Below are 224053 nucleotides of genomic sequence, written 5' to 3' on the forward strand. Positions count from 1 at the left end.
CACATAGGCAGACTGCTGTTGGGCGAGACGTTCGGCCCGTTGGCGCTCGAAGGCCGAATAGTTGCCCATGTAAAGCGTCAGACGCCGGTGTTCCAGGTGCAGGGTATGACCGACCACCGCGTCGAGGAAATCGCGGTCGTGCGAGATCAGGATCAATGTGCCCGCATAGGCCTTGAGCCAGCCTTCGAGCCAGATGACGGCGTCGAGATCCAGATGGTTGGTCGGCTCGTCCAGGAGCAACAGGTCCGAACGGGACATGAGGGTGCGGGCCAGGGCCAGCCGCCTCCGCCAGCCACCCGAATAGCTGTCGACCGGACGTCGTTCCTCGCCGGGCGCAAAACCCAGACCATGCAGCAGCCGTGCGGCGCGGCTGGTGGCCTCATAGGCGCCGATCGACTCCAGTCGTCCGTGCAGCTCGGCCTGACGCAGACCCTGGCCGGACGCCTCGGCCTCGGCCAGCTCGGACTGGAGCCGGCGCAGTTCGCGATCGCCGTCGAGTACGAACTCGATGGCCGGGCGATCGGTGTCCGGGGTATGCTGGGCGACATGGGCGATCTCCCAGCCGGGCGGGATCACAACCTCGCCGGCCTCGGCGTGCAACTCGTCGCGCAGCAGGGCGAGCAGGCTTGACTTGCCGCAGCCGTTGGCCCCGACCAGTCCAACCTTCCAGCCCGGATAGAGGCTGAGTGTGGCCCCTTCGAGCAGCCGATTGGGGCCGCGACGGAAACTCAGGTCTTTCAGTTGCAGCATGAACTCTTGGTCAACCGCGTCTAGGTGATCGACAATTTTCGCGCGAAGATTGTGTTGTGTTCAGGCACTGTTCGCCAACGATTCGCATACCCTAGCCCTTATCCACTCGCGGGGGAGGGGTTGGGGAGAGGGAAGACCAGGCGAAACCTCATCCCAATCAACGCGCCACCGCCTCGATCCACCCACCGGCCACCCGGATCCGGAGCCAATCGCCCGGTGCGACCTGGGCGGGGTCACGGACGATCTCGTCCTTGGGCCAGCGGGTCAGGATGGCATAGCCCCGACTCAGGGTTCCCAGCGGACTGCGCGCCTCTAGTCCGGCGACGGCGCGCAACAGCCGTTCGCGCCGATGTGTCAGCAGTTCGGACTGAGCACGGCGCAGACGGCGTTCCAGCGCCTCCAATCGCCAGCGTGCACGCTCGATCCGATGCACGGGTATCTGGCGTTCGAGCCGCTCGACGACCGGTTGCAGACGCCGGCGGGCCTCACCGAGCCGGTTGGCGATGAGCGTGCGCAGTCGCCACTCGGCGCGATCCAGCCGCTGGATCTGTTGCTGAAGCCGCGCCATCGGGTGCAATAGATTCAGGTGGCGCCGGCTCGCGTCCAGGCGCTGACGAGCCGTGTCGAGTCGACGCTGCTGGGCCGCGACCAGTCGGTTGAAAAGCATCGCCACGCGCTCGCTCAGATGCGCGCCCGAGGGCGCGACCAATTCCGCTGCCGCCGAGGGCGTGGGCGCGCGCTGGTCGGCGACCAGATCGGCGATGGTGAAATCGATCTCGTGTCCGACGCCGCTCACCACTGGGATCCTGGATGCACGGATGGCGCGTGCGAGCCGCTCGTCATTGAAGGCATTGAGATCCTCCAGCGAGCCGCCGCCGCGCGCCAGGATCAGGACATCGCAGTCAGCACGCGCATTGGCCAGCTCGAGCGCGGCGATCAGAGACTCGGGCGCCGACTCGCCCTGTACCAGGGCCGGATAGATCAGTACGGGTAAGGCCGGGAGGCGCCGTTCGAGCAGGGTGATCAGGTCGCGCACCGCTGCGCCGGTTGGCGAGGTGATGAGTCCGACCTGACGCGGGAAGGCCGGGAGTGGACGCTTGAGCGCCGGGTCGAACAGCCCTTCGGCGGCGAGGCGCTGTTTGAGCTGCTCGAACGCCAGTCGTAGCGCCCCCGCGCCATCCAGTTCCAGATGCTCGATGAGGAGTTGGAACTCACCCCTGGGCTCATAGAGCGAAACCTGCGCGCGTGCCACTACCTGTTGTCCGTTGGCCAGGGCAAAGGTCAGCCGCTGACGCTTGGAACGCCATAGCACGCATCGTACCTGGGCCCCGGCATCCTTGAGGCTGAAATAGAGATGCCCCGAGCTGGGTTGGGAAAAGTTTGAGATCTCGCCGCGTACCCAGAGCAGCGGAAAGCCGGTTTCGAGTACAGCACGTGCCTCGCTGACCAGACGCGAGACGCTGTGGATGTCGCGTGAGAAACCCATCTTTACTCTTTGAGTCAATTATTTTAGACTTAAACGTTTATCTAGAGCACCGCCGGTTGGGGCGGGGAGCCTGCTCCGACCGGGCGGCGCCAAGCCGCCGGGGCCTTTTGCGCCTTTGCTCCGGCCTCCTGTCTCTCGACGCGATCCGCGGAGCCTCCAGTCATGCGCCTGATCCAGGAAGCACTCACCTTCGACGATGTTCTGCTCGTTCCAGCCCACTCCACCGTGCTGCCGAACGAGGTCGATTTCAGCACCAAACTGACCCGCGCGATCGATCTGCGCATCCCGCTCATCTCGGCAGCCATGGATACCGTCACCGAGTCGCGTCTGGCCATTACTATGGCCTTGGAGGGCGGCATCGGCATCATACACAAGAATATGAGTGTCGAGCGCCAGGCGCGCGAGGTGCTGACGGTCAAAAAGTACGAGAGCGGCATCATCCGCAATCCGATCACAGTCTCGCCACGTATGAGTATTGGCGAGGTATTGGCACTCACCCACGCCAACAACATCTCGGGCGTCCCGGTCACCGACGGCGGCGAACTGGTCGGCATCGTCACTGGGCGCGACCTGCGCTTCGAGACACGCATGGACGAGCCGGTCTCGACCATCATGACCCCCAAGGAGCGGCTGGTCACGGTCCAGGAGGGGGCGAGCCGCGAAGAGGTCATCGCCCTCCTGCACAGACACCGCATCGAAAAGGTGTTGGTGGTCAATCATCGCTTCGAGCTGCGCGGTCTGATCACGGTCAAGGACATCCAGAAGGCCAGGGACTTCCCCAAGGCCTCGCGCGACGATCACGAGCGTCTGCGTTGCGGCGCCGCGGTGAGTGTGGGCAAGGGCACCGAGGAGCGGATCGCGGCGCTCGTCGAGGCAGGCGTCGATGTGGTGGTGGTCGACACGGCGCATGGTCATTCGCAGGGCGTGCTCGATCGGGTGCGCTGGATCAAGAGACACTATCCGGATCTCCAGGTCATCGGCGGCAACATCGCGACCGCGGAGGCCGCGCGCGCCCTGGTCGAGGCCGGTGCGGACGCGGTGAAGGTCGGCATCGGGCCGGGCTGTTTTGCGGCTGGTACGCGCGTCTTGATGGCCAACGCGACCTATAAAAATATTGAGCAGGTACATCCTGGTGATCGTGTCATCAATCGTGACGGCAAGCCGGTTACGGTCGTCAATGCTTGGTGCACCGGCGTGCGCGAGGTCATGCAAATCCGTCATGCAGCGTCTTTTCTGGGTACGTTGGCCACGCCCGACCATCGCTATCTGATTGGCGATCTGAGTACGGTCAGTGCCGAGACGGTTGCCTCCAAAGGGTACGTCAAGGTGTTGGAGCGCCCAACTCGTCTAGGTGAATCAAAAATCGATTGGACACCGATTGCTGAAGTCGAACGCGGTGTCTGTCTGTTCCCGCGCCGGATCGATTTTGAACTACCGAATCACATCGAAATCAATCTTGCCGATTGCGCCATTCGCAAGGATCTACAGCTTGCGCGCTATCACTGTGAGATCCGCGATTCCTATGAGCTCGGCTATCTGTTCGGTACCTTCCTAGGTGATGGTCATGCCTTCATCGCCGCCTCGAAAAACTCTGAAGTTGGTCGGGTCTCCTGGTATTTCAGCGAACGCGAGCAGTCCATCGCCGACAAGTTGAGTCACTGTGTTCAGGAAGTCACCGGTGTCGAACCGGTACAGTCAGAAGGCCCGGGCATCATCAATGTTCATTTCTACTCGCTGCAATGGGCACGATTGTTAGCCCGCTGCGGCAAGCGGCATGAAAAACATCTGCCGTCTGAATGGTTATGCGCCAATCCTGAGTATCTACATGGACTCTTCGATGGATTAGTCGATAGCGACGGTTATACGGACGCTGATGGTCGGATTGGCTTTACCAACACCTCACAAGCGCTGGTCGAGCTCTTCAATATCCTTTCGCTACTGGTCAAAGGTAGTCTGCCGAACTGTCATGTCGAGCCGGGGTCGGCAGGCGGTCTCGTGGGTGTCTCAGATGCCGACTGCCGCGACTCTTACCGTGCGCGTCTCAATGTCTCGTATACCAAGCGTCTGACTGAAGAACATCAGGTACTCAAAATTCTCGACCGTCAGCCGCTGCGTTTGGCGCTCCCGGTCTATGACATCGAAGTCGATTGTCCGACGCATAGCTTCATCGCCGACAACGCGATCGTGCATAACTCGATTTGCACCACCCGGATCGTCGCCGGGGTCGGCGTGCCGCAGATCACGGCGGTGGCCAATGTCAGCGAGGCGCTGGCGGGCACCGGCGTCCCGCTGATCGCCGACGGTGGTCTGCGCTTCTCGGGCGACATCGCCAAGGCCATCGCCGCCGGTGCGCACAGCGTCATGATCGGCGGGCTGTTTGCCGGCACCGACGAGGCGCCGGGCGAGGTCGAGATCTACCAGGGCCGTTCTTACAAGTCTTATCGCGGTATGGGATCACTCGGCGCTATGGGGGCGACCGAGGGTTCCAGCGACCGCTACTTCCAGGAGAACACCGAAAAAGAGAAGCTGGTCCCCGAGGGCATCGAGGGCCGCGTCCCTTACAAGGGCAGTCTGGTCAACGTCATCCATCAGCTCGTCGGTGGACTGGGTTCCAGCATGGGCTATACCGGCTGCGCGACCATCGAGGAGATGCGCACCAAGCCTAAGTTCGTGCGCGTGAGTATCGCCGGGATGCGCGAATCCCATGTGCATGACGTGCAGATCACCAAGGAAGCCCCCAACTACCGGATCGACACCTAAGAACATGGTCAATCTCTACGCCGATCGCATCCTGATCCTCGATTTCGGTTCCCAGTACACCCAGCTCATCGCGCGCCGGGTGCGCGAGTCCGGGGTCTATTGCGAGATCCATCCCTGGGATATGGATGCCCAGTCGATCCGCGCGTTCGCTCCCAAGGGCATCATCCTCTCCGGCGGTCCCCAGTCGGTCCATGAGCCAGAGACGGCGCGTACCGACCCCAGTGTCTTCGAGCTGGGCGTGCCCGTGCTTGGGATCTGTTATGGATTGCAGACCATGTCCGCCCAGCTCGGCGGCGCCGTGGTGCCCTCGACCCATCGCGAATATGGCTATGCCGAGGTGCGGGTGCATGGCCATTCGCGTCTGCTCGACGGCATCGAGGATCGCACCAGCCCTGAGGGCCAGGGTCTGCTCGATGTCTGGATGAGTCACGGCGATCGCGTCGATGTACTCCCACCCGGATTCAGCGTCATCGCCGAGACCGATCATGCGCCCCTGGCCGGTATCGCCGATGAGACACGCCGTTTCTATGGGCTGCAATTCCATCCCGAGGTCACGCATACCCGTCAGGGTCAGCGTATCCTGGAGCGGTTCGTCCACGACATCTGCGGCTGCGGGCGGCGATGGACCCCGCGCAACATCCTCGAGGAGAGCCTGGATCGGATCCGCGCCCAGGTCGGCAAGGATCGGGTCTTGCTCGGGCTCTCGGGTGGGGTCGATTCCAGCGTGGTGGCCGCCTTGCTGCATCGCGCCATCGGCGATCAGCTCGTCTGTGTCTTCGTCGACAACGGTCTGTTACGGCTCGGTGAGGGCGATCAGGTGATGAGCACCTTCGCCCGCCACATGGGGGTGCGCGTGATCCGGGTCGATGCCGAGGAGCGCTTCCTGAGCCGTCTGAAGGGTATCACCGACCCGGAGCAGAAACGGAAGATCATCGGCAATACCTTCATCGAGATCTTCGACGACGAGGCAAGCCGGCTTGAGGATGTCAGATGGCTGGCGCAGGGGACCATCTATCCGGACGTCATCGAGTCGGCGGCTGCCAAGACCGCCAAGGCCAGGGTCATCAAGTCGCATCACAATGTCGGCGGACTGCCCGAGACCATGAACCTTCGCCTGCTCGAACCCCTGCGCGAGCTGTTCAAGGATGAGGTGCGCCAGCTCGGCATCGAACTGGGACTACCGTATGAGATGGTCTATCGTCACCCCTTCCCAGGGCCGGGTCTCGGGGTTCGCGTCCTGGGCGAGGTGGTCAGGGATTCGCTCGCCACCCTGCGCCAGGCCGATCACATCTTCATCGAGGAACTGCGGCGCGCCGGGCTTTATGATCAGGTCTCGCAGGCGTTCGCCGTGTTCCTGCCGGTGCATTCGGTCGGTGTGGTCGGCGACAACAGGCTCTATGCGCCTGTGATCGCCCTGCGCGCGGTCGAGACCCTCGATTTCATGACGGCGCGCTGGGCACATCTGCCCTATGAATTCCTAGACCTGGTCTGTCGGCGCATCGCCAATGAGGTACCGAATGTCTCGCGTGTGGTCTATGACATCACCGGCAAGCCACCGGGGACCATCGAGTGGGAGTGATACCGCCGGTTTGAATCAGCGTAAACAACCCTCGACTGAAGTCGAAGGCTTTATTGTGAGACGCAGCAAACATGGTTGACCGCATCCCCAACATTGGGCGTGTTTACAGCCGCCCTTGGCAGCGGGGCCCCGCTGCCAATCCGGGCCAGGTTTCGACTGGCGTTACAGTCGGCGTGCGCCCGGAGACCACACTGCATTATACACCACATGGCGCACTTCGCGCGCCCGCAATTCCTCCCGCGACTCAAGTCGCGGGTTTCCTTGCGGAGGGTCTATGAATCCGGTGTTTGCTGAAGCGGACGCGCGCTGGATGCGCCATGCCCTGGAGCTGGCATGGCGCGCCGCCGGGGAGGGGGAGGTTCCGGTCGGAGCTGTGTTGGTTCGGGAGGGCGAGATCCTGGGCGAGGGCTGGAACCGCCCGATCAGAGAGCACGACCCAAGCGCCCATGCCGAGATCCAGGCCCTGCGTGATGCCGGGCGGCGCGTCGGCAACTATCGCCTGCCCGGGTCCATCCTCTATGTCACGCTCGAACCCTGCGTCATGTGCACCGGGGCTATCATCCACGCGCGTGTCGCCCAGGTGGTCTATGGCGCGCCCGACCCCAAGGCCGGGGCCTGCGGCAGCGTCTTTGACCTGCTGCCGTCCGATGGACGCTTCAATCATCGAACCGAGGTGCGCGGCGGTCTGCTCGCCGAGGACTGTGGCGAGGTGCTCAGGGCCTTCTTTCGTGAGCGCCGCGCGCACTCGACCTCGGCTTTTCTGTCATGGACCCAAAACGCAGGGGGCTAAGCCCACGGGTGTCACGCCGCTTAGCGCCGGCTTGCCTGGTAGCTCGATTGATACGGACGCATGGTCGCTAAACGCTCGGGCACGGCAGCATCGCCGACCAGATTGAAATAGGTCTCGGCGAAATGGCGGTCGGCGCCCAGGATGTGGGCCAGCAGCCAGTCACGGATGATACCCTGGCTCGTCTCGTCGAAGACCGTCAGGCCATCCTTGCGCCACTCGCGCAGCAGGGCGGTGAATTCGGCCATGAGCACGGCATGTTCGCATTGATGCTCGCCGATGCCTTCATAGTCGAACGAGCGCATGAACGCCTCCTCGCGCCGGAAATGTTCGCGCATCGACTCGCCCAGCTGAGTTAGGGCGTCGAGCAGCGCGTTGGCGTCTCCCGCGCGTCCTTGTGACGCCTCGGGGCAGAAACGCAAACAGATATCAGCGAGCTGCTCGATCAGCGCGCGGTGCTCCTGATCGAGTAGCTCGATATCGAGCGACCATTCATCACGCCAAGTCAGTAATCTGGTCATGAAATCCTCCGGTTTGCGTACTCTTGTGGTCCGCTTTATCTATAGATTGGCGCCAGGTACGACGCCCGTGGATACCAAAAACCGCGCGGATATCAATCACGACGCGGTTTGAATGGGAGAATACGAACTGTCGCGCGCGGCCGTTCCTCGATCGTCTGCTTGAGTCTTAGCCGATCAAGCGCCAAGCCGATCTCGGACAGCAGCCGCCGCTGTATGTCCTTTAGATCCTTAAAATAATAGACCATCTCACAGGAAACGGGGTCGCACAGCGAAGCCTGTCCGACGAATGGTCGCCAAGCCAGTCGGATCAGTCGTCCGCCCTCGCCGTTGTGGTAGGCGTAACCGCCCAGGGCATCGACAAAGATCAGCTCCTCGGTGTCGAGCACCGCTAGATATTGCATCGAGCGGATCGGTATGAACACACTCGATCCGCGCGCCTGTTTCAGCAAGCGGCGCAGGGCATTGTGGATGGGGGCCGGGATGGTGGTCAGCTCGCGCGCATATTCGGTGTCGGGGCGGAAGAAGACTTCGCGGATGAAGTAGCTAGACATGTCCGGAGCGTCCTCATCGTAAAGTGGAACCGGTCTCGGCTGGCTGCCGACGATCTCTAGGCCGCAGCGATCAGCGCCCAAGGTATGATGTCAGTCGGTCTCGTCGAGTTCCGGATCCCAGCCCGCGGCACGTGCCCGCTCGATGGCCTCGCCATAGATGCGCGCGTGACGGTCACGCAGCTCGGGTGGCAGATTGGAGACCAGATGGCCATAAGGCTCCCAAGCGGCCGTCACCTTGTCGTAGAGGGCATCGATCCCCTGGATGGTCCAGCCCTCGCAAGTCTCATCCTCAGGGATGATCCCGAACACCCAGGCATCGCGGATGATGTTGGCCGTCGGGGTCATGGCCTGCTTCTGCTTGTGTATGCCCTCGTAGATCTTTGGCTTCATGCGTGCTCGGCTTTTTGGTGTTGTAAGGGAAAGCGGATCGGAATCTTTAATGTCCATCGTGGTGGTCTTGCACCTGTGACCGAATATGAAGACTGGGGCGCGAAAATCCAGACGGCGATCGGATGTCGATGGATCGCTCGTGCAGGCGTCGACGATCGTTGTTGATGGGGGGAAGCAGCGTGACTGAAACGGGCGAGACCTTGGTCGATCTCATGCGGCATGGTGAGCCCCAAGGCGGGCAAGGCTATCGCGGGCAGGGGATCGACGATCCGCTGTCACCACTCGGTTGGGAGCAGATGCGTCGTGCAGTCGGGGCGCGCTGTCGCTGGGATCAGATCATCAGCTCACCCTTGAGTCGGTGCTGGCTCTTTGCTGCCGAGTTGGCGGCGCAGCACACCTTGCCCCTGGCCATTGATCCAGCGTTTCGCGAGATCGGCATGGGTGACTGGGAGGGGCGCTCCCATCTAGAGATCCGCCGCCATGAGTCTGAGCGGTTCGCCGCCTTCAAGCGCGACCCCGTCGCATTCAGGCCACCGGGTGGTGAGCCGTTGGAGTCGTTTCAGCACCGGATCGTTACGGCCTATGAGCGCCAGATCGCTGTCTATCCAGGTCGACGTCTGTTGATCGTCTGTCACGCCGGGGTCATTCGCGCGCTCCTGGGCCATATCTTGGGCGCGCGACCCGAGCGCTGGTATCGGTTGCAGATCGATCATGCCTCGATCAGCCGCATTCGCCTGGATCGCTTCGGAATCTCATCCATCGCGATCCAGACGAGTGTCCTGGATTGACCGTGCCGTTTATTAATGAAGCTTGAAGAAGCGGCTGAGTCCAAACCGGATTGGATTGACTCGGCAACGCATCCACAACGCCTTCGCCTTCGCTGGCCGCCTCGGCAGGGGATGAGCCTGTTTTTCAAGACTCCATGAAGGCAGAGATCACCTCCCGTGTGGTGAGGAGGATCGCCTCGAGTATGGCCGGAAGCTGCTCGATGTCGAGTCCAGTGCGCTTCCAGGCGTCATCGTCGAGCACTGGAACCAAGCGTGTGCCGCTGGTCCCGAGTCCGAGACTGTTGACGATCAGATCGGCGACATGCACGACAGCGGTCTCGGGGACGTGCAGAGAATGCCAGGGGGTGTGGTGATCGGAGACGGCCGAGCGGAAGACCTCGGGCAGCTGCCAGTGTGCAAGCAGGATGGCGCCGAGTTCAGTGTGGTCAATGCCAAGGTATTGGCGCTCTAGGTCGTGCAGATGGCCCTGGTGTTCACAATGGGCCCGCAGCGCGGCCCCCATGTTAAGCGGCTCCAGCAGATAGAGCGGCAGGCGCCCAATGTCATGCAGCAGTCCGGCCAGATAGGCGTGTTCCGGGTTGGCTCGACCGCCCTGGTGCGCGATGAGACGGGCCGCCACGGCGCAGGCGAGGCTATGTTCCCAGAACGAGCGCATGGACACCGTGCCAGACGGTAGATCACGAAAGACCGTCATCAAGGAAGTAGACAGCACCAAGTGATGGGCGGCGGTCGTACCGATGAGTGTCAAGGCGTGCAGGATGGTGTCAACCCGGGTCGCCAGTCCATAGAGTGGGCTGTTGGCGACCCGCAGCAGGCGCATGCTCAGGGACGGATCGGACTCGATCAGGTTGGCCAGGGTCTCTAGCGCCATGTCTGGGGCCGCGATGGCTTCGCGCACACGCAGATAGACGTTCGGGAGTGCGGGCAGCTCGCCGAGTTGCTCGATGAGGCGGTCGTCGCTCATCCCCTCACCCCTGGCGCCGTTCGAGCATCCGGCTTAGACAAAACGCTTGCAATGCCTGAATCACGGGATGATCGCGATTGCTCAGACTGAATTGGGTATCGATCGAGCGAAGGAGTTCGTCGCTGATTTCGGGATGTCGCCTCCCTAGATCGCCTGCCTCCTCGTCGCGCGCGATGCAAACATCGGCCACGGCCCACGACCTCAGCAGCCGGATCTGACGCTCGCTCAGGACAACGCCGGCACGGATCAGGATCCGACCCTGAGGATCGTGAACATCCTTGGCGAGCCGCATTCCTGGTTGGATCTCTGTGAGACGCATGAGAGACTGATCCGCGATTATCGTCGATCGGTGCATTCTACATCAGGCACTCAGTGTAGGCGCTGTCTCGTGCACCAAATCTCGAAATAGCGCTGCATGATCTCGCGTGCCTGGGTCGGGTAGTCGAGTGTTTCCATTTGCCCCATGCCCTCGCGGAAGAAATCAGGCGCTTCTTCCGGCAAATGCTCGGCGATGGTCTGGAAGGCAGCTTCCATCAGGGCCGGTTGACGGGTGCGGGTGGCGATGATGGCGCGGTTGATCAGGAGTACGCGCCAGGGGCGGGTAGGGGTGTTGGTTTCCAGCTCCAGGACACGCTCGATGCCAATGGCGTCCATGATCTCGCTCATCAGTCCGTAGAGTTCGACGAGCGACTCGGGTCGGCGCAGGCTATTGGCCATCCGGGCGAGTGCGTTGACCACGGGCTCGGGATGTGGCAACTCGCAGCCGCGGCGCAGCATCCAGACACTCAGCGGTAGGGTCAGCCGCTCCAGCGCCTGTGCCTGAGTCGGTAGATTGAGACGCTGGGCGAGCTCGCTGAGTTGGACGAGCAGTCGCAGCCCGTGCTCCAGGATGAGTTCTGGGTCGGAGCCGGTTGTCTGCCGGATCCGGTGCGCAAAGTCGGCCCTCGATCCGCTGTCGGCGGCATGCAGGACCTCAAGCAAACGTTCGAGCCCCGCCAGGAGCACCCGTGGCGTCGGTTCGATGGGATCTGTTGTTTCGTCGCTGACACGCTGGAGTTCCTCGCCGAGTTCATCGAGACGCTGCACGATGTGGCTGATGTCGATCGGTGGCAACATGGGAGTCCGCTCTCCGCGTCGATCCGTCCCGCCAGGGGCGTGGATCTGGGAAGCATAGCAAGCGCGGGAGGATCCGTATTGCGTCTGATCGCACGTCGCCTTCGCCATTCGGTTAAACTAAATCGATGCCCACTATCCCCGATCTGCATACGCATTCGACCGCCTCCGACGGCACCCTCACACCGACGGAACTGATCGTGCGCGCCGGTGCGGCTGGGGTGCGGGTGCTGGCACTCACCGATCACGACAACACCGACGGCCTAGCCGAGGCCGCACAGGCGGCGGACGCGCAGGGCCTGATCCTGATCCCCGGCGTCGAGATCTCGGTCACCTGGAATGCGCTCACCGTGCATGTGGTGGGGCTGAGGCTCGATCCGGCCAACGCGCAACTCCAGGCCGGTCTGGCGCGGTTGATGGCCTTTCGTGTCTGGCGCGCCGAGGAGATTGGACGGCGGCTGGCCAAGCATGGCATCGAGGACGCCTACGCAGGTGCGCGGGCGCTGGCTCGCGGGCGTCTGGTCGGTCGCACCCATTTTGCGCGCTTTCTGGTCAAACAGGGGCGCGCGGCGGACACCAACGAGGTCTTTCGGCACTTCCTCACGCGCGGCAATCCGGGTCATGTGCCGGGCGACTGGGCCAGCCTCGAGGAGGCGGTCGGCTGGATTCGCGGTGCCGGGGGTCTAGCGGTGATTGCCCATCCGGCCCGCTATGACCTGACACGCGCCCGGATGCAGCGGCTGCTCGGTGAGTTTCGCGAACTGGGCGGCGTCGGTCTCGAGGTCGTCACCGGCAGTCACAGTCGCGACGAAACCCTCACCTTCGCCCGTCAGGCGCGCGAGCAGCATCTGCGTGCCTCGGCGGGCTCCGATTATCATGGACCCGAGAATCCCTGGATCGAACTCGGTCGGCTACCGTCCCTTCCGGACGGCTGTGTGCCCATCTGGCGCGACTGGCCCGAGCTGGTGCTCCAGGAGCCTTGCGCGGCCTACGGTTAGAGACCGAACCGAGATCCCTTGATGGCACAGTTCTTCCAGATCCATCCCGAGAATCCGCAGCCGCGGCTGATCCGTCGCGCGGTCGAGATCCTGCTCGAAGGCGGGGTCATCGTCTATCCGACCGATTCGTCCTATGCGCTTGGTTGCCAGATCGGTGAAAAATCGGCGATGGAGCGCATCCGGTGGATCCGGCGGCTCGACGACAAGCACAACTTCACCCTGGTCTGTCGCGATCTCTCCGAGATCGCGACCTATGCCAAGATCGACGATCGGGCCTATCGATTGCTTCGGTTGCTGACACCCGGGCCCTATACCTTCATCCACGAGGCGACCAAGCAGGTGCCGCGCCGGCTGCTGCATCCGCGCCGCAAGGCCATCGGTCTGCGTGTGCCGGACAATGTCATCTGTCGCGCGATCCTGGGCGAACTCGATCAGCCGATCCTGAGCACCACCCTGATCCTGCCCGATCACGACGAGCCGCTAACCGATCCCTATGAGATGCGCGAGGCACTCGACAAGCATGTGGATCTGATCATCGACGGCGGCTTTTGCGGTCTGGAGCCGACGACCGTGATCGATATGACGGCCGATCCGCCAACCCTGGTGCGTCGCGGCAAGGGCGACGCCACACTGTTCGAGGAATGATGCAAGCGCTCAATCACATGCAACTGCTGGCGGTGTTGGCCGTGCCTGTGTTGCTGGCCATCACCGTGCATGAGGCCGCCCACGGTTGGGTCGCCAGCAAGCTTGGCGACCACACCGCACTCAGGCTCGGTCGCGTGACCTTCAACCCGTTGCGGCATGTCGATCCGGTCGGCACACTGCTGGTACCGGCGCTGGCCTTCTTCTTCACCGGGTTTTTGTTCGGTTGGGCCAAGCCGGTGCCGGTCAACTGGCGCAATCTGTATCATCCAAGGCGCGACATGGCGCTAGTGGCGGTGGCCGGTCCGGGGGCCAATCTCATCATGGCGCTTGCCTGGGGGCTGATCATCCAGGCCGGACTGCTCATGTTTCCGGTCAGTCACTGGATCGCGCTGCCGCTGATCTATACGGGCGCCGCCGGTGTACTCATCAATGTGTTTTTGATGGTGCTGAATCTGGTGCCGCTGCTGCCACTCGACGGCGGGCGGGTGCTCAATTCGCTGCTGCCACCGCGTCTGGCCAATCTGTTCTCACGACTCGAACCCTTTGGATTAATCATCCTGCTGGTCCTGCTCGTCACAGGCGTACTCGGGGCCGTCCTGCTGCCGATCGTTATCTGGACCCTCGGCTGGCTGCCGGGAAGCGGGATCGTCAAGGAACTCTTTTTCGTCTGATACGCGAGGTCATCGACCCTTGGCTTCTGTCTCGACTCAACACAACACGCGCGTTCTCTCGGGCATGCGTCCGACCGGTCGGCTGCATCTCGGTCATTATCACGGCGTACTCAAGAACTGGCTGGAGTTGCAGCACGAGTACGAGTGCTTCTTCTTCGTCGCCGACTGGCACGCGCTCACCACCCATTACGAGGATCCGACCAGGATCCCCGAGAACACGCGCGACATGGTGATCGACTGGCTGGCCGCCGGTATCAATCCAGGCTCGGCCACCCTGTTTGTGCAGTCGCGGGTGCCCGAACACGCCGAGCTGCATCTGCTGTTGTCCATGATCACGCCGCTCGGCTGGCTCGAACGGGTGCCGAGCTATAAGGATCAACAAGAGAGGCTCAAGGAGCGCGATCTGGCGACCTATGGCTTTCTCGGCTATCCGCTGCTCCAGAGCGCCGACATCCTCATCTACAAGGCCGGTCAGGTGCCGGTCGGTGAGGATCAAGTCGCCCATGTGGAACTGACGCGCGAGGTGGCGCGGCGCTTCAATCACATCTTCGGACGCGAGCCGGACTTCGAGGTCAAGGCCGAGGAGGCCAAGAAGAAGATGGGTAAGAAGAATGCCAAGCTGTTCGACGATCTGCGGCGACGCTATCGGGAACAGGGCGATCAGGAGGCCTTGGAGGTGGCGCGCGCGCTGCTCGAAGGCCAGGGCAACCTCACCCTATCCGACCGCGAGCGGTTGTTTGGCTATCTGGAAGGCGGCGGGCGCATCATCCTGCCCGAGCCGCAGGCGCTCCTGACCAAGGCGTCGAAGATGCCGGGGCTGGACGGTCAGAAGATGTCCAAGTCTTACAACAATGCGATCTCGCTGCGCGACTCGCCAGCCGAGGTCGAGAGGGCGTTGCGGACCATGCCGACCGATCCGGCGCGGGTGCGGCGCACCGATCCGGGCGATCCGGAGAAGTGCCCGGTGTGGCCGTTCCATCAGGTCTATTCGAGCGAATCCGTGCGCGAATGGGTACAGCAGGGCTGCCGCTCGGCTGGGATCGGCTGTCTGGAGTGTAAGCAGCCGATCATCGACGCCGTGCAGGCTGAACTGACGCCGATCCAGGAGCGCGCGCGCGAGTACGAGGCCCAGCCCGATCTGGTGCGCAGCATCCTCAATGAAGGCTGCGAGAAGGCCCGCGATGTGGCCCGCGAGACCATGGACGAGGTCCGGCACGCCATGTCGCTGGTGATGTCCTGAAGCGCGTTGCGGCTTGAACGCACCGGGTGAAGCGAAAGAAATCGTCGCCGTCGAGGTCTCGGACTCGACGGCGGACGCGCCGCTAGGGCGGCCACGCGCCGTCGTCCGGGGGACGCCGATCCTGACGCTGCCCCAGGACCTCTACATCCCGCCGGATGCGCTGGAGGTCTTTCTTCAGACCTTCGAGGGACCGCTCGATCTGCTGCTCTATCTGATCCGGCGTCAAAACCTGGATATCCTCGACATCCCGATCGCCACGATCACCGAGCAGTATATGGAGTACATCGAGCTGATGCGCGAGCTGCGTTTGGAACTCGCGGCCGAGTATCTGCTGATGGCCGCCATGCTGGCCGAGATCAAGTCGCGGATGCTGTTGCCCAGGCCCCAGGAAGCCGAAGACGAAGACACAGACCCGCGTGCCGATCTGGTCCGGCGACTCCAGGAGTACGAGTGCTTCAAGCAGGCCGCCGCCGCCCTCGACGCCCTGCCCCGGCTAGAGCGCGATCATTTCCTGGTCCAGGCCGCCATGCCGCCCGGATTCAGCCGACGCCTGCCGCCGGACGTGGAACTGCATGAACTGCTCTCGGCACTGCGCGAGGGATTGGCGCGCGCCGAGCTCTTCGCCAGCCACAAGGTCGAGAAGGAACAACTGTCGCTGCGCGAGCGCATGTCGCAGGTGCTGGAACATCTGAGCGGCGGCGGATTCGCGCGTCTGACCGACCTCTTCGACCCAAGTGAAGGGCGTCCCGGAGTGGTCGTCACCTTTCTGGCGCTCCTGGAATTGATCAAATCAAGCGCGCTTGAATTGGTGCAGTCTGAACCCTTCGCCCCCATCCATGTCAGACTCCGCGAACCGTCGCCGTCGACCACCACATGACCGACCAACCGCTCAAGGCCATCGTTGAGGGGGCGTTGTTCGCCGCCGGCGGTCCGCTGACGCTCGAACGGCTCCTGGGCCTTTTCGGCGAGGACGAGCGTCCCGAGCGTGCGGCCATCCTTGACTGCATCCGCGCGCTGAGCGCCGACTACGCGGGGCGCGGCATCGAGATCACCGAGGTCGCCGGCGGCTATCGGGTGCAGGTGCGCGCCTCAGTCGCGCCCTGGGTGGCGCGGCTGTGGGACGAGAAGGCCCCGCGCTACTCGCGCGCCCTGCTGGAGACCCTGGCCCTGATCGCCTACCGTCAGCCGATCACGCGCGCTGAGATCGAGGACATCCGCGGCGTGTCCGTGAGCACCAACATCATCAAGACCCTCACCGAGCGCGAATGGGTGCAGGTCGTGGGTCATCGCGAGGTGCCGGGCCGCCCGGCGCTCTATGCGACCACCCGCCGCTTCCTGGATTATTTCGGACTGCGCTCGCTCAACGAGCTGCCGCCCCTGTCCGAAATCCGCGACCCCGAGTCCTATTCCCCATCCACGAACGTCGTGCCGACGTCCGAACCGACCGAGAACACCCGATGAAGAATGATCGACAATCGACCCGTCGTCCAGGGTCAGGCGACCAACCCGTCCGGCTCCAGAAGCTGCTCGCCGAGGCCGGACTCGGCTCGCGCCGACAGATCGAGGGCTGGATCAGCGCAGGCCGGGTGCGCGTCAATGGTCGGCTCGCCAAGCTCGGCGATCAGGCCACCCGTGCCGACCGCATCCGCGTCGACGGACACGAGGTCAAGCTCAAGCCCAAGCGTGATTCAGAGACCCAGATCATCGTCTACCACAAGCCAGAGGGCGAGCTGGTCACGCGCCGCGATCCCGAGGGGCGCCCGACCGTCTTCCGCCGTCTGCCGCGACCCAAGCAGGGACGCTGGATCGCGGTCGGTCGGCTTGATATCAATACCTCGGGTCTGATCCTGTTCACCACCGACGGCGAGCTGGCCAACCGGCTCATGCACCCCTCGCACGAGATCGAGCGCGAATACTCGGTGCGCATCCTGGGTGAGGTCGCACCCGCGACCCTAGAGCGTTTGACGTCCGGCATCGAGCTTGACGACGGCCTGGCCAGGTTCGAGCGCATCACCGACCAGGGTGGAACCGGTGCCAATCACTGGTACAACGTGGTGCTGCGCGAGGGGCGCAATCGTGAGGTGCGTCGACTGTGGGAGGCCGCCGGCTGTACCGTCAGCCGCCTGATCCGCATCCGCTACGGCAATATCGAGCTCGGGCGGAGGCTCTTCCCCGGCAACTGGCGTCCGCTGACCGACGAAGAACGCACCGGTCTTGTGACCCTCGCCGGACTGCGTGTGCTTGAGCGTCCAGCTCTGCGCCGCCCCGCGTCTAGCTCACACTCTTCCCGTATGCGAGAGAAAAGGCACTTTCAAGTGAAGCTACACAAGCCCTAAGGAAACGCTGATTGATTCTGTTCGCGGCCAAGATTGCTCCTACAACCCATTGATTTTTTGGGTGAAGCTTTAGCCGCGATTCGGGGAGACGCGATTGATTCGGTGTTTCCTTAATGCCTCGGATCGCGCCTGGATCAACGCGCCGCTGTCATGCGGCTGCCGCTTAGAATCCAATCGCGCACCCGGTTTGAGTCGCCGACGGTACCCAGTTTGCCATCCGAACCCAGGAAGACCATGTAAAAACTGCGATTCGCGATGCGCGCCCGCATCACCAGGCAGCGCCCGGCCTCGTTGATGAAGCCGGTCTTGCTGACCTCCACCGTCCACTCCGGACTGCGCACCAAGGGATTGGTATTGCGATACTGCAGTGCCGTGCCGTCCGAGAAGGGATGCAGCGTCATCTCGCTGCGCGATGTGGTCTCGCGGATCAGCGGGTAGTTCGAGGCGGCGCGCACCATCTTGACCAGATCCTCGGCTGTGGACTGGTTGCGCGGGTCAAGACCGGAGGCGTCGACGAACCGAGTGTTATACATCCCGAGCGCACGTGCCTTGCGGTTCATGGCCTGGATGAATTCTGGAGTCCCGCCGCGGAAGGTGGTACGCCCAAGCGCATGGGCAGCGCGATTGTCGGACGACATAAGTGCAACCATGATCATCTCACGGCGCGACAGCACGGTATCTTGGATGCGCAGACGCGAGCGGCTGTTTTTTAATCGATCACGGTCATCTTCGATGATCTGGATGGGCGTCTGGAGCGAGACGCCCGTGTCCAGCACCACCATGGCTGTCATCAACTTGGTGATGGACGCGATGGGCCGGACCATGCGCGCATTTTTGGCATATAGCACGTTGCCGTATTCATCCACGATCATCGCGCTGGTCGAGTTCAGATTCAGGGCCGCGGGGTTGAGTCCACTCCAGACCGTAGAACGCTTGTTGATCTGCCACTCATCCTGGTCCCCCGAGAGGTTGCGCCAGTCGTAGCCCGACGGATTGACGGGCGCCGAGGCATTGACATAGGGCTTGGGCGGCGTGGTGGCCTGGGTTGAGCGATCCTGGTGTGCTTGATGGCCCGCGCAGGCACCGCCGGTCAGGACAAGGGGTGCCGAGAACAGGAGCACGCACAGCAGGCGTCTCACCCGTTGGGTGCCCGATCGCCATCGTTGGCCGGATAGGGAGTGGGAGACGGAGAGCCTGGGCATGGTGGTTTAAAGTCTCTCTGGTGTATTTGGAGTCAAGCGGCGATTATTGCATAGGGGATTGGCGGCTGGTGCAGCGCCTTGTAGCAAGGATCCGCTTGGCGGAAAATGCCGGCTCAAGGTTGATCACATCATCATCGAGGGCGCGTACCCCAATGACGGACACACAGGGTTCTATCCACGACCAATGGTCGTCGCGGTTCGTCTTCATCCTGGCGGCCATCGGCTCGGCGGTCGGTCTGGGCAACATCTGGAAGTTCCCCTATATCACGGGTGAGAACGGCGGCGGGGCCTTTGTCCTTGTCTATCTAATCTGTGTTGCCCTGATCGGTGTCCCGATCATGATGGCTGAGATCCTCATGGGGCGGCGTGGGCGTCAGAATCCAATCAATACCATGCGTACCCTGGTTGCCGCCGAGGGGGGGCATCCGGTCTGGCGCGGCCTGGGTTGGCTCGGGGTGGTGGCCGGACTCCTGATTCTGTCCTATTACAGCGTGATCGCTGGCTGGTCAATGGCTTATGTGTTCCGGGCTGGGGCTGGACTCTTCACCGGCGCCGATGCCAAGACCATCTCGACCCTATTTGAGGATCTGCTCCAGTCACCCGGATCCATGCTTGCCTGGCACAGTCTCTTCATGATCATGACAGTGGCCGTGGTCGCGCGTGGGGTGCGCAGTGGTCTGGAACGCGCCGTGACCCTGCTCATGCCGGCGCTCTTCGCATTATTGGTGATCCTGGTGCTGTATGCCCTCTATGAGGGCGATTTTACGCGCGGTAGTGCCTTTCTCTTTACCCCTGACTTCAGCAAGGTGTTCCAGCATTGCGAAGTCGAGGCCGCTATAAAGACCTGTCGTTTCACCGGTGAACCCCTGTTGATCGCCTTGGGCCATGCCTTTTTCACCTTGAGCCTCGGCATGGGGGCGATCATGGTCTATGGCTCGTATATGCCGAGCAATGCTTCGATTGCGCGTGCCACCCTGGCCATCGTGCTCGCCGACACGCTGGCGGCCTTGCTGGCAGGTCTGGCGATCTTTCCGATCGTGTTCGCCAATGGACTGGAACCGGCCTCGGGTCCAGGGCTGGTCTTCCAGACCCTGCCGATCGCCTTTGGGTCGATGCCGGGCGGGCAGGTGTTCGGCACTCTATTCTTCGTGTTGCTGGTGTTTGCGGCCTGGACTTCGTCGATCTCGCTGATCGAACCGGCGGTGGCCTGGTTGGTCGAGAATCGGGGGATGGGGCGGGCCTCGGCGGCGCTTGTGGCTGGTATGCTCGCCTGGTTGTTGGGTATCGGGTCGGTGCTGTCTTTCAATCTCTGGTCGGGCGAGTCGTTCCAATTCTTGGGTAAGACCTGGTTTGGCCTCGTAGATTACCTGGCAGCCAATATCCTCTTGCCAGTGGGCGGACTGCTCATCGCACTCTTCGCCGGTTGGGTGATGTCGCGTGCCTCTACGCTTGACGAGCTAGGTATGGGCGATGGCCTGGCGTATCGGACCTGGAGGTTCCTGGTGCGCTATATCTCGCCCTGGCTGGTCATGATCGTCTTCTTCAATACCATTGGACTGATTTGAACTGCGCGCGAGGTGGTTGTGGATGCTGCATGACATGATCGCCTGGCTGGTGACGACGGTCGATGGCTGGGGCTATACGGGAGTGATAGTGCTGATGGCCGTCGAGTCGAGCTTTATCCCGTTCCCGAGCGAGGTGGTCTTGATCCCAGCGGGTTATCTAGCGCATCAGGGCCAGATGGACCCGGGTCTGGTGCTGTTGGCCTCGATCCTCGGTTGTCTGATCGGGGCCTTTGTCAATTACGGGCTGGCGCTTTTGGTGGGGCGCCCTTTCCTGGAGCGCTATGGGCGTTATTTCTTCATTGCCCCGTCCGTCCTGCACAAGACGGATGCCTTCTTCGCGCGTCATGGGGCCATTTCGACCTTCACCGGGCGTCTGATCCCAGGCATCCGGCAATTGATCTCGATCCCGGCAGGGTTGGCGCGGATGCGGGTCGCGACCTTTGCCTTCTATACCGGGTTCGGGGCCGGGCTCTGGTCGCTGGTACTGATCGCGTTGGGGTATTTCATCGGGGATAACGAGGCCCTCATCCGTGAGAACCTGCCGTTGGTGACGTTTGCAGCCCTGGTCTTCGTGGCCCTGACCCTGCTGGTCTATGTATTCTGGAATCGTCAGCGTCAGTTGGAATGAGGGCGATCCAGTCGCAGGCTCGACTGAGGCCACTCGCTTGGGCCGAGTGGCACCCAGCTATCTTTTCAGTCACAGAGTTTGTCATTACCCCAGGGGGATCCGAGCATGAAGGAGACCGCATCCCAGGCGGCCCATTTCGAGGGATCATCGAATGTCAGTGCAGGCGGCGGATTTGACGCAGTGGGATCGATGGCTGGTCCAACGATGCCGATCAATGACCATAACCCTTGTTTTAGATCGTCGAATCGAATGTAGGATCTTAGTGTCGAATCGGTGATTTTACCGGTTCCGATGTTTTCATCCTTCGATAGATAGATGTGCTCAATGTCACCGAAACGGATGTGGGCAGGGCTTGCGAGTGGACGCATAGCAAACGGCTCGACGCCAATGGCAGGCCGGTTGATCACCCAGACCCTGGGGTCGCAGGCCTGGTATTGGGTCGCGTTGATTTCACACATGTTAGGGTAATTGGCATCGGTGTCGGTCGTATCATTGGGGTTGGTCTTGGGAGTGGCAGTTGACTTCAAGCCGAGCCCTTGGGGGTTGTAGAAGAATAAATAGGTATCCGTGACGCTCGAGGTTACAGTGCCGTCTTTTTTATTGACCGTGCGTTTGCCCGCATCATAGACCAATTGAAATGACAAGACATCGCGCTTGAACACGTCGGTACAGGGGGTGAGTACCGTCGTCGAGGGTTTGGTCTTATCCTTACTGCTGGTCTCTGCATCGCTACCCTTGGGTCGGAGCACGGAGACCTTCATCGAATAGGCATAGGGCTTAGACGCCGTTTGCGCGTAACTCATCGACCAGGAAAGGGCCAAACAGCACGCGAGTGATGAAACAGTAAAAAATTTGATCATGATGAGGCTCCAATTTGTGAGGCTTATCGTGTAACTCGACACTAGTTCGGCGCGCTGATGGATGCGAAAGTGGGGTGACCCTGTCTGTAGGACGGCTTGTTCGCTTGTCGCATCCTCGACCTTATAACGGCCAAGCGCCTCCAAGTTTGAGGGAGACATGGCTGCAAGTCTGTGACCCCATTCGATCGATCCAAGTCGGATCCAGAGGACCTTGGTTCGATCGGCTGTGTCAAGCGCTTATGCCCAAACGCGGGGCCTAAAAATCCCGCCTCTCCTGCCAGGCAGGGTTGAGGCTAGGCTTCGCGCCGACCCTATTAGTGGAGAATCAGTATGGATCAACACCTATCGTCCGACCGCGCCCAAGGTTGGCCTTCCCGCCTCTGGATGACGACCCTCGGGCGCCTGCGCCGCCTTGGTCTGCGGCGCGGCATCCCTGTCCTCGTCTTGGTGTGGCTGCTTTTGCTCCTCGCCATTGACAGGCTTTACCCGATCGATGTGCGCGGCTGGTTCATCTCCGCGCTCCTGATCCTAGCCTATCTGCTGCCGAGCTTCTTGGCGTTTGACCAGGGCCACCGCCGGCGCATCCTCATCAGTGTACTCAACGTCCTGCTCGGCTGGACCATCCTCGGCTGGATCGGTTTGCTGCTTTGGTCGATGACCCGGAGTCATCCTGATGCGCAGGCGCTTCAGGGGGCGCGGCGCAGCGCGGACGTCTAGCGGCCGGATCTCAGGCGGAAGGTCGCTGAAAGGTCCGGTCCGAAGAAGATTCGAGACCGCGCTCAGTCCTCGGTGCGCTGATAGGCCTCCATCATCTGTTTCTGGATGTTGGCCGGCACCGGATCGTAATGGCTCAGCTCGATGCTGTAGGTGCCCTCGCCGCTGGTGAGTGACTTGAGCCGCGCGTCATAGCCCTCCAGCTCGGCCAGCGGCACCTCGCCCTCGATGACCACGCGCCCGCGGCTCTTGGAGTCGCTGCCGTTGATACGTCCGCGCCGGCTCGACAGGTCTCCGGCCAGATCGCCCATGGCATTGCCGGGTGCTGTGATGCGGATCTTGACGATGGGCTCCAGGATCACCGGCTGGGCCTTGAGCACGGCGTCGATGAAGGCCTTGCGTCCGGCGGTGGCAAAGGCGATGTCCTTGGAGTCCACCGGATGGTGTTTGCCGTCGTAGACGGTGACCTTCACGTCCTGGAGCGGATAACCAGCGATGACTCCCTCTTCCAGCACCTGACGCACGCCCTTTTCGATCGAGGGGATGAAGTTGCCCGGAATGGCACCACCGACCACGGCATCGACGAACTCGAACCCGGTCCCACGTTCCCTGGGCTCGACCCGCAGATAGACCTCAGCGAACTGCCCGGCGCCGCCGGTCTGCTTCTTGTGCCGATGGTGCCCCTCGGCCCGGCCCAGGATGGTCTCGCGATAGGGGATACTCGGCGGTCGGGTCTCGACCTCGACATGGAACTGATCGGTGAGCCGCCGCAGCACCACCTTGAGATGGGCCTCGCCGAGTCCACGTACCACGGTCTCGTTGGCGCTGGCGTTGTGCTCGATATGGAGGCAGGGGTCTTCCGAGCGCAGTTTGTTGAGCGTGTCGGTGAGCTTTTGTTCGTCGCCGCGCTTGCTGGGGCTGATCGCCAGTCCGAACAGCGGGACCGGGCATTCCATCGTGGTCAGATGGAGATGATCCTCATCGTGCGAGTCGTGCAGCACGGCATCGAAATGGATGTCATCGATCCGGGTCACAGCCAGGATATCACCCGGGACGCCCTCCTCGACCTCGATCAGATCCTTACCGTGCACGCGGTAGAGATGGTTGACCTTGAACGGCTTGCGCGCGTCGCCGATGAAGAGCTGACTGGAGGGGGTGATGCGGCCCTGATGGACGCGGAAGATGCCGATCTTGCCGCGATAGGGGTCGTTGAGGACCTTGAACACATGGGCCACGACATGCAGCCTCGGATCCGGGATGACGCGCACCGGCTCCATGGCTGCGCCCTCGCCCTTGAGAAAGGGTGGGGGGTTCCCCTCGGCTGGGTTGGGCATCAGCCGCGCCAGGATCTCCAAGAGCTCCGGGATGCCGACGCCGGTCTGGGCCGAGACATAGCAGATCGGCATCAGGTGCGCCTCGCGGAGCGCCGCCTCGAAGGGTTCGTGGATCTGCTCGGGCTGAAGCTCCTGGCCCTGCTCCAGATAGAGCGCCATGAGATCCTCATCGACCTCGACCACCTGGTCGATGATCTGGCGGTGCGCCTCCTCGACCGAGGAAAAATCCGTAGTCCCGCCGCTGGGTTGGAAGAAGCAGTCGACCACACGCCTCCCACCCTCGGCGGGCAGGTTGATCGGCAGACACTCGGGGCCAAAGGTCTCGCGGATCTGGGCGGTTAACTGACCCAGGTCGACGTGCTCGGCGTCGATCTGGTTGACGATGATCAACCGGCATAGATGACGGTTGTCGGCGGCCTTCATCATGCGGGTGGTCATGGATTCGATCCCGGTCTGGGCGTTGATGACCAGGGCCGCGGTCTCAACCGCCGGCAGCACCGAGAGACTGCGCCCGAGGAAGTCGGGATAGCCGGGGGTGTCGATCAGATTGATGTGCTTTCCGCTGCTGGTGAAGCTGGTGATGGCAGCATCGAGCGAGTGCTGCAACTCCTTTTCCATGGGGTCGAAGTCGCAGATCGTGGTGCCCTTGGTGACGTTACCGGGCACATCGATGACGCCGGTGGCCGCGAGCAGCGCCTCCACCAGGGTGGTCTTTCCAGAGCCGGCGTGACCGACCAGGGCGATGTTGCGGACGTCCTCGGCATTGTAGTCAGACATCTTGGATCCCGTCGTGGCGCTTGAGTGGAAATCGGGGCGCTGAGTCGGCGCCCAGGGAGGTTCTTCCGAACGAATCGAAATTATACTGTAATCGAAGCTGGACTCAGGCGAGCTGAGGGAAGCACTGATTCAATCAGCGCTTCCCATCCGAGGCAGGAGGCCTGCCCGAACCAGGGCTTAAAGCCCGGGATACGCTAAGGGCCCATCCCGGGGTGGCAAAACCTTCTCAAGTAACCCATTGATTTTGTAGGAGCGGCTTCAGCCGCGATTGAGAGGCACGCGATTTATTAGTGTTTCCTTAGCACAACGCTGGAGGCCAAAGATGGCACTAGTCCTCAAATCCGATGCCTTTGTCGATGGTGGATCCATTCCATTGCGTTATACCTGCGAGGGCGAGGACTGCTCGCCGCCATTGAGATGGGAGAATCTACCGGAGGGGACCCGGAGCCTGGTGCTGATCGTCGATGACCCGGATGCGCCCGATCCGGCGGCACCGCGCATGGTCTGGGATCACTGGATCCTCTACAACATCCCGCCTGAGTGCGGGGGCCTGCCCGAGGACGCCGCGCGCACCGGGCTGCCCGCGGGCACGCGCGAAGGGATCAATAGCTGGGGGCGGACCGGATACGGCGGTCCCTGTCCACCGATCGGGCGTCACCGCTATTTTCATCGGCTCTATGCCCTGGATGTCTGTCTTGCAGATCTGGGCACACCCCGCAAGGATGACCTGCTGCTGGCGATGGACGATCACATCCTGGGCCACGCCGAGCTGGTCGGAACCTACCAAAAGTCAGCGACGGGCTGATACCGACCGACTCGAAACGAGGCGCGGGGATGCCGAGGACGCCCTGTCCTTGGCGTCGGCGTATGCGTTCAGGGGCGCACATGTTCGATGTGGATCTGGATGGTGTCCTGGGTATCACGCCGGATTGGTCCAGACTCGCCGAACAGATCGCCGGGCTGGGGCGTGGCCTGTCCGCTCAGCGCGACCCGTGCCCCGACCTGGACCTGGTCGAAGGCCGACAGTCGCAGGGCTGGGCTTATGGCCTGGCTGTCGTCGAGCGTCAGGGTCGCGGGCAGATCCTTCACCTGGAGACGCTGCACGGCCAACGGCATCGGCGGTCCCTGAACGGCACGCGCAAAGACAAAGACCGTATCCTCAGGCGAGACACGATCCGAAAGACTCGGATCGAGACTGACGGCCAGGGTCAGACGCGCTTGGGAGGCCGTCGCAGACGGCTCAGGGGGCTGGGCAGGCGTCTCGGGATTCGCCGCCTCGGCTTGAGATCTAGCCGGTGCAGCTGAGTCCGAGGTTGTAGGGACCGCCGTTTCGCCAGGCGTGGTCGATGCGCTTGCGGTCGGGACCCCGGCGCGACGCTGGGCCTCGTCCATCATCTGTCGCAGATTGCCAGCCTCCTCGCTTGCCGGATCGAGCTCATCGAGGATGCCCTGCCAGGTGGTGCGCGCGGCCTGATATTGACCGCGCTGGAAGGCGATCAGACCCGAGAACCAGCGCGCATTGGAGTTGCTTGGGTCCAGGGCGAGCGCCTCGGCGATCAACTCGGCGGGACGTCCCAACAAACTCTTGTTGGGATCGGCCAGTCCCAACACCTCGGCATAGGCGATCTTGAGCTCGACCTCGTTGGGCGCGAGCGCATAGGCGCGCTCCATGGCCTTGACCCCGGCATCGAGCCGACCCATGGCCAGATAGGTGCGGCTGAGCATCATCCAGCCATCGATATTGGTCGGCTCCTGTTCGAGCCGTTGTTCCAACTGCTGGACCAGCTCATCCAGCGAGGCGGCCTGGGTCTTGTCGCTTGCAGACAGGGCGTCCGCTAGATGCCGGTCGATCAGATCTGTTCGACCGAGTTCCAGATAGGCGAGCACGGTGGCCGTGGGGACGATGAGGGTCAACGCCAGACCCAGTGCCCAGCGACTGAAGGCCGAACTCGGACGCGCGGCCTTGGCGGACTCGGCGCCTTCCAGATCGTAGAGCAGCTCGCGCTCAAGATCGCGTCGTGCGGCGTCGTACTGTTCCTGGTTGAGAAAACCGGTCTCCAGATCGGCGTCGAGTTCCTTCAGCCGTTGCTGGAAGACCTCCAGGTTGAGCCGATCCTGACTGGGCGCGGTATCCAGCGGCGTGGGTCGCACCAGAGGCGCGAGCACGAAGACGAGCGACAAAGCCAGCAGAAGGCCGGCAAGGATCCAGAAAATAATCATGGGTTTCGAGTCATTTGGTCGCCGGTCTCGGCGAGGAGCTGTTGTAATCGGGCGCGTTCGGTCTCGCTCAGATCCTGGTCGGGTTCGGCCGTCTTGCGCTGGAGCGTGCGCGCAAGCAGATAGGCCCCAAAACCGACGAACAGGAAGGGGCCGAACCAGAGCACCAGGGTCGAGGCCTTGAGCGGCGGATCATAGAGCACGAAGTCGCCATAGCGCGCGACCAGAAAGTCGATGACCTCCTGACGGCTCCGGCCCTCCTGCATCAGGCGATAGACCTCCTTGCGCAGGTCCTGGGCGACGCTGGCCTGCGAGCCGGCGAGCGATTCGTTCTGACAGACCAAACAGCGCAGCTCGCCGATGAGTGCGCGGAACTCCCGGGTGCGTGCCGGATCCTCGAAGGTAAATTCTTCCAGGGTGAAGGCGCGGGACTGAGTCGTCAGCAAGACACTGCCGAGGCTCAAGGCCGCCAGGACGGTTGTGGTGGATAGCCGCTTCATGACTTGCCCTTTCGATACTGCTCGACGATGGGTTGGATCTCCTTGGCCCAGACCTGGGCATCGATCGGGCCGACCCGTTTGTGACGGATGATGCCCTCGGCGTCGACGACAAAGCTCTCGGGGGCACCATAGACGCCCCAGTCGATCCCGGCTTGATTATCCGGGTCGTAGAGGGAGACCGTATAGGGATCACCGAAGCGCCGGAGCATGGCCAGCGCCTCGGACCGGGTGTCCTTCCAGTTGAAGCCGATCACCCGCACGCCATACTCACGCGCGATACGCATGAGCTCGGCGTGTTCCTGACGGCAGGACGGACACCACGAGGCCCAGACGTTCACCAGCGACACCTCGCCGATGAGGATGTCGCGGGTCAGGGTGCGGTTGGGATCCTTGAGATCGGGCAGACTGAACTCAGGGGCCGGTTTGCCGACCAGGGGCGAGGGGATCTGGCGCGGATCCAGTTGCAATCCATAGAAGAGCAGGGCCGCCAGGGCCAGGAAGACCCCGAGCGGGATGAGGGCGCGTTTGGCGGATGGGTTCATGTTCGATCCTTCAGGCCTTGGCCAGCGCGATCCCGGTCGGAACGGTCGCGGTCTGGCGCACGGTACGATAACGCCGATCGGTCGCGGCCCAGGCGCCGCCGATGGCCATCAGGAGGCAGCCGAGCCAGATCCAGCGCACATAGGGTTTGTAATAAAGCCGCACTGCCCAGTCACCCTGGGTACCGACCGGCTCGCCGAGCGAGACATAGATGTCGCGCAAGAGTCCGGCATCGATCGCCGCCTCGGTCATGGGCATGCCGCCCGAGAGATAATGGCGCTTCTCGGGAGAGAGGCGGGCGATCTCCCGTTCGCCGCGATAGACGATGAAGTCGCCCCGGAACGCCCGATAGTTGGGTCCGGGCACGGCGGTCACGCCATTGAACTGGAAGCGGTAGCCTGCGACCTCGTGACTGGCGCCGGGCGATAGCCGTACATCGGTCTCTTCGCCGTGGATCGAGACCAGGGTCACGCCGACGATGAAGACCGCTAGCCCCAGGTGCGCCAACCACATGCCGTAATAGCCGCGGCTGTTGCCAGCGAGATCGGCCTTGAGCGCGCGCAGCCCGCCCTTGTGCCTGAGCCGCTCGAATAGACCCAGCACATGGGCGACCACCAGCCATACCGCCATGCCGACGCCGAATCCGGTCGCTATCTGATCAGCGGACATTCCCGGCAGCGAGACCGCTAGGAAGGCCGTAACGCCGAGCGCCAGCGCAATCCAGAGCGCGCGCACCAGACGCCAGGGCTCGTCGTGTTTCCAGTGCACATGGGGCCCGATCGCCGTGGCCAGGATTAGGAGCGGCGACAGGGCAACAAACATCTTGTTGAACCAGGGGAAGCCGACCGAGATCTTGCCCCAGCCCGCCGCCTCATAGATCAGCGGGGCCAGGGTGCCGAACAGCACCAGGGCGGCGAGGGTGGAGAGCAAAAGGTTGTTGATGAGCAGAAAGGTCTCGCGCGAGAGCAGATCGAAGCGTCCGCCGCCAGAGATCGTCGGTGCGCGCCAGGCATAGAGCGCGAGCGAACCGCCGATGACGAGACATAGAAACAGCAGGATGAAGGTACCGCGCGCCGGATCCGTGGCAAAGGCATGGACCGAGGTCAAGACCCCCGAACGCACCAGAAAGGTGCCGAGCAAAGACAGCGAGAAGGTCGCAATCGCCAGCAGCACCGTCCAGTTCTTGAAGGCCGCGCGCTTCTCGGTCACCGCCAGCGAGTGTATCAGTGCGGTACCGACCAGCCAGGGCATGAAGGAGGCATTCTCGACCGGGTCCCAGAACCACCAGCCGCCCCAGCCGAGTTCGTAGTAGGCCCACCAGGAGCCGAGTGCGATGCCGATGGTCAGGAATACCCAGGCCATGGTGGTCCAGGGCCGCGACCAGCGTGCCCAGGCCGCGTCGAGCTTGCCGCCGATCAGGGCAGCGATGGCAAAGGCAAAGGCCACCGAGAAGCCGACATAGCCCATATAGAGCAGCGGCGGGTGGATGGCCAATCCGGGATCCTGCAACAGCGGATTGAGGTCGCGGCCCTCGGGCGGTGCTGGGAAGATCCGCTCGAACGGGTTGGAGGTCAGCAGCATGAACAGCAGGAAGCCGATCGCGACCATCGCCTGGACCGAGAGGACGCGCGCGATCATCGGCAGCGGCAGGTGGCGGCTGAACTGCGCGACCGCTGCGCCCCAGCCGGCGAGCATCAGTACCCACAGCAGCAGCGAGCCCTCGTGTGCCCCCCAGATGGCCGAGACCTTATAGGGCGTCGGCATCAGGGTATTGGAATTGGACGCGACATAGAGCACCGAAAAATCATCGCCTAGGAAGGCGATCAGCAGACAGAGAAAGGCGATGCCGATGAAGCTGAGCTGACCCCAGGCCAGCGGACGCGCCATGGCCATCCAGGCGCGGTTGCCGGTGAAGCTCCCGATCAGGGGCACGCTGGCCTGGACCAGGGTCAGCATCAGCGCCAGCAATAGGGCGAAATGACCGAGTTCAGGGACCATCAGTGGGCGGCTCCGCTGTTGGCTGGGGGTTGGCCAGCGGCCCCTGCCACACCCTCGGCATGGGCGGTCTGGAGCGTGCTTGCGACCTCGGGTGGCATGTATTCCTCATCATGCTTGGCCAGGACCTCCTCGGCCTGGAACACGCCATCCGGGCGTAGTCGGCCCTTGGCGACAACGCCCGAGCCTTCCTTGAACAAATCGGGCAAGATGCCCTCATAGGCGACCTTGACGGTCGCTACGTTGTCGGTCACGTCGAAATAGACCGTCAGGCCCTCGTCCTGGCGCCGCAACGAACCCTTGGTGACCAGTCCGCCGAGTCGGAAGACGTGATTGCTTGGGGCCTCCTTGGCCAGCACCTGGGAGGGGCTGAAGAAATAGGAGAGATTGCTCTGGAGGGCGGTGATGGCCAGGGTCGAGGCCGCGCCAATCCCGAGGATCGCCAGGCCGACGAAGAGCAGGCGTTTCTGTCGTGCTTTCATAGCGGGCATTTCACTCCGAACGCGAGGATTGGGACAGTCGGGCCAGTCGACCCAAACGCGCCCAAATGGTTCGCTGCTGAAGACGCAGTTGTAGCACCTCAGCCACCAAGACCAGGGCCACCATGCCATAGGCGCCCCAGACGAAGAAGGCGTAACCGCCCTGAGAGAGGAAATCGCTCATCGTGAACGCTCCCGGTTCAGCAATTCTTGGACCCAGCTCGCTTCGGCCTCGCGCCTGAGGATGATCGCACGCAGTCGCATCAAGCTGGTCGCAAAGGAGTACATCCAGAAGGCCAGGGTCATGGTCAGCATCGAAAATAGGATGTTGCTCTCGATCTTGCCCAGCCCAGAACGCTGGTGGAGGGCCGCGCACTGGGTTGGGTCGGGACAGTTGATCGACCAGTAGATGACCGGGACCATGACCAGTCCGACGATCGCCAGCAGGGCCGAGGCGCGGTCGGCGCGGCGGGTGTCGTCGATGGCGGCGTGCAGGGCGATATAGCCGATATAGAGAAAGAACAGCACCAGCTCCGAGGTCAGACGCGGATCCCAGTCCCAATAGGTGCCCCAGCTCGGACGGCCCCAAAAGGCACCGGTCCAGAGCGCCAGGAAGGTGAAGACCGCGCCGGTCGGTGCGACCGCGTTGGCCATCATGAACGACAGCCGGGTGTTGAAGACCAGCCCGAGCGCCGCCCAGAACACCAGCACGACATAGAGCCACATCGACATCCAGGCCGCCGGGACATGGACGAAGATGATGCGGTAATACTCCTTCTGCGCATTGCTGCCGCCGAGCTGATCGGGCGTCTGGAAAAACCCCCAGTAGAGACCGATCACGAGTAACACCCCGGTCAGGATCCAGAAGGGCGGGATGAGGCGGCCCGCGAGCGGATAGAAGGTCGCGGGCGAGGCAAATTTGAACCAGTTCAGGGTCATGGCAGTAGCGTCATTCCAGCGAGATCTTGAGCGCCGCTGCCGAGGCCAGTGGCGCCAGTGTCAGGGCCGCGAGCAGAAAGGCACTCAGCAGCATCAGATAGGGTTCGGTGTCGGTGAGCGCGATCCGGCTGACCTCGACCGCACCGGCGCCATAGACCAGCACCGGGATATAGAGCGGTAGGATCAGGAGCGAAAGCAGGATCCCACCGCCACGCAGTCCGAGCGTCAAGGCCGCGCCGATGGCCCCGATCAGGCTCAGGATCGGCGTACCGAGCAGGAGTGCGAGCATCATGATCCCGATCTGGGCCTCCGAGAGATGGTACTGCATCCCGACCAAGGGCGCGATCAGCACCAGCGGCAGTCCGGTCAGCAGCCAGTGCGCGCCGACCTTGGCCAGCACCAAGAGCGACAGCGGCTGGGGGGTCAGGAGCATCTGCTCCAGCGTCCCATCCTCATAGTCCGCCGCGAACAGCCGCTCCAGCGCCAGCATCGAGGCCAGCAGGGCCGCGACCCAGACCACGCCAGGTCCCAGGATCTGCAACACCTGACGCTCGGTGCCCACTCCAAGCGGAAACAGACTGACCACGATCACAAAGAAAAACAGCGTGGTGAGCACCTCGGTCCGCCGCCGCAGGGCCAGTAGCAGATCGCGCTTGAGGATGCACCAGAAGACCGCCCACATCGTCTCAGCCCCCCAGATCCAGACGGGCGACCTGGCCCGAGGTCAGTGGTACCTCCTGGTGCGTGGTCAGGACCACCAGACCGCCGCCGGCCAGATGCTCGGCGATCAGCCCCTGGAGCAGGGCCACGGCCTCGACGTCGAGCGCCGTGAATGGCTCGTCCAGCACCCAGAGCCGGGCGCGACTGAGGATGAGCCGAGCCAGGGCCACGCGCCTCTTCTGGCCCTGCGAGAGCATCCGCGTCGGTAGATCCTCGAAGCCGCGCAGACCGATACGCGCAAGCGCCTGCCAGACCGCATCGCTTCCAACTGGATCGCCGTCGAGCCGGGCGGCGATCGCCAGGTTTTCGAGCCCGGTCAGGTCAGACTTGATGCCATTGAGATGGCCGCAGTACAAAAGCTCGCGCCGATAGTCCTCGGCCAGGGTGCGGATCGACTCACCACGCCAGCGCACCTCGCCTGCATCCGGGGTGAAGAGTCCGCAGAGTGTCCGCAACAGTGTGGTCTTGCCGCTCCCGTTGCGCCCGCGTACATGGAGCAAGGTTCCGGGCCCCAGTACCAGATCCAATCCACTGAACAGACGCCGGTCACCGCGCCGGCATTCGAGTCCGATGACCTCAAGCATGGCGGACCTCGTCGTCACCGCGATCCATCCAGTGCGGCGGCGGTCCCGGGTGCTGGATCACCCAGCAGTGGTGGAGGCGTGGATTGCGGGCGAAGTCGCGCGGCAGGGTCTGGGCGCTGATGTCGCTGACCTCGAAGGGCGCCAGCCCCTCCAGATCCAGGCGGAAGCGGCGCAGATTGTTTGAAAAGATCAGCCGCCCGCCGGGTTCGAGCAGACGCATGGTCGATTGGATGATGGCGACATGGTCGCGCTGGATATCGAGCGTACCCTGCATCCGCTTGGAGGTCGAGAAGCTCGGCGGGTCGAGAAAGATCAGATCGAAACGGCACCGTCCGAACATCGACTCGATCCAGCGCAGACAGTCGGCTTGGATGAGCCGATGATTCGGCCCCTGGATCCCGTTGAGCTCCAGATTGCGCGCTGCCCAGTTCAGATAGGTCCGCGACAGATCGACCGTGGTGGTCGAGACCGCCCCGCCCTTTGCGGCATATACGGTCGCGGTCCCCGTGTAGGCAAAGAGGTTGAGGAAACGCTTGCCGGCGGCGAGCGCGCCGATCAGCCGCCGTACCTCGCGATGGTTGAGAAAGAGTCCGGTGTCTAGATAGTCCTCGAAGTTGACCAGGAACCTGTGGCCATATTCCGCGACCTCATGAAAGCGCCTGGTCTGGGCCAGCCGTTCGTATTGGGCACGGCCCTTCTGCGGACGGCGTACCTTGAGGAACACCTGTTCGCAGGGCACCTCCAACACCTCGGGGATCAGACCCAGGGCCTCGCGCAGCCGCCGGCGCGCCTGCTTGGGATCGATGCTCGGCGGCGCGGCATATTCCTGGACATGCACGAAGCGCCGGTCGCCCTCGTAGAGGTCGATCGCCAGGGCATACTCGGGCAGGTCGGCGTCATAGAGACGCAGACAGTCGATGCCTTCGCGTTCACGCCATTGGCGCAGCGCCCGGAGGTTTTTCTTCAATCGATTGGCGAGCATGGTGGCACCCGGGCTGCGTTCTGCGGGCGGCAGTGGGCGCGGCAGATGACTGATGAAGTAACGCGGCTCGACCTGAAAGCTCAGCAGCCGGCATTCGATCGGACCATTGTAGAGGCTGTGGATCCGGGTCGCCCGCAGACCCAGGCGCTTGCCGAGTTCGGGGTTGGCGGTTAAGACCGCCGCGCGCCAGCCGAGAAAGCGCTCCCTAAGCAGCATACCCAGGCGCGCATAGAGCTGGCCTAGGTCCTCATTAGCGCCGAGCCGCTCACCATAGGGTGGGTTGACGATCACCAGCCCCTCGTCCTCTTCCCGTCCGGGCCGGCAGTCGGCCAACTCGCGGCACTCGAAGTGGGCCAGACCGGCGAGTCCGGCACGCTTAAGGTGATGCAGGGAGGCGCGGATGGCGTTGGGGTCGATGTCATAGCCGCGCAACGCGCCGAGCCGTTTGAGTCCGGCCGTCCGACGCAGACGCGCCTCGGCCAGCAGTCGCTGCCAGGCCAGCTCGTCGTGTTGGATCCAGCCGTGGAAACCGAAACGCTTGCGCAAGAGACCGGGCGCGATGTCGGCAGCGATCAGGGCGCCCTCGATGACGAGCGTGCCCGAGCCGCACATGGGATCGATCAGGGAACCGCCCTCGGCGGCGATCTCGGGCCAACCGGCGCGCAGCAGGAGCGCGGCGGCCAGATTCTCCTTGAGCGGCGCAGCAAAACCGGCCTCGCGATAGCCGCGCTGATGCAGCGACTCGCCCGAGAGATCCAGGCTGAAGGCGAGGGTATCACAATTGCCATAGAGATGGATGCGCAGATCCGGAGACTCGGGATCGACGCTCGGACGCCGTCCGTAGAGCCGGTTGAAGCGATCGGCGATGGCGTCCTTGACCTGGAGGATGGCGAAATGCGGGTGGGTGACGCCCTCGAGTTGGCCATCGAACTGAATGGCGAAGGTACGCTCCGGGGCCAGATGCTCCTCCCAGGGGATCTTTAACGCGCTGTCGCGGATCTCGTCCGGACCGCCGAGCGACACCTGAGCGAGCGGCAGCAGGATGCGGTTGGCGATCCGCGACCACAAACAGGCACGGTAGCCATCCTCGATGCGTCCCGAGAAGCGTGCACCGCCGCGCGTCTCGGTGGCCTCCGCCATCCCGAGTCGGGTCAGCTCTTCGGCGAGCAGGCTGCCGAGATGCTTGGGGGCAGAGGCGAAGAAGAGATGATCGGACATGCGGTTGGCGAGACTCCGGGGATGGACTGAACCTGGAGGTTGAACTCGGTTTGGACGCCGTTAGGCGGGTTAGGGGCAGTTCGTCCGGTGCGACGATCGCACCGGATGGTGCTGTCCTTCAATCCTTGTTCAGCAGATCAGCGAGACCGGCGAAGGGATTGAAGGTCGCCGCCGAACCGGCGTTGGCACTCGCTTTGGCCGGCTTGCCGGTACCACGCGCGAGCGCCGCCAGATGCTCTTCGTACTTCTGGTGCTCGTTGTCGTGACAGTAGATGCACAGCAGCTCCCAGTTGCTGCCGTCGGGCGGGTTGTTGTCGTGATCCATATCCTTGTGATGCACCGTCAGCTCGCGCAGATTCTCGCGCGTGAAGGTGCGGGCACAGCGTCCGCAGACCCAGGGATAGAGCTTGAGCGCCTGATCGCGATAGCCGGCGGCGCGCTCTTCGCTCGCCTTGCGCGCCTTGGCGACGACCTGATCGAGCTTGGCGGTATCGATGGGCTTGCCGGTCTTGCCATGGCGGGGAGGGTTGTGCGTGGCCATGTGTCGATGTCGTCTCAGGGGAGGGATGGTGCGCGAGGGGGGACTCGAACCCCCACGGAGTGCTCCACTGGAACCTAAATCCAGCGCGTCTACCAATTTCGCCACCCGCGCGATCTGGGCATTTTAACCCGATTTCAGAAAAATCGGTAATGGATGGCAGGTCGGCGGATCGCAAGCTGAATGCCAGCTTCCAGCCCCCCAGTGGCTGGCCACTGGTCGCTTGCACAAACGGGACGAGGCGTTGCCGTCTCGTCCCGTTTGTTGTTTAAGCCTTGAATCAGACCAGCTCGATCAGATTTGGTCAGATTTGGTACGGCTCAGTCCGAACCATCAATGCTCCAGCGCGCCCTCGGCGCCGATGCCTGTCTCACAGCGGACGCGCTGGGCCTCGAACGCTTGACACTCGCGTCTGGCCCGTTCAGAGCGATCGAGCAGCGAGACGATCCAGATCGCGACGAAGGCCAGCGGCATCGAGACGATCGCCGGGTTGTTAAGCGCGATCAGACCGACCGGTTTGCCGTCGGCGCCGAGGTTCCCAAACACATCGCCCCAGACCGCCTTCGACAGCACAGTGAGCACCACGGCACTGATCAGGCCGACCAGGCCACCGGCCAGGGCACCATGGGTGGTCATCCGACCCCAGAGGATCGAGGTCACCAGCACCGGGAAGTTGGCGCTCGCGGCGACCGCGAAGGCCAGACCCACCATGAAGGCCACGTTCTGGCTCTCGAAGGCGATCCCGAGTGCGATCGCAAGCAGCCCCAGACCGAAGGTCGCAATCTTGGAGATCCGGATCTCGGTGGTCTCGTTACCGTGGCCGCGCGCGATGACACTGGCATAGAGATCGTGCGAGATCGCCGAGGCCCCGGCCAGGGTCAGACCCGCGACCACGGCCAGGATGGTGGCGAAGGCCACCGCCGAGATGAAGCCCAAAAACAGATTGCCGCCGACCGCCTCGGCAAGCCGGATGGCAACCATGTTGGTGCCGCCGTCGAGCCCCTTGACCAGTTGCTCCTTGATCAGTGAACCATCGGTGGCGAGCGCCTCGGGTTTGAAGAAGGCCGGGTGCTGGGCGAGCAGCACGATGGCCGCGAAACCGATGATGAAGGTCAGGATATAGAAATAACCGATGAAGCCGGTGGCATAGAACACCGATTTGCGCGCCTCCTTGGCGTCCGGCACGGTGAAGAAACGCATCAGGATGTGCGGAAGACCAGCGGTGCCGAACATGAGTGCCAGACCCAACGAGATGGCGTTGAACGGATCCGTGACCAGCGAGCCGGGCGACATGATGGCGAGTCCCTTGGGATGGGTCGCGACCGCCTGACGGAACATCTCCTCGGGCGAAAAGCCGAAGCTCGAGAGCGCGGCCACGGCCATGAAGGTGGCGCCCGAGAGCAACAGCACCGCCTTGATGATCTGCACCCAGGTCGTCGCCGTCATGCCGCCGAAGATGACATAGATCATCATCAGCACGCCGACCACAACCACGGCCATCCAGTAATCCAGACCGAACAGGAGCTGGATCAGTTTGCCGGCGCCGACCATCTGCGCGATCAGATAGAAGGCGACCACGACCAGCGAGGAGATCGCCGCCAGGGTACGGATCCTGGTCTGATCGAAACGGTAGGCGCTGACGTCGGCGAAGGTGAATTTGCCGAGGTTGCGGATCTGTTCGGCGATCAGGAACATGATCACCGGCCAGCCGACCAGGAAGCCGATCGAATAGATCAGGCCGTCATAGCCCGAGGCAAACACCAGGCCCGAGATCCCGAGGAAGGAGGCCGCCGACATATAGTCGCCGGCGATCGCCAGGCCGTTTTGGAGCCCTGTGATCCCTCCGCCGGCGGTGTAGAAGTCCTTGGCCGAACGGGTGCGCTTGGCGGCCCAGTAGGTGATCCCCAGTGTGGCGGCCACGAAGGCCAGGAACATGACGATGGCCGTGACATTGGTCGTCTGACGCTCGACTTCACCGCTCAGGGCTGGCGCGGCCACCAGTGCGAAGGGGGCCAGCAGCGCCAGCAGCACACCCCAGAGATAGAACCGCTTCATTGTAGATCCTCCCGGATGGCCTTGGTCAGGGCGTCGAAGCGGTTGTTGGCCCGGGCGACATAGATCCCGGTGAGCACAAAGGCGCTGACGATGATGGCCACGCCGATCGGTATGCCAACGGTGGTCACTGCACCCTCGGCGATGGGTATGCCGAGCAGCGAGGGGGCAAAGGCGATGATCAGGATAAAGCCATAGTAAATCACAAGCATCAGAATCGTCAGATTCCAGGCGAAGCATTTACGGGAGCAGACGAGCTCCTGGTAACGCGGATGCGACTTGATGGCATCGACCGAGTGGGGTTGCATGGGGCTTCCTTCGAGGATTGTGTGGGGGCGAGGCACGAACGACGACAAGCGTCCTGTCTCTTTTAAGGACATCGTCGAACCCATTGCAGACGCGCTGGCGCATAACCCGATACCGCACTCGGTTGGGATGTCTCGCGAGGATGTCTTGGGAGTTGGGCAATGCGTGCGCCGTAAAGCGCGTGGGATTCTGGTATTGACAGCTATCGGGCGTCAATCAAACAAAGATTTAATCCTTCAATTTTATCTATGTGATTGGGCCTTACAGACAGACCGCAGCCGCTGTTTGCCCGGACAATGCCTTTGGGTTGACAATGGCAAATCGTTCAATAGCCCAATGCTCGCGGAGACCGCATCCCATGTCCGATAAAGCCCCCTGGATCACCTTCCGCCCCGAACTCAAGGTGCTTGACTGCACCGTGCGCGACGGGGGACTGGTGAATGCCCACAGGTTCAGCGATGAGTTCGTGCGGGCCGTCTACCAGGCCTGTGTCGAGGCGGGTATCGACTACATGGAGATCGGCTACAAGAACTCGCCCAAGATCTTTCCCAAGGAGAAGTTCGGTCCCTGGCGTCACTGCGATGAGGCCGACCTCAGGCGCGTGGTCGGCGATCATGATCCGGAGAAGACCGGACTCAAACTCGCGGCCATGGCCGACGCCGGCAAGAGCGATTGGGAGACCCAGATCGTGCCGGCGGCCGAGAGCCCGCTGTCGATGATCCGCGTGGCCTTCTACGCCCATCAGGTCTCGGAGGCGATCGACATGATCCACCATGCCCATGCGCTCGGCTACGAGACCACGGCCAATCTGATGGCCGTCTCCAACATCACCGAGGAAGAGATCGACACCGTGCTGGAGTCGATCGCACCGACCCCGGCGACGACCATGGTCATCGTCGACAGCTTCGGCCACCTCTACCGCGAACAGATCGACCGGCTCTACAAAAAGTACGCCCTGGCGCTCGAAGGCACCGGCAAGGAGATCGGCATCCACGCCCACAACAACCTACAGCTGGCCTTCGCCAACACCATCGAGGCCATCATTCTCGGCTGCAACCGGGTCGATGCCACCCTGTATGGTTTTGGGCGCGGTGCCGGCAACTGTCACACCGAGCTGCTGCTCGGCTTCCTGCGCAACCCCAAGTTCGAGCTGCGCCCGGTGATCGAGGTGATCCAGAATCATCTCCTCCCCTTGCGTCAGGAGCTCGACTGGGGGCCCTCCATCCCCTACAACCTCACGGGCCAGCTCAATCAGCACCCGCGCAGTGCCATCGAGTGGCGTGAGGGACCGACCCCGGACGACTTTTTGGGGTTCTATGACAAGTTGGTGGCGGAGATCTGAGTCATGGCCGGTGAGGCGATCTTGATCCTGGACGGCCAGGAGTACAGCTTCCCCATCCGCGCGGGCGCTGAGGGCGAACGCGCGATCGACATTCGGGATCTACGGGCGCGGACCGGTTATATCACGCTCGATCCAGGCTATGCCAACACCGGCAGCTGCGAGAGCGCCATCACCTTCATCGACGGCGAGCGCGGCATCCTGCGCTATCGTGGGATCCCCATCGAACAGTTCGAGCAGGCGCCAAACTTCGTCGAGGTGGCTTGGCTCCTGATCTTCGGCCACCTGCCGAGTGACGAGGAGTATCGCGTCTTCTCCGAAATGCTCACCAACTGCGCCAATCTCGACGAGAGCATGAAGCACCACTTCGAGGGCTTCCCGCGCTCGGCACCGCCCATGGCCATCCTCTCGGCCATGATCAACGCGCTCTCCTGCTTCCATCCCGACTATTTTGAGCTGGAGGATAAGGATCACTTCCAGAGTGCCGCTGCCGGACTCATCAGTAAGATTCGCACCATCGCTGCCTATGCCTACCGGCACTCGGTCGGCCAGCCCTATATCTATCCACACCCAGGTCTGCGCTATGTACCGAACTTCCTGCACATGATGTTCTCGCAGCCCTATGCTGAGTATGTATGCGACCCGATCGTCAAGGACGCCCTCAATCTCATCCTGATCCTGCACGCCGATCATGAGCAGAACTGCTCGACCTCGACGGTACGCATGGTCGGCTCCACTCAGGCCAATCTGTTTGCCTCCTGCGCGGCCGGCGTGTGCGCGCTCTGGGGGCCGCTACATGGCGGGGCCAATGTCGCGGTGCTGGAGATGCTTGAGCGGATCCATCGCGGTCACATCAGTCCAGAGGACTATGTGCGGTTGGCCAAGGACAAGGACAGCAAGGTCCGGCTCATGGGGTTTGGACATCGGGTCTATAAAAACTTCGACCCGCGCGCCCGAATGCTCGCCACAATCGCCGAGAAGCTGTTGCCGACGCTTGGCATCCGGGATCCGCTGCTCGACATTGCGCGCCGGCTCGAGGAGATCGCGCTCGAAGACCCCTATTTCATCGACCGCAAGCTCTATCCCAATGTCGATTTCTATAGCGGCCTCATTCTGCGTGCCATCGGCATCCCGACCAATATGTTCACCGTGATGTTTGCCATCGGCCGGCTGCCTGGCTGGATCGCGCACTGGTGGGAACAGGCCCAGACCCAGGGCAACAGGATCGCCCGTCCGCGCCAGCTCTACGTCGGTCCGGGCGTGACAGATTACGTGCCTAGGGAGGCGCGGGTTTGAGCCGCCGGGAGCAATCGAGATGGTTGCCACGACAGCCTCCCGGTAACGACAGGCGCGATCGAAGACCAGCGGGATTGAGGGTGCCGTCCGGTGGGTGCGTTCGGCCCTGTCTTCGTCAGATTCGTTCGGGAAGAGAACTCAGGTGTGAACAAGCAGATCCAGTTTGCCAGCGCCATGCTTGCGCTTAGCCTGGTGTTGGCGATCTACGGCATCCTCGTCTTCGCCAACGCCGAGAAGGAGCGAGATCTCCAGGCCTTGCAGATCCAGATGAACCTCGTGGCCGACAGTCGCCTCGAGGCGATCGAACACTGGCTACAAGGACAGTATGCCGTGCTGGAGCGATCAGCACGGCATCCTCCCTTGCGGAAAGCGCTGGAGGATATGTCGCAACTGGGTGCATCGCCGGACGAGACGCTGCGCGAGCTGCTGAGCATGACGGTCGAGCGTATGGGGTTTTTGTCGCGTCAAACGACCGGTTATCCGTCTGAACGCTTAGAAACTGGACTCGAGGGCGGGCTGGCACTGCTTGACCCGCAAGGCCGACTGCTGGCCTCGACGAGCGGCATGCCGCCGATCGTAGGGTGCGCTGTTGGAGTTTCTTGAGCAAACGCCCTTGACTGAGCGCGGGCTGCTCGATCTGCATCGCGGCGCGCACGATCGACCCACACTTGGTTTTCTGGTGCCTGTGCTGGCAGGCCCCGCCGAGCAGGCAGACGCGCGTCCTGTGATCGCGCGGCTCTTGGCGCTGCGCCCAATCGATGCCGGGGTCTTTGCGTTGCTCAAGCAACCTGGACTCACGGCGCGCACATCAGAAACCTATTTGATCCGCCGCTTTGGCAATCTGATCGAGTATCTTTCGCCTCTGCTCGATGGGAGTGAACCTCTGACGAAGCGACTCGCGGTCAACACCGAGGGTCTTATCGATGTCGAGGCGCTCAAGCAGCCTGGGTTGTTCCATCACGGTCGTCATTACGCCTTCACCGAATCCTTTGCCGTTAGCCGACGCATCCCTGGAACCGACTGGGTGCTGGTTCACCGCATCGGTGCTGCTGAAGCCCTGGCGGCGAGCGACGCGCGGCGTATGACGCTCATCAGTGGTCTGGCGGTGTTGGTGGTGCTGATCGGCGCGGCCCTGGTGCTGGTTTGGTTCTATGCCAGCTCGCGCCGGGCCGAGGAGGTCGCCGAGCGCTACCGTCTGTCTTCGGAACGCTTCGAGCGTCTGTCAGGCTTTCTCGACATCCTGACCGACAGCCAGCCCAATCCCATCCTGGTCGTCGATGCCAACAACCGCCTCACCTATGCCAACCAACGTCTGTCCGAATTCAGCGGCATCGCGCGCGCCGAGCTGATCGGGCGCTCGCTGACCGGGGTGCTCGGACAGGAGGCAGGCCGCCGTTATGGCGCAATCAACCGGCTCGTCCTCGAGAGCGGCGAGCCACGGGTCGAGATCGAACATCTTCCCGGTAAACAACCCTCGACTGAAGTCGAAGGCTTTATTGTGAGACGCAGCAAACATGGTTGACCGCATCCCCAACATTAGGCGTGTTTACAGCCGCCCTTGGCAGCGGGGCTCCGCTGCCAATCCGGGCCAGGTTTCGACTGGCGTTGCAGTCGGCGTGCGCCCGGAGACCACGCTTGCGGTGCATTATACACCACATGGCGCACTTCGCGCGCCCGCAATTCCTCCCGCGACTCAAGTTGCGGGTTTCCTTGCGGAGGGTCTATGAACATGGTGGGGAGCGGGTGTGGCGCTCGCATCACTGCCCCTTTACCGATCCTGCCGACGCCCGGGAATTGGTGCTTGTCACCATCGAGGATCTGACCGATCTGATGCGCGAGCGCGCCCGGCGCGAACGCAACACCCAACAGCTGATCGATACCCTCGTCGGCCTGGTCGACGAGCGTGACCCTGACTCGGCCCATCAGTCCAGGTATGTTGTCCAGGTCGCGCGCGCCATCGCCGAGGATCTTGGATTTGATCGCGCCTGGATCGAGACCATCGAGCAGGCCGCGCGCCTGGTCAACATCGGCAAGATTCGCATCCCGCGTGCCCTGTTGGTCAAGGAAGGCAGACTGACCGATCAGGAGCTGAAGCGGGTGCGCGAGGCGCTCGATGAGGGGCCAGAGCTGTTGCGTGAGATCGAGTTCGATGGACCTGTGCTCGAGACCCTGGCGCAGATCAACGAATGGGTCGACGGTAGCGGTCGGCCGCGCGGCCTGAAGGGCGACGAGATCCTGCCCTCGGCCCAAGTGGTGGCGCTTGCCAATGCCTTCGTGGCCTTGATCAGTCCGCGATCCTTCCGTGACGCCAAGAGCTTCGACGAGGCCGAGGCCATCCTGATGCGCGAGATCGGTCGTCGCTTCGACAAGCGCTTTGTCCTGGGTCTGCTCAATCATCTCGACAACCGCGGTGGGCGTGAGTCCTGGGCCGGTATGAGCCGGCGCGCCTGAGCAGGTGCGAGAGAATGACCGGGCGGGGGGCGGGTGGGTGGCGTGCTCGGCCCGTCCGTGAAGATCTGGGTTGCGCGCCCTCATCCGGCGGTTTGGCCTGCTATCGATGCCCTATCGCGAGGTCGCCGTCACCCTCGCCACGGTTAAGCCCCCGATCAAGTGCTGGGCATCTTCGGGATGCTGGCGGGAGGGAAGCTGCGCAAGCCCTGGTCTTTGCTTTTAGCCGGGGGCGAAATCTGCAATGCTAATACGCCTGTCGTTCGCCCGATCCTGACATCCATGATCCATTTTACGCTCAATGGTGAGCCGCAAGTGCTCGCGCTCGATCCGGTCACGCCCTTGTTATGGGTATTGCGCGATCATTTCGGGCTGACCGGCACCAAATACGGCTGCGGCGAGGGGACGTGCGGCGCCTGTATCGTGCGGCTCGACGGCGAGCCGGTCAAATCCTGCTCCACGCCGCTGTCGTCAGTCGCTGGACGCTCGGTTCAGACGATCGAGGGTCTGTCGCCCGATGGCCGTCACCCCCTGCAACTGGCCTGGGTGTTGGAGGAGGTGCCCCAGTGCGGCTATTGCCAGTCGGGTCAGATCATGATGGCGGCTGCCCTGCTGGCCCGGCATCCGCGTCCGACCGACGACCAGATCGCTGCCGCCATGTCTGGGGTTCTGTGCCGTTGCGGCAGCTATGCCCGCATCCGCCGCGCCATCCATCGTGCCGCTATGCCAGAGATCCAGTTTGGTTGACGCGGATTCGTCGCCTAGACTCACGCGGCGCGACCTGCTCAGGGTCATTGCCCTGAGCAGCGGCGGGTTGGCGCTCGGCTGGGTGTGGCCGGCGCGCGCTGGGACGAGCGAGACACCGGCCCCGAGCCAGTTCGAACCCAATGCCTGGATCAACCTACATGCCGATGGCCGTATCCAGTTGAGGCTCGCGCGCGCGGAGATGGGACAGGGGGTCATGACCTCGCTGACCATGCTGCTGGCCGAGGAGCTGGAAGTCGGACTCGATCAGATCCAGATCGAGCCGGCACCGATCGATCCGGTCTATACCAACCATCTTCTCGGTGAGCAGGCAACTGGCGGTGGAACCTCCACCCGCGACGGCTGGGAGACGCTGCGCGCGGCCGGGGCCATGGCGCGAACGCTTATGATCGCGGCTGCCGCCCGGACCTGGGGCGTGCCCGAGTCCGAATGTCACGCCCATCGGGCTCGGGTCTATCACGCCGATGGGACGCGCAGTCTCGGCTATCACGAACTGGTGACCACGGCGGCGCACCTGCCGCTCCCCACGACGGTGACCCTCAAGCCCAGGTCCGAGTGGAACCTGATCGGGACCGAGCAACCCCGACTCGACACCCCGCTCAAGGTCCGAGGTGCAGCCTGCTTCGGGCTCGATGTACGGCTACCTGGGATGCTGTATGCCACGATCGAGCGCTGCCCAGTGATCGGCGCCGAGATTCGCACCTGGAAAGGACAGGCCGCCCGCGCCACGCCAGGTGTGATCGATGTGTTTGTGGTGAAACAGGGTATCGCGGTCGTAGCTGAGACCACCTGGGCGGCACTGAGCGGCCGGGCACGGCTCGAGATCGAGTGCCGGCCGCTCCGCAATGCAGCGGTGACGACCAAGCATCTGCGCGCGCGTCTGCACCTCGGTCTGGACGGGCGCGCGTCCGTGGCGCTCAGTGAAGGCAACGTGAGTCGTGCCCTCGCCGAGTCGGCACTGGAGATCGAGGCGGTCTATGAGGTGCCCTTCCAGGCCCATGCCTGTATGGAGCCGATGAACTGTACCGCCGACGTGCGCCCAGACGGCTGCGACATCCATGTGCCGACCCAGTCGCCGGCGGCCACGCAGGCGCTGGCACAGCGTCTCACCGGTTTGCCGCCCGAGCGCATCCGCGTGCACACCACCTTTCTTGGCGGTGGTCATGGGCGTCGGCGCGAGCTGGATTTTGTGCATGACGCCGTCGAACTCTCACAACGGCTCAAGCGTCCGGTGCAAGTGATCTGGACGCGCGCCGACGACCTTCAGCACGACTACTACCGCCCCATGACGCTGCATCGACTGCGTGCTGGACTCGACGCGACCGGAGTGCCCTTGGCTTGGTTCCATCGCGTGGTCGGTCCATCGGTGCTCGCGCGGCGCGATCCGGGGCGTATTCGCGACGGGATCGACCCGCTCATGATCGATGGGGCGACCAGCCTGCCCTATCGGTTTGCACATCGACGTCTGGAGTATCGTCGCGCCGACACGCCGGTTCCGATCGGGCTGTGGCGTGGCGATGGTCATTCGCACAATGCCTATGTGACGGAGTGCTTTCTCGATGAGCTGGCGCGCGCGGGCGGGCAGGACCCGCTGGCGTTGCGCCGGACCCTGCTGGCCGAGAGTCCGGCACATCTGGCGCTGCTCGACCGACTCGCCGAACACTGGGCCGCGCCCCTCCCCACTGGACAGGGGCGAGGTCTGGCGCTGGTCGAGGCCGCCGGCAGCCGGTTGGCGTTGCTGGCCGAGGTCGCGGTCGAGGATGGACGGGTGTGCGCGCGACGTTTCGTCGCGGTTCTGGACTGCGGTCAGGTGGTCAACCCGGACGCCGTGCGGGCTCAGATCGAGAGCGGAATCGTCTTCGGGCTGACCGCCACCCTCAAGGGCGCCATCACCTTCAGCGATGGCCGGGTCGAACAGACCGATTTCGGCGACTATCCGCTGTTACGCTTCGACGAGATGCCGGAGATCGAGTCGATCCTGATCGACAGCGATGCCCCGCCCGGAGGGGTCAGTCCCATCGCCACGCCGGCGGTGGCCCCGGCGGTGGCCAATGCGCTCCTGGCGCTACTCGGGCGACCGTTCAGATCCCTGCCGATCCGGCTCTAAACCGCCAGCCGACGCGCCTGCGCCTTCATCTTATTGACGATGGCATAGACGCCGACATGGCGGTTGGGACTCAGATGCTCTGCGAGCTTCAGTCCCTGAAACAGCGCATCGACGTCGAGCGCCTCGATCTCGTCTGGGGTCTTGTTGGAGAACAGCCCGACCAGCAGCGCGACCACGCCCTTGATGATGGCCGTGTCGCAGTCGCCCCAGTAGACCACTCGCCCGGAGTGTTCCGGATCCGGATGGGCGGCCACGTGCACCAGGCTCATGCACTCGACGACGCGGTTGGCGTCGGTCTTGTATGCCTCCGGCATGGGGGCCAGACGTTCGCCGAGCTCGACCAGATACTGATAGCGCGACTCCCAGTCGCCCAACAGCTCGAAGCTCTCGATGAGCTCGCCGATGTCCGTGTTCACGCTAGAGACCACGCACGCCTAGACTCGGAAGGATTCACCGCAACCGCAGTGATCCTTGGCGTTGGGGTTGCGGAACTCAAAGCCCTGGTTGAGCAGGTTGGTCTTGACGAAGTCGATCTCTAGTCCGTTGAGCTGGCTTAGATGTGACTCATCGACCACGACCTTGACGCCATGACTCTCGAACACCCGATCGCCAGCGCCGAGCTCATCGGCATAGTCGACCGCATAGGTAAAGCCGCTGCATCCGCTCTTTTTGGTGGCGACGCGCAGTCCCAGTCCATGCCCGCGTCGTTCGAGTTGGCTGGCGACGTGTCGGGCCGCCGCTTCGGTCAGGGTTACCGTCATCGTTTTCGCCTCGCTGAAGATCCATGTCATCGGTGGGGCTGAATCTGCATCCGGCAGAGTGCCTTTTCAAGGTTGAGGCCTAGTTGGGCAAGGATACTGTCCCCGCTCATTAAGGTGGCCCATAAAGACCCTCGGGCCAAAAGGTTGCAACACGCCTCGAGCGGTCTTCCGGGAAGGCGTGAGCAATAGAGCGGCCAAGATCGCGGCTCAAGCCGCCCCGACGGGAGGCGTTGGTGGGGCAGGGGCGCCGTAAGGCGCGACAGGGGTCGTGGTCGGTCATGTGTGCTAGACCCTAGCGACTGAAGTCGCGGGTTTCCTTGCGAGGTTTCTATGAAAACAGCCGTCGCGATTCGACATGTGGCATTCGAAGACCTGGGGTCATTCGCCGGGGTGCTGACCCAGCGCGGCTGGGTCTTGCGCGATCTGGAGGCCGGCATCGACCGGCTCGGCGACATCGATCCCATTGAGCCGGATCTGCTGGTCGTGCTGGGTGGGCCGATCGGCGCCTACGAAGAGGCGAGCTATCCATTCATCCGCGACGCGCTACGCCTGCTGGAGAGACGCTTGCAGTCCGATCGTCCGACGCTCGGGATCTGTCTGGGCGCACAGATGATGGCGCGGGCGCTCGGGGCGCGTGTCTATCCAGGACCGGATAAAGAGATTGGCTGGACGCCGCTGCGTCTGTCGCCTGCGGGACAGCGCTCACCGCTGGCGAACCTCGATGGCGCCCTGACCTCGATGCTGCACTGGCATGGTGACACCTTCGATCTTCCACCGGGCGCCACGCGACTGGCCTCCACCGACCTCTATCTCAACCAAGCCTTCTCGTGGGGGCGTTCGGCGCTCGGGCTCCAGTGTCACCCCGAAATCCGCGCCGACCAGTTCGAGCGCTGGCTGATCGGTCATGCCGTTGAACTGAACATTGCTGGGATCTCGATCCCGGACTTGCGTGCCGAGAGTGCGCGTTTGGCTCCGACCCTGGAGCAACAGGGCCGGCGGTTTTTCGATGCCTGGCTCACGACGATCGGGCCACACGCATAGCCCATCCACCCTCGCGGGAGAAGGATCCATCAATGCCGATGCTCGGCCACCCGCATACTGGAGGCCGAGGCCATGTCGATCAGCCCCCGCATCAGGACCGCACGCTCGGCGGTCGGTAGTGTCTCAAGCAGCGCCTGTTTGTCCTCGGGGCTGAGTGGCAGGTGTGCGCACAGCAGGTTGGTCAGCTCCTGATCAGCTAGTTTCTCGATGTCATCCCAGGGGATCGCGACGCCATTGAGCTGGCAATAGGTCCTAAGCGAGCGCAGAAAGCCTAAGCGATCTGGGATACGTTCCTCGGTATCGTGATAGTCGGTGGCGAAACGCTCCCAGTCGACCTGGGCGCGCCGATAGCCGTTGCGTGCCTCGATCTCGCGCCTCACCTGGAACCGGCACACACCTGTCAGCACCAAGACGATGCGCCCATCCGGGGTCTCGCTGTAGGAGGTGATACGCCCGGCACAGCCGACACGATGGATTTCGGGCACATCATCCATCAGCGTCTCGCTGGTTGGCTGGATCATACCGATCAGATGGTTCGCGGCCAGGGCATCGGCGACCATGTTCAGATAGCGCGGCTCAAAGATATTGAGCGGCAGCTGCACGCCCGGCATCACCACAGCCCCAGACAGCGGAAACAGCGGCAGGGTGGGTGGCAGGTCGGAGAACTTTGGGAAGAACGGGGTACGAGTCATCCGTTTAGGGCTCCAGTTGAGTCGAGCGATGAATGCAGGCTTGGGTTGTCCTGAAATGGGGCATCGTTTTGTTAATTTTTAGTGGTTGGCCGTTGCATCCGGTGTGAGCAGGTGCCGCGAAGGACTGGCGCGACACATGCCCCGAACGCTTCAAAAAACACGTCCGTAAATCTTAGGGGACTTGACACCGCGACCGCGGCAACACGTCCGCGCGGCGTTCGCTGAAGCAATAAACTTAAGCTCCAAGCCAAGGTCTTTAGTGGTGGGAGGTTTCATCCTGGAAATCCCCGCCTTCGACCGCACCTTCCCGACCAACAGCCCCACGCGGGCGCCATCCAGCGATCACGAGGGAATCATGTCGGATACATCAGCCAGTCCGGACCGGATCGACGCCGCGCGCGCCGCACTCGCCGAGCAGTACCTTCGGGTGCGCCGTTTCTCAGAACAGCTCTGCGCGCCCTTGGCGATCGAGGACTATGGCCTTCAGACCGTGGTTGAGGCCAGCCCGCCCAAATGGCATCTGGCCCATGTCTCCTGGTTCTACGAGACCTTTCTGCTGCGCCCTTTCTTGCCGGGCTATCAGGTCTTCCATCCGCGCTTCGAGTATCTGTTCAACAGCTATTACGAACAGACAGGCACGGGTTTCTGGCCGCGTCATGAACGCGGTCTGCTCGCGCGTCCGACGGTGGCCGAGGTCTATGACTACCGGCGGCACGTCGATGCGGCCATGACGCACCTGATCGCCGAGTGCCCGTCCGCCGACTGGCCGACCGCCGAACAGCGTCTGCGCATCGGGCTCAATCACGAACAGCAGCACCAAGAGCTCCTCCTCACCGACATCAAACGCCACTTCGCCCACAACCCGCTGCGCCCGGCCTATCGCGCCGATCTGCCCACCACGCCGCCGAGCATCCCTAGGCCACTTCGGTGGCTCGACTTTGAAGGCGGACTGATCGAGGTCGGCGCTGCGGGTGAGGGTTTCCATTACGACAACGAGACACCGCGCCATCGCGTCTTCGTCGCCCCCTTCAGACTCGCCGACCGCCCCGTGACCAATGGCGAGTTCCTGGAGTTCATCCAAGACGGCGGCTACCAGGACACCCGGCTCTGGCTCTCGGACGGCTGGGCGACGGTCAAGCAACAGGGCTGGCGCGCGCCGCTCTATTGGGAAGAACGCGACGGCGACTGGTACCTGATGACCCTCTCCGGAATGCGCCCGCTCGACCCGGCCGAGCCAGTATGCCATGTCAGCTATTACGAGGCCGAGGCCTATGCGACCTGGACCGGCAAGCGGTTGCCGACCGAGTTCGAGTGGGAGCATGCCGCGCAGGGTCAGTCGATCGCCGGTCACTTCGTCGAAGACGGCTGGCTGCATCCGCGTCCGGCCCCACAGGGTGAGGGGTTGAAACAGCTCTTCGGCGATGTCTGGGAGTGGACCGGCTCGGCCTATCTACCCTATCCAGGCTATCGCGCCGTACCGGGTGCACTCGGCGAGTACAACGGCAAGTTCATGTGCAACCAGATGGTGCTGCGCGGCGGTTCATGCGCGACCGCGCGCGATCACATCCGTCCGACCTATCGCAACTTCTTCTATCCCCACGAGCGCTGGCAGTTCATGGGCTTCCGGCTCGCAGAGGTGGCTGTATGAGACCAGACACGGCGGCATTCCAGGCCTCACCGATGACACAGGCAGATACCTCACCGCAGGGGTGCCTCAGGTCGCGCATTCGTTTCTTTGACTTTCATCCGACCATGGCCGACGTGCGCGCCGAGGTGCTGGATGGACTGAGCCATCCACACAAGCGGCTGCCGCCCAAGCTGTTTTACGATCAGCAGGGCTCGCGTCTGTTCGATGCCATCACCGAGCTGCCCGAGTATTACCCGACCCGCACCGAGATCCAGATCCTGCGCGCGCATGGCGCGGCCATGGCCGAGCGGCTCGGGCGCGGCTGTGTGCTGATCGAGCTGGGCAGCGGGAGCAGTCTCAAGATCCAGACCCTGCTCGCCGTGCTTCAGCCGCGCGTCTATATCCCGGTCGATATCTCCAAGGCCCATCTGCTCGAATCGGCCCAGGCGCTCGCCGAGCGTTTTCCGGGGCTTTCGATCCGTGCCGCTTGTGCCGACTATTCCGGCCCCTTCGAGCTACCGCTGGACCCGGACTGGCGCGATCGGGCGGCCTTCTTCCCTGGATCGAGCATCGGCAACTTCGATCCAAACGAGGCGCGCGCCTTCCTCAAGCGGGTGGCGCGGGTGCTGGGGCCAGGCGGACGCCTGCTGATCGGCGTGGATCTCAAAAAGGCGCGAGCGGTGCTGGAGGCGGCCTACAACGACGCCCAGGGTGTGACGGCGGCCTTCAATCTCAATCTGCTCGCCCGGCTCAACCGCGAGCTGGGCGCCGATTTCGAGCTCGATGCCTTTCGCCATCACGCCTTCTTCAACGAAGAGGCCAGCCGCATCGAGATGCATCTGGTCAGCCGCTGCAACCAGCGTGTGCGCGTCGCCGGGCAGGTGTTCGAGTTCCGGCTCGGTGAGACCATCCATACCGAGAACTCCTACAAATACGGGATCCAGGACTTCCAGCGCCTGGCCCGCTCGGCGGGTTTCGTCTCCGAGCAGGTGTGGACCGATCCGAAGGATCTGTTCAGTGTCCACTGTCTGATCGTAGAGGAGGCCTGATCGCGGTCGCACGGCAGGTAACGGCCTGGTGCTCGTCTACGCTGGCGGCGGCGATAGCTGTTTTCATCGTGTCCGGCGGACCTGATACCATCGCCTCCTCAATGGTTTTCCAACGGCCACTGATGTGGGAGCGAGCGCCATGTCACTGATCCAACCCTTTGCCGGTCTGCGTCCGGCGCCCGGTCGCGCGGCCGAGGTCGCCGCGCCGCCCTATGACGTCCTGAACACCGCCGAGGCACGGCGTCTGGTCGAGGGGCGCCCCTGGAGCTTCCTGCACATCTCGCGCGCTGAGGTCGATCTGCCCGAGGGTGCGGACCCCTACGCGCCCGAGGTCTATGCCAAGGCGCGTGAGAACTTCGAGCGCCTGCTGACCGCAGGCGTCCTGATCCGCGATCCCGAGCCGCGCTATTATGTCTATCGGCTGATCCAAGGTGGTCATACCCAGACCGGTCTGGTGGTCTCGGCCTCGATCGCCGACTATGAGGCCGGGCGCATCAAGCGCCACGAGCTTACACGTCCATCCAAGGAAGACGACCGGGTGCAGCAGATCCAGGCGCTCGGCGCCCAGACCGGGCCGGTGCTCCTGGTCCATCGCGCCACGCCCGAGATCGACCGGACGCTCGCCGGGGTCGCCGAGCAGCCGCCCGAGATCGATATCACTGCTGACGATGGGGTGCGCCATCAGCTGTGGTCGATCGTCGGAGTCGACCTGACCGACCCTCTGACCCAGGCGTTCGATCGGCTCGATGCGCTCTACATCGCCGATGGGCATCATCGTGCGGCCGCTGCCGCACGCGTGGCCGCGGCCCGCTGGGGCGCGGCGGATCCCGATGGTCATCAGGGATTTCTCGCCGTCAGCTTCCCGCACGATCAACTGCGGATCCTTGCGTACAACCGGCTGGTGCGCGATCTCAACGGACTGAGCGTCGCTGCCTTCCTGGAACGGGTCGGCGAACGCTTCACCCTTGAGCCCTGTGCCGACCCGGTCGCACCCGAGCGACCTGGTGTATTCGGGATGTATCTCCAAGGGGTCTGGTATCGCTTGACCCCCTCGGCCGGACTCCCGCCGGCCACCGATCCGATCGCAGCCCTGGACGTGAGTCGTTTGCAGGGGCAGCTACTCGGGCCGATCCTCGGCATCCAGGATCCGCGCCGTGACGAGCGCATCGACTTCGTCGGCGGCAGCCGAGGGCTTTCGGGACTGACCAGGCGCGTCGACGCGGGCGAGATGGCCCTGGCCTTCAGCCTCCATCCGACCCCGCTTCAGGAATTGATGGCCGTGGCCGACCGGGGCGAGGTCATGCCACCCAAGTCCACCTGGTTCGAGCCCAAGCTCGCCGATGGTCTGGTGAGCCTTGTGCTCTAGGACGATCGGTCCAGGCGTAACGATGACGCCCGATCGCCGAGCACTGGTGATTGCACGCACTGCTTCATGGTCAAACCCGTCTACAACCTGCCCGAGCCGCACACCGACGACGCCCAGGCCATCCGGCACTGGCTCGACAGTCTGGGGGATCAGTATCCATCCAAGGAGCGCGACTGTCTCGCCCGTGCCTGCGCGGCCCTGGCGCGCCAGCAGGGCGTGCGCCCGGACAGCGGTGAGTCGCTGATCCGACACGGGCTTGCCACCGCAGACATCCTGGCGCGTCTACGCATGGATCACGAGACCCTGGTGGCGGCCCTGCTCAAGGGTTGTTTTCGCAGCGGCGAGCCGACCGAAGCGGTGCTGTCGGCGGACTTTGGTCCCGGCATCGCACGGATGGTCGAGGATCTGGTGCGCATCGATCAGTTTGCCGGCGTCGAGGCCGTGATCCCGGACAAGGATCGACCCCAACACGAGGAAAATCTGCGGCGTCTACTGCTCGGTCTCGCCGCAGACGTGCGCGTGATGCTCATCGTGCTGGCCGAGCGCGTGCACCTGATGCGCGCGGTCAAGGATCTGGACCCTGAACGTCGTGTCAAGCTGGCGCGCGACACCCAGCGCGTCTATGCCCCGCTGGCCAACCGGCTCGGCATCTGGCAGATCAAGTGGGAGCTCGAAGACCTCTCGCTGCGCTATCTCCAGCCCGAGGACTACCGGCGCATCGCCACACTCTTGGCCGAGCGACGTGAGGAGCGCGAACGCGATATCGCCGCCGTCATCGCGATCCTGCGCGCGAAGTTCACCGAGGTCGGCATCCCGGCCGAGATCACCGGGCGCCCCAAACACATCTACAGCATCTGGAAGAAGATGCAGCGCAAGAACGTCGATATCGCCGAGATCTTCGACCTGCGCGCGGTGCGCATCCTGGTCGACTCGGTGGCCGACTGCTATGCCGCGCTCGGCGTGGTGCATGGACTCTGGCGCCATATCCCCAAGGAATTCGACGACTACATCGCAACACCCAAGGGCAACTTCTATCAGTCGCTGCACACGGCGGTCGAGGGACCTGAGGGCAAGGCGCTGGAGGTCCAGATCCGCACCCACGCCATGCACCAGCACGCCGAGTTCGGTGTGGCCGCGCACTGGGCCTACAAAGAAGCCAGGGGCCACGACGCCGAGTTCCAGCGCTGGATCGTCTGGATGCGCCAGTGGCTTTCAAGCAAGAACGACGACGAGACCTCCGCCGAGCGGCTGAAACGCTTCCAGGCCGAGTTCGAGCCAACGCACATCTATGTGCTCACGCCCCAGTCCAAGGTGATCGAACTGCTCAGGGGGGCGACCCCGCTCGACTTCGCCTATGCCATCCATTCCGAGCTCGGACACCGCTGCCGGGGCGCCAAGGTCAACGATCGTATCGTCCCGCTCAATTACACCCTGCACAGCGGTGATACGGTCGAGATCCTGACCCAGAAGACCGCCGCCCCGAGCCGCGATTGGCTCAGCCCCCATCATGGCTATCTGATTACGGCCCGGGCGCGCAATCGGGTGCGCCAGTGGTTCAAGCAACAGGACTTCGACAAACATCTGCACGAAGGGCGCGGGCTTTTGGAACGCGAGCTGGCGCGGCTCGGCATCAGCGACAAGCCGCCGCTCGACGAGATCGCCCAGAGGTTCAACTTCAGGCGCGGTGACGACCTGCTGGCGGCCATCGGGCGAGGGGATCTGGCCGTGGGTCAGGTCGCGCGTCAGGTTGGCGAACCCAGGGTCGAGGGGGCCAAGGAACGCGAGCGCGAACCTGAGCTCAAAGCGCGCCCGCCCCGCCATCCCAAGACGGGAGAGGGCAGTGATGTCGTGATCGAGGGCGTTAAGGATCTGATGACCCGCATGGCATCCTGCTGTAAGCCTGTACCCGACGATCCCATCGTCGGCTTCGTCACCCGTGGGCGTGGTGTGACCGTCCATCGGCGCGACTGTCCCAATATTCGCCATCTGAGTACGGAGGAGCGCGCGCGTCTGATCGAGGTGCACTGGGCCGATCGCGCCGATGGGAGTGCCCAGTATCCGGTCGACCTGTTGGTGGTGGCCGCCGATCGCAAGGGATTGTTGCGCGACGTCAGTTCTGTCTTTGCCGATGCCGACGTCGCTGTGATCGGGGTCGAGACCCATTCCGAGAAGAGCACAGCCACTGCCACGATGCGTTTTACCATCGAGGTCGCGGACAAGGGGCAGCTTGCGCGCTTGATGACCAAGCTCCAACAGCTCCCCGAGATCCATCAGGTGCGGCGCTTCCATTGAACATCGGATCACCGCCGTCATGAGTCTGCTGTCATGTCAGCCGATGTCCGTTCCCTGATCGCCCTGTGTGAGCAGTTTGCGATCGAGCGGCCCGTTGAGGCCGTCGCCCCCCTGGGGCGCGGGCTGATCAACGAGACCTATCGAGTCGAGACGGGTGGGGGCTGCTCTGTGCTCCAGCGGCTCAATGACCGGGTCTTTCCGGCTCCCGAGCGAATCCTCACCAATCTGGCGCGACTGGCCGAGCATCCCGAGCCGCCGGAGTCGTTTGGACTCCGGGTACCGGCCCTGATCCCGAGCCGCACCGGTGCGCCCTTCGTGCGCGATGCGTCGGGGGCCGTCTGGCGTCTGATGGAGTTCATCCCCGATACCTGTACCCTGCCGCGACTTCAGGAGACGTCTCAGGCACGCGAGGTCGGACGGATACTGGGGCGTTTCCATCGCTGGATATCGGCACTGCCGAGCGCGGACTTCGCCGTCACCCTGCCTGGCTATCACGACACATCCGGCCATCTCAAACGTCTGATGGCCCTGTCTGATGCGCGTCGCGCTGCGCCGGAGATGGGCCCAATTTTTGACTTCATCGAGGCGCGGTTGGATCTGGCCGAAGCCCTGGATCGTGCCGTGCAGTCCGGTCGGATCGTGCCGCGCCTCACCCACGGCGACCCCAAGCTCGACAACATCCTCTTCGACCGTGACGGACGGCGCGCACTGGCGCTGATCGATCTGGACACGCTCCAGCCGGGCCTGATCCAGCACGATCTGGGCGACTGTCTGCGTTCATGCTGCAATGTCCTGGGCGAGGCTGAGACCGATCCTGCGAAGGTTCGATTCGATCTCGTGCTCGCCGCAGCGATCCTCACCGGCTATGCCGAGGTGACGCGCGGCTGGCTGAGCGATGGGGACATCGACAGCCTGTTCGACGGCATCCGGGTGATGCCCTTCGAACTGGGTCTGCGCTTTCTCACCGATCACCTCCAGGGCGACCGTTATTTCAAGGTCGATCGCCCGGGACGCAATCTGATCAAGGCCCAGATCCAATTCGCCCTGGTCGCCGACATCGAGCGCCGGGAGCCTGAGATCCGGGCCGCGATCCAGGCCGTGTTCGGCTGATCGCTCACTGGAGCGCGTCCAGGATCGGTTTGAGATCCTTGCCGTTGACCTTGAATTCGCCAGCACTGTCGCCCCGAACCTCGAAGCGGTGCAGACGCGAGCCGTCGGCGTCCTTTTCCTCCTTGCCCAGGATCTTGACCAGGGCCGCCACTGCCTTCAGGTTGCGCTGTTTGTCGGGCGGAAGCGTCTGGCCGATCCGCTCGATGAGCGTAGCGAAGTCACGCACCTGGATGTCGAGATTCAGGCGGATCAGACCAGGTGCCTCAGGCGCGCTGGTCTCCTCGGCGTTGGCCACGCCCCTGATCCGGACCCCGGTTCCAGACATGTCGATGTCGATCGTCTCGATATCGAGCCGGGCGGCCTGTTGCGCCAGCAGCCCGAGGATCTGAGCCGGATCGGGTTCGCCCTGGAGCAGGACCGGCACCAGGGTGCTGGGTGCCAGACCCGACAGCACCAGATCCAGGTCGACCTTGCCCGGAACGAGTTCGGGCGGCAGCTCAGGAATCGGTCCGATCCCGGTGTGGTCATAGCGCAGCGTCAGCCGGGGCCTGGGGCCAGTGGCGTCGCTCAGGTCCAGTGCAACGTGCATGGCATCGACATCCACCGCCGGCGCATCCGGTGTGGCGACGTGCAGGGCGTCGATCGCAAGGCCCAGCTTCGCGCCTGCGAGCGGCTGCCCGAGCGCCTGTGCCAGACTGGACTCGGCGGGCGGCTGACCCAGGGCCTGGGTCAGAACGATATCCAGGAGGGCGGCGAGCGCAAGCCGGTCGATGGCGAGATCGACGCTGAAGGCCCCGATCCTGTTGTCCTGCCCGTCCTCTTCCATCCTCAGACCGCGCAACCCATAGCCGGTGCGCAGATTCCACGACCGACCGGCCTCGTCGGCCGGACCGCCCTGGGCCGAGACGCTGAATTCAGCGATCCGGTAGTCGATGTCCTCACTGGGGAGATCGGCGGCGAAATCGGTCATGACGACGGAGGTCTCGACCTGGCCGCTGGCCTGGAGCAGGCGTTCGAGGGTCCGGCGCAGCGTCTCGATGTCAGGTGTCTCGGTATCGGACGCGATCAGTTCGAGCAGTGGGGCATCGCCGGTGGTGAGTGCGGCCAGATCCAGGTCGCGATAGTCGGCGTTGACACGCAGACCGCCGAGCTGCACGGTGTCGGCCCCGGAGCGGCTCCGGAGGCGCAGATCGGCGAGTTCCAGGGACTGCGATGCGGTCGTGCGCGCGGCTTCAGGCGCCGATTCCGGGGTGATCAGGAGCTGCAGTCGGCCCAGTGTCACCAGCCCCAGGTCGGTGTCATCGCTTTCCAGGCTGGAAGGCCCTTGCGGCAGGCCGAGTGCTTCATGGATGGGCTGGAGTCGGGCCTGACCGTCGATGTGCACCTGGAGACCTTCGAGGCTGAAATCCAGGCGTGTGGGCAGGGCATCGGGGGCCGGCCAGTCCAGTTCCAGGCGATGTCTGGCGGTGCGGACCGTACCGATCTCGTTGCCGTCGCCGTTGCGCAGTGTCAGGGTCTCGGGCCAGCCGATGGCCGCCTGCCAGGCGTTCGGATCGGCCCCCCGGGTCAGGGCGATGTCCAGCCAGCTCAGATCCAGGATCCCTGCCTCATCCTCGATCCGCAGGAAGGGCAAGGCGACGCGCGCCCTTCCATCCGGCTGGTGGCTGATCAGCGGTGCGCCGCCGATTTGCACCTCGTCGTCCAAAGACGCCAGGCTGGACGCAAGGCGCGCGATCATGGCGTCTGCCGCCGGTGAGTCTTCGGGAGCAGGGCGCGGCTGACCCGTGGCGTCGAGCATCACGACCCACAGACCGGTGGCGTCGCTGTCCTCGGATTGGGTGAAGCCGATGGCGATCGGACCCTCAGGCTGGACATACAGATCGGTGAAGCGGTCCAGGGCCGCGCGGCCATAGCGTCTGGTCCAGAGTGCTTCGCCCCTGTGCGACAGACGGGCGATCCAGGCGTCCTGTCCCTGGGTCATGCCCGCAAGCCACAGCGCGCCCTCGGCGTCGCGCGTCAGGCGTGTCAGGGTTGCGATACCGTCCTGCTCGCCGACCACCAGACTCAGCCGCCGGGTTGAAAGCGGCTCGCCGTCGGGCGAAAGCCAGCGCAGCCAGAGCGGATCGCCATCGCCTTCGGCGCCTCGAACCGCCAGCACGATCCCGTCATCACCCAGACCGGCCAGGACGGGGGCGCCACGCCCTGCGAGATCTTCATAGGTCCGCTCCCAGGTCAGATGTCCCGTCGGATCGAGACCGGCCACCCAGGGGGCGCCGGATATGCCCGCCGACTCGCCGGCGATCGACCAGCCGGTGTCGGTGCGGATGACAGAGCGCACGCCGGTGGTCGCCGGCAGAGCAAGCCGCCACCCCGGCTGACCATCGGCGGCGATGAGCGCCGCGAAGCCCTGGGGTGGACGATCGGCGTTGAGGGTCTCGCCGGCGATGAGCGCATTGCCAGCGGTATCGGTGGCCAGTGCCAGCGGCACCTCGACGGCGGTGTTTTCCGACCCGCCCAGAACCTGGGTCCAGCGCGGTTCGCCCTGAGCGTCCAGGGCGATCAGGAATCCGGCCTGGTTGTCGTTGAGCACGCCGCCGATCAGGAGGTCGCCCTCACCCAGGGTGGTCACCGCGGTGATGTGCAGATCGAAGGCGCCGCCGAGCATGCGCGACCACAGCAGCTCCTGATTGGCGTCGAAGCGCGCGGCCCAGACCTCGCGTCCCCCTGGCCCCTGGACGCTGCCGGCCACGACATAGCCGGCATCGGGCATGACGGCGAGCCCAGCCGCCTCCGTCTCCAGAGACGGGCCGAGGTCCGGGCGGCGATGATCGAAGACACGCATCCCGGCACTGCTCCAGATCCGCTCGCTAGAGAAGGGCGCGGTCGGCTGAGCGACTGGGGTTGCTGGGGCGATCGGTTCCCGGTCCCAATCGGCGCCGATGGGGCCGGCCTGGATCGGCTCCGGCAGACGGCCGAATCCGATCAGGGCGCGGACCCCGACCCGATCCTCGGCGTCGAGCCGCTGCAATTCGGCCGGCCCCGTCGCCTGTTCGACCCGGCCCTCGACCTCCATGACCTCGAAGGTCGCGCGGGCCAAGACGCCGCCCTGAGCCAGGAGCAGCAGTCCGGCGGACAGCCAGCGCCAGTCGTGGTGTCTTCGAGCGAGCATCGTCTGGTCCTCTAGGGTTGGAGTCCGTCCGTGATTGACCGTTCCATCAGACTTACTCATTCCTGCTCACACAGGAACAAAGCTGACTTCCTGCTTCCCAGAGGCCGGTTTCGTCTTGAGCGTGCGCCCAAGACCAGAGTCCGCCTCTCCACAGGCTGTCACCGAGCAATCAGCGTGTCGCTGAAAGGGCTGGCAGCCGCCAGCCGAACTCTCGGCCACCTTTTTCAGATTGATCGCCGCGTTCGCATCGCGGTCGTGGATACTTCCGCAATCCGGACACGTCCACTCACGCACCGACAGCGGCAAATCGTCGAGCTTGTGCCCACACGCCGAGCACGTCTTGCTGCTGGCAAAGAAACGATCTGCCACCACCACGACGCCGCCGCGCATCACCGCCTTGTATTCCAGTTGCCGACGGAACTCGAAGAAGCTCATGTCGGCGATGGAGCGCGCCAGATGGCGGTTCTTCACCATGCCACGCACATTCAGGTTCTCGATGCAGATGGTATGAAACCGGCGCGTGAGGTTGGTGGTGAGCTTGTGCAGCGCATCCGAGCGGATGTTGGCGATCCTGGCGTGCAGCTTTGCCAGTCTGGCCCTGGCCTTCTTGCGGTTGGCCGAGCCTTTTTGCTTGCGACTCAGGCTGCGCGAGAGCCTGCGCAATCGGTCCAGCAGCGCCTTGTGGGGCTTCGGACCCGGGATGGTCTCTCCCGTCGAGAGCGTTGCGAGTGCCGACACGCCCAGATCGACGCCTGCCGCGCCTTGGTTTTCGGCCTTGGGCAGGTGCGAGGTGTCGGGCGTGTCCACGGTGATGCTGACGAACCAGCGGTCGGCCACACGGGAGACGGTGGCCGACATGAGCTTGCCAGCAAAACGCAACGACTCGCGCATGCGCACCCAGCCCAGATGGGGGATGCGAATGCGGCAGCCGTCGATGTCGAACTGGTCGTTGGTGAGCGTGAAGCGGTCGTGCACGCCCTTCTTGCGAAACTGCGGATAGCGGGCACGGCCAGCGAAGAAGTTCTGGAACGCCTGACCCAACTGGATGATCGCCATCTGCGGGGCACACTTGGTCACCTCCAGCATCCACGGGAACTGGTCGCGCTTGATGGCGTTCAACTGACGGCACAGCGCCATTTGCGAGGGCTTTGGCAATGAAGGATCGGCCTTTGCCGCCTCGTACTGGCGCTTCCACTCGGCCAGTGCCCAGTTGTAGGCAAAGCGGGCGACGCCACACGCGCGGGCCAAGTAGGTCGCCTGTGTGTTGTTGGGATCGAGTGCGATGCGGTGGGCAATCAGCACTGTGCGGCCTCCACAGAGGACACACCCCTAAGAACTCGGCGGCCTCTTGGATGCTGACCATCTTGCGTGACATGCAGATATTATAACATTCGCGCAAAAAAGTTAAACTATTAACGAAACTGGTCGAGCCCTCTACTGTGCTGTGCGGCGCAACCGGGCTTTAGGGTCGTCGGGCGTCCTGCCCTCCTTCAAAGATCACGGGCTACCCGGAAGCCGAGCATATTGAGCTTGGTGTTGGGCGCGAAGCGTGCGCGCACGAAGACACGCATGGTTTCGGCCGGCTTGTTGAAGGCACCGCCACGCGCCACACGATTGGAGCAATCGCCGGTGAGCAGCGCGCGTCCATCGCTCGGTGCGTTCTCATAATGCGCTCGATAACAATCGGCGACCCATTCCATGGCATTGCCGGCGGTTTCGTAGAGACCGAATGGATTGGCTGGAAAGCTCATCACGGGCGCCGTGGAGCGATTGTCCCACTGACTGCCACAGTCGAAGCAGACGGCGCGATTGGAGCCGGCGGTCTTTCCCCACCAGAAGGGCGTGGTGGTCCCGGCACGCGCGGCAAACTCCCATTCCGCCTCGCTGGGCAGACGATAGCCGCGCCCGGTTTGTTGTGCGAGCCAGGCCGCATAGTCGCGTGCATCCTCCCAACTGACGCCAACCACCGGGCGCATGTCGCGTCCCCAGCCCTGATCGCTGGGCAGACTGCGTCCAGTCGCGCGGGCGAAGTAGTCGTACTCGCGAAAGGTGATCTCGTAGGCGCCTATCATAAAGGGGCCGACCTTGACCAAGCGCGCGGGGGTGTAGTCCTCGCTGCTGAGGCTATCGGAGCCCATCCGGAAGCTGCCGCCGTTGAGCACGACCATCGCCGGTCCGGTGGTTCCGTCGAGCAGTCGGTCCTGATGGATACGCGGCGGCTGGTTGATCTCGGCGGGCTCGGGTTCGCCCTGGACGATGGCTTCGCTGGTGGGGGGGGAAGGTCGGACCTGGATCGCGACGGCCTCGGCGTCCTCGCGCGCTTCACTGAGCGCAGCATACTCACGCATCAGGTAGAAGTTGGCGACCGCCGAGACCGAGAGCAGCACGACCAGCAGTCCCGTGGTCGCGACCAGCCAGCGAGGTGTCCTTGAATCCTCTTGCACGCCCACCGGCGGGGATAGGGCGGGCGTCTTCGCTGACCGATTGCTGTCGTGGCTGGCTTTCAGCAGCTCCTGACGCAAGCGCTCGATCTCTGTATGGGCCTCGTGGAGCGATTGATCCTTGCGTTCGATCTCCTTCTTGAGTCCCTCCAGGGCCAGGTGCTTGTCCTCGAGTGCATCCTCCAGCCGTCGGCATTCCTGGGTGATGTGTTCGAGTGCCTGTTCCTTGGCGTCTAGGGATTGCTGTATCAGCAGCATTTCCTGCTGGAGCGCGAGGCGTTCGGCCGCCGTCTCGACCTGGCTACCGGGCGCGAAGTCGTGCTCGCCCAATCGGGCACTGAGCCGCTTGATCTCCTCTTCCGCCTCTTGGCGCAGCTGTTCCAGGGTTTTGTGCAGCAGTTCAGACTCTGGGTCGGAATAGATTTGCGAGTCGGATTGCTCGGCCATCTGGGTGTATCGATCTCGAGTGTCGTGGGGCCTTGATGGTGGCGATTGTCCGACTTTGGTGACCGAGATGCCAGAACAAACTGATCCCGGGGTTGGGTGCCATTCGTGTATGTCGAGTCAAGCGTCTGCGTTGTCCAGTGAGAGGTTCGAGCTTGGCCTGGTTCCAACGGGGGCGGGTTCAGGGCGATACTGATGGCGGAGTCACTGATCGTTCCATTCAGGAGAACGCACCTATGTCCTTGCCCTTCAAGGAGCATCCGCTACGCCATCAGCTCGTCAATGAGCTCCATGTGCGCACCTACATGCCGCTTCGCGCGCCGGCGCGGCTCTCGCATGTCGCCGCCGTCTGCGGTGAGCGCGGCAGTGGCCGCACTGTGCGCCATCTACATGAGTTGCTCGAACGCCACGGCATACCGCGCCCGGAGCGTATCGAGCAATATTATCTGGTCAGTCTTGGCGACCTCCGGATACTTTGGGAGCGCCATACCGAGTTCGTCAGCTATACCTTCAGTCTGCCCGGCCCCTTCACACACCCCTTCGCCGATCCGGTTATCACCCAATTGCCCGCGGATTGGCTGGCTGAGATACCAGGCGAGGTCATCGCCGCGATCTCGCTGGCGCTCGAACCGGCTGACACACCCGAGTATTCGCTCGATGAGCTGACGGCACTATTCGGCGGCCATCCGGTGATTGGTTCCGAGGTGGTTGGCGGACTTGCGCGGGCCTATTCGGATCTACGCATCCATGAGGACGGCTTCTCGCGCCTCTTGTTGCGCGATCAGGGATTGTCGCCGAACCAAGCCGGACGTCTAGCCAAGCGCCTCCTGGAGGTCAGTTCCTATCGGGCCATGGCGCTGCTCGGACTGCCGCCGGCGCGTGAGGCCAATGTCTGTCTGAGCGACGCCGAGCGGCGTCTTGTGGCGGTCTCCTCGCGCATGGCCTGTCAGGAGGATCGAGGTCAGGAGGTTCTAGAAAGCGATCTACTGGCCGAACTGACCGATCTGGCCGCCGAGATCGAGGCGGTGGCCGCGCGGACCAGCTACCGTTTCGAGGCTTCGCGCGCTTATTACAATCTGGTCATGCAGCGTCTGGATCAGCTGCGTCAGCGGCGCATCGAGGGCTTGCAGACCTTCACCGAGTTCCTTGACGCACGCCTGGCCCCGGCGGTCGCGACCTGTGATTCGACGGCCAAGCGTCAACAGGGGCTGGCCGAGCGCGCCGCCCGTCTGACCAGCCTGCTGCGCGCGCGCGTCGAGGTCGAGCTGCAGAAGCAAAATCGCAGTCTGCTGGAATCGATGAACCGGCGCACCAAGCTGCAACTGCGGCTCCAGGAGACCGTCGAGGGTTTGTCGGTCATCGCCATCGGCTACTATGGCGTCGGACTGTTGGCCTATCTGCTCAAGGGACTGGAGGCCCACGGTCGGCACATCGATGCGACCTATGTCACTGGACTGTCTGCTCCGCTGATCGTGTTGATCGCCTGGTTTGGGATCCGGCGCATGAAGTCGCGTCTGCTCAAGTCCGGGCCGGAGTGATGCCGGGGATCCGCCCGCGCCAGGCGTCCGGTCCGGTCTGATGGATCGACTCGCCCCGGCTGTCGACCGCGACCGTGACCGGCATGTCGCAGACCTCGAACTCGCGGATCGCCTCCATCCCGAGGTCCTCGAAGGCAACCAGACGCGCAGAGCGGATCGCCTTTGAGACCAGATAGGCCGCCCCGCCGACCGCGATCAGATAGACCGCGCCGTGGCGTTTGATCGCCGCGATCGCCTCGGATCCACGCTCGGCCTTGCCGATCATCCCGATCAGACCCTGGTCGAGCAGGGCCTCGGTGAATCCGTCCATCCGGGTCGCCGTGGTCGGTCCGGCTGGACCGACGACCTCATCGCGCACCGGATCGACCGGACCGACGTAATAGATGAGGCGATTCGTAAGATCCAGCCCCCCGGGCAGGGCCTCGCCGCGCGCCAGGAGCTCGGCGAGTCGCTGGTGCGCCGCGTCGCGCCCGGTGAGCAGCCGGCCCGAGAGCAACAATCGCTCGCCGACCCGCCAGTCGGCGATCTCGGCGCGCGTGACTCGATCGAGATTCACCCGGCGTGCGGTGCTGTCGGGCGTCCAGATGATCGCCGGCCAGTCCGTGAGACGCGGCGGCTCCAGTTGAACGGGGCCAGATCCATCGAGGACGAACTCCAGGTGGCGGGTGGCGGCACAGTTGGGGATCAGGGCCACCGGGAGCGAGGCGGCATGGGTGGGGTAGGTCCGGATCTTGACGTCCAGCACCGTGGTCTGGCCGCCCAGTCCCTGGGCACCGATACCGAGCGCGTTGACCTTGTCGAAGAGCTCCAGACGCAGCGCCTCGATCGGGTCGGCGGGGCCGCGCGCTTTGAGTTCATGGATGTCGATGGGCGCCAGCAGCGCCTCCTTGGCAAGCAGCATCGCCTTCTCGGCCGAGCCGCCGATACCGATGCCGAGCATCCCAGGTGGGCACCAGCCTGCACCCAGTCCCTGCACCGTCTTCAACACCCAGTCGACCAGGTCGGCGTTCGGATTGAGGACGGCGAAGCGGGCCTTGTTCTCCGAACCGCCGCCCTTGGCCGCCAGCCGCACCTCGACCCGGTCGCCGGGTACCAGCTCGACATGGACCACCGCTGGGGTGTTGTCGCCGGTGTTTTGGCGCGCCCCGATCGGCGGTGACACGATCGAGGCGCGCAACACATTGTCCGGATGCCGGTAGGCGCGGCGTACCCCCTCATCGACCAGGGCCTGTAAGCCACGCTGGGTGTCCCAGCGCACCTCCATCCCGACCCTGAGAAAGACCACCACTGCACCCGTGTCCTGACAGATCGGTCGCCGGCCCTCGGCGCACAGCCGCGAGTTGTAGAGGATCTGGGCCATGGCATCGCGCGCGGCGGGCGACTCCTCGGCCTCATAGGCGGCAGAAAGCGCCTGGATGTAGTCGCGCGGGTGGTAATAAGAGATGAACTGGAGCGCGTCGGCGATGCTCTGGATGAAGTCGGATTCGCGGATGGTGGTCATGGTGGCGCGGGGGTGATGCTCGATCATGGCCCAAGGTCGTGCGGCCAATCTGGCCGAGACGCGATGGGAAAGGGGTCTATTGATTGTGCTCCATACGCCCCCTTCCTTGCCACAGATGCCGGGTGAAACCAAGTGTCGATCTTCATCGCCATCGAGCACACGACCCGCCTGGTCTTTCACAAGGTGATGCCTGCTAGAGGGCTGAATGTGCCCGACGTTTCCTCAAATATCTGGCCGAGACATCGCCCTTGAGGGTGCAGAAAATCCTGACCGACAACGGTAAGGAATTCACCGATCGCCTGTTCGGCAGCCGTGAAAAGGCCGCTTCAGGGGGGCACGAGTTCGACCAGCTCTGCGCGGCCTTGGGCCGCGAACATCGCTTGACCCGCCCGCCTCAAACGCAAACGAATGGCATGGTCGAGCGTTTCAACGGTCGTCTCGCCGATATTCTGCACGCGCATCACTTCAAGGATGGCGAATCCTGGGAGCAGACGATCGACCGCTCTGTCTGGCAGGCACACTAATGATCCACCGGCCACTCCCCTCGCTTGGCGCACGCACGCCCTTTCAGGCAATGAAGGACGTGTATGAAATAAAAACGTAACTGTTCAGGTTCCCCATAAAAGAGTCTCTGGTCCGGGTTTAAGAACGGGAAGGACAGCTGACAATAAGCGGCATGGAAAGACTGCCCGATCTTGCTGACCTGACGCACGCGGAGAAAGACGCACTCATTCATCTGCTGTGGGATTGGGTCACCGCGTTGCGCCAGGAAGTCGTCCGGCTGACAGCGGAAGTGACCCGGCTGCAGGGGGAAGTCGCCCATCTGCGCGGGCAGATGGCGAAGAACAGCCGCAACTCGAGCATTCCATCCTCGGCCGAAGGCTTGAAGAAGACGAAGTCGATGCGCAAGCAGGGAAGCCGACCGCCTGGCGGTCAGCCGGGTCATTCCGGTTCGACGCTCAAGCAAGTGGCGCAGCCCGATCACGTGGTGGATCATCCACTGCCCGAGGTATGCGACGTCTGCGGCGAATCGCTCACGGGGCAGGCCACGACCGAAATCCGCCAGGTCTTCGATCTGCCGCCGGTGACAATGGAAGTGACCGAGCACCGGATTCACGCGCTGCGCTGCACCTGCGGCAAACTGCACCGCAGCGAATTCCCGCCCGAGGTCACGGCCCCGGTTCAATATGGCCCCGGCGTCAAGGCGCAGGCGGTCTATCTGACGCAGCACCACATGCTGCCCGTGGCGCGCACCGCCAACGTCCTTGCAGACCTGTATGGTGTGCCGATCTCGACCGGCACGGTTCAGGCCATGATCGGGGAGGCGAGTGAGCGGTTGGCTCCGACGGTCGCGCGGATCGCGGATGCGGTCGCTCAGGCGGATGTCGCGGGCGCCGACGAGTCTGGCTTTCGCGTGGCAGGCAAGCTCAACTGGCTGCACACCGCGGTGACCGACACCCTGACCTGGCTGGGTCTGCATGCCAAGCGCGGCAAGGCGGCGTTTGAGGACTTCGGTCTGCTGTATCGGCTCAAGGGAACGCTGGTTCATGACGGCTGGGCCTCGTATCGGGAACTGACCTGCACCCATGCGCTGTGCAACGCCCATCATCTGCGTGAATTGACCTTCGTCCATGAGGAATGCGGACAAGCGTGGGCCAAGCGCATGATCGATTTGTTGGTCTCTGCCCACCATGAAACGGTGGCCGCCCATGGCCAGCCGCTGACGGCCCAGCGCATCCAGGCGATCCGCACTCACTACGAGGCGATCCTTGCTGAAGCGGCCGCCGCCAATCCAGAGAAACCCGCCAGCGGCAGACGCGGGCGCACGGCGCAAAGCGTGCCGTTCAATCTCTACCGACGATTGCGTGATCATGCCGACGATGTCCTGCGCTTCACGACCGATCCACGCGTTCCGTTCAGTAACAACCTTGCCGAACAAGCGATCCGCATGCCCAAGGTCAAGCACAAGATCGCCGGTTGCTTCCGCACCACCGAAGGCGCTTTAGCCTTCTGCACCATCCGCTCCTACCTCGCCACCCTGCAGAAGCAGCACTTCGACCTCTTCCAATCCCTCATCCAAGTGTTCAGGGGCAACACCCCTCAGCCGAATTTCTCGGGGTAGCTTCCCCGGGGGTGCCTGAACAGTTACGCGGAAACCATATAAACAATAGTTAGCCAGAACCGGAAACTCAGACGCCTATGAAAACTGACATCCGACTCGATCCGGCATACATCCTTCAGGATGACCTGATCAGGGATCTCCTGCCCACGCTTGGTCAGAAGCAGTGGCTCTCCTACGCGGACGCTGCGAAGGCTCTTGGGGATTTCCTGCCCACGCTTGGTCAGAATCAGTGGCAGGTAGTTTACGCGAGCAGGGACGGCAATCCTGACAGGTTCGGCATCTACTCCGCACTGCTGCCGTCTGCGGATCTAGCTACCGCACTGACGCAGGAGAGCTGGGACTTGAGCATAGGCGATGGACTTCCTGGCTTCAGTCAGTCTTGGAGGCAGGGTACAGAGGTCACGACCTATCACAGATTTGGCGGTTTTGGCGAGATTCGTCCCCTGGTCATCTACAGGCACTTTCACGGCGCTTGGCCTTCCTACATCGAGATCTGCGAGGAGTTCCGTCACTTCCACAACCTCGCTGAGGATCGTGAGCGCGGGGTGCTTCTCGACTTCGATAGGTCTGGCTACCCAATCAAGGTCGCCCAAATCCAGGAGCACGCCGTAGAGATTCAGTTGCCCTACTTGCTTCAGTTCCTTGCGGCGACGCAGCAGCACCTCGCCATCTTCTTCGATGTTGTCCGCTACTCTCTGATCCCGGTCGAAGATATTCTTGAAGACCAGCGGGAGTTGAAGCACGCAGATGACCGATCACGGTATTTCCGGCACGTTGTGAAGTGTGACTTCCAGCCCGGTTACCGCACCTTCTCCCGGCTGCTGGGCAAGGTTCTTGTTTCCCCTCCTTCACTTGAGCAGTGCGGCAAGTGGCCATTCGATGAGCGCAAGCCTGAGGCTGAGGTGTCCTTCGTCATTGGCGTCAATCCGGACGGCACGCCACGCGAGTTCACGTCTCACCCGGACAAGCTCTCCAACTACTTTGGTGCAAACCCCGGCGCGCCGAACTATCTCACGCCGGTCTATTTCAGGAAAGAGGTTCTTTCGAAGTACTATGCAGATCCGGACCGCTATTCCGTGTCCGACGGCCTGTTAGGCTGTTTTGGCCTGTGGAGCGTGCAAATCGATAATAACCACCCAACGCATGTAGTCGTGTTCCTCGGGGACCTTGGCCGCGATCTCCCTTACGAGGAGCGTCTCCACTGGAGGCAGTTCAACGTTCCTCCCCAGGGCGGCGTCAGCGAGACGAACTTTCGGCGCAGCTTTCTTGCCCAGTTTGCGCCTCCTAAAGCTGCAGATCTGCTCTTTCGGGCAGAGTACCAGCGGCTCAACACCGCCTGGCGCGAGACAATGGGATGGCCTCTCTTTCTTGAGCCTCGGGCCGGCGACGAATACCTTCTCGCCACTGTTCGCGTTCCGGTTACAAACTCGCAGTCCGAGTTGGACCAGCAGATTCTTGCGCTCACGAAGCTCCTCGTCGACTCGCTGAACGAGCACGCGCTTGTCTCCCACGCGGGACCGGGGCAGAAGGACGAGAAGGGAATCACGAAGCTTGAACGTTTCCTTGGAGGCAAGGGCTTTCCGCAGACGGCCGCTGTGATCCAATTCCTTCGAGATCTCCAGGCTCTTCGTTCCTCGGGCGCCGGACATCGCAAGGGCAGTGGCTACGACAAGATTCTGGCGGGCCTTGGAGCGAGCGCCCAGAGAAAACCTGAACTGATGGAGCGCCTTTTGCGTGAGGGAACTGCCGTTCTTCGTACCCTCGGTGACCATTTTTGCCCGCGTCACACATCGGCGGGCTCTGGCTAACAAGGCGGTCGAGCGGACGGCTGGCTCGCATTCGCTTGCCACCGCCGCTCACCGCCACCGTTAGGCATTCACCCACTTCAGAGGAGATCGCATCATGAAAATGTTTGCCTTGCTTGCCGCAGCCGCGTTGGCCTTGACGCTCGGGCTGGGCGCGCCGGACGCCGAAGCGAAACGTCTCGGCGGCGGCCGTCCGCTTGGCATGCAGCGCCAGATCGACGCGCCGAAGCCGGCGACGCCGCCCGCCGTGGCACCCGCGCCGACCCGTTCCGCGAGCGCAGGCGCGGCGCCTGCCGCTGCACAGTCGCCGGTTATCGATGGCGCCCGGTAGGCAAGGACCAAGGCAGGCCTCCTTGTATCCCATCCTTGTCGGCGGTCTCATGCCGATATTCCAAATAGACTTAATTGTCACATCCCGGAAGAGCTGAGATGCGCCCGGGGCTCAGCGCTGCACAGCAGACAGCCGAGGCCAAGCAGTATCGCAGAGGAACTGCAGGCACTCAAGCTGCGTGTATCGGCGCTGTAGGGGTCACTCGTCGTTGTGTACCGCCCCCAATTTTTTGGACACAGATTTGCAGCTCATGCGGTCTTGCGGATGGCATAAGACCGACGGGCTTCCAGGGGTGACATGAAGCCCAGTTTCTCGAGACGCCAGTGGCGATTGTAACGATCCCGGAACTCGGTCACGGCCTGACGCACCGCTTCGAGATTGCGGAAGACGCGACCATGAATGGCCTGTTCCTTCAGTGTCCGGTTGAAGCGCTCGGCCACACCGTTGGTCTGGGGCTCCGCCACGAAGGCGAAGCTCTTGTCGATCCCCCAGAACTCGATCTGCTTCAGGAAGTCGTCGGCGGTGTATTGCGTGCCGTGATCCATGCGCTGCTTCAAGCGAGCCTGTCCTGAATTTTGTGTGTGAGGCATCACATGTTGGGAAGGAGCATGTATGCCGAGCAAGAGCAGCAAGAAGAAGGTGGCGGTCGAATTGTCGTCGATCCCGAAAGAAGTGCTTGACCAGATGGTCATCGGGCCGATGACGGCGGAAGCGATCAATGCCGCGTCGATGGCCTTCAAGAAGGCGTTGATCGAGCGCGCCCTGAGGGCCGAATTGAGCCACCACCTGGGCTACCTGCCCGGCGCCGAGAAGCCGACTGGAGCCGGCAACCACCGCAACGGCGTCAGCGGCAAGACGGTGCTGACCGAAGACGGGCCGTGGCGCATCGAGGTGCCGCGCGACCGGGCCGGATGCCTCACACACAAAAATTCTGACACTCCTGGCCAATGGATGACATAGCCGAACATCGCCTGGCCGCCGCGTTCCCAGAACAGGGGCACAGCCCCGCGATCGTGTAGATGCAGGTGCAGGACGAAGAACTGCAAGGCACTACCCAGATCCGGCGCGGTCTGGGCGATCTCCCCCCAGGCCGCCCAGCGCATCTAGCCCCGAGTGCCGCCCGAGTTCCAGACCCAGGTGCGGGCAGCCGGTCGCCCGTGCACAGTGGTCGAGCAGGCGGCCCAGTACCGGAAAGGGCAGGGTCTTGTCCGGATCGTCGAAGGCGGTCGGGTTGGCGCCGCCCGCGCGGATCACACCGTCTGGATCCACGCCCATCGACGCGAGCAGTGACGGCAGCCGCAAGAGCGGTGCCATGCGGACCGCTCCATCGTCCGCCAGGACCAGGCCGGTCGTCCAGCGGTTGGGTCTGAGATCGCCTGTTTCCAATGAGGATTAGACATTCAGTGTGTGTTATTCGGGATGGAAATAGGTCAGCTCGAAAAAGGCTTGCAGCACTCAACGTAAGGTATTAGCATATCTTGCTCTTAACGACAGGCGCGTAGCTCAGTTGGTTAGAGCACCACCTTGACATGGTGGGGGTCGTTGGTTCGAGTCCAATCGCGCCTACCAACACCCACTGCCAGCCTTCAGCAATCCGCTTTTCAGCGAAAACCGGCTGAAAGCTGGCAGTTTTTTATTGTCCCTCGTTCAGAGACCGCGCTAATCGACTCACGCGATCCCTCGTATCGATCGCCACTGAAACCCAGGATTCAAGATGCCCCTGATTACGCTCCCCGATGGATCCCGGCGCGCCTTCGAGCACCCTGTCAGCGTCCAGGAGGTGGCTGCTGCCATCGGTCCAGGTCTGGCCAAGGCCGCGCTCGCTGGTCGCGTTGACGGTCGGCTCGTCGATACCTCCTACATCCTTGACCACGACGCCGAGTTGGCGATCGTCACCCGCAAGGACGAGGAGTTCGTGCTCGAACTGTTGCGTCATGATGCGGCCCATGTGATGGCGCAGGCCGTCCAAGAGCTCTATCCGGGGACCCAGGTCACCATCGGCCCGGCGATCGAAAACGGCTTCTATTACGACTTCGCCCGCGATGAGCCCTTCACGCCCACCGACTTGGAGCGCATCGAAGCGCGCATGCACGAGATTGTCGAGCGCGATCTACCCATCGTGCGCGAGGTCTTGGATCGCGAGGAGGCCAAGCGGCTCTTCGCCGAACGGGGCGAGCACTACAAGGTCGAGATCATCGACGACCTCATTCCGCCGGGCGAGGAGGTTTCGATCTACCGTCAGGGTGATTGGTTCGATGTCTGTCGCGGTCCGCACCTACCGAGCACCGGCAAGCTCGGCCACGCCTTCAAGCTGACGAAGCTCGCTGGTGCCTACTGGCGCGGCGACTCGCGCAACGCCATGCTGCAACGCATCTATGGAACGGCCTGGCGCGACAAGAAGGAACTCGACGCCTATCTGCATCGCCTGGAAGAGGCCGAAAGGCGCGACCATCGCCGGCTCGGCAGACAGCTCGACCTGTTTCACTTCCAGGACGAGGCCCCCGGCATGGTTTTTTGGCACGCCAAGGGTCGGGTGGTCTACCGTCTCGCCGAGGCCTATATGCGCGAAAAGCTCGCCGAATACGGCTATCAGGAGGTCGAAACCCCGCAGGTGCTCGACCGCTCGTTGTGGGAGCGATCGGGCCACTGGGACAAGTTCGCCGGCGGCATGTTCACCACCCGGCTCGACGACCGTGACTTCGCCATCAAGCCGATGAACTGTCCTGGTCACATCCAGATCTACAACCAGGGGCTCAAGAGCTATCGCGACCTGCCGCTGCGCCTGGCCGAGTTCGGGGTGGTGCATCGCAACGAGCCCTCCGGCACACTGCATGGTCTGATGCGCGCGCGCCGCTTCACCCAGGACGACGCCCATGTCTTCTGCACCGAGGATCAGCTCCAATCCGAGGTCGCGACCCTGATCGACATGGTGTTTGAGACCTATCGGGATTTCGGCTTTGACGAAATCGATCTGGCCCTGTCGTTGCGTCCCGAACAGCGGGTCGGTAGCGATGAGCTCTGGGATAAGGCCGAGGCCGCGCTCGCCCAGTCGCTCGACGCCAAGGGTCTGGCCTACCGCATTCAGCCGGGCGAGGGCGCCTTCTATGGCCCCAAGATCGAGTTCACCCTGCGCGACAGCCTCGGGCGCGCCTGGCAGTGCGGAACCATCCAGGTCGATTTCTCGATGCCCGCTCGTCTGGGCGCCTACTACATCGCCGAGGACAACAGTAAGCAGACGCCGGTGATGATCCACCGTGCCGTCTTGGGTTCGATCGAACGGTTCATCGGCATCCTGATCGAGCACTATGCCGGTCTGCTGCCGGTCTGGCTCGCCCCGGTCCAGGCCGTGGTGCTCAACATCACCGACCGCCAGGCCGAGTATGTCAGGGAGGTGGTTAAAACCTTGCGTGACAAGGGCTTCCGCGCCGAGTCTGACTTGAGAAACGAGAAGATCGGCTTTAAAATCCGCGAACACACCCTGCAGCGGGTTCCCTATCTGGCCGTGGTCGGAGATCGTGAGGTTGAGACCCACACAGTATCGATCCGCAACCGCCAGGGTCAGGATCTTGGCTCCTGTAGCCTTGATGCCTTCATCGATCGTCTAAACCAGGACGTCGCAAATCGAATCCATTGATGGATGGTCAAGAGGCGAACCGCACCATCGGTCAGTTCGCTTAGATTGCATTTAATTTGAGTTTTTGGAGGAACCTGCTATCGCCGCCCCAAAGCGAAACCGCGTCAATAGAGAGATCAACATCCCGGAGGTCCGACTGATCGGCGCGGATGGAAATCAGATCGGAGTCGTCAGTACCCGTGAGGCCCTGGCCATGGCCGAGGAAGCCGGGCTCGATCTCGTCGAGATCGTGCCCACCTCTGAACCTCCGGTGTGTCGGTTGATGGATTTCGGTCGGTTTCTCTTCGATCAGAAAAAAAGGAAGAGCGAGGCCAAGAAAAAGCAAAAGCAGGTCCAAATCAAGGAAATCAAGTTTCGCCCAGGGACGGACGAGGGAGACTATCAGGTCAAACTACGCAACCTGACCCGTTTCCTGAATGATGGGGACAAGGCCAAGGTCACCATGCGCTTTCGCGGGCGCGAACATGCCCACCGCGAACTCGGGCTGGATCTGCTGCGGCGGATCGAGAACGACCTGGCCGATATCAGCATCGTTGAACAGCAGCCGCTCATGGAAGGCCGGCAGATGGTCATGGTGCTCGGTCCCAAAAAGAAATAGCGACGCTCCGGCACATTAAGCCGTCCGGATCCCCAGATTAAATCGAGTCAGTTATCGGGCACCCAGGCGGTGCCCGATGCGTTCTTGGTTTCATTGGGGTTCGCGCCTATCGTCGCTTCCTACTCATCGGCAAATAGCGGAGTCAATAATCCCATGCCCAAGATCAAGTCCAATCGAGGAGCCGCGAAGCGCTTCAAGCGCACGCCTTCCGGTGCTGTCAAGTGCAACGCCTCGCACCGTCGTCATCTCCTGACCAAAAAGTCGACCAAGCGTAAGCGTCAACTGCGCGCCCCCCAGCGTATCCATCAATCGGATCTGCGTGCCGCGCGCCGCATGATTCCATACTGCTAGACTGCACTGACCCCCAGACCGGAGAGCGAGAGAATGCCAAGAGTCAAACGCGGCGTCACCGCCCATGCGCGGCACAAGAAGATCCTCGAACAGGCCAAGGGCTATTATGGAGCCCGAAGCAAGGTCTTCCGGGTCGCCAAGCAGGCGGTCATCAAGGCCGGCCAGTACGCCTATCGTGACCGTCGTCAGAAAAAGCGCGACTTCCGCGCGCTCTGGATCACCCGTATCAACGCTGCCGCGCGTGAGAACGGTCTATCCTACAGCCGCTTGATCGATGGGCTAAAGAAGGCCGGTGTCGAGGTCGATCGCAAGATGCTCGCCGATATCGCCTATCACGATAGCCTCGCTTTTGCGGCGCTGGCTGAGCAGGCGAAGGCTGCCCTGGCCTGATCCGGCGTGAGTCGTTGTCGCACTGGAGGGAAAGGCTCTGGTCTTTCCCTCTTTGCGTTGATCTAGTTGAAAATGGACTGGATTGACAGGATTATTCCAAATATTTCAATCCTCTCCATCCTGGAAAATCTTGTCGATCCTGTCTATTTCGGATCCCAGCCATGGTCATGGACTTGGTGGCTGGGTGAGTCGCTTTTTTGGAGAACCTCATGGCCGAACAGACCGCGCTCGGTATCCAGTCGCTCCAGGAGGCCGCGATCCAGGCCATCGCTCAGGCTGCCGACGCAGCGGCGCTCGATCAGGTGCGTGTGCGCTATCTGGGCAAGAGCGGAGAGCTGACCGCCCTGCTCAAGCAGCTCGGCACCCTGCCGCCGGACGCGCGTCCAGCTGCCGGCCAAGCCATCAATCGGGCCAAGGACGCTGTGCAGCAGGCGATCGAGACGCGCAAGTCTGAGCTCGAACAGGCCGCCCTCGCCGCGCGTCTGGCCGCTGAGCGCATCGACGTCACCCTACCCGGGCGCGGTCAGGCGCCCGGTGGGCTGCATCCCATCACCCGCGCGCTGCGGCGTATCGAGCGGCTGTTTGTCAACGCCGGCTTTGCCGTGGTCGAGGGACCAGAGGTCGAGGATGCCTATCACAACTTCGAGGCGCTCAACATCCCCGAGCACCATCCAGCACGGGCGATGCATGACACCTTCTATTTCGATGCCGAGCGGCTGCTGCGCACCCATACCTCGCCGGTGCAGATCCGGGTGATGGAACAACAGGCACCGCCGCTCAAGGTGATCGCACCAGGGCGGGTGTATCGCTGTGATTCAGATCTGACCCATACCCCGATGTTCCATCAGGTCGAGGGGTTGTTGGTCGATGAGGAGGTGAGCTTTGCCGATCTCAAGGGTGTACTTTACGCCTTCCTGACCAACTTCTTCGAGCGCGACCTCAGGCTGCGTTTCCGTCCATCCTACTTTCCCTTCACCGAACCCTCGGCGGAGGTCGACATCCAGTGCGTGATGTGCGATGGCGACGGCTGCCGTGTCTGCAAACAGACCGGATGGCTAGAGGTGCTCGGTTGCGGCATGGTCTATCCCGAGGTCTTTCGTCATGTCGGCATCGACCCCGAGCGTCATCTCGGCTATGCCTTCGGCATGGGCGTGGAGCGGCTGGCCATGTTGCGCTACGGCATCGACGACATCCGGCTCAACTTCGACAACGATCTGCGCTATCTGCGTCAGTTCCGCTGAGTGTGCTGTGACCGGCGACCGGATCGAGCCGCACCTGCGCCGTCCGTCGGGGTCAGACATCAATCATCTGATTTCAATTTTGCCCGAGGCCAAGCAGGCGTCGGGATAGGGAGTGGGACATGCGATTCAGTGAGGCATGGCTGCGCGAATGGGTGAATCCGCCGCTGGATACCCAGCGCCTGGCCGATCAACTCAGCATGGCTGGGCTAGAGGTCGACGCGATTGAACCTGCGGCCCCAGTTTTCAGTGGGGTTAAGGTTGGGCAGGTGCTCAGCGTCGAGCCACATCCGGATGCCGCCAAGCTGCATGTCTGCTCAGTCGATGTCGGTGAGGACGCTCCACTCCAGATCGTCTGCGGCGCGGCCAATGTCGCCGTCGGCATGAAGGTACCCGTGGCAACCATTGGGGCCTGTCTTCCGGGTGATTTCAAGATCAAGCCTGCCAAGCTGCGCGGGATCGAATCGTTCGGCATGATCTGTTCGGCGAGCGAATTGGGTCTGGCCGAATCCTCCGAGGGGATCCTGCCATTGCCCCCAGAGGCGCCGATCGGTGAGGATTTCCGCGCCTGGCTGGCGCTCGACGATCAGTGCATTGAGGTCGATCTGACACCCGATCGCGGTGACTGTCTCGGGCTGGTGGGGCTGGCGCGCGAGGTCGCGGTGATCAATCGCATGCCCCTGATGCCTATAGCCATCGACCCTGTCGCGCCGACCACGGATGAGCGCTTCCCGGTCCAGTTGCTGGCGCCCGAGGCCTGCCCGCGCTATGTCTGCCGCGTCATCCGCGGTATTGATCCAGCTGCGACCACGCCGCTGTGGATGCGCGAGCGCCTGCGGCGCGGCGGCATTCGTGCCATAAGCCCGGTGGTCGATGTCACCAACTATGTGCTGCTCGAAATCGGTCAGCCGATGCATGGCTTCGACCTGGCCAAGCTCGCGGGCGAGATCCGGGTGCGTTGGGCGATCGCCGGCGAGACCCTGACGCTGCTTAACGGCGAACAGGTGAGACTACGCGCCGACACCCTGGTCATTGCCGATGCCGAGCGCCCGGTGGCGCTGGCCGGTATCATGGGGGGTGCGGAATCCGCCGTCAGCGCCGAGACGCGCGACATCCTGCTCGAAAGCGCCTTCTTTACTCCGCTTGCCATCAGCGGTAAGGCGCGTTGCTACGGGCTGCACACAGATTCCGCGCATCGCTTCGAGCGCGGGGTCGATCCCGAACTCCAGGTGCGAGCGATCGAACGCGCCACACGCCTGCTGCTCGACATCGTCGGTGGCGAGCCAGGCCCAGTGTGCGAGATCAGCGCCCCCGAGCATCTGCCACGTCCGAGGTTGCTCCATCTGCGTGCCGAGCGGGTGGCGCGAATCCTGGGGCTGCAACTGTCCGATGCGACCATCGAGGACATCCTCGAACGGCTCGGTATGACCGTCGAGCGATGTGAGGGCGGCTGGCAGGTCAGGCCGCCGAGCGCACGGTTCGATCTGGTGCAAGAGGTCGATCTGATCGCCGATATCGGGCGTATTTATGGGTATGACCGGATCCCGGTCAATCGGGCCGGCTCGGCGACGGCCATCCAACCTGACTCCGAGACCCGATTCGAACTCGATCGGGCCCGGCTGACGCTGGTCGAGCGTGGGTTTCAGGAGGTCATTACCTATAGCTTTGTCAGTCCCGAGCTCCAGGAATTGGTCGAGCCAGGCGTCGAGACACTCAAACTGGCCAATCCGATCAGCGCCGAGCTCTCGGTCATGCGCACCAGCCTCTGGCCCGGATTGCTGCAAACCACCCTTTACAACCAGGCACGACAGATGGAGCGTGTGCGGATCTTCGAGACCGGCCTGCGTTTTCGCTTCGGCCCTGAAGGGCTGACCCAGACCCCGGGGATCGCCGGCCTGGTCGTCGGCGACCGGCTGCCGGAGCAGTGGGGCCAGAAAGGGCAGGGTGTCGATTTCTTTGATCTCAAGGCCGATGTCGAGGCGCTTTTGACCCAGACCGGCGTCCTGGCTGAGTTCCACTTCGTGCCCGCCGAGCATCCGGCGCTGCATCCGGGCCAGACCGCTCGTATCGAGCGCGCCGGTCGGGCGGTCGGTCTGATTGGGATGCTGCATCCGGCGCTTGCCGCACGGCTCGATCTGAACGGCGATGTATTCCTATTCGAGCTTGATCTAGTCCCGCTGACACCTGGTGTGTTGCCGCGCTATGCCAGGATCTCGCGTTACCCCAGTATCCGGCGCGATCTGGCCATTCTGGTCGATCAAGGGGTCAGTTATGAAGCGGTCGAGCACTGCATCCGCTCGGCGGCCTCCGACCTGTTGCGCGACCTGATCCTGTTCGATGTCTACACCGGTCAGAACATCGAAAAAGGTCGAAAAAGTCTCGCTTTAGGATTGATTTTACAGTCTTTTTCTCAGACACTTACCGACGAAATCATCGAGGCGACGGTGGGGCGGATCCTGGATCGCCTGACCACTGAACTCGATGCACGCTTGAGGGATTGAACAGGTATGGCGTTGACCAAAGCCGACATGGCCGAGCATTTGTTTGAAGAGCTTGGCCTGAACAAACGTGAGGCCAAGGACATCGTCGAGCGGTTCTTCGAGGAGATCCGCGCCGCCCTAGAGCGCGGCGAGCCGGTCAAGCTGTCCGGGTTCGGCAACTTTGATCTGCGCGAGAAGAAAGAGCGCCCAGGGCGTAATCCCAAGACCGGCGAGGAGATCCCCATCACAGCCCGCCGTGTCGTGACCTTCCGGCCGGGCCAAAAGCTCAAGTCGAGGGTAGAGGCCTATGCGGGAACCGAGCGATAGCCTGATCGGAGCGAGCGACGGCGAACTACCGCCGATCCCCGGCAAGCGTTATTTCACCATCGGCGAGGTCAGCGAGCTGTGCGGCGTCAAGCCGCATGTGCTGCGCTACTGGGAGCAAGAGTTCCCGCAGCTCAAGCCGGTCAAGCGGCGCGGCAATCGTCGCTACTATCAGCGACATGACGTGCTCATGGTGCGCCAGATCCGCAGTCTGCTCTATGAGAAGGGATTTACGATCAGCGGCGCCCGTCAGCAGCTCAGCGGCGAGGGCGCCAAGCAGGATCTCAGTCAGACCCATCAAATCCTGAGACAGATACGGCTCGAACTGGAAGAGATCCTGCATGTACTGCGGCGTTGACGCAGGCTGTGCCGCAGCGTATGATCTCACCTCTTTTCAACGGGGCGTAGCGCAGCCTGGTAGCGCACCTGAATGGGGTTCAGGTGGTCGGAGGTTCAAATCCTCTCGCCCCGACCAATAAAACAACGGCTTAAGACGGTCTCCCGTCTAAGCCGTTTTTCTTGTGCCCCAGTTTTGCCCCAGTTCAGCGACCAACTCGGATCAAATCGGCTTTGTCATCTCCCCCGCTCGACCTCGGCGGCCGGGGCGCGGCCTATTACGGATGGTGCGGGCGATGTCGTCTCGGACAGTGACGGGATTGCAGTAAGTGTATATCGATGTCTCCGTGCGTCAGGGGTTGAGGATTCATGGTGGATTGTGTGCTTGAATGACGCCGGATGATATCCCAAAGTATTTGTCTCCAAGCGGCGCCATCCAAGACAGGTGATCGAGGCGTATCGGCGTCCCCCGCGAGATCAAGACCGAGGAAGACCGGAAGGCCCGACAGCCATGCGCCTTCTCATCAAACTCCTGAAATGGATCGGCCTGCTGTTGGGTCTTCCCCTGCTGGTGCTCATGGGCCTGATTGCCTGGGATGCTCGGCAACTGGAGAAGGCCGTTGAACAGGTCGCGGCGTCCTTCACCCTCGGCGGATCGCCCTTCATCATTCCGCTGCCGGCGGATCGTATCGCGATGGTGTCGGTCTCCAATCGGGATTCACGCCGAACCTGCGCGGATCTGGTGGTCCACAACGGTGTGGTCCGGTCGGCCCGGATCGCCGGACAGGCCGTTCCAATGGCCTTCGATGGTGGAATCGATCTGACGGCCCAGGCCGAGGCGCTTCAGCCCTGTGATCGGATCGACATCGCGCTCATGGCGAACTGGGGCTACCTGAAAGGCGGGTTTAGGCTGGAGTACGCCGGGTCGCGCGTGACCCAGATCGGTGAACGCCGGCTGTGAGATTGAGGGACCGATACAACCATGAGCCACCTCAAAGACCTCGTCGAATGGATCGACCGGCTGATCGACGGTGCCGGAGTGCTGGTCATCGTCGCCGGTATCCTGATCGCCGGCGCGCGCGATCTGATGTAGCGCTGCGCACAGAGCGATCCATACCACCGACTGCGGTAGGATCTGGGGCGCGGCATCCTGCTGGGCCTGGAACTGCTGGTCGCGGCCGACAGCATCCGCGCCCTGGCCGTGCCGCCGACGCTGGAGGGCGTGATGGTGCTGGGCCTGATCGTGCTGATTCGGACCTTCCCGAGCATGGCGCTTCAGGTGGAACTAGAGGGACGCTGGCCGTGGTAGCGGGGCGGGAGGGTCAGTCACCTGAGTGATCCGACCCGATGCTGGGCTATTTGAACAGATCCTGCGCGGCTTTGGCCAAGTCTTCTGGGGCCGGGGAGGCCCCTGCCGCTGGAGTCAGGCTGGGTTCAAAATGCTCGCAGAAGTTGGCGTGCGTCTTGTCGAGCACGCGCTCGGCCAGGGGCTCCAGGCAATCGTTGGGGCGGCCCCTGGCATAGTGGCGGCAGTTGCGGCAGACGTGGGTCGGCTTGCCGCAAGCCAGGCAGCTCGCCTCGCGCCCGTAGTCCGATTGGCTCAGGGCGGCCTCGCAGTTCCAGCACTTTCCAACGATCTCGGTGTTCATTCACTGCCCTCGCGTGGATATTCGATCCAGCGTAATGAGGGTGGCGTTGGTGGAAGCTCGGCGAAGCCGTCTCCCGCGCCCGTCACGACGAACTGGAGATGGGCCTCAGGGCCAGTGGCCCTGGGGTCTGGGTTGAGATCGGTGATCCCGATCCAACCACGCATCTTGAGACCCTGATCCTGCGCCTCTGGAGTGAGGCGGGAGCGCACCTGGATGATGTCGCCCGGCTTCAGCCGGAGGCTGGATTGCAATACAGAAATGACCTCCATCCGGTAGAGCGCTTCGTAACCTGTCTGCTGCCGAGCTTCCAACACCTTGACCTCCAGCTTTGCTGCCACTCCCGTCGGCGGTGACTGGTCAGCCCGGACCGCTCCCCACAAGACCGACAGTATCCCGAGGGCCGCAAGGGCTGTGATCCGAATCGCATTGCGTTTGAACATGACAGAGTCCTCGTTGAAGTTGACATCGCCCTGTGCGGTCTTGACCAGACCTCCACCCTGTCCCCACAGCTCGCTGGACAATCCCGATGGGGATCTCTACATCTGTCCCAACGGCAGCCATGAGTGGCTACAACAGACCGATGAAGCGGGCGACGAGGACGCCATCTTGGTCAAGGACGTTGTCGCCAGTTAGAAGGTCGCGTTGTTCCAACCGAACAGATGGCGGGGTGGGGAAGAGAACTCGATATAGACCCGCTCAGGCGGGATGGCCAGGGTCTCGGCGAGCAGGCCACAGAGCGCGCGCGAGAACTCCGGTGTCCGCGATTCGGGCAGACCCAGGCTCTTGAGTTCCAGATAGGCGGACGGGTCAGACGTCCCGGCAAACAACAGGTCGCGCCCGCTCTCCAGGATCACCATGACATAGGACTCGGGTTTGCCGAGCAGGTCAGCGACCTGGCGCGAGGCACGGGCCAACAGCTCGGGGCGGGACTCGGGGGCGATCTCGACGTTGGTCAGCAGGCGCAGTGTGGGCATGGGGGAATCCTCATGACGATGACAGGGCACTCAGGATCGCACGCAAACGCTCGACTGTCTGGACCTGGAAAACAGATTGACAGGGCGCGTTTTTGCAGTAAAATGAGAACCATTATCAAATAGACCCGCCAGCCACTCCAGACCGGATCGCCACGTCGGGTGTTTCCTCAACTGCGTAAGCTCGGGAGAAACACGCCATGTCCGCTCTGACACATCACCTGGAACTCGACGACCTCACACGACTGGAGCCCGCGCACCTGCGCCGACGCCTCGCCGATCTCATCCATCAGTATGTGCACGAGCGCTCGGTTGCGCTGGCCGAGACCATCCTATGCCATATCGAGGCGCTGTGCCTGCATCCCACCGATTGTCGGGAACCCGAGCAGCTGTGTGCCTATCATCGGCTGGCCTGTCACTGGCGTTGCCTCGCCGAGGTGCAGCGTCTGCGCGAGCAACGGGGTAATCCGGCGTGGCGACCTTGAGCGCCTGGATCAGGCACTTATTCACGATGATACAGAATCCGGTGATGACGGCAAGACAGCTTCAGATGTCCGCTATCCGACGCTGGCCATTCTGGGGGCCGGTGTTGAGCACAGGTTTCGTACCAGCGCTGTTGCTCATTGGTATGGTGCTTGGTCTCTCCTTTTGGATTTGATGGTCCCTCAGCCGGTTGAGGAGTCGACTGGGGCGGTCGATGGTCCCCTGCTGGGGACCCTGGTCGGGGCGCGGCCCTTCAGATCCGACCAGCATTCCAGATCCAGTCTGCGCCCTGATGCAAATCGACGGCCTGGCGTACCTCCGGGCAACTCAGGCCCTTGACCAGGTGCGCGGCAAGCCTTGGCCTTCAGGCCAAGGAAGGATCGCGCGGACGGCGCAGCCGTCCTACAATCCTGTTGTCGCTGATACCCAAGGCGACCTACGGCGGGGCACGCCGGAAGTCACGCCTGTGGAGAGACGAGCAGCGGTTGCGCACTCGGCCCAGGAACCCATCGAAGCGACTTAAGGGCGGCTCAATGCCGCGCCTTAAAGCGCCGTAGCAATCTCCGGACGGAAGGCCGGGGAGGATGTCAAGCCGGCAATGTCTATCCGACCCGGCATGGAGCGTGCAACGACATGACGATCCCCAGTACCCTGTTACAGGCCGACGCGCTCGGCATTCGTCTCGAAATCGTCAATGGTCTGCCCATCTGGGAGGCGCAACCCGTCTACCGACATCAGAAGCAGATCGACCGCATCGTCAGGAGTCTGCGCGGTACCCGCGACACGGATGACGCCTGCGGCTGTATCTACGCCATCGATGTCTATGTTCAATTCGCCGGCGGCCTGAAACGACCGGATATCTCGATCTTTTGCCGAGAGCCGCCCGAAGATCAGCAGGATAGCGTGCTGACCCTGATCCCGGAGGCTGTCATCGAGGTGGTCAGCAAGGGCTACGAGGCCAAGGACCTTGAAATCGGTCCGCCGTTTTATCTGTCGCAGGGCGTCAAGGATGTTGTGGTGTTTGATCCGGCGACACTGTTGGTGCTGCATGTGCGCAAGGACGGCGCGATCCGTCAGGTTTCGCCGGTCAAAATTGCGCTGGAGTGCGGCTGCGAAGCAATCGTTTAAAGTGGCCCTGGAGCGACTGGAGTGAAGTCCTGCGGGATTGGTGCGTGACAGCTAACTGGATTGGACGAAATAGATGGGCGATATGACGCGGGTCTGTCTGATCGAGGACGACGCCATCATGGGTGAGGCGCTGGTGGAGCGTCTGACCCTGGAAGGATTCGCCGTGGACTGGCGACGCACCGGGCGCGCTGGGCTGGCGGCGCTGCGTGAGACCGGGGTCGAGCTCGCGGTGATCGACGTGAATCTGCCCGACCTGTCCGGGATCGCCCTCTTTGAGCGCCTGATCGCTTCGCGTGTCGATCTGCTGCCCACGCTCTTCATCACCGGCTATGGCACCATCGAGGACGCGGTGCGTCTGCTCAAGCTCGGCGCCGCCGACTATTTGACCAAGCCCCTCGATCCGGGCGCGCTCATCGATAAGCTGCGTGCACTCGCTGCCACGAGTGCGCCCCGCCGCGACGTGCGCCAGGAGGTCAGCGAGCACGAACGCCTGGGGATCTCACCTGCGATGTGCCGTATCGAGGCCGAGCTCGACCGTCTGGCGCGTCATCCGCAGACGCCCGTTCTCATCAGCGGCGAATCGGGCGTGGGCAAGGAGGTCGTTGCCCGCGCCCTGCATCGGCGTCAGTGCCCGCAGGCGCCCTTCGTTGCGGTCAACTGTGCGGCACTGCCCGAGACCCTGATCGAGGCCGAGCTCTTTGGCCATGAGCGTGGGGCCTTCACCGGGGCCGAGCGCCGTCGCCCCGGTGTCTTCGAGCAGGCCGGCGCAGGCGTGCTCTTTCTCGATGAGATCGGCGATATGCCGCTGGCCCTGCAGTCGCGCCTGCTGCGGGTGGTGCAGTCACGCCAACTAACCCGGATCGGCGGCGTCGAGCCGGTTGAAGTCGGGGCGCGTCTGGTGTGCGCCACCCATCGCGATCTGGCCGCCCTGGTGCGCGCTGGGCACTTTCGTGAGGATCTCTACTACCGGGTGCGGGTGCTAGAGATCGCGATCCCACCGCTCAGAGAGCGTCCCGAAGACATCCTCTGGCTGGCCGAGCGCTTTCTGGCCGAGCATGGCGCGCGCTTTCCGGATGAGCGTCGCCGGCTCGAAGCGGCGGACCGCCAGTGGTTACTGAATCAGCCCTGGCCGGGCAATGTGCGCGAGTTACAGCATACGCTCGAACGCGCCTGCATCCTCGGGCAGGGCGAGCGATTGCGGCTGAGATCGACCGACACCGCACTGGCGGAAACCAGCCTCAGACAGCAGACCGAGGCCGGTGAGCGGGCCACGATCCTGGCCGCGCTCGTCGAACAGGACTATCGCATGACCCAGACCGCTGCCCGGCTTGGCATCAGCCGTAAGACGCTGTGGCAGAAGATGAAACGCTATGGGCTGTCAAGAACTGAGGATGCAGGTTGAACTGAGCGGACGCGGCTGTTTGCCGTCGAAGCAGGCCGGGTAGAGAGTCGCCAGGTCGAGTGGGAGCTTCTTCGGCGTGGGCTTGGGCAGGCTCCAACGAGCGGCGCGCGTCGCGGTTTTCGGCTTGAACCGGCTCAGGGTGTTCAAGCGCTTCGCCTCGGCTCAGCGATCGAGACAGAGGTCTTGCGCCCCGACGCCCTTCAGCCGGTGTCGACTAGCCCGAGCAAGCCGCCTTGCAGGTACGGCGAGGGGGATCTCAATTCATGGCGATAGACCTCATTGGGACGGTGATGTCGCAGGATCGGCGGAGGGTCGATACCCCGGAAGTAATAACACCTTGGCGATCTCGATCGGCCGGGTCGCGTGACGCTCGGCGATCTGTTTGAGCGTGTCCCCGCCGTGTGCCATGATGCCGATGGCGGCCAGCCGTGCGACGGCGCTGTCGGGTGCGAGACCCTGCTCTATCGCGAAGGCAGCCAGGGTCTTGCCGCCGAATCCGGTGCCACTCAGACGTGCCTCGATCTCCAGGGGGTTGCTATTGGCGCTTGGCGCCGGGGCGGTTTTTTGGGGAATCAGGGCGAAGAGCGCCGCGGGCGTGGTGTCATGGGTGCGCGCGAGGATCTCCAGGTTCGTGTCCGACTTCGTGATCGAGATCCCAGCCGCGTTCAGCGCCTCAGGCGGTTTCGAGATCGAAACCGAGCCGTTGCGCCAGCACCGGCAGCGGTGTGGCCTCGGCACGGGGATAGGGCGGCTCCTGGCCGGGGGCACGGCCCCAACTGGACTTGGCCCAGTCGTTGAGATCGAACAGCCAGCTCACCGGTGGCACCGCGAACAGCGCCCCGAGCACCAGCAGCAGGACGGCAGCGAGCGAGGTGATCAGCTCGCGTTTGAGCGTCAAATGGCCGCGTACCCGTTCGGCCAGATAGCAGGTGAAGGGCTTCCAATTGAAGTAGAGATGCAGCGCGCCACTGACAATGAAGACTGCGCCAAACAGGATATGGATATCGGCCCAGCCGTCCTTGTCGAGCCCGGCCAGCGTCCAGAAGATCCAGTTGGCGACCCGGCCATGGGGCACGATATAGAGCACCAGACCGGTCAGGGTGAGCACCACGAAGGACCAGGTCACCAGGAAGGCGATGAAGGCGCGGGTAGAATGGACGTTCTTGAGCATGCTCGTTCTCCCGTGTTACGCAGGGATCGAACGCCAGTCGCGCCACAGCGCCCAGGCGCCTCCCCCTAGCACGCCGATGAAGACTAGGAAGGCCCAATTGGCCAGCGACAGCCCCAAGATCACCAACTGCTTGTCCTCGCAGAGGCCGCTGGCCATAAACAGTGCGGGTGACTGCTGGCCGAGCCACTCGACCAGGCGCTCGATCGGCCCCAGCGGGCCGCCGATACAGGAGGCCTGATCGATCGGCTGCCATTGCAGCCAGCTCTGATAGGCCGCTACGCCGCTGCCGAGGACGGCGAGTACCAGGAAAAGGACGGCGGTCAGCCGTGCACCGAGACGTCGCCAATCTGGATACGACAGCGCCGCCGTCAGCGCTGCCAGGAGCGCCATCAACATGAACAGCGTGCGCTGGAAGATGCACAGATGGCAGGGCTCTAGCTCCAGCCAGGGCGTGAGCACCAGACTGGCAAGCGCGACAGCGGCTGTGATCAGGGCCAGGAGTAACCAGAGCGGGCGTGGGGTAGGGGCTGGCATACGGGTAAATCCTTGATCGTGGGTGGGTGTATGCTGATTCGAGACTGGCGCAGGATCAGGGTCGCGCCCACCCCGGCCATGCCAAACAGCGTGGTCAGGTCAAAGGCGATCAGGGCGGTGAGAACGAGGAGGATCATGCGAGCGACCGCGCCTCGCGGATCCCGGTGCTCCGCTCAGGACCCGAGGGTGTAGCCGGTGACCATCTGGATGCCGTCGGCAAGGCAGGTGGCGCAATGGCCCTCGCCAGTTCCAGGAGGGCCAGGCGTTGACCCTCGGCGGCGCGTTTGAGCCGACCGCGCAGTCCCATCAGCATCGCCGGGCATTGATGGCCGTACAGTGCAAGGCCGTGCGCATAGAAATCGTTGGCTTTGATCATGGATCGCAGGATCCGGGTTGTGCTTTGGCGAAAGGGGCCGAATGGCCCCGACATACGCGAAGACGCGGACGACGGCAAAAGGATGCACCTCATCGCCCTCACCGCCCGTCGCTCAGCCGCCGGTCATCAACCGAGGTTACCGACGCGACCACAGCAGTCGCCATACTTGATGCATCAACCACAGGACTCCAACGCCGATCAGGGCCAACTGCAGTTCACCCGTGTTACCCGACCCGCCGCCGACATTGCGGCCGAATCCTTCGGCAGCGCCCCAACAGCTCACCTGGGCCGCACATAAAACAAGCACGATCACCCAGCGAACAAGGGTTTTGCCGGGCGGGGGCTGACGCAGGCTGGTGCGAGCCATCACGACAATGGCCATCAAGGCACCACCGCCGCACAGCAGAAAGTAAAAGGGAATGATCAGTAGGAGTTCCATGGGTGGGACTCACGGGGTCTGGAGAACGGCTTGGCCGTCTGCGGTGGTGTTCTCGGCTGGAATCGACTCGGGTCGATCGCCCGCCTTGGCGTCCGCGGACGGGCCGAACAGCTCGTCGTATCGAACATCGCTCCAGGGTCTGCCCCAACGCCCCGACTCCTTCAAGTCACGATGGTAGCAGCCTTCGCCGTCGAACAGCATGAACGGTTGCCCGTTTTGCCGCATGACCAGTGCCGTGCCGGCCTTGCTCCAGGACGCCTCCAGGCGGTCGGAACGCCACACGGGACCGCTTCCATCATCGTAGGCGAATTCGACGAGCGCCATCACCTCCGCGGCGGGGATGTCGTCCGCCGCCGCTGGCGGTAGGCGAAAGCCGTGCGAGAGTGGGAGCGGAGGGTAGGTTCGCTGCTGGAAGCGCCCCGGGGTCTCGGTGCGATTGTAGATCCAGCAGGCGGCCCTGAGTGGCGTATCCGGGCCGTTGTAGTGTTCCGCCTTAAGTGGCGTTGTGCGATCGCCGATCCGCGTATCGTTGACGGTTAGGATCTTCAACGCTGGATCATCGGGCCGCTGATTGATCCGCAAGCCTCGTGCATCGGGATCCCTGGGGACGAGCAGCCAGCCGGAGAGTCCGTCATCGAACAGCCACGGCTTCAGGGGCGGAACGACCCAGCCCGGTGGCGCCGCCATCAGCGCCTCGTTTCGCTGCCGCGCTTCCTCTTGATCCTCCTCATGGCAGTCACCGGGATCGTCACCCGGCACCTCCACCCACTTGTCCAACCAGACGCCGGCGGTGCGCACCTCAAAGCGGCTCACCGTCAGTGTCCGATCGACCGTGATACAGCTCCCCATGCCATAGCGCTCAGGTGCGATCTCCCGGGTCTGATCCTTCTCGTCGACGAGGGTCAGCACACCGTCCGAGTAGGAATACCGCAAGCTGTCGTCTTCGCAATCCCAGCCCAGTCCGACGGAGGTCGAGCGGCGGAAGACCTCGGCGGCAAGAAGGAGCGGCGACTCCAGCGCTCCTGGTTTTACGAAGAACAAGTAGCGGGGGTCGGTGAGCCCCCAACCGCCGCGATCTTCGGTCTCAATCAGGTAGAGATCGGGCGTCCCGACCAGCCGCCGGACCGCGACATCGAACGGGATGGGGCCGCAATCGGTCAATGGCTCAACGACCAGGCCGCCCTCGCCGCTGAGCGGGATCGGATCCTCTCCCTCGATCTCAAGGATCGCCGCAACGGATGAATCTGCCCGGGCGGCGTCCTTGAGTTCCTGAGAGACCGCCATGCGGATGGCGAACCTCGGATCACGGCCCTGGCGCAGTACCGTCAGTGGTTCGAGCCGAAAGGGGCGTACCACGTCCGTCGATTCTTGCCGCCACTCCCCCCGGAGACCACCCTCGGGATCGAATTGGCCCGTGAAGTGTTTGCTGGCCTCTCCGGTCTGCTCGTCCCGCGCAACGAATCGCACCACGTCGCCTTCGCTGCCGTCGTCTTCCAGAACCTGGCGCGCGTAGCGAAAGCGATTGGTCGCAGCGTCGTACCGGCCGGTATCGTCGAAGGAGTACCAGAGGTCCGGTGTGTCGTCGGGCTGGTCGCGAGTCAGGAGTAAGGTGATCGGACGATCTCCAATCACACCGGCATAGGCCCCGAAACAGCGCCCCCCCCGACAGGCCAGAGAGCCGCCCTTCGTCGGTGGACGCGTCTTGGGTGGCGAGCAATCCCACCAGAATCAGCCGGCAACCAAAAGGTGGCGATAATCTCAAGCCGGGTCTGCTAATCGGGTCAGCGATCAAGACGGATGTCTTGCGCCCCGACCCCTTTCAGGCGGTCGACCAGACCGAGCAAGCCGCCCTGCAGGTACTTGGCGTTGAAGCCTTGGGCGATGAGGTAGCTGCGCGCCATGTTGGAGCGGTCGGTGAGCGGACAGGCGACCACCAGCAGCTTGTCCTTCGGCAACTCGTCGAGCCGCGCCGGCAGTTCGTTGGCTGGGATGTGCAGGCCGAAATTGAGCTGCCAGACGGCGGTTTCCTCCGGCACACGGATGTCGAGCAATTCGGCCTCGCCCTTGTTGTAGGCGGTGATGAAGGCGTCGATGGCGATGCGGGCGTTGCCCATCTGCGCCGGCACGATGGTGGCGGCGAATTCGTCGAGGGTTTGGGTCATCTTGATCATCTCCGGGCGTCAGTGATTGGTGGTGTCTGATTGCAGCGCGTCCATGTAATCACGCGCCCGGTCGCCGCGCAGATGGTTGGCAAGGCCGAGCATCCCGTCGGTGAGATAGCGCGCGTGAAAGCCCTTGAGGGTCAGGAACAGCCGGGCGATCTCGGCGCGGTCGTAGTGCGGGCACATGGTGACGATGGTCTTGTTCGGATCCAGCTCGTCGAGCCGGTCCGGCAGCTCATTGAGTGGGATGTGCCGGCCGATGCCGAGGCGCCAAGCAGCGTATTCCTCGTTGAAACGGATGTCAATCAGTTGTACCTGACCCTCAGCATAGAGCTTCAGCAGCTCGGGGAGCTGGATCTTCATCGCGACGCGCTCGTCGTAGTCGAAGCGGCGCAGATAGTCGGCGAAGGGGATATCGTTCATGGACGTGAATCTTGGTGGAGTGGGTATGTCAGGGGAATCGGCGCGGTCACAGCAACCCCCAGGCGGTCTTGATCGCAACAGCGAGCAGCACCAAGGCGATCAGGCGCTTCAATTGAGGGGCGCTGAGGCGCTCGGTGGCCAGCCAGGCACCGAGTGCCGCCCCGGCCAGGGTCGCGACAGCCGTGACGCCGAGCAGGGCGGGGTCGATGCGTGCGACCTGGACATGCGCCAGGAAACCGCTCATCGAGGCGAAGATCACGACGAAGGACGCGCTGGCCGAGGCGCGCTTGGGTTCCAGCCCGGACGCCACCAGCGCCGGCACGATGATGTTGCCACCACCGACGCCGAGCAGCCCGCCGATGAAGCCCGCCGCGCCGCCGACCGGTAGCCCCAACGCCAGGGTGGCGCCCGTGGAGGCTCGGCTCGAACGCGGCTTGGGCCGGTAAAACAGCATCATGCCGGCGGCGAAGACCAGAAAGACCACGAACAGCCACAGCAACGGCGTCCGGTCGAGTCCGTGGGCGGCCCAGACGCCCACGGGCGACAGACCGACCGCCAGCACCAGGATGGGCGCGACCAGCCGCCATTCGACCAAACCCTTGCGCATGAAGGTGATGGAGGCGACCGTCATCCCGAGCGCATTGAGCAGCAGTGCGGTGGCCATGGCGGTGTGCAGCTCGATGCCGAAGGCGAGGAAGACCGGGATCAGGATCAGCGCCGCCCCCACCCCGGCCATGCTGAACAGCGTGGTCAGGGCGAGCGTGATCAGGGCGGCGAGGATGAGCAGCGTCATCGGACCGACTGGAGCGTGCGGATCCCGGTGATCCGCTCAGGACCCGAGGGTGCAGCCGGTGACCATCTGGATACCATCGGCAAAGCAGGTGGCGCAATGGCCCTCGCCAGTTCCAGGAGAGCCAGGTGTTGACCTTCGGCGGTGTGCTCGAGCCGATCGCGCAGTCCCATCGGCATCGCCGGGCATTGATGGCCGTGCTCATAGCAGGCGTTGGCTTTGATCATGGTCGCAGGATCCTGGTTGTGCTTTGGCGAAAGAGGCCGAATAGCCCCGACATGCGTGAAGACGCGGACGAGGGCAAAAGGATGCACCTCATCGCCATCACCGTCCAGATCGCCCACCGAGCGACACCCCGCGCATCAGTCAAAAGGCCTATGTCATCGGCTCGAACCTGGAGGCCCTGACCCTGGTCGGTGGTCTGCCCGGTGCCATCGGTTATGTCTCGTTCGGCACCGCGCACGCGATGGCCGAGGCCGGTCTGCCGGTCAAGATGCTGGCGCTCGGTGGTGACGAGCTTCCAGCGTGTCAGCGGACTGGTCGGCGAGATCGCCCAGCTCAGCGGTAAGCAGAATGCCGACGTCGAGGAAGTGGTGCGGGCGCTCGCCGCTCTGGACGCCATCACCCAGCAGAACGCGGCGCTGGTCGAACAGTCGGCGGCGGCGGACGAGAGTCTGGAGCAGCAGGCCGTGGAACTGGAGGCAGTCGTGGGACAGTTCCGGCTGCGGAATGCTTAGCGTGTGCTGACCGCGCCGCCCAGGGTGCCAAGGCTTGAAGCGCTGTGAACCAGGCCTGGGCGGAATCGAGTGCGCCGACACTTGAATGGCCCACCGCCAATAAGGCCTATTGCTCGCGTCCGGTTTGAGTGCGGTTGAGGCGTTACGCTTGGGTAACGTTTGGCTAGACGTGTTACCCCGAATTCAAGTTTTTGAATTGCAAAGAAAATAGACATATTTGCCCGATTCGAGTGTTACGTTCTTGTAACGTCTACCGTGCCGGACGCCCGGATCACCTCCCAATGCCACCCCGCTCGTATTGATAATTGTCAATCCAATCAATCCCCTGGCCTTTGTAGTGAAATAGTCAGGTATGTGCCCTGCTTGCCCGGTCGGAACAAGAGGGTCGCCATGACGGCCCGGTTCATATCAGCCCCCATGGGGCTCACCGGAGGAGGGGAGACATCATGCCTGTCGGGTTACAAGCCCAACCATCGCTCGGGGTGCCGGGCAAGAAGCGCTGGGCGATGGTCATCGACCTGCGCCGCTGTATCGGCTGTATGGCCTGTGTCTGCGCGGACAAGGCCGAATACGACGTGCCGCTCGGGGTGTGGCGCACCATCGTCAAGGTCAAGGAGACCGGGAGCTATCCCAACACCAAGCGCCATTTTATGCCGCGGTTGTGCAACCACTGCGACAACCCGCCGTGCGTGCGCAACTGTCCGACCGAGGCAACCTATAAGCACGAGGAGGGCTTCGTGCTCCAGCGCTACGAGCGCTGCATCGCCTGCCGCACCTGTATCGCGGCCTGCCCCTACAACGCCCGTCACGTGCTGCCGAAGAACCGCGACCGGGTGAAGATCGGTGGGGTGATCGACAAGTGCACCTTCTGTCATCACCGGGTGGCGGCTGGCCTGGTCCCGGCCTGTGTGCAGACCTGTATCGGGCGCTCGCGCATCTTCGGCGACCTGAACGACCCCAACAACGAGGTCGCACGCCTGGTCGCGCGCCACAGCGTGGTCACACTCAAGCCCGAGAAGGGCACCGCCCCGCAGGTTTATTACATCAAGCCAGACCGTATCAATACCGAACAAGTCCTAAGCCAACCGATGTCCTATGCGGCTCGTGCCGATGCCGCAGCCTTCTACCGCCACAACCGTGGCACTCAGTTCTACTCCGGCGTGCTCTGAGGGGGATATAGCCATGTTCGAGTATTCCGAATTCAATATCGCCCCCTGGGGTTGGGAGATCCCGGTCTACTTCTTCCTGATCGGCACGGCGGGTATGAGCTTCATCTATGCCGCGGCACCGGCCGTCTTCGGCAACCTCTTTGGCGGCATCGCGCGCTCGATGGAGTCCTTTCAGAAGGTCGGGATGCTGGTGGCGCTGGTGCTCCTGCTCATCTGTGCCCCGCTATTGATCTTCGATCTCGGGATGCCAGGGCGCTTTCTCTATCCGATCCTGCATTTCCACTGGACCTCACCGCTGTCCTGGGGCGCACTCTTCCTGCCCTTGTTCGGTCTGTGCATCGTCGGTTTCCTCGCCGCACTCTGGACCCAAAGGCCGCGGCTACTCAAGCTGATGGGGGTGCTGGGAATGCTGCTCAGCCTCTCCATGCCGCTCTATACCGGTCTGGATCTGATGGTGCATCAGACCCGCGAGTTGTGGAGTAACCCCACGATCCCGGTGCTGTTCGTGATCCTCTCGGTCAACTCGGGCACCGCCTTAGTCAGCATCATTCAGCTTGCGCGTGGTCAGTTCGACGCGCGTACCTTCGAGTTCCTGCACTGGTTTCTCTATGTGGCGCTGGGAACCACCCTGGCACTATTCCTCGGCGAGCTGGTGACACTGCTCTACGGCAGCGAGGAGCTACAACAGGCCTGGGTCCTGATCAATGACCGTTTTGGGGTGCAATTTTGGGGGCTGACGTTTGGGCTGGGCATCCTGTTGCCCCTGAGTCTGATGGTCCTGACCCAATACCGACCCAACCCGGTGCTGTTCAGCCTAGCGGCGGTGTGCTCCGCCATTGGCGCCTATTTCTTCCGCGCAGTGCTGATCTACGCCGGTCAGCTCACGCAGATCTATTACTGAATTCTGGAGCCTCGACATCATGAGCGATCTCGCAACCCGAAACACCGCGGGCGACCTCGGGCGCCTGAGCCGCCGTGACTTCATCAAGCTCGGCACCGCCGTCGGTGCCGCCGCCGGCACCCTGGCGCTCGGCAGCCGCCGGCTGATGGCCATGGAGCAGAAATTGGGGGGCGACGACATCTCTGCCGTCACCGGTGCCCAGCGCCAGTCCGTGCCCTATACCTGTTTGGTCTGCAACATCGAGGACGGGGGCGTGGCCTTCATCGAGAATGGCCGCATCGTCAAGCTGGAAGGCAACATGGATCATCCCAACACCCGAGGCAAGCTGTGCGCCAAAGGCAACTCGGGGTTCCTGCACGTCTATGACCCCGACCGTATCATGACCCCGCTGCTGCGCACCGGAAGGCGTGGTGAGGGCAAGTGGAAACGGATCTCCTACGACGAGGCGACCAGCCTGCTTGCCAAGAAGTTGCGTGAAGTGATTGATCGCGCCAAGTCCGAGGGCGACGAGGCCATCCTCAATGAGATCGTCTTCAAATGGGGCCGCAACCGTACCGGCGGGGCCGTGCATCGCTTCATGCACGCGCTCGGCTCCAACGCCATGATCAACCACACCAACATCTGCGAGTCCTCCAAAAAGGTCGGGTTGGAGCCTTCCTGGGGACCGGACATCGAGTCCTGCGACTGGGCCAACACCAAGTACATCATCAACTTTGGGTCCAATGTGCTGGAGACGGCCTACTTCATGAATCCCAATGCCCAACGCCTGGTCGATGGCGTGGTGGGCAACAAGGCCAAGCTGGTGTCGTTCGATGTCCGCCTTTCCAACACCTCGGCCTTCGCCGACGAGGCCTATTTCCCCTACCCGGGCACCGATGGGGTCATCGCGCTGGCCATGGCCCAGGTCATCATGAACGAGGGGCTCTACGACGCCGACTTCATCCGCGACTGGACCAATGTCACGGCCGAGCAGCTCCGCACCCATCTGAAGCCCTATACACCCGAGTTTGCGTCCGAGGAATCTGGGGTGCCCGCTGCCGCCATCCGCCGCATCGCCCGCGAGTTTGCCACCACCAAGCCGGCAACGACCTTCTCCTACCGCGGTCCGGTCAAACACGTGTATGGCACCTATCAGGAGGCCGCCATCCACATGCTCAATGTCATCACCGGCAACGTCGAGAAGAAGGGGGGGTATTGTCTGCCGCGCGGCATGGATTGGCCGCAGCCCCAACCCGTGCCACCCAAGGGCAAGGTACCGAGTGTCCTGGCCGCGCCGCCGCTCTATCCACTGGCCTCGCACCATGTCTCGACCCATGCGCCCTACATGATCATGAAGGGTGAGGCCAAGGTCTCGGTGTGGATGCACCTCTATGACAACCCGGTCTATACCTATCCGTCCAGTCACGTCTGGGCGCATCTGTTGAAAGACGAGGCCCTGCTGCCATTCGTGGTCTCCTTTAGCCCCTACATGTCCGAGACCACGGAGCTGGCCGACCTCATCATCCCGGACGTCACCTATCTGGAGCGCCATGATCCAGAGTCCATGCCGAGTGGGCTCTATCCCTGTCTGTCTATCCGTCAGCCGGTGATCAAGCCCTTGGGCGGCACCCAGGAGTTCCGCCAGACCCTGATCGATGTGATCAAGAAGGTCGACCCGGATGGGTCGCTCGGGATTCGACAATATTTCGCCTTCGACACGGTCGAGGACTGGATGCGCGCCCATTTCGATGCCATCCCCGGACTCAAGGACGAGGGTGGCTGGGAGTTCATGAAGCGCAAGGGTGTGTGGCCCATTTACGGCCAGGTGGACAAGACCACGTCTAAGATCGTCGACAAGAACGGCAACGAGGTCGAGCCAGAGTACGGACTCTACAAAAAGCCGGTACCCGCCGCTGACCTGGAGGGGGCGGAGGTCGATGCGGATGGCACCATTCGCAAGGGCGGCAAGGCGATCGGGGTGCGGATTGGGGATCAGAGCTATGTTGGCTTCGCCACCCCATCGCGTCGCATCGAGCTCTACAAGCAAAGCTTCAAGGACTATGGCTTCAACCCGCTGCCGGTCTACAAGCGCCTGCCTTCGCGCGACAAGCGCTCCGACGAGTTGGTGCTCACCACCTTCAAGGTCAATGTCCACACCCAAAGCCGCACGGCCTCTCTCAAGTATCTGGCCGAGCTGTATCACAAGAATCCCGCCTGGATCCATCCCAAGACCGCCGCCGCGCGTGGCATCGCCGATGGTGATCTGATCCGCGTGGCCTCGGATGTTGGCTACATCGTCACCCGGGCCCATGTCACCGAGGGCATCCACCCCGAGGTGATCGCCATCTCCACCGCCTGCGGTCATTCGGCCTATGGGCGCTTGGCCCAGCTCAAGCAGAGACAGGCCGCCGCGGACTGGGCGCAAGGCGGTGACCCGGACATCACCCACAATGTCTGGTGGGATGACAAGGGGGTCCATCCCAATCCCATCATCCGGCTGGCCGTGGATCCGATCGGGGGCTCTCAAGGGTGGTTCGATACCCTGGTGCGGGTGAGCAAGGCCGAGCCGGGCGATCAGTACGGCGACGTCGAGGCCAGCGTCGAGGCCTCGATCAAGGACTATGAGCAGACCCTACGGCTGGCCTACACCGGTGACCTGCACCGGATCAATCACAAGGAGGTGGATATCGACTGGGATCATCTGCCCGAACCGGGACTGCACGTCGGCGGGCATTGATGCATCGGATGGGTGGAGCGTCGCGAAACCCATCATCCTCCAGTCGCCCAGGCCGCCAAACAACCGAGGAATTCGAGGAATGCAGAGACATCACCAAACCGCGGCCCAGTCATCCAGACTGGTTGCGTCCGATGCATCCATCGAGGAGCGCACCGCGTTGTCTTGTCTGTACAAGCTGATAGCGCGCTGTCTCGAAGAGGAGCTCGACCGCGAGACATTGCGCCTGCTGCGCGGTGCACTGCGCGAGCCGCTGAGCGCGGCGGGCTGGACCCTGGATACCGACTTTCTCACCACTGCCGAAGACGACCTGCTCGAGGTCCTGGCCGAGGAGTACACCGGGCTCCTGGTCGCCCCCGGCGGCCTCAATCCCTACGCCTCGGTGTTCGAGACCGGGGCACTCTTCGGCGAGCCCTGCGACCGCGCGGTGGCGGCTTACCGCGAGGCCGGCTGTGTCTACCAGCGGCGTCTGAGCGGCGAGTTCCCGGATCACATCGGTACCATGCTCGGCTTCCTTGGCTATCTCGCCGAGTCTGAGGCAGACGCCGTGCGCCGGGGTGACACCGAAGCCGCCGAGCGGACCCGGAGACGCCACGACCGCTTTCTCCTGGAGCAGCTTGGACCCTGGGCGCCCGGCTGGTGCCGGCGCGCCGCGCGCGCGGCGCTGCACCCCTTCTACCGCCAGCTGCTCCAGTTCACCGAGCAGCTCCTGTGGCAGGCACTGGCCGAGATCACCGACCGGCGCGGACTGAAGGAACTGATGACCCAGAACCAGCGCGAGCCCAAGAGGCTCGACTACAACGCCGACTTCCGCAAGGCATCGGGTCTCTAGACGAACCATGGAGATGAGCCATCCATGCGCATCCTGATCGTTGAGGGCTCGGGTCGCGGGTTCCTCTGTCACTACAGCCATGCCCTGGCTTTGGGGCTGCACCAGGCCGGCATCGCCGTGCGGCTCCTGACCGGCGCGCGTGACGAGCTGGCCGAGTGGGCGGTCCCCTTTGACAAGCGGGCCTGTCTCGCCGATGGGCTGGCCGGCTGGTGGTGTCTGCGCCGCGAGGTGCGTGAATATCGACCGGACCTGGTGCATCTACAATGGATCAACCACCCGCTCGCAGCACTCGCCTTCCTCCACTGGGCGCAGGCGCGCGGCATCGCGGTGATCTACACCCCGCACAATATCCTGCCGCACGAACGGCGCTGGCTGAGCCTGCCGCTGTTTCGCGCCCTCTATCGGCGGGTCGATCGCGTGGTCGCACGCGACAGGCACATGGGCTGGGCGCTGGAAGAGTTGCTCGATACCCCACAGGAGCGGCTGGCGCATCTCCCAGGAAGCCCCAACCCCATGGCGCTCGATCGCTTCCCGATGCAGCCCTGTCCGGAGCTCGCCAAGGCCCGGGACGAAGAACTGCGGCTGCTGTTCTTCGGCCATGGCTCGGCCCGCAAGGGGCTGGACGTGCTGCTCGGCGTGCTGGCTTCCCGACCCTGGCCGCGCGCCCTCCATCTGGTGGTCGCGGGGGAGGGCGTCCTGAACGGGATCGACCCCGGCCTGGTCGTTGCCGCCCGCGCCCGGCTGCGGATCACGGTGATCGACCGTTATCTACGCCCGCCCGAGGTCAAGCATCTGTTCTCGACCGGCGATCTCCTGGTCATGCCTTACCGTAAGCGCTGTAAGAGTCCGCTCACCGATCTGGCGGCGGCCTTCGGCGTTCCGGTGCTACGTTCCGACCGGGTGCAGGGGACCGGCTTCCGCGAGGGTTGGCAGGGGCAGACCTATCCGCACGATCAACCCAGGCTGTTGGCGGAACGACTGCTCGGTCTGGTCGAGGACCGCGCGGCGCTGGCTGCCCTGCGTGGACCCTGCGAACCTGTGACGGTCGCCATGACCCGTCTGGCCGAGGGCCATCGCCTGCTGTACCGGGAAGTGTTCGAGTCGGCTTCCAGCCGGCGAGAACCGGCTGGAAGCCAGCTCCACCTGGGAGGACTCTGATGTCCGGCGCCGGCAAGACCCTGATCCTGATTGCCCACACCGCCCGTCTGCCGGACCTGGTCAAGCTGGTCCGCAAGCGCCGGGCGGTGTTCGCGGACTATCGCCTGCTCGCCACCCTGGAGACCGGTACGGCCATCGAGGCCGAGACCGGACTGGAGGTCACCTCGCTCTTCTCTGGGCGCAGTGGCGGCGAGATCCAGCTCTGCGGACTCATCTGTACCAACAGCATCCGCGCCGTCTATTTCATCCGCGACCTGGAGACGAATCGCTTGGACGAGCCAGACATCACGCCCTTCTATCGTGCCTGCGACCTCAACAATGTCCCGCTCGCCACCAACATGGTCGGCGCGGTTGCGCTGACGCATTGGCTGGGGCGACACCTGGAGTCAGTGCGTTCGCCCTCACCCCCGGACCCTCTCCCGGAGGGCGAGGGGGGTGATGGCTCCTCTCCCCCTGGGCATGGGTATCTACACAAACCCGGCTCTATTCGGGGGATTTCTCGCGGGGAAGATGAGGTACAAATAAGCGGTATGCGACGAATTTTGGTGACAAGCGTCTTGACGGACGCTATGGGAAGCTGTTGAAGGGGCATATGAACTGTACTGGCCCCTTGGCAGCGGGAGTCAAAGCCGTGCCGGACGGGAAGAAAGCCGCGTCGCACGCCCAGGCGATGGGGCGATTTCTGGCGAATCCACGGGTGACGCCTGAGGGGCTGTCGGTTCCGCTGTTGGCGGCGACACGGGAGGCCGTGACGGCGGATGGCGGTGAGTATGTGTTGGCGGTGGCGGACTGGTCGAGAGTGAACGATGGAGGGCACGCCTCGAAACGGGATCGCCTGCAAATGACCCATGCCACGGATGTGGGCGACGAACTGCAAAGCAGCCTCCTGGTCAGTGCCGAGGATGGCGCGCCCTTGGGGGTGCCGGTGCAGGATCTGGTGACGGCCCAAGGCGTCTGGAGCTCGTGTGCCGACACGATCAGCCCCAAGGTGTCTTCGCCTCTGGACGAATTGAGCGAGCGGATGAGTTGGCTGGAGCAGCAGAAATTCGGCCCCCGGTTGGTACATGTGATTGATCGCGAAGCGGATTCGGTCGGCCATCTGCGCCGCTGGACGCGCGACGGCCAGTTGTGGCTGGTGCGCGCCAAAGGGAACTCGACGGTACGTTACGGCAACGGCTCGATGCGCATCGACGCGGTGGCCAAGCAACTTGGCTATACCCGAGAACGCCAGGTTCTCTGCCAAGGCCGACCGATCCAGCACTGGATTGCCAGTGCGCCGGTAGTTCTGACCCGGCCAGCGAAACCGAAGAAAATCGGCGCTGACGGGCGGCGGCAGCGACCGGTTCCGGGCGAACCGCTGAAGGCCCGGCTGGTGGTCAGTCGCCTGTGCGACGAAGCCGGACATCTGGTGGCCGAATGGTTCTTGCTCACGTCGGTGCCTGAAACCGTCAGTGCCGCGCGTGTGGCACTGTGGTACGACTTCCGCTGGCAGATCGAATCGTTCTTCAAACTGCTCAAACAGGCAGGCCATCAACTGGAGCAGTGGGAACAGGAGAGCGGGGGAGCCCTATTCAAGCGTCTGCTGATCGCCACCCAGGCCTGTATCCTGGTGTGGCGCCTGGCTGCGCAGCAGACCGAGGAGGCACAAGCCGCCCGGCAGTTTCTCGTGCGCTTGTCCGGCAGGCAGATGAAGGCATCTCGCCTTGTTACCCCCTCCGCCTTGTTGGCTGGCGCTTTCATACTGTTCGCCATCCTCGATTCCCTTGATCACTCTTCCATCCCAGAACTCCGTGCCTTCGCCAACTCGATTCTTCTTGCTAACGGAGGGGATGGATGAAATTGTGTAGATACCTATGCCCAGAGGGGAGAGGGGTTGAGGTGAGGATGCTCCCATGCTGAACCCCGCCTCGACGCCATCGACCCAAGGCGCGGCGCTGGCCCTATTGGAGGGCCGCGAGCTGCTGGAGGAGGAGACCCTCTGTCTTAACCTGCGCGGACGTGGCGAGCACTGCCACCGCTGTGCCGCCGCCTGTCATGCCGATGCCCTCTTCTTGTCGCTTGATGCCCTGGAGGTCGACCGCGCGCGCTGTACCGGCTGTGGCGGCTGTGTGCCCGTCTGCCCGGCCGGGGCACTGCGTCTGAGCGGCTTCTCACCGGCGCGGTTCCTGGCTGCGCTCGATGGCGCGCCCGAAGTGCATCTCCATTGCGGGGCGAGCCGGGATGACGGCGGCGGGGTGGTGATCCCCTGTTTCAAGGTGCTCGATGAGCGTCTGTTGGCCGCCGCGCGCGCCGACGGGGTCGAGACGCTGCACCTGCACGGTCTGGAGCAGTGCACCCGCTGTCGGCACGGCGGCGCGTTGGAGTGGCTCGACCGCGTCGGGCGCCGCCTGACACGGCGTCTCGGGGAGTCCGCACCCCGCCTGCACCAGTCTCCACCAGGCGGGTCTGCCGCTGCCGGGCCGCGCGCCCGTCAGGATCAGCCTCAGCTCAGCCGCCGCGCCTTCCTGCGCCTCGCCGGGGCGCGCGCCTCGCTGGAAGCCGCGCGCTGGCTGGTGCCGGTCGAGGAGGACGACGAGGCGGGCACGGATCTGCCCTTCTTCCAGGGTGACATCACCGAGATCCGCCGGCCGCATCCTTACCAGATGCTGCTGGCGGCACGGGTCGAGCAGCTGCCCTGGGGCGCTGAGCAACCACTGCCCTGGCGGCTGCGCACCCTGGAGGCGCACTGCACCGGCTGTCTGGTGTGCGGACAGCGCTGTCCGACCGGCGCCCTGCTCGCACACGAAGAGGGACATAGCGCCCTGGCGATCTCGTTCGAGCCAGCGCTCTGCACCGACTGTGGTCTCTGTACGGCGCTTTGCCCGGTCGAGGCCATTGCGATCCAGCCGGTGCATCGGGCGAGCCAGGTCACTGCGCCGCGCGAAACCCTGATGATGCGCCGGCTCAGGGCCTGCGCACGCTGCGGCGATGGTTTCGAACCGGAGACGCCGGACGCAAAGCACTGTCCCATCTGCGCCAAGGAGAGGGCGCTGGACGAGGAGTGGCTGGCGATGCTGGGGGCTTGATCGGGCGGGAGGTTACGGGCGGCTCGCCGGCTGGCGGGCGGGGTGACCGACTCGAATGAAATGGCCGATCCGTACCCTATCGATCCTTGGTCTGATCGGCGCACTAATCGTCGGCTATCACTGGGCGAGCTGCCCGCGCACGCCTGAAGCGCTGTTCAAGGCCCGCTGTAGCGCCTGCCATGAGCTGCGCACCGAGCGGCTGTGCGAGTTCCCAGCGACGCAGCGCCCGACGATCGTCGACACCATGCGGCGTCTGCACGAGGCCGCCGAGGTCATTGATGAAGAAGAAGCGGTCATCATCCGCCGCTATTTGGAGGAGTCTCTCGTATGCCATTGATCGACACCGCCGCGCCACCAGAGTCGCGTGAGGCCCCCGGCGCGGACGCGCGCCTGGAGCAGCGTCTGCTTATGCTCCTGAGCCAGATCCAGGACGCTACGCGCGGCCTCGATGTGGTCACGGATGGCCAGGTCTATGCCGTGGTCGCCACCGGCGGCGCGGTTCGGGTCCTGCTCGACCCCGAGCGTTTCCCGAGCGAGGCGGCACAGTCCGCCCTGGCCGAGACCATCGAGGCGCTGCTCGCGGATGAGCCGGGCGTCGCGCGCCTGGTGGTCAAGCCGCGCCCGCGCTCGATCTGTCTGCGCCCCGCGCTGCCGGGTGTTCGCCGCGTGATCGGCGTGCACAGCGGCAAGGGCGGGGTGGGCAAATCCACGGTCGCGGTCAACCTTGCCCTGGCGCTGGCCGCGCGCGGACTCAAGGTCGGCCTGCTGGATGCCGATCTCCAAGGTCCCTCGGCGCCGACCCTGCTCGGGATCACAGGCCGGATGGAGACCACACCCGATGGGACGCGGGTGCGCCCTCTGGAGCGGCACGGACTCAAGGTCGTCTCGCTCGGCTTCTTGTTGCCGGAGACCAAGGCCCTGATCTGGCGCGGCCCGCTGGTCGAGCGCGGGCTGGCGCAGTTGTTCACCGAGGTCGACTGGGGCGAACTGGACCTGCTGCTCATCGACCTGCCGCCCGGTACCTCCGACGTGCATCTGGAGGTGGCGCGTCAGGCACCCTTGGCCGGCATCCTCACCGTCACCGCGCCGGGACAGGTCGCGGTGGACGACGTGCGGCGCGGGATGGAGATGTTCGCGGATCTGGCGGTGCCCTGTCTGGGGATCGTCGAAAACCTGGCCGGTCTGGTCTGCGGCCGCTGCGGGACCGAGACCGCCCTGTTCGGTACGGGCGGTGGCGCGGAGCTGGCGACGCTGACCGGCCTGCCGCTGCTGGCCCGGCTGCCCTTCGATCTCAGGCTCGCCGAGGCGTCCGATGCCGGGTGTCCGCCGCTGGTGGCGAGCCCGGACACGGCGGCGAGTGCCTGGTTTCAGGCGCTGGCCGGGCGGGTGGCCGGGAGGCTGAGGCTCGACCAGGCGGAGCCGGACCAGTCGTCAGTGGTCAGTCATCAGAAGGCGTCTCTTTCTGCCCACTGTCTACCGCCCACTGCGTACGTTCAGCCGCCAACGGGACCGATCGGCAGCCAAACGTCCTCCGAGTCCGAACCCGCTAGGGCCCCGCGCGATGCCGCGCCCGGCGCGCCCATCCCCGGTATCCGCGATGTCGTCCTCATCGCCAGCGGTAAGGGCGGGGTCGGTAAGTCCACGGTCACCGTGAATCTGGCCTGCGCCCTGCGCGCCCAGGGTCTGCGCGTCGGGGTGCTGGACGCCGACCTCTACGGCCCCTCGATCGCGCGGATGCTCGGCACCGACACCGAACTGGAGCAGGATGCCACAGGGCGCGCCATCCCTGCCGTCAGTCATGGTATCCACAGCCTCTCGATCGCCCAGCGCATCCCGCCCGAGGCGGCCCTGGCCTGGAAGGGGCCGCTGGTGACTCAGACCCTGATGGACATGGTCTATGGCGTTGCCTGGCCGGACCTGGATGTGCTGCTTATCGATCTGCCGCCCGGTACCGGCGACGTCCAGCTCAGCCTCCTGGAGCGTCTACCGGTCAGCGGGGCGGTGCTGGTGACCACGCCGCAGCGGCTCGCCCAGGTCGACGCCGAGCGCGGCATCGCGCTCTTCCATGAGCTGGATATCCCGGTGCTCGGGGTGATCGAAAACATGAGCCATCTGGTCTGTCCGGGCTGCGGCGAATCCATACCGCTCTTTCCGGATGCCGAGGTGCGCGCGCTCGCCCGCCGCCGCTACGTCCCCTATCTGGGCCGCTTGCCGCTCGATCCGGCTGGGCAGGCGCTTGCCGATGCCGGCCAGCCCCTGGTCGAGGCGCTGCCCGAGAGCGCCGCCGCCCGGACCTTCCATGCGCTGGCGCACCAACTCCGAATCGCACTGGAGCGGGAGGCCGAGGCCGCCTTGCGCGCTGCCGACCCCAACACCCGGGCCGCACACGCGGCCTTCTGGGAACGTCTGATCGAGGATTGAGGATGACCGAACTCTACCTGTACCTGAATCAATCCCTGCCCGAGGGGCTAGACCCGCAACGGCTCGCCGGACTTGCTGGACTGGTGGTCGAGGCGGGCTGTCTCAGCGTGCGCGAGGCCAGCGCCCTGCCGGCCCCAGTCGCCGCGCTCTGCGTCCGCCTGCGTGCTACGCACGGGCAGGTTCCGAGCGCGGACGCTCAAGTGGACTGGGACTGGGACGCGGACACCGCCCCGGCGTGCGTGGTCGATGCTGGACTGGATGCCTGTGCCGCCCTGCGCGATGCCCAGCCGGAACGCAACTGGCTGCCGCGCCTGACCGTCTACCCCCAGGAGGTCAGCTACCGTATGGCCAATTACAGCGGCGAAGGCTTCAAATTCTTCACACCGGACCCGGCGAGCATCCACATCTATCGGGTCACGGACGGTGATCGGCGGCTGATTCCGACCCTCCGGCGCGCCCGTGACCTGGGCTTCGAGCGGATCTGGCTGCACGCCCGCGACGCCGAGCGACGCGGACGGGGTCTGGATCTGGATCTCCTAGAGCGGGCGCGGGCCGAGTATCCCGAGGGGCTTTGGCTCTCCGGGGGGGCGACCGAGGCGCGCCATCTGGAGAACCTCAGCCGCGAGGGTGGGGCGGACGGGGTGGTGATCGGGCTTGACCTGCTTCAAGCCGTCGGTGTGGAGGCACTGCTGGCGGCCTTGGCCCCACCACCGCCCGAGGTGTCCGCCACCTGGACGCCTCGTTCGGATCATGCCGCCGTCTGAGTCGCGCCGCCGGGGGCGCTCGCCGTGGCGACAATGGCGGCTGATGGTCGCGGTTGCTGCGCTCGTCTATGTGATCGTCGGCACGGCAGGCACGGACAGGGGGCGGCCCCTACCGACCCTGAGCCCCGAGACGCTCTCGAACCGGCTCACCCAGGACAGGCCACCCTTGGTGCTCGACACCCGTGGCCGCACGGCCTACCTCACAGGCACCATCCCCGGGGCACTGGACGCCGGAACCGACCCAGCCGGTTATCTGCCCGACAGCCGTGGTGGAGAGGTGGTGCTGATCATCGAACCTGGCACCGACCCGGCGCCCTGGATGAACCGGCTCCTGGGCTTCGGCTATCGAGTCGAGGTACTGGCCGGGGGGCTGTCCGCCTGGCGTGCCGCTGGCCTGCCGGTCGTGGATCCCCAGTCCAGCTTCGCCCGACCCGGCAGCCGCCCCTTCGTCATCCCGCGCGGGCTGTGCGAGATGAACACCCCGGCCGATCGGTTCTATTGAGCATCAGGTCACCCGTGAATCCCCTGGTCGATAGAATCGGGCCGCTCCCGCCGATCCTAGGGCTTCTGGCCGTCTTGTCCCCTGGCGTGGCCGCTTTAGACATGACGGATCGCGAGTCGCGCCCGTGCGCCGACTGTCACGCGGCGATCGTACAGACCTTCGCCGCGACCCGGATGGCTCAGGGGGCGGCGGGCGAGGTCTTCCGCCGGGAATGGATGGAGCAAGGCTCGCCCGAGTCCTGTCTCGTCTGCCACGCGCCCTCCGGGGGTGCCGGCCTGAGCTGCAACGACTGTCATGGCCGGGCCGGGCATCCGTATCCCAGACTCCAGGTGCCCGACATCTGCGCCCGCTGTCACGATGCCCCCGGCGAGAGTACCGTTCGCCGTTTTCGCGAGCGCCCGGAGACGCTCCAGGGCAAGGATTGTCTAGACTGTCACCTGCCGCCGGGGGGGATCAGGGCGGGGCATGGTTTCATCGGCCCCTCGGTCCCCGGTTTTCTGGACGGCGTCGCCCGGGTGCGGCTGGCGCTGCGCCGGGGGCCGAACGACGACCCCCGGGTCCTGATCCAGATCAGCCACCGCGCCGGCCACGCCCTGCCGGGTGGGACCACGGGACGCGCGGTGTGGCTGGTGGTCAGCGGGCTGGATACCGAGGACCGCCCGGTGTGGCGTGAGACAGCGCGCTTCGGTTGGGAACGACAGGGCCGGGATCACTGGCAGGACCGCACCCTGCCCCCGGGATCACCTGGGCTCCTGGAGCTTGCCCTCGACCCGCGCACGGCGGTGACACGTCTGCGCGTCGAGCTCTGGTACCGCTTTGCGCCCGGCGACCTAGAGACACCGGATCCGCGCGCCCGGCTGTTGGATGCGACCGGGCTGGACCTGTGTCGCCCCCGGTTCCAGTCGATCAGCGATCATCCATGACATCCGACTCCACCCGGCCTGCATGGATCCACCACCTCATCGATCCGTCCAAGATGCCCCTGAATCGTCGCCGCTTCATCCGCTCGCTGCTGGCCACCGCGACCCTCGGCATGGCCCGCCCCCTCTTGGGGGCGCCGCCCATCCGCTTTGGCATCACAGGGGTGATGCTCAACGATCGGCTGGGCTTCCTCAACGATTGGGCGGCCTGGCTGGGTGCACGGCTCGGGCGACCGGTGGTCTTCGTCCAGCGCGCCCGCTATCGCGAGATCCTCGATCTATTGTTGCGCACTCAGCTCGATCTGGCCTGGATCTGTGGCTATCCCTATGTCCAGCATCAGGATGTACTGAAACTGATCGCGGTGCCTTCCTTCCAGGGGCAGCCGCTCTACCGCGCCTATGTCATCGCCGCCGCCGAGGACAGTGTCCAATCCTTCGAGGAACTCGCAGGCCGACGCTTTGCCTGGTCCGATCCGGACTCCAACTCCGGCTATCTCTACCCGAGGTCGTATCTGGCGAGCCTCGGATACGCTCCGGATCGCTTCTTTCGACGGACGTTTTTCACCTGGGGCCACCGGCGCAGCATCATCGCGGTCGCCGAGGGGCTGGCCGAGGGTGCGGCGGTCGATGGCTATGTCTGGGAGACCCTGGCGCGGCGCGATCCGGCGCTGACCGGGCAGACGCGCATCATCCTGCGCTCACCCCTGTTCGGTTTTCCGCCGATCGTGGCGGCGCCCAACCTGCCGGAGACGGATCAAACCCGGTTGCGCGAGATCCTGATCGGACAGGCGGGAGATGCCACTGGCCGCGCCCTGTTGGCTGAGCTCAACCTCGACGGCTTCGTCACCGCCGAGCCGGCCCTGTTTGCGGATATCGCGGTCATGGCGCGCCAATTGGGGCTCGGCAGGTGAACACCAACCGCTTTTGGTCGAGCTATCGCGTCCGCCTGCCGCTGAGCCTGAGCGTCTCGGCGATCCTGACCGCCTTCTGTCTGGCGCTCGCGCTCGGCGGACAGACGCTGGTCAATCTGCGCGCGGATCAGGGGCGCAACGCCTCGATGTTGGCCCATGCCTGGTCTGAGATGCTGGTTCAGGCCCTGCGCACCGAGGATGTGTGGTTGGCCTATGCCCTGCTGCGCGGCCCCGAAGGCGCGGCGAACTTCGATGCGATCTGGATCCTCGTCGATGTCTCGGGGCGGATCTTTGCCAGCAACCGCCCCCGCCGCTATCGGCTCGACCAGCCGCTGCGCGAGGCGCTGCCTTGGCTGGAAGCGACCCCGGGACAGGTCGAGACCCTCGAATGGGTCCAGGGGAATCAGGCCGAGGCCCAACGTCTGCTGCGTCTGCCGCTGTTTAGCGACGGTACCCCGGTCGGCGAGCTGATCGCCCTGCTGTCTGACACACCCTATCTGCCGCGCTTTCGCGAGATCCTGATCGGCGGCATCCTGGTGACGGGCGCCGTGCTCGCCCTGTTGGTGCCGCTTGGCTGGCTGTGGGGGCGGCGCCTGGTCGCACCCTTGATCCAGCTCAGTCAGTGCATGGGGCGGGTCGGTAAGGAGGACCCACGCCGGCTGCACTGTACCCTCCCGGGCGACGACAGCGAGATCGGTCAGCTTGGACGCCAGTTCGCCGCCATGGTCGCGGCCCTGGCCGAACAGGAGGCGCTCAAGGAGCGCATGCTCCAGACCGAGCGGCTGGCGGCGATCGGACGGGTCGCGGCTGGGGTGGCACACGAGGTCAACAATCCGCTCGGGGGGATGTTGATGGCGATCGATACCTATCGCCAGGCGCAGCGACCGGATGCCCGTACCGCCCGCCTGCTCGATCTGCTAGAGCGCGCGCTAAGTCAGATCCAGGGGGTGGTATCGGCGCTCCTGGTCGAGGCGCGTGCCGATCCGCGTCCGCTGACGGCGCGCGATCTGGACGATGTGCGCACCCTGGCCCAACCGCGCCTGGCCAAGTCCGGCGTGCGCCTGATCTGGCACAATGCCTTCGATGTGGCGACCACACTCCCGGCGGCACCGGTGCGCCAGCTGCTGCTGAATCTGCTGCTCAACGCCATCGAGGCCGCGCGCGACGGTGGTGTTGTGCAGGTGCGGCTCCTGAGCAAGGGCGATCGTCTGCGGCTGTGGGTGCGCAATCGCGGCCGCCCGATCCCGCCCGATCGGCTTGCCCAGCTGTTTGAACCCTATCCGGCGACCCCGAGCGCCAGGAGTGGTCTCGGATTGTGGATCTGCTATCAGATCGTCTCCCAGCTGGGCGGTACCATCGAGGTCGCGTCCAAGGGCGAACTGACGACCTTCCACGTCAGTCTGCCGCTGGATCAGTCGGTTGGAGGCGAGGGGCCTTAAGGTGACGAGGGGCTCACCGAGGACCAGCGCTATCGCGCGCCCCGGCTTCAGACGGCCGTGCTTACCAGGGTCGGCTGGAGCACGCGCAACAGCTCGGCCGTCGCCAATGAAATGATGTAGCCGCGCTTGCCGCCGTTGAGGTAGAGACGTGGCAGTTCGGCGATGCCTCGCTCACAATAGACCGGCATGGCGCGGCGCGTGCCGAACGGCGAAAGGCGCAGACCTTAAAGTAACAAGGCGCTCATGGTTCCCGTGACCACCGAAGAGATGACCGTCAGGATGAAGATGGCTGGGATCGCGGCGATGGCCGCCTTGACCATAAAGACGACCATCGACCAGAACGGCATCTGGATGTCGATGACAGTGACACGGGTGTTGGGTTCGTAGGACATCGGGAGGGCTCCATGGGGCGGATGGTGTGGCAGTATCCTGATCTGGACCCTGCGCTTCAAGTCTCACCGGGCGTGCATCCGTCGAGATCCAGCCTGCCAGATCCAGGTCGCGCCCCTGGGTGAGGAGCGGATCGAAACCGCTGTCTTTAGATCGAACTCGGGGGACGAGACGAAAGATCCAGCCCAGATCGTCTCGTGCAGCTTCAGCCGGTCATGGCGGTCGATTTCGATGTCGAGAGAGAGCAGCGTCGGGGCTGAGGGTGGGGTCGGCTCCATTCGGTCTACCTGGGCTGTGGGTAGTCCAGACGATTCATCTCAGGGAAGCACTGAATAACTCCTCGCCCTCTGGGCATGGGTATCTACACAAACCCGGCTCTGTTCGGGGGATTTCTCGCGGGGAAGATGAGGTACAAATAAGCGGTATGCGACGAATTTTGGTGACAAGCGTCTTGACGGACGCTATGGGAAGCTGTTGAAGGGGCATATGAACTGTACTGGCCCCTTGGCAGCGGGAGTCAAAGCCTTGCCGGACGGGAAGAAAGCCGCGTCGCACGCCCAGGCGATGGGGCGATTTCTGGCGAATCCACGGGTGACGCCTGAGGGGCTGTCGGTTCCGCTGTTGGCGGCGACACGGGAGGCCGTGACGGCGGATGGCGGTGAGTATGTGTTGGCGGTGGCGGACTGGTCGAGAGTGAACGATGGAGGGCACGCCTCGAAACGGGATCGCCTGCAAATGACCCATGCCACGGATGTGGGCGACGAACTGCAAAGCAGCCTCCTGGTCAGTGCCGAGGATGGCGCGCCCTTGGGGGTGCCGGTGCAGGATCTGGTGACGGCCCAAGGCGTCTGGAGCTCGTGTGCCGACACGATCAGCCCCAAGGTGTCTTCGCCTCTGGACGAATTGAGCGAGCGGATGAGTTGGCTGGAGCAGCAGAAATTCGGCCCCCGGTTGGTACATGTGATTGATCGCGAAGCGGATTCGGTCGGCCATCTGCGCCGCTGGACGCGCGACGGCCAGTTGTGGCTGGTGCGCGCCAAAGGGAACTCGACGGTACGTTACGGCAACGGCTCGATGCGCATCGACGCGGTGGCCAAGCAACTTGGCTATACCCGAGAACGCCAGGTTCTCTGCCAAGGCCGACCGATCCAGCACTGGATTGCCAGTGCGCCGGTAGTTCTGACCCGGCCAGCGAAGCCGAAGAAAATCGGCGCTGACGGGCGACGGCAGCGACCGGTTCCGGGCGAACCGCTGAAGGCCCGGCTGGTGGTCAGTCGCCTGTGCGACGAAGCCGGACATCTGGTGGCCGAATGGTTCTTGCTCACGTCGGTGCCTGAAACCGTCAGTGCCGCGCGTGTAGCACTGTGGTACGACTTCCGCTGGCAGATCGAATCGTTCTTCAAACTGCTCAAACAGGCAGGCCATCAACTGGAGCAGTGGGAACAGGAGAGCGGGGGAGCCCTATTCAAGCGTCTGCTGATCGCCACCCAGGCCTGTATCCTGGTGTGGCGCCTGGCTGCGCAGCAGACCGAGGAGGCACAAGCCGCCCGGCAGTTTCTCGTGCGCTTGTCCGGCAGGCAGATGAAGGCATCTCGCCTTGTTACCCCCTCCGCCTTGTTGGCTGGCGCTTTCATACTGTTCGCCATCCTCGATTCCCTTGATCACTCTTCTATCCCAGAACTCCGTGCCTTCGCCAACTCGATTCTTCTTGCTAACGGAGGGGATGGATGAAATTGTGTAGATACCTATGCCCGCGCGGGCGGGGGAGAAGGGATTTAATCAGCGTTTCCCTCATGGATATTACAGGACATGGTGTTGAGGCAGCGATCGGGGCTATGATTCAGCCGAGCATCCTCCACATCGAGGACCACCATGGGCCACCCGTCATCCTGGTGTTCGAGACAGATCCGCACGTGCCTGATCTTCGGCCTGTTCGGCGGGCTGCTCGCCGCTCCCGTGCTGGCCGAACAAACCACGATTCCCGGCGTTGAGGTCCAGCGTCTCGCGCGCTCCAACCAAAGCTGGAATGGGCATCTGCTCCCGGCCTATCGGCCAGAGCAACCCGAGATCACCATTTTGCGCTTTCGCATCGCGCCAGGCGCCCGGTTGCCGCTGCATCTGCATCCGGTCATCAACGCGGGCGTGTTACTGTCGGGTGAGCTGACCGTCGAGTCCAAGGCCGGTGAGATCCTGCATCTGAAAGCCGGCGCGGCCTTGGTCGAACTGGTGGGCGAGCTGCACTTTGGCTACAACTCAGGCACTGAGCCGGTTGATCTGATCGTGTTTTATGCAGGTAACACCGGGCAGCCCATCGTGGAAATGGCCGAGGGGGAAGCAAGGTACCAACACTGAGGGCTCAGCCAGTCGCGCGCGTGTGGCTGATGGATCCTGACTGGGTTCTCAGTCGCCATCGCGGCTTGGGTGTGTATCCTTAAAAATCATCCTGCGGCTCCGCACGTTCATCGGACGTCATCCAGGTGCGGTTCTACTGCATGAACGGCTTGAAGGTTTCAGACAGGCTCGCGATGGTTCGTCACCCCCTCACTCGGCTCCTGCCAGGTCTAATTTTGGCCTTGACCGCGTTCGCGGTCCCAGCCCAGTTCGATCCACCGACCTATCAGGGCGGACGAGGGCAATGGCAGTGGGAAGGGAATGTCGCCAAGACCATCTTCGATAACGGACTGGCCATTGCGATCGCCTTTTCGACTGACGACGACTGTGATACCGCCTACTTCGGTCTCATCGGCAACGATCAGGTCACGTCGATGTCCTTCATCATCGACCAGCACCAATACAAGCCGCTCGACGTCAAAGCAGTCGATGCCGGAAACGGCACGCCGCTGATCGGTTTCCCACTTTCGGATCAGGCGCTCTACGACCTCAAACACGGCCAGATCCTGCGCGTGCTTACCGATCAAGGCAATCTGAATGTCGGACTCACGGGTACGGCCCTGGCGTTCAACAACGCCTACGGCAACTGTCTGCTCATGCTTCAGAAGACGACGCTGCAACCGAGTAACAGCCGTCTCAACGCCGAACAGGCAGGGGCGCCGTCCAAGCCGTCTGCGCCCGACAAGCTCTCGCGCATCGAGCTGGAGAACGGGACGGTGATCGTCATGTTCTCAGGCGAATTCGAGGCTGGGGATGGACAACGCATCATCACGGCGCTGGAGGAAACTGGAGCCTCGGCCCTCGGACTCAACAGCGTCGGCGGGCTAGTCTCGGAAGCACAGATGGTCGGCTACTATCTGCGCAGCCACAACCTCGATACGATCGCTGGTGAGGTGTGCGCCAGTGCTTGCATCTTTGCGCTGGCCGGCGGCGTAGATCGGCTGGCCATCGATGGGGCGCGCATTGGCCTGCATCAGTCCTATGTGCCCGGCGGTGGCAGCCTGGAGGATGGTCAGCGTCTGGTCGGCAACTATATCCGCTACTTTCAGAGCATGGGGGTCGATGCGGAGGTGGTGGCCTTGGCGGCGACCATGCCGAGTGAGGGGATCCGCTGGATCGATCCCAAGCGGGCGATGGAATTGAAGCTCATCGGGGCGGTTTTGCCCTGATGTCCGAGTCGTAGAGGTCTGCATCATGCGTCGATTCACACTCGTGTTCCAGTTGCTGGCGGCCTGGTCGATCCTGTTGCTCGCAGACCCAGTCTGGTCCGATCCCAAGCCTCACCCCATGATCAAGTATGGGCGTTGTCCCAGCAGCTATCGCGTCAGCGGTGACTATTGCGTCCCCAGCTCGCGCTCAGCGTTCGCCGTCGAGAAGCGGGGCCGGTGTCCCAGCGGCTATTTTGTCAGCGGAGACTATTGTGTTGCTGGGTCACGCGCACGCATGGCCATTCCCAAAGTGGGGCGCTGTCCTAGCGGCTGGACTGTGAGCGGGGACTACTGCCTGGAACGGCGCTGACCGGCAGGCGGATGGTCGGCGGTGGGCAGCGGTCCGGCGGCTAGACTCAAAAGCCCAGGGCGTCACGAAGGGGCGTCGGCGGTTCGGCTGGGCGAGTTGTGGTTGCGTGCTCGGGGTGCTGTTCGTGGCAGGGGTGCTTTCGATGTCCCGGCCCCAAAGGCGCTGCTTCGGATCTTTCTGGAAGCGCCGTCCTAAGACGGCGGCCACCGTCCCTCATCCGCGGCTCGATAGCCGTTCCATATGCCATGCAAGCTCGACATCGCGCTCGGTGATCCCGCCGGCCTCATGCGTGCTCAGTGCCACGCGCACATGCGCATAGGCGTTGCTCCAGTCGGGATGATGGTCCATCGCCTCGGCGATCAGGGCCACCTGGGTCATAAAGCCGAAGGCGCGCACGAAGTCGGGGAAGATAAAGGTCTTGCACAGCTGGTCGCCGGAGAGCGACCAGCCGCCCTGACCCAGGGCGTTGAGGTCGGCAAGGGCGGTCGTCAGGGCGTCGATATCGAGTCGTGTCGTGGACATAGTGGCCTCCAGTCGGTATCAGGTCTCTTGGTTTTTTGAGGAGATGGGCGCACGGCCCATCTGATTGCTACCTGGACTTTCCTCAATGCTTTACGCCGGTCTAAAGACACTCCATCTGTTTGGCGTCGTGCTGTTGGTCGGCAATGCCATCGTCACCCTGATCTGGAAGCTCGCCGCCGACCGGATCCGAGACCCGCGGGTGTTGGCCTTCGCCCAACGGTTGGTGGTCGTCACCGACTGGTGGTTTACGGTCGGCGGTGTGGTGCTGCTTGTGCTCGGCGGCTACGGGGCGGCGCTCGTCGCGGGACTCGATGTCCTGAACGTCAGCTGGTTGGTCTGGGGACAGGTCTTGCTGGCCCTCTCGGGTGCGCTCTGGGCCGGCGTGCTGGTCCCGGCGCAGATCCACCAGGGCCGACAGGCGCGAGCCTTCGTCGCGAGCGGGGAGATTCCGGTGAGCTACTGGCGGGCGGGGCGACGCTGGGCCGTGTGGGGCGTGGTGGCGACCGCACTGCTGCTGATCGCCATCTGGGTCATGGTGGCCAAGCCGGTTTGAAATCACGGGGTCAAACCCGGGTTTAGGGTGCCTGGGGTGGCGAAGCATCCGCCAACAACGGGAAGTACAGGACGCGATTTTGGTTATCATGAGGCCCTATGCGTGATGATCGGAGTTTTACGATGCCATCGGCCCATCGTCTGTCATCGACCCACCGCCTTCGCCTCTGCCCGGCCATTTTGATATTCGCTGCTGTTTCAGCCGACGCCGGGCCGTTGCCGGATGGCTTCGTCCATCTTGGGACCCTGGCACCCGAGATCGTGCAGGACATACGCTATCACGGCAGCTACAACTTCGTCGGCCAGCCCATCGACGGCTATCTGGCGCCCTCGTGCATCCTGACCCGCCAGGCGGCCGAGGCGCTGCGCGACGTCCAGGCCGAGGTGACCCAGGAGGGACTCCGGGTGCGGGTCTTTGACTGCTATCGCCCGACCCGGGCCGTGGCGCACTTCATGGGTTGGAGCCAAGATATCGCCGACCAGCGCATGAAGCTCGCCTTCTATCCGCGGGTCGATAAGGCCGACTTCTTCCGCCTGGGCTATGTGGCCGAACGCTCGGGACATTCGCGCGGCAGCACGGTGGACCTGGCCCTAGAGCCGATCGGTACCCCGGTCGATGTCTCGGCGGCGCTCGCGCAGCGTCCGTTGGTCGATTGCACGGCCCCGCACGCCGACCGCTATCCGGACACCGCCCTGGATTTTGGTACTAGCTTCGACTGCATGGATCCGCGCTCGCACCCGGATAACACCGAGGTCTCGGCCACTGCCCAGGCCAATCGCGCCCGACTCGCCGCCGTCATGGCCCGGCACGGTTTCCGTCCCTTGCCCGAGGAGTGGTGGCACTTCACCCTTGAACAGGAACCCTTCCCCGACACCTATTTCGACTTTCCGGTGACGGCGCTGGGCGAGTGAAGTCGGATCCAGGCGGCTCATGGGGTCGGCGCGTCCGTCAACCGCAGCGCCGTCAGATAGCCCATCTCGGTCTCAAACATCGAATCCCAGTGGCCGACTTGCAACAGCCGTCGAGTGCGGTCGATGTCGCGGATGTGCAGACTAAAGACGTGTGTGACACCACAGCCGGCCAGGAACGCCGGGTGCGCCTGGGCCGAGAAGCCGACCAGTAACTTGAAACGCGCTGCGCGTGCCAACGCCAGGATCGGTGCCAGGGTGTGATTGAGCAGGGTCGCTCCGGTGAGGATGAGGCCATCGGCCTTGGGCAGCCAGGCCCATTCCTGGGCGTCGGGCAGGGCGCCGGTACGATGGCCCGGACTACGCTCGAAGACCACATGGGGAACGCCTGCCTCGGCCAGTCCGGCCACCAGCGGTCTCATGTTGCCGATGACCACCACGCGGCGCGCCTCCTGTTCCCTGACCCAGCGCACCACGCTCGGGCGAACCTCCGTGGTCTCGACGCCGGCGAATCCCTCGCGCGCTAGACGATGCTGCGAGATGGCGTTGATGACCGCCAGCGCGAGACAGCGCTCCAGCGGATGGTCGGCCAGGATCCGGCCGGGCAGCGCAGGCAATGGCCATTCCTTCCAGTCGAGCGGTAGCCCATCGTGGCGTGGCCCCGGTAAGCTGGACTCGCCGACCGGCGTCAGGGCCAGCCCGAGTGCGCGGCGTCCCTCGCGGTCGCGGACCAGCGCCCAGGAGATGGGCTGGCCGAGGCTGAGATCCTCCAGGATCAGCGGATGCCCGGCCAAGTCATCGACCGCGCGGTGGGCCAGGGTTTCGAGCAGGGGATCGCTCAGCCAGCGATGCGTGTCCGTCATGGCGTCACAGGGGGATGAAGACTGAATGCCCGGCCAGGTCATGGCGCACCACCGGCACCCGGTAGACCTGCTCGACCTGCTCCGGGGTTAGGGTCGCCATGGCGCCGGCGTCATGACCGCCGGCACCATCCAGCAGCAGGAAGTGATCGGCGAAACGCAGTGCCAGGTTGAGATCGTGCAGCACCACCAGGGCGACCAGATCACGCGCACGGGCCGTTTGCCGGATCAGGTCCAGCACCTCGAGCTGATTGGCCAGATCCAGATGATTGACTGGCTCGTCGAGCAGCAGCAGGCGCGGCGTCTGGGCCAGGGCGCGTCCGATCAGGACCTTTTGCAGCTCGCCGCCGCTGAGTTCGGTACAGAGACGCCCGGCGAAGGCACTCAGACCGAGGTGCGCGAGGATGTCGTCGACCAGCGCTAGATCGGCGTCCGTGACCTGCCAGCCAAGGTGCGGGAGGCGCCCGAGCAGGATGGCCTCGTAGACGGTGACGGCCGCGGGTGGCGATTGCTGGGGCAGATAGGCGATGCGCCGCGCGCGGGTCGCCCGGCCAAGGCCGGTGAGTGGTACGCCGTCCAGATGCAGGGTTCCGGTCTGGGGCCGAAGCAGCTGGGCCAGCGCCTTAAGCAGCGTCGACTTGCCCGCACCGTTCGGACCGAGCACTGCCAGCAACTCACCGGCCGGCATTCTCAGATCCAGCCCGCGCACCAGGATGCGCCCGCCATAGCCCAGACCGAGATCGCAAATCTCGAGCATCTCAGTGACTGCGACTCAGTGACTGCGACGCCGCAGCAGCAACGCCAGCAGCAGTGGCGCGCCGAACATGGCCGTGACCGCCCCGACCGGCAGCACCACCGGGGCGATGATCAGGCGGCCCAGGGTATCGGCGCCGAGCAGTACGATCGCCCCCGCCAGCGCCGCGTAGGGTAGCAGATAGCGATGATCGGCGCCGATCAGCAAGCGCACCAGATGCGGCGCGATGAGTCCGACGAAACCGATCACGCCGAGAAAGGCCGTGGCCACCGCCGCGAGCACCGCCCCCGCCGCCAGTGCCCACAGGCGCAGCGGAGCGACCGCCACACCGAGGGCACGGGCACTGTCTTCGCCCCAGGCCAGGGCGTTGAGCGACCAGGCCGCGCGCCTCAGCAGCAGAAACAGCGGCGCGAACGCGCCTGCCATCCAGGCGACCTCGCGCCAACCCGCCTTGCCGAGATCGCCGAAGGTCCAGAACAGGGTCGCCGCCGCCTGGGTGTCGGTGGCGAAATACTGCACCAGCATGGTTCCAGCGCTGGAGAAGGCGCCGAGCGCGATACCGGCCAGCACCAGCGCCTCGGGGCGCAACCCGCGCAGCAAGGCCAGAAGCAGGATGGCCCCGGCGGTTCCGAGTGCCCCGATCAGGGCGGCGCCGACCACCAGAGAGGGTTCCTGAATGACCACGGCGTTCGGCCCCAGCCGGTTCAGCTCGCCTGCGCCCAGCAGAACGATGGCACAGGTGGCGCCCAGGGCTGCACCCTGGGAGACCCCCAGCGTCATCGGTGAGGCGAGCGGGTTACGCAGCACGCTCTGCATGATCGCACCCGCCAGACCCAGGCTCATGCCGGCGAGTAGGGCGGCGAGCAGACGCGGCAGACGGATCGACCAGATGATGTGCGCCGCTGGATCAGCGGCTCCGGGGCCAGCGGTCAGGGCAGCCAAGACGGCCTCGGGTGTGAGCGCATAACTGCCCTGACCCAGGGCATAAACCAGCAGGCTGGCCAGCAGGATCAGGAGCGCCAGGCCTGTCAGCCGGCGCCGCCCGGTCTGGCGCCGGAAGACGGCACGCGGCGCGCTCAGGACACTGGCGTCCACTGCCCAGTCTCCAGATCCAGCCGGCCCAGGCCCAGACCCTGGCGCGCCAGATCGGGCAGGATATCCGCACCGAGGAAGGTCCGCAGGATGGCACTGGCCCGGGCCTGGACATCGAGATCTGCCAGGGCAGCGGGATGGAGCACCCTGGCCATCATCCAGGCATTGGCTAGGGCATTCTCGACATTGGTGTTGTAGGCGTTGAACGGCAGGGTCAGATAGACCCGGCCCTCGCGTACCGCACGCAGACCCTGGTAGAAGCCAGACTCCCGGGCATACTCGGCCAGGATGCCGGCCAGTCCACCGCCGTCGATGAAGAGCACCGGCGGATCCCAGAGCAGGATCTGTTCGCGGTCGATGAACAGATGACCAGCGGGTCCGGCCCGATCCGCCAGGTTGTCGGCGCCCGCCCAGACGAGTGGCGGATGTCCCGACTGGGTGCTGGTGAGTCCATGGGCACCCTGCAAGCTGACGCCACCCACATAGGCGGTAGCGGGCGACTCATTGGCCAGACGTTCGCGCAGCTCGGCCAGGTTGGCGGTCAGGAACCCGGCCAATTGCTCGGCGCGCGCCTCAAGGCCCAGGGCGGCGGCCAGGGTATGCAGCGAGGTCAGCAGGTCATCGATCCGCAGCAGACCAGGGCCGCCATAGCTCAACGGCAATACCCGGAGTCCAGCGCGCTCGCGCAGGGCCTGGATCTGTTGGTCGTCGAGTGTGACGGTCACGACCAGGTCCGGACGCAGCGCCACAAGCTGCTCCAGATCCGGCAGACGGCCTGGACCACCGGGTCCGATCGAGGGCAGGTCGGTCAGTCCGGGTGGCAGGGCATAGCGATAGCTGCTGGTCGAGAGCGGGCGTCGCTCTATGTCTTCCAGCCCGACCAGACGCTCGGCGGCCCCGAGATAGGTGAGCAGTCGCAGCGCGCCTGGGCCGACGGCCAACACCCGTTCGGCACCCACCGCCCCGCTCGAACGCCAAACAGGCGCGGCCAGTCCGGCGGCGAGCAGGCCCAGGAAGTGTCGGCGCGTGCAGGCGGTCACAGCTCGACGTCCAGCGTCAGCATGGCGGTGAAGGGTGCGCCCGGATAGTAGCTGGCACTACCGCCTTGGTTGTCGTCCGAGGCATTGATCACCGCCACATAGTCTTCGTCGAAGAGGTTGGTCAGTTCTAGCGACACCTTGAGCGTCTTACCCGGCCACAGACGCTCGGTGCTGTAGCTCAGGGTCAGATCTGCGAGCAACACGGCGTCGATTGACTCTTGGTGCTGGGAATCGCCGTGACGCTCGCCCAGGTAGCGCAGTGCCGGGCGTAGCTCAAAGTCGCCGAGGCGATAGATGAGGCCGGCGTGCGCCATCCATTCCGGGGTGTCTACCACCTGCTTGCCCTTGGTGTCGAGGGTCGTGCCCTGATAGGTCAGATCCGCATCGTAGGTCAGGCGGGTATAGGTCGGGTTCAGGTAGAGCCTGAGCGCATCCGAGACATAGGCATTGATCGCCAGCTCCAGCCCATAGCCCGTGGCCTCACCGATGTTCTGCTGGTAGTTCACCGGCTTGCCTTTGACCAGAACGCGGGGGTCAGACACGCTGGTCAGCAGGTTCCGGTATTGGCCGAGGAAGAGCGTCGGCATGATCTCGATGCGCTCGCCGCGAAAGCGTAGCCCCAGATCGATGGTATCAGACTCCTCCATGTCATAACCGGAGAACAGTTCGTTCAGCGTGACCCCGGCGGCCCGAAAGGCGGCGCGGTTGCTGTTGTAGGTATTGATGATGGGCAAATAGGAATAGGGCCGGATGAAGCCCCGGCCATAGCTGGCATAGACCTGGGTCGCGGGCGTCAGGTCGTAGGAGAGGCCGAGCGACGGCAGCCAGATGTCATGGGTGCGTGCCTCGCGGTCCAGGTCCGGGGCGCGCACCAGGGCATAATCAGGTGCCCCGCCTGTGGTGTAGCCCTCACTCTTGGAGTCCTGGAACTCGAAGTATTTGAGTCCGGTCTGCCAGCTCAGCGCACCGAGACGTCCGGTAAGCTTGGCATAGGGACTATGGATGTAGGTCGTCCCTGTGGTCGCCAGCACGCCATAACCGCGATAGCTGAGCCCGCTGCGGGTGATGGCAGAGTTCTGGGTGGTGATCTCCATGGCGTTTTGCTCATAGTGATACCCCATCAATGCCGTGATCCCCTGGATCTCAGTGCTGGCCTCGGCGATCAGGCCCCAGCGATCGATGTCACGGTTGCGCTCCTGTACCTGTCCACCGCTTGCCGTGGTGCCCTGGAGGATCCTGGCGTCCTCGGTCGAGGAGTAGGGTTTGAGGGTCAGACGGGTGTCGGCGCTGGGCCGATAGGTCAAGACCGAGAGCAGATCCGTATTGAGGTAGGAACCGCGGTTGTAGTCGTAGTAATAAATGTCCTCGGACGCGTTTCCGGTACGGCTGGTGTTGAAGTCCAGATCCAGGTCCGCGTCCGGCCCCGCGACCTGCGCATAGGTCAGCGCCCGATAGAGGTGCTGTTCCTGATCGTTGTGATTGAGCCAGAGCTTGAGTTCGAGGTCTTCACGCAGCGGCTGGACGAGCGCCAGATTGGCATTGATCCGCGGACCCAGATCGCCCGGACCCCGCCACTTGTCCGCCTCTGAGTAGGAAGCGGCGCCGGCGATCCGGGTGCCGCTCGCGTTCAGGCGCCCGGACTCCAGCCGAGCATAGGTCCGGGTGAAGTTATCTCCACCCAGTCGCTGATTGAGTTTGGCACCGGCTTCCTCACCCGGCCATTTAGGATGCAGGACAATGGCCCCACCGCGTGTGCCGACGCCGGTCCCGATATCCGCCGGGGTCGCGCCCTTATAGACCGAGATCGACTCTATGTTCTCCAGGTCATAGAGATAATCCCGTGGACCGATGGGGTTGCCGCCATAGTTCGGTACCCCTTCCACCGTCAGAGTGCCCAGCGAGCTGCGCACCCCGCGCAGACGCACGCTGGATTGCTCTACGCCCAGTCCGCGACTGTCCGGTTGCTCGGTGCTCACGCCCGGAAGTAGATCGATCGCCGCCCAGACCTGGTTCGCCGCCTTGGTGCCCTGGATCTCGATCCCCTTGGTCGTGACCGCCGTGCCCGTATAGACCTTCTCCTCGGTCTGCTTGGTCGGTGTTAGGATGCGCTCAGCCTCGACCTCGAGGGGTTCGAGGGTGATGATCTCCTGCCCGCGCACCTCTGACCAGATCAGCCCCTCAGTGAAAAGGACGAGCGCGATCTGAACGAGTAATGAGCGTCGCGAGTACATGCCAAAGTCTCCTTAACGAGGCGGAGAAGGTTAGCCTGATGTAGCCACACTTGGATGTCGGGACACTTGGTATGATAATTTTAAGGTACATAATACACAACTACCGAGGCTGTAAACCTGATCAGCGCCTCGGCGAGAAGAGGCCGACTTAATGACCGATCCGATGCGGATGGTATTTCCAGCCTTTGTGCGGGGTATCATGCCGTCCAATAGAGACGCGCCCCTTGCGCCGGCCAGCGACACGCTCGCTGTGATCCCTGGACTCGATTGGGGTCATCTGGTCATCCAGGTGGCGCACCGGTTGGCGATCGTCATAGATATGGGTGGTCCGGTGATACTGGCGCTGGGGGTGCTCTCCGTGGCGGCCTTGGCCATCGTGCTGCTCAAGCTCTGGCAGTTTGGGCGGCTGCGTCTCGGCGCGCTCGGCCCTGTCCAGGATGCGCTCACACTCTGGAGACGGCACGAGGATGAGGCGGCACTCGCGCGTCTGCGTCGGATGCGCTCGCCGGTGGCGCGGGTCGTCGCGGTCGCCATGGTGGGACTGGAACGGCCCGACGTCGAGCCGGCACTGCTGCGCGAGGAGCTGGTACGCCTCGCGAGCGTCGAGCTGGAGGGGCTGCGTAGTTATCTGCGGACCCTAGAGGTCATCGGCACCCTGAGTCCGCTGCTGGGACTGCTCGGTACGGTGCTGGGGATGATCGAGGCCTTTCGCCGGCTCGAATCGGCCGGGACCCAGGTCGATCCCGCCATCCTCTCGGGAGGGATCTGGCAGGCGCTGCTCACGACCGCCGTTGGCCTGAGCATCGCCATCCCGGTGGTACTGGCTCACACCTGGCTGGAGCGGCGTGTCGAGCGTTGTGGACACCAGATGGAAGACGCCGTCACCCAGGTCTTCACGCGCGATCTCCTGCCCATCGACCTGGAGGTCGGGCCGGGGCACCAGTCCGCCGCGACCGATGCGGCCCAGGTCAGCGATGCGGCTTGAGTGGCGCGTGCCGCGCCGTCCTAACCCGATCGGACTGACGCCCCTGATCGATGTCGTCTTCATCCTGCTGCTCTTTTTCTTGCTTGCCTCGCATTTCGAGGCGCGGCGTGCGCTCCCTATTGACGCAACGCAGACGGCGCTCGCGGAAACCGCGGACTCGGACGTGCCCAGCCTGTCGATCCGGCTCCACGCCGATGGCCATATCGATCTGGGTGACGTGCGGCTAGAGCAGGGGGCGGTGGTGGAGCGACTGCGCGACCGCCTTCGGCAGCAACCTGAGCTGCGCGTCCTGATCCATCCGGATGCCGAGGTCGAGCTTCAGGCCCTGGTCTCGCTGATGGACCGGATCCTGGCGCTCGGTGTGACCGAGGTGACCCTGGAATGAAATTCATCCAACCGCACCGCCGGTCGCCTGGTGATACTGGGCTGATCCCGCTGATCAATGTCATCTTACTGATGTTGATCTTCTTTATGCTCATGGGGCGGCTGACACCGCCCGAGCCGCTCAATGTGACACCACCCACCGCAAACACGGGTCGCGCGCCGACCGAAGCACCGATCCTCCTGCTCATCGATGCCGAGGGGCGGATGGCCCTGGACGCTCGCCCTATCGAAGCCGACGCGCTGATGGGGCGGATCGCCGCTCTCGCTGATCCGGCATCGCAGCCCGTGACCATCAAGGCCGATGCTCGGCTCAATGTCGGCTCATTACGGGCCGTGCTGACCCTGTTGCGACAGGCCGGAATCGCGCGCGTCGATCTGATGACGGTCGGTCGGCCATGATGGAGATCCGCGTCCATCACTGGCTGATCGCGTTGATGGTGGCCGGTGCCGCCCATGTGGCCCTGCTGCTGGCGTGGCCGACACCGTCTTGCCCAAAATCCCAGGTAGGGCCTGTCTATAGCCTCCGGCTGGCGGCGTCCAAGCCCTCCAAGGGCGCCGACTTGGATGAACCGAGCAAAGGCCACGATAAGCAGGAACCGCGCGCCCCTGATCAGCCGACTCTGACGCCGCCCCCTTCTAAGCCCATGCCAAAGGCGGCGATTCAGACACCCCTGAGCGCACCAACGACGCCCAAGACACAGACACCCGAGTCAAGGGTTGCGAAGTCTGGCGAGGGCACGAAGACACGCACGCGCGAAGGACCCAAGCGACTGGTCGAGACGCGCCAGGGGCGTCCCAGGCCCGTCACCACCAAGACGCCGGCGCCGACCAGGCCGATGGCCGGCGTCGAGGCAAGCCCCGAGATCCCCTCAACCCAGGCGCAAAGGACCCAGGGCGGCACCGAGGAGAGGTTCAACCGGGCGGGTCACGGAGGATCAGGACAGGGCGCCGATGACGGCGGCGTCGGCACGGGTGTCGATCCGGCGGATATCCACAGTTATTACGCCACGCTGGTCGCCTGGCTCAAGCGGCACAGGCGTTACCCGGAGTCGGCGCGTCGACGCCAGGAGCAAGGCACAGTCCAGGTGACCTTCAGTATCGACCGGCAGGGACGCCTGCTGTCGCACCGGATCGAGTCGAGTTCCGGCCATCCGGTGCTCGACCAAGAGGCGAGGTCCCTGCTGCAACGGGCCTCACCCATGCCACCCATTCCGGCCAACCTGGCCCAAAATACCCTGACCGTCACGATACCGATCAGCTTCAGCCTCCACTGAACCGGGGTCGGACAGGCGCCAGACCTCGACCTCGATCCTGCGAGCCGGGCATGGCCGGCTCGAAGCGCGCGAGCGTTTTTAAGTGCGTCTTTGCTCCACGGGGATGCCCTTCTCATACCAACCGCGGCTGGCATTGACCATCCGCACCACCAGGAGCATCACCGGTACCTCGATCAGCACCCCGACCACGGTAGCGAGCGCGGCCCCAGACTGGAACCCAAAGAGCACAATGGCCGTGGCCACCGCCAGCTCGAAGAAGTTCGAGGCCCCGATCAGCGCCGAGGGGCAGGCGACGCTGTGTTTTTCACCGACCAGACGATTGAGCCAGTAGGCCAGGGCGGCGTTGAAGAACACCTGGATCAGGATCGGCACCGCCAGCAGGGCGATGACCAGCGGCTGGGTGAGGATCTGCTCGCCCTGGAAGGCAAACAACAGTACCAGTGTCAGGAGCAGCGCGACGATCGAGACGTGGCCCAGGGTGTCGAGCGCAGTGTCGAAGCGTTCCTGACCCTGGGCCAGCAGGATCTTGCGTAAGACCTGGGCGATGATGACCGGGATGACGATATAGAGCAGCACCGAGATCAAGAGCGTCTCCCAGGGGACGCTGATCGACGACAGACCCAGCAGCAGCCCCACGATCGGCGCGAAGGCAAAGATCATGATGGTGTCGTTGAGTGCCACCTGCGACAGGGTGAAATAGGGATCGCCCCCGGTCAGTCGGCTCCAGACAAAGACCATCGCGGTGCAGGGCGCGGCGGCCAGCAGGATCAGCCCGGCGACATAGGAATCGAGCTGCTCGGACGGCAACCAGTCGGCGAAGAATCCACGGATGAACAGCCAGGCCAAGAGCGCCATCGAGAACGGCTTGACCGCCCAGTTGACGAACAGGGTGACGCCGATGCCCTTCCAGTGATCGCGCACCTGATGCAGTGCACCGAAGTCGATCTTGATCAGCATCGGGATGATCATGATCCAGATGAGCACGCCCACCGGCAGATTGACCCGGGCCACTTCCAGTTCACCGAGGAACTGGAAGGGGGCGGGCAGGAGCTGGCCGAGCGCGATCCCGACGACGATACAGAGTGCAACCCACAGGCTCAGCCAGCGCTCGAAGACGCTCATGGCGGCGCCGGCGGCCTGTTTGGCGGTGACTTCACATTGCGCACTCATAGATGTTGACCTGTGAATGAAACTGAGGGGCCATGACAACAGGCGGCTTGTCGGCCGTTGATCTGGATGGGTGGACAGGGTACGTCGCCATAAGAGCAGAAGACGCAGCAGTCACCCGGTTTGGGGCGCAGTAGGGTGCTGCAGCCCAGACACTCGTAGTACCACTGACAGGCATCCGTGGGCATGATCTCCTCGCGCCGATGTCCGCAGTGGGGGCAGGTCAGGGTCGAGGTCAGGATCGGTTCCGGCATCACTCAGATCTCCAGGGCTTCACGGACGGCTGGGATCAGGCGTGCGCGGATGTCGTCGCGCACTGCGATGAAGGATTCTAGCGGTTCGCCGTGCGGGTCATGGAAGGACAGATGGACCTGCTTGACCGGACGCGGGAAGACCGGACAGCTTTCCCTGGCGTTGTCGCAGACGGTTGCCACTAGATCGATGGGTTCATCGAGCACCGCGTCGATATCCTTGGGATACAGGCCATCGGTCGGCAGGCCGAGGTCTTGTAGTGCCGCGATGGCGCCCTCGGCCACCCTGGGCTGAGGGTGGGTACCCGCCGACAGGGCGCGCACCTGATCCGCCAGATCATGGTTGAGCAGGACTTCGGCCATCTGCGAGCGACAGGAATTGCCGGTGCAGAGGACCAGCACGGTTTTTTTGGGTGGGGCCATGAATCAGTCCTCGTGGCATAGAGTCGGATCAAGACGGGCTGGACGCTGGGCGAGGAATCTACGAGTAGAGGCCATCCGCCAGACCTCGCCTGGCACGAACCCGGATCAGGCCGAGGGTGCGAACCAGCCCTCGACCGTTTTGCGATCCGGCACCCCGCCTGAATGCACCACGACCTCGTCGATCACCACGCCGGGCGTGGCCATGATGGGGTAGCGCATGATGTCCTGGATCTGGTCGACCTTCTCTAGCCTGATCTCGACCCCCTGGGCGCGGGCGACCTCTTCGACCAGGTTCAGGGTGGCCTGACAGTTGCGGCAGCCGGTGCCGAGGATCTTGACGTGTTTCATGCGCTTGACTCCGTTAGAGAACGAGATTGAAGACATAACCGACCAACAGGATGCCGGACGCAACCGCGGCGATGAAGGTCGCGATCAGCGGCCATTTGAGCACCTTGCGCAGGATCAGCATCTCGGGGGCCGAGAGTGCGATGACGCTCATCATGAAGGCGAGCGTGGTGCCGAGTGCCGCGCCCTTGCCGATCAGCGCCTCGACGATGGGGATGATGCCGGCGGCATTGGTGTACATGGGCACCCCCAGCACCACCGCCGCCGGGACCGCCCACCAGACCTCGCGTCCCATGAAGGCGGCCATGAAGTCCTCGGGCACATAGCCGTGGATCGCCGCACCGAGTCCGATCCCGAGGAGCACATAGGGCCAGACCCGCCCGACGATCTCGCGCACATGCCGGAGTCCGGCGTGCAGGCGTTCCGTCCAGCATTGATCAGAGCCGGATGCCGCCGTCGCCTCGCCCAGATGGATGGCACGCACCCAGTCCTCCAGATGGCGTTCCATCTTCAGTTCGCCGATGACGAGTCCAGCGACGATGGCCACTGCAAGTCCAAGCCCTAGATAGAGGAGCGCCACCTTCCAGCCGAACAACCCCAGTAGCAGTGCCAATGCCACCTCGTTGACCATGGGCGCGGCGATCAGGAAGGAGAAGGTCACCCCCAGCGGCACCCCGGCCGAGAGGAAACCGATAAACAATGGCACCGCCGAGCAAGAGCAGAAGGGCGTGACGATGCCGAGGCTCGCCGCCAGGGCATTCCCGAGCCCCAATCGCCGACCGGCCAGCAGCGCCCGGGTGCGTTCTGGGGCGAAGAAGGTCTGGATCACGCCCATCACAAAGACGATGCCGGTGAGCAGAAGCAACACCTTGGGCGTGTCGTAGAGGAAGAAATGTATCGCCTCGCCGAGCTGGGTGGCGCGGGTGAGGCCGAGCGCGCCGATCGCCAGATCGGCGATCTCGGTGAGATGGCTGTAGGCCAGCCCCCAGAACACGGCGGCGATGGGCAGGCCGACAAGCCAGGGGGCGAGGCGTTGAGGATCAGTCGTGGCCGTTGGGTTCATCGTGTCTATTAATGTAGTCCGAGCAACGCTGAAGACGAGTGAATCTGAATAAGGATGCATCAGGCTCGTTCGGTCCTGCGGGTCGCTCACGTAACCTCAGCCTGGGTGCGCTGTTGGAATCCAGGCCCTGCCGTGTTCGGCTATAGATCCTGACCGGCATAGGAGCCGTTGACCGATTTGTTGCAGACCGGGAAGTCGGGGACGATATTGCCCAGGATCAGCCGTTCGAGCGCCGGCCAGGTGAACCAGCTCGGATCACGAGGGAAATAACGGGCGATCCGTCCGGATTCGTCGAAGCGGACGTAGCTCAGGATCTCGCCGCGCCAGCCCTCGATCAGGCCCAGCCCGGCTGCACCTGACTTGGGTGCAGGGAGCGGCGCCTGGATCGCGCCGTCCGGCAAGGCGTCGAGCAGGCGGTCGAGCATCCACAGAGTGCTGCGCACCTCCTCGATCCGCACCCGCAGCCGGGCGGCTACGTCGCCCTCGGTCTGGACCGGCACCTCGACCCGCAGCTGATCATAGGGTGGGTAGGGGGCGTGGTGCCGGACATCGAAGGCCAGACCGCTGGCCTTGCCGACATAGCCAGTGCAGCCGAGTTCGCGGGCGTCGGCTTCGGACAGGATGCCGGTCGTGAGCAGCCGATCTTCGAGCGAGGGCAGATCCTCGAGGATGTCGAAGATGGGTTCGATGGACTGCCGGAATGCGGCGTGATCGAGCCGCAGGTGATGGAAGCCTTCAGGCGACAGGTCAGCGGCGACCCCGCCGGGGATGACCACATCCATCAGCAGCCGATGCCCAAACAGCTCCGATGAGCGCCGCTGCCACTGTTCGCGCAACCGGGCGCACTGGACATGGGCGAAGGCGAAGCCGACGTCGTTGCAGATGGCGCCGATGTCGCCGAGGTGATTGGCGATGCGCTCGCGCTCGGCTAGGAGCGCCCGCAGGGTCAGGGCCCGCGGCGGCACCTCACATCCAGTGGCGCGTTCCATGGCCTGACAGGCCGCCCAGGCATGGGCGACCGCCGTATCGCCCGAGACCCGCCCGGCAAGCCGCGCTAGGGCCGCCGGATCGCGTCCGACAGCGAGCTTTTCGACCCCGCGATGGACATAGCCCAACCGTTCCTCCAGGCGCAAGACCTCCTCGCCCATAACTTGGAACCGAAAGTGTCCCGGCTCAATGATCCCGGCATGGACTGGACCGACCGGGATCTCGTGGACACCATGGCCTAGGATGGGGATGAAGGGATATTCGGCATCGGACGGGGTGCGCCCGCGATGCTCGCCGCTCAGGGGGAAATCGGCGCGCAGCGGGAAGCGATCCTCTGGCCAGGCCTGATGACGCGTCCAGCGCCGTCTATCGGGCTGGTCGGTCCAGAGGATCCCGGTCAGGTCATGGGCATGACGCTCCAGGCGACTAATCCCTGGGAAGTGGTGTGCCTGGGAGGCCAGATGCGGCCGACTCAGTGGAACCTCGGTCTCCAGGATCAGATAGGTGCCACCGTGCTCCAGACAGGCCAGCACGCGCAGACGCGGTTCGCCCTCCGATCTGGCCACATCGGCTGGGGTGTCAAGCGGATCGACCCAGACCCCAGCGTGACGTACCCCGAGCTCAGCGGCGAGCTGAGCCGCCGTCCCCCAGGCGTCTGGCGCGAGGAGCAGATGCCGGGCGGGTGCGAGCGGCTCACCCTGGTGGGCAGCGGCCCCAGATTCGGCGAGCCGCTCGATCAAGCGGGATGACCAGTCAAATGTGCTCATAGAACACCTCGGCCCGCGATCAAGGCCGTCGCCCGATCCAGCCAGGCGACGAGAGCCCCTGGGATGGACAACCCTAGCCACAACACCAGCCCAAGATGCAAGAACACAGGTAGCATGTTCGCCGCGACGGGTCTCTGACCCTCGGGGGCCGTACCATAGACCATCGGGTGTAGATGCCGAAACAGACCGGCGAAGGCGATCGCCAGACCGCTCAACAGGAGCAGGGTAAACCAGGGATAGGTCTGCATGGTTGCGGTCAGGAGCAAAAATTCACTGGTGAAGACCCCAAAGGGCGGAAAGCCAGCGATGGCGACCACCCCGAACAGCAGCCCCCAGCCAATCGCCGGCTGGGTGCGGATCAGTCCGCGGATGCGGTCGATCGACTGGGTGCCAGCCAGATGGGTGGCATGCCCGACGGTGACGAAGATCGCCGATTTGGTGAGCGAATGGACCAACATGTGGAGTAGTGCACCGAAGGTCGCCAGAGGACCTCCGACCCCGAAGGCAAAGGTCATGAGCCCCATGTGCTCGATCGAGGAATAGCTGAACAGCCGTTTGATGTCGCGCTGGCGATGCAGAAAGAGCCCAGCGACGACGAACGAGACTATCCCGAACCCCATCAGGAGTGCCCCGGCCAAATGCGAGGTCTGGGTCGCCGCCAGCGAGCCGTCGACCAGCATCTTGAGCCGCACCACCGCATAGAGCGCGACATTGAGCAACAGACCCGAGAGGACCGCTGACATCGGGGTCGGACCCTCGGAATGGGCGTCCGGCAGCCACTGATGCATGGGCACTAGACCGACCTTGGTGCCATAGCCGACCAACAGGAACACGAAGGCGATCCGCATCACCGTGGGATCAAGGGCGCCGGCATGGGCATGGAGTACGCTCCAGGACAGGCCGGATTCTGTGTCCTCGAGGACCAAATAGGCAGCAAAATAGGTCAGAACTGTGCCGAACAGTGCGAGCGCGATCCCGACGCCGCACAGGATGAAATATTTCCAGGCGGCCTCGACCGCCTCCGGGGTGCGATAGAGCGAGACTAAGAGCACGGTCGCAAGCGTCGCACCCTCAACCGCTACCCAGAGGATGCCGAGATTGTCTGTGGTTAGGGCCACCAACATGGTCAGCATGAAGGACTGGTAGAGGCCGTGATAGAGCCTCAGGTTGAGCGCGCTGATGCGCCCGCTCGCCTGGACATGTTGCATATAGGGGCCTGAGAAGATGGCCGTAGTCAGTCCCACGAAGGCCGTGAGCACGATCAGATAAACGTTGAAGGCATCGACCCGAAAGCCCAGACCAGCCACGACCTCGACCCGCGCGACCATCCAGGCCAGCCATAGCGCACCGATCAGGGTCAGGCCAGAGATGGCCAAGTTGAGCCGTCCAGACAGATCGAGCGCGCGCACCCAGAAAAGCGCGAATCCACCGATCAGGGGGGGTAAGAGTGTGAGCAGCAAGGGCATCATCTCAGTGACCAACCATCCAAGAATCTGCGGCTGCCTCATCCACCGGACCCGCCTCGGTCAGGCGATTGAGTCGATCCACATCGAGCGAATCGATGCTCTCGCGGATTTGAAAGAAAAAGACCCCGAATAACACCATGGCCACCAGAACATCGAAGGCAATTCCGAGCTCGACCACCAGCGGCATGCCGGCGGTTGCCGAGACTGCGGCCAAAAACAGCCCATTCTCCATCGCCATAAAGCCCAGCACCTGGGCCACCGCCTGCTGGCGGAAGACCATCATCAGGAGCCCAATCAAGACCAGGGCGAGGCTCACGGCGATGATGTTGCGGGTAAAGGTCAGCCCCTGCTCGACCATGGGCAGCACCAGCCAGTAGCTAAAGATCACCAGACCCACGCCCAGCATGGCCACGAGCGCCGGATACCGAAGACGCTCGGTCTCCCGTTCCAGACCGAGACGCCGCACCAGACGATGCAGCATCCACGGGATTAGAAGTGCCTTGAGGACGAGGGTCAGGATGGCTGAGAAATAGAGGTGCCTAGCCTGACCGCTTAGGGCCACAGTCAGGGTCACCGCCGCCACAAGCGCGCCCTGCCAGGCGAAGACATGGATCGCGGCGACCAGCCGGGTCTGGGCCAAGAGCACGAAAGAGAGAAACAGTGCCAAGGCTGCCAGCAAAACGACGAACTGTTGCAACAGCGGCAACGCCAGAAGATTCATCAACCGACCTCCAGGATCACATGACTCATGAGCCCTAACAATCCCAGGAGCAGGGCGAGGTTTAGGAAGTTCGGCACCCGGAACAGACGCATCTTGGCCATCAGGGTCTCGCTGACCGCCAAGGCTGCACCTAGCAGCGTAAGCTTGGCGAGCACAGCGATCAGGCCCAACATGAGCGCCCTCGGCGTGAACTCGGTCGCAATGCCCCAGGGCAGGAAGACGTTGACGATCAGCACCCCGTAGAGCAATAGCTTGATCCAGGCCGCCCACTCCATGAGTGCCAGATGGCGTCCGGTGTATTCGAGCAGCATGGCCTCGTGGACCATGGTCAGCTCGAGGTGGGTTGCTGGGTTGTCGACGGGGATACGTCCGCACTCGGCCAGAGCCACCAGCACGAGCGCGCCGAAGGCAAACAGATAGGACGGACGCAGCAGGAAGCCGTCGGTCAGATGATGGTCCATCACGCCGACCAGACTGGTGCTGTGCGCGGTCATGGCGAGCGTAAAGACCACCATCAGAAGCGCCGGCTCGGCTAGCGCCGAGATCAGCATCTCGCGCGAGGCGCCCATGCCGCCGAAGGCCGTGCCCACGTCCATCCCAGCCAGGGCAAGGAAGAAACGTCCCAGGGCCAACAGACCGACCAACACGATGAGATCGGCGATATTGGCCGTCGGCAGATCAAGCGCGATCAGAGGTACGGTGGCACACGCCAGCCAGGTGGCGACAAAGACGATGTAGGGCGCGACCCGAAACAGCGGCGAGGCTGAGTGCGCCACCCGCGTCTCCTTGACCATCAGCTTGTGCAGATCGACATAGGGCTGGAGCAGTGGGGCGCCGCGCCGGTTCTGGAGCTGCGCCTTGACCTTACGTACCCAGCCGACCAAGAGTGGGGCCAGTGCGACACAGATCAGGGCCTGTAGCAGGGCGATGAACCAGGCAGTCATGCGATGATCCAGAGTAGGACGAACAGGGTTGCCAGCGTCCAGCCGAGATAGATCCGGACGTTTCCCGATTGCAGCCGGGCGACCTGTTGCGAGGAGGCATCAACCGCGCGCGCCATCGGCAGATAGAGCCAGCCCCAGGCGCGATCGGCGACCCTGAGCCGATAGCGCGTGATGCCATCTGCGCTCTGTTCCAGAGCTTCGTCGATCACAAACAGCAGGGCGAAGACGCGCCGGATCGGCTGGGCGAATGAGGCGGCACTGGACTGCATCCGTGGCGTTGGAGGGGTGAATCCGCAATCCCAGGGATCGCAGCGCCGCACCCGCCAGGAGGCGTGACGTTTGAACCACCAGATGGCCGCGCCCGCAATCAGGGCTAGGAGCAGTATGGTCAGGGGGGCGCTGTAGCTCGCGGTCTCAGCGGAGATCGGTGTCAGCCATAGCCAACCGCTTGCGTCCGCCTGCGGCACACCCGTGCCCAGTAGTTGGGCGGCCACCGAATCGAGCAGGCTGAGGATCTGGGTTGGCAGCATACCGAACAGCACGCACAGCACCGCCAGCACGCCCTGACCGGCCCACATCCCCTTGGGTGAGGGTCGGGCGCGGCGCACATGACGCGAACGCGCTTGCCCCAAAAAGGCAATGCCATAGACCTTGACGAAGGTCGCTGCGACCAGCGCGCCAGTGAGCGCCAACACTGCCGAGGCGATCGGCACCAGGCTGCGCAGTACCCCGCTCTCCAGATTCCAGGCCTGCAGCGCCGACTGGAAGATCAACCATTCGGAGACGAAACCATTGAATGGGGGTAGGGCCGAGATCGACAGACAGCCGATCAGGAAGAACGAACCTGTCCAGGGCATACGCCGCAACAGACCGCCCATCTGTTCTAGGTCGCGTTCGTGGGTGCTGTGCAGGATGGCACCCGCGCCCAGGAACAGCAGCGACTTGAACAGCGCGTGGTTGAGCGCGTGATAGAGTGCGGCGACCAGGGCCAAGGCGGCCAGATTGGGGTGACCGGTGGATGCAAACAGCAGCGTGAGCCCCAGCGCAATGAAGACGATACCCAGATTCTCGATCGACGAATAGGCCAACAGCCTTTTGAGGTCGGTCTGGATCAGGGCAAATAGCACTCCGACTAGGGCTGAGAGGCTCCCAACCGTGATCAGGATCACGCCCCAGGACCAATGCAGCTCGCCATTGAGGTCCAACACCAGGCGGATGAAGCCATAGACCGCGACCTTGAGCATGACACCCGACATCAGCGCCGAGATATGCGAGGGCGCAACCGGATGCGCCTCAGGCAGCCAGGCATGGAATGGAACCAGGCCGGCCTTCAGTCCAAAGCCGAGGAAGGTCAAGCCGAATGCGACGCCCGCCCATAGCGGCGTGAGCTGTGCCGTCCGCATGGCGTCGAAATCGAAACCGCCTCCGAAGGCGGCCAAGACACCAAAGCCGAGCAGGATCGCCAACCCGCCGAAATGGGCCATGAGCAGATAGAGGAAGGCGGCGCGCCGATTGGCGGCATGCTCGTGCTGGAAGGCGACCAGGAAATAAGAGGACAGGGACATCAACTCCCAGGCCACCATGAACAAGAAGGCATCGTCGGCCAACACCACGAGCAGCATCCCAACCACGAACAGTCCGCTGAAACCGCCGAGCGCGGCGAGTGACTCGCGCCCGTTTTCGAAGTGGCGCACATAGTCAAGCCCATAGAGGCTAACCGCACCAGTCACCAACCCGATGAGGACGAGGAAGACGCCCGCGAGCGGATCGAGCCGCACCTGCCAGTGCAGCCAGGGCAGGCCGAACGGCAAGACGGCGCTCGCCTCCGTCCCGCCGATCAGGGTCCAGAGACCGGCGAGGAGCGCGACCACGCCCGCGAGTCCGAGCAATGGGATGGCGACCAACCGCAGCAGGTGCGGTTGGCGACTTGCGAGCAGAGAGGTGCCGATCGAGGCGAAGGCCAAGAGCACCGCGAGGGATGCCAGAGCGAGGGAAGCGCCGACCGAGGCGAAGGCCAAGATCACCGCGAGGGATGCCAGGGCGAGGGATACATGGAAGACCCTGGATCGAGGCTCGATAAGGGTTTGAACAGTTTCTTTGATACGCGCTCGTTCCTGCGTGTTCATATAGATAATTGCCCTGCCGTCTCGAATGTTTTTGCCTACTCGACAGGTGATGTCACTCCTGTTCCCGATGGGCGAGATAGCTCAAAGGGTACGGCGAGTTTCGCGCGCCCGCCGGCGAGTGAGCCTGATCGAGTCAGTCTGACGGAACGGTCTAGGGATCGTACAATCTGCTTGGATTCGTGAACTAGAACAAACTCTTAAGGCGACCACAGAGACGACCGAGCGCAATCGATCATGATGGATCCAAAACGCAGACCACGCCGTATCGCGAGGTCTTTTTGCCATGGTTGTATGGCACGATTCTATATGATAATCCTATGATAATTCAATTCACATCGGATGATAATCCGCTGTATCAGAAGGTGTATGATGGAACATCGAACGGCGCGCCTGACCGTCCTCATCGATCCACGAAAAAAGCAGCTATTCGAGGCGATCTGTGCCGAACAAGACCTAAACCCCTCCCAGGTCATCCGTAAACTGATACGCCAATACATCCTTGATCACAGTGGATCGCGCGACCTGCCGGACTGGCTGACTGGGGGGGCTGCCAAGACCGAGGACAAGCCTCCTTCCTGACCTGTCTTTCCGAGTCAAGTCAGGGTTTCGGATCAGACACGCGGAGAAGACGATATGCTACGCATCCTTCGGCACTCCCAGCGCATTGGGATCATCACCGAACCTGGGCCGGTGCACAGCGAGGCCGAATTGAAACGGCTGGGGGTCGAGCTACGCAGACTGATCGACGCGCGTTTCGGGCGCAGCCTCGCCATTCGTCAGGTGGATGCCGGGTCCTGCAACGCCTGTGAGCTGGAGATCCACGCGCTCAACAACCCCTATTACGACCTCGAGCGGTTCGGCGTGCACTTCGTCGCCTCGCCACGTCACGCCGATGCCTTGCTGGTGACAGGCCCGGTCTCACGCCACATGGAGGCGGCGCTGCGTCGCACCTGGCGTGCGACCCCCGCGCCAAAGTTCGTCATCGCCCTGGGTAACTGCGCCTGCAGCGGCGGTGAGTTCGGTGTCACCTACGCGAGTTGCGGCGCGGTGGAGACGGTCATCCCGGTCGATGTCAAGATCCCAGGCTGCCCACCTGCGCCCCTGGATGTGCTGCGGGGTCTGCTGGCCGCCCTGACGGCATCATCACGTCAGGACGGATGAGATGGCCGCGGCCATCGGATGGATGGGGATGGGATGTTTCAGGTCTTACCGATGCGGTTGAGCTCATGCTGGAGCCTTAATCTGTCGAGCGAGGCGAAGGGCAGTGAGACAAAGATCTTGATACGGTTCTCGATCTCGCGAAAGGCCGTGCGAAAGGCATTGAGCCGCGTCAGCTCGTCGCCCTCCACGGCGGCTGGATCCGCGGTGCCCCAATGGGCGATCATCGGTTGGCCGGGCCAGACCGGGCACGTCTCGCCCTTGGCCTTGTCGCAGACAGTGATGACGAAATCCATCTGAGGCGCATCCGGCTTGGCGAACTCCGCCCAATCCTTGCTGCGCAGTCCGTCGGTCAAATAGTTGTTGCGTCGCAGCAGCTCCAGCGTCAGGGGATGCACCTCGCCCCTGGGGTGGCTTCCGGCGCTGAAGCCGCGAAAACGCCCCGCGCCCCAGCGTTCAATGATGCGTTCGGCGAAGATGCTGCGGGCGGAATTTCCAGTACAAAGAAAGAGCACATTGAAGACTTTATCGGTCATGGGGTTGATCCTGAGCGGCAAATCCTGCTGTGATGCAGGGCCTCAAGTGGAAAAATAGACAAGCGCCTCGAATTTTTACCCCAATATCTTTGACGACCCATACCAAAGACAAGTGAAGTTTTTGTGACGACAGGGCCGGTCAGGTTGGTTGCTACGACAAATCAAGGATCTTGGTGTGCGTGGCGTACTTGGCTGTCAATCCATCAAAGCGACCGTCTTGACCTGTGCATAGACCTGCTGTCCCTCGTATAGCCGTAGGCGGTCGCGCGACTGGCGGGTGATACGCGCCAGAAACGGTGCCTTCTCATTCGCCCCGGGACAAAGCTTGACCAGCACCTGTCCCTGATCGATCTCGCGCAGCTCCAGGATCACTGCCGGCAGGATGTTGAGGATGCTAGAGGTTCGGGGTTCGTCCAGGGCCAGGCTGACATCGCGTGCATGGATGCGCACCCGTACCCGCTCATGGATGTCGCAATCGAGCCGCGCCACGCTCAGCCGCCCACCTGGGATCTCCAGCTGCGTCAGGGCATAGTCGTCGTCATGACTCAAGACCACGCCCTCGATGAGGGCGCTCGCCTCCGGGGCCTGGGCGAGCGCCAGATCGAGCTGGCTGAAGATCTCGTTCACCGGCCCTTGGGCGCGCACGCGCCCCTGTTCCATCACCACCACGGTATCGGCCAGCCGCGCCACCTCGTCGGGCGAGTGGCTCACATAGAGCATCGGAATCTCGAGCTGATCGTGCAGACGCTCCAGATAGGGCAGGATCTCCTGCTTGCGCTTGAGATCGAGCGCGGCGAGCGGCTCGTCCATCAACAGCAGACGCGGATGGAGCGCGAGGGCACGCGCGATGGCGACGCGCTGGCGCTCTCCCCCGGAGAGCTGGTGCGGACGGCGGTCGAGCAGATGACTGATGCCGAGCAGTTCGACCGCCTGGGCCAGCGCCTCCTGGCCCATGACGTCGCCCGCACGCTTCATCCCATAGGCCAGATTGCCCCGCGCGGAGAGATGCGGGAAGAGACTGGCCTCCTGGAAGACATAGCCGAGCGGGCGCTGATGCGTGGGCACAAAGGTCTCGCCATCCTGCCAGACCTCGCCGTTCACGCTCAGATGGCCGGCACGCGCCCGCTGCAGACCGGCGATCAGACGCAACAGCGTGGTCTTGCCCGAACCGGAATGACCGAAGAGAGCGGTAACCCCACGTCCCGGCAGGTCGAGATCCACATCGAGCGAAAAATCCGGATAGTCGAGATGGAAACGGGCGTGGATGCGGCTCATGTTAGGACCACTTCTTGGTATTGGGCCGCCAGGCATAGAGCACCAGCAGCACCAGGAAGGAGAAGATCAGCATCACCGCCGAGAGCCGATGGGCGGCGGCATACTCCAGCGCCTCGACATGATCATAGATCTGGACCGAGGCGACCCGGGTCTCGCCCGGCAGATTGCCGCCGATCATCAGCACGACGCCGAACTCACCCACCGTGTGGGCGAAGGTGAGAATCGCGGCGGTCAGAAAACCCGGCAGGGCCAGCGGCACCACCACGGTGAAGAAGGTATCCAGGGGCGAGGCCCGCAGGGTCGCGGCGACCTCGAGCGGACGCTCGCCGATCGACTCAAAGGCATTCTGCAACGGCTGCACCATAAACGGCAGCGAGTAAAACACCGAGGCCACCACCAGACCCCAGAAGGTAAAGGGCAGGAGCCCTACACCCAGCGCCTGAGTCAGTTGCCCGACCGGCCCATGCGGCCCCATCGCCAGCAACAGATAAAAGCCCAGCACCGACGGCGGCAGCACCAACGGCAGGGCGACCAGGGCGCCGATGGGGCCTTTCAGCCAATGCCGGGTGCGCGCCAGCCACCAGGCGATGGGCGTGCCCACCACCAGCAGGATCAAGGTCACGATGCCGGCCAGGCGGACGGTGAGCCCGATGGCCTGCAGATCGCTGTCGGTCAACACCATAGCGTTCCTCGATTCAATGGCTGTGTTGAAAGGTCTTAATGGCCGAGATCAGGAGGATCACCCCGAGCAGGGTCGTTAGCCACTGGGTCGGTACCCAGCCCAGCATCAGCCCGCCCAGGACGGCACCGAGGATGGAACCCGCCGCCATGGCACCGAATAGGGGTCGCTCGCGCCCCAGCACGGTAAAGGCGTCTGACTGGGTGTAGCGGGTGAAGCCGGCGATCATGGTCGGCAGACTGACCGCCAGCGAGAGACTGCCGGCCAGCTTGATGTCCAGCCCGTAGAGCAGCACGATGGTCGGGATGAGCAGCTCACCGCCCGCCACCCCCAGCAGGGCGGCGACCATCCCGATGCCGAATCCGGCGAGCAGACCCAGGCCGAGACGCAGCCAGCCCTCCGCGATCAGCGCCGCCGCGGCGTCGCCAAGACCCAGCCAGGCTTCGGACAACAGCAACAGCGCCAGCCCGACCAGTAGCACCATGACGACGCGATCAAGCCAACGCCGCGCCATCGTCATGGCGTGCCCGGCGGCCCACCAGGCACCGATCAGGCTCCCCGCCAGTAGATTGAGGACCACCCCGGCATGCTCTAGCATCTCTCCGACGGGAATGGTGCCGAGACGCGCGAACAGGGCCACAGCCACCACCACCAGGCTCATCGCCTTGTTGAAGATGATCGCCTCCAGGGTATCGAGCCTGAAGAGTCCCACCAGGACGGGCAGGCGGAACTCCGCCCCGCCCAAGCCGATGAGCCCGCCGAGTGTGCCGATGAGCCCGCCGGCCAGAAGGCCTTGACCGGCACGGGCTAGGTGACTGATCCCACTCATGCTCAGGGTTCCAGTGCTTCGCCGGGCAGGACGAAGCCATAGTGGGTCATGATCCGGCGCGCCTCAGGGCTGTCCATATAGTCGGCGAACGACCTGGCCAGGGCATTGCCCGCCGCCCGCTCGGTGATGATGAAGCCTTGTTCCAATGGCTCATGCAGGTCGTCCGGGATCAACCAATAGCCACCCTGGCTGGCCAGTTCTGGGTTGAGCGCCAGGGACAGGGCGATGATACCCACCTGGGCGTTGCCGGTCTGCACGAACTGGGCGGTGTGGGCGATGTTCTCGCCATAGACCAGCTTGGGTTCGACCTGGTCCCAGATCTTGGCGGAGCGCAGCGCCTCTTCGGCGCGCTTGCCGTAGGGTGCGTGCTGGGGATTGGCGATCGCGATGCGGGTGATGGCCGGATCGGTCAGGCTCTGGAGCGTCATCCTGGTGGCATCCAGGCGAGTGCTCCAGAGCACAATGCGACCGAAGGCGTAGGGCCTGACGTCGGAGGCGGCGAGCCCCTCCTTCACCAGGGCACGGGGAAAGTCGATGTCGGCCGAGAAATAGAGATCATAGGGCGCGCCCTGCTGGATCTGGGTGTGGAACTTGCCAGACGAGCCGTAGATCACCGTGATCTCATCCGTCGGGTGGGTCTTCTTGAACGCGGTCACGATCTCGTCCATGGCGAATTTGAGATCCGCTGCCGCCGCGATGCTGATCTTTTCGGCGTGGGCGGACAGCGAGAGCAGCAATGTTGTGGCAAGCAGGAGTGTCTTGGTCAGGCGCATGGCAAATGTCCTCTGGAGTGGGCTGACAACCCGAGCGGTCATGGCGTGTGGCTCGGGTCAGGCGCGCGGTTCGGTGAATTGGGCGGCTGGTGTGGTGACGCCTTTAGTGGCTCGAAGCGGCCGTTTCACCCGGTAGCACGAACCCATAGGCGGTCATCGTGGCGCGCGCGTCCGGGGTTTGCATGTAGTCGGCGAAGGCGCGGGCCAGGGCATTGTGCTCGGCACGCTTGGTGATGATGAAGGCTTGTTCCAGGGGTTCATGCAGGGTGTCGGGAATCAGCCAATAGCCCCCCTTCCTGGCCAGCTCGGGATTGAGGGCGAAGGACAGCGAGATGATGCCAACCTGGGCATTGCCGCTCTGCACGAATTGCGACACCTGAATCATGTCCTCGCCCAGCACCAGCTTTGGCTGGAGCCTCTCCCACAGCCCGGAGGCGCGCAGCGCCTCCTCGGCGCGTCGCCCGTAAGGGGCATGCTGGGGATTGGCGATGGCAATGCGGGTGATGGCAGGATCGGTGAGACTCTGAAGCGTCATCTGGCTAGCGTCCAAATCCGTGCTCCAGAGCACGATCCGACCGATGGCGTAGGGTGTGATCGTGGAGCCGGCCAGGCCCTTGTTCTCCAACTCGTGCGGAAAGGCGATGTCGGCGGAAAAATAGAGATCGTAGGGCGCACCCTGCTGAATCTGGGTGAAAAACTTTCCGGCCGAGCCGTAGATCACCGTGATCTCATCCGTCGGGTGGGTCTTCTTGAACGCGGTCACGATCTCGTCCATGGCGAATTTGAGATCCGCTGCGGCAGCGATGGTGATCTTTTCGGCCTGAGCCGACCACGAAAACAGGGCCATGGTCAGGGCCAGACTCAGAACAGGAACGCTTGGAAGAAGGCGCATGGGGTGACTCCAGTGTGAGTTAGGCGGCGATGTGACGATCAATCGTTATATCAAAAAAAATATAACGATAAGCAAAAGGCAAAACACATACCATATTCTTGCTATTCAGTAGATTAAGCTGTTTGCGGTCGGATTGCTGGTAGCAAAACCGACAACGAGCGCGTGTTTTGCTACCAGCGACCGCATCGGCTCATCGCACTCAAGCCGGTACGAAGCGCACCTGTACGTCGCGTGGCGGGGCCTGATGCGGGGCACTGGTGACCAGCAGACGCGCCCCGGCGCGGGCATAGTCCTCGGCATTGCCGGCATGGATCCCGCCGGCGGCGGCGATCAGCGGGGTCGCCGCGCAGTTGTTCAGTGCGGCGACGGTCTCGGCCACGGCGGCCGGCGTGAATTTCTCTAGTTGCAGCACATCGGCTCCGGCCCAGGCCAGCGCCTGGTCTCGGCTGTGAACCTCAACCACGATCGGCTGTTTGGGACAGTGCCGCCGTACTCGGGTCAAGGTGGTCGCGGGGGTTTCGTCACCAAGAAACTGACGATGCTCGGCAAAGATCAGCACGCTTTCCGACAGGCCGCAGCGATGCATTACCGCCCCGCCGGCACGAAACGCCTTGACCGCCAGCCGCCGCACACCGGGGACATTTTTGCGGGTGCCGGCGACCCTGGCATCCGGATGACCGCGCCGCGCGGCGGCCTGAATCTCAGCCGCACAACTGGCCACCCCCGAGCACCATTCAAGCAGGGTCTGTGCGGTTTTCCAGACCCGATGCAGCACCTCTGCCGTGCCTTCGGCTTCGAGCAACAGGGTGTCGGGTGGAGCGAACTGACCGGAAGCGACGTGCAATTCAGCACGAGCGCCGCTCAGCTCGCAGAGTCGGTAAGCCTCCTCGGTGCCGCAAACGGTCATTGGATCGCGAGCGAAAAAGCGGATGCACCCTGCCCGCGCCCCGATCGCGAGTGCCTCGGTGGTGAGATCGCCATAGGGCGCATCCTCGGCCAGCAACTGCCACAGAGCGCCATCATCCAGAACACCGTCGGGGGAGGTTTGCATGGTTATAACTCAGTCCTTCACGGCCAGGATGACATGCGACGCCTTGATCAGTGCGCAGGCACGCCGGCCCACAGCCAACCCCAGATTCGTGACGCTCTCGTTGGTGATCATGGCCGTCAGGCGCGTCCCGCCGTCGAGCGCCAGGACGACCTCAGTGTTGACCGCGCCCGTGACGATACGCTCGACGACTCCACACAGCCGGTTGCGCGCCGAGGTCTTGAGTCCGCCGTCCTCGGTAGCCAGGATGACGAATGACGCCTTGATGAGGGCAAAGGCCTCAGTGCCGACCGTGAGACCCAGCGCAGCAACACTGTCATTGGTGATGATGGCGACCAAGGGGGCGCCGTTGATATCGAGCCTGACCTCGGTGTTGACCGCGCCGGGGGTGATCGCGGACACGACGCCGCGCAGATGATTACGGGTGCTGACTTTCATGCTCATGACTCCAAGTAACGTTTGAAAATGATCGAAATCCTGCACGCTCCGACTCAGGCGTTCGAGAAAACGGCGGTGCTCCGTCTCTGCTGCCTCGTAAACCGCGATCAGGCGTCGTCCCTCCTCGGTGAGCTCGGTCCCGCCGCCATGCCGTCCGCCGACCTGACGCCGCACCAGCGGCTCGGGTGAGAGATTGTTCATGGCATCGACCGCGTCCCAGGCCTGTTTGTAGGACAGGCCCAGTGACTTGGCCGCGCGCGCGATCGAACCGGTCTCATTGATCCGGCGCAATAGGTCGATACGGCCATGACCGGCGAAGCGCTGTCGGTTCAGCTCCAGTCGCAGCGCGCTGCTGGTTTCCAGACATTGTTCGAGACGGCGCGTCATGGTAATCGCTCCCTAAATCGGCTGCCCTGCTTATTTAAGGTGGCCCAAAAGACCATCGGGCAAAAAGGCTGCAACACGCCTCGAGCGGTCTTCCTGGAAGGTATGAGCGATAGAACAATTTCAAACCCTGGCCCTATAAAGGTGGATCTCGGCAAAGCGGGTCGGTGGATCTGTAGGAGCGCCTTGAGGCGCGATCGCAGCGCCCCTCCCCGCCTCAACCGCCAAGATCGCGGCTAAAGCCGCTCCTACGGGATGCGTTGGCGGGGTAGGAGCGCCGTAAGGCGCGATCCACATCTTTAATTTAGGGCCGCGTTGATTTAAAAGACCACACCATCGCACGGATCTGGGTCCCATGAGCAAGAGCGGGCATAATCTGATCTGGATCGACCTGGAGATGACCGGGCTGGACCCCGACCATGATTCGATCCTGATGGAGGCTGACCATCGTGCGTGAAGTGTTCAAATATCAACGAATGCGCAATGAAATGCGGTTTCAAGGGGGGCTTTATAAGCGCTAAACATTAGGGTTGGCGTTGCCGGACAACCCTGGATTATAAAGACATGCTCCAAGCCCGCACTCTCGGACAACCAGATTCCACCATGCACCGCACGCCGCCCTGCCTTCTGAACGCCTGGTCGCGTCATGCGCCCGAGCTGAAACGCTATCTCGATCATCGTCTGGGCGATGTCGATGAGGCGGCGGATCTGCTCCAGGACGCCTTCATCAAGGCGCTGCGCCTGGGTCGGGGATTCTGCGGGGTTCGGAATCCGCGTGCCTGGCTGTTCCAGGTGGTGCGCAACACCCTGACCGATCGTCTGCGCGCGCAACGCGAACACCTACCGCTCAGCGAGGATCTCCCCGCACCCTCTAACACACCCCTGTCGCCGCTGGATCGACTCACGGAGTGTCTGCCGCGCGTGCTCGCCGAGCTGTCCGAGGCCGACCGGCTGGCGCTGACGCTCTGCGACATCGAGGGCCAACCCCAGCAGGCCCTTGCCGACCGGCTCGGCCTGTCGCTGCCTGGCGCCAAGTCGCGCCTCCAGCGTGCCCGGACACGCTTGCAACGACGGCTGATCGAGGTCTGTCAGGTGCGTTTCGACGAACAGGGTCATGTCTGCTGTTTCACGCCACGCGATATCGAGTGACAGTCAAAACCATAAGTCATGAGGACACCCGAGGATGAGTCACGCCCCCTTGACCGACCCCTTCGGTCGCTGCATCGACTATCTACGTCTCTCGGTCACGGATCGCTGTGACCTGCGCTGCGGATACTGTCTTCCCAAGGGCTTCAAGGGCTTCGAGGAACAGGCACACTGGCTGACCTTCGACGAGATCGAGCGTGTGGTCGCGGCCTTCACGGCGCTGGGCGTGCGTCGGGTGCGTCTGACCGGCGGTGAACCGCTGATGCGGCGCGGCCTGACCGAGCTGGCCGCACGTCTGTCGGCCCTGCCCGGTCTCGACGATCTCTCGCTGTCGAGCAATGCCACCCGATTGGAGTTGCTCGCCGCGCCGCTGGCGCGCGCCGGGGTGCGGCGGCTCAATGTCAGTCTCGACAGTCTGAATCCGGAGGTCTTCCGCCAGATCACGGGCGGCGATCTCAAGCGGGTGCTGGGCGGCATCGCGGCGGCGCGAGAGGCCGGCATGGACCCGATCCGGGTCAATACGGTGGTCATGCGCGGCGTCAACGACGCCGAGATCGAGGATCTCCTCGATTACTGTGCGAGGCATGGGTTCACCCTGCGTCTGATCGAGACCATGCCGATGGGCGCCACCGGGCGGGCCGCCGCGAGCACCTTCGGCGACCTGGAACCGATCAAGCAGCGTCTGGAGCAGCGTTTCGAGCTGATCCCGGACATCCTGCCCGGCGGCGGTCCTGCCCGTTATTACCGGGTTGCCGGAACCGACACCCGGCTTGGCTTCATCACGCCCATTTCGCAGCACTTCTGCGCCACCTGCAATCGGGTGCGTCTGAGCGTCGACGGCACGCTCTATCTGTGTCTGGGCCAGGACCACAGCTATCCGCTGCGCGATCTGCTGCGTGCCGGGATCGGTGCGGACGAACTCCAGGCGCATCTGCGTCAAGCGATGGCCCTGAAGCCCGAGCGCCATGCGTTCAACGAGCGCCCTGGGCAGGTGGTGCGCTTCATGTCGATGACTGGGGGCTGACCAACTGGCGGTGACGGCGATGAGGTGCATCCTTTTGCCGTCGTCCGCGTCTTCCTGCATGTCGGGGGCCATTCGGCCTCTTTCGCCAACACACACCAGGATTCCGGCACATGATCAAAGCCAACGATTTCTATGAGCACGGCCTTGCTCTGCACGGCCATAAATGTCCGGCGATGCCGATGGGACTGCGCGTTGGCGCGGCGGCGCTCAACGCGCTCGGCGTCGAGCGCGCTGCCGACGGTCAACTCCTGGCCCTGCTGGAACTGGGCGAGGACCATTGCGCCACATGCTTTGCCGATGGCGTCCAGATGGTCACCGGCTGCACCTTCGGTAAGGGCAACATCAAGAAGTTGCACTACGGCAAATGGGGTGTGACCTTGATCGAAGTCGCCAGCGGGCGAGCCGTGCGGGTCACACCGAAGGCCGAGGCGATGCTGGCCAACAAGCAGACCGCGTTCTTCAAGGACTATCGAGAGAAAGGCATCCCGGCCTCGAAAGTCCCCCTGGAGATCGTCCAGCCGCTGGTCGATCGGGTCATGAGCGCCCCGGATGAGCAGCTCCTCACGGTTGGTCCGATCTTCGAGCATCCGATCGAACATCATGCGCACTCCTTCGCCGGGTTGGTGTGCGAAATCTGCGGCGAGATGGTGGTCGAAGGCTACGCGCGCCTGGTCGGCGAGCAGCGGGTCTGCATCCCCTGTCGTGAGCGGATCACCGGAATCCGCGAGCCGCGGTCGGCCGCATGACTCTCCTCGTTCTCACCGCCCTGATCACGCTCGCCCTGACCACGCTGTTCAGCATGGCCGGGGTGGGGGCGGCGCTGATCCTGATCCCGGTCTTCCTCGCCTTCGGCATCGAGCTGCATACCGCCATGGCCATCGCACTGCTGCTCAATGCGCTTGGGATGACGGTCGCCTCCATCACCTTCATGCGCAAGGGTTTGGTCGAATGGCGGCTGGTCGCGCCCATCCTGGTGCTGGCGGTCGCTTTGTCGCCCGTGGGCGTCTCGACCGCCCACGGACTCGACCGGACGCCGTTGCTGTGGCTGTTCGTGGTCTTTCTGGTCTTCGCCGCCGGCATGATGCTGTTCTACCGGCCCAAGCCGCGTTCGAGCCGAGCCTCCACGGGCGCCACCCTGGCGTTGGGGCTACCGGTCGGCGGCGCGGCGGGCTTCATCGGCGGGCTGCTCGGCGTCGGCGGCGGCAACATCATCGTGCCGGCGCTGGTGGCGTCCGGGCTGGAACCCAAGCGCGCCTCGGCCAGCGCGTCCTTCGTCGTGATCTTCGCCTCGATGAGCGGCTTCCTGGCGCATGTCCAGGTCGCACGCATCGACCCCGCCCTGCTCGGCGTCACGGCTGTCGCGACCCTGGCCGGGGCGGCACTCGGTGCCTGGCTGGCCGCCGAGCGTCTCAGCGCCCATTCGCTGAAGCGCCTCATCGCCTTGGTGCTGCTCGCTGTTGCGATCAAGACCGCCTGGGGGCTGTTGTAACCAAACGCTGCCGCGCGTGATCCTGCCATGATCCATGACCATCCCCATGCGCATCCTGCCAGCGCCGACAGCGACCGTATGCTGATGCTGGCGACGGCCTTGACACTGGGCTTTGCCGGCATCGAGGCCGCCGTGGGACTGTGGGCCGGATCGCTCGCCCTGGTGGCAGATGCCGGGCACATGGTCAATGATGCCGCCGCGCTGGCCTTGGCGGCTGGCGCGGCCTGGTTGGCAAGACGCGGGGCCTCGGCGCGACACAGCTATGGTTTGGGACGCGCCGAGTTCCTCGCCGCCCTGATCAATAGCGCCGCACTGTTGGCACTGGTCGTCTGGCTGGTGATCTCGGCGATCACGCGTCTGCACACGTCCCAAGCGGTGCAGGGCGTGGCTGTTTCCCTGACCGCCGCGTTGGGTCTGGCACTCAATCTGGCGGTGGCCTGGATGCTGACGCGCGGTGAGGAGACGCTCAATACCCGTGCGGCCCTGCTGCATGTCTTGGGCGATCTGCTCGGCTCGATGGCCGCACTCTCATCGGGCCTCATCATTGCCGTCAGCGGCTGGACCCCCATCGATCCGCTGCTGTCGCTGGCCATCGGCGCGCTCATCCTGGTCTCCAGTCTGCGCCTGCTGCGCGAATCCGTTCATGGCCTGATGGAAGGCGTCCCGCTGCATCTCGATCTGGCGCGTGTCGGTCAGGCCCTGGCAGCCGTGCCGGGCGTCGCCTCGGTCCATGATCTGCATATCTGGGCGGTACGCTCCGACCTGCCAGTGCTGACGGCCCATCTGGTGGTCCCTGATTTGGCCGCCTGGGAAGAGATCCTGGAACAGAGTCACGCCCTTTTGAGGCATGACTTCGGTATTACCCATGTCACCCTGCAACCCGAACCCATGACGCGCCGGGTCCGGTGGGGCGCCCCTTCGCCCCTTGGCGCTCATGGCGCAACGGCCGCCACACCTGCCGAACGCTCAAGCCGAGCTTGTCCCCCACCTGCCGCTGGCTAAGCACCCCATCCAGCACGTGCTGGACCCCTCTAGCCGCTCGATACTTCCTGGCCGCTCATCTCGATCCGCCTTTCCATAATCCTCTGCTTGAACGCAAAGCGGGCATTTTAACCTGCTAGGGGCAGACATTGCTCATTTGCCCCTACAGGGCCCTTGCGGAACGCGCGAAAGTGTCTATAATCGCTGGCTCGCCTTGAGCGAGTTCGCCTTGAGCAGAACAGGGAGCCGTATCGTCATGCGCCAGCCTCTGATCGCAGGTAACTGGAAGATGAACAACACCCGTGCCGGCGCCGAATCGCTGATCCAGGGTGTCATCGAAGGTTCGACTGGAATGACGAAGACCGAAATAGCGGTTTGCGTACCCTTCGTCTTTCTAGAGCTCGGGCAGCGTTTGCTGTCCGGAACCCCCATCCGTCTCGGGGCGCAGAACGTCAGCACCGAGGCGAGCGGCGCCTATACGGGCGAGATCTCGGCTGCGATGCTGCGCGAGTTCGGATGCCGTTATGTGATCTGCGGACACTCCGAGCGTCGCCAATACTATGGCGAGACCGATGCCGTGGTGGCTAAAAAGCTGGCGATGGTTGTGTCTTCTGGCATGACGCCCATTCTCTGTGTTGGCGAGACGCTCGAACAACGTGAGCAAGGGGTCACGGAGACCGTGATCGCGCGACAGATCGACGCGATCATCGAGGCCAACGGCATTGACTCCATTGGTCAAATCGAGATCGCCTATGAGCCGGTCTGGGCGATCGGGACTGGAAAGACGGCCACGCCCGAACAGGCACAAGAGGTCCATGCCTTTATCCGTCGCCGTATCGCTGCGCATGGAGGCGCAATCGCCGAAAAGATGCGAATCCTCTACGGCGGCAGTGTAAAGCCGTCGAACGCCGCTGACTTGCTGGCGATGCCAGACATCGACGGTGGCTTGATCGGCGGCGCCTCGTTGGTGGCCGAGGAATTTCTGGCGATCTGCCGGGCAGGAGAGATGGCGGCGTGAGACGCTTTGTTCAATTGAGTAGCGCATGCAAACGATTCTGACAGTCCTCCAAGTCTTTTTGTCGCTTGGTCTGATCGGTCTGGTACTGATCCAGCACGGGAGGGGCGCAGACGCGGGTGCAGCCTTCGGCAGTGGTGCCTCGGCGACCGTTTTTGGTGCCCAAGGCTCGGGTTCGTTTTTGACGCGGCTCACGGCCATCCTGGCTACGCTATTTTTTCTGACCAGTATGGCGCTGGCCTATTATGCGGCTCAGGCGAGTAAGCCGACTGGATTGATGGATAAAATCGGTGAGGCGGTTGTTGTCCCGAATGCAGCGGTTGACTCAGCGACAATGTCTCCGAACTCGGATGTCCCCCCGATTCCGGGGGCCGCCCTATCGAGTGAATCAGCTGTATCTGATATACCTATGGCTCCGGTGCAGAAGGCGCCGCAGCAAACAGAAGCTAAGTTCGATGCCAACGAGTGATTGAGCGAAAGCCCTAGCCGACGTGGTGAAATTGGTAGACACGCTATCTTGAGGGGGTAGTGGCGCAAGCCGTGCCAGTTCGAGTCTGGCCGTCGGCACCAATAACAAACGGCATACCATAGTTTAAGTGGTATGCCGTTTTTTTGTGGCATGGTTTTCTGCCTAACAGTTTGAAAAAACAATAATTTGAATTGATGCTCGGGTTGACATCGCGCTAACCCCTGCACTAGACTCCCGATTCGGCCGCAGCATTAAAAAAATGACTAGAGAGAGGACAGAGTGCTCGACAACTATCTGCCGATCCTGATCTTCATTCTGGTCGGGATACTAGTTGGCGCGGGACCGCTGGTCATGGGCTATCTGCTTGGTCCACGGCGTCCCGATAGCGAAAAGGATTCCCCCTACGAATGCGGCTTCGAGGCGTTCGAGAGCGCCCGCATGAAATTCGACGTCCGGTACTATCTAGTCGCTATCCTGTTCATCATCTTCGATCTGGAGATCGCGTTCCTGTTTCCCTGGGCCGTTGCGCTCGGTGAGCTGGGCCTCTTCGCCTTCTGGGCCATGGTCGTGTTTCTCGGGATCCTGGTCGTTGGCTTCATCTATGAGTGGAAGAAGGGGGCCCTGGAATGGGAATAGAAGGCTTGCTTGAAGAAGGCGTCGTCACCACGACCGCCGACAAGCTGATCAACTGGGCGCGTACCGGCTCGCTCTGGCCCATGACCTTCGGGCTGGCTTGTTGCGCGATCGAGATGATGCACGCCGGTGCCGCGCGTTATGATCTCGACCGCTTCGGCATCATCTTCCGCCCGAGCCCGCGTCAGTCGGATGTCATGATCGTGGCCGGGACCCTCGTCAACAAGATGGCGCCGGCGTTGCGCAAGGTCTATGACCAGATGGCTGAGCCGCGTTGGGTCATCTCCATGGGGTCCTGTGCCAACGGCGGTGGTTACTATCACTATTCCTATTCGGTAGTGCGCGGCTGCGATCGCATCGTCCCAGTCGATGTCTATGTCCCTGGCTGTCCTCCGACGGCTGAGGCACTGCTCTACGGCATCCTGCAATTGCAGGAGAAGATCCGCCGCACCAATACCATTGCCCGCTAAAGTCCTGGTTCAGAGACCATGGTGACACAGATCCTGACCCGCAACGCCAGGCTGGATACGCTTGCCGCCTCCATTCGTGCGCACTTTGCCGAACCGGGCTTCGAGCTGATCGATGCGTTCGGCGAGCTGACCCTGATTGCGCCCGCGGAGCGTCTGCTCGATACGGCCCAGATGCTGCGAGATCACGACGACTTCCGCTTCGAGCAGCTGATCGATCTCTGTGGCGTCGACTACGCCGTCTATGGCCAGTCGGAATGGGAGACCGAGGAGGCATCGAGCATAGGCTTCGGGCGCGGCGTTAAGCCTGGGCTTGGGATCACGGTGGATGATCCCAAGCGGTTCGCGGTGGTGGTCCATCTGCTGTCGCTCACGCACAACTGGCGCTTGCGGGTGCGCGTCCATGTCAGCGCAGCCGAGCCGATCCTCGACTCAATGGTTTCAGTCTGGGACTCGGCCAACTGGTTCGAGCGCGAGGCCTTCGATCTCTTCGGCATCCTGTTTCGTGGGCATCCGGATCTGCGCCGTATCCTCACCGATTATGGCTTCATCGGCCATCCATTCCGTAAAGACTTCCCGCTCAGTGGTCAGGTCGAGATGCGCTACGACCCCGAGCGCAAGCGCGTCGTCTATGAGCCGGTCTCCATCGAGCCGCGCGTGCTGGTGCCGCGCGTGATCCGTGAGGACAGCCGCTACCTTGGTTCCGGCGAGGAGGGCCGTCATGCCTGAGATCCGCAACTACACCCTGAACTTTGGTCCCCAGCATCCCTCGGCGCACGGCGTGCTGCGTCTGGTGCTCGAGATGGACGGCGAGGTCATCGAGCGTGCCGATCCGCACATCGGTCTCTTGCATCGCGGCACCGAGAAGCTGGCCGAGTATAAGCCCTATAACCAATCCATCGGTTATATGGATCGCCTGGACTATGTGTCCATGATGTGCAACGAACACGGCTATGTGCGCGCGATCGAAAAGCTGCTCGGCGTCCAGGTCCCGGAGCGTGCGCAGTACATCCGCACGATGTTCGATGAGATCACCCGGATCCTGAATCACCTGATGTGGCTCGGGGCGCACGCCCTCGACATCGGTGCCATGAGCGTCTTCCTCTACTGCTTCCGCGAGCGCGAGGATCTGATGGACTGCTATGAGGCGGTCTCTGGGGCGCGCATGCACGCGACCTATTATCGTCCGGGTGGCGTGCATCGCGATCTGCCGGACCGGATGCCGCGCTATGAGGGTCAGTCCAAGTGGCACAGCGCGCGCGAGATCGCCCAGCGTAACGCCGCACGGGAGGGATCGTTGCTCGATTTTATCCAGGACTTCACCGAGCGCTTCCCCGGCCATGTCGATGAATACGAGACCCTGCTGACTGACAATCGCATCTGGAAGCAGCGTACCGTGGGGATCGGTGTGGTGTCACCGGAGCGGGCGTTGCAGCTCGGCTTCACCGGCCCCATGCTGCGCGGCTCGGGCATCGCCTGGGATCTGCGCAAAAAGCAGCCCTACGCGGCCTATGATCAGGTCGATTTCGACATTCCAGTCGGCGTGAACGGCGACTGCTACGACCGCTATCTGGTGCGTATCGAGGAGATGCGTCAGTCCAACCGCATCATCCGCCAATGTGTTGACTGGCTGCGCGCCCATCCGGGTCCGGTCGCCATCGATGATCACAAGATCGTTCCGCCCAAGCGCGCTGAGGTCAAGGAGAACATGGAGGCCTTGATCCATCACTTTAAGCTCTTTACCGAGGGCTATTGTCCGCCACCGGGCGAGGTCTATGCCGCCGTCGAAGCACCCAAGGGCGAGTTCGGCTGCTACATCGTCTCGGATGGTGCCAACAAGCCCTATCGGCTGAAGGTGCGCGCGCCCGGTTTCGCGCATCTGGCGGCGCTGGACGAGATGTCCAGGGGTCATATGTTGGCCGATGTGGTGGCCATCATTGGTACGCTGGATATCGTGTTTGGTGAGATCGACCGCTGATGAGCTTTCGTAACGCCCCTCTGACTGTTGTGCATAACGTGAACAAATCCGCCCTGTTCACGCCCGAGATCCGCGCGGCCATCGATGCGCATATCGCCAAGTATCCGCCCGAGTGGAAGCAGTCGGCGGTGATGCCGGCGCTGACGATCGTCCAGGACGCCAACGGCGGCTGGCTGACGACCGAGTTGATGGATGACGTGGCAGCCTACCTCGATATGCCAGCGGTCTCAGTCTATGAGGTCGCGACCTTCTATGGCATGTATGACCTCACGCCACAGGGCCGGCACAAGGTCTGTATCTGCAACAGCATCTCCTGCATGCTCAATGGGTCGGAGGAGCTCATCGCCCATGTCGAGCACAGGTACGGCGTCAAGCCCGGCGAGACCACGCCCGATGGGCGGTTCACGCTCAAGGAGGTCGAATGTCTGGGGGCCTGTCGCGATGCGCCGGTGGTGCTGCTCGACAAGGTCTATCACGAGAAGCTGACGCCCGAGTCGCTCGACAAGCTGATCGAAGGATTGGAGTAGGGGCATGGTCGAACGTCAGAACACTGTTTGCTTCCGCAATCAACATCTCGATCCTGCGATCCGCCACACCCTGGCCGCCTATCGTGATCTCGGTGGCTATGCGCAGTGGGAGCGTATCCTGCGCGAGCGCCCTGACCCGTCCACTCTGATCGAGGAGGTCAAGCGCTCGGCTTTGCGAGGACGCGGGGGGGCAGGCTTCCCGACCGGGCTGAAGTGGAGCTTCATGCCGCGCAATGCGCCGGGGCAGAAATATATCGTCTGCAATTCCGACGAAGGCGAGCCGGGCACCTGTAAGGATCGCGATATCCTTCGCTATAACCCGCATCAATTGATCGAGGGGATGGCGATCGCCGGCTACTGCATCGGCGCGACCGTGGGCTACAACTATATCCGCGGTGAGTTCTATGAACCGATCGCGCGCTTCGAGGAGGCGCTGCGCGAGGCCTATGCCGCCGGTCTGCTCGGGCGCAATATCCAGGGTTCGGGGATCGATTTCGAGCTCTATACCCATCATGGTGCGGGGGCCTATATCTGCGGCGAGGAGACGGCCTTGCTCGAATCCATCGAGGGCAAGAAGGGTCAGCCGCGGTTCAAACCGCCGTTTCCGGCCCAGTGCGGTCTCTATGGCCGACCGACGACGATCAACAATACCGAGTCGCTGGCCTCGATCCCGGTGATCCTCGAAAAGGGTGGGCAGTGGTTCCTGGAGCAGGGTCGTCCGAACAATGGCGGACCCAAGCTGTTTTCGGTCACGGGTCACGTCAATAACCCCAACAATTTCGAGGTGCCGCTGGGGACGCCGTTTCGTACCCTGCTGGAGATGGCGGGGGGCGTCAAGGATGGGCGCAAGTTGAAGGCGGTGATTCCAGGTGGGTCCTCGGTGCCCGTGGTGCCGGGTGAGATCATGATGGAGGTCGATATGGACTATGACTCCATCGCCAGGGCCGGATCGATGCTTGGTTCGGGGGCGGTCATCGTCATCGCCGAGGGGACCTGCATGGTCAAGGTGCTCTACAACCTGTCGAACTTCTACATGCATGAGTCCTGTGGTCAGTGCACGCCCTGTCGCGAGGGCACCGGCTGGCTGGCGCGGGTCATCAAGCGCATCCTTGATGGCCAGGGGCGCCCCGAGGATCTGGACCTGCTCGACAGCGTCGCCGGACGCATCGGCGGCAAGACCATCTGCGCGCTGGGCGATGCGGCGGCGATGCCAGTGCAGAGTTTCCTCAAGCATTATCGGCATGAGTTTGCATACATGATCGAGCATGGGCGGAGTTTGGCGGCTTGATTCAGGCTTGCACTGTTCGGAAAGTGAATCTTTTGGCAAGATGGATTTTTTCAGGTGTTCTTGGGTTTAGATAGCAATCAGTCTAGACGACGAAGATTCAGAGCATGTTGCATGAGTTATTGGACAGTTAAAGCTCTGTTCAATCAATAACCAATGGCTGCGCGCATACAAAAGTAGAGCATTAACTGCGTCCAAGCGCATTTGGTGTTTACTGTAATCCACTATATTTATTCACAGCGTCATTCATTGCACATTCTCGTTCTCAGGCTGACCAAGATACCGTATCAATGATGTCTGTCTAAAACCTTTTGGTGCTTGCTCTTCGCTAAAAGACCATGCTAGCAAACGCTTTTAGAGTGATACTATTCCAGTAAATTTTGCTTGCCGTCTCTGCGTCCTTCAAGCGACATTGAGATGCAATGAGCATGGAACAATTCTTTTCATATCAGTTTCAGTCCGAGTCTACTACCCTGTTTATCTTTTGGGGCATGACGATAATGGGTTCTGGTCTTGGATTCATGTTTTGGCTAGACTTTTTTCGGCGCTCTTCGAGCGCATGGCGCATGGCCGCTGCCACCGTTCTGTTATCTGGGGCGTCACTTGGAGGCTTCTTCGGATACCTATCAGCACAGCCCGAGTACTTCAAGAGGCTCAGTGCAAATGATGAGCGAATACGTCTTGAGTACTACCTGTTGCATAAGCAAGTTTTTCTTCGCTGGGAGGACATCCAAAGCATTTTTTTCATGCGAACCGCTTGGTGATTATTAGAGGGGAGCCAATGGTAATATATAGAAGTCTTGTGGTCTACCATAGAGATCAAAAGCAATTACTAAGCTCGCTCGAGATCATGATGCCTAAGAGTGAGTCTTAGGCTCATTGCGCTATTGTCAGTTGATTCGATTGTGCCTAAATTATTTGCTTTAATACGATTATCGTTTAGATCCAAGTTTTTGGATTTATTCTTAAACTTATTGGTAATTTAGCTTCCTGTATTACCGTGAAAGCAAGCCAAGAAAATGGTGCATCGAATAAAGTGCCGTCATTATTTAATGTCATTTTTAAATCGTTCCGCTTAGGAACAAATTGCAAAAACCCTACCGGTGAAAATCCGGTAACCATTCAAAAATAATTCCGCCCCTAGATAGGGCCGGGTTTCAACCGGAAAGGTTTTGATGACGGACAAGATCAACATCGAGATCGATGGCCGCGTCTGCGAGGCGGTGCCAGGCGAGATGATCATCACGGTCGCCGATCGTGAGGGCATTGCGATCCCCAGGTTCTGCTATCACAAAAAACTCTCCATCGCGGCCAACTGCCGGATGTGCCTGGTCGAGGCCGAGCAGGGGGGGCGTCCCTTCCCCAAACCGGTTCCGGCCTGCGCGACCCCAGTCGGCGAGGGACTGAAGGTCTGGACCCGTTCGCCCAAGGCGATCGAGGCCCAGCGCGCCACCATGGAGTTCCTGCTCATCAACCATCCGCTCGACTGTCCGATCTGCGATCAGGGCGGCGAATGCGAGTTGCAGGACCTGGCCATGGGCTATGGCAGCGATGTCTCGCGTTTTTCCGAACGCAAGCGCGTGGTGCTGGACGAGGATCTGGGTCCGCTGATCGCCACCGACATGACGCGCTGCATCCATTGCACCCGCTGCGTGCGTTTCTGTGCCGAGATCGCCGGGGTGCGCGAGCTGGGCGCGACCGGACGCGGCGAAGACATGCGCATCGGGACCTTCGTCGCCCACGTGGTCACGCACGAGCTCTCGGGCAATGTCATCGACCTCTGTCCGGTCGGGGCCCTGACCTCCAAGCCCTATCGCTTCACCGCCCGGCCTTGGGAGCTGATTGCGCGCGATGGCATCGCGCCCCACGACGGACTCGGCTCCAACCTCCAGCTCCATGTGCGGCGTGGTCAGGTGATGCGTGTGCATCCCAAGGACAACGAGGCGATCAACGAGACCTGGATCTCGGATCGCGATCGTTTCAGTTATGCCGGTCTCAATGGCGCGGATCGTCTGAAGACGCCCCTGATCAAGCGCGAGGGTGAATGGCATCAGGTCGAATGGACCGAGGCCCTGACCCAGGTCGCAGAGCGGCTCAAGTCGGTGAATGGCACCGACCAGGGCTGGCTGATGGCGCCCAATGCGACGCTCGAGGAACTCTATCTGGCGGCCCGGATCGCACGCGCTCTGGGGTGCGACAACATTGATCATCGTCTGCGTCAGCAGGATTTCCGCGCCGATGCCGCCGATCCGCTGTTCCCCTGGCTGGGGCTGCCGATCGCCGAACTGTCGCGACAGAAGGCGATCCTGCTGATCGGCTCACACATCCGCCAGGAACAGCCGCTGCTTGCACACCGTATCCGTCAGGCGGCATTGAATGGGGCCGAGGTTCTGGGCCTCAATCCGCTCCGGTTGGAGCTCAACCATCGCGCCAGCCAGATCCAGAGCGCCCCGGCGCGGATGGTCTCGGATCTCGCCGCCATTGCCAGGGCGCTTGTGGCGCGCGGTTCGGGTATTCTGGCCGATCTGATCGGCGCGAGCGAACCGACCGCCGTGCATGAGTCCTTTGCCCAGGCGTTGCAGCAGGCACAGGGGCAGGGGGTGGTGCTGCTCGGCGCCCTGGCCTGCGCCCACCCCGATTACAGCCTGCTCAAGGCGCTGGCGGGCCTGATCGCGGAGGCCGCCGGTGTGCGTCTCGGGTATCTGCCGGCGGCGGCCAATAGCATCGGCGCACATCTGGCCGGCGCCCATCCAGCGATCCTGCCGGGCGCCCATCCGGCCCCAACGCCTGGACTGGCCGTTGGGGCCATGCTCGAAAAGCCACTCGGCGCCCTGGTGCTCTGGGGGCTGGAGCCGGATCGCGACCTGATCGACCCGGCCCGCGCCCTGGCTGCCTGTGAACAGGCCGAGTTCGTCGTCGCCTGCTCGGCCTTCGACTCGCCGTCACTGCGCGCAGCGGCCGATGTGCTGCTGCCGATCGGCGCCTTCGCCGAGATCTCCGGCACCTTCGTCAACGCCGGCGGCACCTGGCAGTCGTTCCAGGGGGCGGTGCCGCCCCCAGGCGAGGCGCGTCCGGGTTGGAAGGTGCTGCGCGTCCTCGGCAACTTGCTGGATCTGTCCGGCTTTGACTATCGCGATGGTCTTGAGGTGCGCGAGGAGCTGGCCGCGCTCTGTACCGCAGCCATACCCGACAACACCCCGCGCGCGCTGCAGGTCGTCTCGGCCCCAAGGCTCGTCCCTGGCTCAGGTCTGAGCCGCGTCGGCACCGTGCCCTGCTATGCGCTCGACCCGCTGGTGCGTCGTGCACCGGCACTCGCCCGGATGCCCGGTGCCGAGTTCGCCGTCTGGCTGCACCCGGATCAGGCTGCCGAACTGGGTCTGGCCGATGGCGATCGGGTACGCATCACCCAGGGCGAGGCCGAGGCCGAGGCGCCGCTCCTTTTGGATCCCGGGATCGCGGTCGGCGCGGCGCTCATCCCTGCCGCCGTCCCGGGGAGCGAAGGGCTGGGTCCCATGATCGGGCCAGTTGAACTCGAATGTCTCAGTGGCCGCACGGCCTCCGGAGCGAGAGGATGATGCCGTCATGATCGAACCGTGGAACAGCCTGCCGCTCTTGATCCAGATCCTGCTCAAGATCGCCGCTATCGTCGTGCCGCTGCTCGGATTGGTGGCCTACTACACCTACGCCGAGCGCAAGGTCATTGGCTATATGCAGGTGCGCATCGGACCCAATCGGGTCGGCTGGCGGGGGCTCCTCCAGCCGATCGCCGATGCGGTCAAGCTGCTGATGAAGGAGATCGTCATCCCTACCCGTGCGGACAAGACGCTCTTCCTGCTCGCGCCCATGATCGCCATCGTCCCGGCACTCGCGGTCTGGGCGGTCTTTCCATTTGACGAAGGGCTGGTGTTGGCCGATATCAACGCCGGTCTGCTCTATATCCTCGCGCTCAGCTCGCTCGGGGTCTATGGCATTATCATCGCCGGCTGGGCCTCGAACTCGAAGTACGCCTTGCTCGGCGCCATGCGCTCGGCGGCCCAGATGGTCGCCTATGAGATCGCGATGGGCTTTGCCCTGGTCGGGGTGCTGGTCGCCGCCGGGAGCCTCAATCTAGGCGACATCGTCGCCGCGCAGCGGGGCAGTCTCCTGACCTGGTTCTGGCTGCCGCTGTTGCCGCTGTTCGGGGTCTATCTGATCTCGGGCGTGGCCGAGACCAACCGCGCGCCCTTCGACGTGGCCGAGGGCGAGTCCGAGATCGTCGCCGGTTTCCATGTCGAGTATTCGGGCATGGCCTTCGCCGTGTTCTTCCTCGCCGAGTACGCCAACATGGTGCTGATCTCGGCCTTGACCGCGCTCATGTTCCTGGGCGGCTGGCTCTCGCCGCTGCCGGCGGACTGGGCCGAGGGCCGCTGGCTGCTCGGTGACGGTTTCCACTGGCTGCTCGCCAAGACCTTTGTCTTCATGTTCCTGTTCCTGTGGCTGCGGGCGACCTTCCCGCGCTACCGCTACGACCAGATCATGCGTCTGGGCTGGAAGGTCTTCATCCCGATCACGCTCGTCTGGATCCTAGTCGTGGCGCTCGCGGTGGTCTATCGGCTGCCGCCCTGGTGGTCGGCATGATCTGGAGGCCCGAGATGTTGCAAGCCGCGCGCGACTATCTGCGCAGTCTGACCCTGTCTGAGCTCTTCAAGGGGCTGTCGGTGACGGGTCGGTACTTCTTCAAGCGCAAGTTCACCGTCCAGTATCCGGAAGAAAAGGCGCCGATCTCGCCGCGCTTCCGCGGACTCCATGCCCTGCGCCGCTACCCGAACGGCGAGGAACGCTGCATCGCCTGCAAGCTGTGCGAAGCGGTCTGTCCGGCGCTGGCCATCACCATCGAATGCGAACCGCGCGAAGACGGCTCGCGCCGCACCACGCGCTACGAGATCGATCTGTTCAAGTGCATCTACTGCGGCTTCTGTGAGGAGTCCTGCCCGGTTGACTCCATCGTCGAGACCGGCATCTACGAATATCACTTCGAGACGCGCGGCGAGCACATCCTAACCAAGGAGCGGCTGCTCGAGATCGGTGACAGATACGAGGCCGAGATCGCCGCCGCACGCGCGGCCGATGCGCCCTATCGTTGAGCGGGATGACACCTCATGGCTGAAAAATTGATCTTCTATGTCTTGGCGGTCATCACGCTCTGGGCGGGGGTGATGATCATCACGCGCAAAAACCCAGTGCATTCGGTGCTCTTCTTGGTGCTGGCGTTCGTGACGAGCGCCGGACTCTGGATACTGCTGGAGGCCGAATTCCTCGGCATCGTGCTGGTCTTGGTCTATGTCGGCGCGGTGATGGTGCTGTTTCTGTTCGTGGTCATGATGCTCGACATCGATCTGGCGACTCTCCGCGCTGGCTTCGTGCGGAACCTGCCGCTGGCGGGTCTGATCGCGGCGATCATGGCCGTCGAGATCCTGCTCATCGTCGGATCGGGCAATTTTGGGCTAGACGTCTTCCCCAAGCCCGAGCCGCTAAGGGCCGAGGTCAGCAATACCCGTGAGCTGGGGTTGTTGATCTATACCGTCTATCTCTATCCGGTCGAGATCGCCGCTGTGATCCTGCTGTTGGCCATCGTCGCCGCCATCCGGCTCACGCTGCGCCGGCGTCCCGACAACAAATATGTCGATCCGACCCAGCAGGTGCGGGTGCGCAAGGGTCCGGACCGGGTGCGGCTGGTCAGGGTGACCCCGGAGGATGGACTGCGGATCCTGGCCAATGAGAAGAGGGAGGGCTGATGGTCGCGCTATCTGACTACCTGATCCTGGGCGGACTGCTGTTCGCCATTGCCGTGGCTGGGATCTTTCTCAACCGCAAGAACCTGATCCTGCTGTTGATGTGTGTCGAGCTGATGTTGCTCGCGGTGAACATGAACTTCGTCGCCTTCTCGCATTTTCTGGGCGACCTGACGGGGCAGGTCTTCGTCTTCTTCATCCTCACCGTGGCGGCGGCTGAGGCCGCCATCGGACTGGCCATCCTGGTGGTGCTGTTCCGCAACCGCCGCACCATCAACGTTGAGGATCTCGACGCGCTCAAGGGTTAAACGATGGAAAATGTCTATCTGACCATTGTGCTCGCACCGTTGATCGGCGCCATCGTCGCCGGCTTCTTTGGGGGGCGGATCGGACGTCGGGGCGCCCATCGCGCGAGCATCGCGGGCGTGGCCGTCTCTACCGGGCTGTCGCTGTGGGTGCTCGCGCGCTTCATCTGGTGCGAGGCTGACGTCTTCAACGGCCCGGTCTATACCTGGCTGGTCTCGGACGGGATGCGCTTCGAGGTCGGTTTCCTGATCGACAAGCTGACAGCGGTGATGATGGCCACCGTGAGCTTCGTCTCGCTCATGGTACACATCTATACCATCGGCTATATGGCCGACGACGAGCACAACTGGCCGCACGGGGCGCTCTCGGGCAAGAACAGCTATCAGCGCTTCTTCAGCTATATCTCGCTCTTTACCTTTTCGATGCTGATGCTGGTGATGGCAAACAACTTCATGCAGCTGTTCTTCGGCTGGGAGGCGGTGGGCCTGGTGTCTTATCTGCTGATCGGGTTCTGGTCGACACGCGAGACGGCGGTCTTTGCCAACCTCAAGGCATTCATCGTCAACCGCGTCGGCGATTTTGGCTTCATCCTCGGCATCGCCGCCGTGGCCATGTACTTCGGGACACTCGACTATGCCGAGGTGTTCACCCAGGCACCTGCACACGCCGACACCCAGGTCGATCTTTTCGGCGGCGTGTCCCTGATGACCCTGATCTGTATCCTGCTCTTCATCGGCGCCATGGGCAAATCGGCCCAGATGCCGCTGCATGTCTGGCTGCCGGACTCGATGGAGGGCCCGACCCCGATCTCGGCCCTGATCCATGCTGCGACCATGGTGACGGCGGGCGTGTTCATGGTGGCGCGCATGTCGCCGCTCTATGAGCTGTCCGAGACGGCGCTGAGCTTCATCCTCATCGTCGGCGCGACCACGGCGTTCTTCATGGGCCTGGTCGGTCTGGTCCAGAACGACATCAAGCGCGTGGTCGCCTATTCGACCCTGTCGCAGCTTGGCTACATGGTGACGGCGCTCGGCGCCTCGGCCTATGCGGCGGGCATCTTCCATCTGATGACCCATGCCTTCTTCAAGGCGCTGCTGTTTTTGGCCGCCGGCTCGGTCATCATCGCCCTGCACCATCGGCAAGACATCCGCTCCATGGGCGGTCTGCGCCGGTATATGCCCATCACCTGGCTCACGGCACTGATCGGCTCGCTGGCGTTGATCGGCTTCCCCGGCCTCTCGGGCTTTTTCTCGAAGGACGCCATCCTCGAGGCGGTCGGACATTCCGAACTCTTCGGTTCTGGCTATGCCTCGCTGCTCTTGACGGCGGGCGTCTTCGTCACCACGCTCTACAGCTTCCGCCTGTACTTTCTGGTCTTCCATGGCTGCGAGCGTATGGACGAGCACACCCGGCATCATCTGCACGAATCGCCCTGGGTGGTGACGATGCCTTTGGTGCTGCTGGCGATTCCGTCGCTCTTCATCGGTTGGTATGCCGTCGAGCCGCTCCTGATCGGCGACTGGTGGACCACGGGTGACTGGAGTCCGATCGTCGTCGCCCATGACCACGATACGCTCCATCCTCTGCGCGAGCACTGGCATGGTCCGGCGGCCTTCGTCGAGCACGGGATGCACGCCTTGCCCTTCTATCTGGCGATGGCCGGTCTGGCGCTGGCGGCGCTCATTTGGTGGGTGCTCCATGCCTGGAATCCGCGCATCGACGAGCGCGTCCAGGCGCTTGGTGGGCCGGTGACGCGGGTGCTCCAGGACAAGTACGGTTTTGACGACTTCAACCAGCGCGTCTTTGCCGGCGGCAGTCTCGATCTGGGCCGCGCGCTCTGGATCATGGGTGATCGTACCGTTATCGATGGCGCCATGGTCAACGGCTCGGCGCGTACCGTCGGGCGCCTGGCCCAGCAGTTCCGCCAGCTCCAGACCGGCTATCTCTACCACTACGCTATGGCGATGATCGTTGGGCTGGTTGGCCTCTTGACGGTCTTCGCGATGCTCTGACGCCGATTAAGGGAGAAGACCCTCGTCATGAACGCCTTACCCTTACTCACGCTGACCATCTGGTTGCCGATCATCGGCGGATTGGTGGTGCTGGCGAGCGGCGATCAGGAAAAGACGTTGTCCAAATGGACGGCGCTGGCCTTCGCGGTGCTGACCTTCGTGGTCAGTCTGGGACTGTGGACCGGCTTCGACCCGACCACCGCCGAGATGCAGTTCGTCGAACGCGCGTCCTGGATCCCGAGCTTCAATGTCGAATACTTCCTGGGCGTCGATGGTCTGTCGATGCCGCTGATCGTGCTGACGACCTTCATCACGATCTTCGTGGTCATCGCCGGCTGGGAGGTCATCGAGTACAAGCCGACCCAGTATCTGGCGGCCTTCCTGATCATGGAGGGCCTCATGGTCGGCGTCTTTGCGGCGCTCGATGCGGTGCTGTTCTATGTGTTCTGGGAGGCGATGCTGATCCCGATGTTCATCATCATCGGGGTCTGGGGCGGGCCAAACCGGGTCTATGCGACCATCAAGTTCTTCCTCTACACCTTCCTCGGGTCGGTGTTCATGCTGGTCGCGCTGATCTACCTGTATCTTCAGTCGGGCAGTTTCAGCATCCTGGATTTCCACGTGCTCGAACTGGGCATGACGGCGCAGACGCTGATCTTTATCGCCTTCCTCCTGGCGTTTGCGGTCAAGGTGCCGATGTTTCCGGTGCATACCTGGCTCCCCGATGCGCACGTTGAGGCCCCGACTGGTGGCTCGGTGATCCTGGCGGCGATCATGCTCAAGATCGGCGGATATGGCTTCCTGCGCTTCTCGCTGCCGATCACGCCGGATGCGAGCGCGGATCTGGCCTGGGTCATTATTGCGCTGTCGCTGATCGCGATCATTTATATCGGTTTTGTGGCGCTGGTGCAGCAGGACATGAAGAAGCTCATCGCCTATTCGTCGATTGCCCACATGGGGTTTGTGACCCTGGGCTTTTTCATCGTCTTTACGCTGGCGTTCAATCCGAGTGTGACGGGCGGGGCGGTGATGGGCATCGAGGGTGGCATGGTGCAGATGATCTCGCATGGGTTCATCTCGGGGGCGCTTTTCCTCTGTGTCGGGGTGCTCTATGACCGGGTCCATTCGCGTGAGATTGCGGATTATGGCGGTGTCATCAATACCATGCCCTGGTTTGGTGCGTTTATGGTCTATTTCGCGATGGCCAATGCCGGACTGCCGGGGACCTCGGGCTTTGTCGGGGAGTTCATGGTGATCCTGGCGACCTTCAAGGCGAGTTTTTGGTGGGCGCTGCTCGCGGCGACGACGCTGATCCTGGCGGCGGCCTTTACGCTCTGGATGGTCAAGCGGGTCGTCTTCGGCGAGGTCAAGAACGAGAAGGTCGCGGCCTTGGCGGATCTGGATGTGCGCGAGCGGATCAATCTGGGGGCGCTGGCGGCGGTGGTGTTGCTGTTTGGGCTGTGGCCCGCGCCGCTGGTCAACGTCATGCATGTGACGGTCGAGAATCTGGTCGCGCAGGTCGGCGTTTGTAAGCTGCCTGAGGCGGAGCGTGGGGGGTGTGTCCTAGCCCAGCCCCAGACCGTCGCCAGCCTGGCGCACTGATCCAGCCTGAATAACTGAACAACGGATTTGGAACGCCCATGTCATTCGACGCCGCCAATCTGCTCTCCATCCTGCCCGAGATCGCCATCCTCGTGACCGCGAGCGTGGTGCTGATCCTGGATCTCTATCTCAAGGACCAGGACAAGGGCCTCAACCACAGCCTGACCCTGCTCGGTCTGGTGATCGCCATTGCGCTGACCGGCCTCGTCGGCGGCGACGAGGCCCAGGTGCTCTTCGACGGCAACCTGATCCGCGACGCCATGACCGACCTGCTGCGGGGCGCGATCCTCATCGTCAGCATCCTGACCTTCGTCTATGCGCGCCCCTGGCTCCAGGATCGTGGGATGCTGGTCGGCGAGTTCTATGTGCTCGGACTGCTCGCGGTGCTCGGAATGCTGATCATGGTCTCGGCCAATGGCTTCCTGACCCTCTATCTGGGACTCGAACTCCAGGCGCTCGCCCTCTATGCCCTGGTCGCCTTCGACCGCGACTCCGGCAAGGGCGCCGAGGCGGCGATGAAATACTTCGTGCTCGGCGCGCTCGGCTCGGGCCTGCTGCTCTATGGTGTCTCGATGATCTATGGCGCGACCGGCTCGATCGAGTTCGCATCGGTCGCGGCGGCGGTCGCCGAGCAGGGTCTGTCGAACCAGGTGCTGGTCTTCGGCATCGCCTTCCTGGTGATCGGCATCGGCTTCAAGTTCGGCGCCGTGCCCTTCCACATGTGGGTGCCAGATGTCTATGAGGGCGGACCGACCCCGGCGCTGCTGATCTTAGGCAGCGCGCCCAAGATCGCCGCCTTTGCGCTCGCGGTACGGATGCTGGTCGATGGTCTGCACGGCCTGCACCCGGACTGGCAGGGGATGCTGGTCATCCTGGCCGTGCTGTCGATGGGTCTGGGCAATCTGGTCGCCATCGCCCAGTCCAACATCAAGCGGATGCTGGCCTATTCGACCATCTCGCATGTCGGCTTCATCTTCCTGGGGCTCTTGGCCGGCTCCGAGCCGGGCTATGCCGCCGCCATGTTCTATAGCATCGTCTATGCGGTGATGGCGGCGGGTGCCTTTGGCATCCTCTTGATCCTGAGCCGACAGGGCTGCGATGCCGAGCGGTTGGAGGATCTCAAGGGCCTGAACGACCGCGATGCCTGGTATGCGGCCATGATGGCGCTGATCATGTTCTCCATGGCCGGCGTGCCGCCGACGGTCGGCTTCATGGCCAAGCTCTTGGTGTTGGAGGCCGTGGTCCGGATCGATATGGTGTGGCTGGCGCTGGTCGCGGTGTTCTTCTCGATCATCGGTGCCTTCTACTACCTGCGGGTGGTCAAGTTCATCTACTTCGACAAACCCGCCGAGGAGGCACCGGCGCTGGTCACGAGCAGTGGGGTACGCCTGGCCATGACGCTCAATGGGCTGGCATTGCTGGCACTGGGACTCTTCCCTGCCGCGCTGCTCTCGATCTGCCAGGCTGCATTCTAGCCGCGCCGTCGGCGGCGGTTGTGGTTGTGGGAGACAAGCCGCGCAAGCTACCATGTGGCCCTATTTTTAGGCTCTAGCTTGGGAGTTGAGCATGTTTCGCGGCAGCATTGTGGCACTCGTCACGCCCATGCACGCCGATGGGGAGATCGATGACGCGAGCCTGCAACGACTCATCGATTTCCATGTCGCGCAAGGCACCTCTGCCATCGTCTCGGTCGGCACCACGGGTGAGTCGGCCACGCTCGACGAAGACGAACACTGCGCCGTCATCCGGCGCACGGTCGAGTTCGCCGCTGGACGCATTCCGGTCATCGCCGGCACCGGCGCCAACTCGACCCGCGAGGCGATCACGCTCACGCGCTGCGCCCGCGAGGCCGGGGCCGATGCTGCGCTGCTGGTCACGCCCTACTACAACAAGCCCACTCAGCAGGGTCTCTATCTGCACCACAAGGCCGTGGCCGAAGCCGTCGACATCCCGCAGATCCTCTACAATGTCCCAGGTCGTACCGCCTGTGACATGCTTCCCGAGACCGTCGCCCGGCTCGCCGAGATCGACAACATCGTCGGGCTCAAGGAGGCCACCGGCGATCTGACGCGCGTCGAGCGTCTGCGTGCCGACTGCGGCCCCGACTTCGCGCTCTACAGCGGCGACGACGCCACCGCGTGCGAATTCATGCTGCGCGGTGGCGACGGCGTCATCTCAGTGACGGCCAATGTGGCGCCGCGTCTGATGCAGGCCATGTGCGAGGCCGCGCTCACCGGAGAACGCGAGCGTGCCGAGGCCATTAACGCCCAGCTCGCGGCCCTCCATCGCGATCTCTTCGTCCAATCCAATCCGATTCCGGTCAAGTGGGCCGTTGCCGAGCTGGGGCTCTGCGAGCGCGGGATCCGTCTGCCGCTGACCTGGCTGACCGATGACTGCGTACCCTGTGTGCGTCAAGCCATGATCCAGGCGGGACTGCTGTGATCTCTGTAACCCGACCAAGTAAACAACCCTCGACTGAAGTCGAAGGCTTTATTGTGAGACGCAGCAAACATGGTTGACCACATCCCCAACATTGGGCGTGTTTACAGCCGCCCTTGGCAGCGGGGCCCCGCTGCCAATCCGGGCAAGGTTTTGACTGGCGTTACAGTCGGCGTGCGCCCGGAGACCACACTGTATTATACACCACATGGTGCGCTTCGCGCACCCGCCATTCCTCCCGCGACTCAAGTCGCGGGTTTCCTTGCGGAGGGTCTATGATTTCTAGGTTGAGAGGTTCTTGACTGTGAAACCAGGTTTCAAGTCCGTCTTGACGCTTGCCCTATTCATACCCTTGCTGGTCACGGCGGGTTGCAGCATGAGCGAGATCCAGGACAGCCTGCCCGATCAGCGTCTCGTCTATAAAAAACAGCGCGAGGCGTCCGAGAATCTCGAGATTCCACCGGACCTGACCGCCGGTCGCTTCGACGACGCGCTTGATATTCCAGCCGTTGATCGTCCGACGACCTTCTCCGAATACGCCGGAGGGCGCGAGCAACGCCAACGAATCGCCAGTCAGGGCGATGTGCTCCCCCAGGTTCAAAACGTCGAACTCAAACGACGCGGCGGCGAGCGCTGGCTCGAGGTCCAGGCCGCGCCCCAGACCCTTTGGCCGCGACTCGTTGCCTTCTGGCGCGAGCAAGGCATCCTGCTGACCGAGCAGAATCCGACCCTCGGTGTGATGCGCACCGACTGGCTCGACAACCGCGCCGAGATCCGCAAGGACTTCATCACACGCATGGTGAGCAAGGTTGCCGAGGGCCTTTATTCGACCTCAACCCGCGATCAGTACAGTCTGCGGATCGAGGAGGGGATCAAGCCGGGCACCACCGAGATCCGCCTGACCCATCGCGGTATGGTCGAACGCCTGGTGACGGATGGCATCGGCGACAACAGCCGCACCATCTGGGAGCCGAGCGGCTCGGACAAGGAGAAGGAGGCCGAGATGCTACGGCGTCTCATGGTCTATCTAGGCGCTTCCCAGTCCAGGGCCGCCGGTTCTGGAACCGAGGTCGCGGCTACAGGTCAGCCGGTCGGCGCCAACACGCGCCTGTCGATCGAAGGCGGCGTGCCCGTCATTCTCATCCCGCAGGAATTTCGTTCTGCGTGGCGACTGACCGGAACCGCGCTCGACCGCGCCGGTTTCGCCGTCGAGGATCGCGACCAGACCCAGGGCGTCTACTATGTCCGCTATGCCGGTCGCGGCGACCCGCCGCCATCCGACGGCAAGAAGCCAGGGCTCCTGTCGCGCCTGGCCTTCTGGCGCAAGAAGGAGGTCGATAGCGTCAAGCAATATCAGGTGAAAGTCAGCGGCAACGCGACCGAGTCGCGTGTAACCGTGCTCGCCGCCGACGGAACACCTGACCCCAGCCCAAACAGTCAGCGTATCCTGGGCCTGCTCCAGGAACAGATGCACTGATGCGAGGCCTCTTCGCAGCTAGAGCGCCGGCACCCTTTGGCCGCCCCTGACCCAGGGCCGTTGCGCCTTAACACCTCGCGCCGTCGTTGTCGTTCGACATTCGCCCCGGACTCTCAGCCGCCGTGTCACGGCTAGCGGGCCAACTCTATCCAAGCCCAATGCCGATCAGTATACTGGTTCGACTTCACTTCAGGCCCTGCCCGGGTGGCGAAATTGGTAGACGCAAGGGACTTAAAATCCCTCGGCTTCGGTCATGCCGGTTCGAGTCCGGCCCCGGGCACCATGGATTTTATACGGCTTGGGTCGTCGTCGACCGGCGCGGGCGTGGTTCCGGCACGACCTTGCCGCAAAGACAGGCGATTCGATCTCTCACCATGCGTCTCCCCGAGCTGAACGTCCGGATCCAAAGCCCCACGGGCTGGCGTAATCGTCTCTACCAATACTATCGGCTGGTACGTCTGCATCGACCGATCGGCATCTTTCTGCTGATGTGGCCGGCGCTCTGGGCGCTGTGGTTGGCCGGCGAGGGGCAGCCGCCTTGGTCGGTGGTGCTGATCTTCGTGTTGGGCGTGGTGCTGATGCGCTCCGCCGGCTGTGCCATCAATGATTACGCCGATCGCAACTTCGATGGCCATGTGGCGCGCACCAGTCAGCGTCCGCTCGCCACGGGGCAGGTGACGCCGCGTGAGGCGATCGGGGTGTTCATGGTTCTGAGCCTGATCGCCTTTGCCCTGGTGCTGCAACTGAACTGGCAGACGGTGGCGCTGTCCGTCGTCGCCTTGGCGCTGACCTTCGTCTATCCCTTCATGAAGCGCTTCACCCATGTGCCGCAGCTCTTTCTGGGCGCAGCCTTCGGCTGGGCGATCCCAATGGCCTTCACTGCCGTCACCGGCAGTATCCCGTTCCATGCCTGGGTGCTGTTCGTCGCAACTCTGATCTGGGCACTCATCTATGACACCCAGTACGCCATGGTCGATCGCGAGGACGATCTCAAGATTGGGATCAAATCGACCGCCATCCTCTTCGGACGCTGGGATCGGCTGGCGATCGGATTGTTGCAGCTCCTGATGCTCGGGCTGTTGGTCTGGATCGGCGAGGTGACGGGGCGGGGCGTCTTCTATCAGATCGGACTGCTGGCAGCGGCGGCGCTGGCGGTCTATCAGCAGTATTTGATCCGCCAGCGCGATCCGTCGCTCTGTTTCCAGGCCTTTCTCAACAACAACTACTTCGGCATGGTCATCTTCATCGGTTTGGTTTTTGACTACGCCCTCTGAACATGGCACGCCCGCGCCCCTCTCGCCCCGCAAGAGGGTGGTTGGGGAGGGGCCGGGCGGCTGCGACTCAACAATCGACATCCGCTACCGCATATAGCCCAGGGGCGTTGCGGAAGTAATTCTTGTAGTCGAGCCCATAGCCATAGAGATAACGATCCGGCACCCGGATACCGACCACATCGGCCGCGCAGGCATGTTCGCGCTCCTTCTCGACCAACACTGCCGTGGTCACACTGGCTGCGCCGTCCTCCCGGCAGGCCCGCACGATATGCTCCAGCGTGATGCCCTCGTCGAGGATATCGTCGAGCACCAGCACATGCTCGCCGCGAATGGCCTCGGATGGGCGATGGTGCCAGCCGATCTCGCCGCCGCGCGTGGCCCCTTGATAGCGGCTGGCATGGATGTAGTCGAGTCTGAGCTGGAAATCGAGCCTGGGCAGCAGCCGTCCGGTGACCACGGTGGCTCCAGTCATGACGCAGAGCACCAGTGGGTCCTTGTCGCCCAGGCGTGCGGTCAGAGCGGCGGCCATGCGGTCGAGCGCGGCCTCGATGTCATTCGCCGTGGCCAGACATTCGGCGCGGCTGGCAACAGCCGCGTAAGTCTGAGGATCGAGTTTCATGATTGGTTTTTTGGCTCCGGAGTCGTGGGATCCTCGAGCGGCAGCTCGAGCGAATTGTGGGTTTTGAGTTGGGCGATATGGCTCAGGGCGCGGTGCCATTCGGGGCTTTCATGCAGCCGGACACGATCGAGCGGCTTACGCCCGTGCATCCGCAGTAGTCGCAGACTGGTCGCCGGATCGCGATGGTCTTTGAAGGCCGCAAGCATTGAAACGGCCGCCGGACGATTGTTGCAGATCAGGAGCATATCGCAGCCGGCCGCCACCGCCGCCCGCGCGCGCTCAACATGATCACCGGCCACGTCGGCGGCCGCCATGTTGAGATCGTCACTGAAGATAACGCCCTGGAATCCGAGCTGCCGACGCAGGATCTGGCGCAACCAGAGCGGCGAAAACCCCGCCGGGCGCGGATCGATACGCGGATAGATCACATGCGCCGGCATGATCGCCTCAAGCCCTTGGGCGATAAGCCGCCGGAAGGGAACCAGATCCTCCAGTTCTAGATCGACGAGGGGACGCTCGTCGCGTGGTAGATCGGTGTGTGAATCGGCCTCGACCCCACCATGCCCCGGGAAATGCTTGCCGACACTGGCCATGCCCGCCTGATGCGCACCGCGCATCCAGCTCGACGCCAGCTCACCGACCACCTGCGGATCGGCGCTGAAACCACGATCACCGATCACGCGACTGATACCGCGATCCAGATCCAGCACGGGTGCGAAGCTGAAATCCACCCCGACCGCACGCAACTCAGCGGCCATCAGCCAGGCGATGGACTCGCAGGCAGCGCGTGCCTGGGCTGGACGCTCGCGATGCAGCCGGCCCAGACACCCGGCCGGCGGCAGGCGCGTAAAACCCTCGCGGAAACGCTGCACCCGTCCGCCCTCCTGATCGACGCCGATCAATAGGGCCGGTTCGCGTAGCCTGTGGATGGTCGTTGTCAGCGCCGTGAGTTGTTCGGGTGATTCGTAGTTACGCGCGAACAAGATGACGCCACCGACGGCCGGATGACGCAGCAGTTCGCGCTCCTCGGCGTCGAGCGCCGTTCCCGCGAGATCGAGCATGATGGGGCCAAGTGGCATGGTCAAACCCGTCGCTGAGGCATTCGACGCCAGATTAACGAGCCGGCAGGCAGACGGCAACCCAAAACGCGGAACCCATCCTCGTTTCCGAACTCCAATCCGCGCGCAAACCCTGATAAGCTCCGATCAACAGGGGTTCATCGCGAACCTTTTCTATTGCATTTATAGCTCAAGGCCCGATCTAGCCTGTCAAGACAGGCGAGGTCCAGACACCGCGCCCCGACTTCAGTCCGGTCAACGAGGACAGCTCCGATACCATGAATGCCAAGATCCTGAACATCTTACTCTGGATTGCCGTCACCTTCTGGCTGGTGATGATGCTCAACAGTTTCACCGCCTCCGAGCAGACCGAGGCGCGCACGCTCAGCTACACCCAGTTCCTGCAGGAGCTCTCCAGCGGTGCCATCAAGGAGGTCATCATTCAAGACGCCAGTATCAAGGGCATACGCGGCGATGGCTCGCGGTTCGAGACCTATGATCCGGGTGATCCCGGACTGGTGGGCGATCTGCTTAAGCATAATGTGGTCATCCGCGCCAAGCCGCCCGAACAGCCGAGCCTCTTCATCCAGCTGGTGGCCGCCTGGATGCCCTTCATCGTGCTGGCCGGCATCTGGATTTGGTTCATGCGTCGTGGCGTCGGTGGTGGCGCCGGAGGGCTCTTCGACTTTGGCAAGAGCCGCGCGCGTCAGCACGCCGAGGGCGAGGTACGGGTGACTCTGCGCGATGTGGCCGGCATCGATGAGGCCAAGGAGGAGGTCGGTGAGCTGGTCGATTTCCTGCGCAATCCGCAGAAGTTCTCCAGCCTGGGCGGACGTATCCCGCGCGGCGTGCTCATGGTCGGTCCGCCCGGTACAGGCAAGACGCTTCTGGCGCGTGCCATCGCTGGTGAGGCCAAGGTGCCCTTCTTTAGCATCTCGGGCTCGGACTTCGTCGAGATGTTCGTCGGTGTCGGTGCCTCGCGGGTGCGCGATCTGTTCGAGCAGGCGAAGAAGCATGCGCCCTGCATCATCTTCATCGACGAGATCGACGCTGTGGGGCGCCGGCGTGGTGCGGGCCTTGGCGGCGGGCACGATGAGCGCGAGCAGACTCTCAACCAGCTCCTGGTCGAGATGGACGGCTTCACCGGCAACGAAGGCGTGATCGTGATCGCGGCGACCAACCGCGCCGACGTGCTCGATCCGGCGCTGCTGCGTCCGGGGCGCTTTGACCGTCAGGTGGTGGTCGGGTTGCCGGATCTGGCCGGACGGGCTGCCATCCTGGAGGTCCACATGCGCAAGGTGCCGATCGCTGAAGATGTCGATGCGCGCACCATTGCACGCGGCACACCGGGTTTCTCGGGCGCGGATCTGGCCAATCTAGTCAACGAGGCGGCACTGTTTGCCGCCCGTGCTGGCCTGGAGGAGGTCAACATGGCGATGTTCGAGAAGGCCAAGGACAAGATCATGATGGGGGCCGAGCGGCGCAGCATGGTGATGTCCGAGTCCGAAAAGAGGCTGACTGCCTATCACGAGGCCGGACATGCCATCGTTGGTCGACTGGTACCGGATCACGATCCGGTGCACAAGGTCAGCATCATCCCGCGTGGTCGGGCGCTGGGCGTGACCCTGTTTCTACCCGAGCGCGATCGTTACAGCCTGACCAAGCGCCAGTTGGAGAGCCAGATCTCCAGTCTGTTTGGTGGACGGCTGGCCGAGGAAATGATCTTCGGACCCGAGCAGGTAACGACCGGGGCCGCCAACGATATCGAGCGCGCCACAGAGATCGCGCGCAACATGGTCACGCGCTTCGGTCTGTCCGAAACCATGGGTCCTTTGGCCTATGCCGAAGACGAGGGCGAGGTGTTCCTGGGCCGCTCGGTGACTCAGCAGCGTAAGGTCTCGCCCGAGACGGCGTTGGCGATCGATCAGGCGGTGCGCGACATCATCGATCGCAACTATCAGCGCACCAAGCGGATCCTGGAAGAGAACCTCGACAAGCTCCATGCCATGGCCGAGGCGTTGCTGACCTATGAGACCATCGGCAAGGAGCAGATCGACGACATCATGGCTGGTCGGCCGATGCGCAAACCCGACGAGAACGGCGGCGGTCGCCCGACGACCAAGGCCGATGGCGGCCATGAGGCAACCCAGGGCAAGGGCGCCCCAGGTCAGCCACCGATTGCCATCGGCGGGGTTTGAACGGATTCAATCGGACTAAACAGGCCCTCGCGATCGCTCGCAAGGGCCTCTTCTTGTGCGGTGTCTCATTTAAGAATCCACGGCCTTTAGACCGTGCAGGTGAAAGGCTACTCGAGTTTTACGCCGGCCTGCTGAGCCGGCGTGCGCGCCTTGATGGAGAGCGCGTGCAGCTCGCCGCTGGCCAGTTGCTCCCGGACCGTCTCCATGACCAGACGCTCGCGCTTGATGAGCGACAGGCCCTCGAAGGCGTCGCTGACGACGATGGCCTCGAAATGGGCGCCATCCCCAGTGACCTGGACCTCGGCCCCGGGCAGTCCAGCGCGAATGAGTTGTGCGACTACTTCGGTTTCCAAGTTTTGACTCCTCATCATTCAGCCGCGTAGGTTGGGTTGCTGTTGTTCGGCAACCCAACACTGGCACCATCATCATGCGAGGTTGGGTTGGCTGAGCCAACCCAACCTATATTGCTCGATTTACAGCTCGCGCGTGGCCAAAAACCGCACCTCGGGCCAGCGCTCCTCGGCCAGGCTCAGATTGACCATCGTTGGGGCCAGATAGACGAGCTGATCGTCGCCGTCGAGTGCCAGGTGCTCGTAACACCTCTCCTTGAAGCGTTCCAGGACCCTGGGGTCATCGCACTGGATCCAGCGCGCGGTCTTGATGCCCACCGGTTCGACCACGGCCTCCACGCCATATTCGGCCTTCAACCGATAGGCCGCGACATCGAACTGGAGCAGGCCGACCGCGCCCAGGATCAGATCGTTGTTCTTCAGTGGCCGGAACGACTGAGTGGCGCCCTCCTCGGAGAGCTGCAAGACGCCCTTCTGCAACGCCTTCATCCGCAACGGATCCTTGAGCACCAGGCGCCGAAAGAGTTCGGGCGCGAAATAGGGGATGCCTTCGTATTTGAGATCCTCGCCCTCGGTGAAGGTATCGCCGATCTGGATGGTGCCGTGGTTGTGCAGACCGATGATGTCGCCTGGCCAGGCCTCCTCGACATGGCGGCGCTCATCGGCCTGGAAGGTGATGGCGTTGGCGACCTGGATGGTCTTGCCGATGCGCACATGACGTAGCTTCATGCCCTTCTTATAGCTGCCCGAACACACGCGCATGAAGGCCACCCGGTCACGATGGGCCGGGTCCATGTTCGCCTGGATCTTGAACACGAAGCCGGTAAAGGCGGGTTCATCCGGGGCGACACGGCGCTGGCGGGCCTCGCGTGCACGCGGCGGTGGGGCATAGGCGACGAAGGCATCGAGCAGTTCGCGCACGCCGAAGTTGTTGATCGCCGAGCCGAAGAACACCGGCGTCTGCCTGCCAGCCCGATAGGCGGCGAGATCGAGCGAGTGGCTCGCGCCCTCGACCAGCTCCAGCTCGGCGCGCAGCTCCTCGGCCTGCGCGCCGAGCACGGTGTCCAGGCGTGGATTGTCGAGCCCCTCGATGACCTCACCCTCGAGGATCCGACCACCGTGCTGGGCAGCGAACAGATGGGTGCGACAGGTACGCCGATCATAGACCCCTTTGAAGCGCTTGCCCATGCCGATCGGCCAGGTCACGGGGGCGCATTGGATCTTCAACACGCGCTCGATCTCATCGAGGATCTCGATCGGATCGCGCCCCTCGCGGTCGAGCTTGTTGACGAAGGTCAGGATGGGAGTGTCGCGCATCCGGCACACCTCCATCAGCTTGATGGTCCGTTCCTCGACGCCCTTGGCCACGTCGATCACCATCAGGGCCGAGTCGACCGCGGTCAGGGTGCGATAGGTGTCCTCCGAGAAGTCCTCGTGACCGGGCGTGTCGAGTAGATTGACGATGGCCTCGCCATAGTGAAACTGCATCACCGAGGAGGTGACCGAGATGCCGCGCTCCTTCTCCAGCTCCATCCAGTCCGAGGTGGCGTGACGTGCCGCCTTGCGCCCCTTGACCGTACCGGCAAGCTGGATGGCGCCGCCGAACAGCAAGAGCTTTTCGGTCAGTGTGGTCTTGCCGGCATCGGGGTGCGAGATGATGGCGAAGGTGCGCCGCTTGGCGATCTGTTCCTGGAGTTCGGTCATGGTATCTGGGTCGGTGCGGATGGATGAGGCACTACAGGGTGTCTCAAGGAGAGGTGTGCTGTCTTCCAGGGCGTTAGGGGCGCTGGTTCAAGCGCTGGCGTCCACGTTCGATGGCAGCGCGCACCTGGGCCGGCGCCGTGCCCCCGATGTGGTCGCGTGCGGCGACCGAGCCCTCGAGTGTCAGTACAGAAAAGACATCGGCCTCGATCGCTGGCGAGAATTGGCAAAGCTCTTCGAGGGTCAGTTCGGCCAGATCGCGCCCCTCGCGCACGCCGAGCGCGACCGCGCGTCCGACGATCTCATGGGCATCGCGGAAGGGGATCCCCCGGCGTACCAGATAGTCGGCTAGATCAGTGGCGGTGCTAAAACCCTGTTTGGCCGCCGCGCGCATCCGGTCGCGGTTGCAGGTGACATGCGCCATCATCTCGGCATAGACCCTGAGTGTGCCCTTGAGGGTATCCACGGTATCAAACAGCGGCTCCTTGTCCTCCTGGTTGTCCTTGTTGTAGGCCAGCGGCTGGGACTTCATCAGGGTCAGCAGACCCATCAGATGGCCGAAGATGCGCCCGCTCTTGCCGCGCACTAGCTCGGGCACATCGGGGTTCTTCTTCTGGGGCATGATCGAGGAGCCGGTGCAGAAGCTGTCGGAAAGCTCGATGAAACCAAACTGGGCCGATGACCAGAGGATCAATTCTTCTGAGAAACGTGACAGATGCATCATCAGGATGGCGGCATCCGCCGTGAACTCGATGGCGAAGTCGCGATCCGAGACCGCATCGAGCGAGTTCTCGGCGGGGCGGTCAAAACCGAGCAGCGCAGCGGTGTAGTGACGGTCGATGGGATAGGTGGTCCCCGCCAAGGCAGCTGCCCCCAGGGGTGAGACGTTCAGCCGCCGCCGGCAGTCGGCCAGACGCTCACGGTCGCGCTCCAGCATCTCGAACCAGGCCAGCAGGTGATGGCCGAAGGTGATGGGCTGGGCGACCTGGAGATGGGTAAAACCCGGCAAGATGGTCTCGGCCTCGCGCTCGGCCAGATCCAGGAGCGCGGTTTGCAGCCGGGCGATCTCGGTGCGGATGGCATCGATCTCGTCGCGCAACCACAGTCGCACATCGGTGGCGACCTGATCGTTACGCGAGCGCCCGGTGTGGAGCTTTTTGCCCGCGTCGCCGATCTCGGCGGTCAGGGCCGATTCGATGTTCATGTGTACATCCTCGAGCGCGATCGACCATTCAAACTCACCGGCGTCGATGCGCGCCCGGATCCGCTCCAAGCCCGCGACGATGGCCTCGCGTTCGGCCTCGGTCAGGATCCCTTGGCGGGCGAGCATGGTGGCATGGGCGATCGAGCCCTGGATGTCGTAGCGATAGAGCCTGTGGTCGAACGCGACCGAGGCGGTAAAGGCCTCGACGAAGGCGTCGGTCGGGGCATTGAAGCGCCCGGCCCAGGGCTTGGCAGAGGAGTTCGAGTCTGACATGGAGGGGATCCAACGGCTGCAAAAGGATCATAATTTTACACTGAGGCCGGCTGCGGCCTAACATGTGTGCCATATTTCGTACGGAATAAGCCTCCATGACCGACGACGAGCTGCTGCGTTACAGCCGCCAGATGCTACTGCCCCAATTCGGCATCGAGGGTCAGGAGCGTCTGCGTGCGTCCAGCGTGCTGGTCGCTGGACTCGGCGGACTCGGCTCGCCGGTGGCGCTCTATCTGGCAGCGGCCGGGGTCGGGCGCTTGCTGCTGGCCGATTTCGACCGCGTCGAGCTGTCCAACCTGCAACGTCAAATCCTGCACACCACAGACCGCCTCGGTCTGCCCAAGACCGAGTCGGCCCGGCGTGCGCTCCAGGCCATCGCGCCGAACGTCGAACTCATCTCTGTCGATGCACCGCTCACGCCCGAGACCCTGCCCGAACTGGTTGGAGACGTGGATCTGGTCGTCGATGGCTGTGACAACTTCGCCACCCGCTTCGCCATCAACGCCGCCTGCCAGGCGGCACATGTCCCGCTGGTCTCGGGCGCGGCGATCCGGTTGGAAGGACAGGTGGCGGCGTTCAGCGGCCGGCCCGGCGGTCCCTGCTATCGGTGTCTCTACCCGGATGAAGGTACGCTCGATACCAGCTGTGCCGCCAATGGCGTGCTGGCGCCACTGGTCGGGATCATCGGCAGCCTCCAGGCGACCGAGGTGATCAAGATCCTCACTGGCCTCGGCACCCCCTTGTTCGGGCGCCTGCTCCTGCTCGATGCGGCGCGGATGGAGTGGCGCGAGGTCCAGTTGCACCCCGATCCGGCCTGCCCGGTCTGTTCCAAGACCGCCGACACCAGATCTTCTGCGGCTTCCTGAGGAACCAACCCGCCGTGTCCATCCACTGCGACGTCAGCCCGACCGAGATCAAACAGGCCAACCTCCCGCACGAGCTGTTTCTCATCAATCTGGTCGGAAACCATATCCTGATGACGGTGGCGCTCGGCGGGCTCTTCGGCGCGGCCCCCTGGTCCATGCTGATCGTGCCGCTCCTCTCTTTCGCCATCCTCGGCTATACGCTCCGGCGCGCGCCGGTCGCGCCGATGCGACTCCTGGTATGTGATGTGTCACTGGCAGGTATGTGCGCGCCGCAGCCGGATCTTCATGGCGCTGCTCGGACTGTTGCTCGTGGTGGCGGGTCTGGGCTGGCTGGGCTATGCCAACGGGCTCATGATCAAGGAGGCCGCAATCGCCCTGGTGGTCGGCATCGGTATCCTGCCGCTGATGGTCACGCTCTTGGTGCTGGTCGTGATCGAGTCCGATGCGCTCTATCACGCCAATCAGGCCCAGCTCCCGGACTGGGTCGTCGCGCGTTTTCCACCTCCGTCCGGCGACCCTTGATACCGGTTTGGCTTCGAGCGCGCTCTCCGGTAAACTTCCAAGACTTTATCGCTTAAGGTGGCGCATGGGTCTTCTCGCGATCATCGGCGGCTCGGGATTTTCGAGCCTTCCGTCTCTGACAGTGCTTGAATCCAGGTCGGTCGAGACGCCCTATGGGGCGACCTCGGCGGCGGTTGCGCGCGGGCGGCTTGCCGAGTGCGAGGTGCTGTTCCTGCCGCGTCATGGACCCTCGCATCATCTGCCGCCGCATCGCGTCAACTATCGCGCCAATCTCTGGGCGCTTCGCGCCTCGGGGGCCGATCGCGTCATTGGGCTGGCGTCCGTCGGCGGGATCACGCCGAGCTTCGGCCCGGGCACGCTGGCGGTCCCGGACCAGATCATCGACTATACCTACGGACGCGAGCATACGATCTATGACGGCCTCGCGGGGGGCATCGAGCACATCGATTTCACCGAACCTTACTGTGAGTCGCTGCGCCAGGCCCTGATCTCGGCCTGTGCGCGCGTGGGCGAGACTGTGGTGGCGCGCGGGACCTATGCCGCAACCCAGGGGCCGCGTCTGGAGTCGGCCGCCGAGATCCGGCGTCATGAACGGGATGGATGCGACATGGTTGGTATGACGGGCATGCCCGAGGCGGGTCTCGCACGCGAACTCGGTCTCTGCTATGCCAGTCTGGCCTTCGTCGTCAATTGGGCCGCCGGTAAGAGTGGCAACGTCATTACCATGAAGGAGATCGAGGACAATCTGGCCCTGTGTGTCGAGCGGGTGTCGACGGTCCTGGAGGCCGTGGCGGGCGCCGATTGACGTCTTTAAGGGCCTGGATCGATGGACATTGGCTCCAATCACTGATCGAAGATCCAACATTTCGCCTATTCGCAGGAGAAAACAGAATGTCCGACTCTGAAGAAAAGAAACCGTCTCGTTCGGGTCTCGGCTGGTTTCCAAAACTCATCCTCTGGGCGGCGGTCATCGGCTTTGGCTATGTCTATCTCAGCTCGGTCGATCGCGAGAGTGGCACCATCACGGCTTCATCCATGCTCGACTCGATCGCCAAGCTGAATCCGGTCCCGCTGTCGTCGCTGCCGGGTTTCTCCGGCAAAGAAGAGCCCGCCGCCGAGTTGTCCAAGACGGACCAGACGGAGAACACCGCATCCAAGACCGAAGCCCCCGCCAAGCCGGTGGCTCAGACCGAGGGGACCGCCAAGCCGACCACCTCCACCGAGACCCCCAAGGCGGTCGAGGCGTCCAGGCCCGCGCCCCAGCCGCCGGTCAGCTATGCCTCCGTTGCCCTGAAGGCACCGGCTGAACCCGCGCCGGCTCCAGCGGCCCCGGCTACAACCGAGAAGCCGGCGCCGACCGCGCCTGGGGCGGCAACGACCGAGAAGCCGGCCGCGCCTGCGGTGGTGGCAACCGAAAAGCCCGCGCCGGCCCCGACCGCGCCTGCGGCGGCAACGACCGAGAAGCCGGCCGCGCCTGCGGTGGTGGCAACCGAAAAGCCCGCGCCGGCCCCGCAGGCCTCCCAGTCGGCACCGATGTCACCACCCGCCGCCATTCCTGCTCCGGGCGAGTCCACCCCCATGGCGCGGATGCCAAGCCCCGAATGGGCTGCTCAGCGTGAGCAGCAGCGCGCCGAGATGATGGCCCAGTACGAGGCCATGCGTCGTGCGGCCGACGAGTGGAGGCGCCAGTACTGGGACCGGATGCGTGAGTCCATGCCCATGCCCATGCCGGTGATGCCCTATGGCTACCCAGTTTATGCACCTGGTTATGTGCCCGGCGTCTATGGTCCGGCGGTGCGCTGAGTCGACTGCTTCAGCGTGGTGTCTGCACTGGGCAGCCGGTAAGGTTGTCAGGTCGCAAGGATCGGACGCGAGGTATGTGCGCCCCCAGGCTTCTAGCCTGGGCGGGCGCACCCTCTCCTCGATGGGCGCCTTGAAATTACATGAATGGGGGCGTATAGTTTGCCCCCTTATAAGGAACAGGCGGATCCTGTAACACAGAATCGTCTCCATAAGACCCCGTTACGGGGTTTTTTTATCGCTCGCGAAATGGCGCCGATCGTCCGGAAGCCTGTGGGCAGGGTTATGCGGTTGGGCCTATGGCCCAATTTTTGTTTTTACGTGGCGCACAGTATGCAAGCAGCCGACAGCCAACTCACTCTCCTCGCCCGACGCGTCGTCGAGCCTCTTGGCTACGAGCTCGTTGGCGTCGAGTATTTCCGGAAGGGCGGCGGAGCGACGCTACGGGTCTACATCGATCATGAGCGCGGCATCACCCTGGACGATTGCGCGGCGGTCAGTCATCAGCTGAGCGGCGTCTTGGATGTCGAGGATCCGATCGCGGATCAGTACGACCTCGAAGTCTCCTCGCCTGGTCTGGATCGTCCACTGGTGTTTCCCGAGCACTTCGCGCGCTTTGCTGGATCTCGGGTTCGGATTCGTCTGAACGAAAAGGTGGAGGGACGGCGCAAGCTGGAAGGCATCCTCCTGGGGCGGGTGCCGGGCGGCATCGCACTGCGCACCGAGGAGCGTGATTGGGAGATCCCCTTGACGAGCATCGAGTCAGCCCGCCTGAGCCCAGACTTCCCGGGGCGTCCGGGTTCGCGTTGATCCCGTCGTTTTTCACTCTGGCCGCGGTTCAAGCTGGATATTGGTGGAATGAGCAAAGAGATCCTGAATGTCGTTGAAGCCATCTCCAACGAGAAGGACGTCCCCGAAAGCGTGATCTTCGAGGCGATCGAGGCGGCGCTCGCCTCGGCGACCCGCAAGAAGTATGGCAGTGAGATCGACGTGCGTGTGACCATCGATCGCAAGACCGGACACTATCGTTCCTTCCGGCGCTGGGAGGTGGTTCCAGATCCCGAGGACGGTCGGCTGGAGGCCCCATCACGTCAGATTACCGCCTCGGCTGCGGCCATCCTGGAACCGGATCTGCGCGTCGGCGACTTTATGGAAGAAGAGATCGAGCCCGAGGTCTTCGGTCGCATCGCCGCCCAGATTGCCAAGCAGGTCATTGTCCAGAAGGTGCGCGATGCCGAACGCGCCAAGATCGTCGACGCCTTCGCCGCGCGCCGGGGCCAGCTCGTGACCGGTGTCGTCAAGAAGACAGAGCGCGGTGCCATCCTGCTTGATCTGGGCAACAATGCTGAGGCGCTCATCCCGCGCGATCACGTCATCCCGCGTGAGTCGGTGCGTCCTGGGGATCGACTGCGCGGCTATCTCTATGATGTGCGCGCCGAGCAGAAGGGACCGCAGCTCTTTGTCAGCCGGACCATGCCGGAGTTTTTGATCGAACTTTTCAAGCTTGAGGTGCCCGAGGTCGGCGAGGGTCTGATCGAGATCCTGGGGGCGGCCCGCGATCCGGGTGTGCGCGCCAAGATCGCGGTGCGCACCCGCGACCCACGCATCGATCCGGTCGGTGCCTGTGTCGGCATGCGCGGCTCGCGCGTGCAGGCCGTCTCCAACGAGCTCAACGGCGAGCGCGTCGACATCATCCTCTGGGACGAGAACCCGGCTCAGTTCGTCATCAATGCCATGTCGCCGGCAGATGTGGTCTCCATCGTCATCGACGAGGAGGCACGCAGCATGGACGTTGCTGTCAAGGAAGAGAATCTGGCCCAGGCCATCGGGCGTTCCGGTCAGAATGTTCGTCTGGCCGCCCAGCTGACCGGTTGGGAACTGAACGTCATGAACGAGAAGGACGCCGCTGCCAAGAGCGAGCAAGAGGCGCGACGCTCGGCACAGGTGTTCATGGATCAACTGGGCATCGATGAGGGGCTGGCCATGCTCCTGGTCGAGGAGGGCTTTTCGAGCGTTGATGAGGTGGCCTATGTGCCGCTAGAGGAGATGCGAGCCATCGAGGATCTCGACGACGAGACCATTGAGCTGCTGCGTCAGCGTGCCAACGATGCCCTAGTTACGCGTGCCATTGCCAACGAGGAGGTCAGCGAAGTGGCCGGTCTGACGCTGTTGGCGCTGGAGGGCATGGATGAGGGGCTTGCCAAACAGCTCGCCGAGCGCGGTATCGAGACCCTGGACGATCTCGCCGACCTGGCGGTCTCCGACCTCATGGAGATCGATGGCATGGACGAGGCGCGGGCCGCCCGTTTGATCATGCAGGCGCGCGAGCCGATGTTCGCGAATGCTCCAAAGGATATAGAGGTACAAAGGGTCAGTTCATGAGTGAAGTCACGGTCAAGCAACTCGCCTCAACGGTCGGCATTCCGGTCGAGCGACTCCTCGCCCAGCTGAAGGATGCAGGTATCCGTGCCGGCAATGCGGACTCGACGCTGACGGAGCAAGAGAAGGTGCAATTGCTCGCCTATCTACGTCGTAGTCATGGCAAGGATGCGGGTGAGGCCGACGGTGGTCCGGGTCAGGTCACGATCAAGCGTAAGTCGGTCAGCGAACTGCGGGTCCCAGCGGCCGCGCCACCACGTGGCAACACACTGAATTCGCGTCCCATGCCGACCGCGCGTGGCGGCAAGACGGTGAGCGTCGAGGTGCGGCGCAAGCGCACCTATGTCAAGCGCGCCGACGAGCCGGCAACCGGTGCTGAGCCGACTCCGAAGCGGTCATCCAATGACCGTGCTCGCACCGGACGCGAGCGTGCGGCGGCCACCAGTGCCGTGATCGATGAGGCGCGCCGTCGTGCCGCACTGGAGGCGATGCGTGCCGAGCAGGAGGCGCGTCGTCTCGCCGAGCTGGAGGAGCAGGGGCGTCGTGCCCGCGAGGAAGAGGCGCGCCTGGCGGAAGAGCGCCGACAGGCCGCCGAGGCACGCCGTCGCGCCGAGGCCGAAGAAGAGGCACGCCTGCGCGCCGAGCGCGAGGCCGCCGATCGTCAGGCGCTCGAACTGAGCCATGAGGCCGTGATCGAGCCGATGGTTGAGGCCGATGATCCCGAGACCGAGAGGCGCGTGCGTCGCACCGAGACCGTCAAGCCGAAAAAGGCTGCGAAGAAGGCGGCTGAACCGATTGAGAGAGACAGGGAAAAAGACCGTCCGGCCAAGAAGATCATCCGCCGGGAGGTGGCGCCTGTGCGTGTCCGCGATATCGCGGTTGCCGCGCGCGGGGATTATGAGGATCTCGAGAGCCCTGGCAGCCACGGTCCGCGTCGGCGCAAAAAGCCCGCCAAGCCCCAGCTTCAGGACAAACATGCCTTCCAAAAACCCACGGCACCGGTGGTGCGCGAGGTCGAGATCCCCGAAACCATCACGGTCGCCGAGCTGGCCAATCGCATGTCGGTCAAGGCGTCCGCGGTGGTCAAGGAGTTGTTCAAACAAGGCATGATGGTCACCATCAATCAGAACCTCGATCGCGACACTGCGATCCTGGTGGTCGAGGAGATGGGCCACAAGGCCATCGTCGCCGACGAGCGCGACGCCGAGGGCGCGCTGCTCGATGAGATGCAGGAACAGGAGGGCCAGTTCGAGGCCCTGCCGCGTCCACCCGTGGTCACCATCATGGGCCATGTCGACCACGGCAAGACCTCGCTGCTCGATTACATTCGCCGCACCCGTGTGGCCTCGGGTGAGGCCGGCGGCATCACCCAGCACATCGGCGCCTATCATGTCGAGACCCCCAAGGGGACGGTCACCTTCCTCGACACGCCCGGTCATGCCGCCTTCTCGGCCATGCGGGCCCGGGGCGCCAAGGTGACGGACATCGTCGTCCTGGTCGTCGCGGCGGATGACGGCGTCATGCCACAGACGGTCGAGGCGATCCAGCATGCGCGCGCCGCGGGTGTGCCGCTGATCGTGGCCATCAACAAGATGGACAAACCCGAGGCCAATCCGGATCGGGTGATGCAGGAGCTTGCCCAGCATGAGGTGCTGGTCGAGGACTGGGGCGGCGACACCATGATGGTCAGGGTCTCGGCCAAGACCGGCACCGGCATCGACGAGCTGCTCGACGCCATCCTGCTCCAGGCCGAGGTGCTCGAACTCAAGGCGCCGGTCGAGGGCCCGGCGCGCGGTGCCATCATCGAGTCGAGTCTCGACAAGGGCCGCGGTCCAGTGGCCACAGTGCTGGTGCAGTCCGGTACGCTCAAGCGTGGCGACATCATCGTCTCCGGTGGCGAGTATGGCCGGGTGCGCGCCATGTTCAACGAGTCGGGTTCGCCGGTTGAGTCGGCTGGGCCCTCGATCCCGGTGCAGGTGCTGGGTCTGTCGGGCACGCCGAACGCGGGCGATGATGTCATCACGGTCAGTGACGAGCGTCGTGCGCGCGAGGTCGCCGAGCTCCGCGCCGCCCGCTCGCGTCAGAGCCGTTTCGACGAGCAGCGCGGCATGAGCCTCGATCAGCTCTTCACCCAGTTCAAGGACGGCGAGCAAAAGACGGTCAACCTCATCCTCAAGGCCGATGTTCAGGGCAGCCTGGAGGCGCTGCGTGAGAGTCTGCTCAAGCTCAGCAATGACGAGGTCAAGGTTGCCATCGTCGCCTCGGGCGTGGGCGGGATCACCGAATCCGATGCCAACCTGGCCGTGACCTCCAACGCCATCCTGCTCGGCTTCAACGTCCGCGCCGATGCCGCCGCGCGCCGGGTGGTCGAAGAGAAGGGTCTGGATCTGCGCTATTACAGCGTCATCTACGAGCTGATCGATGCGGTGAAGCAGGCGATCTCGGGTCTCTTGAGCCCGATCGTCACCGAGGAGATCATCGGTTTGGCGGAGGTGCGCGACGTGTTCCGTTCCTCCAAGTTCGGGGCCATTGCCGGCTGCATGGTGGTCGAGGGCGTCATCAAACGCAACAACCCGATCCGCGTGCTGCGCAACAACGTCGTGATCTACGAGGGTTCGCTCGAGTCGCTGCGACGCTTCAAGGACGATGTCTCCGAGGTCAAGCACGGCCTCGAGTGCGGGATCGGTGTGAAGAACTACAACGACGTGCAGCCCGGCGACCAGATCGAGGTCTTTGAGCGCACCGAGAAGGCCCGCCTCCTGTGAGCGAACGCGAATTCGATCGTACCGAGCGCATCGGTGCCGAGATGAAGCGCATCCTGGCGGTATTGCTACGGGATCAGGTCAAGGATCCGCGTCTAGCCGACATCACGGTGCATGAGGTGCGGGTGACGCGCGACCTCGCCCACGCCAAGGTCTATTTCACCTGCTTTCCGTTCGATGCGGATGCCGAGGCGCAGGAGCGGCTGCTCAACACCCGGCTTGCCGGCTTCTTGCGCCATGCGCTGGCCCAGGAGATGCGGCTGCGGGTCATGCCGCAGCTGCACTTTGTGCACGATGAATCCATCGCTCGGGGCCAGCATCTAGCGGACCTGATCGATCAGGCCGTGGCCAAGGATCGGTCCTTGACCGAAGGGGGGCACTGAGATCATGGGACGCCGCCGTCATTGGGGACGCCCCGTGAGCGGGATCCTGCTCTTGGACAAGCCGCTTGGACTGTCCTCGAACGAGGCCCTGCAACGGGTCAAGCGTTATTATCGTGCCGCCAAGGCCGGGCATACCGGGAGTCTGGATCCACTGGCGACTGGGCTTCTTCCCTGTTGTCTGGGTGACTCGACCAAGTTTTCGGCCTTTCTACTGGATGCCGACAAGCGCTATTGCGTGCGGGTGCGTCTGGGCGAGACCACGGCGACCGGCGATGCTGAGGGCGAGGTGTTGGAGCGGGCGCCGGTCGCGGGCGTGACCGAGGAACTTTTGCAGACGGTCCTGCGCCGTTTTCTTGGCCCCATCGATCAGCGTCCACCCATGTATTCGGCGGTCAAGCACCAGGGGCGGCGGCTCTATGATCTGGCGCGCCAGGGTCTGGAGGTCGAGCGTCAACCGCGTCGTGTCGAGATCCATGCGCTTGACCTGCGCTCGATGGCGTTGCCCGAGATCGAGCTTGAGGTGCATTGTTCCAAGGGGACCTATGTCCGTGCCCTGGCCGAGGACATCGGACGCGCGCTCGGGTGCGGTGCCCATGTAAGCGCCCTGCGCCGGACCGGCGTTGGTCCCTATGTCGAGCCAGAGGTGAGCTTCGTCACCGGTGAACGGATCGCCACACTGGCCGAGGCCGAGGATTTCGCCGCGCTCGACGCCTTGCTGCTACCGCTCGATAGTGCGCTCGGGCATTGTCCGGCGCTGAAGCTCTCGGCTGGTGCCGCCTTCTATCTCAGGCAGGGGCAGGCCGTGCTGGTTCCCCAGGCGCCGACCGCGGGATTGGTCCGGCTCTACGACCCTTCAGCGCGTTTCCTGGGGGTCGGCGAGATCCTCGAAGACGGCAAGGTCCAGCCCAAGCGAGTGATTTGATTAAAACTCCATGTCCGGCCTGATGGAGGCATCCCTGAGGTCATTGTCGGGGATGGTCGCGTCGGGTGGTCCCGTCCGACATTGGGTCGTTTTTCGTATTCCAACCATTTCTGAGGAGAGTTTCAATGACAATGACCGCCGCCGACAAGAAAAAGATTGTCGATGAATACGCGCGCGGCGAGCGCGACACCGGTTCGCCCGAGGTGCAGGTTGCACTGCTGACCGCGCGCATCCAGCAGCTGACCGAGCATTTTAAGGTGCACACCCATGATCATCACTCGCGCCGTGGCCTGGTGCGCATGGTCAACGCACGGCGTAAACTGCTCGACTATCTCAAGCGCAAGGACCTGGATCGCTATCGTGACCTGATCGCGCGCCTAGGTCTGCGTCGTTAATCTCTGCCTTGCTGATCTCTGCATCACGGCCCCGGTGAACGGGTGGTCGGGCGCCGGTCGTTCGTTCGTCCGCTTCCGGTGCCTCAAGCAAGACGTGCCGGGGGCCGACAACACCACGCGCCGCCGGCTCCATATCGCACCGGCCCGAGCCGAGGGTTTGGAGTGTCCGGGGTTGCGCTGGCGGCCCAAACACCCCAAGCCAAACATCCAGAGGATTTATCCGTGATTCCCACCCCTATCGTTAAAGAGTTCCAATTCGGCAAACAGACCGTCAGGCTGGAAACCGGCGAGGTCGCGCGCCAGGCCGATGGTGCCGTCATGGTCAACATGGACGACACCGTGGTCCTCGTGACGGTCGTGGTCGACAAGCGTCCGGGCGCGGAGCGCGACTTCCTGCCCCTGACGGTCGAGTATCAGGAAAAGACCTATGCCGCCGGGCGCATCCCCGGCGGCTTTTTCCGGCGCGAGGGCCGTCCGAGCGAGGGTGAGATCCTGACCGCGCGTCTGATCGACCGTCCGATCCGCCCATTGTTCGCCGAGGGTTTCTGCAACGAGGTGCAGATCATCGCGACCGTCAAGTCGCTGAACCCGGCGGTCAATCCCGAGGTACCGGCCATGCTTGGTGCCTCAGCGGCGCTGATGCTCTCCGGCGTACCCTTCAAGGGTCCGATCGGCGCCGCGCGCGTCGGTTACAAGAACGGTGAATATATCCTCAACCCATCCGTGATCGGACTCGGACCGGACTCGGACCTGGATCTAGTGGTGGCCGGGACGGATAAAGCCGTGCTCATGGTCGAGTCCGAGGCACGCGGGCTGTCTGAGGAGGTCATGCTTGGCGCGGTGCTGTTCGGGCATGAGCAGATGCAGGTCGCGATCCAGGCCATCCGCGAGCTGGCCGCCGAGGCTGGCAAGCCACCAATGGACTGGACGCCGCACGTCATCGATCTGGCGCTGACCGAGCAGGTTCGCGCGGTCGGCGGCGAGTCGATCGCCGCTGCCTATCGCATCAAGGAAAAGCAGGCGCGTTATGCCGCCCTCGACAGTGCACGCGCCGCCATTGTCGAGCAACTATGCAGCGGCGAGGCCCCGGCCTGGACCGAGGCCCAGGTCAGGGCCGCCATCGAGGCGCTGGAGTCGAGCACGGTGCGCGAGTCGATCCTGGCCGGCAACCCGCGCATCGATGGACGCGACACCAAGACCGTGCGTCCGATCAGCATCCGGACCGGTGTCCTACCACGCACCCATGGCTCGGCATTGTTCACGCGCGGCGAGACCCAGGCGATGGTCATCACCACCCTCGGCACCGAGCGCGATTCGCAGATCATCGATGCACTGGAGGGCGAGCGGCGCGAGCACTTCATGCTGCACTACAACTTCCCGCCTTTCTGTGTCGGCGAGATCGGGCGGGTCGGCAGTCCCAAGCGCCGTGAGATCGGTCATGGGCGTCTGGCCAAGCGCGGGGTGCTGGCGGTGATGCCGAGCATCGAGGAGTTCCCCTATTCGGTGCGCGTGGTCTCGGAGATCACCGAGTCCAATGGGTCCAGCTCGATGGCCAGCGTCTGCGGAACCAGTCTGGCCCTGATGGATGCTGGTGTGCCGATCAAGGCACCGGTTGCGGGTGTGGCTATGGGTCTGATCAAGGAAGGCGAGCGCTTTGCCGTCCTCACCGACATCATGGGCGACGAAGACCACCTGGGCGACATGGACTTCAAGGTTGCGGGGACGGCTGAGGGCATCAATGCGCTCCAGATGGACATCAAGATCGAGGGGATCACCAAGGAGATCATGGAGATCGCGCTCGCACAGGCGAAGGAGGCACGCCTGCATATCCTCGCCGAGATGAACAAGGTGATGCCCTCCCACCGGCCCGAGATGTCCGAACATGCCCCGCGCATCATCGAGTTCAAGATCCATCCCGAGAAGATCCGTGACGTCATCGGCAAGGGCGGGTCGGTCATCCGGGCCATCACCGAGGAGACGGGCGCCACCATCGACATCAATGACGATGGCGTGGTCAAGATCTTTTCCGTGGTCAAGTCCGCCGGCGAGGAGGCCAAGCGTCGCATCCAGCTCATCACTGCAGATGTCGAGGTGGGCAAGGTCTACGAGGGCCGGGTCGCGCGTTTGATGGATTTCGGCGCCTTCGTCACCATCCTGCCCGGACGTGATGGCCTGGTTCACATCTCGCAGATCTGCGAGGAGCGGGTGCAGTCCGTCAGCGACAAGCTCAAGGAAGGCGACCTGGTGCGCGTCAAGGTGCTGGAGGTCGACAAGCAGGGCCGCATCCGGCTGAGTATGAAGGCGGTCGAGCCGGGCGAATAAGGGGTGGCCTCAGTTCGCCGAATCGAGTGACCCAAACCGCGTATCGGTCCTCATGCGCGGTTTAATTAATGCTCGACCTTGGATGTGCGCGTCAATTCAGCAAAGCGCACGCCGCGGAGTCCGCCGATCTCCAGACTGAGCCGTTCGATCTCAGCCGGCATCCCGCGGAGGATGATGGTCTCTAGACAGTTGTGATGATCCAGATGGACATGGGTCGTGGCGATCACATGGACGTACTGATGGTGCTGGATGTCTAGGATCTGCCGGGTCAGCTCTCGTTGATGGTGGTCGTAGACGATGGTCAGCACCCCAGCGACCTCGGCGTCACCGCGCTCCCAGGTCTCCTCGACGATCCGTTCCCGGATCAGATCGCGCACCAACTCGGAGCGCGAGGCATAGCCCCTATTGACTACACGCTGATCGAGCTCGTCGAGCAGCGTCTTGGGGAGCGAGACGGTGAAGCGGATGGTCGAATCGGGACTTGTCATCAGGGGATCCAGTGCGTTTAGCCGGGCGAAGGATAGCAATCCGGACAACGCACTGAAACCCTGGGATACGTGAACGAACCGATCGTGTCAGCCGTTCAAAGGTTCCACTGCCTGACTAGGCTCCGTCGGCTGGGTTCTGACCTCGGTGGTTGGCGTGCGCGCCTGGCCTGTCATCGAGTGGTCGTCGGGCGACGTCAGAATTGCGGTCTGTACACCACCGACCAGGACGGCAATCAGGGCGAAGACTCCAAGAATGTCCATGATACGACTCCTGAAAGGCTAGCAATTTACTCTATTCTAATAATATAAGAATATTCTAATTTTTCAAGTCCAACACCGGTGTGAATCGTCTGTCGAGCGAGACTTGTCGACATCAAGCGCGCGATAATCGGTCAGCCCAAATCACCTGGAGTCCAGTCGCCAATGTCCACGCCAGATCCAACGCTCATCGGCCGCGTCATCGACATCCAAGCCGGACGCCTGATCGCCACGCTCTTGCCCGTCGAGGATGGCTTCCCCGCGACCAAGACACTGGAAGACGAAACGCTCCCGATCGGCCAGTTGGGCAGTCTAGTGGAGGTCCGGGATCGCGCCGGACACATCCTCGCCGAGATCACCCGCTGCCATGAAGAGGTCGTCGGCACCCGCACCGTCCAGGGCGAGGCCAATACGAGCCCACGCCAGGTCAGGGTGCGCGAGCGGCGGCTAGAGCTGACCGCGCTTGGTGAGATCAACAGCAAGGATCGGCTCGAGCCCGGCGTGAGCCGCTATCCGGTGCTCGGCGCGAGCGTGCACCTGATTCCCACTGCGCGTCTGGCGGTGCTGCTGGCACGTCCGACCCAGGTCGCGCTAGAACTGGGGCGGCTGTCGGTGCGTTCTGCGCTCAAGGCCAGCCTAGAGCCAACGGCCCTGTTCGGGCGCCACCTGGCCATCCTCGGTCAGTCGGGATCGGGTAAATCCTGGACGCTCTCCAGTCTGATGCAGCGCGTGGTCAAGACCATGCCGCATTCGCACCTCATCCTGCTCGACCTGCACGGCGAATACAGCTGGAAGGGTTCCGATGGCGCGACTGAGGGCATCTTTCCGCCCGGCACGGCACGCTATCTCGACGCGCGCGAATTGGAGATCCCCTATTGGCTGCTGACCTATGCGGAACTGGTCGATCTCTTCATCGACCGCTCGGATGCCAATGCCTCGGTCCAGATCGCCTTTCTGCGCGAGACCCTCTATGCCCTGCGCAAGCAGTCCAACCAGCACGCCGGGATCGATCGGCTCTCGGTCGACTCGCCGGTCTACTTTCCGATCGACGAGCTCTATCAGCGCTTCAAGAAGGCCAATGAGGAAAAGCTCGAATTCGGTAAGGTCAAGGGGCCACTGTTCGGGGCCTTCGATGACTTTTTGGTGCGCTTCCTTGCGCTCTACAACGACGGGCGCTACGACTTCTTCATGCACCCGCGCAAGCACCGTAGTTCGGCCAGTCTGGAGGGGTTACTGCGCGACTTCGTCGGGTTGGGCGAGCCCAAGCGTCAGGTGACCGTGATCGATCTCAGCCCCGTGCCTGTCGATCTACGCCCGGTTATCTCGGCGCAGATCGGTCGGCTCGCCTATGAATTCAATTACTGGAATCCGCGTCGGCACGAGTTTCCGCTGGTGTTGGTCTGCGAGGAGGCACATCAATACATCCCGCGCGAGTCCGACACCCGCTTCGTTGGGACCAGACGCGCGATGGAACGGATCGCCAAAGAGGGACGCAAATATGGCGTCACGCTCTGTATCGTCAGCCAGCGTCCGACCGAGCTCTCGGAGACCGTGTTGGCCCAATGCGGCAACTATCTCTGTCTGCGCATCTCCAACGCCGACGACCAAGAATATGTGCGCCGGCTGCTGCCCGAGGGGGCCAAGAATCTGGCCGACCGGCTCGCCTCGCTGCGTCGGGGCGAGGTCTTGGCCGTGGGTGATGCCCTGCAGCTGCCCACGCGCATCCAGGTCGATCCACCCGATCCGCCGCCGGCGAGCGCTGACGCGCCCTTCTCGCAGAGCTGGATGCGGGGTCCAGATGATTTGGACGTCAATGGGATCGTCGACCACTGGTGGCGTCAGGTGCGCTGAGGAGGCATGCAGGGCGACAACGACCGGCGTCTGGTCTGGCCCTGGGTTTGGCTGGGGGCGGCAGCCCTGGGGCTCGGCGCGATCCTCGTCGTCGTTCAGGCCGTTTGGTCGGTGCTGTATCCTTCGGCGTCTTGGGTCGCACCGCTCGATCCGCACTGTGATCTGCGGGCCGGACCCTGTGAGGTCCGTTTTGGCGGTGGTGGTCGGGTCCGCCTTGGGATCGAGCCGCGGACCCTGCCGGTGGCCGCGCCACTGCGGCTTAAGGTCGAACTCTCGGGACTGGAGGCCAAGGCAGTCGAGGTCGATTTCGTCGGTGTTGAGATGTACATGGGCTTCAATCGCGTGACGCTGGAACCGCTCGGTACGGGCCGCTATGCCGGAAACGGCATGATCCCAGTGTGCACCAGTAAACGCATGACCTGGGAGGCGCGTGTGTTGCTCCATACACCAGACGGACTCCTCGCCGCGCCCTTTCGGTTTGAGAGCGCGCCCTGAGTCCTAGGATGGGCAGCGCATAGCGATGCCCATCGACCATTCGGATATTTCCTCGCCAGCGCATCCGGCAACCACACCGCCGCCAGGCCTGAGCGTAAATCATCCTCGTAAATCAGGCGTCTTCGTGCCAGATGTGCCTGCAGGGGCCCCGCCAGCGCCGCCGGCAACATCGTCACGCGATCCTTCGCGCCCTTGCCGTCGCGGATCAGAATCTCGTTGCGACCGAAATCAACGTCCTTCACCCGCAATCGCACGCACTCCATCAGCCGCATGCCCGTGCCGTAGAGCAGACGCGCCATCAGGCCATACACCCCGTCCATGCGATCGAGCACGGCGCGCACCTCGGCGGGGGTGAGCACCACCGGCAGGCGCTGCGGCCGCTTCGCGCGCGTGAGGCCTTCCAGCCACGGCAACTCGACCCCCAGCACCTCGCGGTAAAGGAACAGCAGCGCCGACAGCGCCTGATTCTGCGTCGCCGCCGCCACCTGGCCATTGACCGCCAGATCGGACAAAAACGCCTCGACCTCCGCCGCCCCAACTCGCACGGGTGACGCTTGCCGTGGAACAGGATGAAGCGCCTTATCCAAAAGACATATTGACCTTCGGTGCGGATGGAGTAGTGTTTCGTCCTGAGCCGCTCGCGCACCTGATCGAGCAGGCGCGGCGGCGATGGGGTATCAGGCGCGGAAAGCGGCGTCATATCCTGCGCGATGGCGAAGGAAATCAAATGAAACAGCAGCTTAAAGCCGAGCGTTTTGAGTTATAGGCACCAGTGGGCTGGAATATACACCTGTTTTTCCGTCTACTTCACGTTGGGCATAAGGAGAAAAATGGGAAAAACAACGTCCACATATTGGAACCCGCTGGATCCAGCTAATCGAAATCAATGGAAACCGATCAAGGGCCTTGAGAATATTGCCGAAGAGCTCACTCTCAGCATTGATGCAGCGACAGGTGAATATACCCGTCTCACACGGTTTCATCCTGGCGCAGACACGACCCCTTTTGGTGGAAAAAGCCACCCATATCCAGAAGAGGTTTTCATTGTTAGCGGTCGTCTCTATGATCACGCCTTTAATAAGTGGCTGGAGCCTGGAGACTATGCGAGCAGGCCTCCCGGAGAGATTCATGGGCCATTTAAAACAGACGTTGGGTGTATCGTATTAGAATTATCCTTTCCAAACCGAGCGATTGCATAGCTAATATTGCCCAACAAGGCGCTGCAGCCGACGGCGGCCACGGGCCGCCGCGGCTGAGCTTGGTTCGTTAGGGTTTCCCATGCGCAAGCCTGATATCACCGCATACGCCTTATCCGTTGCGACCGGAATGGTTCTTTGGTTTGCCGCCATGGCTTCGAGTGGCAAGCGGGAACCTTGGGATGACCCCTCATACTGGTCAGTGGTCTATCCAGCAGCCATCATCGTCAGTGGCTTGCTGGGCTTCTTTTTTAGCAACCGTTCATGGCGCTGGCCTTTGGCATTGTTCTGCGGGCAGTTCCTCGCACTGACTATCCGCGCTGGCGAACTCGGCAACCTGTGGCCTCTCGGTTTGCTGCTGTTTCTCGTAATGTCCGTGCCCGGTATTGCCGTAGCAAAACTTGGAGGGTGGCTCAATGGCAAGATTTCGCCGCACCAGCCCTAACCCCGCGCTCCAGTGGGACGCGCCGCAAGCGGCGCGCCCCTGAGCTTCGACGTTATGTTCCCGAATATGGCCACTGAAAAACGTACGTCATGGCGGCTAAGCGCCGCTTTCTTAGTCGGCATGCTTAGTGTGGGCATTCCAGTCTGGTTGATGCCATACAGCAAACTGAATGTCCCAAGTGCTCTGTACGGGGCGGGGCTGGTCGTGGTCTTCATCTTGGCCGCGTTGCTCCGTGCTTCTGGTTTTTCGACATTTTCCAGAACTTTGCACGTCCTGTCGGCGTCGGTTCCTGCTGCTCTGATGGCGCGCATAGTCGTCGAGGGTGCCATGGACCCTACCAAGCATAATCTATGGCCTCTGGCCATCATCATTTCCGCTGTGGTCGGCTATGCCGCTACCGCCCCGGGCGTGATCCTCGGGCAACTGATCTACCGCTTGGCGCACAGGGAGGATAAAACTCAATGATCGACCTGGAAGAAAGACTGCTCACCCGATGGTCGGCCAGAAAGTTCCTTGTCGCCGGGATCATCATTGCAGCAATGGGTTATCTGCCCCTGCAGCTCTACATCATGTTCGGGCCACGCGACGGAAACCCGATCGGTCTTGGCCTGCTGTTCATTACGGTGACTCCTGTTGGCCTGGGGGTGGTCGCTATCGGCTTGGTCAAGCTGATCGTTGGTTTTTTTCTTGGCCGCAGGAGCTGATCGTGTTCAAGGTGCTCGGAGGGATGTTGGCGCTCTACGTGCTCTATGCGGTCGTCATGGGAAGGATCTATGTCGAATCCGGGCCATGGGGTCGCGTGGTGTATCGCGAAGAGTCACCGGAATATTTCTGGATTTCTGTCGTTGTTTATGCTGGACTAGCCGTGGCCTTGGTTGCGTTTTTTTAACGTGAAACATAACACTGCGCTCCAGCGGGACGCGCCGCAAGCGGCGCGCCCCTGAGCTTCGACGTTAGGCATTCACCCACAAGGGAAAGCAAGAGAAATGAGCACAATTATTTTGCTGTTAGTCGTTGTCATTGTTGTTGTCGCAGTTCTGGCAGCACTCAAAGCCAAATCCCGAGGCGGTGACACTGAGGAGGTTTGGCCTTTCTACGCCAAGAAACCGCTTTCCCAGCCAGAGCAGGTACTTTACTTTCGCCTCGTTCAGGCATTGCCTGAGCATATCGTCCTTTCCCAAGTACAGCTGTCCCGCTTGCTCGGAGTCAAGAAAGGCAATAACTATCAGGCATGGTTCAATCGCATCAACCGGATGAGTGCTGACTTCGTGGTGTGCAACAAAGACTCAAGCATTGTCTCCGTCATCGAGCTTGATGACGCGACACACCAAAAAGAGGATCGTCAGGCGGCAGACGCGAAAAAAGATAAAGCCCTTAGATCGGCAGGCATCCGCATAGTACGTTGGCAGGCAAAAGCAATTCCCGATATTGCCACTATCCAATCAACCATCATGCCTAACACTGCGCTCCAGCGGGACGCGCCGCAAGCGGCGTGCCCATGAGCTTCGACGTTGGGTGTCTGTCACGGGCATCCTGAAATAGGTCATATCCGTGCTCCAGACTTGGTTGGGCCGCGTAACCTCGACGCCCCGCAGCAGGTCGGGATGGACGCAGTGGTCCGGGGGCTTGACGCTCGTCGTCGGTCCCAGTGCCATCCCCGCCAGGCGCATCAGCCGCTGTACCCGCTTGCGATTAACCGCGTGGCCTTGCCGCGCCAAATACACAACCATCCGCCGACTGGCGTAAAACGGCCGCCGCGTGTATTCCTCGTCGATCAGCCGGCACAGCAACAGCTTCCCCTCGGATTCCTCGCTTAGAACCTTCCGCCCGTAGAAGGTGGCCCGCGCCACCCCGGACAATTCGCATTGCCGCGCCAGCGCCAGTTCCGCTTCCCGGTCGATCCAGCCCATTCGCGTCTCGCTACTCATCGTCCGGACTTTTTTGAGCCAGTCCAGTTCCATCTTCAGCCTTCCGATCTCCCCGACATGGATCTAAGAGCCAGCGTTATTGGTAGGATGGCTCGTCACGGTGCGCCGGTTTGGGATCGCTGAGACCAGCGCCACCTTTGAACCCAAGGAATGCTCAATGTGGATGTTGGTATTCCAGGTCGGTGTGCGGTCCGATCAGTTCGTCCGCTGAGTGCGGATGCAGATGATCGTGTCGATGGGCATGGGTATGGCTGTGCAGGATGGCCTCCACAAGCCGACCCGCGACGAGCCGGACCGCCCGGGTCGCCAGCCGCGCCAGGAACGCCCAGTCGTGCGAGACCAGGATCATCGCCTGTTTTAGCCCCTCTAGATGGGCGATCAGCCGCTCGGCGGTTGCCTCGTCCAGGCCAGTGGTCGGTTCGTCGAGCAGCAGGACCTCGGGGTGCATCGCCAGCACGGTCGCGAGCGCGACCAGCCGCTTCTCGCCCGCCGACAACCGGTAGGTAATGCGCTCAGCGAAGTCGGCGAGTCCCAGATGATCGAGCGTCTCCAGGGCATCGGTGCGCGCCTGTTCAGGCGAACGCCCCAGATTCAAGGGACCGAAGGCGACATCCTCCAGCACCGTCGGGCAGAAGAGCTGATCGTCCGAGTCCTGGAACAGCAGACCGACCCGCGTCCGGACCTCATGGAAGTCGCGCTCATGCGTGCGTTCGCGCCCGAAGGCGAGGATTCGGCCCGAACTAGGGCGTTTGAGTCCGACCAGCAGGTGCAAAAGGGTCGTCTTGCCGGCCCCATTGGCCCCGATCAGGGCGACCCGCTCGCCTGGTTCGAGTCTGAAGTCCAGTTCGTGCAGGACACGGCGGTCGTGATAGTCGAAGCCGACTCGTTGCAGCTCGATCAGGGGCATCGTCATGGTCTCTTGATGGCGGCGATGGGGTCGGGCAGGGCTCTAAGACTCATCAATCTGGCAAGCCTCAGCTCTGATCCAGCCAGACCAGTGCACCGAGCAGCAGGGCCAGACCAAGTGCGCCGAGCGTGTCCCCTGTGCGCCAGCGCGGCGTGTCGAGCCGGTATAGCCGCCCGTGGAAGCCACGACAGCGCATGGCGTCCATCACCCGCTCGGCGCGCGCCAGACTGCGTACCAGCAACATCCCCATCAGCCAGCCATAGACGCGCCAGGTGTGCCAGTCGGTACGCGGCACAAAGGCGCGCGCCCGCATGGCCTGACGCAATCGGACGAATTCGGCATGAACGAGATGGATCTGGCGGGCCGTCATCAGCAGCAAATGGGTCAGCTTATCCGGTACACCGAGCCGTCCTAGCGCCTGACCGAGCACCACGGGGTCGAGCGTGCCGACCAGGGTGATGAGGGCAAGCACCACGGCATTGGCCTTGAACAGGATCATCAGGGCCAGGTCGCGCCCAGCCCTGCTCGCGCTCAATGATCCAAGGTCGAACCAGGGTTGGCCCGGTACGGTGAAGGGTAGGGTCAGCAGCACGATGAGCATGAAGCCTTCCAGGGCCAGCAGACGCCGGACCAGGTCGCGAGCCTTCAGTCCGGCGGCGAGTGCCAGACCGAGTGCTAGCCCTAGGGCCGAGCTCGTGCTGATGACATGATCGAGTCCGACCGTGATCAATGCGAAGGCGAGTACGGCGATGACACGCAGACGTGGATCGCGCGCGACGATCCAGCCGGAACCCTTGATATCGGGGATGGGCGTGGCGGTCACGCACGCTCGCCCGCACGACGACAACGCCACCAAAGCGCCAGTCCGGTCAGGCCCAGGATGTAGCCGATCCCGCCTAGGACATCCTGGAAGCGGACACGCTCCTCGAGTGCATTCAGGCGCTCGGCGAGCGGATGCGTCTGACGGGCGAGTGCCTGCTCGATGGCGCCGATCAGCGCCGGGTCGTGATCGAGCGGGACCCGGGATGCGGTGATGTCCGCCGGGGGCTGAGTCCGAGTCGGTGACGACCCCGCGTCGGGGTTCGGAGCGGCGGGGGGCGGTGTGGTGGGCGACGAAGACGCGCCTTGCAGTGTCTCAGCCGCGATGACCCACTGAGCGCGATGCCCATCGCCAGTCTCGGCGACGAGCCGATGCTCGATCGGCGCGAGCGTACGATAGGCGAAGCCCCCGTCTTCCATCGGGGTCAGTTCGGCGAGCACGTGGCCTGCGCTGTCCTGGACCTCGACTCTGGCACCGCTCGCCCCGGCCCCGCCGACGAAATAGACGCGACCGCGGATCCAATCGCCCTCGGTTTGGGCAAAGAGCTTGAGTTTGTGGGCCAGTGCAGGCTGGCTCAGCAGCGCCAGCAGCAGCAACCAGATCGAAGGGGTCTTAGTCATGCAGGTTCGCTCCCGGCGACAGTATCTCGGGGGCGACCCGCTGCAAAAAACCGACGATGGTAGCCGTGATTAGTCCCTCGACCAGGGCCAGGGGTGGATAGGTCAGCGCCAGGATCTTGGCCGCAGGGCGGAAGGGCTCGCCGCTCAAGGCCAGGGTCGCGGCCACCAGCATCCCTGTCAGCATCACCCCCAGGAGACCGGCCCCGAAGCCGATCCAGACCCGACGCGCCGGAGGCGCGTGCCCCAGCGCCGGGGCCAGCAGCCAGGCGCACATGAGCGCCGGGAGGGCCATGTTCAGGGTATTGACGCCCAGCACCAGAGGGCCGCCGAACCCGAAAAAGGCCGCCTGGAGGGCGAGCGCGACCAGGATCGCCGGCACCGCTGTCCAGCCGAGCAGTAGGCCCATGAGTCCATTGAGCAGTAGATGGACACTGGTCGGTCCCAGCGGGACGCTGATGAGCGATGAGACGAAGAACGCCGCCGAGAGCACGGCGGCATGGGGCAGACGGTCATAGTCGATCCGGCGTAAGGCCAGGGTCAAGAGGCTGGCTGTCATCACCCCACCGCCGATCAGGACCTGGGGCGTGAGCACACCCTCGGGGATATGGGCCATGCCTCGCTCCGCGCTATTTCATGTCACGGGTATGGACCCAGATGAGCGCGCCGGTCTCAACCGGCACCTCCTGGCCCTCCGGATTCTGGAGCGTCCGCTCGCTTTCCGGCAGCGCCGCGAAACCCCACCAGCCCGCACGCGGCATGGCATAGGCGAAGACACCCTGGGCATCGGTCTTGAGGACCTGGGTGACGAAGGCATCGGCCGGCGGGGTCAGCGAGCCGTCGTTGCGCCACTCGACCTCGACCTCGGCGAAGGGCACGGGTTGGCCATTGCGCTTGACGATGCCGCGAAACAGATTGCCGGTCCAGAGACCATAGGGCCGGGTCAGGGGTGTGATCTCGACCGGAAGGCCGACCTCGGCGTCCCAGCCCCCACCACCGCCAAAACCATCGACCACGACCTTGGTGTAATGCACGATCATGACGCCCTCGGCCGGCTCCCAATAGGGGGCCGGTTCGACGAAAAAGACATGGTCGCCGGGTTGCTGGATCCGATAGCGGGCGCTATAGGCCGGTTGGCCATCCTGGGTGCGCGCTGTCAGGTTTGCGAGCAGATCCTCGCGCCCGGAGGGTGTCAGGACGCCAAACTGGACTGGGCGGCCCATGGCCATGGCTGGACCGCGCTCCATCGGGTGGGTGAAGGTCAGATCCAGGGTGATCTCGCTTGAAGACGGATCTGTCACCACATCCGTAGAGGGGATGAGCTCCTGGAAATGGGCCTGGGCGGCCAGGGCGATGAAAAGGCCGAGCCAGGTGAAATGGCGGAACGGACTGAGGTCTCGCATCGGGGGAGATCGCTCGAAGGCTATCGACTGAGTATGAGCGGATACTGATTCATCACACTTCAGACTGTCAAGCCGGTTTCGTCATCCCGCCTCAGACAGCGTCGAGGGCTGTCCCTGGGTCTCCTTGACGGCGATCTGCTGGCGCAACTGATCGATCTGATCACCGAGTTTACGGAGCGCGCTGATCTGCTCGCGCAGATAGTTGATCTCCTCTTGCATGCGCAGGCTGCCCTGGGCGCGCTCGCGTCGGGTGCGCAGCTCGGCGAGTGCCTCCTTGAGTTCCTGCGAGCCAGGATTCTTGCGCGCAAACGGCGGCGGGATAGATGTCTTGGCACGATCCAACGTCGAATCGGATTTATTGCCATAGACACGATCGAGGATGGCTTCCAGGTCGCTACTGAAATGAACGCTGGTCTTTTGAGACTGCTTGGCCATGGATGAAATCCCTGCTGCGATGGGCCTCGATGATAACGGCTCATGAATATAGCCGCGGACCTGTCTTCGAATCTGAGAGCGGGTCTGCGCGATCATCGTTCATCAATCATCAAGGTGCGTGATCAGTTTCCGGATCTCCGAACCTCGGTCAGTTCTGTTTCGGGCCTGAGTTTGCGAATCCAGATGTTCAGATTGGCCAGTTCGGGCGGTAGCCTGGTGGTGATGGCCTCGGCCGCCTCCCGGGTCTCGTGCAGACTGTGGATCAGGACGAACCAGGGGCGCCCTTGATAGGTCTCCCGACGATAGTAATAGATCGTTGGCAGCACATGATCTGCGGCGAAGCGTTCGAGTGCTTCGAGGCTGTGAAAGCCGATGAGCTGCACCGTAAAGGGTCGATCTCCGACCTGGACCGGACGGGTCACGAGCGAAGCGCTCGGTTTGACCCTGACCGCCTCGGCCTGGCCTGCCGCGTTCGTGGTCTCTGACGCACGGGACGATTCAGAATCCGCAACGGGGTGAACTGGGGTAGACGCACTCGACTCCATTTCTGGTTTTGGGGATGAATCGGCACCGTCCGTCGGGGTGTCTCGCGCCTCGGAGCCCGACGCGGTCCCCTCGGGCGCACGCGTGTCTGTGGTCGGTTCCAATTCGGTTGCGGATTGTGGTGACGGGGTGCGCTCGGTCTCTCGCTCGGTCAGCGAGATGCTGGGTGGTTCAGGTTCGTGGTTTGGGGCAGGCTGGAGACGCAAGTCCAGATCCAGCGGAGGCGCCTCGTCCAATCGCTCGATGGACTTAGAGATCTCGGCCAGGGCGGCGGACAGTCGATCGAGTTGGAGGCGTGTCTGCGGCTCGGGTTCGTTAGGAGACGAGGCGTCAATTCGTTCCAGGGTTTTCTTCAGATCGGTCAGCTGCGTCTCGAAGGCCTGCTGGGTGGCATTGAGCTTGAGGAGAAAGAAGATCAGCGTCCCGGCCACCAGCAAACTGAACAGCAACAACAGCATCGCCATGAGTGAGCCATGACGCTTCAGTCGATTGTCGAGTTCGTCGCGCTGGGTCTGGAGCGTGCGCAACAGACGTGTGTCGGCGCGACGCCGGTCGTCATCGACATCGCCGATGCGCGCGATCAGCGAGAGCTCGAGCTTCTGGAGGTCCTGACGGTACTGGTTGAGGCTGGCTATGATCCGGGAGATTTGGGTGGCCTGGGCCTTGAGATAGCGCTGGAGCACCTCCCCGGCATTCGTGGATCGCTCGGCACTGCCCGACGCTTGAGCCGGACGGGTGGCGCCGTCTGTATCGGCGGTCCGGCGCAATGAATCTGGCTGGGTTGTCTCTGTCTTGTCCATCGAACGCTTCTCGTTGCTGTAACACCCTGTCGATGCAAGATGAACCCTTTGTCAACCGCAGTAGCCCAAACTCTAGAGTAGTCCATGGTGGAGTGCAAACCAGGTCGCCGAGTGACTAGGGTCGTGGTTCACCTTGACCGGTCAAGGCGCGCAGTGCCGCGCGGGCGCGATTGCTGGGCACGGCAAAGCCGATACCGACATTGCCCCCGGTGGGTCCGATCAGGGCGGTGTTGATGCCGACGACCTCGCCGGCCAGATTGACGAGCGGACCGCCCGAGTTGCCCGGATTGATCGAGGCATCGGTCTGGATCAGCTTGCCGAGTCGGCTGCCGCCGACACCGCTGCGCCCCAGCGCACTGACGATCCCTAGTGTGGCCGTCTGGCCAAGACCAAAGGGGTTGCCGATGGCGACCACGAAATCCCCGACTTCCAGCCGGTCCGAATCCCCGAGCGGCAGCGGACGGATGGCGACCGGCGGGATCTGAAGGATGGCCAGATCCGAACCGCTGTCGGCACCGAGCCTTCGGGCCTCGAAGCTGCGCTGATCCTTGAGTGTGACCTGGATGCGCGTGGCGCCCTTGAGCAGATGCTCGTTGGTCATCACATAGCCACGCGCGGAGTCGACGATAAAGCCCGACCCCTGACTGTGGCGACGCTCGATAGGGGGGATCTCGGGGATGGGCAATCCCATGCGGTCGAGGAAGTGGCGGAAATCAGGGTCGTTGAGAAAGGGGTGCTCCTCGCGCGGGATGCGTGAGTCGACCGTGATGTTGACGACGGCGGGTGTCACCTGGCGCAACAAGGGCGCGAGGCTGGGATAGCCCGAAGCCCCGGGGATCGCGCCACCCTTGATCAGGCCGTTCGGATCCAAGCGTGCCGAATCCGTGCCCGTCGGCGAGGGGCCGATCACGCAGGCCGTGAGTAGCGCGCCAGCCAGCAGCAGTGCGCCCCAGTGAAGCGCGCCTCTGGAGCCGCGAGCGATACCGACGCCGGGATGGAATCGAGTGACCGACATGCGTCAATCCGGCTCAGCGCGCCAGCTGGCTGGCGACCTGGCGTCTGAGGTCATAAGCCACGGGTTGTTCGATGAGTAGGGCAAATGGCTCCCAAACGCCACCGCGCCGGACATAACCGGCATAGCTGCTGATGCCGCTCAGGGTGCCGGTCTTGGCGCGGACATTGGGGTCGTCGTCCTGCTGGGGCATCAGGTCGCGATAGGGCGCGAAGGCCTCGAGCAGCTCGACGAGCTGGCGCGCGCTCAAGCGATTGGCGCGCGATAGACCGGCGCCGTCGTCGATGGTAAATCCGGTCCAGCCGAACCGCCGCCGGGCAAAGTCGGTCAGGGCGCGCTGCGCCTGTCCCGGACGGATCTGGCCCTGTCCATCCGGTGCGGCCAGACGCAGGAAGAGTGCGTTGGCGATGAAGTTATTGGAGTACTTGAGCATGGGCGCAACCATCTCGGCCAGGGTACGGCTGTTTTGGTAGCGCAAGAGGCGTTTGGCAGTCCCCGGTGTAGTGGCAAGTTGCTGTCTGTCCCCGACCTCGATGCCGGCGGTCCTAAGCTTGGCGGCCAGCAGTTCGCCGAAATAGCGCAGGGCGAGCGCGCGTTCGCGCAGATTGATGCGCTGCTGACCCTGGGGTCCGAGGCGACCGAGACGTTCGCCGGTGGCGGTCAGGGGCGTCTGCGGCTCGGCGCTGTGGATGTGTTCGCCCTCGCGGATCAGATTGAGGGTGTTGAAGTTCGCCGCCAGGGCCGTGACCGGGGCGTCATAGGGGTTGCTCGAGGTCGAGCGCCCAGCGATCTCGAGGTCCGGATCGAAAAGACTGTCGTCGAGACCGATTCCAGCGACCCGGTGCACACCCTGCCGTTTGATCGCCGTGACCAGGCGATCGAGTTCTTCGGAGACCAGATAGGGATCGGCGTACCCCTTGACCCAGAGCCAGCCGGAGGCGTCCTGGAAGAGGTCGGTGTGGAAGCGATGATCGCGTCCCCAGCTCTCGAGCGCCGCATAGGCGGTCAGGAGCTTCAGGGTCGAGGCCGGGATACGCGCGACCTCGGCCTGATAGGCGATCCGGTCACGTCCGCGCTCCTTGACCAGCAGACTGGCCTGCGGGAGCGCGCGCACCTGGACGACCGGGTCCTCGGCCAGGGCCGCGTGTGCAAGACCGAGCCAGAGCACGGCGATGAGTACGAGCCAGTGAGGGCGATGGGCAGTCATCTGATGAAGTCAGGGGCTGTGTTGACAGGCGCCAGACAGCATACCGCAATCCCGAACTCGAACCGTATTCAGGATGACCGGCTGCAAACGCCGAGCGTCCTGGCGGCCTTCAGCGACCCACCTGGAGACAGGCGGCGATGGCTCGCGCATCCGGTGCGTCCATCCAGGGGACGGCGCCGAGACAGGGGGCCTGGATCAGCGTCTGGAGCGTCTTCAGGTTGGCCTCGGGGGCCAGCAGGTCTGGATCCACCTGATTGGCGATCCAGCCGGCCAGTTCCAGACCGCTTCCCTGGATCGACTCAGCCGTCAGCAGGGCATGATTGAGACAGCCGAGCCTGAGCCCGACCACCAGGATCACCGGCAGCCCAAGCGTGCGCGGGATATCGCCGACGAAGCACTCGGGCCCCAGTGGAACGCGCCAGCCGCCGATGCCCTCGACCAGCACCCAGTCGGCCTGCCGACTCAGCTCGGCGTGCGCCGCGCGGATGCGCTCGAGTTCGATCGAGATCGCGGCCTGCTCGGCGGCCAGATGTGGCGCGATCGGCGGCAGGAAGGCATAGGGATTGACCAAGGCATAGGGGACCGCGAACGTGCCCTGGGCCTGGAGACGCTCGGCATCGGCATGGCGCAGTCCATCGGGACTCGGGTCACAGCCGCTTGCGACCGGTTTCATGCCCAGTACCCGCTGTCCGCGTATCTGCAGGGCGGCCATGAGCCCGAGGGTGATCTCGGTCTTGCCGCAGCCGGTATCTGTTCCCGTGATGAAGTATCCGCTCATGGTGCGACCGCCCGGCGGCGTCCGCCGATCGCTGAGACCGGGATGGCGACCTCACCGCTGACCTGTCTGGAAGCCGAGGCTTCAGGGGCCCAGGCATGTCCATAGAGCACCTCATAGCTGGCCGGCAGGCGTCCCTCGCGTCTGAAGCACTCATAGGCGGCGGCGAGCGCGGCCAGGCGTGCGCGTCCGGTCAATCCACGCGGACGCGCCGCCGTGGCGTTGCGCGCGCCGAGCGCCTTGAGATCCCGCATCAGACCCTGGACGTTGTCATAGGTCAGGGTCAGGCGATCGGCGTCCATCACCGGATCGGCGAAGCGGGCGCGCACCAGGGCATCGCCGATGTCGTGCATGTCCAGGAAGGGGCTAACATGGCTATGTCGGTCGACCTGGCCCCAGGCCGCGCGCAGCTCCTTGAGGGTATCCGGTCCAAAGGTGGTAAAGAGCAGCAGTCCGCCTGGACGCAGCACCCGCCGGCATTCGCCGAAGGTGCGCTCTAGGTCGTTGCACCACTGGAACATGGCATTGGAGATGATCAGATCTACCACACCATCGGCCAACGGCAGCGACTCGGCATCGGCGCAGACGCACAGCGGGCGACGCCACCAGCGTCCGCGCCGGCGTGCCTGGAGCAGCATCCCCTGGGCGAAGTCCAGCGCCAGCACGCGCGCCCTGGGATAGCGGCGGGTGAGTGGGTCGATGGCATAGCCAGTGCCGGTGCCGAGGTCGAGAATCCGTTGGGGCGCGAGTCGAATATAGTCGAGCCGTCCGAGCAACCGGTCGGCGATCTCGCGTTGGAGCACGGCGACGCGGTCGTAGTCGGCGGCGGCGCGTTCGAAGCTGAGCCGGGCGCGGGTCTTGTCGATTGGGTGCATGGTGGCGATCTTGGGGGCTGACGTCGCGATGTTCAAAGGGCGTTTAGAAAGGTGCGGATGGTTTGACCCGTTTCCTGGGGGTGCGAGAGGTGAGGCGCATGGGCGGCGCCGGCGATGGTCTCGGTCTGTGCCGCCGACATCAGCCGCTCGATGCGCTCGGCGACCCGTGCCGGGACCAGGGTGTCGTTCTGGCCAAACAGCCAGAGCGTCGGGCAGCGGATGTCGGGGAGCTGGGGGCGCAGGTCTTCCTCGCGCAGCAGATCTAGGCCCAGGGCGAGTGCAGCGGGCTTGGGTTCAGGGCGTGCGGCCAGTTCCTGCTTGAGGGCGCGCAGGGTCGCGTGCACGCGGTCGCTGCCGCGCATTTGTAGGGTCAGGAAGCGGTTCAGGGTGCCGCTCGGGTCGGCGAGCAGGCCATCGTGGAACCGTACCAGGGTCGCCTCGGGCATGGCAGGCGTCCAGTCGTTCGCCTGGGTGAAGCGTGGGGTGGCGGTCAGGAGGATCAGTCCGGCGACGCGCTTGGGTGCAAGCAAGGCGGCGGCCAGGGCGATGAGTCCGCCCAGCGACCAGCCGACCCAGACGGCGCACTCGGGGGCTGAGTCCAGGCAGGCCTCGGCCCAGCCCCAGAGTGAGTCGCGTCCGGTGGGGAAGGGGCTGTCACCATGTCCGGGCAGGTCGAGGCGGTGTTGGGTCAGGCCGTTCCAGGTCGGCTCGGGGACGCCGTTCCAAACGGCTGAGTTCATGCCCCAGCCGTGGAGCAGGACCAGGTCGGCGGTGGTTTTGGGGGTTGGAGGGGGCTTGAGAACGGATTGTTGTGACATCGGGTGTGGTTTCGGTCTGGTTGCTTGGGGCGGTCGTGGGTGGTTCGTGGCACCGTCCTCGGGGGGACGCCGTCAATCCATCTCTGGAGGCTTGATGACCGCCTCGAGGCGGCGGCATCCCCTGCCGACGGGCACCCCGAACCACGCGGCGGCCTCATCACGGGCGGCTGGGCGTTGGCTCGGCTAGCGGCAATCTGGCCAGGGCTGCAAGGAGTCGGTCGATGTCCTCGGCGCTGTGCGTGGCTGAGAGCGTGATCCGCAACCGCGCCGTCCCTGCGGGGACCGTCGGGGGGCGGATGGCGGTGACCAGGAGGCCCTCGGACTCAAGCGCGGCGCTCCAGGCCAGGGCCTGTTCGGCACTGCCGGCTAGGAGCGGCTGGATGGGGGTCGGCGAGTCCATCAGGTTCAGTCCGAGGCGGGCCGCCCCGGTGCGAAAGCGCTCGATCCACTCGGCAAGCCGTTCGCGGCGCCAATGCTCGCGCCGGGCGATGGCGAGGCTCGCGAGCGTGGCCTCGGCCAGTGCCGGCGGTGTGGCCGTGGTGTAGAGATAACTGCGTGCAGACTGGATCAGGGTCTCGATCAGTTCCTCGGGGCCGGCGACGAAGGCGCCGAAGGTGCCGAACGCCTTGCCGAGCGTGCCCATCAGGATCGGCACCTCCTTAGGGCCCAGCCCGAAGTGCTCCAGGGTGCCGCGCCCTTCGGGTCCCAATACGCCCAGGCCATGGGCGTCATCGACCATCAGCCAGGCCCCGGAGGCGCGCGCGATCGCGGCCAGCTCGGGCAGGGGGGCGAGATCCCCGTCCATGCTGAAGACGCCATCGGTGACGATGAGCCGTGCGGGTGTGCTGGCGATCAGGCGTTGCAGGGCCTGGGTATCGGCATGCGGATAGCGACACAGTCGGGCGCGTGACAACAAGGCGCCGTCGAGCAGCGAGGCGTGATTGAACCGGTCCTCGAACACCCAGTCGTTGCGTCCGGCCAGGGCGCTGATGATGCCCAGATTGGCCATGTAACCGGTCGAGAACAGGAGTGCCCGCGGGCGTCCACTGAACTCGGCCAGGGACTCTTCCAGGGCCTGATGTGAGCGGCTGTGACCGTTGACCAGATGCGCCGCGCCGCTGCCTACGCCCCAGCGTCTTGCCCCGTCGCACAGGGCCGCGATCACCTCGGGGTGATTGGCCAGACCCAGATAGTCGTTGCTGCAAAAGCTCAGCATGGGTCGGCCATCGATGCCCATCCGAGGCTGTTGTGGCCCATCGCGCAGCCGGCGACGGCGATAGAGCGACTGGGCCTGGAGCGCCTCAAGTCGTAGGCGCAGTTCGGTCTCGGGCGATGGGTGGCTGCTGGGCGTTTGCTCCATGTCGCGCCCCTCAGAGCTGGATCCTGTGTTCGCTGGTCTTGTGACAGGCGCCCGGCTCGGTGCGTTCGGCCTCGACCGGCTCGAGGCTCAGGCCCAGACGCTTGAATAGCCGTCGGTCGCGCTCGGATTCGGCATTGGGGGTCGTCAGCAGCCGCTCGCCGTAAAAGATCGAGTTGGCCCCGGCCAGGAAACAGAGTGCCTGGAGTTCATCGCTCATCGTGTGGCGTCCGGCCGAGAGGCGCACATGCGAGCGCGGCATGAGGATCCGCGCCGTCGCCACCACGCGCACGAACTCGAAGGGATCGAGTGCGTCGCTACCGAACAGCGGCGTGCCCTCGACCTGGACCAGCAGGTTGATGGGGACGGACTCGGGATGCGCCGGCAGGTTGGCGAGCTGGCGCAGCATGGAGGCGCGATCACGGCGCGACTCGCCCATGCCGAGGATGCCGCCGCTACAGGTCTTGAGTCCGACCGCGCGGATGTGCTCCAGGGTATCGAGTCGGTCCTGATAGGTGCGGGTGCTGATGACCTGGCCATAGAACTCAGGCGAGGTGTCGAGGTTGTGGTTGTAATAGTCGAGTCCAGCGTCCTTGAGCCGGCGGGCCTGGTCGGCGGTCAGCATCCCGAGGGTGACGCAGGTCTCCAGCCCAAGGGCGTGGACACCCTCGATCATCGCGATCACCTGATCGAGCTGCCTGTCGGTCGGATTGCGCCAGGCCGCACCCATGCAGAAACGGGTCGCGCCCTGCGCCTTGGCGGTGCGTGCGGCTTCCAGTACGGTGTCGAGCGACAAGAGACGCTCGGGCACGACCGCGGTGGCATGGTGGGCGCTCTGACCGCAATACCCGCAATCCTCGGGACAGGCGCCGGTCTTGATGCTCAGCAGGGTGCTGACCTGGATGGTATTGGGGTCGAAGGAGGCGCGATGGACGCTCTGGGCTGCAAACAGCAGGTCATTGAACGGCTGATCGAGGATCGCCTCGATCTCGTCGAGCGACCAGTCGTGACGGGGTATGGGCTGGGGCTTTAAGGCGGTGGTCTGGGGCTGTGACATAGGCGGGCAGAACCTGGGATGCTCGGAGACCTGGGTCCCGAGATGGAAAAATCCATTACTCTAAGTGGGTTGACTGAGTTGTCAACTGATTTTGCTTCTCAGGGTTTACAACCCCTGACGTCGGTTCCGCCGGTGTCATGACCGATGGGAGGCAGCGCTGTGTGGAGACTCGGTCTTGGGATCGGCCACAGTCTGCTCGACAGCCTGTTCCCGCCGACCTGCTTGCTCTGCGGTGCGCCCGGCGATCGAGGGCGCGACCTTTGTGCCGGCTGTGCGCTGGATCTGCCCTACAACCGCCCTGCCTGCGCCAGATGTGGCTCCCCCCTCCTGGCTGAGCTTCCGGATGGGACGGTCTGCGGCGATTGCGCGCGCCGTCCGCCGCCGTTTGCAGTCTGTCTGGCCGCCTTTCGCTACGAAGGTGCATTGCCTTTCCTGATCACGGGCGCCAAGTTCCATGGTCGGCTCAATGCCGCGCGGCTTTTGGGTCAGTGTCTGGCCAAGCATATACGCGAATCGGCGGGCGACTGGCCCGAGGCGCTGGTCCCAGTGCCGCTCTATCCGCGCCGCCAGCGCACGCGCGGCTACAACCAGGCGCTAGAGATCGCGCGCGTTACAGGCCGCGTTCTGTCCATTCCGATCGAGCCAGATCTCGTCGCCCGCGTCCGCGATACCTCGCCCCAGACCACACTGACAGCGCGCGCCCGACGGCGCAACATCCGGGGCGCCTTCAAAACCAAAGGGGATCTCAGGGGACGGCATCTGGCCATCGTCGATGACGTGATGACGACCGGCGGCACCCTGTCCGAACTGAGTCGGGTGTTGATCGACGCCGGTGCCGCACGGGTCGATGCCTGGGTCGTGGCGCGGACGCCCTGATCTCGGGCGTCGTTTCAACGCGACGTCCGGCGATCCAATCCGTGCGCCGTCTCGTCGATCCGGTCAAGATCCAGCGCCACGCTTAGGGAAACGCTGATTTATTCCATCTGTGGCAAAACCTTCTCACGTAACTCATTGATTTTGTAGGAGCGGCTTCAGCCGCGATTGAGAGACTTGCCGTCAGCCCGCCCGAAAACTTCTATCGCGACCTAGAGTGCTGAGAGCGAGCTCAAAACGGCCATACCCAGTCATCCACCTCGGGCTTATCGATCCCGTGCTCATAGGCATAGTTGCGACACTCGATCTGCCGATCGCGCAGCGCCTCCTTCACATGCGCCCCGGCAACTTGGAGCCGCGGTACGCGGTTGATGACATCGATCGCCAGGCTAAAGCGGTCGATCTCGTTGTTGATCGCCAGCTCGAGCGGCGTGTTGATGCTGCCCTTCTCCTTGTAGCCGCGCACATGCAGGTTCTTGTGATTGGTGCGACGGTAGGCAAGGCGATGAATCAGCCAGGGATAGCCGTGGAAGTTGAAGATGATCGGACGGTCCTTGGTAAAGAGGCTGTCGAAGTCAGCGTCCGAGAGTCCATGCGGATGCTCACCGGCCGGCTGGAGCTTGAACAGATCTACGACATTGATGAAGCGGATCCTGAGGTCGGGGAAGTGTTCGCGTAGCAGCGCCGTGGCCGCCAGCGCCTCCTTGGTCGGGATGTCGCCGCAGCCGACCATCACCACGTCCGGCTCCGTGCCCTGATCATTGCTCGCCCAGTCCCAGATCCCGATGCCCTTAATGCAGTGCTTGATGGCCGCGTCCATGTCCAGATACTGGAGATGGTTCTGCTTGTCGGCGACGATGACGTTGATGTCGTTGCGGCTCTGGAGACAGTGGTCCACGGTCGAGAGTAGGGTATTGACGTCCGGCGGCAGATAGATGCGCGTGACCCTGGGGCTCTTGTTGACGACCACATCGAGAAAGCCCGGGTCCTGATGGGTGAAGCCGTTGTGATCCTGACGCCACACGGTCGAGGTGATGAGCAGATTGAGCGAGGAGATGGGTGCCCGCCAGGGGATGTCCTCGCAGATCGACAGCCACTTGGCATGCTGGTTGTACATGCTGTCGATGACATGGACGAAGGCCTCATAGGTGGCAAAGAAGCCATGACGCCCGGTCAGCACATAGCCCTCGTACCAGCCCTCCAGGGTATGCTCGGAGAGCATCTCGAGCACGCGCCCGTCGGGCGCGAGCTCGCCGCCGTCGGCATCCTCGGGTCTGTAGTCGCACAGCCAGAGCTTCTTTGAGACCTCATAGATCGCATCGAGCTTGTTGGAGGTGTTCTCGTCCGGACCAAAGACGCGAAAATTGTCGGGATTGCGCGCCATCACATCGCGCAGCAAGGCACCCAGGGGCCTGGTGTTCGGATGGAGTGTGGCGCCAGGCTTCGCGACCTCGATGGCATAGTCGCGAAAGTCCGGCATCCGCAGCGCGCGGCGGATCAGCCCGCCGTTGGCGTGCGGATTGGCGCTCATGCGCTTGGTCCCTTGGGGCGCGAGTGCCTTGAGCTCGGGGATCAGCCGCCCCTGGGCGTCGAACAGCTCCTCCGGTCTATAGCTCCTCAGCCAGTCTTCGAGTTGCTTGAGATGGGCCGGATTGTCGTGCATCCCGGCGAGCGGTACCTGATGCGCGCGCCAAAAACCCTCGACCTTGTGACCATCGACCTCGGATGGCCCGGTCCAGCCCTTGGGTGTGCGCAGCACGATCATCGGCCAGTGGGCGCGCCTGGCCTCGCCGCTTTCGCGCGCGGCGCGCTGGATGGCGCGGATCTGGTCATGACAGGTGTCCAGGGTCGCCGCCATCTGCTGATGCAGGGTCAGCGGGTCCTCGCCCGCGACGAAGTGCGGCGTCCAGCCATAACCGCGCATCAGGCTCGCCAACTCCTCCTCGGGGATGCGCGCGAGCAGGGTTGGGTTGTTGATCTTGTAACCATTGAGATGGAGGATCGGCAACACCGCACCGTCGCGGATCGGATTCAGAAACTTGCTCGAATGCCAGGCCGTGGCCAAGGGCCCAGTCTCGGCCTCACCGTCACCCACGGCCACCGCGACCAAGAGGTCCGGATTGTCGAAGGCCGCGCCGAAGGCATGCGAGATCGAATAGCCCAGCTCGCCGCCCTCGTGGATCGAGCCGGGCGTCTCGGGCGTGCAGTGCGAGCCGATGCCGCCAGGGAAGGAGAATTGCTTGAAGAAGCGGCGCATCCCCTCGATATCCTCGCCCTTGTCGGGATAGATCTCGGAGTAGGTCCCTTCCAGATAGACGGGCGCCAGCACGCCCGGTGCGCCATGACCGGGGCCGGCGATAAAGATCGCGTCCTGGTCGCGCTCGCGGATGATCCGGTTGAGGTGGACGTACATGAAGGAGAGCCCAGGACTTGCGCCCCAATGACCCAGAAGTCGCTGCTTGATATGCTCGGGCCTGAGCGGCTCGCGCAGCAGTGGGTTGTCGCGCAGATAGATCATGCCCACGGCCAGATAGTTACAGGCGCGCCAGTAGGCATCGATCCGGTGGAGCTGTTCGGGTGTGAGCGGGCCAGGGGCTGTGGTGTGGTGCGTCATGCTCGTCCTCTCGGCAGGTTGGGATCGCATCGAAATACGATACAGGCGGATCGTGACCTTATGACGACGAGACCCCCCGGATCGCTCTCAGCGGATGCTGACCGTCCGGTCCAGGCTTGTCCGACAGGACTTTTAGATGAGCTCCTGGGTGACGAACAGATACGCCAGCGCGACCGTGACCACGGCGATGGCCACATAAGGGAGTAGAATGCAGATGCCCGGCAGGTCGTTGCAGATCTGACTGTACTTGCAGAGTTTACAGCTTTTCATCCGTCTCTCTGTCTGCTCGTTTGTGAGTGGATGGCGCCTCGGCTCGCCTGTGGACAGGTCGGGGCGATGATCGATACTTTCGGGTACCCTTTGAGCGCCGCGCTATCCTCACCCAAGTGCGCGCCCGGTTCAATGGTTCCTTCCGTTCATAGACCCTCCGCAAGGAAACCCGCGACTTGAGTCGCGGGAGGAATGGCGGGTGCACGAAGCGCGCCATGTGGTGTATAATGCACCGCATGGTTGACATAGTAACCAACAGGAACTGCGTCTATCAAACGGCATACCATGTGATCTGGTGTCCGAAGTATCGGCGAGATGTACTGACGGGACTGGTGGCAGAGGAAATGGGGGCGATGCTGGATGCGATTTGCGCGGAGCGCGGCTGGCCGGTGATCTCCAAAGAGATTCAGCCCGATCACGTCCACCTGTTTGTCAGCATCCCGCCAGCCCTTGCTGTGGCTGATGCCGTAAAAATCCTGAAAGGGACAACGGCGCGCAAGCTGTTTCAGCGGTTTCCGTGGCTCAAGAACCGCCTTTTGGACGGGCATCTGTGGTCGCCCTCCTACTATGTCGGCACGGCAGGTAACGTCAGCGCCGAGACGATCCGGCGCTACATCGAACGATCCGAACACGTCACCAAGCGGCGATAACCCATGCTGCGCACCGCCTCGATTCGCCTGAATGTTCGCCCGGACCAAGTGGCGGCCTTGGGGGCTCTGCAATCGGCTTATGCCGATGCCTGCAACCGCTTGGTGCCGACGGTGATCGAACATCGCTGCTGGAACCGCGTGGCGCTGCACCAGTTGGCCTATGCCCGGCTGCGCGAGGAAACACCGCTGGGCTCGCAAATGGTCTGCAACGCCATCTTCTCGGTCTGTAAGTCCTACAAGGCGCAAAAGGAACTCGGTCGCATCAAGAAGGACGAGCCCGCACCTGTAGTGCACTTCGACCGCGCCAGTGTCCATTTCGACAAGCGAACGTACTCCATTAAAGGGGAGTGCCTGAGTCTCTACACCCTTTCTGGCCGCATCACCGTCCCGATGGTGCTGGGCGAGCATCAGCGTCGCATCATGGCCTCGGGCAAGGCCAAAGAAGCCGAGTTGGTTTGTCGCAAGGGTCGCTGGTATTTCAACCTCGTCGTCGAGTCCGACGATGCGGACCCCATTGCATCTGGCTCCGTCATGGGCGTGGATGTCGGAGAAAACAATCTCGCTGCCACCAGCACGGGCAAGGTATGGGGCGGCGGGCAACTGCGCCACAAGCGCAACTGCTACCTTGCCCTTCGTCGTCGTTTGCAGTCCAACGGCAGCCAAAGCGCCAAACAGAAGCTGCGGCAGGTCTCTGGCAAAGAGCGGCGACGTGTGACGCACATCAACCACGAAACGAGCAAAGCGATCGTTGCCGAAGCGCGGCGCATTGGTGCTTCCAAGATCGTGATGGAAGACTTGTGCCATATTCGCGACCGCATCCGGGCTGGCAAGCGCGTGAGAGCGAGACTGCATCGCTGGGCTTTCCGGCAACTTCAGACCTTTGTTGAATACAAGGGTAAGGCTGCCGGAATCGCGGTCGAATACGTCAATCCGGCCTACACCAGCCAGACGTGTTCTTGCTGCGGGGCGTTGGGTCGGCGCGTCAAGCATCGTTTCGTGTGCGACAAGTGTGGTCTCCGGGCGCACGCCGACTGCAACGCCAGTCGAAACCTGGCCCGGATTGGTAGCGGCGCCCCGCTGCCAAGGGCGGCTGTAAACACGCCCAATGTTGGGGATGTGGTCAACCATGTTTGCTGCGTCTTACAATAAAGCCTTCGACTTCAGTCGAGGGTTGTTTACTGAAGACTTCATCCAATCCCGGCGGCATGCCCGCTCATCGCCACGGAACGCTCCCGCGTATTGGTTTCGTCAGTCTCGGCTGCCCCAAGGCCACGGTCGACTCCGAGCGCATCCTCACCCGGCTGCGCGCCGAGGGTTATCTCCTTCAGCCGACCCATGCCGAGGCCGATCTGGTCATCGTCAACACCTGTGGCTTCATCGACGCGGCGATCGATGAGTCACTGGAGGCCATCGCCGAGGCGCTCGATGAGAACGGGCGGGTGATCGTCACCGGCTGTCTCGGGGCACGTGCGGAGCTGGTGCGCGCGCGTCATCCCGAGGTGCTCGCCATCACCGGCCCCCAGGCGTTGGAAGAGGTGATGGCCGCTGTGCACGCACATCTGCCCGCCCCACACGCCCCCTTCACCAGTCTCATCCCGCCCCCGGGCGTGCGTCTGACGCCGAGACACTATGCCTATCTGAAGATCTCAGAGGGCTGCAACCATGGCTGTCGCTTTTGCATCATCCCCAGTCTGCGCGGACCCTTGGTCAGCCGCCCGATCGGTGAGGTCCTGGAGGAGGCCGGGCGTCTGGTCGAATCCGGGGTCCGCGAACTACTCGTGGTCGCGCAGGACACCGGCGCCTACGGGCTGGACCTGGGCCATCGGCCCGGGTTCTGGGGCGGGCGTCCACTGCGCACCCATATCACCGATCTGGCGCGGGCCCTGGGCGAGCTGCCGGCCTGGATCCGGTTGCACTATGTCTATCCCTATCCGCACGTCGATACGCTCATCCCGCTGATGGCCGAGGGGGTGATCCTGCCCTATCTGGACCTGCCGCTCCAGCATGGCAGTGAGTCGGTATTGCGTGCGATGCGCCGTCCGGCGGCCACCGAGAAGATGCTGGACCGTCTGGCGCGCTGGCGTGCCGAATGTCCCGAGCTGGTGCTGCGCAGCACCTTCATCGTCGGCTTTCCGGGCGAGACCCAGGACGACTTCGAGCAGTTGTTGGACTTCCTGCGCGCGGCGCGGCTCGACCGGGTCGGTTGTTTTCCCTATTCACCCGTCGCGGGCGCAGCGGCCAACGAGCTGCCGAATCCGGTGCCCGAGGCCGTCAAGCAGGAACGGCTGGAGCGCCTCATGGCGGTCCAGGCCGAGATCAGCCGCGAGAAACTGGCTGCGCGCATCGGTCAGCGGCTCACTGTGCTGGTCGACACGGTGGAAGAGGACGCACTCATTGCCCGCAGTTATGGCGACGCCCCCGAGATCGACGGCGAGGTCATCATCGAGGGCGCCTGGGAGATCGATCCGGGCGACTTCATCGAGGTCGTGGTCACCGAAGCCAGCGAACACGACCTCTGGGCCCAGCCGGTCGATCCGGATGACTGATCGACCTTAAGGTTCAGAATGCCGGCCCGCTCTGCTTGCCGAGCCTTTTGAGGATCAGGGCCAGCGGACAGAAACCGGTGAAGGCCGACTGGAATAGATTGGCGCCGACGAAGGCGGTGAACCACAGCCAGTAGGGGCTGACGAAATGGGCCAGGAGCAAGGAGATGAGGATGAAACCGCCGGCGACGGCCAAAACGATGCGTTCGATCGACATTGAATTCTCTACACTATGTAAGTGGGATGGATGGCGATCGGATCTTACTGAGTCGAGGCGGCCTTGTTCAACCGAGCCCGGATTCCAGCCACGACATAGCATCGTGCGCGGACACCAACCCCTGTGCGCATCTCAACGCGGGGTGGTTCTAGGGGTAGGGCGATGAGTCAAGACGATCTGTCGGTTTTGATCGATGCACTGAGGCACTCTCGGGCCTATCCGCACGCAGTCGATGGCGTCGAGCATATCGAGACCCATATCTCGCATGTGCTGCTGGCCGGGGACTATGCCTACAAGTTCAAGAAGCCGCTCGATCTCGGCTTTTTGGATTTCTCGACCCTGGAGCGGCGCCGCTTCTATTGCGAGGAAGAGCTGCGGCTCAACCGCCGTCTGGCGCCGGAGCTCTATCTGGATGTGGTCACGGTCAATGGCACGCTCGAGGCGCCGCGCATCGCCGGCACTGGGCCTGTCTTGGAATATGGCGTGCGGATGCGCCGCTTTCCCCAGTCGGCCCTGCTCGACCGCCAGCCGGTGACGCCCGAGCTCATGACCCGCCTGGCCGAGCATATCGCCGACTTCCATGCCAGTCTTCCCCCGGCAGCGCCGGACACTGGTTTTGGTACGCCGGTGCGGGTGCTTGCCCCCATGTTGGAGAATCTGACCCAGATCCGCGTCCGGCTCGAAGATCCCGAGGTACTGGCGCGTCTGGATGTGCTGGAGACCTGGATTCGCGCCCGCTTCGAGACGCTGAAACCCGTGATCGAGCGGCGCCGGGTCGAGGGCTTCGTGCGCGAGTGTCATGGCGACATGCATCGCGGCAACATCGCCCTGGTTGAGGATCGGATCCTGATCTTTGACGCCATCGAGTTCAACCCCAGTCTGCGCTGGATCGATACCGCCAGTGAGATCGCCTTTCTCATCATGGACCTGGAGCAGGAGGGCGCATATGGCGCCGCCCGGCGTTTCCTTAACCGCTATCTGGAGCTTAGCGGCGACTATGGCGCCCTCGCCATGCTCGATTTCTACAAGGTCTATCGCGCCCTGGTGCGGGCCAAGGTGCTCATGATCCGGTCGCGGCAGGATGACCTGCGGCCTGAAGAGGCCGCCGCCATTCGTGACGACTTCGCGCGCTATCTGGAACTGGCCCTGTCCTATACCCAGAGGCGCCGTTGCCATCTGCTCATCGCCTGCGGGCTACCGGGGTCGGGCAAGAGTCGGCTCTCCTACCGTCTGCGCGAGGCGTTGCCGCTGATCCATCTGCGTTCGGACGTGGAGCGCAAGCGTCTGTTTGGACTGGGTGAGCTGGCGCGCACCGCCAGCAGCATCGATCAGGGCATCTATTTCCCGCGTGCGACCGAATGGACTTACGATCGTCTGCATCGTCTGGCCGATGGGATCCTGGCCAGCGGCTATGATGTGCTGGTCGATGCCACCTTCCTTGCCCGCCACCGGCGCGAACACTTTGCCGCCTTGGCCCGCCGGCATCGGGCCGGATTTGCGATCCTGGCCCTGGAGGCCCCGCTGGAGGTCCTGCGCGAACGGGTGGTGAGACGCCTCGCGCGGGGTAGAGACGTCTCCGAGGCCGATCTCTCGGTGCTGGAGCATCAGTATGCGAGCCGTCAGCCGTTGAGTGAGCAGGAACACAGCCGTGCGCTCGTCATCGATACCAGTCGCGATAACGCTTTCTCCGAGATCCTCGACCGTTTGCATGCACTGCTCGCCGCCGAGCCGAATTCGGCTCAGGACGCTCATGTCGGCTCACTGCCGGACGAATCCAGCCTGGCGCCCTAGCAGGGTCCAGACTGGGTCTGGGTGCTGCGATCCAGGGGAGTTACCGGCACAATCGGCGCATGTCTCCCTCGAAGTCGTTGGCGCACGCGCACGCGAGGTGTCACAATAGACCTCCACCCCCCAATATATTCAAGCCGTGGTCGGCGAGGGAACGATGTCGGATATCTTTCTCGGCCTACAACCGATTTTCGACCGGGATCAGCGGATCGTCGCCTATGAGCTCCTGTTTCGTAGTCTACTCGGTGGATTCGAGAACGATCCGATCGATCCAGAGACTGCGACCTCGCAGGTGATCCTCAACGCCTTTTCTGACATCGGTGTCGAGCGCCTTGGATACGACAAGCTGCTGTTTTTGAATCTGACCGAGGGCCTGCTGACGAGCGATCTCATCGAGACCCTGCCACCGGAGCGGGTGGTGCTGGAGATCCTGGAGACGGTGCGCATCACCCCTCGTCTGGTCGAATCGGCCCGGCGTCTGGTCGAGCAGGGCTTTACCCTGGCCCTGGATGACTTCGTCTATACCCCCGAGTGGAGGCCCTTGGTCGAGATCGCAGGGATCATCAAGTTCGATGTGCTCGGCGCCGATCGCGCCGCGATCAACGCCAAGCTCGCCACGCTCCCGCCTGGTCATCGCCCGCGTCTGCTCGCCGAGAAGATCGAGACTCGGCAACAGTTTCAAGACTGTCTCGATCTAGGCTTCGAGCTCTTTCAGGGCTATTACCTGGCCCATCCCGAGATCATCACCGGCAGACGTCCACCGGCCAACCGGCTTCATTCATTGCGTCTACTGGCGCGCCTGCAAGACGATGACATCGATCTGCACGAGATCGAGCAGATCGTCAGCCAGGATGTCGCACTGAGCTATCGCTTGCTGCGTTTCATCGGGAATGCCGCGATCTGCCAGGGACGCCCGGTCCAGACCCTCAAGCAGGCCATCGCGCTCGTCGGTCTACGTACCATCCGTCAATGGGCAACCCTGCTCGGGCTGGGTGAGCTCGAGGCGGTCAATCCCTATAGCCTCACCCGCGCCCTGACCTATGCTCGATTCTGTCAGCTGGTCGGCGAGCATCACTTCCAGTCCGAGCGAGACGCCCTCTTCACCGTGGGGCTCTTCGCCAATCTCGACGAGATCCTACTCATCCCACTCGAGGAAGCGCTCCAGTATCTACCGCTCGCGGAGCGACTCAAGCGGGCCATCCTCGGGCACGAGGGTCTGCTCGGCCAGGTGCTGTCCTGGGCCAAGCGGTTTGAGGAGGGTGATCGCGGTCACTGGGTGTCCCAAGAAGGGGTGAGCTCCGAGAGTCTCATCCGGTATTTGCTCGAGGCCTTCGCCTGGGCGCGCGAGGTTCAGCGCCAGATCGAGGGGGGATGACCCCGGGGCGCTCAGATGACGATCAGAACCACCCCTGCGAGCATCAGAACCCCAGCCGGCAGGCGCCGGCTCAGACCGGGCTCGCGAAAGCACAGCGCGCCATAGAGGATGCCAAACAGCAGGCTGGTGCGCTTGACGGCGATCATATAGGCGACCTCGACCTGCTGGATCGCCAGGAAATGGGTGAAGACCATGACCCCGAGCCCACCGCCGACCAGAAGCACGGCCCAGGGATGCCGAGCGAGCCCACGCAGCCGACTCGGACGCGGAAGTACTACGAACACGGCGACCGTGATCCCGAGCAGAGCGAAATAGAAGGCGCCGAAGGATTCGGGCGGCAGATAGCGCATCGCACCCTTGCCCAGGGTCGCGGTGAGCGCATAGAGGGTGGCGACTCCAAGCATCATCCTTGCCCCAGGCGCATCGAAGATGGCAACGAAGGGGGCGATCCAGCCGCGCCAGTGGCGCCAATGGGCATGGTCGCTGTTGAGCAACCAGGCGCCGGCGACGACCAACAGAATCCCCAGAACCCCGCGTGCCGAGATCTGCTCGCCGAGCAGCAGCCAGGCCACGCCGATCACGAATACCGGGGTGAAGGCCAGATAGGGCAGGGTGAGCGAGAGCGGGTGGTCGCGGATCGCTGTAGCATAAAGCCACATGGCGGCCATCTCCAGCGGCAGCATGACGCCCATCCAACCCCAGAAGGCCCAGGGTAGCTCGGTGATCGGCGGCATCCCCGACAACAGGGGGGTCATCAGCAGAGCTGGTATACAGAAGCGCACCACCAAGAGCTCACTCGCCGTGAGATCCTGCAACCAGGCCTTGGTCGCCGCGTCGGCGCTCGCGAGGGCGAAGGCGCAGATCAGCGCCAATGCGATCCAGCTCATGGATGCGCGCCGTCGCCGAACCCGAGTATCTCGACCCCAACACCTGGACGATGGAGCTGTTCGCTGATCCGCCGCCGCCAGGCGCGCGCGCCGGGTTGACCATGAAAGAGCCCGAGTAGATGGCGGCTCATGGCGCTCAACGGCACGCCGGCGGCCAGCTCGCGCTCGGCATAGTGGATGAAGGACTCCAACACCTCCAGGCGCGACGGCAGCGGATGCGCGTCGCCAAAGACGCGCCGATCGGCCTCGGCTAGGAGCCAAGGATTGTGGTAGGCCGCGCGCCCGATCATGACGCCATCGAATGCGTTCAGGAAGGCGAGGGCGGCATCCAGGGTCGTGATGCCGCCATTGATGACGATCGGAAGACTCGGGAAGTCGCGCTTGAGGGCACGCACGACCTCGTAATTCAAGGGGGGGATGTCGCGATTCTCATTTGGATTCAATCCCTTAAGCCAAGCCTTGCGCGCATGGACGATGATGGCATCACACCCAGCGCGGCTTAGATGACCGACGAACTCCACCAGCTCGGCATAGCTATCGCGATCATCGATCCCAATCCGATGCTTGACCGTCACCGGCACCCGGACCACTGCGCGCATCGCCGCCACGCACTCGGCCACCAGTTCCGGCTCGGCCATGAGACAGGCACCGAAGCGTCCATTCTGCACGCGGTCCGACGGGCAGCCGACGTTGAGGTTGATCTCGTCATAGCCCCAGTCCTCGGCCATCCGGGCACAGTCGGCCAGATCCCTAGGGTCTGACCCACCGAGCTGGAGGGCGACCGGATGCTCGCTCGGGTCATAGCGGAGAAATCGCTCAGGATCGCCGTGGATCAGGGCGCCGGTGGCGATCATTTCGGTATAGAGCAGGGTATGGCGGCTGATCAGACGCAGGAGGTAGCGACAGTGCCGGTCGGTCCAGTCGAGCATGGGCGCGACCGCCAAACGCCGGTTGTGTTGGAGCGCGAGACGTCGTGTGGTGCTGTCTGTCATCGGAGGCATGAGCGTGTCTAGACTGAAATCAAGGTGCACAGCGTTTCTCAACGCGATCATCCATTCTCTCACGATCGATACCTCGCCGAATCAGATGCCGCCAAGTTGCCTATAATTCGCACTCTAGTCCTCATTCCCCACGATAGCGTCTCTAGGCCAAAGCCCGCCTGGACGATCCATGACCGACTCCAACGCCAAACCGATTCGATTGGGACTCTTAAGTCCGCTGACCGGCCTGGTCTCACTCTATGGCCAGGAGATCGTCTGGGCCGGGCAGATCGCCTGCGACGAGGTCAATGCCGCCGGCGGTGTCCTGGGGCGGCGTCTGGAACTGGTCGTCGAGGACGACGGCAGTCTGCCCGAGACCGCCGTGCCCGCCGCCGAGCGCCTGCTCGATCAACACGGCTGCGTTGCCCTGATCGGCAACCTGCTCTCCAACGCGCGCATCGCCGTGGCCAGTCAGGTCGCCGCGGTGCGTCAGGTTCCCTATCTGAACTTCTCGTTCTACGAGGGCAGCATCTACAACCCCTATTTCTTCCATTTCGCCGCCCTGCCCAATCAGCAGATCGATCGCATGATCCCCTACATGGCGCGCGCGGTCGGCCCCAAGATGTTCTTCGCCGGCAGTAACTACGAGTGGCCGCGCGGCTCGATCGACGCCGCCACCCGTGTCCTGCGCGAGCTCGGCGGCGACGTGGTAGGCGAGGAATATCTGCCGTTGGGGAAGGCGCCGATCGATATCCTCCTCGACCGCGTGCGTCGTTCGGGGGCGGACGTGTTCGTGCCCTATTTCGCCGGGGTCGAACAGGCGCGCCTCCTGACCCGCTTCTCCCAACTCGGGCTCAAACGGCGCATGGCCGTCGTCATGGGGCACTATGACGAGGCCATGGCCGCCACGCTTGCCCCCGAGGTGCGCGAGGGCTTTTACTCCTGCAACACCTATTTCATGGCGCTCGACACCCAGGTCAACCGGCGCTATCTGAAGGCCCTGGCCGAACTCCCTGATGTCAGCGGCATCTGGCCCGAGGGCAATGGGATACTGACCAATTTCGGCGAGGGCGTCTATCTGTGTGTGCATGCCTTTGCGCGCGCCGCCGAACAGGCCGGTTCGCTCGCAACCCAGACACTGCTTGAGGCCCTAGAGCAGGTCGAGGTCGAGGGGCCTCAGGGCCATGTCCGCATGGATCCGGCCACCCATCATGCGCACGTCAACACCTACCTGGCGCGTGCCACCTTCGAGGGGCGCTTCGAGGTCATCGCTGAGTTTGGGTGTCTGCCGCCGCACATTCCGGAGCGCTATCGTCATGGGGTGGAGTCGGGGGGCAGCCCGCTGTGTAAGTCTCCCCCTCCGAGGCCGCGTCGGGTGCACCAGGCAGCGTACCCGCTCAAGACCATCGACCACATCCTGTCGAACATTGACGTCGGGGTGCTGGCGGTCGATGCCGAGGGTCTCATCCTGGAGGCCAATCGGCGCGCCGGCGACATGTTCGGCTATGAGGTCGAGGAGCTGGTTGGACTGCCGCTCGAGGAACTGATTCCGCCCGCATTCCGTCAGGCCCATGCCGAGCATCTGAAAGGCTTTTTGAAGGCCGCAACACGGGAGCGACGCATGAGCCAGCGTCCAGATCTCAGCGGTTATCGCAAGGATGGTTCGAACTTTCCGGTCGAGATCTCGATCTCCAAGTCTCAGATCGAGGGGCGCTGGGTCCTGGTGGCGACCATCCTCGACGTCACCGAGCGCCGACTTGCCGAGGAAGAATTGAGCTGGCGTGCCGTTCATGACCCCCTGACGGGTCTCGCCAATCGCGACATGATCCATACCCGCCTGGAGCGCGCCCTGCAGCGCTCCAGGCGCCAGGGTCACAGCGTGGCGCTGCTGTTCATCGATCTCGATGGCTTCAAGCTCATCAACGACAGTCATGGTCATCAGGCCGGCGATGAGCTGCTCAAGACGATCGCCCAGCGTCTGATCGACCATGTGCGTCCGGGCGACATCGTCGGTCGGCTCGGCGGCGACGAGTTCGTGGTGCTCTGCGACCAGGTCGAGAGTCCGGCGGCGATCGCCAGCCTGGCCGACCGGCTCAACGATCTGCTGCGCGAGCCTGTGGAACTCTCAGGACGGCGTCTGTTCGCCACCGCCAGCATCGGCCTGGCCCTCGGTCACGGCACCACCCACAGCGTCGACGATCTGCTGCGCAACGCGGATGCGGCCATGTATCAGGCCAAGGAGCAGGGTCGCGATGGTTGGCGCTTTTTCAGCGAGGAGATCCACGAACAGGCGCGCCGGCGGCTCGACATCACCAACGGACTGCGTCAGGCCATCGAGCGCAACGAGTTTCAGGTACGCTTTCAGCCCATCCTCTGCGCCCAGAGTCAGATCATTCGCGGCGCTGAATTGCTGTTGCGCTGGTTTCAGAGCGGGGGCGAGGTCTCGCCGGCCCATTTCATCCCCATCGCCGAGATGAGCGGTTCGATCGTGCCGATCGGCAAGTGGGTCTTCCATCAGGCCTGTCTGGCCGAGCGCCAGTGGCGCGAACTGTTCGGCGTCGAGGCACCCTATGTCAGCGTCAATGTCTCGGCACGCCAGCTCAACGACGAATCCCTGGTCGAGGAGTTTCGGCGTCTGCTGGATGAAACCGGGGCTGATCCCAACCGCATCGTGCTGGAGCTGACCGAGACCTCGCTGATGAGCGATGTCATCTTCAATCTCAGCGTGCTCAACCAGCTCGCCAGGCTGGGTCTGCGGGTGGCGGTCGACGACTTCGGCACTGGTTATTCCTCCCTGGCGCAGCTGCTGCGCCTGCCGCTGAGCAAGCTTAAGATCGACCGTGAGTTCGTCGACGGGCTCGACAAGCGTCACGACAGCCGTGCTATTGTGCATGCCGTGTGCAGCATGGCGCGCGCCATGAACCTGCAGGTGATCGCCGAGGGGGTGGAGAACGCCAGTCAGTTCGGGTATCTGCGCGATCTAGGGTGCGACTATGTCCAGGGGTTTTACTTCCATCGTCCGTTACCGCCCGAGGAGTTCCTCGCCCTGTTGCATGAGTCAAGTGCCGCCGGGCGTCTGGCTAGTTCGGACGATCTCTATGCGCTGCTCTATGTCAGCAAGGCCACCCGGCCCATGAATGAAGTCGAACTCCAAACCATGCTCGAAAAGGCGCGCGACGCCAATCGCGCCCAGGGCATCACCGGGTTTCTGCTCTATTTCAACAGCTCCTTCATGCAGATCCTCGAAGGGCAGCGCTCACGGGTGCGTGCGTTGCTGGAACGGATCCGGCGCGATCCGCGCCATCACGGCCTGCGGATTGTTTTCGAGGGCGGCATCCAACAGCGCGCCTTCGTCGGTTGGAGTATGGGCTTCCGCGACATGGAGCATATCATCACGCAAACCCAGTTCCTTCAGGGCTGTAGTCGGAAGATCGATTTCCTCGAGATGGCCGATGACCCGCACGTCTGTTACAACTTTATCGTCGCCTTTGCACCCGAGGCCGATTGACTTCCGACAAGCTGTGATGGGGGCCGGGACGACCCGCGACGCTAAGGGCCGGCGAGGCTTCGGGTCGGGGCGCGATATCTCCCCGTCCGGACTCGCCCTCAAAAGACACACTCTCGATTCAGTTAGGAACCAAAACTCGTGGCAAAGACAAAAGCGATCTCGACCGATGACGTGCTCCTGATGCTGTGTGGCTCCGTGAAGAAGGTGCTTTCGGTGGCCACCCAGACCCAGATCAGCTACTCGCCCATGGTGCAGAAGATCACCCGCACCTGTCTGCGTCCAGATATCGGCTGCTTCGTGCTCTTCGACGGGAGCTTCTCGGGACTGGTCATCATGAATTTCTCGGCGCCGGCTGCTATGGAACTCTATCGCGCCTACATGATGAGCATGGGGATGCCGGAGTCCGAACTGGCGACTCAGCATACCTCCGACGAGGTCGGCAACATGCTCGGCGAGCTGATGAACCAGATTGTCGGTGATTTCACGGGCAATGTGGGCAGCGAGCTCCTGGTCTCGATCAATCAGAATCAGCCCAAGATGCTCACCATCAACAAGGAGGTGGTGGTCAGTATCGACACCAATCTGGATCGCGCCCAGGCGCGGCGGGTCTCATTCACGACCGCCAATCGCAATGTCTTCTACATGGAGCTGGCGATGGATCGCACCGAGTTCATCCAGCTCCATGAGTTCGAGCGCGAGGAGACCGATCCCGACCGCATCGTCGAGCAGGTCGGTCAGCAGGGGGCGCTGACGAGCACGAGCAGCCAGTCGCTCGTCGATCAGTCGCTGCTCGATGAGCTGGGACTCTGAGATCGGAGCCACCGAGGCCCGGCTCGGCACCGCGCATCGGCGCTCTGGAATGGATGGGGCTTGCGCCGCTCAATGCCCCGTCATCGCCCGCGCGCGCGCGATGAGCTCATCGATCTCGCGTTCGGCCATCGCCCAGTCCTCGGCCTCATGGCCGGGGGCAAAGTTGCGCTTCTCGGCCTTGTAATAGGCGGCCTCGCGGATCATATCCTGGCGCTTCTCTTCGGAGACCGTCGCCAATTCGTGCAGATGACCCTGGTGATCCGAGAGGCTAGGGCTGGCAGCGGACTGACCGCGCTTGGGGGTGGCGGCTGGCGTCGCCTTGGCGGTGGTTGCCCTCTTGCCCGCCGATCTTGCCGTGCCCTTGCCGACCGGAGCAGATTCAGGTTTGTCAGGGGCGGCGGTGGTAGAAGGCCCAGACGCTGAAGCCCGGCCCTTGATGGCCGTGGTCTTCTTGGTCACCGCCTTTTTGGCCGCCGTTTTCTTCGTCACGATCTTGTCGTCAGCCATGTCACTTGCTTGCCTCTACGATTCGGGGTGGCGATCAATAGGATACACAACAATTGCTAATTCGCCGTGGTTTTTGTATCGCGCCTGATCCGTCGCTCCAGTGGATTGACCGGATGGCCACAGCCTTAATCCCTGTCACATATGGGACGATGAGATCGCGCATCTCCACGACATTGACTATCGCATGTCAATAATCGATGGGGTTCGATTAAAGACCATGGATTCGTTGGTGAATCCAGACGTTCGGCTTTGATATCCTTGACCGTCATCCCAAGCCGTCATCGTGGAGCTCTCATGGCAACAGTCCATCACGCGCTCGTGTTGAATCTCCACCAACCCCTGGGCAATCTCCAGGACTTGCTGGAACACCAAAACTGGGAGGCCCGTGAGATCCTGTTTGCCCTCGATCGCATCCCGCGCAGTCTCTGGGGACGCGAGGAACTCGCCCGCGTCCATCTGTCGCTGTCTGGAACCTTGCTGGAGACGCTGTCCGACCCGGCCTTCCAGGGGCGGGTCTATGGCATCGTCGATTGTGGCTCGTTGCTGTGGCACTTCCAGAATCTGGCCCTGTTCGAGGTTCTGGGGACGGGGTACTTCCACCCGGTGTTGCCACTCATCCCGGAGGCCGACCGGCGTGAGCACCTGGCGCGCTGGCTCGACATCGCCCGCCATCTGCTGTGGCGTCCGCAGTTTCAGGGCTTTTGGCCGCCCGAGATGGGGTTCTCGATGGAGCTCATCCCCCTGCTGAAGGCGTTCGGCTATCGCTATGTCTTCGTCGATAGCGAGCACGTCGAACCGGTCGGTGAGATGAGCTGGCAAGAACTGCGCTATCGTCCGCATCTCGCTCGCTATGGCGAGGATGAGATCATCGTCATCGTGCGCGATCGCGAACTCTCGGATGCCCAGGAGTCCGGCATGGACGTCGACTGGTTCCTCAACGAGGTCGCCGAACGCACCAAGTGGTGCGATTTCGAGCCTCTGGTCACCACCTGCACCGATGGCGAGAACGGTGGCTGGTTCCGCAACGTCAACCCCAGCGCCAACTTCTGGGGTGCCTTCTATCTGCCGCTGCTGGATCGGATCGCGGCGGGCGAGGCCAAGGTGCGTCCGACCTTCGTCAGCGACTATCTCGACGAGTACGGCGCGCATGGCGAGGTGCGGGTCCGCACTGGGGCCTGGAACACCGGCTGGCATCATGGACGCGACTTTACCCAATGGATGGGGTCAGAGCGCCAACGCCGGGCGGTCGCCGACTACGCCGAGGTCAGCCGCATGGTCCATGACGCGCGCTGGTTCGCCGGCGAGCGTGGCGTCACCACGGGGCCAGAGTCGGACGCCCTGGCCGAGGCGCTCTGGCATCTGTTGCGCGCCGAGACTAGCTGCAACCTCTACTGGGGTGAGGCCTGGGTGCCACGCGCCGAGGCCGATCTGCATGCCGCCCGTCAGGCCCTGGAGCGCGCGCTGAGTCTGGCCACAGCGGCACGGGAGGCCGCCGATGCGCCATCGGCGCCCCACGCGGTGCCCGAGGCCAGTGCCC

Annotated in this window: 227 protein-coding genes, 5 tRNA genes and 6 pseudogenes (2 of these 238 cut by a window edge); 136 read left to right on the forward strand and 102 right to left on the reverse strand. The window is 63.4% G+C overall.

The genetic code is table 11. The features are described 5' to 3' along the window. Together E6P07_RS03425 and xseA are read right to left on the reverse strand one after the other, a co-directional pair. Nucleotides 1-750 carry the 5' portion of an ATP-binding cassette domain-containing protein gene (locus E6P07_RS03425; RefSeq protein WP_153974322.1) on the reverse strand. It extends 1158 nt beyond the left edge of the window, so the window shows 750 of its 1908 coding nt (coding positions 1-750); the start codon lies at nt 748-750; the stop codon falls past the left edge of the window. A gap of 157 nt (nt 751-907) precedes the next feature. Beyond that, nucleotides 908-2236, reverse strand: coding sequence for an exodeoxyribonuclease VII large subunit (xseA, locus tag E6P07_RS03430; protein WP_153974323.1), 1329 nt, complete (start codon nt 2234-2236; stop codon nt 908-910). A gap of 162 nt (nt 2237-2398) precedes the next feature. Between xseA and guaB the strand changes: the two are divergent. From guaB to tadA, 5 genes and pseudogenes are all read left to right on the forward strand, one after another. Further along, nucleotides 2399-3325 (forward strand): annotated as a pseudogene (guaB, locus tag E6P07_RS03435) (IMP dehydrogenase); the annotation flags it as partial. After that, a pseudogene (locus E6P07_RS14140) lies at nt 3326-3400 on the forward strand (hypothetical protein); the annotation flags it as partial. Nucleotides 3401-4429: 1029 nt separating this feature from the next. Then, nucleotides 4430-4996, forward strand: a pseudogene (locus E6P07_RS03445) (IMP dehydrogenase); the annotation flags it as partial. A 4-nt stretch (nt 4997-5000) separates the two neighbouring features. After that, nucleotides 5001-6575: a glutamine-hydrolyzing GMP synthase gene (guaA, locus tag E6P07_RS03450; protein WP_153974324.1), complete on the forward strand. Its 1575-nt coding sequence runs from the start codon at nt 5001-5003 to the stop codon at nt 6573-6575. Between the two features lie 274 nt (nt 6576-6849). Then, nucleotides 6850-7365, forward strand: a complete 516-nt coding sequence (gene tadA, locus E6P07_RS03455) for a tRNA adenosine(34) deaminase TadA (protein WP_153974325.1) — start codon at nt 6850-6852, stop codon at nt 7363-7365. 20 nt (nt 7366-7385) lie between these two features. On the opposite strand, the gene E6P07_RS03460 is transcribed toward tadA, so the two are convergent. From E6P07_RS03460 to E6P07_RS03470, 3 genes are all read right to left on the reverse strand, one after another. Beyond that, nucleotides 7386-7883: a bacteriohemerythrin gene (locus E6P07_RS03460; RefSeq protein ID WP_153974326.1), complete on the reverse strand. Its 498-nt coding sequence runs from the start codon at nt 7881-7883 to the stop codon at nt 7386-7388. Between the two features lie 92 nt (nt 7884-7975). Continuing rightward, nucleotides 7976-8434, reverse strand: coding sequence for a hypothetical protein (locus E6P07_RS03465; protein WP_153974327.1), 459 nt, complete (start codon nt 8432-8434; stop codon nt 7976-7978). A 90-nt stretch (nt 8435-8524) separates the two neighbouring features. Next, on the reverse strand, nt 8525-8824 hold the full coding sequence (locus E6P07_RS03470) for a hypothetical protein (protein WP_153974328.1): 300 nt from the start codon (nt 8822-8824) through the stop codon (nt 8525-8527). Between the two features lie 212 nt (nt 8825-9036). Here E6P07_RS03470 and E6P07_RS03475 point away from each other — a divergent pair, with 212 nt between their 5' ends. After that, nucleotides 9037-9612 (forward strand): histidine phosphatase family protein, encoded by a 576-nt coding sequence (locus E6P07_RS03475; RefSeq protein WP_425505154.1) that lies wholly within the window; start codon nt 9037-9039, stop codon nt 9610-9612. A gap of 124 nt (nt 9613-9736) precedes the next feature. Here E6P07_RS03475 and E6P07_RS03480 read toward each other — a convergent pair whose 3' ends face one another. Genes E6P07_RS03480 through E6P07_RS03490 form a run of 3 tightly spaced genes read right to left on the reverse strand, consistent with a single transcriptional unit; the run spans nt 9737 to nt 11692 of the window. Further along, a complete protein-coding gene (locus E6P07_RS03480; protein WP_153974329.1) occupies nt 9737-10576 on the reverse strand; it encodes an HDOD domain-containing protein in 840 nt (279 codons plus the stop codon). Nucleotides 10577-10580: 4 nt separating this feature from the next. Beyond that, nucleotides 10581-10895 carry a hypothetical protein gene (locus tag E6P07_RS03485; RefSeq protein ID WP_153974330.1) on the reverse strand — a complete coding sequence of 105 codons (315 nt, stop codon included), beginning with the start codon at nt 10893-10895 and terminating at the stop codon, nt 10581-10583. A gap of 50 nt (nt 10896-10945) precedes the next feature. Further along, nucleotides 10946-11692 (reverse strand): hypothetical protein, encoded by a 747-nt coding sequence (locus tag E6P07_RS03490; RefSeq protein WP_153974331.1) that lies wholly within the window; start codon nt 11690-11692, stop codon nt 10946-10948. Nucleotides 11693-11817: 125 nt separating this feature from the next. On the opposite strand from E6P07_RS03490, the gene E6P07_RS03495 reads away from it, so the two are divergent. The 7 genes from E6P07_RS03495 to rluB are packed head-to-tail and all read left to right on the forward strand — an operon-like array spanning nt 11818 to nt 17579. Continuing rightward, complete coding sequence (locus E6P07_RS03495; RefSeq protein WP_153974332.1) at nt 11818-12687, forward strand: PHP domain-containing protein; 870 nt, start codon at nt 11818-11820, stop codon at nt 12685-12687. 21 nt (nt 12688-12708) lie between these two features. Then, nucleotides 12709-13332, forward strand: coding sequence for an L-threonylcarbamoyladenylate synthase (locus E6P07_RS03500; protein WP_153974333.1), 624 nt, complete (start codon nt 12709-12711; stop codon nt 13330-13332). Further along, on the forward strand, nt 13332-14003 hold the full coding sequence (locus E6P07_RS03505; RefSeq protein WP_153974334.1) for a site-2 protease family protein: 672 nt from the start codon (nt 13332-13334) through the stop codon (nt 14001-14003). The genes E6P07_RS03500 and E6P07_RS03505 overlap by 1 nt, the downstream gene beginning before the upstream one ends. Nucleotides 14004-14022: 19 nt before the next feature. Further along, a complete protein-coding gene (locus tag E6P07_RS03510; RefSeq protein ID WP_153974335.1) occupies nt 14023-15243 on the forward strand; it encodes a tryptophan--tRNA ligase in 1221 nt (406 codons plus the stop codon). Between the two features lie 40 nt (nt 15244-15283). Next, the gene (locus E6P07_RS03515; protein WP_153976128.1) at nt 15284-16120 is read left to right on the forward strand and encodes a segregation and condensation protein A; all 837 of its coding nucleotides are present in this window, start codon (nt 15284-15286) and stop codon (nt 16118-16120) included. Then, nucleotides 16117-16704 (forward strand): SMC-Scp complex subunit ScpB, encoded by a 588-nt coding sequence (gene scpB, locus E6P07_RS03520; protein WP_153974336.1) that lies wholly within the window; start codon nt 16117-16119, stop codon nt 16702-16704. Before E6P07_RS03515 ends, scpB begins: the two co-directional genes overlap by 4 nt. Then, on the forward strand, nt 16701-17579 hold the full coding sequence (gene rluB / locus E6P07_RS03525; RefSeq protein ID WP_153974337.1) for a 23S rRNA pseudouridine(2605) synthase RluB: 879 nt from the start codon (nt 16701-16703) through the stop codon (nt 17577-17579). The genes scpB and rluB overlap by 4 nt, the downstream gene beginning before the upstream one ends. 134 nt (nt 17580-17713) lie before the next feature. On the opposite strand, the gene E6P07_RS03530 is transcribed toward rluB, so the two are convergent. Beyond that, nucleotides 17714-18718 (reverse strand): serine hydrolase, encoded by a 1005-nt coding sequence (locus tag E6P07_RS03530; RefSeq protein WP_246172913.1) that lies wholly within the window; start codon nt 18716-18718, stop codon nt 17714-17716. A 215-nt stretch (nt 18719-18933) separates the two neighbouring features. Here E6P07_RS03530 and E6P07_RS03535 point away from each other — a divergent pair, with 215 nt between their 5' ends. Further along, nucleotides 18934-20346, forward strand: coding sequence for a sodium-dependent transporter (locus E6P07_RS03535; protein ID WP_153974339.1), 1413 nt, complete (start codon nt 18934-18936; stop codon nt 20344-20346). Between the two features lie 34 nt (nt 20347-20380). Next, nucleotides 20381-20974, forward strand: a complete 594-nt coding sequence (locus E6P07_RS03540; protein ID WP_246172914.1) for a DedA family protein — start codon at nt 20381-20383, stop codon at nt 20972-20974. Nucleotides 20975-21039: 65 nt separating this feature from the next. Here E6P07_RS03540 and E6P07_RS03545 read toward each other — a convergent pair whose 3' ends face one another. Further along, nucleotides 21040-21834, reverse strand: coding sequence for a hypothetical protein (locus E6P07_RS03545; protein WP_153974341.1), 795 nt, complete (start codon nt 21832-21834; stop codon nt 21040-21042). Nucleotides 21835-22164: 330 nt separating this feature from the next. Between E6P07_RS03545 and E6P07_RS03550 the strand changes: the two genes are divergently transcribed. Then, entirely contained in the window at nt 22165-22551 is a 387-nt protein-coding gene (locus E6P07_RS03550; protein ID WP_211363161.1) for a superinfection immunity protein, read from the forward strand. A gap of 62 nt (nt 22552-22613) precedes the next feature. On the opposite strand, the gene fusA is transcribed toward E6P07_RS03550, so the two are convergent. Then, nucleotides 22614-24659: an elongation factor G gene (gene fusA, locus E6P07_RS03555; protein WP_153974342.1), complete on the reverse strand. Its 2046-nt coding sequence runs from the start codon at nt 24657-24659 to the stop codon at nt 22614-22616. Between the two features lie 322 nt (nt 24660-24981). On the opposite strand from fusA, the gene E6P07_RS03560 reads away from it, so the two are divergent. Then, complete coding sequence (locus E6P07_RS03560) at nt 24982-25464, forward strand: YbhB/YbcL family Raf kinase inhibitor-like protein (RefSeq protein ID WP_153974343.1); 483 nt, start codon at nt 24982-24984, stop codon at nt 25462-25464. 68 nt (nt 25465-25532) lie between these two features. On the opposite strand, the gene ccmI is transcribed toward E6P07_RS03560, so the two are convergent. The 14 genes from ccmI to E6P07_RS03630 all read right to left on the reverse strand — a co-directional run bounded on the left by ccmI (nt 25533) and on the right by E6P07_RS03630 (nt 37731). Beyond that, a complete protein-coding gene (gene ccmI / locus E6P07_RS03565) occupies nt 25533-26879 on the reverse strand; it encodes a c-type cytochrome biogenesis protein CcmI (protein ID WP_153974344.1) in 1347 nt (448 codons plus the stop codon). Beyond that, nucleotides 26876-27376 (reverse strand): cytochrome c-type biogenesis protein, encoded by a 501-nt coding sequence (locus tag E6P07_RS03570; RefSeq protein WP_153974345.1) that lies wholly within the window; start codon nt 27374-27376, stop codon nt 26876-26878. Before E6P07_RS03570 ends, ccmI begins: the two co-directional genes overlap by 4 nt. After that, nucleotides 27373-27918: a DsbE family thiol:disulfide interchange protein gene (locus tag E6P07_RS03575; RefSeq protein WP_153974346.1), complete on the reverse strand. Its 546-nt coding sequence runs from the start codon at nt 27916-27918 to the stop codon at nt 27373-27375. Before E6P07_RS03575 ends, E6P07_RS03570 begins: the two co-directional genes overlap by 4 nt. 10 nt (nt 27919-27928) lie before the next feature. Continuing rightward, the gene (locus tag E6P07_RS03580) at nt 27929-29914 is read right to left on the reverse strand and encodes a heme lyase CcmF/NrfE family subunit (RefSeq protein ID WP_153974347.1); all 1986 of its coding nucleotides are present in this window, start codon (nt 29912-29914) and stop codon (nt 27929-27931) included. Next, entirely contained in the window at nt 29914-30393 is a 480-nt protein-coding gene (gene ccmE / locus E6P07_RS03585) for a cytochrome c maturation protein CcmE (protein WP_153974348.1), read from the reverse strand. Before ccmE ends, E6P07_RS03580 begins: the two co-directional genes overlap by 1 nt. Before the next feature lie 10 nt (nt 30394-30403). After that, entirely contained in the window at nt 30404-30574 is a 171-nt protein-coding gene (gene ccmD, locus E6P07_RS03590) for a heme exporter protein CcmD (RefSeq protein ID WP_153974349.1), read from the reverse strand. Further along, nucleotides 30571-31329, reverse strand: coding sequence for a cytochrome c biogenesis protein CcsA (ccsA, locus tag E6P07_RS03595; RefSeq protein WP_153974350.1), 759 nt, complete (start codon nt 31327-31329; stop codon nt 30571-30573). Before ccsA ends, ccmD begins: the two co-directional genes overlap by 4 nt. Before the next feature lie 10 nt (nt 31330-31339). Beyond that, a complete protein-coding gene (gene ccmB / locus E6P07_RS03600; protein WP_153974351.1) occupies nt 31340-32011 on the reverse strand; it encodes a heme exporter protein CcmB in 672 nt (223 codons plus the stop codon). 4 nt (nt 32012-32015) lie between these two features. Beyond that, a complete protein-coding gene (ccmA, locus tag E6P07_RS03605; RefSeq protein WP_153974352.1) occupies nt 32016-32633 on the reverse strand; it encodes a cytochrome c biogenesis heme-transporting ATPase CcmA in 618 nt (205 codons plus the stop codon). Further along, a complete protein-coding gene (gene rlmKL / locus E6P07_RS03610; RefSeq protein WP_153974353.1) occupies nt 32626-34833 on the reverse strand; it encodes a bifunctional 23S rRNA (guanine(2069)-N(7))-methyltransferase RlmK/23S rRNA (guanine(2445)-N(2))-methyltransferase RlmL in 2208 nt (735 codons plus the stop codon). The genes ccmA and rlmKL overlap by 8 nt, the downstream gene beginning before the upstream one ends. 118 nt (nt 34834-34951) lie before the next feature. After that, nucleotides 34952-35374, reverse strand: coding sequence for a YajD family HNH nuclease (locus tag E6P07_RS03615; protein ID WP_153974354.1), 423 nt, complete (start codon nt 35372-35374; stop codon nt 34952-34954). A gap of 26 nt (nt 35375-35400) precedes the next feature. Next, nucleotides 35401-35485, reverse strand: a tRNA-Leu gene (locus tag E6P07_RS03620). A 219-nt stretch (nt 35486-35704) separates the two neighbouring features. Next, nucleotides 35705-37426, reverse strand: a complete 1722-nt coding sequence (locus E6P07_RS03625; RefSeq protein ID WP_153974355.1) for a cation acetate symporter — start codon at nt 37424-37426, stop codon at nt 35705-35707. Continuing rightward, nucleotides 37423-37731, reverse strand: a complete 309-nt coding sequence (locus E6P07_RS03630; protein ID WP_153974356.1) for a DUF485 domain-containing protein — start codon at nt 37729-37731, stop codon at nt 37423-37425. Before E6P07_RS03630 ends, E6P07_RS03625 begins: the two co-directional genes overlap by 4 nt. Nucleotides 37732-38087: 356 nt before the next feature. Between E6P07_RS03630 and E6P07_RS03635 the strand changes: the two genes are divergently transcribed. From E6P07_RS03635 to E6P07_RS03665, 7 genes are all read left to right on the forward strand, one after another. Then, nucleotides 38088-39071 carry an aldolase catalytic domain-containing protein gene (locus E6P07_RS03635; protein ID WP_153974357.1) on the forward strand — a complete coding sequence of 328 codons (984 nt, stop codon included), beginning with the start codon at nt 38088-38090 and terminating at the stop codon, nt 39069-39071. A 3-nt stretch (nt 39072-39074) separates the two neighbouring features. Next, on the forward strand, nt 39075-40364 hold the full coding sequence (locus tag E6P07_RS03640; RefSeq protein ID WP_153974358.1) for a citrate synthase: 1290 nt from the start codon (nt 39075-39077) through the stop codon (nt 40362-40364). 144 nt (nt 40365-40508) lie between these two features. Next, on the forward strand, nt 40509-40967 hold the full coding sequence (locus tag E6P07_RS03645) for a cache domain-containing protein (protein WP_153974359.1): 459 nt from the start codon (nt 40509-40511) through the stop codon (nt 40965-40967). A gap of 10 nt (nt 40968-40977) precedes the next feature. Beyond that, nucleotides 40978-41886 (forward strand): PAS domain-containing protein, encoded by a 909-nt coding sequence (locus E6P07_RS03650; protein WP_153974360.1) that lies wholly within the window; start codon nt 40978-40980, stop codon nt 41884-41886. Nucleotides 41887-42074: 188 nt separating this feature from the next. Continuing rightward, nucleotides 42075-42815, forward strand: a complete 741-nt coding sequence (locus tag E6P07_RS03655) for an HD-GYP domain-containing protein (RefSeq protein WP_246172915.1) — start codon at nt 42075-42077, stop codon at nt 42813-42815. 279 nt (nt 42816-43094) lie between these two features. After that, nucleotides 43095-43559 (forward strand): (2Fe-2S)-binding protein, encoded by a 465-nt coding sequence (locus tag E6P07_RS03660; protein WP_153974361.1) that lies wholly within the window; start codon nt 43095-43097, stop codon nt 43557-43559. Beyond that, on the forward strand, nt 43552-45684 hold the full coding sequence (locus E6P07_RS03665; RefSeq protein WP_153974362.1) for a xanthine dehydrogenase family protein molybdopterin-binding subunit: 2133 nt from the start codon (nt 43552-43554) through the stop codon (nt 45682-45684). The genes E6P07_RS03660 and E6P07_RS03665 overlap by 8 nt, the downstream gene beginning before the upstream one ends. Here the strand turns inward: E6P07_RS03665 and E6P07_RS03670 are convergent. After that, the gene (locus tag E6P07_RS03670) at nt 45681-46100 is read right to left on the reverse strand and encodes a SufE family protein (RefSeq protein WP_153974363.1); all 420 of its coding nucleotides are present in this window, start codon (nt 46098-46100) and stop codon (nt 45681-45683) included. The two genes, E6P07_RS03665 and E6P07_RS03670, sit on opposite strands and share 4 nt — an antisense overlap. An 18-nt stretch (nt 46101-46118) precedes the next feature. Then, nucleotides 46119-46445, reverse strand: coding sequence for a HesB/IscA family protein (locus E6P07_RS03675; protein ID WP_153974364.1), 327 nt, complete (start codon nt 46443-46445; stop codon nt 46119-46121). 330 nt (nt 46446-46775) lie between these two features. On the opposite strand from E6P07_RS03675, the gene E6P07_RS03680 reads away from it, so the two are divergent. Then, on the forward strand, nt 46776-47486 hold the full coding sequence (locus tag E6P07_RS03680) for a glutamine amidotransferase (protein ID WP_153974365.1): 711 nt from the start codon (nt 46776-46778) through the stop codon (nt 47484-47486). Nucleotides 47487-47515: 29 nt separating this feature from the next. Here the strand turns inward: E6P07_RS03680 and E6P07_RS03685 are convergent, their stop codons facing one another. Beyond that, nucleotides 47516-48178 carry an LON peptidase substrate-binding domain-containing protein gene (locus tag E6P07_RS03685; RefSeq protein ID WP_153974366.1) on the reverse strand — a complete coding sequence of 221 codons (663 nt, stop codon included), beginning with the start codon at nt 48176-48178 and terminating at the stop codon, nt 47516-47518. 355 nt (nt 48179-48533) lie between these two features. Between E6P07_RS03685 and egtB the strand changes: the two genes are divergently transcribed. From egtB to E6P07_RS03710, 5 genes are all read left to right on the forward strand, one after another. Further along, nucleotides 48534-49826, forward strand: coding sequence for an ergothioneine biosynthesis protein EgtB (gene egtB / locus E6P07_RS03690; protein ID WP_153974367.1), 1293 nt, complete (start codon nt 48534-48536; stop codon nt 49824-49826). A 32-nt stretch (nt 49827-49858) separates the two neighbouring features. Further along, nucleotides 49859-50854 (forward strand): L-histidine N(alpha)-methyltransferase, encoded by a 996-nt coding sequence (gene egtD, locus E6P07_RS03695; protein ID WP_246172916.1) that lies wholly within the window; start codon nt 49859-49861, stop codon nt 50852-50854. A 139-nt stretch (nt 50855-50993) separates the two neighbouring features. After that, on the forward strand, nt 50994-52220 hold the full coding sequence (locus tag E6P07_RS03700; protein ID WP_153974369.1) for a DUF1015 domain-containing protein: 1227 nt from the start codon (nt 50994-50996) through the stop codon (nt 52218-52220). A gap of 66 nt (nt 52221-52286) precedes the next feature. Further along, on the forward strand, nt 52287-54512 hold the full coding sequence (locus E6P07_RS03705; RefSeq protein WP_153974370.1) for a RelA/SpoT family protein: 2226 nt from the start codon (nt 52287-52289) through the stop codon (nt 54510-54512). Nucleotides 54513-54545: 33 nt separating this feature from the next. Further along, a complete protein-coding gene (locus E6P07_RS03710) occupies nt 54546-55622 on the forward strand; it encodes a phosphotransferase enzyme family protein (RefSeq protein WP_153974371.1) in 1077 nt (358 codons plus the stop codon). Nucleotides 55623-55626: 4 nt separating this feature from the next. Here E6P07_RS03710 and E6P07_RS03715 read toward each other — a convergent pair whose 3' ends face one another. The 3 genes from E6P07_RS03715 to E6P07_RS03725 all read right to left on the reverse strand — a co-directional run bounded on the left by E6P07_RS03715 (nt 55627) and on the right by E6P07_RS03725 (nt 61679). Continuing rightward, complete coding sequence (locus E6P07_RS03715; RefSeq protein WP_153974372.1) at nt 55627-58851, reverse strand: hypothetical protein; 3225 nt, start codon at nt 58849-58851, stop codon at nt 55627-55629. Nucleotides 58852-58857: 6 nt separating this feature from the next. Continuing rightward, nucleotides 58858-60093, reverse strand: coding sequence for an RNA-guided endonuclease InsQ/TnpB family protein (locus E6P07_RS03720; protein ID WP_153974373.1), 1236 nt, complete (start codon nt 60091-60093; stop codon nt 58858-58860). A gap of 188 nt (nt 60094-60281) precedes the next feature. Continuing rightward, entirely contained in the window at nt 60282-61679 is a 1398-nt protein-coding gene (locus E6P07_RS03725; RefSeq protein ID WP_153974374.1) for a formylglycine-generating enzyme family protein, read from the reverse strand. Between the two features lie 233 nt (nt 61680-61912). Here E6P07_RS03725 and E6P07_RS03730 point away from each other — a divergent pair, with 233 nt between their 5' ends. Continuing rightward, nucleotides 61913-63214, forward strand: a complete 1302-nt coding sequence (locus E6P07_RS03730) for a DUF3422 family protein (protein WP_153974375.1) — start codon at nt 61913-61915, stop codon at nt 63212-63214. Here the strand turns inward: E6P07_RS03730 and E6P07_RS03735 are convergent. Further along, nucleotides 63195-64715: a fumarate hydratase gene (locus tag E6P07_RS03735; protein WP_153976130.1), complete on the reverse strand. Its 1521-nt coding sequence runs from the start codon at nt 64713-64715 to the stop codon at nt 63195-63197. The two genes, E6P07_RS03730 and E6P07_RS03735, sit on opposite strands and share 20 nt — an antisense overlap. Before the next feature lie 254 nt (nt 64716-64969). Here E6P07_RS03735 and E6P07_RS03740 point away from each other — a divergent pair, with 254 nt between their 5' ends. The 4 genes from E6P07_RS03740 to E6P07_RS03755 all read left to right on the forward strand — a co-directional run bounded on the left by E6P07_RS03740 (nt 64970) and on the right by E6P07_RS03755 (nt 68973). Further along, nucleotides 64970-65239 carry a hypothetical protein gene (locus tag E6P07_RS03740; protein ID WP_246172917.1) on the forward strand — a complete coding sequence of 90 codons (270 nt, stop codon included), beginning with the start codon at nt 64970-64972 and terminating at the stop codon, nt 65237-65239. A 152-nt stretch (nt 65240-65391) separates the two neighbouring features. Beyond that, nucleotides 65392-66837 carry an IS66 family transposase gene (gene tnpC, locus E6P07_RS03745; RefSeq protein ID WP_153974377.1) on the forward strand — a complete coding sequence of 482 codons (1446 nt, stop codon included), beginning with the start codon at nt 65392-65394 and terminating at the stop codon, nt 66835-66837. A 77-nt stretch (nt 66838-66914) separates the two neighbouring features. Further along, nucleotides 66915-68645, forward strand: a complete 1731-nt coding sequence (locus E6P07_RS03750; RefSeq protein WP_153974378.1) for a hypothetical protein — start codon at nt 66915-66917, stop codon at nt 68643-68645. A gap of 94 nt (nt 68646-68739) precedes the next feature. Then, nucleotides 68740-68973 carry a hypothetical protein gene (locus E6P07_RS03755; RefSeq protein ID WP_153974379.1) on the forward strand — a complete coding sequence of 78 codons (234 nt, stop codon included), beginning with the start codon at nt 68740-68742 and terminating at the stop codon, nt 68971-68973. A 248-nt stretch (nt 68974-69221) separates the two neighbouring features. Here the strand turns inward: E6P07_RS03755 and E6P07_RS03760 are convergent, their stop codons facing one another. Further along, on the reverse strand, nt 69222-69530 hold the full coding sequence (locus E6P07_RS03760) for an integrase core domain-containing protein (RefSeq protein WP_162008595.1): 309 nt from the start codon (nt 69528-69530) through the stop codon (nt 69222-69224). A 55-nt stretch (nt 69531-69585) separates the two neighbouring features. Here E6P07_RS03760 and E6P07_RS03765 point away from each other — a divergent pair. Continuing rightward, nucleotides 69586-69885 (forward strand): annotated as a pseudogene (locus tag E6P07_RS03765) (transposase); the annotation flags it as partial. A gap of 138 nt (nt 69886-70023) precedes the next feature. On the opposite strand, the gene E6P07_RS03770 reads toward E6P07_RS03765, so the two are convergent. Next, a complete protein-coding gene (locus E6P07_RS03770) occupies nt 70024-70287 on the reverse strand; it encodes an AraC family transcriptional regulator ligand-binding domain-containing protein (protein WP_153974381.1) in 264 nt (87 codons plus the stop codon). Between the two features lie 178 nt (nt 70288-70465). Here E6P07_RS03770 and E6P07_RS03775 point away from each other — a divergent pair. The 12 genes from E6P07_RS03775 to E6P07_RS13845 all read left to right on the forward strand — a co-directional run bounded on the left by E6P07_RS03775 (nt 70466) and on the right by E6P07_RS13845 (nt 79633). Next, nucleotides 70466-70542 (forward strand) — tRNA-Val (locus E6P07_RS03775). A gap of 145 nt (nt 70543-70687) precedes the next feature. After that, nucleotides 70688-72607 carry a threonine--tRNA ligase gene (gene thrS, locus E6P07_RS03780; protein ID WP_153974382.1) on the forward strand — a complete coding sequence of 640 codons (1920 nt, stop codon included), beginning with the start codon at nt 70688-70690 and terminating at the stop codon, nt 72605-72607. 64 nt (nt 72608-72671) lie between these two features. Beyond that, nucleotides 72672-73205 carry a translation initiation factor IF-3 gene (infC, locus tag E6P07_RS03785; protein WP_153974383.1) on the forward strand — a complete coding sequence of 178 codons (534 nt, stop codon included), beginning with the start codon at nt 72672-72674 and terminating at the stop codon, nt 73203-73205. A 153-nt stretch (nt 73206-73358) separates the two neighbouring features. Beyond that, a complete protein-coding gene (gene rpmI, locus E6P07_RS03790; protein WP_153974384.1) occupies nt 73359-73556 on the forward strand; it encodes a 50S ribosomal protein L35 in 198 nt (65 codons plus the stop codon). Between the two features lie 33 nt (nt 73557-73589). Continuing rightward, on the forward strand, nt 73590-73946 hold the full coding sequence (rplT, locus tag E6P07_RS03795; protein ID WP_153974385.1) for a 50S ribosomal protein L20: 357 nt from the start codon (nt 73590-73592) through the stop codon (nt 73944-73946). A 209-nt stretch (nt 73947-74155) separates the two neighbouring features. Beyond that, a complete protein-coding gene (pheS, locus tag E6P07_RS03800) occupies nt 74156-75187 on the forward strand; it encodes a phenylalanine--tRNA ligase subunit alpha (RefSeq protein WP_153974386.1) in 1032 nt (343 codons plus the stop codon). Nucleotides 75188-75306: 119 nt separating this feature from the next. Then, nucleotides 75307-77685, forward strand: a complete 2379-nt coding sequence (gene pheT, locus E6P07_RS03805; RefSeq protein ID WP_153974387.1) for a phenylalanine--tRNA ligase subunit beta — start codon at nt 75307-75309, stop codon at nt 77683-77685. A 6-nt stretch (nt 77686-77691) separates the two neighbouring features. Continuing rightward, on the forward strand, nt 77692-77991 hold the full coding sequence (ihfA, locus tag E6P07_RS03810; protein ID WP_153974388.1) for an integration host factor subunit alpha: 300 nt from the start codon (nt 77692-77694) through the stop codon (nt 77989-77991). Further along, nucleotides 77972-78346, forward strand: a complete 375-nt coding sequence (locus E6P07_RS03815) for a MerR family transcriptional regulator (protein WP_153974389.1) — start codon at nt 77972-77974, stop codon at nt 78344-78346. Before ihfA ends, E6P07_RS03815 begins: the two co-directional genes overlap by 20 nt. Before the next feature lie 40 nt (nt 78347-78386). Then, nucleotides 78387-78463 (forward strand) — tRNA-Pro (locus E6P07_RS03820). Between the two features lie 372 nt (nt 78464-78835). After that, the gene (locus E6P07_RS03825) at nt 78836-79285 is read left to right on the forward strand and encodes a hypothetical protein (RefSeq protein WP_153974390.1); all 450 of its coding nucleotides are present in this window, start codon (nt 78836-78838) and stop codon (nt 79283-79285) included. A gap of 225 nt (nt 79286-79510) precedes the next feature. Then, on the forward strand, nt 79511-79633 hold the full coding sequence (locus tag E6P07_RS13845) for a DUF1622 domain-containing protein (protein WP_343031249.1): 123 nt from the start codon (nt 79511-79513) through the stop codon (nt 79631-79633). A 46-nt stretch (nt 79634-79679) separates the two neighbouring features. On the opposite strand, the gene E6P07_RS03835 is transcribed toward E6P07_RS13845, so the two are convergent. The 3 genes from E6P07_RS03835 to E6P07_RS03845 all read right to left on the reverse strand — a co-directional run bounded on the left by E6P07_RS03835 (nt 79680) and on the right by E6P07_RS03845 (nt 80947). Beyond that, nucleotides 79680-79973, reverse strand: coding sequence for a hypothetical protein (locus tag E6P07_RS03835; RefSeq protein WP_153974391.1), 294 nt, complete (start codon nt 79971-79973; stop codon nt 79680-79682). Next, nucleotides 79970-80413 (reverse strand): hypothetical protein, encoded by a 444-nt coding sequence (locus E6P07_RS03840; RefSeq protein WP_153974392.1) that lies wholly within the window; start codon nt 80411-80413, stop codon nt 79970-79972. Before E6P07_RS03840 ends, E6P07_RS03835 begins: the two co-directional genes overlap by 4 nt. Nucleotides 80414-80602: 189 nt before the next feature. Continuing rightward, nucleotides 80603-80947 carry a phenylpyruvate tautomerase MIF-related protein gene (locus E6P07_RS03845; RefSeq protein WP_153974393.1) on the reverse strand — a complete coding sequence of 115 codons (345 nt, stop codon included), beginning with the start codon at nt 80945-80947 and terminating at the stop codon, nt 80603-80605. Nucleotides 80948-81144: 197 nt separating this feature from the next. Between E6P07_RS03845 and E6P07_RS03850 the strand changes: the two genes are divergently transcribed. From E6P07_RS03850 to E6P07_RS03860, 3 genes are all read left to right on the forward strand, one after another. Then, on the forward strand, nt 81145-81429 hold the full coding sequence (locus E6P07_RS03850) for an ATP dependent RNA helicase (RefSeq protein WP_153974394.1): 285 nt from the start codon (nt 81145-81147) through the stop codon (nt 81427-81429). A gap of 631 nt (nt 81430-82060) precedes the next feature. After that, complete coding sequence (locus tag E6P07_RS03855; RefSeq protein WP_153974395.1) at nt 82061-82555, forward strand: Uma2 family endonuclease; 495 nt, start codon at nt 82061-82063, stop codon at nt 82553-82555. 73 nt (nt 82556-82628) lie between these two features. After that, nucleotides 82629-83957: a sigma-54-dependent transcriptional regulator gene (locus E6P07_RS03860; RefSeq protein WP_246172918.1), complete on the forward strand. Its 1329-nt coding sequence runs from the start codon at nt 82629-82631 to the stop codon at nt 83955-83957. Nucleotides 83958-84233: 276 nt separating this feature from the next. Here E6P07_RS03860 and E6P07_RS03865 read toward each other — a convergent pair whose 3' ends face one another. From E6P07_RS03865 to E6P07_RS03910, 10 genes are all read right to left on the reverse strand, one after another. Beyond that, nucleotides 84234-84695 (reverse strand): hypothetical protein, encoded by a 462-nt coding sequence (locus E6P07_RS03865; protein WP_153974396.1) that lies wholly within the window; start codon nt 84693-84695, stop codon nt 84234-84236. Further along, complete coding sequence (locus tag E6P07_RS03870; RefSeq protein ID WP_153974397.1) at nt 84631-85128, reverse strand: DUF4405 domain-containing protein; 498 nt, start codon at nt 85126-85128, stop codon at nt 84631-84633. Before E6P07_RS03870 ends, E6P07_RS03865 begins: the two co-directional genes overlap by 65 nt. A 15-nt stretch (nt 85129-85143) precedes the next feature. After that, entirely contained in the window at nt 85144-85662 is a 519-nt protein-coding gene (locus tag E6P07_RS03875; RefSeq protein WP_153974398.1) for a disulfide bond formation protein B, read from the reverse strand. A gap of 133 nt (nt 85663-85795) precedes the next feature. Then, on the reverse strand, nt 85796-86038 hold the full coding sequence (locus E6P07_RS03880; protein WP_153974399.1) for a hypothetical protein: 243 nt from the start codon (nt 86036-86038) through the stop codon (nt 85796-85798). A gap of 136 nt (nt 86039-86174) precedes the next feature. Beyond that, a complete protein-coding gene (locus E6P07_RS03885; protein ID WP_153974400.1) occupies nt 86175-86477 on the reverse strand; it encodes a hypothetical protein in 303 nt (100 codons plus the stop codon). Nucleotides 86478-86486: 9 nt separating this feature from the next. After that, a complete protein-coding gene (locus tag E6P07_RS03890) occupies nt 86487-88109 on the reverse strand; it encodes a hypothetical protein (RefSeq protein WP_153974401.1) in 1623 nt (540 codons plus the stop codon). A 149-nt stretch (nt 88110-88258) separates the two neighbouring features. After that, nucleotides 88259-88639, reverse strand: a complete 381-nt coding sequence (locus tag E6P07_RS03895; RefSeq protein ID WP_153974402.1) for a rhodanese-like domain-containing protein — start codon at nt 88637-88639, stop codon at nt 88259-88261. Nucleotides 88640-88657: 18 nt separating this feature from the next. Then, nucleotides 88658-89062, reverse strand: a complete 405-nt coding sequence (locus E6P07_RS03900) for a rhodanese-like domain-containing protein (RefSeq protein ID WP_153974403.1) — start codon at nt 89060-89062, stop codon at nt 88658-88660. Between the two features lie 46 nt (nt 89063-89108). Next, complete coding sequence (locus tag E6P07_RS03905; RefSeq protein ID WP_153974404.1) at nt 89109-89855, reverse strand: sulfite exporter TauE/SafE family protein; 747 nt, start codon at nt 89853-89855, stop codon at nt 89109-89111. After that, nucleotides 89852-90079 carry a hypothetical protein gene (locus E6P07_RS03910; protein WP_153974405.1) on the reverse strand — a complete coding sequence of 76 codons (228 nt, stop codon included), beginning with the start codon at nt 90077-90079 and terminating at the stop codon, nt 89852-89854. The genes E6P07_RS03905 and E6P07_RS03910 overlap by 4 nt, the downstream gene beginning before the upstream one ends. Nucleotides 90080-90361: 282 nt before the next feature. Here E6P07_RS03910 and E6P07_RS03915 point away from each other — a divergent pair, with 282 nt between their 5' ends. The 16 genes from E6P07_RS03915 (at nt 90362) to E6P07_RS03990 (ending at nt 107384) form a co-directional block, all read left to right on the forward strand. Further along, the gene (locus E6P07_RS03915; protein ID WP_162008596.1) at nt 90362-90589 is read left to right on the forward strand and encodes a hypothetical protein; all 228 of its coding nucleotides are present in this window, start codon (nt 90362-90364) and stop codon (nt 90587-90589) included. Nucleotides 90590-91035: 446 nt separating this feature from the next. Next, a complete protein-coding gene (locus E6P07_RS03920; RefSeq protein ID WP_153974407.1) occupies nt 91036-91758 on the forward strand; it encodes a 4Fe-4S dicluster domain-containing protein in 723 nt (240 codons plus the stop codon). A 13-nt stretch (nt 91759-91771) separates the two neighbouring features. Then, nucleotides 91772-92659: an NrfD/PsrC family molybdoenzyme membrane anchor subunit gene (gene nrfD / locus E6P07_RS03925; RefSeq protein ID WP_162008597.1), complete on the forward strand. Its 888-nt coding sequence runs from the start codon at nt 91772-91774 to the stop codon at nt 92657-92659. Between the two features lie 19 nt (nt 92660-92678). Further along, nucleotides 92679-95375, forward strand: coding sequence for a molybdopterin-dependent oxidoreductase (locus tag E6P07_RS03930; protein WP_153974409.1), 2697 nt, complete (start codon nt 92679-92681; stop codon nt 95373-95375). A 79-nt stretch (nt 95376-95454) separates the two neighbouring features. Next, entirely contained in the window at nt 95455-96204 is a 750-nt protein-coding gene (locus E6P07_RS03935) for a TorD/DmsD family molecular chaperone (protein WP_162008598.1), read from the forward strand. Between the two features lie 24 nt (nt 96205-96228). After that, nucleotides 96229-97362 carry a glycosyltransferase family 4 protein gene (locus tag E6P07_RS03940; protein WP_153974411.1) on the forward strand — a complete coding sequence of 378 codons (1134 nt, stop codon included), beginning with the start codon at nt 96229-96231 and terminating at the stop codon, nt 97360-97362. Next, nucleotides 97362-97946: a methylglyoxal synthase gene (locus E6P07_RS03945; protein WP_153974412.1), complete on the forward strand. Its 585-nt coding sequence runs from the start codon at nt 97362-97364 to the stop codon at nt 97944-97946. The genes E6P07_RS03940 and E6P07_RS03945 overlap by 1 nt, the downstream gene beginning before the upstream one ends. Nucleotides 97947-97972: 26 nt before the next feature. Next, complete coding sequence (locus tag E6P07_RS03950; protein ID WP_162008599.1) at nt 97973-99199, forward strand: transposase; 1227 nt, start codon at nt 97973-97975, stop codon at nt 99197-99199. A gap of 55 nt (nt 99200-99254) precedes the next feature. Further along, the gene (locus E6P07_RS03955; protein ID WP_153974414.1) at nt 99255-100427 is read left to right on the forward strand and encodes a 4Fe-4S dicluster domain-containing protein; all 1173 of its coding nucleotides are present in this window, start codon (nt 99255-99257) and stop codon (nt 100425-100427) included. Between the two features lie 55 nt (nt 100428-100482). Further along, the gene (locus E6P07_RS03960; RefSeq protein ID WP_153974415.1) at nt 100483-100764 is read left to right on the forward strand and encodes a hypothetical protein; all 282 of its coding nucleotides are present in this window, start codon (nt 100483-100485) and stop codon (nt 100762-100764) included. Next, on the forward strand, nt 100755-102848 hold the full coding sequence (locus tag E6P07_RS14000; RefSeq protein WP_153974416.1) for an Mrp/NBP35 family ATP-binding protein: 2094 nt from the start codon (nt 100755-100757) through the stop codon (nt 102846-102848). The genes E6P07_RS03960 and E6P07_RS14000 overlap by 10 nt, the downstream gene beginning before the upstream one ends. Nucleotides 102849-102850: 2 nt before the next feature. After that, entirely contained in the window at nt 102851-103612 is a 762-nt protein-coding gene (locus tag E6P07_RS03970) for a beta/alpha barrel domain-containing protein (protein WP_153974417.1), read from the forward strand. Nucleotides 103613-103655: 43 nt separating this feature from the next. Further along, on the forward strand, nt 103656-104114 hold the full coding sequence (locus tag E6P07_RS03975; protein ID WP_162008600.1) for a rhodanese-like domain-containing protein: 459 nt from the start codon (nt 103656-103658) through the stop codon (nt 104112-104114). Nucleotides 104115-104215: 101 nt separating this feature from the next. Beyond that, nucleotides 104216-105037, forward strand: a complete 822-nt coding sequence (locus E6P07_RS03980; RefSeq protein ID WP_153974419.1) for a hypothetical protein — start codon at nt 104216-104218, stop codon at nt 105035-105037. Between the two features lie 53 nt (nt 105038-105090). Continuing rightward, nucleotides 105091-105945, forward strand: a complete 855-nt coding sequence (locus E6P07_RS03985) for a substrate-binding domain-containing protein (RefSeq protein WP_211363162.1) — start codon at nt 105091-105093, stop codon at nt 105943-105945. After that, entirely contained in the window at nt 105942-107384 is a 1443-nt protein-coding gene (locus tag E6P07_RS03990; protein WP_153974420.1) for a sensor histidine kinase, read from the forward strand. Before E6P07_RS03985 ends, E6P07_RS03990 begins: the two co-directional genes overlap by 4 nt. Before the next feature lie 47 nt (nt 107385-107431). Here the strand turns inward: E6P07_RS03990 and E6P07_RS03995 are convergent, their stop codons facing one another. Beyond that, nucleotides 107432-107572: a YbaK/EbsC family protein gene (locus tag E6P07_RS03995; RefSeq protein WP_246172919.1), complete on the reverse strand. Its 141-nt coding sequence runs from the start codon at nt 107570-107572 to the stop codon at nt 107432-107434. A 36-nt stretch (nt 107573-107608) separates the two neighbouring features. After that, nucleotides 107609-107776: a hypothetical protein gene (locus E6P07_RS13605; RefSeq protein ID WP_170286783.1), complete on the reverse strand. Its 168-nt coding sequence runs from the start codon at nt 107774-107776 to the stop codon at nt 107609-107611. Between the two features lie 502 nt (nt 107777-108278). On the opposite strand from E6P07_RS13605, the gene E6P07_RS04000 reads away from it, so the two are divergent. From E6P07_RS04000 to E6P07_RS04015, 4 genes are all read left to right on the forward strand, one after another. Then, on the forward strand, nt 108279-109505 hold the full coding sequence (locus E6P07_RS04000; protein WP_162008601.1) for a transposase: 1227 nt from the start codon (nt 108279-108281) through the stop codon (nt 109503-109505). Between the two features lie 141 nt (nt 109506-109646). After that, on the forward strand, nt 109647-110126 hold the full coding sequence (locus E6P07_RS04005) for a cupin domain-containing protein (protein WP_153974422.1): 480 nt from the start codon (nt 109647-109649) through the stop codon (nt 110124-110126). Between the two features lie 173 nt (nt 110127-110299). Beyond that, the gene (locus E6P07_RS04010; protein ID WP_246172920.1) at nt 110300-111334 is read left to right on the forward strand and encodes a COG3904 family protein; all 1035 of its coding nucleotides are present in this window, start codon (nt 110300-110302) and stop codon (nt 111332-111334) included. Between the two features lie 25 nt (nt 111335-111359). After that, nucleotides 111360-111683, forward strand: coding sequence for a hypothetical protein (locus tag E6P07_RS04015; protein WP_153974424.1), 324 nt, complete (start codon nt 111360-111362; stop codon nt 111681-111683). Nucleotides 111684-111896: 213 nt separating this feature from the next. Here the strand turns inward: E6P07_RS04015 and E6P07_RS04020 are convergent, their stop codons facing one another. Beyond that, nucleotides 111897-112205 carry a 4a-hydroxytetrahydrobiopterin dehydratase gene (locus tag E6P07_RS04020; protein ID WP_153974425.1) on the reverse strand — a complete coding sequence of 103 codons (309 nt, stop codon included), beginning with the start codon at nt 112203-112205 and terminating at the stop codon, nt 111897-111899. 85 nt (nt 112206-112290) lie between these two features. Between E6P07_RS04020 and E6P07_RS04025 the strand changes: the two genes are divergently transcribed. Then, nucleotides 112291-112758, forward strand: coding sequence for a DUF2269 family protein (locus tag E6P07_RS04025; protein WP_153974426.1), 468 nt, complete (start codon nt 112291-112293; stop codon nt 112756-112758). A gap of 215 nt (nt 112759-112973) precedes the next feature. Next, nucleotides 112974-113669 carry a M15 family metallopeptidase gene (locus E6P07_RS04030; RefSeq protein WP_246172921.1) on the forward strand — a complete coding sequence of 232 codons (696 nt, stop codon included), beginning with the start codon at nt 112974-112976 and terminating at the stop codon, nt 113667-113669. Between the two features lie 17 nt (nt 113670-113686). On the opposite strand, the gene E6P07_RS04035 is transcribed toward E6P07_RS04030, so the two are convergent. The 5 genes from E6P07_RS04035 to E6P07_RS04055 are packed head-to-tail and all read right to left on the reverse strand — an operon-like array spanning nt 113687 to nt 119643. Further along, nucleotides 113687-114529 (reverse strand): Rossmann-like domain-containing protein, encoded by an 843-nt coding sequence (locus tag E6P07_RS04035; RefSeq protein WP_162008602.1) that lies wholly within the window; start codon nt 114527-114529, stop codon nt 113687-113689. A 4-nt stretch (nt 114530-114533) separates the two neighbouring features. Continuing rightward, the gene (locus E6P07_RS04040) at nt 114534-115283 is read right to left on the reverse strand and encodes an ABC transporter ATP-binding protein (protein ID WP_153974429.1); all 750 of its coding nucleotides are present in this window, start codon (nt 115281-115283) and stop codon (nt 114534-114536) included. 15 nt (nt 115284-115298) lie between these two features. Next, nucleotides 115299-116375: a FecCD family ABC transporter permease gene (locus E6P07_RS04045; RefSeq protein WP_153974430.1), complete on the reverse strand. Its 1077-nt coding sequence runs from the start codon at nt 116373-116375 to the stop codon at nt 115299-115301. Further along, complete coding sequence (locus tag E6P07_RS04050) at nt 116357-117412, reverse strand: iron ABC transporter substrate-binding protein (protein ID WP_153974431.1); 1056 nt, start codon at nt 117410-117412, stop codon at nt 116357-116359. Before E6P07_RS04050 ends, E6P07_RS04045 begins: the two co-directional genes overlap by 19 nt. Beyond that, on the reverse strand, nt 117409-119643 hold the full coding sequence (locus tag E6P07_RS04055) for a TonB-dependent receptor (protein ID WP_153974432.1): 2235 nt from the start codon (nt 119641-119643) through the stop codon (nt 117409-117411). Before E6P07_RS04055 ends, E6P07_RS04050 begins: the two co-directional genes overlap by 4 nt. A gap of 319 nt (nt 119644-119962) precedes the next feature. On the opposite strand from E6P07_RS04055, the gene E6P07_RS04060 reads away from it, so the two are divergent. From E6P07_RS04060 to E6P07_RS04075, 4 genes are read left to right on the forward strand one after another with little or no spacing between them, the layout of a single operon-like run. Beyond that, the gene (locus tag E6P07_RS04060; RefSeq protein ID WP_246172985.1) at nt 119963-120628 is read left to right on the forward strand and encodes a MotA/TolQ/ExbB proton channel family protein; all 666 of its coding nucleotides are present in this window, start codon (nt 119963-119965) and stop codon (nt 120626-120628) included. Between the two features lie 7 nt (nt 120629-120635). Then, nucleotides 120636-121013: an ExbD/TolR family protein gene (locus E6P07_RS04065; protein ID WP_246172922.1), complete on the forward strand. Its 378-nt coding sequence runs from the start codon at nt 120636-120638 to the stop codon at nt 121011-121013. Continuing rightward, a complete protein-coding gene (locus E6P07_RS04070) occupies nt 121010-121411 on the forward strand; it encodes an ExbD/TolR family protein (protein WP_153974435.1) in 402 nt (133 codons plus the stop codon). The genes E6P07_RS04065 and E6P07_RS04070 overlap by 4 nt, the downstream gene beginning before the upstream one ends. Beyond that, a complete protein-coding gene (locus E6P07_RS04075; protein WP_153974436.1) occupies nt 121408-122286 on the forward strand; it encodes an energy transducer TonB in 879 nt (292 codons plus the stop codon). Before E6P07_RS04070 ends, E6P07_RS04075 begins: the two co-directional genes overlap by 4 nt. 78 nt (nt 122287-122364) lie before the next feature. Here the strand turns inward: E6P07_RS04075 and arsB are convergent, their stop codons facing one another. The 10 genes from arsB to hyfB all read right to left on the reverse strand — a co-directional run bounded on the left by arsB (nt 122365) and on the right by hyfB (nt 132444). Then, on the reverse strand, nt 122365-123456 hold the full coding sequence (gene arsB / locus E6P07_RS04080; RefSeq protein ID WP_153974437.1) for an ACR3 family arsenite efflux transporter: 1092 nt from the start codon (nt 123454-123456) through the stop codon (nt 122365-122367). Further along, nucleotides 123453-123707, reverse strand: coding sequence for a GDCCVxC domain-containing (seleno)protein (locus tag E6P07_RS04085; protein ID WP_153974438.1), 255 nt, complete (start codon nt 123705-123707; stop codon nt 123453-123455). Before E6P07_RS04085 ends, arsB begins: the two co-directional genes overlap by 4 nt. A 3-nt stretch (nt 123708-123710) precedes the next feature. Continuing rightward, nucleotides 123711-124127, reverse strand: coding sequence for an arsenate reductase ArsC (locus E6P07_RS04090; protein ID WP_153974439.1), 417 nt, complete (start codon nt 124125-124127; stop codon nt 123711-123713). 105 nt (nt 124128-124232) lie between these two features. Next, nucleotides 124233-124475 carry a thioredoxin family protein gene (locus E6P07_RS04095; RefSeq protein WP_153974440.1) on the reverse strand — a complete coding sequence of 81 codons (243 nt, stop codon included), beginning with the start codon at nt 124473-124475 and terminating at the stop codon, nt 124233-124235. Between the two features lie 13 nt (nt 124476-124488). Then, nucleotides 124489-125535 carry a permease gene (locus E6P07_RS04100; protein WP_153974441.1) on the reverse strand — a complete coding sequence of 349 codons (1047 nt, stop codon included), beginning with the start codon at nt 125533-125535 and terminating at the stop codon, nt 124489-124491. Between the two features lie 140 nt (nt 125536-125675). Further along, nucleotides 125676-127289 (reverse strand): hydrogenase large subunit, encoded by a 1614-nt coding sequence (locus E6P07_RS04105; RefSeq protein ID WP_153974442.1) that lies wholly within the window; start codon nt 127287-127289, stop codon nt 125676-125678. Then, entirely contained in the window at nt 127286-128758 is a 1473-nt protein-coding gene (locus E6P07_RS04110) for a hydrogenase 4 subunit F (protein WP_153974443.1), read from the reverse strand. The genes E6P07_RS04105 and E6P07_RS04110 overlap by 4 nt, the downstream gene beginning before the upstream one ends. A 1-nt stretch (nt 128759) precedes the next feature. Further along, complete coding sequence (locus E6P07_RS04115) at nt 128760-129476, reverse strand: formate hydrogenlyase (RefSeq protein ID WP_153974444.1); 717 nt, start codon at nt 129474-129476, stop codon at nt 128760-128762. Beyond that, nucleotides 129476-130420, reverse strand: a complete 945-nt coding sequence (locus tag E6P07_RS04120; protein WP_153974445.1) for a respiratory chain complex I subunit 1 family protein — start codon at nt 130418-130420, stop codon at nt 129476-129478. Before E6P07_RS04120 ends, E6P07_RS04115 begins: the two co-directional genes overlap by 1 nt. Beyond that, nucleotides 130417-132444 (reverse strand): hydrogenase 4 subunit B, encoded by a 2028-nt coding sequence (gene hyfB, locus E6P07_RS04125; protein ID WP_246172923.1) that lies wholly within the window; start codon nt 132442-132444, stop codon nt 130417-130419. Before hyfB ends, E6P07_RS04120 begins: the two co-directional genes overlap by 4 nt. Before the next feature lie 471 nt (nt 132445-132915). Here hyfB and E6P07_RS04130 point away from each other — a divergent pair, with 471 nt between their 5' ends. Further along, a complete protein-coding gene (locus E6P07_RS04130; protein WP_153974447.1) occupies nt 132916-133125 on the forward strand; it encodes a CopG family transcriptional regulator in 210 nt (69 codons plus the stop codon). A gap of 54 nt (nt 133126-133179) precedes the next feature. Then, entirely contained in the window at nt 133180-133707 is a 528-nt protein-coding gene (locus E6P07_RS04135; RefSeq protein WP_153974448.1) for an NADH-quinone oxidoreductase subunit B family protein, read from the forward strand. Between the two features lie 38 nt (nt 133708-133745). Here E6P07_RS04135 and E6P07_RS04140 read toward each other — a convergent pair whose 3' ends face one another. The 8 genes from E6P07_RS04140 to E6P07_RS04175 all read right to left on the reverse strand — a co-directional run bounded on the left by E6P07_RS04140 (nt 133746) and on the right by E6P07_RS04175 (nt 140561). Continuing rightward, nucleotides 133746-134240, reverse strand: coding sequence for an arsenate reductase ArsC (locus tag E6P07_RS04140; RefSeq protein WP_153974449.1), 495 nt, complete (start codon nt 134238-134240; stop codon nt 133746-133748). A gap of 195 nt (nt 134241-134435) precedes the next feature. Continuing rightward, complete coding sequence (gene modC, locus E6P07_RS04145; protein WP_153974450.1) at nt 134436-135515, reverse strand: molybdenum ABC transporter ATP-binding protein; 1080 nt, start codon at nt 135513-135515, stop codon at nt 134436-134438. A 1-nt stretch (nt 135516) separates the two neighbouring features. Beyond that, the gene (gene modB, locus E6P07_RS04150; protein WP_153974451.1) at nt 135517-136197 is read right to left on the reverse strand and encodes a molybdate ABC transporter permease subunit; all 681 of its coding nucleotides are present in this window, start codon (nt 136195-136197) and stop codon (nt 135517-135519) included. 13 nt (nt 136198-136210) lie between these two features. After that, on the reverse strand, nt 136211-137023 hold the full coding sequence (locus tag E6P07_RS04155) for a sulfite exporter TauE/SafE family protein (RefSeq protein WP_153974452.1): 813 nt from the start codon (nt 137021-137023) through the stop codon (nt 136211-136213). Between the two features lie 2 nt (nt 137024-137025). Next, complete coding sequence (gene modA / locus E6P07_RS04160; protein ID WP_153974453.1) at nt 137026-137796, reverse strand: molybdate ABC transporter substrate-binding protein; 771 nt, start codon at nt 137794-137796, stop codon at nt 137026-137028. A gap of 103 nt (nt 137797-137899) precedes the next feature. After that, nucleotides 137900-138688 (reverse strand): molybdate ABC transporter substrate-binding protein, encoded by a 789-nt coding sequence (gene modA, locus E6P07_RS04165; protein ID WP_153974454.1) that lies wholly within the window; start codon nt 138686-138688, stop codon nt 137900-137902. Nucleotides 138689-138887: 199 nt separating this feature from the next. Next, nucleotides 138888-139739 carry a ModD protein gene (gene modD / locus E6P07_RS04170; protein ID WP_153974455.1) on the reverse strand — a complete coding sequence of 284 codons (852 nt, stop codon included), beginning with the start codon at nt 139737-139739 and terminating at the stop codon, nt 138888-138890. Nucleotides 139740-139748: 9 nt separating this feature from the next. Next, on the reverse strand, nt 139749-140561 hold the full coding sequence (locus E6P07_RS04175; RefSeq protein ID WP_153974456.1) for a TOBE domain-containing protein: 813 nt from the start codon (nt 140559-140561) through the stop codon (nt 139749-139751). A gap of 600 nt (nt 140562-141161) precedes the next feature. Between E6P07_RS04175 and E6P07_RS04185 the strand changes: the two genes are divergently transcribed. From E6P07_RS04185 to ubiA, 27 genes are all read left to right on the forward strand, one after another. Next, nucleotides 141162-141707 carry a sigma-70 family RNA polymerase sigma factor gene (locus tag E6P07_RS04185; RefSeq protein WP_153974457.1) on the forward strand — a complete coding sequence of 182 codons (546 nt, stop codon included), beginning with the start codon at nt 141162-141164 and terminating at the stop codon, nt 141705-141707. Nucleotides 141708-141741: 34 nt separating this feature from the next. Then, entirely contained in the window at nt 141742-142728 is a 987-nt protein-coding gene (gene moaA, locus E6P07_RS04190) for a GTP 3',8-cyclase MoaA (RefSeq protein WP_153974458.1), read from the forward strand. A gap of 110 nt (nt 142729-142838) precedes the next feature. Continuing rightward, complete coding sequence (locus tag E6P07_RS04195; protein WP_153974459.1) at nt 142839-143474, forward strand: FmdE family protein; 636 nt, start codon at nt 142839-142841, stop codon at nt 143472-143474. After that, the gene (locus tag E6P07_RS04200; protein ID WP_153974460.1) at nt 143471-144217 is read left to right on the forward strand and encodes a sulfite exporter TauE/SafE family protein; all 747 of its coding nucleotides are present in this window, start codon (nt 143471-143473) and stop codon (nt 144215-144217) included. Before E6P07_RS04195 ends, E6P07_RS04200 begins: the two co-directional genes overlap by 4 nt. 27 nt (nt 144218-144244) lie before the next feature. Further along, nucleotides 144245-145219 (forward strand): cation diffusion facilitator family transporter, encoded by a 975-nt coding sequence (locus E6P07_RS04205; protein WP_153974461.1) that lies wholly within the window; start codon nt 144245-144247, stop codon nt 145217-145219. Between the two features lie 235 nt (nt 145220-145454). Further along, the gene (gene tpiA, locus E6P07_RS04210) at nt 145455-146216 is read left to right on the forward strand and encodes a triose-phosphate isomerase (protein WP_153974462.1); all 762 of its coding nucleotides are present in this window, start codon (nt 145455-145457) and stop codon (nt 146214-146216) included. A 25-nt stretch (nt 146217-146241) separates the two neighbouring features. After that, on the forward strand, nt 146242-146682 hold the full coding sequence (gene secG / locus E6P07_RS04215) for a preprotein translocase subunit SecG (RefSeq protein WP_153974463.1): 441 nt from the start codon (nt 146242-146244) through the stop codon (nt 146680-146682). A gap of 16 nt (nt 146683-146698) precedes the next feature. Then, a tRNA-Leu gene (locus E6P07_RS04220) sits at nt 146699-146783 on the forward strand. A 178-nt stretch (nt 146784-146961) separates the two neighbouring features. Continuing rightward, complete coding sequence (locus E6P07_RS04225; RefSeq protein ID WP_153974464.1) at nt 146962-147318, forward strand: NADH-quinone oxidoreductase subunit A; 357 nt, start codon at nt 146962-146964, stop codon at nt 147316-147318. Next, nucleotides 147309-147785, forward strand: coding sequence for a NuoB/complex I 20 kDa subunit family protein (locus tag E6P07_RS04230; protein WP_012971611.1), 477 nt, complete (start codon nt 147309-147311; stop codon nt 147783-147785). The genes E6P07_RS04225 and E6P07_RS04230 overlap by 10 nt, the downstream gene beginning before the upstream one ends. Nucleotides 147786-147803: 18 nt before the next feature. After that, entirely contained in the window at nt 147804-148511 is a 708-nt protein-coding gene (locus tag E6P07_RS04235) for an NADH-quinone oxidoreductase subunit C (RefSeq protein WP_153974465.1), read from the forward strand. Beyond that, nucleotides 148504-149760, forward strand: coding sequence for an NADH-quinone oxidoreductase subunit D (locus E6P07_RS04240; protein WP_153974466.1), 1257 nt, complete (start codon nt 148504-148506; stop codon nt 149758-149760). Before E6P07_RS04235 ends, E6P07_RS04240 begins: the two co-directional genes overlap by 8 nt. Continuing rightward, entirely contained in the window at nt 149760-150287 is a 528-nt protein-coding gene (gene nuoE, locus E6P07_RS04245) for an NADH-quinone oxidoreductase subunit NuoE (RefSeq protein ID WP_153974467.1), read from the forward strand. The genes E6P07_RS04240 and nuoE overlap by 1 nt, the downstream gene beginning before the upstream one ends. A 4-nt stretch (nt 150288-150291) precedes the next feature. After that, the gene (nuoF, locus tag E6P07_RS04250; protein ID WP_153974468.1) at nt 150292-151575 is read left to right on the forward strand and encodes an NADH-quinone oxidoreductase subunit NuoF; all 1284 of its coding nucleotides are present in this window, start codon (nt 150292-150294) and stop codon (nt 151573-151575) included. Between the two features lie 425 nt (nt 151576-152000). Beyond that, nucleotides 152001-152336, forward strand: coding sequence for a hypothetical protein (locus E6P07_RS13580; RefSeq protein ID WP_162008603.1), 336 nt, complete (start codon nt 152001-152003; stop codon nt 152334-152336). 411 nt (nt 152337-152747) lie between these two features. Then, on the forward strand, nt 152748-155147 hold the full coding sequence (gene nuoG / locus E6P07_RS04255) for an NADH-quinone oxidoreductase subunit NuoG (protein WP_153974469.1): 2400 nt from the start codon (nt 152748-152750) through the stop codon (nt 155145-155147). Between the two features lie 7 nt (nt 155148-155154). Continuing rightward, on the forward strand, nt 155155-156189 hold the full coding sequence (gene nuoH, locus E6P07_RS04260; protein WP_153974470.1) for an NADH-quinone oxidoreductase subunit NuoH: 1035 nt from the start codon (nt 155155-155157) through the stop codon (nt 156187-156189). 14 nt (nt 156190-156203) lie between these two features. Further along, nucleotides 156204-156695 carry an NADH-quinone oxidoreductase subunit NuoI gene (nuoI, locus tag E6P07_RS04265; protein WP_153974471.1) on the forward strand — a complete coding sequence of 164 codons (492 nt, stop codon included), beginning with the start codon at nt 156204-156206 and terminating at the stop codon, nt 156693-156695. A gap of 15 nt (nt 156696-156710) precedes the next feature. After that, on the forward strand, nt 156711-157346 hold the full coding sequence (locus E6P07_RS04270; RefSeq protein WP_153974472.1) for an NADH-quinone oxidoreductase subunit J: 636 nt from the start codon (nt 156711-156713) through the stop codon (nt 157344-157346). Further along, complete coding sequence (nuoK, locus tag E6P07_RS04275) at nt 157346-157651, forward strand: NADH-quinone oxidoreductase subunit NuoK (protein ID WP_153974473.1); 306 nt, start codon at nt 157346-157348, stop codon at nt 157649-157651. Before E6P07_RS04270 ends, nuoK begins: the two co-directional genes overlap by 1 nt. Nucleotides 157652-157654: 3 nt before the next feature. Then, a complete protein-coding gene (nuoL, locus tag E6P07_RS04280; RefSeq protein WP_153974474.1) occupies nt 157655-159661 on the forward strand; it encodes an NADH-quinone oxidoreductase subunit L in 2007 nt (668 codons plus the stop codon). Between the two features lie 27 nt (nt 159662-159688). Then, a complete protein-coding gene (locus E6P07_RS04285) occupies nt 159689-161263 on the forward strand; it encodes an NADH-quinone oxidoreductase subunit M (protein ID WP_153974475.1) in 1575 nt (524 codons plus the stop codon). Between the two features lie 38 nt (nt 161264-161301). Then, nucleotides 161302-162738, forward strand: coding sequence for an NADH-quinone oxidoreductase subunit NuoN (gene nuoN / locus E6P07_RS04290; RefSeq protein WP_153974476.1), 1437 nt, complete (start codon nt 161302-161304; stop codon nt 162736-162738). A 91-nt stretch (nt 162739-162829) separates the two neighbouring features. Further along, complete coding sequence (dapA, locus tag E6P07_RS04295; protein ID WP_153974477.1) at nt 162830-163705, forward strand: 4-hydroxy-tetrahydrodipicolinate synthase; 876 nt, start codon at nt 162830-162832, stop codon at nt 163703-163705. A 301-nt stretch (nt 163706-164006) separates the two neighbouring features. Continuing rightward, nucleotides 164007-165179 carry an outer membrane protein assembly factor BamC gene (gene bamC / locus E6P07_RS04300; protein WP_153976133.1) on the forward strand — a complete coding sequence of 391 codons (1173 nt, stop codon included), beginning with the start codon at nt 164007-164009 and terminating at the stop codon, nt 165177-165179. Nucleotides 165180-165377: 198 nt separating this feature from the next. Continuing rightward, nucleotides 165378-165462, forward strand: a tRNA-Leu gene (locus E6P07_RS04305). Between the two features lie 91 nt (nt 165463-165553). Continuing rightward, on the forward strand, nt 165554-166453 hold the full coding sequence (gene ubiA, locus E6P07_RS04310) for a 4-hydroxybenzoate octaprenyltransferase (protein WP_153974478.1): 900 nt from the start codon (nt 165554-165556) through the stop codon (nt 166451-166453). A gap of 67 nt (nt 166454-166520) precedes the next feature. Here ubiA and E6P07_RS04315 read toward each other — a convergent pair whose 3' ends face one another. Both E6P07_RS04315 and nagZ read right to left on the reverse strand, forming a co-directional pair. Continuing rightward, the gene (locus E6P07_RS04315; protein WP_153974479.1) at nt 166521-167072 is read right to left on the reverse strand and encodes a hypoxanthine-guanine phosphoribosyltransferase; all 552 of its coding nucleotides are present in this window, start codon (nt 167070-167072) and stop codon (nt 166521-166523) included. Further along, on the reverse strand, nt 167069-168151 hold the full coding sequence (gene nagZ / locus E6P07_RS04320) for a beta-N-acetylhexosaminidase (protein ID WP_153974480.1): 1083 nt from the start codon (nt 168149-168151) through the stop codon (nt 167069-167071). Before nagZ ends, E6P07_RS04315 begins: the two co-directional genes overlap by 4 nt. A 257-nt stretch (nt 168152-168408) precedes the next feature. On the opposite strand from nagZ, the gene ftsH reads away from it, so the two are divergent. Further along, complete coding sequence (ftsH, locus tag E6P07_RS04325) at nt 168409-170328, forward strand: ATP-dependent zinc metalloprotease FtsH (protein ID WP_153974481.1); 1920 nt, start codon at nt 168409-168411, stop codon at nt 170326-170328. Between the two features lie 107 nt (nt 170329-170435). On the opposite strand, the gene E6P07_RS04330 is transcribed toward ftsH, so the two are convergent. The 3 genes from E6P07_RS04330 to argH form a co-directional block, all read right to left on the reverse strand. Next, on the reverse strand, nt 170436-170681 hold the full coding sequence (locus tag E6P07_RS04330; RefSeq protein WP_153974482.1) for a BolA family protein: 246 nt from the start codon (nt 170679-170681) through the stop codon (nt 170436-170438). 120 nt (nt 170682-170801) lie between these two features. Continuing rightward, a complete protein-coding gene (locus E6P07_RS04335; RefSeq protein WP_153974483.1) occupies nt 170802-172382 on the reverse strand; it encodes a peptide chain release factor 3 in 1581 nt (526 codons plus the stop codon). A 73-nt stretch (nt 172383-172455) separates the two neighbouring features. After that, on the reverse strand, nt 172456-173856 hold the full coding sequence (argH, locus tag E6P07_RS04340; RefSeq protein ID WP_153974484.1) for an argininosuccinate lyase: 1401 nt from the start codon (nt 173854-173856) through the stop codon (nt 172456-172458). Between the two features lie 95 nt (nt 173857-173951). On the opposite strand from argH, the gene E6P07_RS04345 reads away from it, so the two are divergent. The 11 genes from E6P07_RS04345 to pnp all read left to right on the forward strand — a co-directional run bounded on the left by E6P07_RS04345 (nt 173952) and on the right by pnp (nt 186207). Further along, a complete protein-coding gene (locus tag E6P07_RS04345) occupies nt 173952-174722 on the forward strand; it encodes a HesA/MoeB/ThiF family protein (RefSeq protein WP_153974485.1) in 771 nt (256 codons plus the stop codon). Between the two features lie 243 nt (nt 174723-174965). After that, nucleotides 174966-175244, forward strand: a complete 279-nt coding sequence (locus E6P07_RS13860) for a hypothetical protein (protein ID WP_246172924.1) — start codon at nt 174966-174968, stop codon at nt 175242-175244. Nucleotides 175245-175308: 64 nt separating this feature from the next. Beyond that, nucleotides 175309-176049, forward strand: coding sequence for an S-methyl-5'-thioinosine phosphorylase (locus E6P07_RS04355; RefSeq protein WP_153974486.1), 741 nt, complete (start codon nt 175309-175311; stop codon nt 176047-176049). An 86-nt stretch (nt 176050-176135) separates the two neighbouring features. Then, nucleotides 176136-177047, forward strand: coding sequence for a hypothetical protein (locus E6P07_RS04360; RefSeq protein ID WP_153974487.1), 912 nt, complete (start codon nt 176136-176138; stop codon nt 177045-177047). A 330-nt stretch (nt 177048-177377) separates the two neighbouring features. Then, a complete protein-coding gene (gene rimP / locus E6P07_RS04365) occupies nt 177378-177854 on the forward strand; it encodes a ribosome maturation factor RimP (RefSeq protein WP_153974488.1) in 477 nt (158 codons plus the stop codon). Nucleotides 177855-177902: 48 nt separating this feature from the next. Next, complete coding sequence (nusA, locus tag E6P07_RS04370; protein WP_153974489.1) at nt 177903-179426, forward strand: transcription termination factor NusA; 1524 nt, start codon at nt 177903-177905, stop codon at nt 179424-179426. Beyond that, nucleotides 179423-182188, forward strand: coding sequence for a translation initiation factor IF-2 (gene infB, locus E6P07_RS04375; RefSeq protein ID WP_153974490.1), 2766 nt, complete (start codon nt 179423-179425; stop codon nt 182186-182188). Before nusA ends, infB begins: the two co-directional genes overlap by 4 nt. After that, complete coding sequence (gene rbfA / locus E6P07_RS04380) at nt 182185-182568, forward strand: 30S ribosome-binding factor RbfA (protein WP_153974491.1); 384 nt, start codon at nt 182185-182187, stop codon at nt 182566-182568. The genes infB and rbfA overlap by 4 nt, the downstream gene beginning before the upstream one ends. Nucleotides 182569-182572: 4 nt before the next feature. After that, nucleotides 182573-183490 (forward strand): tRNA pseudouridine(55) synthase TruB, encoded by a 918-nt coding sequence (gene truB / locus E6P07_RS04385; protein WP_153974492.1) that lies wholly within the window; start codon nt 182573-182575, stop codon nt 183488-183490. 125 nt (nt 183491-183615) lie between these two features. After that, entirely contained in the window at nt 183616-183885 is a 270-nt protein-coding gene (rpsO, locus tag E6P07_RS04390) for a 30S ribosomal protein S15 (protein ID WP_153974493.1), read from the forward strand. A gap of 225 nt (nt 183886-184110) precedes the next feature. After that, on the forward strand, nt 184111-186207 hold the full coding sequence (gene pnp, locus E6P07_RS04395) for a polyribonucleotide nucleotidyltransferase (protein WP_425505155.1): 2097 nt from the start codon (nt 184111-184113) through the stop codon (nt 186205-186207). A 65-nt stretch (nt 186208-186272) separates the two neighbouring features. Here pnp and nikR read toward each other — a convergent pair whose 3' ends face one another. Beyond that, complete coding sequence (gene nikR, locus E6P07_RS04400; RefSeq protein WP_153974495.1) at nt 186273-186695, reverse strand: nickel-responsive transcriptional regulator NikR; 423 nt, start codon at nt 186693-186695, stop codon at nt 186273-186275. An 87-nt stretch (nt 186696-186782) separates the two neighbouring features. Continuing rightward, nucleotides 186783-186956, reverse strand: coding sequence for a hypothetical protein (locus E6P07_RS04405; RefSeq protein WP_153974496.1), 174 nt, complete (start codon nt 186954-186956; stop codon nt 186783-186785). 162 nt (nt 186957-187118) lie between these two features. Here E6P07_RS04405 and E6P07_RS04410 point away from each other — a divergent pair, with 162 nt between their 5' ends. After that, nucleotides 187119-188804: an ATP-binding protein gene (locus E6P07_RS04410; protein WP_153974497.1), complete on the forward strand. Its 1686-nt coding sequence runs from the start codon at nt 187119-187121 to the stop codon at nt 188802-188804. A gap of 6 nt (nt 188805-188810) precedes the next feature. Continuing rightward, nucleotides 188811-189299, forward strand: coding sequence for a hypothetical protein (locus E6P07_RS04415; protein ID WP_153974498.1), 489 nt, complete (start codon nt 188811-188813; stop codon nt 189297-189299). A 179-nt stretch (nt 189300-189478) separates the two neighbouring features. Here the strand turns inward: E6P07_RS04415 and E6P07_RS13865 are convergent. Next, nucleotides 189479-189945 (reverse strand): annotated as a pseudogene (locus E6P07_RS13865) (phage integrase N-terminal SAM-like domain-containing protein); the annotation flags it as partial. Here E6P07_RS13865 and E6P07_RS14145 point away from each other — a divergent pair. The 7 genes from E6P07_RS14145 (at nt 189859) to E6P07_RS04450 (ending at nt 192442) form a co-directional block, all read left to right on the forward strand. Beyond that, on the forward strand, nt 189859-190065 hold the full coding sequence (locus tag E6P07_RS14145) for a hypothetical protein (RefSeq protein WP_170286767.1): 207 nt from the start codon (nt 189859-189861) through the stop codon (nt 190063-190065). The pseudogene E6P07_RS13865 and the gene E6P07_RS14145 sit on opposite strands and share 87 nt — an antisense overlap. A 64-nt stretch (nt 190066-190129) precedes the next feature. Next, complete coding sequence (locus tag E6P07_RS14150) at nt 190130-190498, forward strand: cupin domain-containing protein (protein WP_153974499.1); 369 nt, start codon at nt 190130-190132, stop codon at nt 190496-190498. Between the two features lie 79 nt (nt 190499-190577). Beyond that, on the forward strand, nt 190578-190940 hold the full coding sequence (locus E6P07_RS04430) for a hypothetical protein (protein WP_153974500.1): 363 nt from the start codon (nt 190578-190580) through the stop codon (nt 190938-190940). Between the two features lie 54 nt (nt 190941-190994). Further along, on the forward strand, nt 190995-191405 hold the full coding sequence (locus E6P07_RS04435) for a hypothetical protein (protein WP_162008604.1): 411 nt from the start codon (nt 190995-190997) through the stop codon (nt 191403-191405). Beyond that, complete coding sequence (locus tag E6P07_RS04440) at nt 191402-191644, forward strand: hypothetical protein (protein ID WP_153974502.1); 243 nt, start codon at nt 191402-191404, stop codon at nt 191642-191644. Before E6P07_RS04435 ends, E6P07_RS04440 begins: the two co-directional genes overlap by 4 nt. A 2-nt stretch (nt 191645-191646) precedes the next feature. Further along, entirely contained in the window at nt 191647-191829 is a 183-nt protein-coding gene (locus tag E6P07_RS04445; protein WP_153974503.1) for a hypothetical protein, read from the forward strand. A 97-nt stretch (nt 191830-191926) separates the two neighbouring features. Next, nucleotides 191927-192442 (forward strand): DUF2726 domain-containing protein, encoded by a 516-nt coding sequence (locus E6P07_RS04450; protein ID WP_153974504.1) that lies wholly within the window; start codon nt 191927-191929, stop codon nt 192440-192442. A gap of 27 nt (nt 192443-192469) precedes the next feature. Here the strand turns inward: E6P07_RS04450 and E6P07_RS04455 are convergent. From E6P07_RS04455 to bioB, 15 genes and pseudogenes are all read right to left on the reverse strand, one after another. Beyond that, nucleotides 192470-192922 (reverse strand): annotated as a pseudogene (locus E6P07_RS04455) (IS3 family transposase); the annotation flags it as partial. A gap of 100 nt (nt 192923-193022) precedes the next feature. Further along, nucleotides 193023-193775 carry an energy-coupling factor ABC transporter ATP-binding protein gene (locus E6P07_RS04460; protein ID WP_425505146.1) on the reverse strand — a complete coding sequence of 251 codons (753 nt, stop codon included), beginning with the start codon at nt 193773-193775 and terminating at the stop codon, nt 193023-193025. Between the two features lie 67 nt (nt 193776-193842). After that, nucleotides 193843-194598 carry a cobalt ECF transporter T component CbiQ gene (gene cbiQ / locus E6P07_RS04465; protein ID WP_153974507.1) on the reverse strand — a complete coding sequence of 252 codons (756 nt, stop codon included), beginning with the start codon at nt 194596-194598 and terminating at the stop codon, nt 193843-193845. Continuing rightward, nucleotides 194595-195215, reverse strand: coding sequence for a carboxypeptidase-like regulatory domain-containing protein (locus E6P07_RS04470; RefSeq protein WP_153974508.1), 621 nt, complete (start codon nt 195213-195215; stop codon nt 194595-194597). Before E6P07_RS04470 ends, cbiQ begins: the two co-directional genes overlap by 4 nt. After that, on the reverse strand, nt 195208-195828 hold the full coding sequence (gene cbiM, locus E6P07_RS04475) for a cobalt transporter CbiM (RefSeq protein ID WP_153974509.1): 621 nt from the start codon (nt 195826-195828) through the stop codon (nt 195208-195210). The genes E6P07_RS04470 and cbiM overlap by 8 nt, the downstream gene beginning before the upstream one ends. Nucleotides 195829-195841: 13 nt before the next feature. Then, complete coding sequence (locus E6P07_RS04480; RefSeq protein ID WP_153974510.1) at nt 195842-196615, reverse strand: DUF4198 domain-containing protein; 774 nt, start codon at nt 196613-196615, stop codon at nt 195842-195844. An 81-nt stretch (nt 196616-196696) separates the two neighbouring features. After that, nucleotides 196697-197050: a hypothetical protein gene (locus E6P07_RS04485; RefSeq protein ID WP_153974511.1), complete on the reverse strand. Its 354-nt coding sequence runs from the start codon at nt 197048-197050 to the stop codon at nt 196697-196699. Nucleotides 197051-197172: 122 nt separating this feature from the next. After that, on the reverse strand, nt 197173-198393 hold the full coding sequence (locus E6P07_RS04490; protein ID WP_153974512.1) for an SPOR domain-containing protein: 1221 nt from the start codon (nt 198391-198393) through the stop codon (nt 197173-197175). 115 nt (nt 198394-198508) lie between these two features. Beyond that, nucleotides 198509-199408, reverse strand: a complete 900-nt coding sequence (locus E6P07_RS04495) for a trypsin-like peptidase domain-containing protein (RefSeq protein ID WP_246172925.1) — start codon at nt 199406-199408, stop codon at nt 198509-198511. Between the two features lie 13 nt (nt 199409-199421). After that, nucleotides 199422-200612, reverse strand: a complete 1191-nt coding sequence (locus E6P07_RS04500) for a D-alanyl-D-alanine carboxypeptidase/D-alanyl-D-alanine-endopeptidase (protein WP_153974513.1) — start codon at nt 200610-200612, stop codon at nt 199422-199424. A 109-nt stretch (nt 200613-200721) separates the two neighbouring features. Beyond that, nucleotides 200722-201390 carry a dethiobiotin synthase gene (gene bioD, locus E6P07_RS04505; RefSeq protein WP_153974514.1) on the reverse strand — a complete coding sequence of 223 codons (669 nt, stop codon included), beginning with the start codon at nt 201388-201390 and terminating at the stop codon, nt 200722-200724. Beyond that, a complete protein-coding gene (gene bioC, locus E6P07_RS04510; protein WP_153974515.1) occupies nt 201387-202262 on the reverse strand; it encodes a malonyl-ACP O-methyltransferase BioC in 876 nt (291 codons plus the stop codon). The genes bioD and bioC overlap by 4 nt, the downstream gene beginning before the upstream one ends. 32 nt (nt 202263-202294) lie before the next feature. Next, on the reverse strand, nt 202295-203080 hold the full coding sequence (gene bioH, locus E6P07_RS04515) for a pimeloyl-ACP methyl ester esterase BioH (RefSeq protein WP_153974516.1): 786 nt from the start codon (nt 203078-203080) through the stop codon (nt 202295-202297). Nucleotides 203081-203237: 157 nt separating this feature from the next. After that, a complete protein-coding gene (bioF, locus tag E6P07_RS04520) occupies nt 203238-204440 on the reverse strand; it encodes an 8-amino-7-oxononanoate synthase (protein WP_153974517.1) in 1203 nt (400 codons plus the stop codon). 10 nt (nt 204441-204450) lie between these two features. Next, entirely contained in the window at nt 204451-205494 is a 1044-nt protein-coding gene (gene bioB, locus E6P07_RS04525; RefSeq protein WP_153974518.1) for a biotin synthase BioB, read from the reverse strand. Nucleotides 205495-205653: 159 nt separating this feature from the next. On the opposite strand from bioB, the gene E6P07_RS04530 reads away from it, so the two are divergent. Continuing rightward, the gene (locus E6P07_RS04530) at nt 205654-206370 is read left to right on the forward strand and encodes a ComF family protein (protein WP_153974519.1); all 717 of its coding nucleotides are present in this window, start codon (nt 205654-205656) and stop codon (nt 206368-206370) included. Nucleotides 206371-206599: 229 nt separating this feature from the next. Here the strand turns inward: E6P07_RS04530 and E6P07_RS04535 are convergent, their stop codons facing one another. Both E6P07_RS04535 and E6P07_RS13615 read right to left on the reverse strand, forming a co-directional pair. Further along, a complete protein-coding gene (locus tag E6P07_RS04535) occupies nt 206600-208981 on the reverse strand; it encodes a phosphoketolase family protein (protein ID WP_153974520.1) in 2382 nt (793 codons plus the stop codon). Between the two features lie 132 nt (nt 208982-209113). Beyond that, entirely contained in the window at nt 209114-209251 is a 138-nt protein-coding gene (locus E6P07_RS13615; protein WP_170286785.1) for a hypothetical protein, read from the reverse strand. A 227-nt stretch (nt 209252-209478) separates the two neighbouring features. Between E6P07_RS13615 and tnpA the strand changes: the two genes are divergently transcribed. From tnpA to rimO, 3 genes are read left to right on the forward strand one after another with little or no spacing between them, the layout of a single operon-like run. Beyond that, nucleotides 209479-209901, forward strand: a complete 423-nt coding sequence (tnpA, locus tag E6P07_RS04540; RefSeq protein ID WP_170286786.1) for an IS200/IS605 family transposase — start codon at nt 209479-209481, stop codon at nt 209899-209901. Nucleotides 209902-209904: 3 nt separating this feature from the next. After that, complete coding sequence (locus E6P07_RS04545; RefSeq protein ID WP_153974522.1) at nt 209905-211050, forward strand: RNA-guided endonuclease InsQ/TnpB family protein; 1146 nt, start codon at nt 209905-209907, stop codon at nt 211048-211050. Between the two features lie 56 nt (nt 211051-211106). Continuing rightward, complete coding sequence (rimO, locus tag E6P07_RS04550) at nt 211107-212447, forward strand: 30S ribosomal protein S12 methylthiotransferase RimO (RefSeq protein WP_153974523.1); 1341 nt, start codon at nt 211107-211109, stop codon at nt 212445-212447. A 13-nt stretch (nt 212448-212460) separates the two neighbouring features. On the opposite strand, the gene E6P07_RS04555 is transcribed toward rimO, so the two are convergent. Next, nucleotides 212461-212661 (reverse strand): YgaP family membrane protein, encoded by a 201-nt coding sequence (locus tag E6P07_RS04555; RefSeq protein ID WP_153974524.1) that lies wholly within the window; start codon nt 212659-212661, stop codon nt 212461-212463. A gap of 162 nt (nt 212662-212823) precedes the next feature. On the opposite strand from E6P07_RS04555, the gene E6P07_RS04560 reads away from it, so the two are divergent. Both E6P07_RS04560 and E6P07_RS04565 read left to right on the forward strand, forming a co-directional pair. Beyond that, nucleotides 212824-214452, forward strand: coding sequence for a bifunctional aminoglycoside phosphotransferase/ATP-binding protein (locus E6P07_RS04560; protein ID WP_153974525.1), 1629 nt, complete (start codon nt 212824-212826; stop codon nt 214450-214452). Nucleotides 214453-214606: 154 nt separating this feature from the next. Beyond that, complete coding sequence (locus E6P07_RS04565; protein WP_153974526.1) at nt 214607-215824, forward strand: EAL and HDOD domain-containing protein; 1218 nt, start codon at nt 214607-214609, stop codon at nt 215822-215824. 11 nt (nt 215825-215835) lie between these two features. Here E6P07_RS04565 and E6P07_RS04570 read toward each other — a convergent pair whose 3' ends face one another. Together E6P07_RS04570 and dusA are read right to left on the reverse strand one after the other, a co-directional pair. Beyond that, complete coding sequence (locus tag E6P07_RS04570; protein WP_153974527.1) at nt 215836-216711, reverse strand: DMT family transporter; 876 nt, start codon at nt 216709-216711, stop codon at nt 215836-215838. Continuing rightward, on the reverse strand, nt 216708-217712 hold the full coding sequence (gene dusA / locus E6P07_RS04575) for a tRNA dihydrouridine(20/20a) synthase DusA (RefSeq protein ID WP_211363163.1): 1005 nt from the start codon (nt 217710-217712) through the stop codon (nt 216708-216710). The genes E6P07_RS04570 and dusA overlap by 4 nt, the downstream gene beginning before the upstream one ends. Nucleotides 217713-217881: 169 nt before the next feature. Here dusA and E6P07_RS04580 point away from each other — a divergent pair, with 169 nt between their 5' ends. Next, entirely contained in the window at nt 217882-221199 is a 3318-nt protein-coding gene (locus tag E6P07_RS04580; protein WP_153974528.1) for an ABC transporter substrate-binding protein, read from the forward strand. Nucleotides 221200-221337: 138 nt separating this feature from the next. After that, nucleotides 221338-222009: a DUF3334 family protein gene (locus tag E6P07_RS04585; protein WP_153974529.1), complete on the forward strand. Its 672-nt coding sequence runs from the start codon at nt 221338-221340 to the stop codon at nt 222007-222009. A gap of 69 nt (nt 222010-222078) precedes the next feature. On the opposite strand, the gene E6P07_RS04590 is transcribed toward E6P07_RS04585, so the two are convergent. Beyond that, nucleotides 222079-222516: a DUF2934 domain-containing protein gene (locus E6P07_RS04590; protein WP_153974530.1), complete on the reverse strand. Its 438-nt coding sequence runs from the start codon at nt 222514-222516 to the stop codon at nt 222079-222081. A 294-nt stretch (nt 222517-222810) separates the two neighbouring features. Between E6P07_RS04590 and E6P07_RS04595 the strand changes: the two genes are divergently transcribed. Further along, nucleotides 222811-224053 carry the 5' portion of a polysaccharide deacetylase family protein gene (locus E6P07_RS04595; RefSeq protein ID WP_153974531.1) on the forward strand. It continues 92 nt past the right edge of the window, so 1243 of the gene's 1335 nt are visible here — the first part of the coding sequence; the start codon lies at nt 222811-222813; the stop codon falls past the right edge of the window.

Origin of the sequence: Thermochromatium tepidum ATCC 43061 (assembly GCF_009664085.1) — a bacterium.
GTDB classification, from domain to species: Bacteria; Pseudomonadota; Gammaproteobacteria; order Chromatiales; family Chromatiaceae; genus Thermochromatium; species Thermochromatium tepidum.

Bases quoted from the DNA above. Each gene is read 5' to 3' on its own strand.
- arsB (WP_153974437.1), bottom strand. From the start codon at position 123,456: ATGAGTGCGCAATGTGAAGTCACCGCCAAACAGGCCGCCGGCGCCGCC.
- bioC (WP_153974515.1), bottom strand. From the start codon at position 202,262: ATGCACCCAATCGACAAGACCCGCGCCCGGCTCAGCTTCGAACGCGCC.
- E6P07_RS04470 (WP_153974508.1), bottom strand. From the start codon at position 195,215: ATGACTAAGACCCCTTCGATCTGGTTGCTGCTGCTGGCGCTGCTGAGC.
- E6P07_RS03750 (WP_153974378.1), top strand. From the start codon at position 66,915: ATGAAAACTGACATCCGACTCGATCCGGCATACATCCTTCAGGATGAC.
- ihfA (WP_153974388.1), top strand. From the start codon at position 77,692: ATGGCGTTGACCAAAGCCGACATGGCCGAGCATTTGTTTGAAGAGCTT.
- E6P07_RS03710 (WP_153974371.1), top strand. From the start codon at position 54,546: ATGTCAGCCGATGTCCGTTCCCTGATCGCCCTGTGTGAGCAGTTTGCG.
- E6P07_RS03955 (WP_153974414.1), top strand. From the start codon at position 99,255: ATGCTGAACCCCGCCTCGACGCCATCGACCCAAGGCGCGGCGCTGGCC.
- E6P07_RS03640 (WP_153974358.1), top strand. From the start codon at position 39,075: ATGGCCGGTGAGGCGATCTTGATCCTGGACGGCCAGGAGTACAGCTTC.
- E6P07_RS04435 (WP_162008604.1), top strand. From the start codon at position 190,995: ATGTTCCCGAATATGGCCACTGAAAAACGTACGTCATGGCGGCTAAGC.
- E6P07_RS04185 (WP_153974457.1), top strand. From the start codon at position 141,162: ATGCACCGCACGCCGCCCTGCCTTCTGAACGCCTGGTCGCGTCATGCG.
- E6P07_RS04195 (WP_153974459.1), top strand. From the start codon at position 142,839: ATGATCAAAGCCAACGATTTCTATGAGCACGGCCTTGCTCTGCACGGC.
- E6P07_RS03930 (WP_153974409.1), top strand. From the start codon at position 92,679: ATGAGCGATCTCGCAACCCGAAACACCGCGGGCGACCTCGGGCGCCTG.
- E6P07_RS04460 (WP_425505146.1), bottom strand. From the start codon at position 193,775: ATGCCCCTGATCGAGCTGCAACGAGTCGGCTTCGACTATCACGACCGC.
- ccmA (WP_153974352.1), bottom strand. From the start codon at position 32,633: ATGCTTGAGGTCATCGGACTCGAATGCCGGCGCGGTGACCGGCGTCTG.
- E6P07_RS03935 (WP_162008598.1), top strand. From the start codon at position 95,455: ATGCAGAGACATCACCAAACCGCGGCCCAGTCATCCAGACTGGTTGCG.
- nuoG (WP_153974469.1), top strand. From the start codon at position 152,748: ATGACGGACAAGATCAACATCGAGATCGATGGCCGCGTCTGCGAGGCG.
- ccmD (WP_153974349.1), bottom strand. From the start codon at position 30,574: ATGAGCGATTTCCTCTCTCAGGGCGGTTACGCCTTCTTCGTCTGGGGC.
- E6P07_RS04100 (WP_153974441.1), bottom strand. From the start codon at position 125,535: ATGAACCCAACGGCCACGACTGATCCTCAACGCCTCGCCCCCTGGCTT.
- xseA (WP_153974323.1), bottom strand. From the start codon at position 2,236: ATGGGTTTCTCACGCGACATCCACAGCGTCTCGCGTCTGGTCAGCGAG.
- E6P07_RS03495 (WP_153974332.1), top strand. From the start codon at position 11,818: ATGCCCACTATCCCCGATCTGCATACGCATTCGACCGCCTCCGACGGC.
- rimO (WP_153974523.1), top strand. From the start codon at position 211,107: ATGCCCGCTCATCGCCACGGAACGCTCCCGCGTATTGGTTTCGTCAGT.
- E6P07_RS04115 (WP_153974444.1), bottom strand. From the start codon at position 129,476: ATGAATCTTCTGGCGTTGCCGCTGTTGCAACAGTTCGTCGTTTTGCTG.
- E6P07_RS03570 (WP_153974345.1), bottom strand. From the start codon at position 27,376: ATGAAGCGGCTATCCACCACAACCGTCCTGGCGGCCTTGAGCCTCGGC.
- E6P07_RS04085 (WP_153974438.1), bottom strand. From the start codon at position 123,707: ATGCCGGAACCGATCCTGACCTCGACCCTGACCTGCCCCCACTGCGGA.
- E6P07_RS03875 (WP_153974398.1), bottom strand. From the start codon at position 85,662: ATGCCAGCCCCTACCCCACGCCCGCTCTGGTTACTCCTGGCCCTGATC.
- E6P07_RS03900 (WP_153974403.1), bottom strand. From the start codon at position 89,062: ATGAACGATATCCCCTTCGCCGACTATCTGCGCCGCTTCGACTACGAC.
- nuoI (WP_153974471.1), top strand. From the start codon at position 156,204: ATGTTGCAAGCCGCGCGCGACTATCTGCGCAGTCTGACCCTGTCTGAG.
- E6P07_RS04010 (WP_246172920.1), top strand. From the start codon at position 110,300: ATGGTTCGTCACCCCCTCACTCGGCTCCTGCCAGGTCTAATTTTGGCC.
- E6P07_RS04270 (WP_153974472.1), top strand. From the start codon at position 156,711: ATGGCTGAAAAATTGATCTTCTATGTCTTGGCGGTCATCACGCTCTGG.
- E6P07_RS03880 (WP_153974399.1), bottom strand. From the start codon at position 86,038: ATGATCAAAGCCAACGATTTCTATGCGCACGGCCTTGCACTGTACGGC.
- nuoN (WP_153974476.1), top strand. From the start codon at position 161,302: ATGTCATTCGACGCCGCCAATCTGCTCTCCATCCTGCCCGAGATCGCC.
- E6P07_RS03550 (WP_211363161.1), top strand. From the start codon at position 22,165: ATGGATCAACACCTATCGTCCGACCGCGCCCAAGGTTGGCCTTCCCGC.
- E6P07_RS04055 (WP_153974432.1), bottom strand. From the start codon at position 119,643: ATGTACTCGCGACGCTCATTACTCGTTCAGATCGCGCTCGTCCTTTTC.
- E6P07_RS04535 (WP_153974520.1), bottom strand. From the start codon at position 208,981: ATGACGCACCACACCACAGCCCCTGGCCCGCTCACACCCGAACAGCTC.
- E6P07_RS13615 (WP_170286785.1), bottom strand. From the start codon at position 209,251: ATGAAAAGCTGTAAACTCTGCAAGTACAGTCAGATCTGCAACGACCTG.
- dusA (WP_211363163.1), bottom strand. From the start codon at position 217,712: ATGCCTCCGATGACAGACAGCACCACACGACGTCTCGCGCTCCAACAC.
- E6P07_RS03470 (WP_153974328.1), bottom strand. From the start codon at position 8,824: ATGAAGCCAAAGATCTACGAGGGCATACACAAGCAGAAGCAGGCCATG.
- E6P07_RS03630 (WP_153974356.1), bottom strand. From the start codon at position 37,731: ATGCAACCCCACTCGGTCGATGCCATCAAGTCGCATCCGCGTTACCAG.
- E6P07_RS03545 (WP_153974341.1), bottom strand. From the start codon at position 21,834: ATGATCAAATTTTTTACTGTTTCATCACTCGCGTGCTGTTTGGCCCTT.
- E6P07_RS03920 (WP_153974407.1), top strand. From the start codon at position 91,036: ATGCCTGTCGGGTTACAAGCCCAACCATCGCTCGGGGTGCCGGGCAAG.
- E6P07_RS04360 (WP_153974487.1), top strand. From the start codon at position 176,136: ATGTCCGACTCTGAAGAAAAGAAACCGTCTCGTTCGGGTCTCGGCTGG.
- E6P07_RS13860 (WP_246172924.1), top strand. From the start codon at position 174,966: ATGTGTCACTGGCAGGTATGTGCGCGCCGCAGCCGGATCTTCATGGCG.
- modB (WP_153974451.1), bottom strand. From the start codon at position 136,197: ATGGTGTTGACCGACAGCGATCTGCAGGCCATCGGGCTCACCGTCCGC.
- E6P07_RS04230 (WP_012971611.1), top strand. From the start codon at position 147,309: ATGGGAATAGAAGGCTTGCTTGAAGAAGGCGTCGTCACCACGACCGCC.
- E6P07_RS04555 (WP_153974524.1), bottom strand. From the start codon at position 212,661: ATGTCGATCGAACGCATCGTTTTGGCCGTCGCCGGCGGTTTCATCCTC.
- E6P07_RS03705 (WP_153974370.1), top strand. From the start codon at position 52,287: ATGGTCAAACCCGTCTACAACCTGCCCGAGCCGCACACCGACGACGCC.
- E6P07_RS03685 (WP_153974366.1), bottom strand. From the start codon at position 48,178: ATGACTCGTACCCCGTTCTTCCCAAAGTTCTCCGACCTGCCACCCACC.
- E6P07_RS04410 (WP_153974497.1), top strand. From the start codon at position 187,119: ATGTCCACGCCAGATCCAACGCTCATCGGCCGCGTCATCGACATCCAA.
- E6P07_RS04580 (WP_153974528.1), top strand. From the start codon at position 217,882: ATGACCGACTCCAACGCCAAACCGATTCGATTGGGACTCTTAAGTCCG.
- E6P07_RS04235 (WP_153974465.1), top strand. From the start codon at position 147,804: ATGGTGACACAGATCCTGACCCGCAACGCCAGGCTGGATACGCTTGCC.
- rplT (WP_153974385.1), top strand. From the start codon at position 73,590: ATGCCAAGAGTCAAACGCGGCGTCACCGCCCATGCGCGGCACAAGAAG.
- E6P07_RS04175 (WP_153974456.1), bottom strand. From the start codon at position 140,561: ATGACGCGCCGTCTCGAACAATGTCTGGAAACCAGCAGCGCGCTGCGA.
- tnpA (WP_170286786.1), top strand. From the start codon at position 209,479: ATGCACCGCATGGTTGACATAGTAACCAACAGGAACTGCGTCTATCAA.
- E6P07_RS03825 (WP_153974390.1), top strand. From the start codon at position 78,836: ATGCGCCTTCTCATCAAACTCCTGAAATGGATCGGCCTGCTGTTGGGT.
- E6P07_RS03615 (WP_153974354.1), bottom strand. From the start codon at position 35,374: ATGGCCACGCACAACCCTCCCCGCCATGGCAAGACCGGCAAGCCCATC.
- E6P07_RS03675 (WP_153974364.1), bottom strand. From the start codon at position 46,445: ATGACGGTAACCCTGACCGAAGCGGCGGCCCGACACGTCGCCAGCCAA.
- E6P07_RS03535 (WP_153974339.1), top strand. From the start codon at position 18,934: ATGACGGACACACAGGGTTCTATCCACGACCAATGGTCGTCGCGGTTC.
- guaA (WP_153974324.1), top strand. From the start codon at position 5,001: ATGGTCAATCTCTACGCCGATCGCATCCTGATCCTCGATTTCGGTTCC.
- nusA (WP_153974489.1), top strand. From the start codon at position 177,903: ATGAGCAAAGAGATCCTGAATGTCGTTGAAGCCATCTCCAACGAGAAG.
- E6P07_RS03460 (WP_153974326.1), bottom strand. From the start codon at position 7,883: ATGACCAGATTACTGACTTGGCGTGATGAATGGTCGCTCGATATCGAG.
- E6P07_RS03560 (WP_153974343.1), top strand. From the start codon at position 24,982: ATGGCACTAGTCCTCAAATCCGATGCCTTTGTCGATGGTGGATCCATT.
- bioD (WP_153974514.1), bottom strand. From the start codon at position 201,390: ATGAGCGGATACTTCATCACGGGAACAGATACCGGCTGCGGCAAGACC.
- E6P07_RS14150 (WP_153974499.1), top strand. From the start codon at position 190,130: ATGGGAAAAACAACGTCCACATATTGGAACCCGCTGGATCCAGCTAAT.
- E6P07_RS04485 (WP_153974511.1), bottom strand. From the start codon at position 197,050: ATGGCCAAGCAGTCTCAAAAGACCAGCGTTCATTTCAGTAGCGACCTG.
- ccmB (WP_153974351.1), bottom strand. From the start codon at position 32,011: ATGTGGGCGGTCTTCTGGTGCATCCTCAAGCGCGATCTGCTACTGGCC.
- E6P07_RS03980 (WP_153974419.1), top strand. From the start codon at position 104,216: ATGACGGATCGCGAGTCGCGCCCGTGCGCCGACTGTCACGCGGCGATC.
- E6P07_RS04570 (WP_153974527.1), bottom strand. From the start codon at position 216,711: ATGAGCTGGATCGCATTGGCGCTGATCTGCGCCTTCGCCCTCGCGAGC.
- pheS (WP_153974386.1), top strand. From the start codon at position 74,156: ATGGCCGAACAGACCGCGCTCGGTATCCAGTCGCTCCAGGAGGCCGCG.
- moaA (WP_153974458.1), top strand. From the start codon at position 141,742: ATGAGTCACGCCCCCTTGACCGACCCCTTCGGTCGCTGCATCGACTAT.
- E6P07_RS03845 (WP_153974393.1), bottom strand. From the start codon at position 80,947: ATGCCCACACTGCGCCTGCTGACCAACGTCGAGATCGCCCCCGAGTCC.
- pheT (WP_153974387.1), top strand. From the start codon at position 75,307: ATGCGATTCAGTGAGGCATGGCTGCGCGAATGGGTGAATCCGCCGCTG.
- nuoL (WP_153974474.1), top strand. From the start codon at position 157,655: ATGGAAAATGTCTATCTGACCATTGTGCTCGCACCGTTGATCGGCGCC.
- truB (WP_153974492.1), top strand. From the start codon at position 182,573: ATGGGACGCCGCCGTCATTGGGGACGCCCCGTGAGCGGGATCCTGCTC.
- E6P07_RS04285 (WP_153974475.1), top strand. From the start codon at position 159,689: ATGAACGCCTTACCCTTACTCACGCTGACCATCTGGTTGCCGATCATC.
- E6P07_RS04130 (WP_153974447.1), top strand. From the start codon at position 132,916: ATGGAACATCGAACGGCGCGCCTGACCGTCCTCATCGATCCACGAAAA.
- E6P07_RS03540 (WP_246172914.1), top strand. From the start codon at position 20,381: ATGATCGCCTGGCTGGTGACGACGGTCGATGGCTGGGGCTATACGGGA.
- E6P07_RS04060 (WP_246172985.1), top strand. From the start codon at position 119,963: ATGGGTGGTCCGGTGATACTGGCGCTGGGGGTGCTCTCCGTGGCGGCC.
- E6P07_RS03770 (WP_153974381.1), bottom strand. From the start codon at position 70,287: ATGGCACCGCTCTTGCGGCTGCCGTCACTGCTCGCGTCGATGGGCGTG.
- E6P07_RS03945 (WP_153974412.1), top strand. From the start codon at position 97,362: ATGTCCGGCGCCGGCAAGACCCTGATCCTGATTGCCCACACCGCCCGT.
- E6P07_RS03480 (WP_153974329.1), bottom strand. From the start codon at position 10,576: ATGAGCGACGACCGCCTCATCGAGCAACTCGGCGAGCTGCCCGCACTC.
- E6P07_RS03840 (WP_153974392.1), bottom strand. From the start codon at position 80,413: ATGTTCAAACGCAATGCGATTCGGATCACAGCCCTTGCGGCCCTCGGG.
- nuoK (WP_153974473.1), top strand. From the start codon at position 157,346: ATGGTCGCGCTATCTGACTACCTGATCCTGGGCGGACTGCTGTTCGCC.
- E6P07_RS03855 (WP_153974395.1), top strand. From the start codon at position 82,061: ATGACGATCCCCAGTACCCTGTTACAGGCCGACGCGCTCGGCATTCGT.
- E6P07_RS04440 (WP_153974502.1), top strand. From the start codon at position 191,402: ATGATCGACCTGGAAGAAAGACTGCTCACCCGATGGTCGGCCAGAAAG.
- E6P07_RS03625 (WP_153974355.1), bottom strand. From the start codon at position 37,426: ATGAAGCGGTTCTATCTCTGGGGTGTGCTGCTGGCGCTGCTGGCCCCC.
- dapA (WP_153974477.1), top strand. From the start codon at position 162,830: ATGTTTCGCGGCAGCATTGTGGCACTCGTCACGCCCATGCACGCCGAT.
- E6P07_RS04135 (WP_153974448.1), top strand. From the start codon at position 133,180: ATGCTACGCATCCTTCGGCACTCCCAGCGCATTGGGATCATCACCGAA.
- E6P07_RS03485 (WP_153974330.1), bottom strand. From the start codon at position 10,895: ATGCGTCTCACAGAGATCCAACCAGGAATGCGGCTCGCCAAGGATGTT.
- E6P07_RS04110 (WP_153974443.1), bottom strand. From the start codon at position 128,758: ATGATGCCCTTGCTGCTCACACTCTTACCCCCCCTGATCGGTGGATTC.
- nuoH (WP_153974470.1), top strand. From the start codon at position 155,155: ATGATCGAACCGTGGAACAGCCTGCCGCTCTTGATCCAGATCCTGCTC.
- E6P07_RS03895 (WP_153974402.1), bottom strand. From the start codon at position 88,639: ATGACCCAAACCCTCGACGAATTCGCCGCCACCATCGTGCCGGCGCAG.
- E6P07_RS04035 (WP_162008602.1), bottom strand. From the start codon at position 114,529: ATGACGGACACGCATCGCTGGCTGAGCGATCCCCTGCTCGAAACCCTG.
- E6P07_RS03575 (WP_153974346.1), bottom strand. From the start codon at position 27,918: ATGAACCCATCCGCCAAACGCGCCCTCATCCCGCTCGGGGTCTTCCTG.
- cbiM (WP_153974509.1), bottom strand. From the start codon at position 195,828: ATGGCCCATATCCCCGAGGGTGTGCTCACGCCCCAGGTCCTGATCGGC.
- E6P07_RS03660 (WP_153974361.1), top strand. From the start codon at position 43,095: ATGATCCATTTTACGCTCAATGGTGAGCCGCAAGTGCTCGCGCTCGAT.
- E6P07_RS03885 (WP_153974400.1), bottom strand. From the start codon at position 86,477: ATGGAACTCCTACTGATCATTCCCTTTTACTTTCTGCTGTGCGGCGGT.
- tnpC (WP_153974377.1), top strand. From the start codon at position 65,392: ATGGAAAGACTGCCCGATCTTGCTGACCTGACGCACGCGGAGAAAGAC.
- E6P07_RS04020 (WP_153974425.1), bottom strand. From the start codon at position 112,205: ATGTCCACGACACGACTCGATATCGACGCCCTGACGACCGCCCTTGCC.
- bioB (WP_153974518.1), bottom strand. From the start codon at position 205,494: ATGTCACAGCCCCAGACCACCGCCTTAAAGCCCCAGCCCATACCCCGT.
- rimP (WP_153974488.1), top strand. From the start codon at position 177,378: ATGCAAGCAGCCGACAGCCAACTCACTCTCCTCGCCCGACGCGTCGTC.
- E6P07_RS04140 (WP_153974449.1), bottom strand. From the start codon at position 134,240: ATGACCGATAAAGTCTTCAATGTGCTCTTTCTTTGTACTGGAAATTCC.
- E6P07_RS04095 (WP_153974440.1), bottom strand. From the start codon at position 124,475: ATGAAACACGTCAAGATCCTCGGCACCGGCTGCCGCAACTGTCAGGCC.
- E6P07_RS04500 (WP_153974513.1), bottom strand. From the start codon at position 200,612: ATGACTGCCCATCGCCCTCACTGGCTCGTACTCATCGCCGTGCTCTGG.
- E6P07_RS04430 (WP_153974500.1), top strand. From the start codon at position 190,578: ATGCGCAAGCCTGATATCACCGCATACGCCTTATCCGTTGCGACCGGA.
- E6P07_RS03730 (WP_153974375.1), top strand. From the start codon at position 61,913: ATGTCCTTGCCCTTCAAGGAGCATCCGCTACGCCATCAGCTCGTCAAT.
- E6P07_RS04355 (WP_153974486.1), top strand. From the start codon at position 175,309: ATGGGTCTTCTCGCGATCATCGGCGGCTCGGGATTTTCGAGCCTTCCG.
- egtB (WP_153974367.1), top strand. From the start codon at position 48,534: ATGTCGGATACATCAGCCAGTCCGGACCGGATCGACGCCGCGCGCGCC.
- E6P07_RS04495 (WP_246172925.1), bottom strand. From the start codon at position 199,408: ATGTCGGTCACTCGATTCCATCCCGGCGTCGGTATCGCTCGCGGCTCC.
- E6P07_RS04335 (WP_153974483.1), bottom strand. From the start codon at position 172,382: ATGACCGAACTCCAGGAACAGATCGCCAAGCGGCGCACCTTCGCCATC.
- E6P07_RS04405 (WP_153974496.1), bottom strand. From the start codon at position 186,956: ATGGACATTCTTGGAGTCTTCGCCCTGATTGCCGTCCTGGTCGGTGGT.
- rlmKL (WP_153974353.1), bottom strand. From the start codon at position 34,833: ATGTCCGATCATCTCTTCTTCGCCTCTGCCCCCAAGCATCTCGGCAGC.
- E6P07_RS03635 (WP_153974357.1), top strand. From the start codon at position 38,088: ATGTCCGATAAAGCCCCCTGGATCACCTTCCGCCCCGAACTCAAGGTG.
- E6P07_RS03970 (WP_153974417.1), top strand. From the start codon at position 102,851: ATGACCGAACTCTACCTGTACCTGAATCAATCCCTGCCCGAGGGGCTA.
- E6P07_RS04040 (WP_153974429.1), bottom strand. From the start codon at position 115,283: ATGCTCGAGATTTGCGATCTCGGTCTGGGCTATGGCGGGCGCATCCTG.
- E6P07_RS04025 (WP_153974426.1), top strand. From the start codon at position 112,291: ATGCTTTACGCCGGTCTAAAGACACTCCATCTGTTTGGCGTCGTGCTG.
- infB (WP_153974490.1), top strand. From the start codon at position 179,423: ATGAGTGAAGTCACGGTCAAGCAACTCGCCTCAACGGTCGGCATTCCG.
- E6P07_RS03850 (WP_153974394.1), top strand. From the start codon at position 81,145: ATGTCCGCTCTGACACATCACCTGGAACTCGACGACCTCACACGACTG.
- secG (WP_153974463.1), top strand. From the start codon at position 146,242: ATGCAAACGATTCTGACAGTCCTCCAAGTCTTTTTGTCGCTTGGTCTG.
- E6P07_RS04075 (WP_153974436.1), top strand. From the start codon at position 121,408: ATGATGGAGATCCGCGTCCATCACTGGCTGATCGCGTTGATGGTGGCC.
- tadA (WP_153974325.1), top strand. From the start codon at position 6,850: ATGAATCCGGTGTTTGCTGAAGCGGACGCGCGCTGGATGCGCCATGCC.
- fusA (WP_153974342.1), bottom strand. From the start codon at position 24,659: ATGTCTGACTACAATGCCGAGGACGTCCGCAACATCGCCCTGGTCGGT.
- E6P07_RS03985 (WP_211363162.1), top strand. From the start codon at position 105,091: ATGCCCCTGAATCGTCGCCGCTTCATCCGCTCGCTGCTGGCCACCGCG.
- E6P07_RS03815 (WP_153974389.1), top strand. From the start codon at position 77,972: ATGCGGGAACCGAGCGATAGCCTGATCGGAGCGAGCGACGGCGAACTA.
- E6P07_RS04545 (WP_153974522.1), top strand. From the start codon at position 209,905: ATGCTGCGCACCGCCTCGATTCGCCTGAATGTTCGCCCGGACCAAGTG.
- E6P07_RS04005 (WP_153974422.1), top strand. From the start codon at position 109,647: ATGGGCCACCCGTCATCCTGGTGTTCGAGACAGATCCGCACGTGCCTG.
- E6P07_RS03725 (WP_153974374.1), bottom strand. From the start codon at position 61,679: ATGGCCGAGCAATCCGACTCGCAAATCTATTCCGACCCAGAGTCTGAA.
- E6P07_RS04480 (WP_153974510.1), bottom strand. From the start codon at position 196,615: ATGCGAGACCTCAGTCCGTTCCGCCATTTCACCTGGCTCGGCCTTTTC.
- E6P07_RS04015 (WP_153974424.1), top strand. From the start codon at position 111,360: ATGCGTCGATTCACACTCGTGTTCCAGTTGCTGGCGGCCTGGTCGATC.
- E6P07_RS04345 (WP_153974485.1), top strand. From the start codon at position 173,952: ATGACCGACGACGAGCTGCTGCGTTACAGCCGCCAGATGCTACTGCCC.
- E6P07_RS03860 (WP_246172918.1), top strand. From the start codon at position 82,629: ATGGGCGATATGACGCGGGTCTGTCTGATCGAGGACGACGCCATCATG.
- ubiA (WP_153974478.1), top strand. From the start codon at position 165,554: ATGCGTCTCCCCGAGCTGAACGTCCGGATCCAAAGCCCCACGGGCTGG.
- argH (WP_153974484.1), bottom strand. From the start codon at position 173,856: ATGTCAGACTCGAACTCCTCTGCCAAGCCCTGGGCCGGGCGCTTCAAT.
- E6P07_RS04315 (WP_153974479.1), bottom strand. From the start codon at position 167,072: ATGAAACTCGATCCTCAGACTTACGCGGCTGTTGCCAGCCGCGCCGAA.
- E6P07_RS03755 (WP_153974379.1), top strand. From the start codon at position 68,740: ATGAAAATGTTTGCCTTGCTTGCCGCAGCCGCGTTGGCCTTGACGCTC.
- bioH (WP_153974516.1), bottom strand. From the start codon at position 203,080: ATGTCACAACAATCCGTTCTCAAGCCCCCTCCAACCCCCAAAACCACC.
- E6P07_RS04105 (WP_153974442.1), bottom strand. From the start codon at position 127,289: ATGAGCACATTTGACTGGTCATCCCGCTTGATCGAGCGGCTCGCCGAA.
- modA (WP_153974453.1), bottom strand. From the start codon at position 137,796: ATGCGCCTGACCAAGACACTCCTGCTTGCCACAACATTGCTGCTCTCG.
- rpsO (WP_153974493.1), top strand. From the start codon at position 183,616: ATGACAATGACCGCCGCCGACAAGAAAAAGATTGTCGATGAATACGCG.
- tpiA (WP_153974462.1), top strand. From the start codon at position 145,455: ATGCGCCAGCCTCTGATCGCAGGTAACTGGAAGATGAACAACACCCGT.
- rluB (WP_153974337.1), top strand. From the start codon at position 16,701: ATGAAGAATGATCGACAATCGACCCGTCGTCCAGGGTCAGGCGACCAA.
- thrS (WP_153974382.1), top strand. From the start codon at position 70,688: ATGCCCCTGATTACGCTCCCCGATGGATCCCGGCGCGCCTTCGAGCAC.
- E6P07_RS04560 (WP_153974525.1), top strand. From the start codon at position 212,824: ATGAGTCAAGACGATCTGTCGGTTTTGATCGATGCACTGAGGCACTCT.
- egtD (WP_246172916.1), top strand. From the start codon at position 49,859: ATGACACAGGCAGATACCTCACCGCAGGGGTGCCTCAGGTCGCGCATT.
- E6P07_RS03975 (WP_162008600.1), top strand. From the start codon at position 103,656: ATGGTCGCGGTTGCTGCGCTCGTCTATGTGATCGTCGGCACGGCAGGC.
- bioF (WP_153974517.1), bottom strand. From the start codon at position 204,440: ATGGAGCAAACGCCCAGCAGCCACCCATCGCCCGAGACCGAACTGCGC.
- E6P07_RS14000 (WP_153974416.1), top strand. From the start codon at position 100,755: ATGCCATTGATCGACACCGCCGCGCCACCAGAGTCGCGTGAGGCCCCC.
- E6P07_RS03835 (WP_153974391.1), bottom strand. From the start codon at position 79,973: ATGAACACCGAGATCGTTGGAAAGTGCTGGAACTGCGAGGCCGCCCTG.
- E6P07_RS03700 (WP_153974369.1), top strand. From the start codon at position 50,994: ATGTCACTGATCCAACCCTTTGCCGGTCTGCGTCCGGCGCCCGGTCGC.
- E6P07_RS03505 (WP_153974334.1), top strand. From the start codon at position 13,332: ATGCAAGCGCTCAATCACATGCAACTGCTGGCGGTGTTGGCCGTGCCT.
- E6P07_RS13605 (WP_170286783.1), bottom strand. From the start codon at position 107,776: ATGTCCTACGAACCCAACACCCGTGTCACTGTCATCGACATCCAGATG.
- ftsH (WP_153974481.1), top strand. From the start codon at position 168,409: ATGAATGCCAAGATCCTGAACATCTTACTCTGGATTGCCGTCACCTTC.
- E6P07_RS04490 (WP_153974512.1), bottom strand. From the start codon at position 198,393: ATGGACAAGACAGAGACAACCCAGCCAGATTCATTGCGCCGGACCGCC.
- E6P07_RS03715 (WP_153974372.1), bottom strand. From the start codon at position 58,851: ATGAGTAAGTCTGATGGAACGGTCAATCACGGACGGACTCCAACCCTA.
- E6P07_RS03735 (WP_153976130.1), bottom strand. From the start codon at position 64,715: ATGACCACCATCCGCGAATCCGACTTCATCCAGAGCATCGCCGACGCG.
- modD (WP_153974455.1), bottom strand. From the start codon at position 139,739: ATGCAAACCTCCCCCGACGGTGTTCTGGATGATGGCGCTCTGTGGCAG.
- E6P07_RS03910 (WP_153974405.1), bottom strand. From the start codon at position 90,079: ATGATCAAAGCCAACGCCTGCTATGAGCACGGCCATCAATGCCCGGCG.
- E6P07_RS04070 (WP_153974435.1), top strand. From the start codon at position 121,010: ATGAAATTCATCCAACCGCACCGCCGGTCGCCTGGTGATACTGGGCTG.
- nagZ (WP_153974480.1), bottom strand. From the start codon at position 168,151: ATGCCACTTGGCCCCATCATGCTCGATCTCGCGGGAACGGCGCTCGAC.
- E6P07_RS03465 (WP_153974327.1), bottom strand. From the start codon at position 8,434: ATGTCTAGCTACTTCATCCGCGAAGTCTTCTTCCGCCCCGACACCGAA.
- E6P07_RS03680 (WP_153974365.1), top strand. From the start codon at position 46,776: ATGAAAACAGCCGTCGCGATTCGACATGTGGCATTCGAAGACCTGGGG.
- E6P07_RS03580 (WP_153974347.1), bottom strand. From the start codon at position 29,914: ATGGTCCCTGAACTCGGTCATTTCGCCCTATTGCTGGCGCTGATGCTG.
- E6P07_RS04240 (WP_153974466.1), top strand. From the start codon at position 148,504: ATGCCTGAGATCCGCAACTACACCCTGAACTTTGGTCCCCAGCATCCC.
- E6P07_RS03940 (WP_153974411.1), top strand. From the start codon at position 96,229: ATGCGCATCCTGATCGTTGAGGGCTCGGGTCGCGGGTTCCTCTGTCAC.
- E6P07_RS03500 (WP_153974333.1), top strand. From the start codon at position 12,709: ATGGCACAGTTCTTCCAGATCCATCCCGAGAATCCGCAGCCGCGGCTG.
- nuoF (WP_153974468.1), top strand. From the start codon at position 150,292: ATGGTCGAACGTCAGAACACTGTTTGCTTCCGCAATCAACATCTCGAT.
- E6P07_RS03995 (WP_246172919.1), bottom strand. From the start codon at position 107,572: ATGCCGGTCTATTGTGAGCGAGGCATCGCCGAACTGCCACGTCTCTAC.
- E6P07_RS04565 (WP_153974526.1), top strand. From the start codon at position 214,607: ATGTCGGATATCTTTCTCGGCCTACAACCGATTTTCGACCGGGATCAG.
- E6P07_RS04155 (WP_153974452.1), bottom strand. From the start codon at position 137,023: ATGAGTGGGATCAGTCACCTAGCCCGTGCCGGTCAAGGCCTTCTGGCC.
- E6P07_RS03870 (WP_153974397.1), bottom strand. From the start codon at position 85,128: ATGCTCAAGAACGTCCATTCTACCCGCGCCTTCATCGCCTTCCTGGTG.
- E6P07_RS04590 (WP_153974530.1), bottom strand. From the start codon at position 222,516: ATGGCTGACGACAAGATCGTGACGAAGAAAACGGCGGCCAAAAAGGCG.
- E6P07_RS04090 (WP_153974439.1), bottom strand. From the start codon at position 124,127: ATGGCCCCACCCAAAAAAACCGTGCTGGTCCTCTGCACCGGCAATTCC.
- nrfD (WP_162008597.1), top strand. From the start codon at position 91,772: ATGTTCGAGTATTCCGAATTCAATATCGCCCCCTGGGGTTGGGAGATC.
- E6P07_RS04120 (WP_153974445.1), bottom strand. From the start codon at position 130,420: ATGACTGCCTGGTTCATCGCCCTGCTACAGGCCCTGATCTGTGTCGCA.
- rpmI (WP_153974384.1), top strand. From the start codon at position 73,359: ATGCCCAAGATCAAGTCCAATCGAGGAGCCGCGAAGCGCTTCAAGCGC.
- E6P07_RS04205 (WP_153974461.1), top strand. From the start codon at position 144,245: ATGATCCATGACCATCCCCATGCGCATCCTGCCAGCGCCGACAGCGAC.
- ccmI (WP_153974344.1), bottom strand. From the start codon at position 26,879: ATGATTATTTTCTGGATCCTTGCCGGCCTTCTGCTGGCTTTGTCGCTC.
- E6P07_RS04200 (WP_153974460.1), top strand. From the start codon at position 143,471: ATGACTCTCCTCGTTCTCACCGCCCTGATCACGCTCGCCCTGACCACG.
- ccmE (WP_153974348.1), bottom strand. From the start codon at position 30,393: ATGAAAGCACGACAGAAACGCCTGCTCTTCGTCGGCCTGGCGATCCTC.
- nuoE (WP_153974467.1), top strand. From the start codon at position 149,760: ATGAGCTTTCGTAACGCCCCTCTGACTGTTGTGCATAACGTGAACAAA.
- E6P07_RS03475 (WP_425505154.1), top strand. From the start codon at position 9,037: ATGCGGCATGGTGAGCCCCAAGGCGGGCAAGGCTATCGCGGGCAGGGG.
- ccsA (WP_153974350.1), bottom strand. From the start codon at position 31,329: ATGACCCTGAACTGGTTCAAATTTGCCTCGCCCGCGACCTTCTATCCG.
- modC (WP_153974450.1), bottom strand. From the start codon at position 135,515: ATGAGCCGCATCCACGCCCGTTTCCATCTCGACTATCCGGATTTTTCG.
- E6P07_RS04450 (WP_153974504.1), top strand. From the start codon at position 191,927: ATGAGCACAATTATTTTGCTGTTAGTCGTTGTCATTGTTGTTGTCGCA.
- E6P07_RS03960 (WP_153974415.1), top strand. From the start codon at position 100,483: ATGAAATGGCCGATCCGTACCCTATCGATCCTTGGTCTGATCGGCGCA.
- nikR (WP_153974495.1), bottom strand. From the start codon at position 186,695: ATGACAAGTCCCGATTCGACCATCCGCTTCACCGTCTCGCTCCCCAAG.
- modA (WP_153974454.1), bottom strand. From the start codon at position 138,688: ATGCGCCTTCTTCCAAGCGTTCCTGTTCTGAGTCTGGCCCTGACCATG.
- E6P07_RS03905 (WP_153974404.1), bottom strand. From the start codon at position 89,855: ATGACGCTGCTCATCCTCGCCGCCCTGATCACGCTCGCCCTGACCACG.
- E6P07_RS03490 (WP_153974331.1), bottom strand. From the start codon at position 11,692: ATGTTGCCACCGATCGACATCAGCCACATCGTGCAGCGTCTCGATGAA.
- E6P07_RS13580 (WP_162008603.1), top strand. From the start codon at position 152,001: ATGGAACAATTCTTTTCATATCAGTTTCAGTCCGAGTCTACTACCCTG.
- E6P07_RS04415 (WP_153974498.1), top strand. From the start codon at position 188,811: ATGCAGGGCGACAACGACCGGCGTCTGGTCTGGCCCTGGGTTTGGCTG.
- scpB (WP_153974336.1), top strand. From the start codon at position 16,117: ATGACCGACCAACCGCTCAAGGCCATCGTTGAGGGGGCGTTGTTCGCC.